Source organism: Acinetobacter sp. RUH 2624 (assembly GCF_000162375.2).
Lineage (GTDB): Bacteria > Pseudomonadota > Gammaproteobacteria > Pseudomonadales > Moraxellaceae > Acinetobacter > Acinetobacter nosocomialis.
Genome location: NZ_KI391939.1, coordinates 1,219,242 through 1,436,446, shown reverse-complemented (window position 1 = coordinate 1,436,446; position 217,205 = coordinate 1,219,242). Strand labels below are relative to the sequence as shown.

Below are 217,205 nucleotides of genomic sequence, written 5' to 3'. Positions count from 1 at the left end.
TTGAAAGTGCATAATCAATTGCTTGCTGTTTAAATTCAGCACTAAAACGTTTGGCCATTTCTTGGATCTCCAAAGTTAACGTTACGTTATCTTTAGAGGGAAGTACTGTCCATTATTTTGGCTAGGATCATAGATCTAGATTTTTGGAGTGGTCTAATTTTTATCTACACAGATGGATCGTATAATCATGTCTGATAAGAACTTCGTATTTCCTTCAGGATTGACCAGTCAACGTGCTAGAGCTTTAGCTAAAGAAGCAAAAAAACTAAATGGTACGCAACTTTCATGTGAGCTGGATTTAATATCTAAAAAAGAATGTCAACTCCCATGGCATAAAGCAGTTGCTAAGTTTACTAATGAAGATATCTCAATTCTACATTTGAAAGTAGAAGATATTTTGAAAAAAAACCCATTATTGGGTTATGGTGGATTCTATTCTCCATTAATATTTTCAGATCGTTATTATCAACGTCAATATAGAATGTCTAAAATAGAGTATGAACAGCATTTTATTGAAGGCCGAATTTTAAGTACAGACTGGTTAAAACAAATAGAATATGCTCAGCAGTTTATGTCATATTTTGGAAAAAATAAGAATATAAATAATAATATGTTAGGTTCTTATGGGTTAAAACATATGTGTGAGGATTACTATGGAGAAATATGTGGTCAGCATACTTATATATCTAATGGTGCATTAATCGTAGGTGCTATTTTAAATAATTTCAATTTTGAGCAATATAGTGAATATCATATTAACTGTAGTTTTAATATTAGTAAAAAAAGTGAATTTTACCAATGGTATAAAATGTGGAAATATGGCTACAGGCCAAGTCAGTATCTAAAGTTTAAGATATTGGACCAAAAATATAGATCTAATAGCTAAAGCTTTAGTTAAAAAGACATGAATTAAAAAAGTAATCGATAAATCAAGGGAAATCATTTAACTGTTCGTAAGGTGCTTAACAAATGAAAACCAGCTATCTAGCTGGTTTTCTTAATTTGGGGAGTTCTGGTGGAACATCTTAAAATAATTATATGCCCTTATCCTCTGATAGGTTCATAGGGAAACCTCTTTAAAACTTTACCTAATTCAAGTACCTCATCTTTATGTAAAAAATCCCATAGTTGATTGAATTTCTCCCGAAGTTGTACGACATTTACAGGTGTATGATGTGAAGTGTATTGATGTACTGCAACAGCACCATTTTCCTGCACTGAAATCCAAAAGTTCTTTTGCCTAGTTGAAGATTGATACTTAAGCTTTTCTCCAACTTGCTGGGCAATTTCATATGCCAGTGGGTTTTCCAATGCTGGATAACGAGCAGATACTCTATCTAAAAGATTTTCAAGCCGTTCTAATGGATCCGACTCAGACTTTTCAACCACATTGATTGCCTCTAAATACTGCTTGGCTTCATCAAAGTGTACTGAGAGCAATTGACTGTACTTAGCTATACCAAAGTGTCTGTTGTGACGAACCCACATAGATGCACGTTGACTACGGTTTTTACCAGCACGGCGGTCAACTATCTCGTGTAGTGCATGTTGTTGTTCAGGCGTAATGGTAAGACGGTTATTGATTGCCTGCCCTTTTGTCCAATAGTCCCAAAGCACGTCATCACATTCATTTTGATACATGATGACAGTTTCACGAAGTTCAGGCCGGACTTTGTTGGCGTGGATTGAGTAAAGCCATGCAGCTAATTTTCGGACAGGTAAGCAAGTCATTAAGCGACTTTTCCCATCATTGGCAACTGTGGTGATTTCCACCATAGTTGCACTGAAACGATCTTTTAATTTAACAAACTGGCTTTTCCAATCTAGCCCCATAGCTTCAACGATAGGTTTCATTGGTGTATAAGGCTGCCCATGATGTTCAATAATCATAAGTTCTGCATCATGAAATGGTACAACTTGTGGTATGTATGATAAATTAGACATATCAATATCCTTTCGTGGTTGTTGATAGAAGCCCTTGCATTTGGTTGGTAGCCTGCAAGGGCTTTGTTGTTTCAGGTTTAGAGCCTGTTGTGAATAACTATATATAGTGTATTTAAATAATGCAATATTAAAATAAATTAAAATATAAAAAGAATGCAATCTTATTGTGTTATGATTAATTATCTTTTTTAGAGAATTGAGATGATTAAGAATAATATTATTGCCTTACGAGATAAGGCCGGCATGACGGCGTATCAGTTAGCGAAACAATGCGGATTTATTTCAAATAACCATGTACTGGGAAAGAAGATAAGTGACGCAGAAAAAGGAAAAAATATCACAATTGAAACGGCTTTTTTAATCTACACTGAACTCAAAAAAGCTGGTGTATGCGAGAAGTTTGAAGATGTCTTTTGGCTTGAATGTGATGATAAAGATATCGAAAACTAAAAATATTTTTTGTAGAGTTGGAACTAACTAATTTTTAAACTTTCATATTTGTAAATAATGGTCCTATTCAATGAGTAGGGCTTTTTTATGTCCAAAGCTTTAGCTTATGCACCAGCTGTAAATACAGCAAAAACTAATTTACCAAGTAATGAATCAGATCCATTCTATGGTTCTATTTCAAAGCACAAATACGCAGAGTTTTCTCTATGTGACAAAGAGGGGAATCCTATTGCTGGCTCGCCAGTGATTAAAGCCTTATTAACAGACGGTGATAAAAGCATTGAGAGCCAATGGCAAACTCCGTTTGAAAATAGCAATCCTGAGCTAAAAATGCCTATGCTCATGGCAGGCTTACAATCAGGTCAGCTATCACAAGTCGCTGAACAGATGCAAAGTAATCCTATAGCTCAAGTTTTATCAAAACTTGGGGTTCAAGATGCTATACAGAGCGTTGAAGGGCGTACCAATCTAACTAAAGTGAATACAACTCAAGTATTCCTATCTACTTCTTCAGTACGGCTCAACCTTTCTATTTTCTTCCTTGCCTTTAGTGATGCGAAAACAGAAGTTGAAGACAGGATCATGCAATTAGAGGCTTGGAGTCTTCCAGTTTCTTTATCTTCTGATTCTACACTTCAGAATGTGGTTAATGACTCAAACTCAACTTTAGAAGGGTTGTTTTCAGGTGTAATCCCACCCTTTGTGTCTCTGACAACTCACGGCAAAACTTATAAACCTTTCATTATTGAAAGTGTTTCTGCACCAATTGTTGCGCCAATTGATGAGAAAGGTAACCGGTTAAGTTTGGCCGTGAATATAAGTTTGATGAGTCGAACTGCATGAGATTCAAAAGACATTTATTCATTGTATGGAGGCAACTAATGATTACTTTTGACCCTGTGTACGTTGGTGAAAATACCTACCAAATGCAAGAGCTTAGTTTTGAGCAATGTCTCAAAATATCTATCATTGCTCCAAATTTTAATGAAAAAAGACTTTCAGTTTTTCTGAAATCAGCATTAGACAATGTGGATCCTTTACTTTTATCAATTCAGGAACGGTATTTATTGCTGCTTAAATATCTTGAAAAACAAAGTAATACTATGTTGGAGGTGAACACAGACTGGTCTAAAGTTTTCCTTCAATCAGAAAATAATTGGAAAACTGAAACTACTCAAAATGGAATTACAGTTAGACAGCTTATTGGAATGGAAGTGGAGTTCTTAGAGGCAAATTGTAAGAACGTCGCTGAATGGATTGCCTGCATGATGGCTTTTCAGTTGAGTTATTCTAATCATGAACACTTAGCTTTATTGCCGGATAGAACAAACCCTCAATTATTTGAAGAACAATTTAAGCAGCGGCTAGATTTCATTAAGAAAATGCCAGCTAGTGATTTTGATTTGTGCTATCAAGACTTTAATAATTTAAACAATGAGTTATTTACTCATTTACGGTTAAGCGTTGATAACCACGGTATTTTAGTGGAAAGAGGTGCAGATGACGCGCCTGCACGATTTCGCACCGCTTCCGTCTTTACAGGAATCATCAAAGAGTTGGACCGATCTTTTGCTTGATACTGCAAGTAGTATTTCTGAAAACTGCCCAATGCCTTTATCGGATGCATTAAAAATGCCTTTGAGTTTTGAAAGTACTTACTTCAATTCATCAGCATGGGAAAACCGCAAGAAGTATTTAGAAAATGAAATTGAACGTCACAACGTATTCTTAAAATTAGGTCAAGAAGTCATTAAGGGATTAAATGCCCTAGCAAGTAGAGGCCGATAGTTTTCATGTAGAAAAGTCTGATTAATTCAGACTTTTTTCGTGCTTTGTATTTGGAACCATACTCTATTTAGAACAATAACACTTGCAAAAATAGCTCCAAATGAAACGTGGGGAATAGGTCATGTCTGATCATCAGGCAATTGAAGTCACAGTCACAACTTTTGCTAATAAAACTACCTTCTGGAGTGGTTTAGCAAGCGCATTTGGTTCTTTAACTTCAATTAATTGGTTGAGCTATACAGGTGCAATAGTGGCTGTTGTTGGCCTATTCATAAGTTTCATTTTTCAGTGGAGACGTGACCGCAGAGAACGTAAAGAAAGTGAATTACGTGAAAAAGAAAGCGAATTACGAATCAAAGCTTTAGAAGCTCTAGAGCAAGATAATTTACGAAAGAGGAAAGATGAATGAAGTTAATTGAAAACAATGCTTGGCAGTATCTATCTGTTAAGTTACCCGCCGTAGGTGCATTCATCATGCTAATTTTATTGCCAGCACTACAATGGGGTGTTGATTATGAAGTTATTCCTGAAAAATATCATGCATTTGTTACTGGTACTTTGATGCTTGTTCTGTCATGGATTGGAAAGAAAATTTCTCAACCACGACTTAATGGCCCGCAATTAACAGGCCAGTTAGTAGGGATCAATTCTTTATTGAATATCCCAACACCAACAAAGCCTGATGAATTAGCTTGGATTGCAGAAGCAAAAAAGCATCTTAGCCTTCAAGAAATACCTGGTAAACAGCATAACCCAACTATTTTAAAATGGCTCTCGGAGCTAAAGGCTTGGTGGGCTGACGATGAAACGGCTTGGTGTGGGACCTTCGTTGCACATTGCTTGAAATCAGCTGGAATTGCTTATCCTAAGCATTGGTACCGTGCATTGGATTATGTGAATTATGGTACAAAATTAGCTAAACCCGCTTACGGTTGTGTAGCTATTAAAACTCGAAAGGGTGGTGGGCATGTTTGTTTTGTAGTTGGCCGTGACAAAAAGTCTGGAAAGTTAGTATGCCTTGGAGGCAATCAGTCAAATAAAGTTTGTTATGCACTTTATAATGACTCTGACTTTCAAGAATTCAGATGGTATGGTCGTACAACTCAACCAGCAAGTAAGCGTTATACATTGCCACAATTAAAAGGCGTAACAGCTACTAGGGTTTTGGAAGCCTAATGAAGTTACTGTTACTGAGCTTTCTTTTATGTGGCTGTACGGCCCATACAATAAATAGCAACGTAAACGTATCTATTTGCGTTAAAGCACTTTAAAAAAAGCCCTGAATATTCAGGGCTTTTTTATTAATTATTTATTTCTGCATCGTAGACTGTTTTTAAAGAGGCTTTTAGAGCTTCATCATTTGTACTATCAATGAATTTCCTCATTTTCTCTTTGTATTCAAGGTGTCCAGCTTTATATTTTACAAGTAAGTATGAAAATTCAGCTTGTTTATAATTTGGGTCCTTCTTATTTTCTGGTTTGTTCAGCTCTACTTTTAGAACCTCTGCCACATAGTCATAGCACCTATTAATCGAAGTGACATCTTTCCCTTGTAATGCAAGTAACTGACATCTAAATGTAAGTCGTGCTGTGTCATTTGGTTTCTCTACTAGCTGCTTATCATTTAAGGCGTGAGCTTTATCATAGTCATTCAAAATCATATATATATTCATCTGAAGAAGCTCACGTTTTCGCTTATCTGTGATTTTATCGACCTCAGGAAGTATCTCTCGCATATGCTTTTGAAAGACTTCTTTATCTTCCATAGAGTATTTTTGAACGTACTCATTATGTTTATTAATAATTTTCTGATCTTCAGCAGATAAGGCTTTAGGCGCAGGGGTCTCAGTTTTTACTTCAGAATTTTTAGTGTTATCAGATGCATTGCTGCATCCACTTAGAAGTGCTGAGCCAATGATAAATAGGGTTAAATACTTTTTCATGCTTTACGTCTTGCCGCCGAAGTTATTGTAAACTCATAAGTTACGTCTGGGGGAGAAGTTACGACTACACCGCCATCAAATTTCGCATCATATTTCATTGTAAGCTTTGCCTTAATTACTTCTAAGTCTGGTGCGGGTAGCTTAATCTCGCAACTACCTACAGGTTGTTTATCATTTGCAGTATTCCAGTACCCTTTACCGACTTTTAAAGTGATCGTGTCACTTATCTGTTTATCTTTCTTAAATAAGCGAAGCACAGCACGCGGGATGATTGTTGCATCAGCTCTAACAATAGGTGGTAATAGGGTTGCAGTTACAAAGAGTTGATCTTTTTTGACTCGGTGGGTTACTTCAAAGTTACAAGCGCCCGATACCATTTGTGACATTACACCAAATAAATTTGTTCTATCTTGATCGTATGGCATTAACATCGTTTTGAATGGGACCATTGTTGTTTTATTTTGTTCTATGTAGTAATTCTCGTACTCATCTTTTACAAAGCTGTCTGTTGTTGGTTGTTTTTGAGACATTGGGGCTGGTGATGATTTAGCAGCAGAAGATGCGGATCCACCGCCGTTGTCTTGAACGACCAAATGTTGTTTAGGTAGAAGCTTACAACCACATGAAAGAGAGTCATTAACACGAGCTGCAGCTTTACCGAAAATCTGCATATTCGGATCGCCAGATACAATCGTTGCGACAATTTTATGTGTTGGGCAGGTTGCTTTATCACCGACACAAGCAACGGCAATGCCATCAATTAGAAACAAACTGTTCCCTGAAATTACTTGGCCGCCTCCTGTGGTGGGGCAGCCGATTGTTATATATGGGGTTGCCAAATCAATTCCATCTTATTTTATTGAAGTCGAGGAATGTTAACAAAGTGAAATAGACAGTGCTGTATAGTTTTATTATACGGTACTGATCACGAGTTAAATACTTGCCGGAGTGTTGATATTGATATGAAAGTCGACTAAGCAGGGCTATTTTTTTGATTTTTTAATATAGTCATTGTTAATTTTCCTAGTTTCACGGTTTTTTAAATATGTATATATTCTTGCCTTGATATGATAATCAAACCAACTAATCATTTTTTGATCGGTTAGGTCAATTTCTTCATATTCTTCATAATGCTCAAAAGTTTCTAATTGAGAATGTATTTTGAAATTTTGCCAATCAATCACTCCATCTTCCAAAGCCTTTTCAATAACATTTTTAATATGTGAAGTACCATTTTCCATTTTTAATTGTTCAGTATCAAACTTTAATTTACCTTCTAATAGTGAACTTTCTGGATTTTTACTAATAGTAATAAAGGAATTTTCACCATTCTTTGTTATTATTTCAATAAAGTATAAAACATTATTTCCAACTGGAATCCCATTTATAAATTGCCCTTTATGTCTAATAATTAATCCTGTGGAATAATGACTCAAAACTTTATTTATAATTTTTTTGTATCTTAAATTGCTACATACAACGATTCCTTCTGTAGTATCTAAGACTATTTTTTTCTTTATTTTTTTATTATTAATAATATCTGGAAGATTAACAATTATTTTTACGCCCGCCATATACACGAAATGTGGTTCAAGTTTTTGGTTTAAGGTTTCATAGGGCTTAAGTACAAAAGTTTCATCATAACCATCGATTAATTGAATATAAATATTATGACCAACTCTAATAAATATTTTATTAATAGACCTCTTGCGAAAGTCGTTATTGCAAGTTCATCCGATTTACCAGTGCAGCGATTAAGTTAATGCGTAAACCGAATCTTTTCCGTCTATTTCGATAGCGTTCACTTAATATTCTAAATGTTTTCAATTGACTATTAATATGTTCGATCACAACTCGTATTTTTCCAATCATTTTATTGTACTTTTTCTCAACATCAAATAAGGGTAAATTCTTCTTTTTCTTTATTGGCATCAATAATTTAAAGCCATCTTGCTCTAATCCGTAGTACCCTAAATCGGTCATAACATATTTACAATGTTTGAATTTTTTAACCGTTCTTCTTGCCAATTTAATGTCATGCTGACTGCCATTCGATATATCTAGCCCTATGATTTGTTTGCTGTTCGGATGATAGATCACTTGTGCTTTTAGCGTATGTTTCTTCTTTTTACCACTGTAGAACTTACTCTGATTTTTTTTTCGGACGTTCTATTGAACATTCTGTCGCATCAATAATGACCCAGTTAAACTGTTCGTCTGCTGTGGTAATGCTTCGTTTTGGCAGAGTAAACCGTCTTGATTTCATCAATGCATCTTCAACCTTTTTAATGGTTCGATTCACATTACTTTCAGCGATATGGTAATTTGCAGCCAACTCCAATTGAGTGCTGTAATTCCGTAAGTAATTGAGTGTTAATAATAATTGATCCTCTATAGCTAAAGTATGAGGACGCCCAGATTTCTTTTTAAGTGATTCTACTTCTTTTAAAACTTCGATCATTTCACTAAAAACTGGTCGAGGTACACCAACCAAGCGCTGGAATTCAGAATCTGAAAAACGATTTAATTTCTGATATCTCATGAAATTTAGATTGAGGTGGTTTTTACTTTCGCAAGAGGTCTAATTATGACAGGCTTATCTTTTTTATTAACTAAAATGATTGAAGAAATGTATCTTTCAGTGGATGAGAAATCACTACGAAGTGTAAAAGTTGCTGCAATACTATTTCCAGACTTTCTTAAATAATTTCTAGCAGTTACATATAAAGCTAGTAAGGAAATTAATAGTGTAGGAAGAAAATATTCTGGAGTTAGTTTTAAAAAATCTTTTAAATTTATATAATAAATTGGCTCAATACTTGTAAAGTATATTATTGAAAATAGGGTTAAAGAAAAGAATGCTAATAAAAATATTCTATCAATCATCGAGTTCGCCAAAAAAATTTTTAGTATTAAAAACAATCAATCATTTATAGTCAATAACTCATCCCACTGAAAAGGATTTCTACTCAATTTATCTCTACTCATTGACCAATTGCGACCTGGTACATAACATGTACTTATACCAAGTTTTCTCTTCCCGAATTTTGTGTGTACGTTATCTAGTGTTTTCATCAATTGTTCTTTCTTTTCTATAGCTTCAAAATCTGTGAGAAGGTCATAAGTGTGACCAGATTTAGGTTCTAGCCCAGTCAATATAACCCCACATTTTTTATACCTAATACCTTCTTTATAAATTTGAGATACCATTTTTGTTGCAGCTTTTACGAAATCTAACGCATAATCTGTTGGTTGTGAAAATGAGCCGGTTATTGACTTGTTATAAAACGGTACATTTTCATCAAAAGGACTTGATTGAACAAATACAAGTAGACAACCACAAAGTGACTCTTCATCACGTAACCTTTTGCAAGCTTCTTGTGCATGCATGGCTATCGCTTCTTTCAAGTCAGAGAGCTCAGTAACTTTTGCACCAAATGAACAAGATTTTATTATTTGTTTTTTTGAAGGTGGAGTATCTTCAATCTCAATACATGAGATTCCTTGTAGTTCATTAATTGTACGGGCCATGACAATAGAAAAATGACGTTGCATCTCGCGTGCTTCAGTACATGCTAAATCTAAAACAGTTTTAACCCCCATAGCATGCAACTTTTTTGCATGTTTACGACCTACACCCCAAACTTCCGAAACATCGATTTGTGAAAAATAATATTCTTTGTTGCATGGATCCATATTGACGAGATCGCAAACACCATTAAAGCCTTGATTCTTCTTAGCTATATGGTTGGAGATCTTTGCCTCCGTCTTGCTGCGACCTATTCCTACGCACACGGGCAAACCAAGCCATTTCCAGATCTTCGCTCGCATATCGTGACCGACTTTTTCTAAATCAAAGTTCTTTTCATAAGCTGTGAAATCTACAAAGCACTCATCAATCGAGTACGGTTCAACTTCTTCTGCAGTTACGTAAGAAGCAAGAATCGTATGAAAGCGCCGTGACATTTCTGCATACATTGCGTAGTTGCTTGAAAGTACGAGCACGTTATGTTGTTGAACAATGTCTTTAATTTGAAAAAGAGGCACACCCATTTTTATATTTAGGGCTTTTGACTCATTGCTACGTGCCACGGCGCACCCATCATTATTGCTGAGCACAATAACAGGCTTATCATTCAAAGATGGATCAAAGACTCTCTCACATGAAACGTACATGTTATTGACGTCAATCAAGAAAAAGACCTTGTTTTCATGTTTCATGATTTTCTTATCATTTTAATGACGCAGGTGACAACGCCCCAAATTATTAATTCCTGTTCTTCAGAAAGATAAATATTTTTATATTCTGGATTTTCTGCTTTTAACCATTGGCCTTTTTCATCAATCATTAAACGTTTAACTGTGAATTCATTGTCAATTAGTGCAATAACAATATCGCCGTGCTTTGCATCAAGACTACGATCCACAATCAATTCGTCATCAATATCTATACCTGCATTAAGCATTGATAGTGATGCAACTTTGACAATAAACGTTGAAGTTGCATTTTTGATTAAGTGCTCATTCATATCGAGCGCTTTATCGATGTAATCTTGAGCCGGAGAGGGGAAACCTGCATTGATTTTTTCTAATGCGTAAGGGATGAGTAGATGAGTTGATGGTACAACTTGCTTGATAGATAAGGTCTCAGATAAAACAATACCTTGTGTGAGATACGGTTTTATCTGGATGATGGATGGTGCAATTTCGCTCATAGAATATCCTCCAGCTTGATTTTGTAACATATTCAAGATGATATTCTAGAGATGAGCTTAAATTCAAATTTAAAAAGCTGTGGATAAACAAGTAGAAGTCAAAAATTGACGTTCTTTATTGTGCATTTGGTCGGAAATTCTTCAGTTCTGATCGAGGTTGAGCGGTGAATTCATCAACTGGCATATCTAGGAAAAAGTCCTTTGCTTCCTCATGTTTACAGTGAAGCCAATCTTCCCTTAATTCAGGTGGAATAACAATAATAGAGCGCTTCTCATCAGTCGGCGCATGAAATTGCTTCATAAAAGGGTGGTGGTCAGAATTAATAGTGAGCATGCTCATAGACCTGATTTCTTCACCGTTCACTACTGCATATTCGTAAATGCCAGCGATAGTGAAAGGCATATCATCTTTCCGATAAATTCCCCACCATTCCGGCTTGTTATTAATATACTTCGGTTCAAATATCACATCTGCAGGAATTAAACAGAATTGGTTTTTCTTCCAAGCATTACGGAAGCTAGGTTTTTCATGAACTGTCTCAGTTCTAGCGTTATATGTATTGTGTATCTTTTTAAGATCTTTAACCCACGGGGCTACTAGACCAAAACGAGCTAAGCGCCATTCCATCTGTTCTTTTTTAGAGAATAAGAGAGGGGCTTCATAGTTGGGATAAATGTGAGATTTATAATCAAAAGTTGGCTCAAAGAGATCCAGCAAGTGAATTCTATCTTTAGCTATAGGTTCGTAGTTTGAGCACACAAGGAATCCAAATTAACTTTATAAATAATAAAAAATTATGATTACTTATCATCTTTGTCTATTAAATTTATGTAGCTCTCTCCTTTTAAAATAAGTAATTTTTCCTTTCCTTTTTCCTCAGTAATTTTTAAAAAAATATATTTTCCATTGTAATATTCAATACTTATATCATTATTTAAATTTAAGGCTTTTTTTGTCTTGGTGAGAAAGATTTGTTCATTTTTGGTTGGTGGAAGAGTATTAACCTTGGAGTAAATAGTACTTATTTTTTGGATAAAATATAATGAAAATATTATTACTAATGGTAGAAGAATAAGTGGAATTACAATTTCAGAATTATGAGTATTGAATAATCTGTTTATAGCAATCTTTCTTTCCTCATCAGTGGGATTTTGTTTATCTTTTGAATTTTTTAATATAAAGAGAAGTGTAATAACAAAAATAATTTCTACTATACAAAATAATGCCAAAATTTCAAAGACTAGCTGAATTGTTAATAATATAAATGGTGTTGGTTCATTAAAAATTGGTTCTGAAATATAAATATAAAAAAGTAAAACTCCAAGAAATATTAGAAGAGCTAATCTATCTTTAATGTTTAAAAAAACATTCTTAATATTCCAACCAAATTCCAGTTTGAAATTAAATTTATACAAATTGTGAAATAAAAAATAACATAGGAAACCAGTTAGAATTATGAATGAAATAAATAACCCATCTGGTATAACTTGCTCTACTGAAAAAAACCTAATAAAAGATGGATCAATAGAGTATAGTTTAAAAATTTGAAATATACCTCCTAAAAAAGCAGGAATAAAAATAATCATACTCCAATGCTCTTTGTAGAAATCTAACTCCTTCCAAAAGGCTATTTTTTTTTGTGGCTCTAAACTAAACATAAATCCTCAGTAAGTAAAATATTAGATTCTAGATTCAGTGTATTAAACTATCGGTATCGATATATTTTGGTAACTTTATAATTTCAACAATATTTTCAAAAGGTATACTTTTTCCCTGTCCAATATCAAAACCTTTTTCATAATTACCTAATAATGAACACCAGTAATCAAGTAAGTAAGATTCAAAATAGTCTGAATCGATATGTACCCAAAATTTAACTAATGTAGGATGTAATAAACTCAACAAAATCTCATATATATCATCATTTTGTGCAACATCAAAAAAAATTTCAGGTAAGTTTAAAAACGATCTTTGAAATGTGTTCTCTATAGCATCTATTTTACGAAGAAAGGCAAACGGACCGACTACTTCAAAATTGTGTTTCGATAGGTCATGACCTAGCATTGCATCCTCATAGGACTTAATATTTAAATCTGGATAAAGACTTTCAATGTTTGAAACAAAGCTAGAAATACCATCTCTTGAATTTAATAAACCATTTGCAAACCACTCTTTGGTACAATCAGAACCAGTTCTATGATAAAAATAAATTTTAAATTTTTCATTATCAATTTTTAAAGGAGTAGCATCTAAAAGAACACGTATCACATATAAAAATATGGTCGCATTCCCTGTAATTTTAAAATCTTCATATATTTCTTGTAAGCTCTTCATTTTGCTATGAATTACTTCAGTTGTGATTTGATAATAAGTTGCTAAAGTATTCAAAGCATCATTATCATCATCGTAGCTGAATACAAATAGTTCTTCAGACATAAGCTTGGCACCTTAAAATTAAATGATATTTTAATATATTATTAAGTCTCAGTTATTAATTAGACCAATTAGCAACATGATCGGCCCACCTTTGCATTATTATTCTTTATTTAGCTTCGGATCGCGCTTATAACTATATAATTATTCTTCAAACCCAAAGACCAGCCAACCTCTTTATAGAATGGCTCACCATATTTAATAGTGTGTTCAATGTAAAAATATACCCAATCTTTCATAATTTCACTTTACTCATTTCTTTCTATTAAGAAGCCAAACTCAGCTATGAACTGATAATAATTCATTTCTATCCTATTCAAAATGATAGAATTACTCAGGTTTGAAAGTTGGCTGAGTTTTGCTTAAAAAGCATGCAGTCTACAAATTTTTTTAAATTAATTGAAAAATAAATTTGTAGACTGATTTGTAGACTGTTGAATTGCAAAATACAGCATTGTGGTACAAGCAGATGCAACTTTAATTATGATTAACTATTTGAAAATGCAAGATAAAGCAACCGAATGCAACCATTAACAATCGCAGCTAGACTGTCAGGATTCTACTTTTTTTACTATTCCATCGTTGGCACATTCATGCCGTATTGGAATTTATATCTTCAAGATCAAGGGTTTAATTATCAGCAGATAGGTATCTTATCATCTATTGCTATTGTGACGCGATTCTTTGCGCCTTTAGTTTGGGGCTGGATCGCAGATAAATCTGGTAAAAGAATGCTTTTGGTGCGGCTCGCAACTTGGATGGAAGCTTGTATATGGTTGGCTATCTTTATAGTTCCCAATACATTTCAATCTGTCGCTTTACTTATGCTTATTTTTAGCTTTTTCCAAAATGCAATTTTGGCTCAGTTTGAAGGGGTAACCTTATTTTGGTTGGGCGACCAAAGGGCAAAACTTTATGGAAAAATTCGAAAATGGGGATCGGTCGGTTTTATTGTAGGTGTGTTTACCATAGGTGCAATTTTAGAAATTATTCCAATCTCTATGTTGCCTATTTTATTACTCATAATAGCATCGCTTGCATTTATTTGGGCTTTTACGATTCGTGAACCAGAAGGGGCTCCTACTTCACAAAAGTATTTAGAACCTTTATTGCCTGTGTTAAAGCGTCCAGAAGTTGCTGCTTTTTTTACTATTGAATTTATTCTTCTTTTTTCACATGCCCCTTTTTATAGTTTTTATAGCAATTTTCTAAAATCTTTAAATTACAGTACCACTGAAATTGGCTTTTTATGGGCAATGGGAGTGATTGCTGAAATTGTGATGTTTGCATATGCCGCTACGTTTTTTAAATATTTTTCGTGGCGTAGTCTTGTTGCCATGTGCTTAGTTTTAACAAGCATACGCTGGTTGTTGGTGGCTCTCTTCTCTCATTATTTTATAGGTCAGTTATTTGCACAGTGCTTACATGCTTTTAGTTTTGGCTTGTTTCATCTTATTGCAATGCGTCTCATTTTTCAGAACTTTTCAATAGGGCAGCAAGGTCGAGGTCAGGCTTTTTATAGCACCATGTGGGGACTTGGAGTTGCCTTTGGAAGTATTCTAGCTGGTCATTATTGGAAAATTCTTACTGGTGAGTATATTTTTATGATTGCTGCATTAGTAGTGCTTCTAGGTTTGTGCTTTGTATTTTGGCTACCAAAACAGATTGAAAAGCCAGCTTCTTAAGTCAAATGTTGCTAAAAATTGTTAGGGATGAGTAGTTAAAGATAAAAATTGTTTGATGAGAAGTATCGGTTCGTTACGGTTGAAAAATATTGTTTTTATATGGTTATGAAACAATGTTTTTCTAAAAAAATGTGCTAACTTAAACCCATGCGTTTAATGATTAATAAATCTATGAAAAATATTTATATTATGGGATTATTATTGGCTTGTTCTGGTTTTGCTATGGCTGAGACAGTGACTCAACAGCCAACTGAACAGCCCGTACGCACTGCTAGTAATCCTAACGCTATACGTATTGTTACGCGTCCTGAAATTATGGGATTGTGGGGAATGGAGATTCCAAATAATAAAAAATGTGTAGAGTACTATAATTTCCGTAGTAGTAATGATGTGGTGATTAAAAGCGGTGAAGAATGGTCATATGGTATTTATGAATATCAACCATCTGATGACCCTAAAGAGCAGTTATCAGCTCTAGTGATGCAGATTAAGTTTGATAATAATAAAGTTGATTGTTCTGGTCAGCAGCAAGATCAGACTGGTGATGTTTCCCAGTATTTTGTGCAATGGAAAAATGACCATACCATCAATTTCTGCTCAACTGCTAAAGGCGAGCAATGTTTTGCAACACTACGTCGCATGTTGCCATAAATTTGAATTAATAAAAAAAGCCTCTTATGTAAGAGGCTTTTTTTATTATGCATATTATGCAGTTTCAGCTTTCTTTTCTTCTTCCACTTTTTTCAACAAGTGTTTTTCAAGGTAATGGATGTCCATTGCTTGTTCGCAGAAGTTTTTATCTTGCAAGATAAGATCTTTATGTAAAGGAATATTGGTTTTAATTCCTGTAAGAATCATTTCGTCTAACGCTTGACGCATACGGGCAAGCGAAGTTTCACGATTTTTACCATGAGAGATCAATTTTGCAATCATTGAATCATAATAAGGTGGAATGCTATATCCAGGATAGATATGAGAATCTAAACGAATACCTGCACCGCCTGGCGCATAAAAACTTTCAATTTTGCCTGGTGAAGGTAAGAAAGTGGTTGGATCTTCGGCATTGATACGACATTCAATGGCATGACCACGAACTTCAATATCTTCTTGTTGAAGCTCTAAGCCTAAACCAGCTGCAATACGTAATTGCTGTTCAATAATGTCAACACCAGTCACCATTTCAGTTACAGGGTGCTCAACCTGAACACGAGTGTTCATTTCAATAAAGAAGAACTCGCCGTCTTCGAACAAGAATTCAAATGTACCAGCACCACGATATTGCATTAACTGACATGCATTAACACAAGCTTGTAAAATATCAGCGCGTGCTTGTTCTGGTAGATTTGGAGCAGGAGCTTCTTCTAACACCTTTTGGTGACGACGTTGTAATGAGCAGTCGCGATCATATAAATGAATCGCATGGCCGTTACCATCACCTAAAACTTGAACTTCGACATGGCGAGGTTTTTGTAAGAAGCGTTCCATGTACACGGTATCATCGCCGAACCACATTTCTGCATCACGTTGAGCTGCTTGAACTGACTCAAGTAATGTATCTACGCGTTCAACAATACGCATACCACGACCACCACCACCAGCTGCCGCTTTAACAATAAGCGGGAAACCGATTTCTTTAGCTTCAGCTAAAGCATTGTGGATAGTTACTGCATGGTCACAACCAGGTACTGTCGGTACACCAGCTTTTTTCATTGCAACAATTGCAGAAACCTTATTACCCATTAAACGAATATGTTCTGGGCGAGGGCCAATGAATGTGAAACCTGAGCTTTCTACAATTTCAGCAAACTCGGCATTTTCTGAAAGAAAGCCATAGCCTGGGTGAATTGCATCAGCACCAGTAATTTCTGCAGCAGTAATAATTGCCGGGATATTTAAATAGCTGTCACTACTTGCACCCGGACCAATACATACTGCTTCATCAACGAAACGTAAATGCATCAAATCTTTATCAGCATCTGAATAGATACCGACAGTTTTGATTCCTAATGTTTTGCAAGCCCGGGTAATTCGTAAAGCGATTTCACCACGGTTTGCAATTAAAACTTTTTGCAACATAGTTGTCCCCGAGGTATTACGCGCGATAACGGAATAAAGGTTGACCGAATTGGATCACTTCACCATTTTTCACTAAAATTTCTTCAATCACGCCGCTTTGAGTTGCTTCAATCGGGTTCATGATTTTCATTGCTTCGATAATACCCAAAGTCTCACCAGCAGATACTGTTTGACCTACTTTAACAAATGGTGCTTCGCCTGGGCTTGGAGCAGCATAGAACACACCAACCATAGGAGAAGTTTCAACTGCTCCACGTGGTGTTTTTGCAACAGGTGCTTCAGCAACAGGAGCTGCCGGAAGTGCTACACCAGCCGCAGCAACGACAGGATTGCGACGAGTTAAAGCGATCGATTGATCACCTTCTTTAACTTCAATCGCTTGCAAGTCAGACTCAATCATTAAATCGATGAGTTTCTTAATTTTGCGGATATCCATGGGCGACTATTCCTGAACTAGTTTGGGTTAGATGGTTGAATTTTTTCAATAGCGTAATCGAGAGCAAAGCTGTAACCTTTTGCGCCTAGACCACAAATCACGCCAATTGCTTTGTCTGATAAATAAGAATGATGTCTGAAAGCTTCACGTGCGTGGACATTTGATAAATGTACTTCAATAAAGGGAATAGCAACGCCCAGTAAGGCATCGCGTAAAGCAACTGAAGTATGAGTGAGAGCAGCAGGGTTAATAATAATCAGTTTTACGCCTTCTGTTTGTGCCTGATGAATACGGTCAACAATGGCACCTTCCCAGTTGCTTTGAAAAGTATCTAGTGTAATAGAGGCTTGTTCAGCTTGAGCAATAAGTTGTTGGTTGATATTGTCTAGGGTAAGATGACCATATACTTCTGGTTCGCGTTTTCCCAGCAAATTCAAATTCGGTCCATGAATTACCAAAATGGTCGAACTCATTCAGATTGCTCCAGCTCTAAAGTTGCAAATAATCTTTGCAAGATGTCTGCAAAGTTTGCTTATTATGGCATATGTTTCTACAAGTTTTTTATAATTTCTTTTAATTGTCGCAGAAAGGGTACACCAAATTCGGCTTATATATTGTAAATTTTGCGACGAATTAGCAATGTTAAAAAATGACAAAATTTCAAGTAATTTAACGGAGCTTATTTTAAACCGAATTGACAAAAACAGTTCATGTATTTTGTGTAACGAGGTCGTGAGCATCTTCAATCGTTAACATTTCATTCCAGCGAGTTAGGTAATTTTTTGAGCGATGGCATTGTTTCATTTGCCAAGATGGGTTACGTGAGTGATAGCCGACTTGTAAGTAATGACTACCAAAACGCTTACGGACTATACCTAAAGTTTCCATCAATTGTTGTCTTTGATGAATAAGTTCTAAAGGCTGCCATAAATCATCAATATGTTGCTGACGTGCATGTAGACCACAAAATAACACGCCAATTTTTATGTAGCTTTTATTTTCTTTATATAAAACATCGATTTGCTGCATTGCGGCTTTTGTTAGTATACATAAATCATCTGTTGCATAATGAAGGCCAATTGCCTGAGATGTGGCTTTTTTATAGGGTGGTTTGTCGGTTTTTTCATAAAGCATAACTTGAACACAGGCACAAAGTTGTTCTTGTTTCATTAAACGGCGATGTGCCCGGTTAAGGTGAAAGATAAGTGCTTGTTTAATAATCTCAATACTGGATAAAGCTTGAGCAAAACTTCGTGATGCTAAAATCCGTTTAGTCGGAATAGCGGGATCGTCAAGTTGAATACAGGATTGGCCTTTTAGCTCACGAATGGTACGTGCCATGACCACAGAAAATGCTTTTGCCATATGGTGTTCATTGGCAAAAGTTAAGTCTAGGCAGGAGTACACTTCATAACTTTGTAGTTGTTTGACCAATTGATAGCCAATTCCCCACACTTCTTTGACTGATGTGTGCTGCATGAGATCTTCCATAATTAATGGATCTAAGGTGATAAAATTACAAATTCCCCTAAAACTTTTAATTTTCTTAGCATAGTGATTGGCAAGTTTTGCTTGTGTCTTTGAATATCCAATACCAATACAACAAGGTAAGCCTAACCATTTTAGGAGGGTGTTTCTCACTTCACTGCAGTAATCTGATATATCAATAGACTGAAGGTAAGGGGTGAGATGAATAAAGCATTCATCTATAGAGTAAGCTTCTAAGTCATCTGGAGAGAAAAAGTCACCGAGGACAGCAAAAAAGCGACGAGACATCTCGGCATATAAAGTGTAGTTGCTTGAATAAACTTGAACACCAGCTTTTAAAGCATCTTTTTCAATTTGAAACCAAGGTATTCCCATCTTGATACCTAAAAGTTTTGCTTCTTCGCTACGTGAAACAACACAGCCATCGTTGTTAGATAAAACAACTACAGGTTTATCATTGAGTTTAGGGTTGAAAAGTCGCTCACAGCTGACATAACAATTGTTAATATCAACCAGTGCATAAACTTCGCGGTGTGAGATTTCTCTCATCATTTCTTTGCCCCCAATTTATTAATCCAAAATACATATTTTGAATTTGTAACATAATCAAGTTAACAAAATTACAGACTAATATCTAGGGGAGTTCAGGTTGTTCGTCGAAATTATAAAAAGGATGCAAGACTGCTGAATTGTCAGTTATTGATATGGAAATGTCTGAAAATGATAAGTTTTAGTTGGTTATGATCGGAAGCATAAGAACTATATTTAATGGATGAGTTGAGTCTTTTAAATGTAGTAATGCGTATAACGCATTTGTCTTATGGGTCTTTCAAGCTGTCTTTGTTAATAAAGACAGCTTTTTTTTATAATGTGCTTAAGTTTTTTAGAGTTTGGCTTGATTGTAGCAATCGAGATTAATGCATTGTGTACTCAGTTCTATGATTTGAGCAGGGGCTAATTGAAGTTTTTCCCATTTTTGCATTTGTTCAAATAACCAATAAAAGTCTTCTGGTTGCGGGGCAGCATTTTCTTTAACCAAATACTTAACAATATTTTGAATCATATAGTATTTATCGACATGTACTTCTTCCGAGCAATGAAATCGGACAATCCCAAACTCGACCAATAACTTTAAGACAGGCGTAAAATCTTTTAAATTACTCAATTCTTTTTGGGCTTTCATAATTGCCCCTGTAAGTGCAACTAAGGTTTGAGGGTGTTGTTCGGCCCATTCTTGAGTTACTGCGAGAACTTTATCTGCCACATTGGGAATAATGTCCTGACTTGAGCAAACCATTTTACTTAAGCCTAAAAGTTCTCCTTGTGTATTCCACGGCTCTCCCACACAAAAACCATCAATCACATGGTTATCTAAAGCTTCGACCATATACGGTGGCGGAAGTGCCTTGAGTTTGAGCGTTTGAGCTATTTTAGAATCTGCCAACGCAAGCCATTCTCTTAAACAATAATGATGGATTGAATGTTTAAATACATGGGCTAAGGATAGAGCATTATCTTCTTTAATGTAGCTCGTCACTTTTTGGGCGGTAGTTTGTGCATTATCATTCTCTTGAATAGCCAGTTGATGGGTTAATTTTTGGCTTAAGCTAATAAAGGCACGGTTTTTACTTAAAATAAGAGGGGTTTGCAGTGCAATACCAATTTGGTCTGCACCCACAGCTGCAGCGGGTAGCATAGCAGATAAACAATGTGCAGCATCTAATAAACCAAAAGCTAAACGGTCGCGTAGACTTGCCCATGATGCTTCTTTGACTAGGGTAACATCTAAATCGACTTCTTCGAAGAAACCTTGCTGCTTTGCCCACAGTAAAGCGATGCAATCAAGTAAAGGAATATAGCCGAGTTGCAATTGAGTCTTTTCTAATTTGCTCATTTATTCATCCTTTAGTTGATCATTTAGTAATTTTTGAGCGTCAAGTAAACGCCGTGCCATTTCTCCAATCGTTATACGGTGACTCATGGCATTTTTTCTGAGTAATTGAAAAGCCGTATCTTCAGGTAAGCCATGCAGTTGCATGAGTAGCACTTTGGCCTTTTCAACATCTTTACGATCTGCCAGTTTGGTTTGAGCTTCTTTTAAGTCACCTTCGAGCTTTTTATGTTTTTTATATTGCTCAATTGAAATCTCTAAAATGGTATGTAAGCGGGCAGGGTCTATGCCGTCTACAATATAAGCCGTTACACCTGCATCTATCGCTTGTTTGATGGTGTCTTTATCTGAATTTTTAGTGAATAGAACAGTTGGTAGGTCATAGCTACTCACACAACTTTCAATAATGTCACGATGAGGATGATCCATGTCGAGCAAGATGACATCGGCTTGTAAATCTTCAAGACAGAAAATATTTAAGTGGTCCAAAGTAAGGCAGGCCACCACTTCAAAGTCATTTTCAAGCAGACTGTTTTTTATATAGTCGGCCCGTGCATGATCATCATCGATAAGAGCTATTTTGAGTTTTGGCATAAGTTCAGAAAATCAGGCTAAGAAAATGCGCCAATTCGACGCGTTTTTTGTTATTAAGTTTTAAGCAAGATTAGTGCCATCCAAATTTAAACAAAAAATCAGGCATGAGTGGTCCTTTACTATGTTAAAGCATTGTTTTGATCGATATTGGTGCAAAAATACGATTCATTTTGTGGCAAAACTTATTTTTGTTTAAACCATATAGAGGAGCAGCAATAGTGCAGGAAAAATTAAATCTTCTTTATGGATGAAAAGGTATTTTAGTTTAAATAATTGAAAATAATAATAAAAAATTATTAATATTAATCTTAAAAAGAATTGGCATGCAAAATGCTTAGTTAATTACAGGTCGAAGACGACCATAAGTTTTAAAGACGGCCAACGATGTCCGTTCTGATCGAATTTGTGAGTGCAACTGCACACATAAAGAATTTACGTTCAGTCGGAGTGAAGGTTATGTCTTTATTTTTATTGCATAAAAAAGTTACATCTGAATTAACTAATTTTTCAGTTCCAGCGATGCGAGCCTTCTCTATGAGGGGGCTCGCTTTTTTTATTTGTTTTTATGACTTTGCTATGCATTGGGTGTCGTCAACGAGTGGAAAAAATGGATTCCAAGCAGCTATACGCTTTGTGATGTTGATACGTTTCTCGGTAGAGCACAAGGCAAAACAACAATGTCTATTTGAGAACGTAAGAACGCAGCTTAAAAGCAACGTGATTTGAGGAGAAACACTATGAAATTGGTAATGATTGGTCATGGTATGGTGGGCCACAAATTCATCGAAGCCATTTTAGAAAAAGCAGATGATGAACTGGAAATCACAATTCTCGCAGAAGAGCCTCGTATCGCATATGACCGCGTACATTTGACTGAATACTTCTCAGGGAAATCGGCAAAAGATTTATCTTTAGCACGTTTTGATTTTGCCGATGCGTATGGCATCGACCTACGTTTAAATACTAAAGCAGTGGCGATTGATACAACTGCACAAACCGTAACAACCAATCATGGTGATGTGATTAGTTATGACAAGTTGGTGCTGGCGACTGGTTCATATGCATTTGTTCCGCCAATTCCGGGTAATGACCGTGAAAACTGTTTTGTTTACCGTACTATTGAAGACTTAGACGCGATTCGTGCAGCGAGTCTCAATGCAAAAACAGGTGTAGTAATTGGCGGTGGTTTACTTGGACTTGAGGCAGCCAAAGCTTTACGTGATTTAGATTTAGAAACGCACGTTGTTGAGTTTGCACCACGTTTGATGGCAGTTCAAATTGATGACTTAGGGGGCAAAGTTTTACGCCGTAAAATTGAAGATTTAGGTGTAAAAGTTCATACACAAAAAGCGACTCAGTCTATTGAGTCTGGTGTAAATACCACTCATGTGATGAAGTTTGCCGATGGTAGTGAACTCGAAACTGATGTGATTTTATTCTCTGCGGGGATCCGCCCACGTGATGAGTTAGCGCGAAATAGCGGGCTTGCGATTGGTGAGCGTGGCGGTATTGTAATTAATGATTATTGCCAAACATCTGATCAAAACATTTATGCCATTGGTGAATGTGCGCTTTGGCAAAATAAAATTTATGGCTTGGTTGCACCGGGCTATGACATGGCGCGTATTGCAGCAAAACATATTTTAGATGAAGAGTGTCATTGCTTCGCTGGCGCAGACATGAGCACCAAGTTGAAACTGATGGGTGTTGATGTTGCTTCGGTCGGTGATGCACATGCCATAACCCCAGGTGCATTAAGCTATTTCTATGCAGATGAACATGCACTGGTTTATAAAAAGATTGTTGTAAATGCCGACAAAACCAAATTGCTTGGCGCGGTTTTAGTGGGCGATGCCAAAGAATACAACGAACTTTTACAAATGATGTTGAATGGTCTGGCTTTACCGGAAGTGCCTGAAAGTTTAATTATGCTGGGTTTTGAGCAATCAGCAGCAAAATCTGGTGGTAGCGGAGTCGATTTACTGCCAGACAGCGCGACCATTTGTTCATGTAACAACGTATCAAAAGCAGACATCTGCCAAGCAATTAGCGATGGTTCGACCTCTTTAGGTGCATTAAAGAAATGCACCAAAGCAGCAACAGCATGTGGTGGTTGTGCACCATTAGTGACTCAAGTATTGAAGTCAGAGTTACAACGTCAAGGTGTGACTGTTAACAATCATATTTGCGAACACTTCCCGTACTCGCGTCAAGAGTTGTATCACTTGGTCCGTGTCAATGAAATCAAGACATTTGATGATTTGATTCATCAACATGGGCACGGTTTAGGTTGTGATATTTGTAAACCAGCGGCAGCAAATATTTTGGCATCTTGCTGGAATGATTTCGTACTTAAGCCAAGTCATGCAGGCTTGCAAGACAGTAACGACTACTACCTAGGTAACATTCAAAAAGATGGCTCTTACTCAATTGTACCGCGTATGGCAGGTGGAGAAGTCACTCCGGATGGCTTAATTGCGATTGGTCAAATTGCAAAGAAATATAACTTATACACCAAAATTACTGGTGGTCAACGTGTTGATATGTTTGGTGCCCAAGTTCATGAACTTCCATTTATTTGGGAAGAGTTAAATGCTGCGGGCTTCGAGTCTGGTCATGCCTACGGTAAGTCGTTACGTACAGTGAAATCTTGTGTGGGTAGCACTTGGTGCCGTTACGGGGTAGATAACTCGGTTGGTTTAGCGATTGAACTTGAAAACCGCTACAAAGGTTTGCGTTCACCGCATAAATTGAAAATGGCAGTGTCTGGCTGTACACGTGAGTGTGCAGAAGCGCAAGGTAAAGATGTAGGCGTGATTGCCACTGAAAAGGGTTGGAACCTTTATGTATGTGGTAACGGTGGTATGAAACCGCGTCATGCAGAATTACTTGCATCTGACCTTGATAAAGAAACACTGATTCGTTATATCGACCGTTTCTTTATGTTCTACATTCAAACGGCAGACCGTTTACAACGTACCAGTGTATGGCGTGACAACATGGAAGGCGGTCTAGACTACCTTAAATCTGTGATCGTTGATGACTCTCTTGGTTTAGCCGCCGAGCTTGAGCGCCGTATGGAACACATTATTGGTACATATCAAGACGAATGGCGTACAGCTGTCGAGAACCCAGAAGTTCGTAAACGCTTCCAAACCTATATCAATGCAGGAGCGAATGAACAAGCTGATCCGCACATTCAATTTACAACTGAACGTGGTCAAATCCGCCCATTAACCGAAGCTGAACGTTCAGAAGACCGTATTCCAATGGTTGAAGCATAAAGGGGAACTTATATGAATATTGTACAAGACAAAAATATGCTTCCTGATGATCAGTGGATTGACGTTTGTGCACTCGATGATTTAACTCCAAACACTGGTGCAGGAGCGCTAGTGAGCGGTCAAGCGGTTGCAATCTTCCGTGTGGGGCATGAAAAACGTGTTTATGTACTAAGCAATAAAGATCCGTTTAGCTTAGCAAATGTGATGAGTCGCGGGATTATTGGTGATTTACAAGGCGAACGCGTGGTTGCATCACCAATTTATAAACAACATTTCAGTTTAGCTACGGGCCGTTGTTTAGAAGATAAAGACCAAAAATTGGCGGTTTACCCGAGCAAAATTGTTGATGGCCGTGTTTGGATCAATGCGGTGCCGCAAAAAACTTATATTACCAATACAGGGGTATCACAAGACAAACTTAGACTGGTGCTGATCGGGAATGGTTTGGCAGGGATGCGTTGTCTGGAAGATTTACTTGATATGGCACCAGACCGTTATGAAGTTACGGTGATTGGTGAAGAACCATGGGGTAACTATAACCGTATTATGTTGTCTCCGGTTTTATCGGGTGAGAAAACCATTGAAGACATTATGTTGCATCCACCAAAGTGGTATGACGATAAAAGCATTAAATTTATTGCCGGTGATAAAGCCGTAAAAATTGATCGCCCACGTAAAGTGGTTTACACCGAAAAAGGCAAGACAGTTGATTATGACCGTTTGATTCTGGCAACAGGCTCGGCACCATTTATTCCACCAGTTCAAGGTGTTGACCTAAAAGGTGTGTTAACTTTCCGCGATATTTATGACGTTAACACCATGATTGAATACTGCGATTCAAAAACTAATGCAGTCGTGATTGGTGGCGGTTTGCTGGGTTTAGAAGCGGCGTATGGTTTAAAACAACGCGGTATGAATGTCACAGTATTGCATTTGATGGACCGTATTATGGAACGCCAACTTGATGGTCGTGCGAGCCAGTTATTACGTCATAGCATTGAACAAAAAGGTATTCATATTATTACCGAAGCCAATACAGAAGCGTTAATTGGTGATGAAAACGGACATGTGAAGCAAATCCGTTTGAAAGATGGCACAGTGTTAGATGCTGACCTTGTGGTATTCGCTGTGGGCATTCGTCCAAATATTGCTTTGGCACAAAGTGCTGGTTTACGTTGTAATCGTGGTGTATTGGTGAATGACACCATGCAAACATTTGACCCAAGTATTTACGCGGTGGGTGAGTGTATTGAACACCGTGGTCAAACTTTTGGTTTGGTTGAGCCACTATGGGGCCAAGCTTTTATTTGCGCGACCCATTTAGCAGAGCACGGCAGCTTAACTTTTAAAGCACCCACTGTACCGACTCAGTTAAAAGTCAGTGGTGTCGATGTATTCTCGGCGGGCAATTTTGAGCCGAAAGATGATTATGAAGACATTATCCTGAACGATGAAAAACGCCAGATTTATAAACGCATTATTATTCAAAGCGATCGAGTAATCGGTGCAGTATTGTTTGGTGATACTGAAGATGGTATGTGGTATGCAGAGTTAATTGCAGACCAAACCCCTGTTTCTTCATTTAGAAATAAACTGCTATTTGGTCGAGATTTTGCATTAAAAAATGCAGGCTAAATAGGGAAAGGAGCAGTTATGAATAGTATTCCAAGCGTTGAAGTCGATAGCTCCGATCATGTTGCAAAAACAATCAAAACAACATGTCCATATTGCGGTGTAGGTTGCGGTGTTAGCGTAAACGTCCAACAAAAACCTCAAGGACCTGTGGTGCAAGTTGAGGGGGATGCTGAGCATCCTTCCAACTTTGGACGCTTATGTATTAAAGGTAGCCGTCTTGCGGATACTTTGGGGTTGGAAACACGTCTACTTCAACCCATGTTTGGTCGTAAGCCACATCGGACTGTAACGACATGGGATGCAGCAATCAATAAAATTGCCGATAAATTCCAGTCTTGTATCGACAAATATGGTCGTGACAGCATTGCATTTTATGTTTCAGGTCAGCTTTTGACTGAAGACTATTATGTGGTGAACAAGTTTGTAAAAGGCTATTTGGGCACTGCAAATATCGATACCAACTCACGGCTTTGTATGTCATCTGCGGTGGCAGGTCACAAACGTAGTTTCGGTGAAGATATTGTGCCTGCAAGTTATGAAGATTTTGAACATGCAGACATGGTGGTTTTGGTTGGTTCCAATACCGCATGGTGCCATCCTGTACTGTATCAACGGATTATGCAGGCTAAAAGCCACAATCCAGATATGTTTATTGTGGTGATTGACCCACGTTTTACCAGTACTTGTGAGCAAGCGGATTTACATTTACCGATTTTACCGGGCCAAGATGTCGCATTGTTCAACGGTCTATTCCAATATTTATATCAAAATGGTCATGCCGATCAGGCTTTTGTTGATGCTTATACCGAAGGTTTGCAAGAGGTTTTGGCAAGCAGCGAGCCAGAAACTAATGTGGAATATGTGGCAAAGCGTACAGGAATTGCACTCGATAAGATGCAACAGTTCTTTGAGAAATTTGCGCAGACTGAAAAGGTAATTACGCTATTTTCAATGGGTGTGAATCAATCAAGTCAGGGCGTGAATAAAGCCAACAGCATTATTAACTGTCACTTACTAACAGGCAAAATTGGAAAGCTCGGCGCTGCACCATTTTCAATGACAGGCCAGCCCAATGCTATGGGTGGCCGAGAAGTGGGTGGCTTAGCTAATATGCTGGCTGCCCATATGGATTTAGATAATCCCTTGCACCAAAAAGTAGTGCAAATCTTTTGGGACAGCCCATTTATTGCAACTCAAGCTGGCTTAAAAGCAGTTGATTTATTCCGTGCTGTTGAAGCTGGAAAAATTAAAGCCATCTGGATTATGGCAACCAATCCGGTGGTAAGTTTACCAGATGCTGATCAGGTGAAACGTGCTTTAGAAAAATGCGAATTGGTCGTTGTGTCAGATATCTGTGCCGATACGGATACTACGGCTTACGCCGATATTTTGCTTCCAGCTTTAGGTTGGGGTGAAAAAGACGGAACCGTTACTAACTCTGAGCGTCGTATTTCACGTCAACGTGCTTTTTTACCTGCGCCGGGTGAAGCAAAAGCAGATTGGTGGTCAGTGAGCCAAGTTGCGAAAAAATTAGGCTTTAAAGGTTTTGACTTTACGAGTGCTGTTGATATTTTCAATGAACATGCGGCTTTGTCAGCACAAGATAATGCGGACATTGAAGCACGTGAGCAAACTGATACGTTTCGTTATTTCAACTTAAAAGGTTTAATGAACCTAAGTGCTGCTGAGTACGATGTTCTGCAACCAGTGCAATGGCCAGTCTGGAGTAAAAATCAAGACGCTAAAGCTGTTCAACAACTGTTTGGCAAGGGCCAGTTTAGTCACAAAAACACCAAGGCAAAACTAATTCCGACTGTTGCAATTAATCCGGTACATGCAATTTCAGAAGATTATCCGCTCATTTTGAACACGGGGCGTATTCGCGATCAATGGCATACCATGACCCGTACTGGTTTGTCGCCAAATTTAACCAGTCACCGTGCTGAACCATTCTGTGAGATTCATCCAAGTGATGCATTAAAGTTTGGTGTACGTGATCAAGGTTTAGTAGAAGTTCGTTCGAAATGGGGCAGTTGTGTACTACGTGTAACCTTCTCATCAGGTGTCCGTCGTGGGCAAATTTTTGCACCGATTCACTGGACTGAACAGGTCGCATCCGATGCCCGTATTGGTAAAGTCGTTAATCCAGAAGTTGATGCAATTTCAGGTGAGCCCGAGTTCAAACATACGCCTGTAACTATTCAACCGTTCTATACCACTTGGCAAGGTGTGCTCTATATTCGTGAAGGATACGATTCTCATATTCAAGAATCGCTACATCACTGTGCATGGTGGACCAAAGTCAAAATGGTGAAAACCAGCCGCTATGAACTTGCAGACCGCCAAACTTTTCATGATACTCAAAAGAATCTGAAAAGCTTTTTGCCATTTGCCGATGAAACCTTTGAATGGTTAAGCATAGAAGATATTTCTTCACAACTGAGCCATAGTGTTTTTTTAAAGATGGCATTGTAATTGCAAGTCTATATATTGCACCGCCAGATTTATTGCCAGACCGTGACTGGGTAGCAAGTCTGTTTAAACGCGAACGTTTGAGCGCCTTGCACCGTAAAGCTTTACTAGCAGGTATGCCAATGTCGGCTACCAATAATGATGGGCCTTTGGTGTGTAGTTGTTTTAAAGTAGGTAAGAATAAAATTATCGAAGCAATAAAAACACAAAACATTACCCATGAAAAACAGGTTACTGCATGTTTAAAAGCAGGTGGAAACTGTGGTTCATGTTTACCTGAAATCCGAGGCTTGATTAAAGCTTGCCAGCAAGAGGTGGAAGTGTGAATAAGGGATATCCCGTAACTGATCTGGTCATTCTGGCGGGTGGACAAGCCCGCCGTATGAATGGTTTAAATAAGCTGTTGCAGCAATTCGATGGCGATACACAACTACTCAAAATTCATCAAAAATTAAAGTCATCTGTATCTGAAATTTGGGTGAATAGTCATCGTGATTATTCGATTTATCAAAGTATTGTGCCTGATATTAAATGTTTTCAAGATGATGCAGCAGGCTTTTTTGGCCCACTCATGGGAATGAAAAGCGCATGGTCACATGTAAAAGCAGATTATGTTTTGTTTATCCCTTGTGATGTGACCTACATACCTACGCAAGTCGTTGCGAAATTACACAGCGCACTTCGCAAAAATAAACAGGCCCAGGCAGCTTACGTTTCAATTAATGGAGATGCTTTATACCCATTTTGTTTGTTAAAACGTGAAAGTCTAGAGGTTTTAGAGCAGCAAATTGATAAGCAACAATTGAGTTTAAAAAATTGCTTTAAACTTTTACACGCACAAGTAGCCATTTTTCAAAAGCAAAACTTATTTTTCCATAGCATTAATTCTTTAGATGAACTTCAACAATACAAACAAATTAAAGCATTTAAAGAGATTTTTTCGACAAATTAGAACTTCAATCATATCGATTTAAAATTTACATTGATAATCTGAAATCATTTTTTAAATTTTGAGTTATTGACTGTTTAGAATTTAAGTTCTATTTTGGAACTTGTTGTTTTCATTCTAGCCAGATGTATAAAAATAAACGGAGCCAGAAAAATGATGGACGCAGCTCAGCAAAGTAAAACAGATGTGACCGCATGTATTTTATGTTCAAGAAACTGCGGTTTGAGCGTAGAAATTAAAGATAACCAATTTGTCAAAATTAAAGGTAATCCTGAGCATCCATTTTCTCAAGGTTACATTTGCCAAAAAGCCGCAAGATTACAGCATTACCAGAAACATGCAGACCGTTTAACCGCACCTTTAAAACGCCAACCAGATGGCTCATTTCAAGAAATTAGTTGGGATGTGGCGATACAAGAAATTGCTGATCAATTGGTTCAGATTAGAGATAAATTTGGCGGTACTGCTTTTGCTTCGGTTGGGGGCGGTGGACAGGGTAACCACCTCGGTGCAGCTTATGGTCGACAACTTTTACTGGCTATGAAAAGTTATTATGCATATAACTCACTTGCCCAAGAAAAAACAGGTGATTTCTGGCTCAATGGCCGCCTGTTCGGTAGTCAGGCTTGCCATACGACAGAAGATGTTGAGCATGCAGATTACGTACTTTTTATTGGGACGAACCCGTTTCAGGCACATGGTATTCCTAACGCACGAGACACGCTAAAACATATTAAAAAAGATCCGAACCGAACCATGGTGGTGTTCGACCCGCGTGTTACCGAAACGGCAAAACAAGCAGACATTCACGTACAGCTAAAACCGGGAACAGATGCTTTTTTAATGTCGGCCATGATTGCGATCATTATTAAAGAAAAGCTTTATGATGCAGCGTTTATTGAGCAGCACACACATGGGTTTGAAGAAGTAAAAGCTGCATTTAACCATGTCCCGATTGAAGACTATATTGCTAAAGCTGATGTACCTATCGATTTGATTTATCAAGTGGTTCGAGAGTTTGCCAAAGCAAAAAGAGGCTGTGTACGTATCGATTTAGGTATTCAACATACTTTGAATACAACATTAAATGGTTATTTAGAAAAGCTCTTATACTTGCTGACAGGGAACTTTGGAAAACAGGGTACCAATAATTTGCATACCATGTTTATTCCAATTTTGACCGATACGGATGAAAGAAAACCAAAATATCGACGTAGCGTTTACCATAAAATGTTCCCGATTTCCGGGTTTTTCCCGCCTAATATTTTACCCGATGAAATCTTAAAAGCAGGGGAAAAGCGAATTCGTGCTGTGTTTGTAGATAGTTGTAATCCACTATTAACTTACCCTGATACACCAGCTTTTGAGGAAGCCTTTAAAGCATTAGATTTGTTGGTGGTAGTTGATGTTGCGATGACAGAAACCGCGAGATTTGCACACTATATTTTGCCTGCTCATACTCAGTTTGAAAAATGGGAATTTACCGGTTTTAACTTGGAATTTCCTAAGAATGGTTTTCACCTGCGTCATCCCGTATTGGTTGCTCAAGCAAATACTTTACCGGAAGCCGAAATTTATACTCGATTACTGGAAGCGATGAATGCTATTCCGAAGAGTTTCCCAGTTTTAGAAAAAATAGCTGCGGTCGACTCGAAAAAAACTGCCTACTTACCATACTTGTCGGCGTTAGGACTTACCTTGGCACGACATAAAAAATATATCCCTTTTGCTGCTTCTATTATTTATCGAACTCTTGGCAAACGACTTGGCAATTCTGCAGATTCAGTTGCTTTTTTACTGCCGCTATCTATTCAATATGCTGTTTTACATACCAAAGCGGTACGCCGTGCAGGTTATAAAGGTAATCCGTTAACACAAGGTGTCAAACTATTTGAGCAGATATTAAAGCAACGTTCAGGTATGGTTTTATCGCAACATGAATATGACGAAGTCTGGAAACTGGTGGCTTATAAAGATAAGAAAATACGTCTTGCAATTCCCGAGATGTTAAGTGAACTCGCAAGCTTGAAAAGCCATAACGTTAATGTTGAAGAGTTTCCTTTCATCCTTTTGTCAGGTGAACGCCGTAGTTACAACGCCAACCAAATTTACCGTGACCCTGCTTGGCGAAAAGTAGATGCAGAAGGTGCACTACGTATTCATCCCGAAGATGCAAGGCACTTAAATGTAGATACAGGAGGGCAGCTTAAATGTATCTCACAACATGGAGAAATTCAGGTAACTATTGAGTTGGATGATGGGATGAGAAGAGGTGTTGTGTCACTGCCACATGGCTACGGTATGCGCTTTCAAAATGGAGAACCGATTGGGCCACAATTAAACTTACTTATTTCTGCTGAACATTGTGATCCATTGTCGAAAACGCCGTACCATAAATATGTACCCATCCGTTTAGAAAAGTGTTAGAAATAGAATCAAGTAAAACATAGATTTTACCGCGCTAACTTGAGATTTATTTTTTAATTGTTCTTAAGGTAGTGCGGTGAAAAGTCTATAAAAAATTTAAATATTATGGAAAATAAGTAGAGCTGGAACAAATTTTGCTATTAAAGAACAAAGCACTATTAAGATGCAATTTTTTGTATTTGATTGTTCATAATCGGTGCTCGCAAGATTTGAAATGTTCTCGATATGAGTGCAAATGATGAAACAATATCACTCTGAAAATGCGCCAAGCCTTCTGCAAGATCAATATGGGCGTATCAAGCGTAAGTTACGAATTTCTGTAACTGATCGCTGTAATTTTAAGTGTGTATATTGCATGCCTGAGCATCCAGAATGGTTAAATAAACAGGACTTGCTTAGTTTTGAAGCGCTCTTTCAATTTTGTCATTTTATGGTGCAGCAAGGTATCGAGAGTATTCGCATTACGGGTGGTGAACCATTAATGCGTCAAGGCATTGTTCATTTTGTTCGTGATTTGCAGGCCTTAAAAGCATTAGGTTTAAAACGTATATCGATGACTACAAATGGTCATTACCTTGCTAAATACGCTAAACAACTAAAAGACGCTGGATTAGATGATTTAAACATTAGTTTAGATAGTCTTGATTCAATTCAATTTAAAGAGCTCACTAAGAAAAAGTTAGAACCGGTTCTTGAGGGTATTCAAGCTGCTAAAGATGAAGGACTGCCTTTTAAAATTAACTGCGTATTAATGAAAGATAAAAATGATAATCAAATCTTACCTATGGTGAAGTGGTCAATTTCTAATCATATTCCTTTACGTTTTATCGAGTTTATGCCGCTTGATGGTGATGCACTTTGGTCAAATAAAGATGTGGTAAGCGAGGCTGAAATTTTAAAGGTATTGCGACCGTATTATTCGGTACAAGTGATCGAGCAGCAACATGAGCCTGCGCGTCAATATCTAATTAATGGTAGCTACCATTTAGGAATTATTTCCACAATTACGCATTCATTTTGCCACCAATGTGACCGTATACGGCTTACCGCAAAAGGCGAATTATATAACTGTTTATTTGCGCCGCAAGGTTTAAATATTAAGCCTCAGCTTCAAGCACTGGTAAGCAAACAACATAGCCCAGAATACGGTATATATATCCAAAATTTAAAGAATTTGGTTCATCCTTATATCTGGCATAAAGCAAAAGGTTTCCATGCCTTACAACATCAACAAACCCGTAAAATCAGCATGCATATGCTTGGGGGATAAATGCAACAATCTATCCAAATTAAAGTCGAAGCATTTGGTGCAATTGAAAAATTGCTTCCTGAAAATCTTTTGTTAGTTTGTCCTAACCATAGTTTGGTTAAAGATGTATTAGATGAAATTGTTTTATTGCATCCGGAATCTACAAAAGCCATGGAAAAATGTGCATGTGCAATTGGTGATAATGTCATAACTAGACAAACTGTCTTAAGTGAGCCATGCACTTTGGTTTTATTATCACCCGTTGCTGGAGGATGAATCATGAAAGAGTTTGCAAGAATACAAGAGCAGGCTTTAAGCCTAGATACTTTTGATCCGATTCAATCTTTTCCTGAATGTGGCGGTATCGATATTTTTATGGGTACGGTTCGTAATCACCACGAAGGTAAAGCGGTAAAGGCGCTGAAATATACATCTTATAAACCGCTTGCAGAAAAAATGATACGTGAAATTGAACTAGAAATTGAGAAAAAGTATCAGGTATCTTATGTGCGAGTGGTTCATCGAATTGGATATCTAGATGTTGGTGAAACAGCCATTATTGCGATTGTGTATGCAGCCCATCGCCGTGAAGCTTTTCAAGCATGTGAGGAAGCAGTCGAACGGGTAAAACATGAAGTGCCTGTCTTTAAAGAAGAGTTCTTTACAGATGGCACAAGTCATTATGTAGAGGGCTGTTGTATTCGTAAGGATGCGCCGCACGACCACAAACATCACCATCATCATGCCGGCCATGAGCACTCACACTGAAATATGTAACACTAGGATAAATAATGAAAAACGTAGGAATGAAGCCGGAAAGTTATCGTGTTGCCGAAGCACAAGCGATTTTATATGCACCACCCGCCTGTATTGAACTATTAAGACAAGGAAACACGGAAAAAGGTGATGCATTAAAAACAGCACGTGTTGCAGGAATTTTGGCAGCAAAACGAACTGATGAGCTGATTCCACTATGTCATCCGTTACCGATTTATCGGGCAGATGTTGAATATGAATTGGAAAATGACTTTGTAAAAATTATTGCTGTTGTTGAAACTATTGGTCCAACTGGCGTAGAAATGGAAGCTTTAACGGCGGCAAGCCTTGCAGGCTTAACTATCTATGACATGTTAAAGCCTCATTGTGAACCAGAAGAACTCTGGATGGATCAATGTAAACTACTGAAGAAAAAAGGCGGAAAATCCCATTTTAAACGGGTATTGCGTCAGCCTGTTTCGGCTGCGGTTATTGTCTTGTCAGACACCGTAGCAGCGGGTAGAAAGCCGGATACTGCTGGAAAATCTGTGGTTGAAACTTTAACTGAAGCTGGCTTTGATCCGATCCATTACCAAATTTTGCCCGATGAAGCAGATGATCTCAAAGAATTGGTTTTAGAACTCACCAAATCGTATGCTTGTATTATGACTGTGGGTGGGACAGGAATTGGTAAGCGTGACATTACAGTTGATACGCTAGAGCCTCTTTTAGAACGTAAATTAGATGGCTTAATGGAAGCTGCTCGCTCATTTGGACAAAAACGCACGCCATATGCTGCTATGTCACGCGGAGTAGCAGGGTTTATTGACCGTTCGTTAGTAGTGACATTACCGGGAAGCCGTGGTGGCGCAAGCGAATCAATGGCCGCTATTTTACCCGCATTAGTCCATATTTTTGATGTTTGCCGTGATTTACCACATCCAGGAGGCTATGAATAATGTCAGGTTGTGGTGCTGAGCGTGGATTAATCAGTATAGATGAAGCGCTAGATTTAGTTATTAATAAGCCTAAAAACTTAAGCTCTATTCAAAAGACTCTAACAAATAGCCTAAGTAGTTATCTTGCCAAAGATATTTACTCTGAAATTAATTTACCAAGTTTCTCTCAAAGTGCAGTTGACGGTTATGCACTTTGTAGCCATGCAGAAGATTTAAATAATCAAAAGTTCCAAGTCACAGGTGAGATTCGTGCCGGAAGCGAGAGTCATGATATACTCGGTGAAGGTCAGGCAATTCGTATATTTACGGGCGGCAAAATTCCTGAAGGGACAACGCATGTAGCTCGACAAGAAATCGTATCGGTTATTTCGGCCCAAGAAATTTGTTTAACGGAACATATACGTCCTCAAGCCGATATCCGCTTTACCGGAGAGGAAATCCAGCAAGGGCAGTTGCTTGCTCAAGTAGGACAACTTTTGAATATTGGAAGTTTGGCTGCTTTAAGTATGGCGGGTGTGCAAACCGTTGAAGTCTATCGTGCACCGAAAGTCGCTGTTTTGATCACGGGTGATGAAGTTGCCGAAACAGCAGAAGATCTAGCTGAAGGTAAAGTCTTTGATGCAAATGGCCCATTACTAAAAGCTTGGTTTGAAGATTATGGTTTAGATATCGAACTCATTCACGTAGCAGATGAAGCAGAGCAGGTCACCCATTACTTTAATCAACTAAAAGACAGCCATGATGTTGTTATAACGACTGGCGGAGTGTCGGTAGGAGACTACGACTTTGTACGGCCCTGTGCTTTCGAAGTTGGGTTTGAACAAATCTTTTGGAAAGTTAAACAAAAACCGGGTAAACCTTTATTCTTTGCCGAATACCATAATTCACAAACCCAACATTCTTGCTATTTGTTAGGCTTACCGGGCAATCCAGCTGCGGTATATGTCGCAATGCAAATTTACGGAAAATCTTTGCTTGATGCATTGCAGGGCAATAGACGCGGACCAGAATGGTTTACCGCAATTTTAGAGCATGATTTAAAAGAAGATGCACGTGAGCGTTTTTTACGAATGTATGCTTATTTTGATGCAGGACAACTTAGGGTAAAAGGTTTGGCCAAGCAGCAGTCCCATATGCTGAGTAATCTTATGCAAGCCAATTGTCTAGTCCGTATTCCTGCGAGTACAAAACTAGCATCAGGAACTGTGCTAAAGGGAATCTTTATTTCAAATTAACTTATAAATAAGCTGAATATAATTAATCCATACGGATGGATTAATTATATTTTATATCTATTTTTAGTGACTGTTATTTTAAAAAAATAAGCTTTATAAATATACTGAAAACTTATTTCTAAGCTCTATATTGCATATAACATATTAAGTGGTTTAGGGTATAAATAATATGGCAAATAGGCCAGTTTTATATTGAGGAAAGCATAAAGATGAAATGGGATGACATCGGTGATCAGCCTTGTTCAGTTGCCCGCATGCTATCAGTGATTGGTGATCGATGGACGATGTTAATATTACGTAATGCTTTTATGGGAATTCGCCGTTTTGATGATTTTCAAAAATCATTAGGTGTCACTCGTCATGTCCTTTCTGATCGCTTAAAAAGGTTGGTTGAATACGAAATTTTAGTAAAAGCACCTTATTTTGACCGTCAGGAGCGTTTTGAATATCGTCTCACGGATAAAGGCTTTGAGCTTTATCCAATTATCTTATCTATGGCGAACTGGGCAGATAAATGGATGGATCAAGGTTTAGGTAAACCTTTGGAATATCGTCACAAAACATGTGGACATAAGTTTGAACCTGTTATGGTGTGTTCAGTATGCCGTGAGCCATTACATGCAAAGCAAGTTCAGGTTTCGGCTGGGCCGGGCTATTTTGCTTATATGCAACAAAAGCAAAAACAGGCTTAAACTCGGTTCTCTAACCTAACGACTCTTGTAGAAGTGCTTCTGCAAGAGTCTTATAAATATAATCATGATTTGATTGAGTAATATTAAAACGGATAAATTGACCTGCTGATTGTGCTTGGCTAAAGGCATTACCCGGGGCGAGAATCACTTGCCGATTCAGACAAAACTGGGCAATCTTCGCTGCATCTACACCTTCTGGTAGACGACACCACACAAAAATTCCAGCCTTGGGTTCAATCCACGGTTCTATCCCAATCGATTTGAGCTTCGTGATTGTTTCTTGCATGGCTTGAGCTAAACGAACTTTTAATAAATCTAAATGCTTACGGTATGAACCATCGGTTAAAGCTGTGTGTAAAATCTTGGCTGAGAGTCCATTGTGAGAAAAACTGGTAGCAATTTTTAAATCGGTAATCTGATCAATCCATTCTGGTTTTGCAATAATGTAGCCGCAGCGAATAGAGGCAGAAAGCGTTTTAGAGAAACTTCCAATAAAAATCACGCGTGAAAGGTTGTCTAGGGCTGCAAGTCGTGGAGCTGGAGTATATTCAAAATCCGAGAATATATCGTCTTCAATCACAATTAAATTAGATTGATCAATCAACTTCAGTAATTGATGAGCTGTCGAGAGTGAAAGCGTTGCGCCAGTGGGGTTATGTATTCCTGAATTTGTAATATAAAGCCGAGGATTATAGATCTCAATCGCTTCTTTAAATGCCTCTAAGTCTGGGCCATTTGGAGTGTATGGAATACCAATAACTTTAACTTGATGAACTTTAAGTAGAGCATGAAAATTAAAGTAACATGGGTCATCAATTAGAACTACATCATCTGGTTTAAGTAAAAAACGACAAACCAGATCAATAGCTTGAGTGCCTGAATCGGTTAGAACAACTTGATTGAGATTTGCCTCTATACCTTTATTTTGTGCTCGCCTAGCCAGTAAATCTCTTAATACGGGCAGCCCTAACGGTGAAGAATAACCCATTAAACTATCATCTTCACTTCGTGTAACAGATCTTAATGCCTTACGAATACTTTCAAGTGGCATCCAGTCATTAGGTAACCAACCACAACCGGGCTTAAACGCATCAGGTTCTGCCTCTAAAGACTGACGTGAAATCCATAACGGATCTATTGAGCGATCTAGTTTGGGTCCTAATTCACTTAAGTCTAAAGGAGCAAGTGGTGCCACTACATAAAAGCCCGATCCACTACGTGATTCAATTTTACCTAGGGCAATTAATCGTTCATAAGCTTCGACAATCGTAGAAACTGAAAAACCTAAATCTTTGGCCAGCTTGCGCACAGAGGGGAGTCGAGTTCCCGGAGTCAAAGAGCGATTCTTAATTTGTTGTTCAATCTGTGAAATAACAAGTTCGATTTTTGTTTTTGTCTGGTTCACGTTAATCATCTCTACTGTACTGCTTATTTATACATAACAGTTTTTTAAAATTGTACTGCTTTGTATCTGGTTTTGACACCATATCACAGCTTAAATTCTTCGTATAGTTGCGGAGAATAATATGCAAAAGTTTATGAACGGTTGGGTAAATGGTTTTATTGGCGTTGCAATTTTTGCAGGCTCGTTACCCGCTACCCGTGTTGCGGTAACAGGTTTTGAGCCTGGTTTTCTAACAGCAGCAAGAGCTGTCATTGCAGGAGTCTTGGGCTTAATTCTTATCTTTTTACTTAAGGAAAAAAAGCCTGCTAAACAAGACTGGTGGCCGCTGGCTATTGTGGCTTTAGGCGTTGTAGTTGGGTTTCCATTATTTACGGCGCTTGCCTTGCAGTATATGAACGCAGCCCACTCGATTGTCTTTGTTAGCGTTCTACCGCTCACTACTGCCATATTTGCAGTAGTGAGAGGTGGAGAAAAACCAAATTTATTTTTTTGGATATTTGCAATTTTAGGCAGTTTAGTTGTTTTTACCTATATGTTCTTTTTGTCCGGTGAAGCATCTTTTGGCATTGGCGATTTATACATGCTTATTGCAATTATTTTGTGTGGATTTGGCTATGCAGAAGGTGGAGTGCTTTCGAAAAAAATAGGTGGATGGCAAGTGATTTGTTGGGCGCTTATTTTAGCTTTACCGATTATGCTGCTCGCTACTCTTTTTTATATGCCCGTTTCCTTTCAAGATGTATCTACATCGGCGGTAGCAGGACTGGTTTACGTATCTTTATTTAGTATGCTCATCGGGTTCTTTTTCTGGTACAAAGGTCTTGCTCAAGGCGGTATAGCTGCAATTAGCCAGCTACAACTTTTACAACCATTAATGGGACTCGCGATTGCTGCACTTTTATTACATGAACATGTAAGTTGGTCGATGTTAATGGTAACGGCAGTAACAATTTTATGTGTCGCTGCCGCTAAAAAATTCGCATAAAAATTTATAAACAATTTGCCGGTTTAGGAATACCTGCTAAGCGACTGAGATGGCGAGCAACTAAACCGGTATTAAATTTTTGCTGTAAAACAGCATTATTAATATCTGGACTTACGGTTTTCATTAAAAACTTAATCAAAGGACGTGTTGCAGGAGAATGCCCAAATTGCTGATAAAATTGGCGAACCGCAGCTAAAACTTCAAAATGCCAATCTGTTAATTCAAGATCGAGAGATTTGGCGAGTTCCTGTGCTACTTCGGGATTCCAAATCGTATAGTCGACTAAATGACCATCTTGATCTAATTCTAAATTCATAAAAATGAGCCTAACTATATTATTTCAAAGAAATACATCGATTAAATTGTAAAACCAGATCCGCAAACTGGTCATAGTTCAATACCTTAACGTGAGCCAAGGTTTCTGCATCAATTAAATCTTTTTCATGAGACAAGCAAGAAACTGAGCCAAACTGCTGACAAATACTTACTGTAAGTTGAGCAGTTGAGTCACCCATAAAAATAAGTTGATCATCTTTATGGAACAGTTTTGCAAGTTCTTCAATAATGCGAGGAGTATGGTGATAAGAAGCTTGCACAAGATAAAGAGTTGATTGCGTCATTAAAATTACACCTTTATCTACCAATATAAGACATGATCGAAAGATTGGATGAGTTTCGTATCTAGCTGAACAAATTCTAGTTCCTGCTCACTGTTTTGAACAAAAGGATGCTGTTTATTTTTGTCTTCAATAAGAATTGGGCTTAAGTCATAAAACTCAAAGCTATCTACCATATTTGAAGCAATTTTAAATGCATGCTGCAATTGGTCAAAGTTACGTTCATTTTGTAAAAGACTAAGAGCCGCATCTTTTAATAATACTTTGACTGGTGAGCCAAAGGTTGCTAAAACCATAGTAGCGGCGAGGCTTTCATTGACTTGTAGGCTGGTTAAATTGGCTTGGGTCAAAATAACGAGTACAGTTTTCACACAATATACCTTTTAAAAGCAACAATCTAAGTTAATAAAGTAACTTAGAATTGAAGAAGACGAGAGGCTGACTGTACTGCATCAGCAAGTTCACCTAGTCCAACCAACTCAAAGTTGTTCGCTAGGTTGTGATGACTAAGTTGATGACGACTCGCATTTTCTGCATCGGTAATCCCACGTGCAAGAGCTGCGCTGACACAGACAGGAAGTCGGATCGCGAGCTTTTGCCATTCATGCGTTAAATTACGCTGGTCGTCAGGAACCCATTGAAAATCATTCGCAACTTGAACGCCATCTTGGTAAAAGAATACACGAAAGTCTTCATTTTTACTTTTGAGTGCCTGAGCAAGGCCTAGCGCATGCCAAGCATGGATCGAAGTAGGAGCAGAGGTTATTAGTAGTAATGTACTCATTGAGAATTCACTATGGTCATACGTCTAAATGGGCGTAGATACATTAAGAGAAAGGTAAGTATACAATGATTTTAGTGACAGGTGGTTTAGGCTTTATCGGTTCACACATTGCATTGAGTCTATTGGCTCAAGGCCAAGAAGTGGTTATTGTCGATAATTTGGCTAACTCGACCTTGCAAACGCTTGAGCGGTTAGAATACATCTCTGGTATGTACGTTCCGTTTGTTAAACTTGATGTACGTAATACACCTGCATTGAACAAAGTATTTGAACAGTACTCAATCGATGCAGTTATTCACACAGCTGGTTTTAAATCTATTGAAGAGTCTAATTTAAAACCGCTCGAATATTACAATGACAATGTCAGTTGCATTATGAGCCTGTTACGTGCAATGCAGCGTACTGGTGTTCGTCATTTTATCCATTTATCTAGCTTGGCAGTCTATGGAAAATCTGGTTTGCAGTTAAGCGAAACAGAAGACTTCAACTATGCTTATCCTAATCCATATATTAAATCTCAACAGATGATTGAAGAAATCATTAGAGATACTCATAAAATTGATCATGAATGGAAAATTGCAATCCTACGCCTATCAAATATTGTAGGTGCTTTTGAGCATGGTGTATTAGGTGAATATGTTGCACAGCTCCCTAAAAATATTGTACCGCTTGCATTACAAGTTGCAGCGATGCAGCGTGATTTAATTGAATTACAAGATCAGGTTTCGACCGAAGACCATACAGTAGAACGTAGCTTTTTACATGTATTAGATGTATGTGAAGCAGTAAGCTTAACTTTACATTGGTTACGCGATCAAACCCATTGCTGTGAAGCTTTTAATATTGCTCATGAGCAAGTGCAATCGATTCGTCAATTATTAGATGAAATTTCACAGGTTACCCAAGCCGAAATTCCGACGCAATCGGCAATTTATAAGCATGAAGAGTTGGCTCAATTGGGTGCAAATATAGGAAAAGCAAAAACTTTATTACAATGGAATCCGAAACGAACTTTAAAGCAAATGATTGAAGATGAGTGGAGATTCTATCAAAATACATTAAATGGAAGATAAGATAATGATTCTTATTTACAATAATGAAATGCTTGAGTACGATATTAAAATTAACTAGCCAAAGCAAAAATTGCTTCAGCCCGTGAGTTCTTTAGCCACATAACCGAGGTTTCTATGCAAACACGAATTGAACATGACACTATGGGTGAGATTGAAGTTCCAAATGAAGCGCTATGGGGAGCACAAACCCAACGTAGCTTACAGAACTTCAAAATCGGGCAGGAGCGTTTACCCCGTGCCATGATTCGAGCGATGGGCTTGGTAAAAAAAGCTGCGGCAATAACCAATGCAGAGTTGGGCCAGTTACCACAAGATTTGAGTCAGTACATTGTAGGTGCTGCCGAAGAAGTGATTGCAGGGAAATGGGACTCACAGTTTCCACTCGTAGTTTGGCAAACAGGTTCTGGTACGCAAAGTAACATGAACTGTAATGAGGTGATTGCAAATATTGCAAATCAAAAGCTAGGCCAAGCGCTCGGAGCACAAAAGCCAGTACATCCAAATGATCATGTAAACCGTGCACAATCTACTAATGACTCATTTCCAACGGCTATTCATGTTGCGGCAAGTTTGCAAATTAATGAATTACTGATTCCAGCTGTAGAGCAGCTTAAAGCGACTTTGCAGAAGAAGTCAGATGAATTTCAAGAGATTGTCAAAATTGGCCGTACCCACTTACAAGATGCGACGCCACTAACACTTGGCCAAGAATTTAGCGGTTATGTTTCTCAGCTTGAGCACGGTTTAGTACGCTTACAACAAGCTTTAAGTGGTTTGTATGAGTTGCCATTGGGTGGTACAGCGGTAGGAACTGGTTTAAATGCTCATCCTGACTATGCTGTTAAAGCCGCAGCTCAGCTTGCAGCTTTAACGGGTTTGCCATTTGTTACTGCTCCTAATAAATTTGAAGCACTTGCAGGACGTGATGCAGCTGTTTTTGCATCAGGTGCATTAAAAACTTTAGCAGTAAGCTTAAATAAAATTGCTAACGATATTCGTTGGTTAGCAAGCGGACCACGTTGTGGTTTTGGTGAAATTCGCATTCCTGAAAATGAGCCAGGCTCAAGCATTATGCCGGGTAAAGTGAACCCGACCCAAAGTGAAGCAATGACTATGGTGGTTGCACAAGTGCTTGGTAATGATACGACTATTAATGTCGCTGGTGCTTCGGGTAACTTCGAACTTAATGTATTTATGCCAGTAATCGCTTATAACTTACTGCAATCTATTCAGCTTCTTGGTGATGCGTGTAATAGCTTTAATGACCACTGTGCAGTAGGAATTGAGTCTAATCGTGACAAAATTGATCACTTCTTGCATAACTCTCTCATGCTGGTTACTGCATTGAATCCGGTTATTGGTTATGAAAACTCTGCAAAAGTGGCGAAAACTGCTTATAAAGAGAATAAAACTTTAAAACAAGTAGCTGTTGAGCTTGGTTTAGTTACAGCAGAACAATTTGATGAGGTCGTTAAACCTGAAAAAATGGTTTCACCAAATAGTAAATAAGCAGTCTATATAGCCATCAGTAGTGCCATTTTGTACTGAGTGTACAGATAAACTACTGATGGCTATTATGTTTACACCTTAAATCTAGAACTTTAACTTATAGATTGAGAATAAAAGCTACATCAGTAGATCTTCTATATATTCCCAACCATTTACTTTCATTTCTTCAAATTTTCTTTTTAGTTCTTCTTTCGTGTATTCATGAGCATCTTTTGCTAAAAGAATATGATAAGAATTAGAGGCTGGGTCTATAGTGACCTCACTAATTTCTACAGGTTCAATCACACCATTTTCGGTTAAACCAAGATCAGTAAAGCACATTCCTTTTACTGGTATAACGCTACATTCATATTCTTTCGAAATAAAGTAATGGTTTGAATAAGTTGAATAGGTACGTGAAGCGCGGATCTTCATTGATCTCTCCTTTATTTGTAGAGAAGATTTGTATAGTCTGGCGTCTTTTAGCAGTTAAAACTGTTTAATTTTTATTGCTTATTTACTATGGATCTTTGTTATTTAAAGTTTTTTTAACAATCTATATCAAAACTATTATAGAAGCCTTCCATCAGAAAGAAGGCTTCAGAAAATATAAAAGCTTATTTTAAAATTTTATAAACTTTCTCTTTGTATTCATCATTGGAAATGACTCCTTTATCGTATTGCTGTTTTAATGATCTATATTGTTGAATACGAATATCCCTTTTAAGGCTTATATCATCATGATTTCTAATATAGTAGAGACTTCGCTCATGATCGCTCATGTTCACTGTCGGGTCAGGAAAATGCGAGTAGGTATTTTGTGATTTCTCATCTTGATATTGTTTGGCAATTTCAAAAAAATCTACTCTTTGCTTATTAGAATCGGAGTGAAAAGAATTGTGTTGTGATTCACTAAACTTATGACTTGAAGTGTTACTTACCTCAAGCATACTTCTATGGCGGTTCGATTCTTGGTCATAAAATTCTTGTTTAATTGGGGAAGTAATCGTTTCAGAAAATACCAAAGAAGAAAAAGTACTAATACTTAAAAATAATAAAATTAATTTTGATCTATTCATTTCTTTGGAAGCCCAGATGAAATTGAGTAAATCAATGTATTATAACATTAAATTTAAAAGTAGACTAAAAAATAATATATTTAAAATATATGCATTTTTAAATTTTTGAAGTTGTATGAGATTTATTTGCAAGTTTCTAGGTTGTAATTATTTCTTGATTAAGCTTTATCAAACCAACTTAGAGTTGAATAAGCTGCCATAATTGTTAAAATGCCCACCTTATCCTGTTTTTCTATTGTTTTTAATTTTTATTTATTTTGCGATATGGAAATTAAACACATAATAAACAGTTGTTTAGCTAAGGATTTTTGAATGCTCTCGATTTATTTAACAGATACCGAACAACATGTGCAGTTTAATGATTACCCGAGTGATCAGCCTGTTAAATTTCTGTTAAATCTTAAAAAGATTTTTCCAAGTACTGGTGATTTGCTGTTACCTGTTTTGCCTGAAGATAATAATCTGGAAAATGTCACTTGGGAATCAACGACGAAAGATTTTGAAATTTTCAAAAAATTGTTGGCCGGTTGGGGTGTTATTGAGCTTCGTTTAAATGCAATCACCACATATAAAGATAAAAATTTTGCAAATGAGTTAATTAAACAAGCTCAAGTGAAGCGAAAAAAAGTAGCGCAAAAAAATCATCAACTCTCTTTAGTTGCCTTAGATTACATTTTTATGCACGAAATTCATGCACTCATTGATGCTGAGTTGGTCACAATTGGTGAGAAGTTTTATTTACCAACCTTGAGAGAGCAGTGGAAAGGTCATGTTTCAGACCAAGTGCTTGAAGGAAAGCTTTAATAAATGGCAAAAGGTGAATTTAAATAATTCACCTTTTTTTGTAATTAAATCAAATAATTTCATATTTAATTGAATTGCTGTACAAAAGTTTACAAGAAAAGAATGCGTTTTTTTAAAAGTGGCAGATACATTGCTTATATAAATACAAAATTATTGCGGGAGAGAGGTTCTTAAGAACCCGCCGAAGGAGCAACAGGCCCGGAAACTCTCAGGCAAAAGGACTGTAATAATTAAAAAATCTGGAGAGCAGCTTAAGATTTATAAGCATGAAGAATAAAAACTTATAAGTCATAAACTCACCGAAGGGGAAGATCGAAATGCTAAAAGGTAGTATTTAGGTCGAAACTCTCAGGTACAAATGACAGATGGGCTGTACTGATGAAATGTTTTTGCATTTCAGAGGAGTCTGTTATGCCACATGTTATTGTGATTGGTGCAGGAATCACAGGGGTTACTTCAGCCTATGAATTATCTCAATTAGGTTACCAAGTCACAGTGATTGATCGTCATCTTTATCCAGCTATGGAAACATCATTTGCAAATGGAGGGCAATTATCTGCTTGTAATGCAGAAGTCTGGAACCAGAAAGCGACCGTTATAAAAGGTTTTAAATGGATGAGGAAAAAAGATGCTCCTCTATTACTTAATCCTTCTTTTAGTTTGCACAAATATAGCTGGTTAGTTGAGTTTTTATCTCATATTAAAAATTATGAGGCTAATACGATAGAAACTGTTCGTTTAGCATTGCTTGCTCGTAAGCGCTTATTTGAAGTCGCTGAAAAAGAGCAGCTTCAATTTGATTTGGAGAAACGCGGTATTCTTCATATGTATCATACTAAGGATGACTATGATATTGCCAAGCGAGTTAATGATGTCTTGAATAAAGGGACTTTAGAACGTTACTCCGTTTCACCTGAGGAAATGAAGTCAATCGAACCTTCTTTAACGGGTGAGTACTTTGGTGGTTATTACACACCAAGCGATGCAACTGGAGATATTCATAAATATTCAACCACTTTAGCTGAAAAGACTAAACAATATGGGGTGCAGTATAAGTTTGGCTTAGAAGTTACTGATATTAAGTGTCATATAGATAAAGTCGTACTGAATTGTCAGCCAAGTGCTGAGCATCCGCATCTTTCCCCAACAGATAGCTTTCAATTAGAAGGTGATGTTCTGGTGGTTTGTGGTGGTGTTGGAAGTTATCAATTGGCTGACATGATTGGTGAGCGTGTAAATGTTTATCCTGTAAAAGGCTATTCGATTACTGTCCAATTGAAAGATGAGAAAAGCATTAAAAATGCGCCGTGGGTAAGTTTGCTTGATGAGAGTGCCAAAATTGTAACCTCTCGTTTAGGACAAGACCGTTTACGTATAGCAGGTACAGCTGAGTTTAATGGTTACAATCGAGACATTCGTGCAGATCGTATTCAGCCTTTGGTTAATTGGGTGAACCGCAATTTTGACATTTCAACTGAGCATGTTGTGCCTTGGGCGGGTTTAAGGCCAATGATGCCTAATATGTTGCCTGTAGTGAAACAGTCTAAGCAATCACGGGTTTTTTATAATACCGGGCATGGCCATTTAGGTTGGACTTTGTCAGCAGCAACAGCTGTTTTGGTGAGTCAGGATATCCTGCAAAAATATCCAGCTTAAAAAGAAAAGCCAGTGTAGATGCACTGGCTTTTTTTATTTTATATCAATTAATCATATAGCCGATAAACGCCAGTAAATCGCTCACAGCCTTTTTGTTGAGTCTTTACAACAAGTAAGGCCTTTTGAAAATCAAATTTGTATTTGCAATTATGCTCGTTATCTAAAATTTCACTTTTTTGCTCAGGAGAGCTATAAGCCATTAATGAAATAGTTTGGGCTTCTTTTCGGTTATTCGGATTACGGTAAGCTAACCCTTCTATTTTGATTTTATCTTTAGCAAGTTGATGGATTTGTAAATGAACAGGTTGGGCTGCAATGTGCCCATTTTCAAATTTAAGGTAATGCTGTGTTAGGGTTTGCTTAAGTGAAGCATAAAAATTTAAATCATCACCACGTACGTCAAACTGTTGTTGAATACATGAATTGGTTTTACATTGTTGCGTATGTTTAAACCACAATGTTTGAGTATCTTGTAGAAGCTGTAATGGAGCATCTGTAACTAAGTATGCAGAAAGATATTTGTTATTAAGTTGCTTTCGTGCTTCGCTAAAGTTTTTTGAACAGATTTTGAGCTCTGATTTTGAGTTGGAGCAGTCAATGGATTCTGCAAAAACAAGCGATGAGCATAAACAACTCAATGTCACGACAAAACTTAATCTTTTCAATTGATTCATATCAGTATTCGACGGCATGATCGCTTATACTTTCAGTCTACTTTGCTAAGTGTACTATAGCGAAACACAACGGTTGAATACAAGATTTCTTAAGCTTTTATAATAGAAGGAAAGAGTTTATATGGTTGCTCAAATTCGTATTGGTCAAGGAATGGATGTGCATGCCTTTGAAGAGGGTAACTTCGTAACTTTAGCTGGCATTCAGATTCCGCATACGCATGGCCTGAAAGCACATTCTGATGGTGATGTCGTGTTACATGCACTATGTGACGCTTTATTAGGTGCACTAGCGCTTGGAGATATTGGTCAGCATTTTCCAGATACCGATCCAGAGTTTAAGGGTGCAGATAGTCGTGTACTACTAAAACACGTTTATCAACTAATCTTAGACCGTGGTTATCGTTTGAATAATGCTGATATTACTGTAGCCTGCGAACGTCCTAAATTAGCGAAACATAATTTAGAGATGCGACAAAGCATTGCGGATGTTTTGAATGTGGATTTAAATCAAATTAGCATCAAAGCGACCACTACCGAAAAACTCGGGTTTACTGGTCGCCAAGAAGGAATTTTAGCAACAGCGACGGTATTAATCTCTAATTAGACTAAATCATCAGCTTGTTGCAAAGACTGCTGGAGTTCTAAAGTAGCCTTACGGCCTTGTAGCTGTAAGGTAATACTATGGATAAGACCTGTCCAAGTTTCATTTGGCTCCCAAATTTCGTGCAGTAAATCTTGGGAAGTAGGCATGTCCATATTCATATAAAATTGTCTGTAGACATACATAAGACAGCTTACGCGTTTGTTTTTGGCACAATGTAACCAAACAATTTCATTTTGAACCAAATGATCAATTAAATCTAAAACCAGTAAGCATTGGTCAGAAGATGGTGTTTCCCAGTCAATTGGAATATGAATGTAATTTAAACCATACTCAAGACAAACCCGATCTTCGTTTTCAATACAATCTGGTGAGTTTGTCAAAGCTAAATTGATAACGGTACTACAACCATACTCTTTAATAAGTTTAAGCTGTTCAATAGAAGGTTGTGCTGAACTAAACAAATGTTCATGAATAATTGAAAATGCAGGGATTTGAGATAGTGATTCTTCAAGGGTTGTCATAATCGCACTCTACAAGAGTAGGCTTGGCTTATTGTGTAGAATGTTATACACGATTCTAGAGTGTAGTTGAAATATAGACTGTTTATATATTCAGCAACATCATGAAAAATTTTAAAAAAATAAACTAGAAAAATAAGTATTTTATAGAAGTAAAAAAAACAGCACCTTAAAGGTGCTGCTTTTATATCAAGATTAAGCTTTTTTTAAATTTTCATTCAATAAAAATTCCATTAAAGCTTTTTGTGCATGTAGACGATTTTCAGCTTCATCCCATACAACAGAGTTTTTATGATCAAGCATTGTTTCTGAAATTTCTTCACCGCGATGGGCTGGTAAACAATGCATAAATAAACAATCTGGATGTGCAAGACTCATCAGTTTTTCATTTACCTGAAAAGCCGCAAATGCGTTCTTACGTAATTTTTGTTCTTCTTCTTGCCCCATGCTTGCCCAAACATCTGTAACGATAAGGTCAGCATTTACAGCCGCATCTTCAGCATTATCAAAAAGCTCAACGCAATGACCAAATTCTGCTAAAAATTCAGGTTTAGGTTCAAAACCTTTGGGTGAAGCAATTTTTAATTTAAAACCCATTAAATGTGCAGCTTCAATATATGAGTTACACATATTATTACCATCACCAATCCACGCTACGGTTTTACCTTCGATACTACCGCGATGTTCAATGTAAGTTTGTAAATCTGCGAGTAGCTGACAAGGGTGGTGGTCATCAGTTAGGCCATTAATCACAGGAACTTTTGAATAAGATGCAAAACGTTCAACAATGTCATGACCAAACGTACGAATCATCACAATATCAAGCATACTTGAAATAACGCGTGCTGAATCTTCGATAGGTTCACCGCGACCTAGCTGTGTATCGCGAGGTGATAAAAAGATAGCGCTACCACCAAATTGATTAATACCGGCTTCAAAAGAAATACGCGTACGTGTACTCGATTTTTCAAAAATCATTCCCAATACTTTACCAACAAAAGGTTGATACACCTTATTGCTTTGTTGCATTTTTTTTAGTTCGCTTGCGCGCTGTAAAACGCGATGGAGTTCTAATGTAGATAGATCACGTAAAGTCAGGAAATGTCTTAAAGCCATGTAGCTACTCCATAATAATTGTCTTTGAAATACAACAATTATCTGTTGTTGGCTGGGTGGATGTGGGAAAAAAGAAGTCTACTATACTATAAGCATTTCAAAATGCAAAAGAATTAGACTTTATGGTGGCCTTTTAAGAAAATTTCTACACAATAATGAATATAATCAATTACTTCATATTCATTGGTTGGTAGTGGCATGCCCATAATCATACGCCACTCAATATCACGTAAAATCCCAAAATACATGAGAGATGAGTGATCGGGAGAGGTACAAGTAATTTCACCTGCTTGATGAGAAATAAGTAGTGCTTGAGCAATGGTATTTTGTACGTCTTGAGCGCATTTTTCGTATAAATATTGGCTCAAAGTTGCATTACACTGGGTTTGTTCAATAACCAAACGTAAAAAAGCAATATGCTCAGGTTGAATAATGTGGTTATAAAAACGGATGAGAGTTTGAATTAAGTATTCTTTTAAAGAAGCCTGATCTGGTTGAAATGCAATACAAATATCTTTAAAGAACATCTCACGGCGGTAATCGCAAATTGCAGTAAATAAACCTTCTTTATTACCAAAGTATTTATAAATAGAAGCTTTTGAACCACCAGCATGATTGACGATGTCATCTAAAGAGACAGCATCATATCCTTTTTCCAAAAACAGTTCGGTTGCGCTTAGCAATAGTGCTAAACGACGTTCTACACCGCGACGTGTTTGAGGCTTGTCACATATAGGAGGATATGACTCAAGGACTGGATCATGCATAAAATTTAATAACGACAATTAATACTGCTTAACTAGTATAACAAAACTATCTTTAAGGGTGGTCATCGCTATATTTTTAGGTTGCTTGATAAACAGCAATATAAAATTTAATTTGAATAAATATTTTAAAATACAAGTATTTGTGAAATATTTTGAAGGTTTTTAATGATGTAACTGTATGTTCACATTTTAGTTTAACCATGTCTTTTCAATGTAAATCAAGATAAAGAAAAAGCGACTAATAGATTTAGTCGCTTTTTCTTTTACGAATGATTATTAAGCTTCAGACAAAGTTACTTTGTGTTCATCCTCATCATCGTCATCAGCAGAATCCATACCTAGTTCTTTTAACTTTCGGGTTAGAGTGTTACGACCCCAACCTAATAGCTCGGCTGCATGACGTTTGCGCCCACGAGTTTGCTGTAGTGCAGCATTAATTAAAGTACGCTCAAACATTGGTGTAGCAATATCCAAAATCTTCATTTCGCCATTTTTGAGTTTTTGAATTGCCCATTGACTTAGTAGCTCATCCCAATGATGTAAAGAAATACGCTCAAAAGATGGAGCAGGTTGGCTAGCTTCACTATTTTTTTGGAGTGGAACTTGTTTAAGTTCTGAAGGTAAATCTTCTGGGTAAACCTCACGGCCAGTAATCATGACGGTTAACCAGCGGCAGGTATTTTCAAGCTGACGAACATTACCGGGCCATGGTAATTGCTGCATATAGTCAGTTGTCTCGGTACGTAAAATCTTTGGACTTACGCCTAACTCTTTACCAGCACGAGCCAAGAAATGTTGAGCTAACATCGGAATATCTTCACTTCGATGTGCAAGCTTAGGAATATGAATACGAATTACATTTAGACGGTGGTATAAGTCTTCACGGAAGCGACCTTCATTTACCAATTTTTCTAAATCTTGGTGTGTTGCCGCTACGATCCGAACATCAACTTTAACAGGGATATGCCCGCCAACGCGGTAAAACTCACCATCTGCGAGTACACGTAGTAATCGCGTCTGTGTTTCAAATGGCATGTCACCAATTTCATCAAGGAAGAGAGTGCCGCCATTGGCTTGTTCAAAGCGACCTTGATGTTGAGTATTAGCGCCAGTAAAAGCACCTTTTTCATGGCCAAATAATTCCGTTTCAATTAAGTCTTTCGGAATTGCTGCCATGTTTAGAGCAATAAATGGTTTGGCTCTGCGTGGTGAATGCTTATGTAAAGCATGTGCAACTAATTCTTTACCTGTTCCTGACTCACCATTAATTAAAACGGTAATATGCGACTGAGATAAGCGACCAATTGCTCGGAAAACCTCTTGCATAGCTGGAGATTCACCAATAATTTCTGTCGATTGTAGCGGAGAAGCAGTTTTTGTAGCCTCTTGTTGCTGCAATTTATTGATATGTAAAATTGCTCGATTGACTAAAGCTAAAGCTTCATCAATATCAAACGGTTTTGGTAAATACTCAAATGCACCAGTTTGATAGCTAGATACAGCAGACTCTAAGTCCGAATGCGCTGTCATAATGATCACAGGCAAATCAGGATGAGAGTTTTTTACTTTAGATAAGAAAGTTAACCCATCAATGCCTGGCATACGGATGTCAGTTAAGATGACATCCGGCGCATCATGATGTAAACGTTCGAGTGCTGTTTGAGCTTCTTCAAAATTGGTGACGTCAAATCCTTCTTCTTTAAAGGTCTTTTCAAGTACCCATCGCATGGCGCGATCGTCATCAATAACCCATATTTTATTTCGCGACACGGTCTGACTCCCAAGGTAAATATAAGCTAAACATTGTTTTTCCAGGAACTGATTGGCATTCAATCATTCCGTTATGTTGATGCATGATGTTCTGTGCAATACTCAGGCCAAGGCCTGTGCCTTTTGCTCGTCCTGTAACCAAAGGATAAAACACAGACTCTAAAATGCTTTCGGGAATACCCGGTCCATTGTCCTCAATATCGACTCGTACCGCAGAGCGATTGAGTACACCATTAATAGTGACTAGACGTTGAATTCGGGTACGTAAAATTAATTCAGGCTCTTGATCTATAAAAAAAGATTTATTTTCTGTGATGGCTTGAATTGCATTAACGCTAATATTGAGCATGACTTGGATAAGTTGATCTCGATCGGCTTTTACATCCGGTAAAGATAAATCATAGTCACGCGTAATTTTGATTTTTTTCTTGGTTTGATTTGCGATTAAAGAGCGTACACGTTCCAAAGGTTCATGCACATTTACGTTTTCATAACTCGGCAGTTGTCTTGAACCTAGCATAGTGTCTGCTAAATTGGTGAGACGGTCTACCTCATTAATAATGACATCTGTAAATTCAGCATAACTCTCGTCATTTAAACTACGAGCAAGTAACTGAGTTGCACCCCTGATACCAGCCAGAGGATTTTTAATCTCATGAGCCACACCTCTAACCAGTTGTCTAGCCACCTGATGTTGTTGAATTAGGTTTTCTTCTTTAGAAATTTTCAACATCCGATCAATTGGATTTAGCTCAATAAGTAAGAGCGGGTGGTAGCTTTTGCCTGCATTTAACTGTGAAACCGTATAATCAACATGTAAGTCTTTAAAGTTGACATTAATTACAGCTTCACGACGTGTATAAGGCTGTCCTGTTTTTAGAGTATTGAGTAACGCTTCATGTGTATTAAAAGTATCATCAGGGGCATGAAGTAAATTTAAAACCGGTTGCCCAGAAGCGCGAAGCAAACTAATGTCAAAAAGTGCTTCACAAGCAGAATTTAAATAAAAAATATTAAAGTTACTATCGATTAGTAAAATCGCAGTAGTTAAGTTGTCTACCAAGAGGCGATAGTCGATAGGTGTGTGTTGATCCATTAGCGAATCGTTCCTGTCTTAAAATGGCGCAATGGCATCTTCATTAGTTATCGGTTTTCACCGTTATAGAACATGCATGATGCAAAATGTACGCCAACTTTGTTTATGGATTATTTTAAGGTTTTAAGCGTAGTTAAAGCGCTCTAAAATCGTTCTTAATATCTTTTGGTCAAAAATATGGATGTATATACCAATGATATCATGATCCAACTTGGTGCAATATTGAGTTTTGGTGCAAATATTGGTTGTATTTTGGTGCATTACACAAAGAGTGGGGTTTCCACCTATGCTTGAGACGAGAAAAGACATACAATACGCGCATTCAAGTGGAGCGCAGATTCATGAAGACCCCCAAAGTCGGTTTTGTTTCTTTAGGTTGTCCTAAGGCATTGGTAGATTCTGAACGAATTTTAACTCAGTTAAAGACTGAAGGTTATCAAGTTGCATCAGATTATGATGGTGCTGATTTAGTTGTTGTTAATACCTGTGGTTTTATTGAATCTGCAGTACAAGAATCGTTAGATGCAATTGGCGAAGCCATGAGTGAAAATGGCCGAGTTATTGTTACAGGTTGTTTGGGTAAAGACGAAGATAAAATTCGTCAAATGCACCCTAATGTTTTAAAAGTCACTGGTGCAGCAGCTTACCAGGACGTTATGGAAGCTGTACATGAATATGTGCCAGCACCGCCTAAACATAATCCGTTTATTGATCTTGTTCCTGAGCAAGGTATCCGTTTAACACCTAAACATTATGCTTATTTGAAAATATCTGAAGGCTGTAACCATCGTTGTACCTTCTGTATCATCCCAAGCATGCGCGGTGATTTAGTATCACGTCCGGTTGGTAGCGTATTAGAAGAAGCTGCCGCATTAAAACGCGCAGGTGTGAAAGAAATTTTGGTTATTTCACAAGATACTTCAGCTTATGGTGTAGATACTAAATATAAGCTGGACTTCTGGAATGGCCAACCTGTAAAAACCAAATTCTTTGACATGTGTGAAGCACTTGGACAGCTTGGAATCTGGGTTCGTCTACATTATGTATATCCATATCCACATGTTGATGCAGTAATCGATTTGATGGCTCAGGGTAAAATCCTGCCTTATCTGGATATTCCTTTCCAACATGCAAGCCCACGTGTTCTTAAATTAATGAAACGTCCGGCACATAGTGAAAATACTTTAGAAAAAATTAAATTATGGCGTGAAAAATGCCCTGATCTTGTAATCCGTTCTACTTTTGTGGTTGGTTTTCCAGGCGAAACTGAAGAAGACTTCCAGATTTTGCTCGATTGGTTGGTTGAAGCTCAACTTGATCGTGTAGGGTGCTTTACCTATTCACCAGTAGAAGGCGCTACGGCAAATGATTTACCAGATCATGTGCCAGAAGAAATTAAGCAAGAGCGTTACGAGCGCTTTATGCAAGTGCAGCAGCAAATATCTGCTGCCAAATTACAAAAACGTATTGGTCAAACGATGACTGTATTAGTCGATAGTTTGGAAGATGAATATCCTGTTGCTGTTGCACGTTCTTATGCCGATGCCCCGGAAATTGACGGTAATGTCTTTGTAGAAGATATCGATAAGAGCACGATTCAACCAGGCGATATGTTGGAAGTCGAAATTACCGATGCGGATGAATACGACTTATTTGCAAAGTTAATTAAAATTAAATCGGTCTAATCGAATCGCGATTCAAAAAGCATTCAGTTTAAGAGGTCTTGGAGCAAAATCATGGCGGAAACAATCAGCCCCCGTTATTCACGAATTTTATTAAAATTATCTGGTGAAGCTTTATCAGGTAATAAAGATATGGGTATTGATGCTCAAGTTTTAGATCAGATGTCACTTTCTATTGCGCATTTGGTAGGCTTGGGCGTGCAAGTAGGTATCGTTGTTGGTGGCGGTAACTTATATCGTGGAAGCCAGTTGCAAAAAGATGGTTTGGTTGGCCGTGTAACAGGTGACCAAATGGGTATGCTTGCGACTGTCATGAATGGTTTGGCAATGCGTGATGCATTGGTGCGTCGTAACATCAGAACTCGTCTTATGTCTGCACTACCAATTGGTACTGTTGTAGAGTCATACTCAAGTCGTGATGCAATTCGTCATTTAAGCCAAGGCGAGGTCTGTGTTTTCGTTGCGGGAACAGGAAACCCATTCTTTACAACTGATACAGCAGCATGTCTACGTGGTATTGAAATTGAAGCAAATTTAATTTTGAAAGCAACCAAAGTAGACGGTGTTTATAATAAAGATCCAAGCAAATATGAAGATGCAGTGAAATACGATCATTTAACATTTGATCAGGTGTTAGATGAGAAGTTAGGTGTTATGGATTTAACAGCAATTTGCTTATGCCGTGACCACAATGTGCCATTGCAAGTATTTGATATGAATAAATCTGGTGCGCTTTTATCAGTTGTAATGGGTGAAAAAGAGGGTACACGCGTTACTAAATAATGTACGTGTGCCGCAAAGCTCTTTATACTAGCGCTAAATTAAATTTGTTATATACATCCTTGAATAAATAAGTAAGGAAGATCATATGATTAACGATCTGAAAAAAGACAGCGAACAGCGTATGATGAAAACTCTTGAGTCTTTGGAACAAGGGTTTGCTAAAGTTCGTACCGGCCGTGCACACCCATCAATTTTAAATGGGGTAATGGTTCCTTACTATGGTTCTGATGTGCCTTTAAACCAAGTAGCGAACGTTGGTGTTGAAGATTCTCGTACGCTTATCGTTCAACCGTTTGAACGTACAATGGTATCTGCAATTGATAAAGCAATTCGTGAAAGTGATTTAGGTTTGAATCCAATTACTGCTGATTCAATCCGTGTACCTTTACCAGCTTTAACTGAAGAAACACGCCGTGATATGCAGAAAGTTGCACGCAGTGAAGCTGAAAATGCAAAAGTTGCTATTCGTAACATTCGTCGTGATGTTTTAGGTGATATCAAAGCATTATTGAAAGAGAAAGAAATCTCTGAAGATGATGAGCGTCGTGCAGGTGATGATATCCAAAAAATCACTGATAAATATGTTGCAGAAGTAGATAAGCGTCTTGCAGCGAAAGAAGCAGAATTGATGAAGGTCTAATTTTATGACCGAATCAGAAGAGTATCATCTTCCTAAGCATGTTGCCATCATTATGGATGGCAACAACCGCTTTGCAAAGAAAAATCAAATGCAAAAAGGTGATGGGCATCGAGAAGGTAAAAATATTCTTGATCCTATTGTTGAACATTGTATAAAAACTAGTGTCCGTGCTTTAACTGTTTTTGCATTTTCGAGTGAAAATTGGAATCGACCACAATATGAAGTCGATCTGCTTATGAAGCTTCTTGAAGAAACCATTCATGAGCAAATACCTCGCATGAAGAAATTCAATATTGCTTTGCGTTTTATAGGGGATCGTTCTAGATTACCTTCACATTTAGTTGCCTTAATGGAAGATGCAGAGCAACAAACAGTACATCATGACACCATGACATTAACCATTGCGATTAGCTATGGGGGTATGTGGGATATTGCAAATGCAGCTAAACAAGTTGCCCAAGCAGTTTCACGTGGTGAAATTGACGCTGATCAAATAAATGTTGATTTGTTCGAAAAATATGTCAGTCTAAACGATCTGCCAGCTGTGGACTTGTTGATCCGTACAGGTGGAGATTTCCGTATATCTAACTTCTTGTTATGGCAAGCAGCTTATGCGGAACTGTATTTTACGGATACTTTGTGGCCGGAATTTACAGTCGAGGAATTCGATCATGCACTGAATGTTTTTTCAGGGCGTGAACGTCGTTTCGGTAAAACATCTGAACAAATTCAGCAAGAGAAAATCGAGAAATTATAATGTTAGAGCGGATTGTTACCGCATTGGTACTTGTTGCAGTTGTTTTAAGCTGTATGTTTGCTACGCAATCACATTATCCAATGTTGGTACTTATGATTGTAGCAGCAGCGGTTGCGGGGTATGAATGGTATAAGTTGATGCCTCATGAAGCTGGCGCCGTAGTAAAACCTAAAGCATGGGGTTATGGTCTACTTGTTGCTTTTGTTTCGGGCGTTGCCTTGTTCTTTCACGACATTGCATTACTGCTATGGTCTGCTTCAATTTTAACTTGGCTCGTTAGTGTATATTGGGTTAAGTCCTTTCCTGAATTTGATGGGTGGTATAACGCGACCCTTTATGTCATTGGTTTAATTCTTATCTGTGCAGCAGTGACTGCAATTTTTGTAGTATGGCAAAGCTCACCATGGTGGTTGATGTATTTGTTCTTGCTTGTATGGGGTGCAGATAGTGGAGCTTACTTCGTAGGTCGTAAATTCGGTAAGAGAAAATTGGCACCTACGGTAAGCCCTAATAAATCAGTAGAAGGTTTATATGGTGGTATTCTCACTACAATTATTGTAATGCTTGTAGTGCAATATCAATATTTAAACTTAACTTGGGTTCAACAACTTTTATTCCTGATCTTATCTTTAGTCACAGTATTCGGTTCAGTATTAGGTGATCTATTTGAGTCGATGATTAAACGCCGTGCTGGTATTAAAGATTCTGGCCGTGTTTTGCCAGGTCATGGTGGTGTGTTGGATCGTATTGATTCTTTACTCGCGGCAGCCCCGATTTTTGCAACGGGAATGTATATATTAAAGCTTATTGGTGTAGATTTATAGATGACACAATCTGTTTGCATATTGGGTGTAACTGGTTCTATTGGGCAAAGTACATTAAAAATTTTAAGCCAACATCCAGATAAGTATTCAGTCTTTGCAGTTTCGGCACATAGTCGAATTTCTGAACTTGTTGAAATCTGCAAACAGTTCCGCCCTAAAGTGGTCGTTGTTCCTGAACAGAAAATAGTTGAACTAACCACCTTATTTGCTCAACAAAATATACAAGGTATTGATATTTTAATTGGGCAAGATGGTCTGGTTGAGATCGCATCACATACAGATGTTGATATTGTTATGGCAGCAATTGTCGGGGCAGCGGGACTGTTGCCTACTTTGGCAGCTGTTAAAGCTGGTAAACGAGTATTGCTTGCAAATAAAGAAGCATTGGTTATGTCTGGTGAAATCATGATGCAAGCTGCTCGTGATCATCAGGCATTATTATTACCAGTGGATTCAGAGCATAATGCCATTTTTCAGTCATTACCTCATAACTATTTACAAGTTGAGAGAACTGGACAACCACAACTAGGCGTATCTCAAATATTGCTAACAGCATCTGGTGGCCCATTCTTAAATCATTCCTTGGAACAGTTGGAACATGTAACACCCCAACAAGCATGTAAACATCCAAATTGGTCAATGGGGCAAAAAATTTCAGTTGACTCGGCTACTCTCATGAATAAAGGGTTGGAGTTAATTGAAGCGTGTCATTTATTTTCAATATCTGAACATTTTGTTACAGTTGTTGTTCATCCACAAAGTATTATTCACTCTATGGTGCAGTATGTTGATGGTTCAACATTAGCACAAATGGGTAATCCTGATATGTGTACGCCAATTGCACATGCATTAGCATGGCCTGAGCGTTTACAAACAAGTGTTCCTGCTTTAGATTTATTTGAGTATTCTCAACTTAATTTTCAGGCGCCCGATACCCAAAAATTTCCTGCATTAAATTTAGCAAGACAAGCAATGCGTGCAGGAGGTTTGGCACCTACCATTTTGAATGCGGCAAATGAAATTGCTGTTGAAGCATTCTTAAAGGAAAGGATTGGATTTACACATATTCCACAAGTGGTAGAGCATACTTTGCAAGAGTTAGAGAATGCCGCAGCTGAAAGCATTGAGTGCATTTTAGATAAAGATAAAGTGGCTCGATCTATAGCTCAGAAATATATATCAAGTATTGGAGGCTGAAATGAATGCGCTTTTTATGATTGCAGCAGCAGCTCTTTTACTTGGTCCTTTAATTGCAATTCATGAGTTTGGCCATTACTGGGTTGCACGCAAACTTGGGGTTAAAGTATTAGTTTACTCAATTGGTTTTGGTCCAACTTTATTGAAATGGACCTCTAAAAAATCGGGTATCAAGTATCAGCTTTCTGCTTTACCTTTAGGTGGCTACGTCAAAATGTTGGACGAGCGTGAAGGTAATGTCGCAGAACAAGATCTACCGTATGCTTTTAATAGACAAAAACCATGGAAACGTATAGCTATTGTTGCTGCAGGGCCACTAATTAACTTAATTTTTGCTGTACTTCTCTTTTGGGTTTTGTTTTTACCAGCACAACAACAATTAAATACCAAAATTGGTAAAATTATTCCAAATTCTCCAGCTGCAGAGGCCCAATTGCATGTGGGTGACAAAATTATTGCTGTTGATGGAAAAGAGACTACAACTTGGGAAAAACTAAATTTTGCTTTAATTGATCGTGTAGGTGAGACAGGTACTGTAAATATCGATATTGATCGTGCAGGTACAGAGAAAAATTTTGTCTTACCCATTAAAGATTTTTTAAAAAACCAGAATGAATCTGCATTGGATATATTAGGCTTCTTGCCTTATCGTCCTGTAATTCCTGCTGTGGTAACAGATTTAACAGAAGATGGTGCGGCTATTCGTCAAGGAGTGAAAGTAGGTGATCGTATTGTTGCGATTGATGGCCAGCCTATGAAAGATTGGTTTGATGTTGTTGAAGTCGTACAGCGTTCTCCAGAAAAATTGCTTAATATTGATGTTTTACGCCATGAGCAATTAGTACATTTACAAGTTATGCCGCAAGGAAAGCGGGATAATATGGGACAGGTCAATGGTGTACTTGGTGTAAAAAGTGATGCTGGAAAAATTACAATTCCTGACGAATATAAGCAAACAATTCAATATACTCCAATACAAGCTTTTGAAATGGCACTTGATAAAACTGGCCAAATCTCTAGCATGATTTTGAATTCAATAGTGAAAATGGTTAAAGGATTAATTGGATTAGAAAATCTTTCTGGCCCAATTACCATTGCAAAAGTTGCTGGACAAAGTGCAGAAATGGGATGGGAAACTTTTATCTCTTTTATGGCTTTAATGAGTGTAAGTCTTGGAATTTTAAACTTATTACCAATTCCAATGTTAGATGGTGGTCATCTAGTGTATTACATTATTGAAGCTATTCGAGGGAAACCTGTTTCTGAACAAATACAAATGTTTGGTCTAAAAATTGGTATGGTACTGCTCGGTAGTATGATGCTTTTAGCTTTATTTAATGACTTTATGCGTTTGTAAACGTATATGGATTTATAACTTACTGGAAAAAACTGGCATGCGGCACACACATTTTTTAATGCCTTTGGCACTTGTTAGCGCTATGGCAGCGGTACAACAAGCATATGCAGCTGATGATTTCGTTGTTAGAGATATTCGTGTAAACGGCTTAGTCCGTCTTACTCCTGCAAATGTTTATACCATGTTGCCAATCAACAGTGGCGATCGCGTTAATGAACCGATGATCGCCGAAGCAATTCGAACATTGTATGCCACGGGTCTTTTTGATGATATTAAAGCATCAAAAGATAACGATACTTTGGTCTTTAATGTCATTGAACGCCCTATTATTTCAAAACTCGAATTTAAGGGTAATAAACTTATTCCTAAAGAGGCATTAGAACAAGGCCTTAAAAAAATGGGTGTTGCAGAAGGTGAGGTTTTTAAGAAATCTGCTTTGCAAACCATTCAAACAGAATTAGAGCAGCAATACACCCAACAAGGTCGTTATGATGCTAGTGTTACTGTTGATACCGTTGCGCGACCAAATAACCGCGTTGAATTAAAACTTAATTTTAACGAAGGAACGCCAGCAAAAGTTTTTGATATCAATGTAATTGGTAATACTGTTTTTAAAGACAGTGAAATCAAACAGGCATTTGCTGTTAAAGAAAGTGGTTGGGCTTCAATCGTTACACGTAATGACCGTTATGCGCGTGAGAAAATGGCTGCAAGCCTTGAAGCATTGCGTGCTATGTACCTTAACAAGGGTTATATTAATTTTAATATTAATAATTCCCAGCTTAATATTAGTGAAGATAAAAAACATATCTTTATTGAAGTTGCTGTTGAGGAAGGTAACCAATTTAAATTTGGTCAAACTAAATTCTTAGGTGATGCACTTTATAAGCCTGAAGAGTTACAAGCACTAAAAATTTATAAAGATGGCGATACCTATTCACAAGAAAAGGTAAATGCAGTTAAGCAATTACTTCTACGAAAGTATGGTAACGCAGGTTATTACTTTGCTGATGTGAATATTGTTCCGCAAATTAATAATGAAACTGGTGTGGTTGACTTAAATTATTATGTAAACCCAGGTCAGCAAGTGACAGTGCGTCGTATTAACTTTACTGGTAATAGTAAAACTTCTGATGAAGTATTACGTCGTGAAATGCGTCAAATGGAAGGTGCTTTAGCAAGTAATGAAAAAATTGATTTGTCTAAAGTTCGTTTAGAGCGTACAGGTTTCTTTAAAACAGTTGATATTAAGCCTGCCCGTATTCCAAACTCTCCTGACCAAGTCGATTTGAACGTAAATGTTGAAGAACAACATTCAGGTACTACCACATTAGCTGTAGGTTATTCACAAAATGGTGGTATTACGTTCCAAGCTGGACTTAGTCAGACTAACTTTATGGGTACTGGTAACCGAGTTGCAATTGATTTGTCTCGTTCAGAAACTCAAGACTATTATAATCTAAGTGTTACTGACCCATACTTTACTATTGATGGGGTAAGTCGTGGTTATAACGTTTATTATCGTAAAACTAAGTTAAATGATAACTATAACGTTAACAACTACGTAACGGATAGTTTTGGTGGTAGTTTAAGCTTTGGTTATCCAATTGATGAAAACCAAAGCTTAAGTGCATCTCTAGGTATTGATAATACTAAAGTAACGACTGGCCCTTATGTTTCTACCTATGTGCGTGACTATTTATTGGCAAATGGTGGTAAGGCAACTGGTAAGTCGAATTGGTGTCCAACTGGTAAGACCGAGACTGACCCTGAAACAAATCAACCAATACCTGATACATGTGAAGGTGGTTTTAAAGAATATGATAGTGCTTTTGATGGCGAGTTCTTTACTTATAATTTAAACTTGGGTTGGTCATATAACACTTTAAATAGACCGATTTTCCCAACATCAGGTATGTCTCACCGAGTAGGTCTTGAAATTGGCCTGCCAGGTAGTGATGTTGACTATCAAAAATTAACTTATGATACACAAGCATTCTTACCGATTGGTAAATCAGGCTTTGTGCTTCGTGGTTATGGTAAGCTGGGTTATGGTAACGATTTACCATTCTATAAAAACTTCTATGCGGGTGGTTACGGTTCTGTTCGAGGCTATGACAATAGTACTTTAGGACCTAAATATGCCAGTGTAAATTTACAAGAAACAAAACAGAATGATCCTTCACCTGAAAATGTGGGTGGTAATGCATTAGTTCAATTTGGTACTGAATTAGCATTACCTATGCCATTTAAAGGTGATTGGACTCGTCAAGTACGTCCTGTACTATTTGCAGAAGGTGGTCAGGTCTTCGATACCAAATGTAATATTAATAACTCTGTATACGGTGATAAAGGCATGATGATTAATGGCCAAACTATTACAGATGTTAAGAAATATTGTGAAGATAACTATGGCTTTGATTTAGGTAACTTACGTTATAGCGTGGGTGTGGGTGTAACCTGGATTACTATGATTGGACCATTATCACTTAGCTATGCATTCCCGTTAAATGATAAACCGGGTGATGAAACTAAAGAAATCCAGTTTGAAATTGGTCGTACTTTCTAAGTACGATCTTATTGAACAACGAAATAAGGAAAGAAATTTACATGAAAAAATTAAATACATTAATGTTAGGGTTAGGCTTGACGGTGGCTTCGGTAGCAGCTAATGCAGCCGGTTATGGGGTGATTGATCTTGCTAAAGTTGTTGAGAGCAGTACTTATTTGAAACAACAAAACGCAAGCTTGAATCAGTCTGTGAAACCAACAACGACTAAACTTGAGCAATTAGGTAAAGAGTTAGAAGGGCTTCAACGTCAAGCGCAGACCCAAGGTCAAAAAATGAAAGAAGATGAGATTAAAAAATTACAATCTCAGTATCAATCAAAGTTAAATGAATTTAATTCAACACAACAGGGCTTACAGTCTAGAGTTCAAACTAGCTTGCAAAGTATGAACACAACTTTTGAGTCTAGAGTTAAGCAAGCTGCTGAGCAATTACGAAAAGAAAATAATCTTGACTTTATTTTGAATAAAAATTCAACTGTTGCCTATGACGCTAAGTATGATTTAACTGATAAAATGATACAAAAGGTTAATTCAATGAAATAAATTAATGAAAGTGCAACAATTTCGTTTAGATGAATTAGCTCACCTTGTTAAAGGTGAGTTAATTGGTGAAGGTAGTCTTCAATTTTCGAACTTAGCAAGTTTGGAAAATGCAGAGGTTAATCATCTTACTTTCGTAAATGGTGATAAATATCTCGAACAAGCTAAAGCAAGTCGTGCAGGGGCTTTCATTGTTACTGCTACTTTAAAAGAATATCTTCCTGAAAAAGATAATTTTATTATTGTTGATAATCCTTATCTTGCTTTTGCAATCCTTACTCATGTATTTGATAAAAAGCTTACTTCAAAAGGTATAGAGAGTACTGCTCAAATCCATCCTTCTGCTGTTATTTCAGAAGCTGCTTATATTGGTCACTATGTAGTCATTGGTGAGAATTGTGTAGTAGGTGATAACACAATCATTCAATCACATACCAAACTTGATGATGATGTAGAAGTTGGGAAAGACTGTTTTATTGACTCTCATGTCACCATTACAGGTAGTTCTAAATTGGGCGACCGGGTGCGTGTTCATTCAAATACTGTAATTGGTAGTGAAGGTTTTGGTTTTGCTCCCTATCAAGGTAAATGGCACCGTATTGCTCAGTTAGGATCAGTTCTAATCGGAAATGATGTTCGAATTGGATCAAATTGTAGTATTGATCGAGGTGCTCTTGATAATACAATTTTAGAAGATGGTGTAATTATTGATAACCTTGTGCAAATTGCACATAACGTTCATATTGGTTCAAATACTGCTATTGCAGCTACCTGTGGCATTGCGGGTAGTACAAAAATTGGCAAAAACTGTATTCTAGCAGGCGCATGTGGGGTAGCAGGTCACCTTTCAATTGCTGATAATGTGACTTTAACTGGAATGTCAATGGTCACAAAAAATATTTCTGAGGCTGGAACTTATTCTTCAGGAATTGGATTGTTCGAAAATAGCCAGTGGAAAAAGACGATTGTGCGCTTGAGACAATTAGCAGATGTGCCATTGACCCAAATCACTAAACGACTTGATCATATACAAGCTCAAATAGAGTCTCTTGAATCAACTTTTAATTTGCGTAAATAGAATATTATGACCGAGTCAACTACACCTAAATTTGCCATCCCTGAATTACCAATGCAGATTCAAACGATTCGTCAATATTTGCCGCATCGTTACCCATTCTTATTGGTTGATCGTGTGATTGAAGTTACTGACAATAGTATTGTTGGTTATAAAAATGTTTCTATCAATGAAGAGTTTCTACAAGGACATTTCCCAGAATATCCAATTATGCCTGGTGTTCTAATTGTTGAAGCACTAGCTCAAGTTTCAGGCGTTCTAGGTTTTATTATGAACAATGAGACGCCAAAACCAGGTTCTTTGTTCCTGTTTGCTGGTGCAGAAAGAGTTAGATTTAAAAAACAAGTAGTTGCAGGCGACCAACTTGTATTAAAATCCGAGTTGGTAATGCAGAAGCGCGGTATTTACAAATACAATTGTACAGCTAGCGTTGATGGCATTGTAGCGGCAACCGCTGAGATTATGATTTCACACCAAAAAACAGAGCAGGCATGAGCAATCACGATTTAATCCATTCTACCGCCATTATTGATCCATCTGCAGTGATTGCTTCAGATGTTCAAATCGGACCTTATTGTGTTATTGGTCCTCAAGTGACTATTGGTGCTGGTACTAAATTACATTCTCATGTGGTAGTAGGTGGTTTTACCAGAATTGGTCAAAATAATGAGATCTTTCAATTTGCAAGTGTTGGCGAAGTTTGTCAAGACCTCAAATATAAAGGTGAAGAAACTTGGCTTGAAATTGGTAACAATAATTTAATTCGCGAACATTGCAGCTTACATAGAGGCACTGTGCAAGATAATTCATTGACTAAGATAGGTAGTCATAACCTATTGATGGTAAATACTCATATTGCACATGACTGTATTGTAGGTGATCACAATATCTTTGCTAATAATGTTGGTGTTGCTGGACACGTACATATTGGTGATCATGTTATTGTCGGTGGTAATTCTGGAATTCATCAATTCTGTAAGATTGACTCTTATAGCATGATTGGTGGGGCCTCACTGATTCTTAAAGATGTACCAGCCTATGTTATGGCTTCTGGTAATCCTGCGCATGCCTTTGGTATAAATATTGAAGGTATGCGAAGAAAAGGTTGGTCTAAAAATACAATTCAGGGCTTAAGAGAAGCTTATAAATTGATATTTAAATCTGGTCTAACCTCTGTTCAAGCTGTTGAGCAAATTAAAAGTGAAATTTTGCCTTCTGTTCCAGAAGCTCAATTATTAATTGACTCTCTTGAGCAATCCGAGCGTGGAATTGTACGCTAATCAATAAGGCATAAAAAAAGACACTGTTTTAACAGTGTCTTTTTTTATGCCTAAATTATTTTTTAAAGAATTTAGCTTCTTCAGATTTAGGATATTGAGTAAGTAACTTATTTTTGTATTGATTAGCTGATACAGTATTCTTATCGACATCTTTGGCAATACTATATAGTTGATAGAGTGCTCGAGGTGCCTTGCTAGAGTTTGGATATTGGCTAGCGACAATATTGTAGTTTTTCTTTGCTTCATTGTAGTTCACCGGGTCTGTAGCTAAATGAAACTCGGCTAACCAGAAATAAGCATTGCCTGTATAAATACTGTTAGGATGGTTTTTAATAAAGTTTTGCATCGGAGCAATTGCTTTTTTTGCTCCACCTTGTTTATAAGCATCTAAAGCTACTGTATAAGCGGCTTTTTCTAATTCAAGTGGATTAGATTGGTTTTGAGCAGTAGTCGCTGGTTGAGTGTTGGTTACTGGTGTATTAGATTGTTGTTCAGACGTTTGAGATGGGGCGGCAACTACTTTATTTCCATCTGCAGGCTGAGATTGGGATACTGATGGACTAGCAGGTGTGGCGCTATTAGTATTGGTATTTGTACCGTCTTCTTGTGTAGTACTATCAGGGTCAACTTTTTGATGTAATAATTCTAAACGTTGATCTAAATCGGTATATCTATTCGCAAGGTCTTTTTTTAATTGGTCAATATCATTCGCTTGTTCTTCTAATTGACCTCTTAAAGTGCGGATATCATTTTCTAGTTGTTGATTTTTTTGCATAAGCTCCCAGTTTAAGTTTGTAGGAACTGAAATATTGTTTGAAGAAGTATTAGATGCACTGCCATCATTTTGACTTAAACCACGAGACTCAATAGGAATGTTTGCGTATAGAGAAGTGGTACTCATTAAGGCAATAAATAATAAAGAATGCTTCTTCATTTGCATGTGTATAAATCCATAATTTTATATAAAAGCCACCTTGACACAGGAATATAAAAACAATTCTCTAAATATCTAAGGTTTTTCATTGATCAATGCAATTAAAGCAGTTAACAGTTTAAATGCAAGGATAGTTTACAATCTTCAAGCATATTTTATGCAAAATAAGAAAAGAGCATAAGTTCAGAAAACTACATTTTGGGGGGTTTAAGCAATTTTTGCTGATGAATTAATCAATCGAAACAAAAACTTGCTGAAAAAGCCAGAGAAGGGTTGCAACTCTTTTAAAAATCTCTATACTTTGTTTTGCAATGGTAGCCCCGCTGGTGGCTTCGCAATTGTACTCTGTGAACCCCGCCAGGACCGGAAGGTAGCAACGGTAGCAGATCTATGATGTGCCGAAGTTTTGCTAGTGGGGTTGCCACCATTCCTTTAATCCAATTTTCTTTGGATCGCTTTTAAAATTACATCTAAATCAAATCCTCTATATTGTAGAAATCTAATCTGCTTTGCTTTAAGTTTTGGGTCTTTCTCTATCTCTTCTCCAAACTTCTTAACTTTAAGTTGATAAGCTTGTTCTACCCAATCAATTTCGTGAATTTCGTCGGCAATTAAATCATTTTCGATCTGTTTAGTTTTTAAAGCTTGTTGAATGCGTTTCGGTCCTTTACCTTTACGAATCTGACTTGCAAGCATTTGCTCAGCAACACGCTGATCACTTTGGTAATTTTGTTCAGATAACTCTTCAACGAGTTGGTTCACTTCTTCTATATTTTGTGCATAACGGGCTAATTTCTCAATGAGTTCTGCTTTAGAGTAGTCTCGTCGAGTAAGTAAAGCAAAAGCATATGAGCGCAAACGCTGGCCAGTGAGTGGTGGACGCTGTTGAGATTGTTCATTGTTTCTTTTGAACATATATATTTCCTTGTAAAAAACGCCCCGAAGGGCGTTTTTATGACTTAGGTGTAATTAAGATTCTAATAAAAGATCTGGTTCTTCTTCATCATCTTCAATTTGCACTGTGCCATTTGTACCTGTAGTCAACAATTGCTCACGGATATTGCGTTCAATCTCTTCAGCAATGTGTTTATTTTCTTCAAAATAGCGGATCACATTATTCTTACCTTGGCCAATTTTATTGCCTTGATATGAATACCATGCACCAGCTTTCTGAACGATATCTTGCTGTACTGCCAAATCTACAAGTTCACCTAATTGGTTAGTACCTTTACCGTATAGAATTTGGAAAATAGCTTCTCTAAAAGGAGGAGCCATTTTATTCTTAACGACTTTAACTTTAGTTTCTGAACCAACAATTTCATCGCCTTCTTTTACCTGACCAATACGACGAATATCTAGACGAACTGAAGCATAGAACTTAAGAGCGTTACCACCAGTCGTGGTTTCTGGGCTACCAAACATAACACCAATCTTCATACGGATTTGGTTAATAAAGATAACCATACAGTTTGAACGTTTAGCGTTACCAGTAATTTTACGAAGTGCTTGGCTCATAAGACGTGCTTGTAGACCCATATGAGAGTCACCCATTTCGCCTTCAATCTCTGCTTTAGGTGTAAGAGCAGCTACTGAGTCCACAACGATTAAATCAATTGCACCTGAGCGAACAAGCATATCAGCGATTTCAAGCGCTTGCTCACCATTATCAGGTTGTGAAACGAGTAGGTTATCAATATCTACACCAAGCTTACGTGCATATTGAGGATCTAGGGCATGCTCTGCATCGATGAAGGCACATGTACCACCAGACTTTTGACATTGAGCAATTGCTTGTAATGTCATTGTGGTTTTACCAGAAGATTCAGGACCATAAATTTCAATAATACGGCCTTTTGGTAAACCACCAATCCCCAATGCGATGTCTAAAGTTAAAGAACCTGTAGATACGGCTTCAACTGCTTGAACAGTGTTGTCACCGAGACGCATAACCGTATTTTTACCAAATTGTTTCTCAATTTGGCTCAAAGCGGCTTGTAATGCTTTGCTTTTATTCTCATCCATCTCAAAAACCTCAATACTCTATGTTCATCACGTTTAACCCAAGTGGATGCATTGAATCTCAACTTGTTTCACAGGGCTAATACTGACAGATTTTTTCTCTAGCTTCTATATATTGTATATGTGAGTGCGACACAACTCGACGTTTTTATTCATCATTATATGACCAGTGGTCTTCATAATGTTGATCGTTATCCTGTTTAAACCGATTGATTTGTCGCCGATCTTTCTTGCTTGGTCTATGGTCAGGTCGAGCTAGATTATGCAATTTTCGTTGCGAAGCAATCAACTCCCGTCTTGCAATACTTACTTCGGTTTCTTCATAAAGCTGTTGTGCAATAGGAGCCGGTCCTCTGGTATTGGAAAGTGCTTTAACAACAACTGTCTTTTTATCAAAACCTTGTTGAACAACAAGTTCCATTCCAACACGAATTTCTTTAGAAACTTTTACACGTTCATTATTGTGATGCACTTTTCCCCCTTCAATTGCAGCTTTAGCAATAGAACGGGTTTTAAAAAAACGTGCTGCCCATAACCATTTGTCGACACGCATGGTTTCTACAGCATCGTTTTCACGCAATTTTGACATCATTATCCTTTCTATCAGTTTGATTCAAAATAGACAGTAGCTCTGTAAGCTGATCTAGTGCTTTATACTCTAAATCTTGTAGCTGTCTTTTACTCTTAAGAGTTGAGGGCTGTAAGATAGTAAACAAGTGTCTTATACCAAATTTTTCTGCAGTTTTTAAAACTTGAATAGTATCGTCTAAAAAAATAGTGTTTTGGGGTTCAAAATAATGCAAGCCTTGTAATTCTTGCCAAAACTTAAGGTCTTCCTTCGCATAACCAATTTGTTCACTAGATACAATCACATCAAAAAAATCTTGAATAGGGATGTTATCAAGTTTTAACTGTAAGCTTGCACAGTCTGCGTTGGTCACTAACCAGCATTGATAGCCTTGTTCTTTCAGAGTATTAAGTAACTCCATACATCCTGATCGTGCTTTAATTTTATGCTGAAATTCTTTTTGAAGATTTAAAACATCTACACCTGTCGTTTTTGTCCAATACTGTGAAGAATACCAGGAAAGAGTATGTTTATTGCTACGATAAAACTGGCTTAATATTTCATGGCTTTGTGTTAAAGGGATTTGATGCGTCTGAGAATGTCGTTCAGGTAAGCATTCATTCCAGATAAAATCATCGAAAGCCAAATCCAATAAAGTTCCGTCCATATCGAAAAGCACTATTTTATGCATGTTTTGAGAGCTCCAATTGAAACAGACATGGAAGAAAAGTAATTTAAGATTATAATCATTAAAGACGATAAAACGGACTGATTTATGGTTATTTCATCATTTTATAATTTAAATAGTCTGTACTAGGTAAACAGAGAGATAACAAGAGAGTTCTTAGATTTAGACTACTCAATAAGATCGCTGAAACAAATTTTTTGAAAAATATTTATATAAAAGGAATAGTGTGGAGGATTAATAAAAATATATTAAAAAATATAGAGTTGTATTTGTTAGGAGATCATTTTTTGATAAGTATTTTTGCTTTTCTATGAACTCTATGGAATTATCATTATTTAAATATTATTAAAAGTTGGAATAAAAGTGGGCTTATATACAATTAGATATGGCTATCGTAATAATAGTTTTTTTATAGCTTCAAATGCTGCTGGACAATTCATTGTGATTGATGCATTAGGAGCAGATTTCCAAATAGGTCATCAAATTTCTTATGAAGGTACCAAAATAATAAATGAAACTTTAAATGATGAGACAGAAGCAACAGTTCATCTAGAGAGTAATGAAAAAGAGGCTTATGAATATTTACGTGCCATGAAATAATGAATTCGTTATTTTGATTTACATAGGATACGTATTGGCAAACATTTTATAAATTGAACCGTACTTGTTTAAAGTTATATTAAAAATTATCCGAATAACAATTTAGAGCAGGCAATGAAAATTGGATTTATTGGCGGAGCCAATGATGGCATAGTGATCAATGCTGCTAATGGTATTGATACTTATAAACTTGAATGGCATTACAAGGCTGAGAAGCATTGTGAAGAACAGCCATCATTGGGGCTAAATGGCCCCGAATATGACTATTACAATTTATTAATTTTGAGGAAAAACAAAGAGGCAAAACTTTTCTATGTTTTAACTACAATGGATAAGGAAGCTATTGCAGATAAAATTAATGAATATTGGGAGCATTCCACTTCGGTAGGTTATGACTTCGATGAATAACCTTTATTTTATATTCATTGGAACGGTTGAAATATATCCTATTTTACACCTTTATAACCCAAAATTAGGATTATTTATTTCATAAAGAACATGTTCTTGAAGGGCGTGTCCATCTGGAAGCTTGGGGTGATTGAAGTGTTTAACTTTACACATTCCTAGTCTTTCCATGACGGCTTGTGATGGCTTATTTACCGTTGCTGTAAAAGAAACCACTTTATCTTTATTCAGAACATTAAAGGCATAGTCCAAAGCTGCTTTTGCTCCTTCTGTGGCATAACCTTTTTTCCAATATTTTGTAGCAAGTCTCCAGCCAATTTCAATGCATGGAGAAAAATCAAATTGTTCTGGTTGGTCATGTAGACCAATAAAACCGATAAATTCATGGTTTTCTTTTAATTCTAAAGCCCAAAATCCCCAACCTTTTTCATCAATAAGGGCCGATGCTCTTTGAATTAAATTTATACTTTCAGTAGCAGATAAAAGCTTTGGAAAAAAACGCATAACATCTTTATCTAAACCCATTTCGATAAAGGAGGTAGCATCAGTTTCTTTCCATTGTCTTAAGATTAAACGTTTGGTTTCGATCATGGTAAAAGCTCTTTAAATATAATTTTTAATTTAACCACATAGTCTAGAGTGGCTTTTGTATAATTTTCTGTAAGATAATCTTAGAATTAATGCTTATCACTCCTTTAATTTTATTGAGTGTATTAATAACAAAATGAGAAAAAGAATTTAGATCTTTAGTGGCCACATGCAGTACATAGTTACATTCGCCTGTAATGATATAGGCATTAATGACTTCATCAAAATTCTTGATCTGGCTTAAGAAAAAGTTGTGGTCATTTTCGGTGAGTTGAGCAAGTTTTATTTCAACTATCGCCTCAATTTTTATTCCTAATTTTTCATAATTAACTTTCGCTTGATATTTTTCAATAATTCCGTTGGTTTCTAAAATCTTGACACGTCTGTGACAAGCAGAGGCTGAAAGATTAACGAGATCAGCAAGTCCTTGATTGCTTAAGCGGGCATTATCTTGTAAATACTTCAAAATTTTTAAATCAATTGCATCTACATTCATTTTCGAATTCCATACATGTTTTTTAATTTTAATTAGAATTCTATACGAAATTATCTGTTTTTGATCAAATATTATCGAATAAATCGAAAGAATCACCATGATAAAATTCAAATACAAAGGAAATGTTGAAATAGGTGCAATACCAAATGATTACTCGTGAACAGTGTTTGTATTGGGATCAGGAAGACGAACTCAAAAAATTTAAAGATGAATTTGCATTACCAGAAGGTGTCATTTATTTAGATGGTAACTCTTTAGGCGCTAGACCAAAGAAATCTTTGTCTGTCGCTCAGCATATTATTTCCCAAGAATGGGGAGAAGATCTGATCAATAGTTGGAATAAGGCTGATTGGTGGGGGCTACCTACTAGACTGGGCGATAAGGTAGCCACATTGATTGGTGCAGAACAGGGTGAAGTTGTTATTTCAGATTCAACTACACTAAACTTATTTAAAGTTTTATCAGCAGCGGTAAAAATTCAGGCTGAAAAATTTCCTGAACATAAAATAATTGTTGCGGAAAAGGATGCTTTCCCAACAGATATTTATATTATTGAAGGTTTTATTGATTTAATTCAAAAGGGCTATCAAGTTGAATTGATTGATGGAGTAGAAGACTTAGCTCGAGTTCTAGAAAAAGATGTTGCTGTAGTAGTTCTTTCTCATGTGAATTATCGTACTGGGTATTTCTACGATATGACATCTATTAATAAACAGATTCACTCTCAAGATGCTCTAGTTATTTGGGATTTATGTCACTCAGTTGGTGCTGCGCCTATGCATCTTAATCAAGCTGATAGTGATTTCGCGATTGGTTGTACGTATAAATATTTAAATGGTGGACCTGGTTCTCCAGCATTGTTATGGGTCAATGAAAAACACCGTGATCAGTTTTGGCAACCATTATCCGGTTGGTGGAGTCATAAAAAGCCATTTGATATGGCCCAGCATTATGAACCAGCGAATAGTATTCGTCGCTATCTATGTGGGACTCAGCCAATTATTTCTATGAGTCTGATTGAGTGCGGAGTAGATATTTTCCTGCATGCTGATATGCAAAAAATCCGTGAAAAATCGCTGAAATTAACTGATTTATTCATTCAGCTGGTACAGCAAGAATGTTCTGAATTTGGATTTGAGTTAATTACTCCTTTAGATCATAAATATCGTGGTAGTCATGTCAGTTATCGCCATGAGTTTGGTTATGAAATCATTCAGGCACTTATCGCACGTGGCGTGATTGGTGATTATCGTGAACCTGCTGTCTTGAGATTCGGTATTACACCTTTGTATCTGGGCTTTGAAGATATCTGGAATGCAGTACAGCATTTAAAAGAAACCATGCTGAATAGTGAGTGGAAAAACAAGCGTTATTTAGTTCGCGGTGAAGTGACCTGATATAAGGAATCAAAATAAAACAAATGGCTAGGAGGGCCTATGAGTAATTTTGATGAAATACAAAATAGAGAAGCTGGGCTGCATAAAAAGTTATCTGCAAAACAGATGGGGATGATTGCGATTGGTGGAGCAATTGGAACCGGATTATTTATGGGAAGCAAATTTGCAATTAGCTTTGCAGGTCCCGCAGTTATAGTCAGCTATGCGATTGGTGGTTTAATTGCTTTTGCACTTATGGCTTGTTTGGCTGAGATGACGGTTCAGCATCCTACTTCGGGCTCATTTGGTGCATATGCAGAACATTATATAAGTCCACTTGCTGGTTTTTTAGTTCGCTACTGTTACTGGGCTTGTATTGTGCTGGCTGTAGGTACCGAAATTACCGCCGTTGCTGATTATATGAAGCTCTGGTTTCCGAATGTAGGCTCTTGGGTCTGGATTGGATTTTTTTCACTCACCTTACTTGTTGTAAATGCCTATAGTGTAAAAGCCTTCGGGTTAGTCGAGTACTGGTTTTCCACAATTAAAGTTTTTGCCATTATCGTATTTATTCTTTTATCTATTGGTATATTGACGCAAAGTAATCAGGGAATGAATCAAGTAGTTACTAATTTGAGAGGTCATGGGGGCTTTTTTCCAAATGGCTTTAGTGGAGTATGGATCGGAGTCATTATTTCTATATTTAGTTACTTAAGTATAGAAATGATTGCTGTCGCAGCTGGTGAAGCTAAAGACCCTGAAAAAGCAGTAAAAAAGGCATTTAAAAGCACAGCGCTACGACTCATTTTATTTTACTTATTATCCTTATTTCAAATCGTTACTTTGGTGCCGTGGACTGTTCTGATTGGAGCAGATGCAACTAGTCCTTTTGTTATGGTCATGAAGATTGTTGGTATCCCATATGCAGATAGTATTTTAAATTTTATTGTAATTGTAGCTGCCTTATCTGCGATGAATAGCATGCTTTATATTTCAACCCGTATGTTGTTTAGTTTGTCACGTGCAGGTGATGCTCCAAAAGTTTTTGGCCGAATCAGTAGTAATGGTGTGCCAGTAAATGCGCTGTTGCTATCTGCGGTAGGGATTGGTATTGCTAGTATTGTTTATACGATTAATCCGGCTTCTGCGTTTCCAATTATGATTGCGCTATCGATGTTTGGTGCATTGTTCACTTGGGGCAGTATCTTTGTGACACATATGTTTTTTAGAAAACAAATGACACAGCAAAACATCGAGCTAAAATTTAAAATTCCCGCTAGTCGATTTATCTCGTTGTTTGGGTTTATTGCGATTTTAAGTATTACAGTAACTACCTGGTTTACCAATGAGTTTAAATCCACTTTACAGTTTGGAGTGCCTTTAGTTCTTGTTCTGATATTTTGCTTTTACTTAAAACGTTCAACTGTAAAGCTAAATCTCAATTCTGGTGAAGAAACGTTGAAGTGATCGCTATATGAGAAAATACGATAATGCTACAACGGTAGCAAATGAAGGGGAAATACTAGCAAGCTTTCAGTATAGAAGCTTGCTGAGTTATCAGACCTATCACCATATAAAAGATATAAAGTACGGTTCACAGAACCGATCAACGATGGATTTTTTTCCTTGTGAACACACCAATAAAACCGTGATTTTTATTCATGGAGGCTATTGGCAGTGGTGTGATAAATCGGATTTTGCTTTTATAGTGCCGTATATATTGGCAAAAGGAGCCCAGTGTGTACTTTTAGAATATGACTTGGCTCCTCAAAGTCATATTTCAGAAATGATTATGCAAATTCAGAAAGCTCTAGATTTTATTGCTAAACAAAATTGGAAAACGAATGAAGTTCAATTAGTGGGGCATTCAGCAGGTGCACATCTTGCAGCTGTATGTTTAAAGTAAGCGTCCGCTGAACCCCACTTTTTCTAACTCATTAATACCGCGATAGTGTCCACTTAAATTTAAGTGGACACCTATTTATGGATTTAAAGACAGTTATAGACAGTGCACCAACGCTAAAAAAGCCCCGTCGAACCTTCACAGCTGAATTTAAACATCAACTTATTCAGCAATGCCAGCAGCCAGATACATCAGTGGCCAAGGTAGCAATGCAACATCAGATCAATGCCAATCTGCTACATAAATGGATTCGTCAGTCCAGATCAATGCCCCCTGCATTAAAAACCCCATCCATTCCACAGACTGACTTTCTTCCGGTCATTCTTCACCCGACTCCAGTCAAACAAGAAGCACCTCTACCACCTGTGCCAGAGAAGAAAGCTGTCGCTCATATCAGGATTCCATTACATGAGGCACCAAGTTCCGCAAGGGATCAGATGATCGAGATCGACTGGCCGGTGGAGTCAGTAACTGAATTACTGTTGCTGATCCAGGGTTTGACTCAATGATTCGTATTGATGAGATCTGGTTGTCTACCCAGCCGATGGACATGCGTGCAGGGATGGATACAGCCATGGCTCAGGTGCTGAGAGCCTTTGGCTACATCAAACCGCATTGCGCTTACCTGTTCTGTAATAAGCGTGGCCATCGTATGAAAGTGCTGGTGCATGATGGACTGGGTATCTGGCTGTGTGCCCGGCGGCTGGAACAGGGGAAATTCCACTGGGCTAAAGTTCACCAGGGTGAAAGTATGGCGATCAGCCCGGAGCAGTTACAGGCACTGATCCAGGGTTTGCCCTGGCAAAGAATCGGACTGCAGCAAGTGGTAACAATGCTCTAAACCAGGCTCATCCATTCTGCTATTCTCCAAACGTTCTATTTCCTCTGCATCATGACCTCAGGCATACTGCGGTCATGAATACGCTGCCTGATTTAAGCCAACTGACCCATGAACAACTGCTGGAATTTACCAGACAGTTGGCGATGCAGCATCAGTCTCTGGCACAATCTAAACAACAACTGGAACAATCAAATCAGCAATTAGATGCCAGAGTTCAACATCTTGAAGTCACCAATCAGCAATTAGATTCTAAAGTTCAACATCTTTCTATTCTCAATCAAAAATACGAGCATGAGCTTGCACTATTTAAACAGCATAAATTCGGCAGTAAAAATGAACATCTAACCGCAAAACAAATCCATCTCTGGGATGAAGCGGTTGAAGAAGATATTGCAGCGGTTGATCTGGAACTGGAACGACTGAATGCAGATAAAACCAATGCAGCTGCACAGAAAGCCCCAGTCAACAAACCTAAACGTCGGCTGTTGCCAGATCATCTACACACCCTCCGTATTGAGCATGAACCTGAATCAACACAATGCAGTTGTGGCTGTACCTTGCGTCGTATCGGTGAAGATGTCAGTGAAAAACTGAATTTCAGACCGGCACAGTTCTATAAGGAACAGCATGTGCGTGGTAAATGGGTCTGTGATCAGTGTGACACTCTGACTCAGCAAGCGATGCCAGCCTATGTGATTGATAAAGGCATTGCTTCACCTGAATTGCTTAGCCATGTGCTGGTGTCAAAGTATGCCGATCATTTGCCTTTGTACCGTCAACGTCAAATCTTTCTACGCGCAGGTGTTGATCTGTCTAGATCAACGTTATCTGACTGGATTGGCCGCTGTGGGGTGGAACTGGAACCTCTGGCCAATGCCTTAAAACAGGTGGTACTGCAACAGCAGGTGATCCATGCAGATGAAACACCGGTGACGGTCATGCAGATGGGTGAAAATGAGAAAAAGCCCAAAAAAGGTTATGTCTGGGCCTATGCCAGCACACAGTACAATCCAGTTCAGGCAGTGATCTATGACTTTCAAGATAGCCGTTCTGGCCAGCATGCTGAAGACTTCCTGAAAGGCTGGCAGGGTCATTTGGTCTGTGATGATTACAGTGGTTATAAAGCACGCTTTAGATCAGGTCAGGTCATTGAGGTGGGCTGCATGGCACATGCACGTCGTAAATTCCATGAACTACATGTGACCAAGAAAAGTCAGGTCGCTGAACAGGCATTAGTGCTGATTCAGAAATTATATGCGATAGAAGCAGAATTAAGAAAAAAGACGGATGGTACAGCGGAAGACCGCTGCGAATACCGACAACAGCATAGTCAACCGGTCATGCAACAACTATATGAATGGCTCAACCAACATCAACTGACGGTGCCATCGAGTTCTCCAACCGCCCGGGCGATCAATTACAGCCTAAAACGTTGGACTGCTTTAAGCCGCTATCTGGATGATGGCAATCTACCCATTGACAATAATTGGATAGAGAACCAAATGCGTCCCTGGGCCTTGGGGCGTAAGAACTGGCTATTTGCAGGTTCGCTGCGCAGTGGTCAACGAGCTGCCAATATCATGACTTTAATCCAGTCAGCAAAGCTGAATGGCTTGGATCCGTATGCCTATTTAAGTGATGTGCTGAAAAGGTTGCCAACACATAAAGTGCCTCAAATAGAAGAATTACTACCTCACCGCTGGAAACCTGAACCCCGTTAAAACTTGGCGATGGCGTTCAGCGGATGCTTACTGTTTAAACCATCCTTTATTATCAGAATTGGCTTTATTAAGTGGTATTTATGATTTATCTCCTATAAAGGAGACTCATTTAAATCATGCATTAAACTTATCAGAAGAGGATATTTTGAAATATAGCCCTATTTATCAGAAACAGCAGACTGATATACCTTGTAGGATTTTGTGTGGAGAGTTGGAGCTAAGTGAATTGCAGTGGCAAAGCCAAAATTATTTTGAGCACAGATGTAGTACTGGTCATGAGTTAGTTTCTTTCGAGACTATTTCTGGAGTTAATCATTATTCCATTTTAGACTACTATTTTAAATATATATTTAAATAGATATGGATGTAGGCGCTGAACTTTATAAGAATAGTTTAATTATATTTTACTATTTAAATCAATAGCTTGTTTTTTGCTAAGAGATGCTGCATCAAATAATATGTTTTATTAAATTTGAAATAAATATATATTTTTGGTTATGTTTAAGTGAAAATGTAGAATAGTTCACATTTAAGTGGCTTTTTATCACTATGTTTGATTTCAAGTTGACCTAAATTAATAACTCAATTAGATTAAAAGGATAGTGTTTTCTCTCTAATCGACAAACTGTTTAGCTGTTGCTTAGATGAGTTTTATAGTCCGTAGCTTCCCAAGATACGGACTTTTTTATTTTGCATCATCCTTAGCTAAAAAATATTTAGCATACTAAAGCAGCAGTTAGTAGGAAGGATCAGGTCGAATTAAATGAAAATTTTAAAGAAGCATTGTAAATATATCTTTAAAGGTGTATATTTACTTATGCATATACTGCGTCTGTAAAGTTGTTTATTTTAATACCCTCATATTTTAGATATGAGGGTATTTTTTATTAAAAGATTTTTTCATAAAATTAATTTATTTAAATAAAATTATTAGAATTAGATAGTTTAAATGGTAATTAGAGTAAATAAAATATCTATACATTTATTATACGTATGACTTATAGTTAAAAAAATTGTAAATTACTTGGAGTTGCATGAATTGATAAATTTTGAAATAATTTTACTAATTTATTAATTATCATATTGTTATGGATATTTTGAAGTTTTTGAAAAGTTTTAATACTGTTGGAACTTACTTATCACTAGCAACTATAGTATTGCTCATTATGATTATTTTTTTTATTTTATTTCTCCAAAATAATAAAATACATCTCACTATAAAAAAATAAAATATATAAATTTAAATTAGATTTCTATCACAATTTTTATTGAAAAAGTTGAAGCATATTGTGTGGAATAAAAAATTATGAAAATATGATTTAGGTTTAAAAACAGATAAAAATCTTTAAGATTTCCATCTTGAATTTAATCCTGAAATAAAAAATTTATTATTTATCATAAAAATACTTGAAATATAATATATGGAGATACACATGAAGATTCGCAAGGTTTCTGCTGTTTTTCTTTCAATGGCTGCGACTCATTTAGCTTATGCGGCACCTAATCTTTTAAATTCTGCAATAGATTCTTCTCAAGCAAAAGGAATTATTAAAAATCAATATATTGTCATTTTGAATAAGGATATTGGGCCTGCGAAAGATTTTGCACAGAATATTGCAAAACAGCATGGTGGCAGAATTTTACAAAGCTACGACAGTGCTCTTAAAGGTTTTGCAATTTATTTACCTGATACTGCAGGCACAGCGTTCATTGAAGCGATGAAAAAGAACCCTCAAGTTCTTTCTGTAGAAAATGATACTGTAGTGAATATTGATGCAACGACACAAACTAATCCTGATTGGGGACTAGATCGTATTGATCAGAAAGCTTTACCATTAAATTCAACATATTCTTATTCGCAAACTGGTACCGGGACAACAGCTTATATTGTTGATACTGGTATATTGTCTACTCATCAAGAATTTTCAGGTCGTGTATTAAATGGATATACAGCAATATCTGATGGTAATGGTACGACTGATTGTAATGGGCACGGCACACATGTTGCTGGAACGGTAGGTGGTACCACTTATGGTGTTGCCAAGAATGTAAAACTTGTCCCTGTTCGGATTTTAGGATGTGATGGTTCCGGTGCTTCGAGTAATGTTATTGCTGGTTTAGATTGGATTTTGAAAAATGGAAGTAAACCAGCTGTTGTAAACATGTCCTTAGGTGGGGCGGCAAGCTCTTCTTTAGATAGTGCAGTAGAAAACTTATATAATAATGGCTATGTAATGGTCGTAGCTGCTGGTAACTCAAATACAGATGCATGTACTTCTTCTCCGGCTAGAACAAGTAATGCAATTACAGTTGCTGCAACTGACAATACTGATACTCGAGCAAGCTATTCTAACTACGGAAGCTGTGTTGATATTTTTGCGCCCGGAAGTCAAATTAACTCTTCTTGGATTGGGAGTAATACGGCCACTAAAGTATTAAATGGCACTTCCATGGCAACTCCACATGTTGCTGGAGTAGTTGCTGAACTTTTTCAAAGTACACCTACAGCTACACCTCAAACGATAACATCCAATCTGCTAAATCAAGCGACTAGTGATGTGGTGAAAAATCCATCTGGTAGCCCAAACCGTTTATTATATAAATCTCCTTAAAAATATAATTCTCTATGATTGAAAAGGTCCCGCAGGACCTTTTTTAAATTTTTGCATGTGTACCATACTTGTCAATCATGACTGAACTGGCTTCGTTTAAACCACGTACAGTAACTTGTATGCCATTCTTTTGAAACTTTTCCACTGCTGAATCAAGCATTGCAACCGAAGTGATATCCCAAATATGTGAATGAGTCAGATCAATAATGACTTCTTTTACTTCTTCTTTAAAGTTAAAGCTTTGCATGAATTTATCTGAAGAACTAAAAAAGATTTGTCCTCTTAAATCATATAAACGATAGTTGCCTTCTAATGAGGTTATCACGTGTACATCATTTTCAAGTTTATTCGCTAAGAAAAGCGCGGAAAGTAATACACCCGTCAATACGCCTAGTGCTAGGTTATGAGTAGCTACAACTACTACAACGGTTGCAATCATGACGATATTGCTACTTTTAGGATGAGTTTTAAATTGCGTAAGTGAACTCCACTCAAAAGTACTGATTGATACCATAATCATGACAGCAACAAGTGCAGCCATAGGAATAACTTTCAACCAATCACTTAAAAATACGACTAAAATCAGCAAGAATATACCTGCACATAAAGTAGATAAGCGTGTACGGCCACCTGATTTAACATTAATCATTGATTGTCCAATCATTGCACATCCAGCCATCCCACCCATAAAACCCGAGGCAATATTGGCAATACCTTGACCTTTACATTCCTTAAATTTATTACTCGGGCTATCCGTCATTTCATCAACAATTGTGGCTGTCATCATCGACTCAAGTAAGCCAACTGCAGCTAACGCTAATGAATAAGGAAGAATGATAAGAAGTGTATCTAGATTAAGAGGAATATTTGGAATTAAAAAAATAGGTAGAGTATTTGGTAGTGCTCCCATATCGCTAACTGTTCGCACATCAATACCAAAAAGGAGGGTAAGTAATGTGACTATAACAATACATATAAGGGGAGATGGAAAAAATTTTCCAAGCTTTGGTACATAAGGGAATAGATAAATAATTGCTAAACCAATAGCGACTAATAGATAGACGTGCCAACTTACATTGATTAACTCTGGTAGTTGAGCCATAAAAATGAGAATGGCGAGAGCATTTACAAAACCCATCACAACCGATTTAGAAACAAAGCGCATGAGCTTAGCAAGCTTAAGATATCCCACTACGATTTGTATGACACCCGTCAAAATAGTAGCTGCGAATAAATACTGAAGACCATGTTCTTTCACTAGGGTCGTCATGACTAAGGCCATAGCACCTGTTGCTGCCGAAATCATGGCAGAACGACCACCTACAAAAGAAATAATAACCGCAATACAAAAAGATGCATATAAACCAATTTGGGGATCTACACCTGCAATAATTGAAAAGGCAATCGCCTCTGGAATTAAAGCCAGACCAACAACAAGCCCAGAAAGAATATCTGCACGGACATTAGAGAACCATTGTTCTCGAAGATTCGTTAACATGGAAATAGCCTAGAATTTTAAATTTTAGAAAGGCTAGTGATGTGATATACCAACACACAAGCGACTACACCACATCACTAGACAGTGATGAGTTATTTACAAAAGAGAAGGGTAAATAAACTTAAGGTGGCGTAAGTGTCATGGATAATGAAAATTTGAAATTTTAAAGAGGTGCGAAGGATAACATAAGTTATTAGGCGGAGCCATTTAAGCTTGCTACCTTCACTTATTAGGCATCTAACTATTTTATGATTTGTTCATCTCTACTTTAGGCAGAGACGTAAATTCATTTAATGGCATATCTAGGAAAAAGTCAGAGGCTTCATCATGCTTGCAATTTAACCAATCATTTCTAAGATCTTCAGGTATCACAATAATTGAACGTTTTTCATCATCTGGTTTATGGAACTGTTTCATAAAAGAATGTCGATCTGCATTGATTGTTAATAATGACATTGTTCTAACTTTCTGCTTATCAATTATGGTTTCTTCATAAATTGCTGCAAGTGTAAATGGCTTTCCATCTTGACGGAATATGCCATACCAATGAGCTTTTCCATTGATATATTTAGGTTCATAAATAGCTTCAACAGGTATAAGTGCGAATTGATCGTGTGACCACGCATGCTTAAAGGAACGTTTTTGTTCAACCGTTTCAGTCCTCGCATTATAAGTTGCGTATTTAAAAGTTATTTCTTTTGCATATGGAGGTAGCATACCAAATTTAACTTTTCTCCATTCCCATTCATTTTGTTGAGATAAGATCATTGGACAGTCATCGCTTGGATAGACATCCGAGTTGTAGTCAAAAGTAGGTTCAAATAAGCCTAATTGATGAGCATGAGCTTTTTTAAGGGGTTTAAAATTTGCACACATAACTAAACCTGATTTCTGCTTTAGTCCTAGCTTGGAACTTTTGGCTTTGTGTTATGTATATTTTTATAATTTGAATTGTTTGTTTCAGTATTAATTTTTACTTTTCAATTACTTTAACAAAGATTTTCTTCGGATTAATCGTTTTAAAAAATAAATGAATTATTGGTAGGGGGGAACCATAGGGCATTTCTAAGATATTTATTGGTTTTGAATAGCTACTTTTATGCAACAGAGCCTTTCAGAAATTTGGATTTTAATAAATATGCTATTCATCATAATACAAAAGATATAGAGAACGCATACAAATCAAACATTTTTAGTGTGGGTTAACTCTTTAAAAAATTTATAAGGTGGAATTATGAATAAACATTTATTAGCGAAGATCACTCTTTTAGGTGCTCCACAACTATTTATCTTTAATACGGCATTTGCGGATATTCCTCTTACCCCAGCACAATTTGCTAAAGCAAAAACACAAAATTTTGATAAAAAAGTTATTCTGTCTAACTTGAATAAACCTCATGCTTTGTTATGGGGACCAGACAATCAGATTTGGTTAACCGAGCGTGCGACTGGCAAAATTTTGAGAGTAAATCCTGAGTCTGGTAGCGCAAAAACCGTTTTTCAGGTTCCTGAAATTGTAAATGATGCTGATGGTCAGAATGGTTTATTAGGTTTTGCTTTTCATCCTGACTTTAAACATAACCCTTATATCTATATTTCGGGCACTTTTAAAAATCCAAAATCTACAGAAAAAGAACTACCTAACCAAACGATTATCCGTAGATATACCTATAACAAAACAACAGATACATTTGAAAAACCTGTCGATTTGATTGCTGGCTTGCCATCATCGAAAGACCATCAGTCGGGTCGTCTCGTCATTGGTCCAGACCAAAAAATCTATTATACAATTGGTGACCAAGGCCGTAATCAGCTAGCTTATTTGTTCTTACCAAATCAGGCACAGCACACTCCAACCCAGCAAGAGCTCAATAGTAAAGACTACCATACATATATGGGTAAAGTATTACGCCTAAATCTGGACGGAAGTATTCCCAAAGATAACCCAAGCTTTAACGGAGTAGTGAGTCATATCTACACTTTAGGGCACCGTAACCCACAAGGTTTAGCGTTTGCTCCAAACGGAAAGCTTTTACAATCTGAGCAAGGACCAAATTCTGATGATGAAATTAATCTCATTTTAAAAGGTGGGAACTACGGTTGGCCAAATGTAGCGGGTTATAAAGATGATAGTGGTTATGCTTATGCTAACTATTCGGCTGCAACCAATAAATCACAAGTTAAGGATTTGGGACAAAACGGAATAAAAGTAGCTGAAGGGGTTCCGGTGACTAAAGAATCCGAATGGACTGGTAAAAACTTTATAGCCCCTTTGAAAACGTTGTATACCGTTCAAGATACCTATAACTACAATGATCCAACTTGTGGTGATATGACTTATGTTTGTTGGCCAACAGTCGCGCCGGCATCGGCATATGTATATACGGGAGGCAAAAAAGCGATTCCAGGATGGGAAAATACATTATTGGTACCATCTTTAAAACGTGGGGTAATTTTCCGTATTAAGCTAGACCCGACGTATAGTGTGACTTTAGATGATGCTATCCCGATGTTTAAAAGCAATAACCGTTATCGTGATGTGATTGCAAGTCCGGAGGGTAATATTCTATATGTACTGACAGATACGGCTGGTAATGTGCAAAAAGATGATGGTTCGGTAACAAATAATTTAGAGAATCCAGGTTCTCTCATTAAATTTACGTATAACGGAAAGTAATCTACGCAAAAAACCCAGCGCTATCGCTGGGTTTTTACATAACTTTAGATGTATTTATTCAGTTACGACCAACACTGGTACATGGATTTCTCCTAAGAGTGCTTGAGTTACACTTCCTAAGAAAAACTTTTTAAAACCTTTTCGCCCATGAGAACCGATTACTAATAAATCAGCTTTTAGCTCAGTTGCTGCTTTAATAATTTCTGTGTGAATTGTTTGACCCTCAACAATCTTTGTTTCAACAGAAATTCCGTGTTGATTAAATTGTTCTTTAGCCTGATCTAAGATGCCCTGAATCGAAGCTCTCGCTTTATTAAAGTAATCTTGCGCAATTTCTGTACTATCGATGATTTCAACTGAAATAAAAGGATCAATAGTAAGCGCATATACTAAAGTGACTTTACTGTTAAACGCTTTAGCAAGGCTTGCAGCATGGTTAACCGCAATAAGTGAAGTAGGAGAACCATCGACTGGAACTAAAATATGGTGATAACTCATATATTGCTCCTTATTGTCTTATGACAATATTTATTGTTGAAGAACCTAAGCTTGTTATCGTTATGGTTATATTATCGCCAATTTTATGATTTCTATTGTGTGTTTTTAGTGTGCAAAGTGAGCGACTACTTTTTAAAGGTAGAGATTAACTCATTGAATAATGACTTTCTAAGTAAGCCTGACCTTGTTTGAGAATAGATACAACCTGATTGGCATCGATAGCTTGTTCGAATAAAAAGCCTTGTCCAATGTTATAGCCAAATTGAAGAAGTAATTCTTCTTGTTCTGGTGTTTCAATGCCTTCTGCAATTAGACCAAGTGAGAGATTTGGAGCAAGTAAGCCAATGGCTTGAACAATTGAATAAATTGATGGGTCATTTTGCATCTTTTGTATAAAACTACAGTCGACTTTTAGACAGTCAATTGGGTAATCTCTTATATGTGTTAGAGAAGAGAATCCTGTTCCGAAATCATCTAAAGCAATGCGTACACCATGTTGTTTTAGTTTATTGAGTGCGCGAATAACATATTCCGAACCACGGTCCCCAAGCATATGCTCAGTAACTTCTACTTCAATTAAATGTGTAGGAATTTCAAGATGATTAATTTTTTTTAATAGCCGTTCTGCATAATTATCTCTTAAAAACTCAACTGGTGCAGCATTTAGAGATACTGGAAGGGGCTGAAAACCTAATTTTATCCATTTAGCCATATCATGCAAAACTTGATGTTGCATGATTTCACCAATTTTACTTGCTAAATCGTAATCTTTGAAAGCTTCAGCAATCTGAGAAGGTAAACCTGTCTGAGCCGACGTCGTGTGCCAACGGAGTAATGCTTCAAAGCCCACGACAGTATGTGTTTTTAAATCAACTTTAGGTTGATAATAAGGTTGGATGGTATGGTGACGAATAAGCTGCCGGGCAATGTTAAGTTGAGACGCGATTGCCTCGGTTAATTGCATCATACTCGGGTTATACATACGTATACCGCCACGACCTCGAGCTTTTAAGTCATGCAGTGCCATGTCTGCACAGCTTAATAAACTTGATTGATCAACAGCATCTTGAGGATAAATGGCACAGCCAATGCTCATCCCGCCGTTGAGTACATTCCCGGCATACGTAATAGGTTGATTAAGTTGCTGAAGCAATACTTCAGCAAGCTCGCGCACATCATTTTCATTTTTTAGATGGCTGACAATAACTGCAAACTCATCGCCACCTAATCTAGCGACAGAACATCGTTCATGGTCTACACATTGATTAAAACGTTTGGATAGTATTTTTAATAAGTGATCACCAGCACTATGGCCTATGGTGTCATTAATGTGTTTGAAATGATCTAAATCAATTAAAAGTAGTCCTACACTTGTTTGCGTTTCCCTTGAGTAGGCTAGAGTACGTTTTAGTTGAAGCTTAAATGAGCGTCTATTAAATAATCCAGTAAGTTCATCTCTTTCACTAATATCTCTTAAACGGTTTTCAGTAAGATATTGTTGAGTGACATTCCGGGAAACACACAATATTTGAATAATTTCGCCATTTGTATGCTGGATTGGGGTAAGCATGTTATCCCAATATTCAGGATCTTGATGAGGTAAACAACTCATGCCAGCGAATCGAGCTACTTTACCTTCTAAGGCTTTTTTTAAAGCAACTCTTCCACGCTTACGAATATGAGATGGTAAAAGGTCTAACCATCGCATGCCAAATTTTTTTTCATTTACAGGTACACCTAGAGCAAGGCATCCTGATTTATTCATATGAGATACTGTACCATCAGTATTTAAAACTTTAATACAATCCACACTAATATCGAGCATTTGGTTCTGTATATCGATATCTTTGCGTAAGCTTTGTTGTTCTTGAATATCTTGGTCAATATCTAGGAAACTAACAAACCATTCATTTTCCTGAGAAGATTCATGGTATTTCGACAATTGAATAGAAAGTTTACACCATCGATAGTGGTGACTCTTATGCAAAAGACGGCATTTAAACTCAACTCTTGATTGGAGCCGTATAGCATCTAACCATTTATTTTTAACTTCTTCTAAATCGGCAGGGTACACGAAATCTAACCATTGCTGAAACAATGGAGGAGAAGTATCGCGCCAGTACTTTGTACACTCCGTATTGCAGTATAAAATTAAGCCCTTTTCATCACTGACCCAAGTCGGTAGAGGAAACTGCTCAACAATAAAGTGCTTTTGGGTAGTGTTCGACATTGAAGTCATAACATGCCTAAAACTGCTGAAGAGTTAAACTATTTATAAACTGTATTGTAATAGTTGTGTCGTCCCCACAAAAGCTATAAAAACTGAATATTTGATTTTTTTTTAGACTTGAATAAATGTTTTTCTAAACTCGAACTGTTATTACTCATGTATGCATATGTTATTTATTAACTTTTAATTTTACGAAAATTATAAAAAATAGAGTTTTAACTTTAAAAAATTATGCTTATTTTTGTAAAAAACTTGTTAAAACAGGTGTTTATATAGCTGTAATAGAAGGCTTAACTGAGAAATTTATATCAAATAAAATATTTAAATAAGAAAAAAATGAATTACTTTGAATATTTTCTTTTAAAAAATTTATATAAAGAATCAGTTTAAGTTATTAAGCATTAATACAATAAGCACTATTAACTTTACAAAAGTAATATAAAATAAGGTCTTATGATATCGTAGAATTCTTTTTGTCAAAAAGGATATATAATTCCTTTTTGTGCATTTTATAGCCTACATTTTCCCCAAGATGTAGGTTTTTTTTATGCCAAAATTTTATTATCTCACTTGTTATTAACTTGTTAAATTATAAATAAAAAAAAAGCCATAATGGCTTTTTTATTTATACGGCTTCTGGTTTTTTCAACTGTTGTTGAATATAGAGATTCATATAGTATTGCTCTATATAATCATCAGCATAATTATTAGCTAATGTTTTTGTAGCTACTTGTTCATGCTTAGCATAGCAGTTAGTTTCCAAGTCCTTTTCAAGTACCCACCATTGGCGATTAATACGACGTACCTGAAACTTATCACTTTTATATTTTCTTTTAGCCATTTTTCCTATCATTACAATGTAGAGAATAAAAAAGAGTTTCTACTGGAGTTGAAAGAACAAGTCAACAAGCAGAATGTTTAATTGATTACTTTATGAAATCCATGTTCTTTATCATAATTATCACGTATAAAAAAAGCCCTCATGAGAGAGCTTTAAATCTAATAAATTTTGCAAATTATGAAAAAATAACTAACGCGATAGATTTTTTAAAAGCATTTTTAAACTTTCCATCATTTTTTCTAACTGTAGGGGGGTAATACCTTCAAATGATTGTTCAAGTACCACACTCGTAAGATCATTAATTTTACTGATCATTTCAATACCACGTTCAGTAAGATATACACGTGTAATTCGACCATCTGTTTGGCAAGAATATGTTTCAACTAAACCTTCATCTTTTAAGCGATAAACAATTTTAGTTGTCGTGGACATCTTTGAAATAATCATGTCAGATAGCTCAGATACGCTAGCATGAGGTTTGCTACTGAGTGCAAGCATAATACGTCTACGAGAATTATCGAGGCCATATTTTTTAAGGGCATTATCAATATTTTGAACATATTGAGCATGGACCTGAGTAATCCAATAATATGGAAAATCTTCAAGAGTGAAAGATTCTGTTGTAGGTAAAAAACGCGCATACTTCTTTGTCATTGACTTTTCCCCATACCTTGGTGGATCGCATTTTTATGAAACTAATCTTAATAGTTGAAAAATATAGTTTCACTAAGCAAGTTATATCAGGACTTTAAGTCTTGAGCAAAATTTATATTGTTTGAATTAACAAGGACAAACTATAAATTTTCCTCTTCTGATAAAACTTATTCCTTACCGTTTATTTGAACTTGGCTACTCGCTTGGTCGTAAAATGAACGATATTTGTTTGCATGAGAATCGTAGAAAAAAAAACGTGTTTTGAACGTGACATTTCTATCAAAATTTTTTGTCTACAAAGTCATAACTTAAAAAAATAAATCCATTTATTAGGTAAATATTTAAATTAATCATATATTTAATTGTTTTTTTAAAATGAAAATTTACCATACATTTAACATAATTGATGAATTATCTATAAAATTAATGCATATTTGTTTTTAAGTTATTGATTTTAAATATTAAAATTATTTTTGGGAGTAGGGGTAATTATATCTGAAAAATCCAAATGTACTTCTAAAAATTTTGAAATTAAAAGATGAGTGTGGCCTCAAATTAAATTTTTAGTGTTTTACCTTAGAACCACTGATGACATATCTGGTTCAAATTAATTGATAATCTATAAAACTGAGTACTAATAAAAAGGGAGAATTTATATTCTCCCTTTTTTAATTATGATTTTGTTAATAATTTTTCTTCTTGATTCTTTTTAATGATGGCGTAACTTACTCCCGTTACGATACTTCCAGCCGCAATTGCTGCAAGATACAACCACGCATGATTGATTGCATTCGGAATCAGTAGTACGAATACACCGCCGTGTGGAGTCACAAGCTCACAGTGAAATAAAGCAACTAATGCACCAGTTACTGCGCCACCTAGAATACAGGTTGGAATAACACGCATTGGATCTTTTGCTGCAAATGGAATTGCACCTTCTGAAATAAAGCATAAACCAAGCACAAACGCAGCTTTACCTGCATCTTTTTCACCAGTACTAAATTTATTTCTAGCGAGGAAGGTCGCAATTGCCATCCCAATTGCAGGAACCATACCACCTGCCATCGTGGCAGCCATTGGCATATAGGTATTGGTGGTAAGTAGTCCAACTGTAAAAGCATAAGCAGCTTTATTGATTGGTCCGCCCAAATCAATACACATCATACTTGCCAGAATAATTCCCATTAATACAGCATTTGTTGTGCCCATGTTGTTGAGGAAATCTTTCATTAACTCAAAAATATGCGCTACAGGTTGACCTACCACATAGAACATAATCAGTCCAACAGATAATGTTCCTAATAATGGAATAATCAAAATGGGCTTAAGGGACTCTAAGCTAGTTGGGAGCTTAACTTTTTTAGCAATAAATAACGCGATATAACCTGCAAGGAAGCCAGAAACAATACCGCCTAAAAATCCTGCTTGTAACTGTGCTGCCAATAAACCCCCGATTAAACCGGGTGCAAGACCGGGGCGATCTGCAATGGAATATGCAATATAACCCGATAGCATGGGTACCATGAGGGTAAATGCTGCTGCGCCAATCTGTTTTAATATGGCTGGCAGACTACCAGCTTGTTCCGCTGCATTTAGGCCAAAACATAAAGAAAGTGCAATTAGCAAGCCCCCCGCAACAACCATAGGCAGCATATAAGAAACACCAGTTAATAAGTGTTTATATACACCAACTTTTTCAGTTTTATCCTTATTTTCGGTTGTTGCTTGCTGTTTACCTTGTTCTAAAACCTGAGCATTAGCAATTGCCTCAGCAAAAGCCTTGTCGGTTTGTTTTAAAGCAAAACCAGTGCTACATCTATAGACACGCTTACCTATAAAGCGGTCAGTGTTGACTTCAATGTCAGTAGCAAGAATAACAATATCGGCATCAGCAATCGCTTGAGGTGATAAAATATTCTTCGCACCTACAGAACCTTGAGTTTCTACATCGATTTGATACCCAAGTCTTTCTGCACCTTGTTGTAATGCTTCAGCTGCCATAAATGTATGGGCAACTCCAGTTGGGCAAGCAGTAATGGCAACAAAATGAGTTAATGTATTTGAAACTTGCTTAGGTTTTTGTTCCCACTCATTTGCTAGTTTTGAGTGTTCAAGTGCTGTTAAAAGCGCTTTGTCTGCATCATCTTTAATATCTTCAATAGAAACTAAAGATAAAGCGTTTTGACCAAAAATATTTAGATTTTTAGGTTGTTGTCCAATAATAATGACATGATCAAAATGATCGCTTGATTCAAACTCATCGAGTGAAATGACACTGTGTTTATAGCCGTGTTGAGTTGCGACTAAAGCTAGTTTACGAGCCAAGATTAAAGCATTGACTTGCTGTTGCGGACTATTAGTGACAAATAATAAATGTTTAGCAGTTTGCATCAGATTCACTCAATGAATTGATAATAGTTTGTGCTTTTAGTTGGTCTAGAATCTCAGGAGTAGGGATTCGAAAACCAATTTGTGTTACAGCATGGCTTGCAATGGCAGTCGCAGTTTTTAAGGTTTCTTCAGGAGGCAGTTGGTTAACAAGTCCATGGATCATGCCGGCTAAGAGTGAATCACCAGCGCCTACTGTACTTTTTACAATAACTTTTGGTGCTTGAGCATGTAAGGGGTGAGTGGCGTGTAACCAATTTACGCCATCTTCACCCATTGAGATAACCACATGTTCAATATTGGTTAAGCTATCAAAAAGTTTTCTTTGTTCGGCATAGCTTGCGGCAGGACGTTGATAACTTTCAACCAACTCATCGGTATTCGGTTTGATCATCCAAGGTTGACATTCAATTGCAGCAACCAACGCTTTACCACTGGTATCTAGTGCAACTTTCTTATTATTTTTTTTGATCAGTTGAATAAGATGTTGTAACTCATCAATACTAAAACCTTGTGGAAGGCTACCCGCTATTGCAACGACCTCGACTTGTGGTAACAGAACTTCAATCTTATTAAATAGGCTTTGTTTGTCTGTTTCAGAAACAAAGAAACCTTTGCCGTTTAAATCGGTCATCCGCCCAGAATGCTCAGCAATTTTTATATTTTGACGTGTTTCACCATCAATATAAATAAACTCGGGTTGAAATTGAGCTTGTGCAAAATGTGTATCGAAAATTTGTCGATTATGCTCACCTAAAAAACCACTTACGATTACATCATGACCTAAGTCTTTTAATACTTGAGCAACATTTAGGCCTTTGCCAGCCGCATGAATTTCTACCGACTCTTGCCGGTTCACTTCACCTACTAATAACTCATTCAGTTGAATGGTTACATCAATTGCAGGGTTTAAAGTAATTGTTAAAATTTTAGCCATTACTATTCCCAATCTTATAAGTCTTGTTCAGATAGCTGGCGCACAGCAGGGGCGCTATCGCATAGTAAAGCTTGTTGTGCAAGCTTTTGAGCATGGCTATAGCTTAGTGTACGGATTTGAGCTTTTACTAAAGGAATGCTATTTGGTGACATACTCAGTTCGTCTACGCCTAATCCCATGAGAATAGGTACAGCTTTCGGGTCTGCTGCAAGCTCACCACAGATTCCTACCCATTTGCCATGTTTGTGGGCAGCTTTTACTGTTTGATCAATCAAATTAAGAATACTTGGATGTAATCCGTCTGCTTCCGCTGAGAGTATTGGATGGCCTCGGTCAATCGCTAAAGTATATTGGGTCAGGTCATTTGTGCCGATACTGAAAAAGTCGACTTCTTGTGCAAGAACCGGTGCAAGTAAAGCAGCAGACGGAACCTCAATCATAATACCAACTTGTAAATTGTCACATGGATGTTGGGCTCTTACTTCGTCAAGAATTGCTTTGGCTGCACGCCATTCTTCAACGCGTCCAATCATAGGGAACATAATGCGTAACGGACGATTATCAGATGCTTTTAGTAGAGCGGTTAATTGCTGTTTTAAAAGCTCAGGGCGTCTTAAAGTTAAACGAATTCCTCTTAACCCTAAGAATGGGTTTTCTTCTTCAGCAATTGGTAAGTAAGGTAAAGGCTTATCACCGCCTACATCTAATGTACGTACTACAAGCGGGCGACCTGCAAGTGCATCTAATACAACTCGGTAATCAGCCTCTTGAACAGCCTCATTAGGTGCACTGCTATGAGACATAAAAACAAGTTCGGTTCTAAGTAGGCCAATTGCTTCAGCACCACATTCTACTGCTTGTGCTGTCGCTTGAACTTTACCCAAATTGGCTGCAATTTCGATTTGGTGTTGATCTAAGGTAATTGCTGGCTCGTGGCTATGGCGTTCAGCTTCTTCACGAATTTGACGCTGTTGCTCACGCTTTTGCTTGGCTTGTTCGATTTGCGCTGCATCTGGATTTAAAACAAAAGTTCCAGTATCACCATTAATAAGTAAAGTGCTTTTCGGATCAATTTCTAGGACTTGTTCACCAGCACCAACAATAGCTGGAATGCCTAAAGCACGTGCGACAATTGCACTATGCGCACTTGCACCGCCTATAGCAGTTAGAATACCTGCGACACGGTCTTTGTTTAGACGAGCGACATCACTTGGCCCCACGTCATGCATGATTAGAATATAAGGCTCTTTAGGCTCTTCAATTACTACTTCACCACATAATTGGGTTAAAACTCTATCACCAATGTCACGTAGGTCTGTTGCGCGTTCAGCGAGTAAACGATCTGGTAGTGCTTCCTGTGCTTTAGCTGCAGCTTCAATATGCTCATGCCACGCAGCCGGTGCTGATAAATTTTGATAAATTTTTTGATATACACCATTAATTAAATCAGGATCATCAAGCATTTCTAGGTGAGCTCGAAAGATTTGTTTAATTTCAGAAGCATCAGCTTTGGCTATAACTTGGTGAATATTGTTTTTTACTGCATGTAGGGCAATATCTAAATTTTCTTTCTCGACTTTTACGCCTGAACCCATACGTTCATATTGATAAATCTTTGGTTTAATCACATGGACAGGTCCAAAGGCTAAGCCACTTGATGCTGCAATGCCCGTATTGTTACCCAATGTTGTAGCATTGGATATTGCCGTTTGAGCAGGGAGTTGGTCAGGTGTTTCACTGGTTACAGGTAGCGCTTCAACTTCTTCACCTAAGCCTTGCTGCACTGCCAAAATAACTTGATCTAAAGCCTCTACGGCATCGGTTTCTGGCTCAGCGATAAAACGTAGAGTTTGGCCACGCTTACAACCTAACGCTAAAAGACGAGTTAAACTTTTGGCAGAAACAAAGCTACCATCGTCTACTGCAACTTGGATGTCGCCTTGAAAGGTTTTTGTAAGATTGACTAAGTGTGTAGCTGGTCGGGCATGTAAGCCGTGTGCATTTGCTAATACTACTGAACGTTGAGGCCAGTCCGGAACAACGTCAGCTCCAATAATTTTTGCAATTTCGTTTGGCGTTTGAGTTTTATCTAGCTCGGCAACTTGCTCAGGGTTAAATAAAATATCAATTAAACGATTAAATCTTTCATTATCGAGTTGGTCATTGGCTGCTATACAAATGAGGGTGTTCAGCTTTTTACCATTTAGTTCTAAAGCCTGTGATGGTTTAGTAATACTAATAGCTGGTTGCTGAACAAAGTGATTGCTTGAAATGGACCAGATTTGATCTTGCAGTTGAATGGCTTGTTCTGGATCAAGTGAACTTAGAAAACCACATTTTACAAAATTATGTTTTTTGAGTGTTTGAGAAGCTGCCCAAAATAAATCTTCGATATCTTGTGCATCGATTTCGGTTTGAATAAGATTTTCATGAAGTGCTAAAGATAATGGCTGAGCTTGTAGTAATTCGATAATCTGCTCAGGTTTAGACGCATTCTTTACTTGTTCGCTGACGTCATGCATTAATGCACGAGTAAGAATTTGCAAAACTTGCAAATGTTCATCAGATTTTGCTGCAATCACTACAGCTAAATAAATTTTATTTTCTCCATCCCAGATCACACCTTCGGGAAAATGGGCTAAGCGAATCCCTGTTTTTAAAATATATTCACGTGATTGAGGAGTACCGTGGGGAATGGCAATGCCTTGGCCTAAATAAGTCGCGCTTTGTTGTTCACGATTGATGAGTCCCGTTATATATTCAGGCGTAACTAACCCATCTTTTTCTAATATATCTACTAGACACTTTAATGCATGTGTTTTATCAACAGCATGTTGATTCATATGAATATGTTGAGGCTCTAGTGCTAGCATAATTATCCTTGAACAATTTCTTTGGCTTTAGCTAAAACAGAAAAAAAGAAGCTGTTTGCATTAAACAAGTAAATATACCTGTTTTTTGACAACAGCTTCAGATGAATTACCTTAGCAGAACTTTAACGGTATATCGACGCATTTAAGTAAAAAGCTGCTCGTTTTTAATACAAAAAAACCTCTAAGCCGGATTACTGACTTAGAGGCGAAAATAAAAGCAGTGATTAATGTTTAATTTCTTGTTCTAAAATAGACCAAAGTTTTTGATGTGATTTTTTAAATAACAGCATATGGCCAATTGATTTATAGCCTAAATCTTTTGGGCTAAGTTCAATCATTTTTTTATTTGCATTTGGATATAAACTTAATAATTCTTGTACGTTCCGTTTGGTTGCAATCTCATCATCATCAGCCCAAATAGCAGTAATTGGACATTGAATATCTGAATGAAAATCATGAAAAATCGTCTTGCCTATAGCGTTTTTTACATATCCGGGACGACTACAAAACTCTCGCCATTGTTGAGCAACTTTTTTAGGTAGGTTTTCTCCCATACCAATGAATTGAGTTGCGCCATAGCCTTTAACGAGACTAGAAATAGGGAAGATAAGATTAAACATAACTGGTGCTAAAACCTTGGTTTTTCCTTTAAGGCCTTTAATATGTCCAGTTGAACCAGCAACCGTTATTACTTTTGCGACTTTATTATAATTAGGTACGACTCCTAGTAGTTGTCCACCAGCACTATGTCCAATAAGAATAACTTGATTTGCTTTCGTTTTTATTAATAAAGCATCAATTGCAGCAGGAATATCAAGTGTTCCCCAGTCGGTAATACTTGCGGTGCTTTGTTTTAAAGCGCCATGTAGGGACTCGCCAATACCACGAAAGTCAAAACTCAATACATCGTAGCCTTGTTGGCTTAACCATGCGGCGAAAGAGTGATAAAAGTTTTTAGTTATACCTGTTGCTGGACAAATGAGAATAGGATATTCAGTTTTCTTTTCTTGAGCAGGATAAAATTGAGCTGCAAGCTGATAACCATCTTTACAGGTAATCCAAAAAGATTCAAAAGTCTTATCCATAGATTTAAAGTTAATTGGCTAATCATTTATCTTAATGTACATGAGTTCCGAAAAGGCACTTGATTAAATTGTGACTATAAAGTCAAGATTTATGTTATATAGCTCATCAAATTTTAATAAAACGAATAAAGGAAATGATGGATTTATCGAAAGCCGTACAGTTGGCTATTGTTTTTAGTGGTGTCTTTTTATGGATAGGAATGTTAACCGGGGTATGGAAATATTGGCAAATTCGCCGTTCTGAATTAAGCCGTGCACATTATTATGTAGATATTGCACATAGAAGCAGTTTGCTTTATGCAGCAGCTACGCTCATTCTAGCTGTATTGAGCTATTTCACGGTTTTAAATGAGGATATTGCTGTATGGTGTGTATTGGCAAATATACTGTTTTTTAGTTTCTCAATTTTAGTTTATATCATTCATGGGTTTTTACAGGATACGACCAATCAGTTTAAACAACCGCATAGGTTAGGGCAGGTTAATTTGCCGACATGGCTGATGACATTTATGATGATTGCTTTAATTATTACTGAGCTGCTGGCAACTGCTATTTTGGTAATGGGAACGATTTTTCTATTTTTAAATAAATAAAAAATGGATGATTGCTCATCCATTTTTGAATTCTTATTTCTGTTGACTAAGTCGTCTTTTAGCTAATTTTCGCATTTTGTGGTCGACAAAGGCCCATACACAAAATACAAAAGAAACAACCATGGCATACATAAAGTATTCGGGTTTCAGATTCCCTTTAATCATACCTTGAAACAGTAGAGTCAGCATAAGAGCAAGTGTTGTTACTCCATAAACAACTGAATCTTTACTGTTCAGAGTGTTAATGAAGACTTGTTTGTTGAAATGTAATGATAACATCTCCATCCCTCCTTGTGGTTGCGCTAAAACCGAATGTTTTAGTCAAGAATAAGTTTAATGTTGTACTTGTATTTTTAGCTTAATTCAATAGTCAATTGAAAAATTTTTGAACAGTTTTATGAAAACCTCTATATTTATAAATAGTTAAGGTATAAAAAAGGTAAATATTAAATATTTTTGTATAAAATACTTAATATTTTAGAAAAGAGAAATTTTTAGGTGAAAAGTGTAATAATTTCTCTTTTCTCTCAATTTACTTTAGTTGCTTTGTTTCTTTAAGAAGACATCAATTGCGTGTTGTGCAATTTCAGCATCTTCAAAAGATTGGACACCAGAAACACCAATTGCACCTAAAATCTGGCCTTCATAAATAATCGCTTTTCCGCCTTCTAGCATACCTTTAGCACTTGGTAGACTTAAGAAACCAAGACGGCCATTTTGAAGAAGTTCTTCGTAAAATTTTGACGGACGGCCACTCATTGATGAGCATTTAGCCTTTTCTAGGCATATATGTGTACTGAGAGGAGAGGCACCATCTAGGCGTTTCATAAGTAATAAAGAGCTTGTTTCATCAACAATAGCTATACTGACTTTGAAGTTGTGTTCGATTGCATATTTTTGAGCTTCTTCCATTAAAAACTCTGCATCTGCTAATGTTAAATAATATTTACTTTTCATTTATGCTCTTCTTTACTGAGTAAGCTAAAAATTATTTTAATGTAATATTACAGCAAAAATTAATTATATCTATAGTTGAATTGTCATTAAATACTAGTGTTGGAAATAAAATGCTGGTTGGGTAAACGCAGCATTTTATTCAATATATAAAATCATGTTTGGGTAAAACTCGATTTCAAAAAAACACCAGGTTAAATGCTTTTATGTTTAACTTTGTCGATAAGGGTAGTTACCACAAGAACAACTAAAGATGGGATCAACCATGCTAAATTCTGTTCATTTAATGGTAAATGTTGAAGGAACATAGGAAGATTATCTCCAAAACCCGCAACCTTAAGCCCATCGATAATTCCGAAAATTAAAGCAATACTTGTTACTGAACCAACAATAAAAGATGGTTTATGCCAAAATTTCCAGAAGAAACTGAGCATAATAACCACAATAGCTGGTGGATAAATTGCACTTAAAACCGGTACTGATACAGCAATGAGTTTGGTCAATCCAAGATTAGAAATAATGAAAGAGAAACCAACTAAGATAAATACTAAAAGCTTATAAGGTAACTTGGTGAGTTGAGCAAAATATTCACCACACGCACAAGTTAAACCAATTGCAGTTACCATACACGCTAAGAAAATAAGTCCAGTTAGGAATAATGAACCCATATTTCCAAAAGCATGTTGAACATAGGCATGCAGAATTACAGCACCATTTGCGGCATTTGGAGCAACTTCGTGACTACCTAAACCTAATTTAAATAAGCTTAAGTACACTAAAGTAAGACCAACACCTGAAATAAGGCTAGCAATAATTGCATATTTGGTGACTAGCTTTTTATCTGTAACACCACGCGAATAAATTGCTTGAATAATAACGATACCAAATACTAAAGCACCTAAAGTGTCCATAGTAAGATAACCATTTACGAAACCTTCCGAAACAGGAGAGTTAACGTAATGATTAATTGGAGCAGGAACGTAGCCCGCAGGAATCATAACCGCTGCAATACCTAAAATTGCTAAAGCGATAATTTTTAGAGGTGCTAGAACATGTCCAACTGTATCTAAAAGCTTGTTTGGATATAACGAAACTAAAGTAACAAATGTAAAATAGATTGCGCTATAAATTAAAAGACTACTGCTTGATGTTCCGAAATAAGAGGAAAAACCAATTTCATAAGAAACTGTTGCAGTTCGTGGTGTAGCAAATAAAGGACCAACTGATAAATAACATACTACTGTTAAAATCAGACTTGCGATACGGCCTAAAGGTGAACTAATGATTTCAATGGAACCCTGCATGCGAGAGAGTGCCATAATCGTAATTACGGGTAAGCCAACAGCAGTAATCAAAAAGCCTATGGCCGCTAACCATACATGATCACCAGCTTGCTGTGCGACAATGGGAGGAAAGATAATATTACCTGCCCCAATAAAGAGGGCAAAGGTCATAAAACCTAAGGCAATAATATCTCCAGTACGAAGTTGTTGCATAAATTAAATTTAACAAAAAAGAAAGAATTTTAGAGTAAAAGAGAGCATGATCAAGCGCTATTTTATGTGAAAAAGAGATTTTTCAAGTTTTCTAAATCAGTCAGAGATATGAAAAATATCAACTGGTTAAGTTATCTATTTGAAAAACCTTTGAAAGAAATAGAGAAAATAGTTTTTAACTCTGATTTTTTAAAAAAATTATGTAAAAATAAAAATATAAAATACTATTATGAATGTTGAATATTTGGACATTTAAAGCTTTCCGCCTATCATATATCCATTCTAAAATACTATAAATTAACTAACATTTTTGTAGGTGTGATCAAAACAGTGCCTACGAGGATAAAATTGAATGAGAGCTTCTACTGTTACAATTAAAACAGAACAAGATCTGGAAAAATTAAGAATTTCTGGGCATTTGGCTGCACAAGTTTTAGAAATGATAGGGAAGTACGTTAAGCCAGGCGTAACAACTGAGTATTTAGACAATATTTGCAATGATTACATCGTAAATACTTTAAAGGTCATACCAGCCAATGTTGGTTATCACGGTTTCACAAAAACAATATGTACTTCAGTCAATGAAGTAGTGTGTCATGGTATTCCATCTCCAAATAAAGTTTTAAAAGATGGCGATATTATTAATATTGATGTAGCGATTATTAAAGATGGTTACTTTGGCGATACGAGCCGTATGTACTACGTTGGAAACGTAAATCCACATGCGAAAAAGTTGGTTGAAACAACTTATGAGGCAATGGTTGCTGGTATTCATGCAGTTAAACCTGGCGCTACTTTAGGTGATATTGGTTACGCTATTCAATCGGTTGCTCATCGCGAGGGTTATAGCATTGTTCGAGAGTATTGTGGGCATGGCATTGGTAAAGTTTACCATGAGCAGCCTAATATTCTGCATTATGGACAACGTGGACAAGGTTTGGTTCTAAAGAAAGGTATGGTCTTTACAATTGAACCTATGGTGAATGCAGGCAAACCTCAAGTTAAAGAATTAAATGATGGTTGGACCGTCATTACTCAAGATCTTTCTTTATCTGCTCAATGGGAACATATGGTTGCAGTTACAGATACAGGTTTTGAGCTACTTACACCTTGGCCAGAAGGGGTAGGAAATTATCCAAAAATTTAATCGTTATAAAATAAAAAGTTCGATATATTATCGAACTTTTTTATGGAGCTTAATTTATTAATGCTCTGAGAGATGTTCCACAAGATAATCAATAAATACACGCACTGCTGGGAGTAATCCTCTACGAGATGGGTAAACAGCATGAAATATACCGTGAGCTGCTTTCCAGTCCGGTAAGATTTGTACAAGCTGACCCGATTTTACAAAATCTTCAGCTGCTGTTTCTGGCAATAAGGCAATACCACAATTCTGACTTGCAAGTTGGGCAAGCATATAAAGATTTGTTCCCATTACAGTGGGGCTAACTTTCACTTTTTTCAGTTGGCTATCTGGACCATGTAAAATAAATTGTTGATCTAAATGCTCTTCGGACAAGCTTAAAATACGATGATCGCTTAACTCATCAGGTGACTTAATATTACCAAACTCATTTAAGTAAGCTTGGCTTGCGAATAAACTTTGTTCTATGAGCGCAAACTGTCTAAGTACTAAGCTAGGGTCATCATCTAATTTAGATCTGACACGTAGAGCTACATCAATACCTTCATTAATCACATCAACGCGACGGTTGCTTACAATAAGTTGTAAACGAATTTCGGGATATTTTTTTAAGAATGCCGGTAAAATTTTAGGTAGCTGGTTTTGGGCAATGTCTACAGGAACGCTTACTTTGACTACGCCTCTTGGTTGAATACTTAAGTGATCAACTAAATCATGGGCTGCTTGAGCAGCATTCATCATAACTTGTGCGTGTCTATAGATATCCATCCCGATATCGGTAACAGCAAAATGACGAGAACTGCGCTGAATTAAGCGAACCCCTAAATTTTCCTCTAAATTATAAACACGACGACTTAATTTTGATTTTGGAATGTCCGTAACACGTTCGGCAGCACTAAATCCACCATGCTCAACAACAAGGGCAAAACAATAAAAATCATCAAGATCTGTGAGCATTAAAATATCCTATTTATGCAACACTAAAGATTTTACATTATTAGTTTTGCAACGATAAAGTTTGATTTTAATTTTTTGTAAAAAGCCGATAAATACAAGAGAGTAAAGGGAATTAAATAATTTGAAATTATAATGTCATTACATTGAAATGTTTTTGTAATTTATTTTATGAAGCTTAAAACAAATATAGCGTTTACATATTATTTTTCATAAAATAGATTTTTCTCGGTTTTTTAAAAGTATGTCTTACCAGTTAGTTGAATTAGAAAATGCATCGGCCAATATCCTTTGCCCAATCTGTAAGCTTTCAGTTATTGATTGGACACAAGAGCAGTACGTCCAACCTTGTGAACATACATTGTTTATTGCAATGGATTTAGGCTTTGAATTTGTAGCTGATCGTTTTGAAGAAGTTATGAATCAAAACGTAGATGAGTTGCATGAAGATCCGAACATGAATATTTTTGAAGCGATAACTACCACACCGTATAAAAATTTAACTATTTTAAAAGCAGATCTTGGTGTTGATGGACTATTTCGTTATATCGGTATAAGTGATTGTTAAATTTATAAGTATAAAAAAGCCAATCTTTCGATTGGCTTTTTTATTATTAAGCTTCTGGAGCTGCGCTGTATTGTTCGATTAATGGTTTTAATTCGCCATTTTGGAACATTTCAAGCATGATATCGCTACCACCAATAAGCTCGCCGTTTACCCATAATTGTGGGAAAGTAGGCCAGTTTGCAATTTTTGGTAAAGTTGCACGAATATCAGGGTTTTCTAAGATGTTCACATATGCAAATGGACGACCAATTTGACTGAGCGCCTCTACTGCACGTGCAGAGAAACCACATTGTGGAAACTGTGGAGTGCCTTTCATGTAAAGTAAAACGGGATGCTTCGCAATTTGATCGCGAATTAACGCTTCAGTATCACGTGCTTGTTCAGTCATAAATAGATCCTCAACTAATCTTGCAGCATTATAGGGGGTGTTCACATCGCTTTGCAAACCGCCTTGTTGCTTAAAGTTGCACAGAATATTCAATATTTTATTGTATAAACCGAAGCGATAGCAAAAAGCAGACGAAATTTTAGATAAATGAAGGATGAGACTTTTCATCAGTGCAAGTTTTTGTTTATATAAACCCTTCTTAAAACCTCATACAGAAAGAGTTCGTGATGACTGATATTACCCTGGCTCCAGTACAACCTGATCAACCAACACACTTAATGGCTACTTATGGTCGCCAAGCGATCAGTTTTGTCCGAGGCCGAGGGGCATATCTTTATACACAAGATGGTACAGAATATTTAGATGCACTTACTGGTATTGCTGTATGTGGACTAGGACATGCTCATCCAGCTATTGCAGAAGCTATTGCAGAACAAGCAGCTACTCTCGTGCATACGAGCAATTTATTTGAAATTCCATGGCAAACTGCGGCGGCGCAAAAGCTTGCTGAGGTTTCAGGTATGGAAGAAATTTTCTTTTCAAACAGTGGTGCTGAGTCAAACGAAGGAGCGATTAAAATTGCTCGTAAATTTGGTACTCAACAAGGTATAAGCTTGCCAAAGATTATTGTTGCTGAACAATCATTTCATGGTCGTACTTTGGCGACACTTTCTGCAACTGGTAACAAGAAAGTACAAGACGGTTTTGCACCTTTGGTGGAAGGCTTTATTCGAGTCCCATTTGGTGACATTGAAGCCATTCAAGAGGCAGCCTTACAGCATCCAGATATCGTTGCTATTTTAATTGAACCAATCCAAGGTGAAGGTGGTATTAATACTGCACCTCAAGGATTTAGCTATTTAGAAGAAGTTCGCCAAATTTGTAATCAGCATAACTGGTTGATGATGCTAGATGAAATCCAAACTGGTAATGGTCGTACCGGTAAATACTTTGCGTATCAACATACAAATATTATTCCGGATGTTTTAACTACAGCAAAAGGATTGGGTAATGGTTTCCCTGTAGGTGCTGTAATGACTCAAGGTAAGGCTGTAGGTTTGTTAGGGCCAGGCAGTCATGGTTCTACTTATGGCGGTACAGTATTGGGTTCTCGTGTGGTTTATACGGTAATTGACACAATCCAGAAGGAAAATGCGGTAGAGAATGCAGCAGTAGTAGGTAATTATATTGTTGATCAATTACGTGCCCAATTGTCGGATAAGAATGTGCAAGTACGTGGTTTCGGTATGATGATCGGTATTCAACTACCTAAAGATTGTGCTGAACTTGTTGCGATTGCTCGTGATGAATACAAACTTATTATTAACGTTACGGCAGGTTCGGTGGTTCGTTTATTACCTCCAATTAACATGACACAGGCTCAAGCTGATATTTTGCTAGAGCGTTTAGTTGCTTTAATTACGAATTATCTTTAATTTTTAAAGACAATAAAAATGGGCGTTAATCGCCCATTTTTATTTTTGTATTTAGCCTGAAATATATTGCTTTAATTGTTCAATTAAAACTTTCTGATCTTCCATGGCTGCTTTAACTAAGTCACCAATTGAAATAAAACCAACTAATTTTTCATTATCTAATACAGGTAAGTGTCGTAAATGACGATCAGTCATGAGTTGTAAACATTCTTCAACTGTATTGTTTAAACCTACGGTAATTACTTTTGCCGTCATAATTTCAGCAACTGTGGTGCTATAAGACGAACGCTCCATAAGCGTTACTTTTCGTGTGTAATCGCGTTCAGATAATATTCCAACAACTTTTTCACCTTCTGCTACGACTAAAGCACCAATACCTTTTTCCGCCATAATCGTAATTGCTTCGAGGACAGTCGCTTCGGGTGAAATTGTAAAAATGGCTTGTTCAGATTTGTTCTTAATTACTTGTGCAACGATAGTCATTTCTTCTGTCCTGTTGTTTTATCATTTTGATTTAAATTAGCTCGATTTTTGAAAAAAGCAAAGACTTACGAGTCATTCAAATATTAGTTTTACGCTTAAACGCTCAAAAAGCACTCTAAGTTTGGTAGCTTAAAAACTTTAAGCTACCTGCCATTTTGGATGATTAAAAAAGAAATGATGCATTTGTTGAGTAGATAACTTCAACTTACGATGAGATGAGTTAAATAATGCAGGGGTAACTTTTAACCGTGTTAAAGTAGGTAATAAAGATTCATGAAAGTCTTTTGGGGTAATTTTTCTTGGCTTGTAATTAGGCCAATGAGTTTTGGCATATCGATGTGCTTGCACTCCATTTAACCAAAAAGGAAAAATAAAATCTTCCTGATCTGATTTAATGGCCCAGCCTTCATCAAATAGTCCCCAAAGAACTCCACAATACATCATGGTTCTTAAAATATAAATCTTGATCATCAAGTCTTTAGAAACCGGTTGTAGATTACTTAAACTGTTCATTTTAAATTTAAAGGTTTTCAACTTGTCTTGCTTATTATAAGAAAACCACATGACATTTCAGTTTAAACAGGTGTCAAATCGTAAACAAATATTGATGACTTGAAATATCTATATAAATCAATACTAAAAAATAATGCTGTGTTATGACTAAGAATAGTGAAGTAGGGTTGCAGAAAAAATTAATAACTTTAGTTTTTTCAGATATAAAAAAACGCCACCTGAGCAAGACAAAGCGACTTAAGCTTTGGCGAAGCGCAAGATGAACATAGTTATGGTTAATTTATATTGAACTTTTTACAGGTATAAAAAAACGCCACCTAAGTGACGTCTCTTTATGCTTGCATGGTGGCTAGTTTCTGCCAATATTGTGCTTTCATGGAATCACGTTCTACACGGAAACCTTGATAATATAGCTCTGCTAAGAATAGGGCAGCTTTGCCGTGACCAGCACGCGCAACTTCTTCTAACTGCGCAACAGCATCTTGGAAATTCATTTGAGAGTGAATTGTATTAACTGCAGTTGCGTATACATGTTCTAAATCATGATGAGAGATACGTTGAATCATATAAAACTCCTTATTTTAATTATGATTACTTTTTCTAAAGGCCACTGCCTTTGAACTAATGTAACTTAGAATTGTTAAACTAATATTACAAATTAATGGATTTGTCAACTATTGTTCAGCATTAGTTGGTTCACTATTAGGATACATGATTAAACATTATTCACAAATAATTTTGAGTAAAATCAATATGAGAATAAAAGACAAGGAGAATAACTATGACAAATACTATCGATGGCTTTGTTTTTGATACTCCTCCTAAAGAGGAGCAAATCATAGAGCTTGCTCATTACCATCGTAAATTATTAGACGAAGCAATTTTCCATCAAGAAATACATTTAGGTGATTATTGTTTGGCGCAACGTAAACGGGTTTTTGACTATGCTCGCCAATTGGATCCTAATCAAAAAGCTTGGTTCTATCAGGTTTATGATGGTGAACTTAGAAAAATTGCAGATGAAGATGAATTGCATCCAGCTGATGCTGAAGAAGGATTAAGTATTTTTGCTATGTTACTGGTGCTAGTAATTATTGCAGCAATCTTATACTTCTCTGTAATACGTTCTTTAATAAGCTAAAGTTTATCATCCAGTAAGGCTAAAGAATATTAGTCTTACTGGATTTTGACCTTGTGCTGAAGTGCATTGAACCCTACACTACATCAATTAGAGGTAGGTCATGCTCACATTCAAAGAAAATTTTCTTAAATTAAAGTCTGAGTTAAAGGCAGACCAATGTTTTAATCTGGTTGTGATTATTATCATTGGCTGTATTTTTATGCTGTCTTATTTAGCATTGCTTCGTCCTGTGAACTCGGAACAGTATCAACGAATTGTACAACTTTCTCGACAGGCTACATATCCTAGAACTCAAGATATGGCAGAGTTGATAATGAATCAATCAAAAATTCATAGGGCAGAGTATCTAAAGTTAATGTACGCTTATCAGTTTGAACATGATCACATCAAGGAATATCCTGCGTTAGCACAAGAAGATACTCAATAAGCATGGTCTTTATTTTAGAAAGGTTTTGCTCGCTATTGGAGCAGGCAAAAACTTGAATTTATGCTAAACTTTCTATTTTTTAACACGCTGCTTTTCAAGGAATCGGCATGCAACAACAATCGAATATGCAAAATAAATTCTTGATAGATGCTGAGATCGGGGATGACGATGTCACATTGCCTAATTTACCTGCTATCGATGTTCCTATCGTTGAGTCACCTGTTAAGCAAGAAGTAAAAGCACCAGAAGTTGTCGAGACAGCACCTTCAACTGAACCAGAGCAACCAAAATCAGGTTTCTTTGGGCGAATGAAAGAAGGTTTAAGCAAAACTCGCCGTAATTTCACCGATGGTATGGTAAATATCTTAATTGGTGGTAAAGAAATTGATGATGAGCTGCTTGAAGAAGTTGAAGAGCAATTATTAGTTGCAGATATTGGTGTAGATGCAACAAAAACGATTATTACCAACTTGACTGAACGTACTGCACGTGGCGATTTGATTTATTCACATTCGCTTTATAAAGCATTACAAGAAGAGTTGGTTGCTTTACTGGCTCCACGTGTGAAGCCTTTGCATATTGACCCTAATAAATCACCTTATGTGATTTTAATGGTGGGCGTGAATGGTGTTGGAAAAACAACCACTATTGGTAAACTGGCTAAGCGTTTACAAGGCGAAGGCAAGAAAGTTATGTTAGCAGCAGGTGACACATTCCGTGCAGCTGCTACTGAACAATTGCAAATTTGGGGTGAGCGTAACGACATTGCTGTTGTCGCTCAAGGCCATGGTGCAGATAGTGCTTCGGTTATCTTCGATGCTTTTGAAAGTGCGCGTGCTAAAGGTATTGATGTGTTAATTGCAGATACCGCAGGTCGTTTACATAACAAAAGTAACTTAATGGAAGAGCTTAAGAAAGTTAAGCGTGTTATGCAAAAAATTGATGCTACGGCACCTCATGAAATTATGTTAGTAGTAGATGCAGGTACGGGGCAAAATGCAATTAACCAAGTACAAGAATTTGATCAAGCAGTAGGTTTAACTGGTATTACTATTACTAAGTTGGACGGCACTGCAAAAGGTGGTGTACTGTTTAATATTGCTAGTCGTACTCATGTACCAATTCGTTTTATTGGTGTGGGTGAAAAAATTGATGATTTAAGACCGTTCTCGGCAAAATCATTTGTAGCGGCATTATTTGAAACAGAAAAGTAATTTACAGCTAAACTCTAAAAAACCTCATGAAATAGTGAGGTTTTTTTATATCCATATCTTTTTTTATTGTTGCGAAAATAAAACGAACTGTCATATTTTTAATGCTGATTATAAGAAATGAGTTTCATAGACTATATTCATTCCCAAACAACGGCCAATGGTCAAACAAATAGGTAGGAAATAAAAATGTCTACTTTCTTAGATAAAATTAAAAACCGTCGTACTATTTATGCAATTGGTAAAAATGTTGCATTAGATCGCACAAAAATTGAAGAAACAATTCGTGAAGCCGTTAAACATAGTCCTTCATCGTTTAATTCGCAATCTTCACGTGTAGTTACTCTATATGGTGAATCACATACTAAATTTTGGAATTTGGTTCGTGAGGCATTACGTAAAATTGTTCCTGCAGATGCTTTTGCTGGTACTAATGCAAAAATTGATAGTTTCGTTGCCGGTGTTGGTACAGTACTATTTTACGAAGATCAAGCTGTTATTAAAAACTTGCAAGAGCAATTTGAACTATATGCAGACAACTTTCCAGTTTGGTCTGAACATTCAACCGCAATTGCACAATTTGCAACTTGGACTGCGCTTTCAGAACTTGGTTTAGGTGCTTCTTTACAACACTATAACCCAATTGTTGATGCTGACGCTGCTGAAGCATTTGATATCCCATCAACTTGGAAATTACGTGCTCAATTAGTATTTGGTTCTGTTGAAGCACCAGCTGGTGAGAAAGCATTTATTAACGATGAAGATCGTTTCAAAACATTTAACTAATTTTAGTTAATCAAAAGAGTACCTCAATGGTACTCTTTTTTTGTGTTCAAAATTAACATGAAAAATAGTTATTTATTATAATTCAATAGTATATTTTAAAAGTTTTAAGTGTAGCTATGCTAAAACAGATAGTGTCATAAAATCGTCATAATCATATTGCATATTGCTCATGTTTTTACAAACTATTAAATATTATAGAGACGTGAACAAATGACTTTAAGATTAAGTGTTGCTGCAATTGGTTTATTACTAAGCGGTTCGGTATTTTCAGCAGTTACAATTACGGCACCTGAGGAAATTGTAATCCTTGCGGTGAACGGTCAAGAAGTCAATTCAGGATTATTCCGTTCCTCTAAAAATAACTACAAAGTTGATGCGGGTGAAACAAACCTAAGTGTGCGTTATCAAGAATACTTTGAACATCTAAATGGTGAACACGATATTGTTAAGTCTGGTGTTGTTACAATTCAAACTCCAACTTTAAAAGATGGTCAAACTTATAAGCTTGCTATGGTGGGTGTACCAAAAAAATATGAGCAAGCAAAGAAATATGCTGAGCAACCAACAGTCGCTTTATATAACTCAAATAACGAACTGGTTGTTCAGCAAACTGGTGCAAACAACGAAGCAAAACCTTGGTTTGCAACGGGTTTGTTGGGTAAGGTGGCTGACTTTACGACAAAACCTTCTAAACCACAGCCTGAACCTGTTTATGCTGCTGCCAAGCCATCTACTTCTCAAGTTACAACATCTATTGCCGCAACAGTACCTTCGGCAGGTGTTGCACAAACAAATGATCAGCGTCTAGTCGAGCTTTGGCAAAAATCTTCTAAGGCTGAGCGTCAAAAATTTATGGCGTGGTTAGCTGAACAATCAAATTAAGCAATTGCTATTCAAGATAAAGCCGATTTAATATCGGCTTTATTTTTTAAATATTTAAAATAGCCTAAGCATATTTATGATGAATTTAAATTTCCGTTTAGCTGAACTAAGTGACATTCCATCACTTTTAGACTTGATTAATCATTCTTATAGAACACAACAAGGTAGAAGCTGGACAACTGAAGTTGAATTCGTAAAAGGCCAACGTATTAGTCAAGAACAATTGACACAGCAATTAGAATTACCTAACTCAGTATTATTGGTTGCAGAAATAGATTCTTCACAAATTGTTGCATGTATTGGTCTGACATTTCAAAAAAATACGGTTGAGATAGGGACTTTCTGTACTGATCCTAATCTACAGAATATGAAGGTAGGTCGCTGTGTTTTGGAGTATGCTGAACAGTTCGCTTTGCGAAAAACACCAGAATTGGACAGTGCACTCATGTATGTTTTAAATGTACGTTCGGAGCTAATTGCTTATTATGAGAGACGTGGTTATGCAAAAACAGGTCATGTAGAACCATATCCGGCTGAAGCAGACGTTGGAATACCACTTATACCAATTAAACTAATTGAAATGAAAAAGGACCTCAAATGAGGTCCTTTTTTTAGGTTAAAAACCAGATGTAATAGCCTAGCAACATGAGAGGCCAAGCTACCCATGGGCTAAATAACCATTTCCATAACCAGAAGTGTGGTACAAAACCAACCCCGTAAATGAAGCCTCCAGAAATACCCACCATCACCAGCATAAGCTGGCTATGATTGTAGTGTCCGTTTGCATCTAACATGAGGGAAGGATGCACCAGTAAAATTACAGCAAGCGGCAATGCCAACAGAAATGAAATGGCCATTGCGAATGCTTGAGCTTTTCGTTGATTTGGTGCTGTCATTGCGTTTGCCATGATTTATTCCTCATCTAAATTTTGATGATGTTCGATATAAAGTGCACTGAGTACACCCGCAAAACATGCCATCAAAATTCCAAGAATCCATGCGAAATACCACATATGCTTCTCCTTATTAGTACAAGCTGTGCGAGTTTGACTCGATATGTTTGTTGGTAATCACGCCCCACATTTTGTAATACGACCAACTGGTGTAGAGCAAAATGATCGGAACGAATATGCATGCAGCAACAGTCATAACCCCTAAAGTACGATGGCTTGATACGGCATCCCACATTGTTAAGCTAGAGTTTGGATTGACACTTGATGGCAATAAAAATGGGAAGAGTGCAAACCCAGCAGTTAAGATCGCACCTACAATCATTAAGCTTGTGCCAGCAAAGCTTAAGCCTGCTTTTGCTTTTGATGCTGTAAAGAATGCAATAATTGCCCCTAAAATTGCGAGAACTGGAGCGATCTTGGTAATTGGATAATTAGTGTAATTGTTCATCCAACCTGGGTTGTTATTTGTGACTACCTGTTTAGCTAAAGGGTTAAGTGCAGCATTTGTATCAATTGCAGCAGCATAGCTATAACCAGGAACTTGACCGAAGTATAACCAAGCTCCAATAACAAGAAAGCAAACCAAGAATACTGCTGCCATAATTTGAGTGGCCTTAGCAGAACGCTGTTTTAAAGCGCCGTCTGTGCGAAGCATAAGCCAAGCACCGCCGTGCGCACACAACATAGATAAACTGACAACGCCGCAAACTAAAGCAAACGGGTTAAGAAGAGCAAAGAAGCTACCCGAATATTCAGAGCGCAATGTGCTATCTAAACTAAAAGGAATACCTAAGAATAAATTACCGAATGCTACACCGAAAACTAGAGCAGGCACCGCACCACCAATACAAAGGCCCCAGTCCCAAGAGTTGCGCCATTTTTTATTTTCGAGTTTAGAACGATAGTCAAAACCTACAGGGCGTAAGAACAGGGCAAATAGCACAAGTAATAAGGCCCAATACATTCCGGAGAATGCAACCGCGTAAACCATTGGCCACGCAGCAAATAACGCGCCACCTGCTGTAATAAACCAGACCTGATTACCATCCCAGTGTGGTGCTATGGTATTAATAGCAGCACGTCGTTCGTTATCAGTCTTGCCAACAAAAGGCATGAGTGCCATTGAGCCCATATCGAAGCCATCGGTTAAAGCAAACCCAATAAGCAAGACCCCAACTAACACCCACCATATGATTTTTAGGAGTTCGTATTCAATCATGATAAAGCCTCTCCATTAACAGCTGCTTTTTGCTCTTGTTTTTCAAAATGGTATTTACCAGTGTGAAGTGAGCTTGGTCCTAAGCGAGCAAATTTAATCATTAAGTACATTTCAATAATTAAAAGGACGGTATAAAACGCTGCTAACGCGAGGATGGAACCCCACACATCGCCTGTACTTAAACTTGAAGCTGATAAGTGTGTTGGTAAAATCTCACCAATAGACCATGGCTGACGGCCGCCCTCAGCTACATACCAACCAGTTTGTGCAGCAATCCATGGAAGTGGTAAGGCAAATAATGCATATTTAAGTAGCCAAGGTTTATTCTCAGCATTTCTTTTCGCAACAGCCCAAGTCGCTAAAATGAAAAGAAGCAACATTAAGAAACCAGATGCAACCATTGCACGGAACGAGAAGAATAACGCTGTAACATTTGGAACAGTGTCTTTCACAGCTGCTTGAATGTTTTGTTCGCTTGCATCTACAACATTTGGTGCATATTTTTTAAGAAGTAGGCCATAACCTAAATCTTTTTGATTTTTTTCAAATGAAGCTAACAACTCAGGTGAGCGATCACCAGCACGTAGTTTTTCAAGTTCAGCATAAGCAAGCATACCGTTACGAATACGAACTTCATGCTGTTGCATTAAGTCTTTTAAACCAGTGACTTCTTTAGTTGTTGAACGAGTTGCAATTAGACCTAATGCATATGGAATTTTAACTGCATAGTCTGTTCGCATTTCTTCATGGTTGGGTACACCAAATAACGTAAATGGGGCAGGAGCAGGGTGAGTATCCCATTCGGCTTCAATTGCAGCGAGTTTAGTTTTTTGCACATCACCTAGCTCATAACCAGATTCATCACCAAGCAAAATCACTGAAAGTGTAGAAGCGAGTCCGAAAATTGCGGCAATTGCAAATGAACGGCGGGCGAAAGGAAGATCACGTTTTTTGAGTAGATAGTAGCTTGAAATGGCAAGTACGAAAATCGCACCTGTTACATATCCGGCAGAAACAGTATGTACAAATTTAACCTGTGCAACTGGGTTGAAAATAAGTGCACCGAAATCGACAAGCTCCATACGCATGGTTTCGAAGTTAAATGCTGCACCTACCGGGTTTTGCATCCAGCCATTCGCAACTAAAATCCAGAGCGCTGACATATTAGAGCCAAGAGCAACTAACCAAGTTACACCTAAATGTTGTACTTTGCTCAGGCGATCCCATCCGAAAAAGAATAAACCAATAAATGTTGACTCAAGGAAGAATGCCATTAAGCCTTCAATTGCTAATGGTGCACCGAAAATATCACCTACATAATGTGAGTAATATGCCCAGTTTGTCCCGAATTGGAACTCCATGGTTAAGCCTGTAGTTACACCTAAGGCAAAGTTAATACCAAATAATTTTCCCCAAAACTTAGTCATATCTTTGTAAATTTCTTTACCAGATATCACATAAGTGGTTTCCATAATAGCCAGAATAAATGCAAGGCCTAGGGTCAAAGGTACGAAAAGAAAGTGATACATTGCGGTCATGGCAAATTGGAACCGCGAAAGATCAACCACGCTTTCAGAAATCATCAACGTGTCTCCTTAATGTGGGAAGTGTTATCGCCTGCAATATGCTCAGCGACTTGATTGTCGAAATTTTGGGGGATAGTGGGAGCGTCAAACCAAATATGTTTGATTGTTAAGAGAAGCACGACTTTAATTATTAGAATAATCGTAATTTCTCTAACTAATTTGGCATTAATATCTGGATTTTTAAGGCTCATAAAATAAACCTCGATACATATTAATTTCATTATTAATCAAAATATATTAAAAATAAACAATAAATATACTTTAAATAAAAACTTAATTATCTTTTTTATATAAAACAGTGTCTTATGTATTTAAATAATTTTAAATAAAATATCTTACTAAAATAGTTTGGATTGATTATTAAATCCAACTAAAACACTTGTAAATAAATATTTTAAGTTGATTAAAATGGTATGGTTAAATTTAATTCTGATTAAAATGGTTGGATATAATAAAGTTATTTTTATTTCTAACTAAAATAGTTGGATTAATTTTAATTAAAAAATAAAAAGATAGAAGGGAATAATAAAGTTATTAAACTGATAAAAGACAAAAATTATGGAAAATTAATCGGGTGCAAAAAGATCGTTTGATAAGGAGATTTTTTTGGCAACATAATGGCTCTTATGCACTTTAATAAGAATGACTTGTGAATATAATTCTAGCTCGCCATATTCTGGTTCAACTTGCACGTAGTGTAGTTGGCCGAACTCATCACGTACACGTGCTTGAGCTGAAAAACCGGGTCTGGCACTACCACTAGAGATAGTTGCTAGTCGCCCTAAAAGATTGTAATTGGTATGTGTATGCTTTGGTTTAATCACTTGATCAAGACAATGAATCATAAATACGGTAAAAAAGATTGCAATGACCAGTGCAGGGATGATTAAGTAAAAAGGGGTGATAAAGTAATGTTGTATAGCAAAGAAAGACAGCTGTAAGAAGTAACCAGCAAAACTGAAATTAATGAGTAAAAAAACAAAAATTAGAGCTTTAGAAAACTTAACATTAAGTATAGGTGAGTTAGTAAGCCAGTCTGGTGCAATTTTTTTTAGGAGTTGACTCGGCCGTAACCCGATATACATACCAATAGTTTCTACCACACTGAGCAATATCAAAGCCACAACACTTAAATGAAATGGCATAAGATAATAATTAAAAAAGAAATCAGCCATGGTAGAAACTCTAATGTTGATGATCTCAGTCTACGATATAAATACCGCCATCTGAATGTACTTTAATCTCAACTTTATTTAAAAAATCACCTAAACAAGGACCTGAAATACATTCGCCAGTTTCCACGTTAAATAAAGCACCGTGAGTAGAGCATTGAATATATTCTTTGTCTTGGTCTAGAAATTGATTTTCTAAATACTCAAGTTCGGTTTGCAAATGCGGGCATAAATTCTGATAGGCATAGAATGAGCCATCACGCTGTGTAATGAAAATAGTCGTTCCTTGTAAAGTGTCAAAAGCTCTAGCTTCACGCTCAGGAACTTCTTCCGTCATACAGATCCTTTCCATTTCAAGCACATTCCTTCTGAAAATTTTCGAGAAGTTTAGCATAGTCATTAATGGCTAAACGAGGACCAAATTGAGACACAACTTCACTAGAAATTAAGATAGCTAACTGCGCCGCAGCAGTTAAATCTTCATGATGATTTAATGCATAGAGGAAGGCACCAGCAAAAGCATCACCAGCGCCATTGGTATCTACAGCTTCTACGTGACGGCCAGGTACATGAAAATGTTGGGTTGAATTTGCAACTAAAGCACCTTTGGCACTTTGTGTAATCACAACAGTATGGTTTTTAAAACGCAACTGAGTGAGTGCATCCTCAATAGTAGAAGTATTGGTATACATTAAAGCTTCTTGTTCATTACAAAACAATAAATCTACACCATCATCCATAAGCTCTTCTAAGCCTTCACGTGCGTATTGAACCATTGCAGGGTCTGATAAAGATAACGCAATTTTAACGCCGTGAGCTTTAGCTATTTCTCGAGCTTGTTTTACCGCTTTACGTGCCGTTTCACTCGTAGAAAGGTAGCCTTCAATATAAAGCCATTTTGCTGTTTTTAATGGCTCAAAATCGATTTGGTCTTGAGAGAGTTCAGCTGTAATTCCTAAATAGGTATGCATGGTACGCTCAGAATCTGGACTAATAAGTACCATACAGGTGCCTGTTACACCTTCACTGATTGACTTTGGCGTAGTCTGGATGCCTGCATCATTTAGACCTTGCAGATAAATTGAACCCAAATCATCGTTGCCAACGCGGCAACCATAAAAAGCAGTTCCACCTAATGCACTAAAAGCTACAGTTGTATTTGCAGCAGAACCACCACTTGCTTGGCCTTTGTAGTCTTGAGTTTGCTTTAATTTTTCATAAAGGGCAGATTGTGTTTCACCGTCAGACAACTGCATGGTGCCTTTTTGTAAGCCTTGCTGACTAAGAAAATCATCAGACACTTTAAATTCTTGGTCGATTAATGCATTACCAATTGCAAAAAGATCTACAGTTGCCATATGTGTTGTCACAGAATAAAAAAATCAGACTGATAATTTTACACCATTGCTCACATTTGCTGTAGTTTATTGAATAAAATTCAGGTAATTCAGCAGTTAGTAGAGTTTTATTGTTTGCCTAAGCAATCGAAATATTCTTTTTAATAAATATTATCAATTAATAATGATTCTTGATAATATTTACAAATGTATAGTATTTCATTGAAACTTCGCCTGAAATTATTCATAGCGAACTTACATGAAACGTTCTATTTTATTTATTTCATCAGTTGGGGTTATAACAGGCCATGTATATGCAGCAGAGACAGACTCACAGGCTGTAACCAACCTTCCAACGATTTCAGTAAAAGCTGAGAAGGAAAACAGTTTAAAACAAGAGGTAGGACAAGCATCAAGTGCCACTAAAGGACTTATGCAATTAAAAGATGTTCCTCAAATTGTAAATGTTGTACCGAAACAAATTCTAAGAGAGCAGACAGTGACTTCTATGCAAGGTGCTTTGCAAAACGTTGCTGGTTTGAGCTTTAGTGTGGGGGATGGGCAACGTGATCAGGTCATGATTCGCGGTTTCTCTGCAATCACAGATAATTATGTAGATGGTATTCGCGATGATGCTTTGTATTTTCGTGATATGTCGAATGTTGAACGAGTTGAGGTACTAAAAGGACCTGCTTCTGTATTATATGGACGTGGTTCGGCGGGAGGTTTAGTCAATAAAATTAATAAAAAGCCAATGGATCAATCCTTGCGTGAAGTGAGCCTGATTGGCAGTACTACAGGGCAACGTCGTGCAGAAGTCGATGTAAATGAAAAAGTAGCCGAGAATGTTAAAGTTCGTTTAACTGGTGCAGTTGAAGACTCAGATGGTTATCGCGATCAGGCATTTTTAAAACGACAGGCGGTGGCTCCATCTGTACAGTGGGATATTACTGATAAAACCAAACTTTTACTTCAGGCCGACTACTTGCACGATGATCGTCTAGCTGATCAAGGTTTCCCGACAGATCCAATTACAGGTAAACCAGTTAAGACAAATCCTAAAACTTTTTATGGTGCATTAAACGGTAAAGAAGTTGGGGATGTCGATACTGAAATCTCAAGCCAGACTATCAGCTTAGATCATGAGTTTAATGATCAACTCAAATATCATGGTGCAGTTCGCCACTATAACTACTCATTAGATCGTCAATATATTGTTGATACACATCCTGCTGATAAGACAAAAATTACTTTGACTCAAAATAAACGCCTGCGTAATGAAGATGGTATATATGTTCAGCAAGAATTAAGTGGTTTATTTAATACAGGTTTCTTAAAGCACAATACCTTAATTGGTGCTGAATATAGCAAACAGCATAAAGATGAGATACTTTGGCAAGGTGCTAAGACAACCACTGATTTATATAATCCTAAATTAGACTACTGGGCACCTATTAATACCGGAACAACAGTTGCACGCAATAACAATAGTAATACCTTTGAAAACTATGGTGTGTATCTGCAAGATTTAATGACAGTAACAGATCAGCTTAAAGTTTTAGTTGGTTTACGTTATGACAATCTATCTCAAGATCGTGATGATAAAACGAGTACGAATTTAGACTTAAACCGTACTGACAATACTTATTCTCCACGAATTGGGGTGGTCTATCAGCCAGTAAATAATCTTTCACTTTATACTTCTTATAATCGTTCTTTCCAGCCTTTGGCTGATTCATTTGTTTTTTATCAAAACAGTGATGATTTAAAACCAACAAAAACTGAAAATTATGAGGTGGGTGCAAAGTGGGATGTGAATGATCAATTGAATGTGACATTGGCTTTATTTGAAATGAGCCAAACCAATATTCAAAACCAAGATCCAGCTAATCCAAATCAAGCACTATTGGCAGGCGAGCAAAAAACAAAAGGTATTGAACTTTCATTAACAGGTCAGTTGACTGATCAGTTGTCAGTGCTAGCTGGCTATTCTTATATGGATGGTAAGATTGAAAAGTCGACTGTTGGATTTACGGGTAATCACTCAGCGCTTACGCCAAACAACACAGCTAACCTGTGGTTAAAATATCAAATTAATGATCATTGGTATGCAGCTGTAGGTGGTCGTGGTGAATCATCACGCTTTAGTGCGCCAGATAACAAAAACGTTTTACCAGGGTATGCGGTTGTAAATGCAGCTTTAGGTTATCAAAGTGAACGTTATGATGTGAACTTAAATCTAAATAACTTGTTTGATCGCGATTATTTTGTTTCAGGCCATAGTGGAGCAAATGATTCAAATATGATGGGCGATCCTTTAAATGCTCAAGTTGCACTTCGCTATCGTTTTTAATTGAAAAAGTCTAAAAAGCTCATCATTTTGGTGAGCTTTTTTATTTGTCGTGTAGCATATAGATAGTATTAAAAGGTTTTGTTCTGGTAGGATACAACTAAGCTGGCTATGTGCTTGATATCAAAGCTATGCCCATGAAAACTAATACTCAACAAAAACATAGTATTTTACTTGGCTTTTGTTCGCCAATCTCAAGCCGACTCAGGCTATAATGAGACTTATTCACTTATCCGATATATTAGGAGATCACATGACTGTAGATGTCACTGAAACCATTTCTCAAACTGTTCACCCTGCGTTTCAGTTGCTACGTCAGCACCATGTTGAAGCATTAGATATTTTAGTGTCTGAATATAAGCATAAAGTCACAGGTGCGGTGCATTATCACTTGGCAACTGATTATGATGAAAATGTATTTCTTGTTGCGTTCAGAACACAACCAATGGACTCTAAAGGAACTGCACATATTTTAGAGCATACCGCTTTATGTGGTTCTGAAAAGTTTCCTGTTCGTGACCCATTCTTTTTAATGATTCGCCGTTCATTAAATACATTTATGAACGCGTTTACAGCAGCAGATTGGACAGCCTATCCATTTGCAACTCAAAATAAGAAAGATTTCCAAAACTTACTCTCTGTTTATCTTGATGCAGCTTTCTCGGCAAATTTGAATCCTCTTGATTTTGCTCAAGAAGGAATCCGTATTGAACTTGAAAACGGTCAGCCTGTATATAAAGGCGTAGTGTTCAATGAAATGAAAGGTGCGATGAGTGCGCCGTCTGACCAGCTTTATCATCAGTTGGCTCATCATCTATTCCCTGAAACTACATATCACTACAACTCAGGTGGTGATCCAAAAGACATTCCTGACTTAACCTATGAACAGTTAGTCGAATTTTATAAAACTCATTACCATCCAAGTAATGCGGTATTTATGACTTTCGGTAACCAAACGGCGTATGAGTTACAAGAGCAATTTGAAAAACTAGCTCTACATAAATTTACTGCGGGTACAACTTTATATTCAAAACCAGAAAAACGTTTAACAGCTCCTGTTGAAGTCACTGAAACCTATGCTGTTGATGGTGATGAGTTAAAAGACAAAACTTACCATGTGTTGTCTTGGTTGTTACCACAAGCGAGTGATATCAAACTGCGTCTAGGTATGCGTTTGGTCGAAGGTGTTTTACTAGAAAACTCTGCTTCACCACTACGTCATTATTTAGAAACTTGTGGTTATGCTCAGTCGACTGGTCCTTTAATGGGAGTAGACGACAGTAATTTTGAAATGACCTTCTATTGCGGCGTTCAAGGTTCAAATCCAGAGCATGCACAAAGCTTTAGAGATGGTGTCTTAAATGTTTTACGTGAAGTGGCTGCAAAACCAATTGACTCATCGTTAGTTGATGCAATTTTGCATCAAATCGAATTGCATCAACGTGAAATTAATGGTGATGGCACACCATATGGCTTAAGCCTGATCTTAAATGGTTTAAGTGGTGCTATTCACCATAACGACCCGATTCAAATTTGGGATGTTGACAGTGCTATTGCTCAGGTCAAAGAAGAACTTCAAGACCCAATGTGGTTATCTAATTTAATTCAAACACATTTGTTAGATAATCCGCACCGCGTACAAATGACTTTAGTACCTGATGCAACTAAGTCAGCGAAAGAGCAAGAAGCTGAAAAAGCACGTTTAGCTGCGATTGGTGAAAAGCTCACTGAAGAAGACAAAGCAGAGATCGTTGCTAAAACCAAAGCGTTACAAGAGCGTCAAGATACGCCAGATAATCTTGAGCTATTACCAAAAGTAGGCCTAGAAGACGTTCCAGCTGACTTGCATATTGTACAAGGTCAATTGCGCGAAATTATCTGTAATCGAATGGATACGCCGTTGAATTTGTATCATGCAGGAACGAATGGTATTTACTATCAACAAGTTCTCATTCAGATTCCTGATGATGTTGTTAAATCGCCATACTTTAATTTGCTCTCTATCTTAATGGGTGAAGTTGGTGCAGGTGAGTATGACTATCTTGAATTACAAAACTTACAAACAGCTGTAAGTGGTGGTTTAGGAATGGGCGCTTCATTACGCAGTAAAGTTGATGATAAAGACAAAATTAGCGCTTGGTTAACATTAACGACTAAATCTCTAACGCAGAAGTTTGATGCAATTCATCTATTAAAATTAGCATTTGAACAACTCCGCTTTGATGAAAAAGAGCGAATTATTGAGTTGTTGCAACAACGTAAGACACGCTGGCAGTCTCGTTTATCTGGTGCTGGTCATAGCTACGCGATGCAGATCGCTTCTCGTAATATGAGTGCATTGGCTCAACGTGACTATCAAAACACAGGTTTAGGTGCGTTGAACTGGTTAGGCGAGCTTGTTACTAACATTACTCAAGACGATGCTGCTTATGATGCCCTGATTGCTGAATTGAAGCATATCCATACCAAACTATTGCAAGCGCCTAAACAGTTCTTGCTTGTATGTGAAGAGCATCAGTCAGAGCGTTTAGTTGAAGAAATTCAAAACGTTTGGGATAAATTAAACGTTGATACAGCAGCGGCTGAGTTAACCCAAGTCGAGCAAGAAAATGATAATGAACATGAAGCTTGGTTAATTCAAACCAATGTTCAGTTCTGTGCTTCGGCATATCAAGCAGTTGAAGTGTCTCATCCGGATGCGGCACCTTTAATGGTGTTAGCAGCATACTTGCGTAATGGTTTCTTGCACAGCGCTATCCGTGAAAAAGGTGGTGCTTATGGTGGTGGTGCTAGCTATGATGGAAATGCATGTTCATTCCGTTTCTTTAGTTACCGTGATCCTCGTTTAGCTGACACGTTTAAAGACTTTGAAGCGAGTGTGCAATGGTTGTTAAATACAGAGCAACAACCTCATCAGCTTGAAGAAGCAATTCTTGGTTTGGTGGCGAGTATGGATAAACCTGGTTCACCAGCTGGTGAGGCAATTACAGCGTGTTATGCACTGTTACATGCAAGAACTCCAACTTTCCGTCGTACCTTACGTGAAAGATTATTGCATGTAACTTTAGATGATTTACAACGTGTTGCACGTCAATATTTAATTGAACAAACACCTGTAAAAGCTGTGGTTGCACCTTTTGCAAAACGTGATGAATTGCAACAACTGGGCTTTACGATTAAACAAGTTAATTAAAATAAAAATTGGAGATGAACATGGCGTTCAGACAATTTGAACGCACATCTTTACAGCTAAGTATGGGGACCCTGCTTAGCTGTTTATGTGCGTCGGTGGCATATGCTGACACCTTAGCCCCTGTAAAACCTGCGACCGTAGATGCATGTGTTGCCCTAGCTTCAAATGCTGATCGCCTAGCTTGTTATGACTCTGTATTTAAGCCCTCAGCTTTACCCGCTGTTCAAGCTGCCGCAGTACCAGAGCCTGTTAAAAAAATTGATAAACCTGCTGTTCAGCCTGAAACATTTAAAGAGAAGGTTGTAGATACGGTTAGTAATATTAAAGTAATAGGGAAAGCTCCGAAAATTGAACCTACTACTTCTTTATTAGATCAACGTTGGGAGTTATCTGAAAAAAGTAAACTTGGTGTTTGGAACATTCGTGCTTATCAGCCTGTCTATTTACTACCTGTATTTTGGACCAGCGATAAAAATGAATTTCCAACTAGCCCAAATCCCAATAATACAGTTAAAGAAGCTCAAGATTTGAAATCTACCGAAACTAAATTTCAAATTTCTTTGAAAACTAAAGCTTGGGAAAATATTTTTGGTAACAATGGTGATTTGTGGGTAGGTTATACCCAATCTTCACGTTGGCAGACCTTTAACTCTAAAGAATCTCGGCCTTTCCGTGAAACAAACTATGAGCCTGAAGCTAGCTTAATGTTTAGAACAAACTATGAGTTACTCGGTTTAGATGGTCGCTTGCTTGGTGTCACTTTAAATCACCAATCGAATGGTCGTTCAGATCCGTTATCTCGTAGTTGGAACCGTGTTATCTTTAATGTCGGCTTAGAGCGTGGCAATTTTGCTGTAATGCTTCGTCCTTGGATACGTATTAATGAAGCTGCCAAAGATGATAACAACCCCGATATTGAAGATTATATTGGACGAGGCGATTTGACCGCTTTTTATAAGTGGAAAGATAACGACTTCTCCCTAATGTTACGTCACTCTTTAAAAGGTGGAGATGACTCTCATGGAGCTGTTCAGTTTGACTGGGCATTCCCAATTAGTGGTAAGTTACGTGGTCACTTCCAGCTATTTAATGGATATGGTGAAAGCTTAATTGACTATAACCACCGTGCAACTTATGCAGGTTTGGGCGTTTCACTCATGAACTGGTACTAAGTTTGAACCCATAAAAATGCCGCTTTAACAGCGGCTTTTTTATTAACCAATTTGAATGTTGGCTTGAGGATGCTTGAGACGACTCTTTTTAGGAGTAGCAATTAAATACGCCAGTGTTAAAGGCCCAAGTCTCCCAGCAAACATAAGTAAACTTAATATAAACAGGCTACCGTTATGTAAATCTGGCGTAATACCTCGAGAAAGCCCAACTGTACAGGCTGCTGAAACGACTTCAAATAGTAAGTTCATAAAGTCGGCTTTTGGTTCTAAAAGCAAAAGTACAAAGAACCCAATAAATATGAGAATGCTGGTAATTGCAGTAACTGCTAGCGCCTTATAAGTAGTTTCGTGAGAAACAGAATGATTAAAAACCCTGATTTCATCAGTACGTCTTAAAAAGGACAGGACACTTAAAACCAATATGACAAAAGTACCTACTTTTATACCGCCAGCAGTACTTAATGAACCACCGCCAATAAACATAAGTAGCATCATAAGCAAAGAACTACTATTAGTCATTGCACCTGTGTCAATGGTGTTAAACCCTGAAGATCGTGGAACAGTCGCTTGGAACCAAGCATGTAAAGCTTGATCACCTACGCTTAGCATTCCTAGCGTATGAGGGTTTTGTGCTTCCATTGCCCAAATTAAAATAAAGGCCACTAAATTAATAATGGCAATAGTCGTTAAGATCAGTTTGCTATTTGGGCTAAGTTTTTTCCATTTTTTATTTTGTTTAATATCCATGAGAACTAAAAAGCCAAGTCCACCTATTGTATAAAGCAAACTTACCGTAAGGCAGATCACGTAGTTGTTTTGAAAACCCATTAAACTATTATTAAATAATGAAAAACCGGCATTATTAAACGAAGAGATACTATAAAAAATTGCATAATACAAACCACGAGCGAAGCCAAAAGCTGGTGTAAATGCACAGGTGAGAATGACTATGCCGATCAGTTCAAATAGGAGAGTATAAGTCACTACTCCTTTAGCTACGAAGGTTACTTTTGATAGGCTCGTTTGACCGAGGCTATCCTGAGCCATCATTTGCTGCTTAAGACCAATTTTAGGCGAAAGGCTTAGTGCGGCCAAAATAGCAAAAGTCATGAAGCCCAAACCACCTGATTGAATCAACAATAAAATAATGACTTGCCCAAAAAGTGTAAAAGATTCATGAATATTTAGAACGGATAAACCTGTAATCGTAACTGCTGACGTTGCTGTAAATAATGCATCCATCCAGCTGACATGACCGTTATTGGCAATGGGAAGTTTAAGTAATAATGTGCCAAAGACAATAAAGCCTAGAAAACCCAGCGCTAAAAGAGAAGGTGGGCTTAGGTTTAATGTTTTATGTGGTTTAGGCTTAAGAGACATATTTTTGGGTTCGTTTTTATAGGAAACAATTAGAGAGCTTTTTAAGTTGCTGTAAATGACCTTCTAAAATAAGAATATCATGCGTTTGTAGGGTAAAAGTCTCTTCAGTTTCAAATAAAATTTGCTGCTGTCGTTTTACAAGTAGAGTTTTAACTTGCGGTGCTTGTTGCATAATCCCATACAAATTAATGCCATTTAATTTCTCGGGAATATCGATTTTCACAATATAGTGATCATCATCTAAAGACATGTAACGACTTACCATTGGATAATTAAGTGCTTGCGCAACACGTACACCCATGTCTTCTTCAGGATGAATGATTTTATTGATATTGAGGTGAGACAAAATTGTGTGATGAGCCTTTGTCTTTGCTTTTACCCAAATTTTATCAATACCAAGATTTTTTAAATTCAGCACACATAAAATACTAGCCTCAATATCTTCACCAATTGCAACAACAACCGCATCACAATTTTGAATGTTTAATTCATCCAGTACATATTCATCAGTAGCATCAGCAATGACAGCATGAGTTAAAACATCGGCAAGATTTTCAACATTCTTTTTGACTGTATCAATGCCAATAACATCATGATTTAATTTTGTGAGTTCTTGAGCAACTGTTGCTCCAAAACTTCCCAAGCCGATGACCGCGAACTGTGCCATAAATAACCTTTTATACTTAATTAGGGCTTTATTTTTAATGATATTTTCTTTGAGATAAAGAGAAGCAATGTAAATATAGAAAATATTGGGCTCAAATAATAAAAAAGCCGACAAATTTGTCAGCTTTTTTATAAAACAAAGATTATTTCAAGAAACGTTTATAGCCCACATTGTCAGTAATTTCTGCGTATGGGTAGCTAATTTGTTCTAGGGTTTCAATTAAACCATCTGGATTTTGTTTGGCATCTGTTGCTTGTAAGCCAACCAATACACGGCCTTCTGCAGCACCATGGTTACGGTAATGGAACAGCGTAATATTGTGGGTTGGACCTAAACGAGTTAAGAATGTGAGTAATGCACCTGGACGTTCAGGGAATTCAACACGGAACAATCTTTCATCATCTAGATTAGCATGACCGCCAATTAAATAACGAATATGCAATTTAGCAACTTCATCATCAGATAAATCATCTACAACATAATTTTGCTGTTTAAGTTGTTCTAAAATTTCATGACGTTCAGCGTCACCACCTTTTAAGCTAATACCCACAAAAACTTGTGCTTCTTCTGTGTTATTTGCACGGTAGTTAAACTCGGTAATATTACGGCCCTGTAGAGCACGGCAGAAACCTAAGAATGCGCCTTTTTCTTCAGAAAGTGTCACCGCGTAAATTGCTTCACGTTGTTCACCGAGCTCAGTACGCTCTGCAATGTAACGTAAGCGGTCAAAGTTCATGTTGGCACCGCAAACAATCGATACCATGTTTTTACCGCTAATTTTATGCTCCGCTACATATTTTTTGATACCAGCTAGGGCCATTGCACCTGATGGTTCAACAATGCTACGGTTTTCATCAAAAGTATCTTTAATTGCGGCACAGATTTCATCTGTATTAACAGTGACAATGTCAGGATCAACAATTGGGCCAGAGTTATCTGATTTACGAAGACGAACAATATCAAACGGTAAAGCACCAATTTGTGCAACAGCAGTACCATCTGCAAATAAACCTACATGTGGCAAGATTACACGTTCATTGGCTTCAAGCGCTGCTTTTAAACACGCAGACTCTTCATATTCAACACCAATGACTTTTACATGTGGTGCAACTTCACCTAAGTAAGCTGCTACACCCGCAATTAAACCGCCACCACCTACAGCAACGAACACGTATTCCACATCGCGCCATTGACGCAATATTTCATTTGCAATAGTACCTTGACCAGCAATAACCAATTCATCGTCATAAGGAGGAATAAAAACTAATCCTTCTGCTTCGGCACGCTGCTGAGCGTATTTATTTGCAATATCAAAGCTATCACCATGTAATACAACTTGCCCACCTAAACGCTTAACTGCCTGAACCTTAATATCAGGAGTAGTGCTTGGCATAACAATAATTGCAGGAATTCCTAAACGTTGACCAGACAATGCTACGCCTTGTGCATGGTTGCCAGCAGATGCGCAAATTACACCACGTTCAAGTTGTTCTTTCGGTAATTGGCTAATACGGTTATAAGCACCGCGTAATTTAAAAGAAAAAACCGGTTGTAAATCTTCACGCTTAAAACGAATTGTATTATTTAATTTTTGACTAATTCGTGGAGCTGCTTCGAGAGGTGTTTCAATTGCAACATCATAAACCGTTGCTTGTAAAATTTGTCGTACCACACGAGACAGCATGTTCATCTTCCCTATAACAGTTTAAAATAGGAAATTATTGTAGCAAACCCTTGTGCATTTGCGCCGTTTATTGGCGCATAAATGTCAAAAAATAGTTGAGTGATGTAATGAGCCTATATGCAACCCAAGATGAAAAGAAACAAGCTGCTGCGAAAGCTGCTTTAAAACACTTACCCAAAGGTGGCATTTTGGGGGTAGGAACTGGAAGTACTGTAAATTTTCTAATTGACTTATTGCCTGAACTACAATTAGAAGCAGCAGTGGCAAGTTCTCAAGCAACAGCAGATCGTCTTAAAAAATTAGGTATCGAAGTGGTTGATATGAACCATGTAGGCAGCCTTGATGCTTATGTTGATGGTGCAGATGAGATTGATCGTCACATGCATATGATCAAAGGCGGCGGCGCAGCATTAACTCGTGAAAAAATTGTAGCTTCAATTGCTAAAAAGTTTGTATGTATCGTTGATGATTCAAAATGGGTTGATCAACTTGGTCGTGATTTCCCATTACCAGTAGAAGTAATTCCAATGGCGCGCTCTGCTGTAGCTCGTAAATTGGTTAGCTTAGGTGGTGATCCGGTTTATCGTGAAGGTGTGGTAACAGATAACGGAAACGTTATTTTAGATGTATTTAATTTGAACATCTTAAATGCAATTGATTTGGAAAAGACAATCAACAATATTCCGGGTGTTGTGACTAACGGTATTTTTGCGTTAAATCCAGCAACGATTGCAATTGTTGCAACAAATAATGGTATTGAAGAGCGTACTGCACAGTAATGTCTGTGGAAATGCCAGAAATTAAAATTGTTCGTCACGTAAGGGCAAGAAAATTGCGCTTACGTGTTGAGCCTGCGTCTATACGACTCACTGTCCCGCTATTTTGTAGTAAGAAACAAATTCAGCAGTTTTTGGCTCAGTCTGAACAATGGTTGATCGAGACATGGAATAAACAGCACTACGCTCAATCTACATCGTTTGAGATTCCTTCAGAAATTTCTTTTTTTAATAGAGAGCAGCCTTTTCAAATTGTTGTACAGAAGCAACATCGCATTTTTCAATTTGATTGGGAAAATAATCGTTTATTTATTAAAGACCAGCAAACCTATCAAGCCTTACAAAGCGCTGTTATTGCTTATGCCAAACAAGAGTTACCAGCATTTTTGTCAGAGCTTAGCCAAAAAACTCGGTTGAGTTATGCAGAGTGTGCTATCCGACGTCCTAAAACTCGTTGGGGAAGTTGCAGTAGTCAACATAATATTATGCTGCATGCAGGTCTGGTTCTTATGCCTGCTCAAATTACCCGTTATGTTTGCATTCATGAATTAGCTCACACCAAACACTTCGACCATAGTCCTGCTTTTTGGGCCGAAGTTGCAAAGTTCGACCCAAACTATATGCAGCATCGCAGACAATTAAAAGGTAACCCATTGCCTGCGTGGTGGTATGTGACAGCTTAGCTAAAGCTACATTCTAATTGTGTTGTTTGTAAGACATCTGGTGCTTTGCGGCTATCAAGGCCTGCTTGAGCACTAATAATCTTATTCGCTTTAATATGTAGCTGTATAAAATTATATTGCTGTGTTGAATTGTTGGGTTCAGACGAACTTGAGTTAAGTAAGTAGCTATAACTTGCAGCGTCGGTTTGCAGTAAATTATCTGTACTATCTGCGCTTAAGGCTGAGCGATAACTTAGTGAACCTTGAATTAACTCAATTTGGCCATTAGCACGGAAATTAAGTTGGCAACCCGATGCGCTGTTTTCATAGTGACCAACTAAATAGTCCGTAGCAGGCAGTTTAGGGTCAGATATATTGATGCTAGTTAAGCCTTGTTTACATGGATAAGCCGAATCATTACAACTTGTTGTAATACCACTAAATCCTACGGCACGTCGGTAGTCACCAGCACCATCTATACGGAAAAAGTCAGTTGTATTTCCAGAAGGCACAACTCCAGAATAGAGTTTTTTCTGCAAAAGAACATATCCTGTTTGATCTAAACTGGACTGACTTTGTGCATCTGCTAGTTGCAATGTGGCAGCTTTTAAATTGGTAGCAAAATAATCGCGAGTCGCTTTTTGATTGGCTGCTATGTCCAAAAGCGTATTTTTTACAGGGTCAATATTATCTGGCGATGGACTAAAAATAGGTGTCATGGTTGTATTGTCACCATTAAGCTTTTTGCCGTCTAAATATCCATCTTTTAAATCGGTGGCAAGACTATTTGTAAGTTCTTGATATGCATTGGTACTACCATGAATCGTATTCCAGTATTGTAAATATCCGAAACTCAGATAGCTATCTACATAAGTACTAGGCTGTTTAGTTGAATACTGTAATAAATTTAGTACAGTCAGCGGGCTAGCTGGGCTTAAGCTTGGAATGGCAGCATCTTTAAACGCACTAATAAGAGCGGTGTAAACATCTTGAGAAGCCAAATCAACATGTGATTGTTCAATACGGGTCGGGTCTATCGTTTCTTGTGGAAGTTGGCCTGAACGAATTACGGCACGCTGATAAATCGCTTCTGAACTTGGGCTAATCGGCTGCGTTTTATTGCTTATTGAACTTGGAGTAATAAAAGCGTGATAGACGCCAGAAATGTTCTCATATTTAGAATTAATTGGATCAAATACCTGAGATGAGGCTTGAGTTGTGACTTCTACTCGATAAAGCCGATTCAACTTGGTACTTGAAAGTTTAATATTATAACTTGTTAAACTGGCAACTTGGGTATCAATCAAAATACTATTGTCGGTGTTGTCATAGACTTTGAGTTGCACATTGCGCATTTCGACGGGGGTTTTAAGTGTAAAATCTGTCGTGACTTCAGGAGTTGGCACAGTCGGTGTCGGAGTGCTAGATGAACCTCCGCTACTACTGCCACCACCACATCCAACAAGGGCTGCGCTTAAAATTAAAGTACTAAGGCCGAGATAAGTGCACAACTTTGTTTGTTTTGATTGATTAAGCATCCTAGCTCTCCACAAATGAATCTGGTATTTATTTACTGATATTTGTTTGGTTCTGACAGACCAGCAAGTGCTATGTAATTAACGCTAAAAAATAAAAAAATTAAAATTACCAAGCATGAAATGGTTTTGTAAGCCTGGACATCCTGTCATACTACCGCAAGTATAGATTCAATATTTGAGGTAATGCACGTGATTTCTGTCGGAATTGTTGGTGGGACTGGTTATACAGGCGTTGAACTATTACGTATTTTATTACGACATCCAAAAGCGCAGGTTCGAGTTCTTACTTCACGTACAGAAGCAGGCAAACCAGTTGCTGATATGTTCCCAAACTTACGTGGACATACAGATCTTCAATTTTCAGATTTAAATATTGATGCATTAAAAGAATGTGATGTTGTATTTTTTGCAACTCCACATGGTGTTGCAATGCAGCACGCAAAAGATTTGATCGAAGCTGGAACTAAAGTTATTGATTTGGCAGCAGACTTTCGTTTACAAAATCTTGAACAGTTTGAAAAATGGTATGGTATGGAACATGCGTGCCCAGACGTACTAAAAGATTCTGTTTATGGTTTAACCGAGTTAAATCGTGAAAAAATCAAGCAAGCTCAAGTCATTGGTAACCCAGGTTGTTACCCAACAACTGTCCAACTGGGCTTGGCTCCACTTTTAAAATCAGCACAAGCATTAATTGAAACAAAGAATATTATTATTGATGCAAAATCTGGTGTTTCTGGTGCTGGTCGTAAAGCAAGTTTGGGCATGATTTACAGTGAAAATGCGGATAACTTTAAAGCTTATGGTGTTGCGGGACATCGCCATCATCCTGAGATTGTAGAAGCTTTGGAAAATATTGCAGGCGAAAAAGATGTTTTTGAAGGTCTTTTGTTTGTTCCACACTTAGTACCGATGATTCGCGGTATGTTGAGTACAATTTACGTGGACTTGACAGAGGCGGGGAAACAAACAGATATACAAGCTTTGTATGAAAACTTCTATGCAAATGAAAAATTTGTAGATGTCATGCCTGCCAATAGTTCACCTGAAACACGTAGTGTACGTGGGGCAAATGAATTACGCATTGCTTTGTATAAACCACAACCAAATAAACTCATTATTTTGGCCGCTCAAGATAACCTTGTAAAAGGAGCATCTGGACAAGCTGTACAAAATATGAACCTTATGTTTGGCTTTAATGAAGATGAAGGCTTACAAGGGATTGGTTTATTACCATAAAAAACTCTTTTTTGCTTCACACACATTTAAATTTCGATTTAAATGTGTGTCTTGACTCTGATCTTAAACACTGAGATGACGATGCAAAACTCGGAACAGACGACTTCTGTAGAAAGTTCGTTGCAAAAGAAAAAATTTTTAAACACCAATAAGCCTTTGTTTATTGGTGCTGCTATTTTAATGAGTGGTTGTTTTGCGCTCGGCTATACAATTGGGCACCGTCAAGGTTTAACTGTTGTAGGTTACGATGCAGATGCAGAGCAATTGGTTGAAGTAGTGCAAAAACAAAAAACAGCGTTAGATGCAGTTAACAAAAGCCTGAACGCTGCTGTACAAGAGCGTGATGTTGCTGTTACAAATGCAAATGACTTGTTTACAGCACTTAATCAAGCCAATGCTGATAAAACGCAACAAGAAGGTATGAGTAATATCTACCGTGAAATTTTAAGACAACGTGGTGGATTAAGCTTAACCATTCAGGATTTGGCAATTAAACCGTTACCAGAAAACGCTTATGAATATCAGCTTGATTTGGTGCAGGTGAGTCCAAATAAACGCCGTGCTTCAGGTTCAGTTGAAATAAGACTGATTAAAGATACTGAAGTCTTGGTTGTGCCACTTGAAGATAAGAACTTTAACTTCACTGATTTTGAGCGTTTGACTGGCCGATGGACAATGCCTAAGGGCTTCACACCTCAGTATATCGAAGTACGTTTAATAGGTGGTTCTGAAACACCAGTGATTAAACGTTTTAGTTGGCAGCGCGGTAAACCTGTCGAAACACCTTCTGCTTTTGTTGCAGAAATTCCTCAAGCTGAAGCAAATTCACAATAGTAACATCATATGCGAACAAATAAGCGTCAAACAAATTTAAAAGATATTAAGGCTTCTTTTCAGCAGTCTGGCTATGTCGATTGGCACTTCAATCCACGCTTAAGTGATTCGCAAAACGAAGATCATGACGGAGAGATTGTTGTTCAAACAGCACCTCCCGAACTCAAGCGTCCTCCTTTATATGCGGTAGTATTATTGAACGACGATTACACGCCAATGGACTTTGTAATTGAAATTTTACAACAATACTTTGCAATGAATCTTGACCAAGCAACTCAAGTAATGCTAACAGTACACTATGAAGGTAAAGGTACTGCCGGGGTATATCCAAGAGACATCGCGGAAACCAAGGCAAACCTTGTTAATAATTACGCTCGATCGCAAGGTCATCCATTACTTTGCCAGATTAAGCCTAAAGCATAAGGGGGTCACATGCTCAGTCGTCAATTAGAAGTATCATTACGTTTGGCTGTTAGCATGGCTCGTCAAAAGAGACATGAGTTTCTTACAGTTGAACACTTACTATTAGCCTTACTCGATAACGATTCGGCTGTGAATGCATTAAAAGCATGCGGCGCTGATATTGTTTCTTTACGTAAAGAATTAGAAGAATATGTAGAACAACATACTCCTAAGCTTGGCGAAAATAGCGAGCAAGCTCCACATCCAACAGAAAGTTTTGACCGCATTTTGCAACGTGCAATTTTCCATGTGCAATCAAGTGGTGGTGATCGTACTGTTGAAGGTGCGGATGTTTTGGTCGCAATGTACTCAGAGCGTGATTCTTTTGCTGTTTATTTGCTTAAACGTCATCAAATTAATCGACTTACTTTGACTCAATATTTGTCTCATGGTACACGTAAAGACGAAGTGCAGGTTGAAGAAGAAGTTGAAGACATTGAGGGTGAAAGCAACTCAGGCAATGCTGGGCCATTAGAACTTTATACGCTTAATTTAAATGTTGAAGCGCAAAAGGGTAAAACTGACCCACTCATTGGTCGTGAAAAAGAAATTGAGCGTACAGCACAAATTCTTTGCCGCCGTCGCAAAAACAACCCATTACTAGTCGGGGATCCTGGGGTAGGTAAAACTTCAATTGCAGAAGGCCTTGCATGGCTCATTGTAAATGGTAAAGCACCAAAACCACTTAGCAACGCAGAGATTTATAGCCTAGATATAGGTGCATTGGTTGCTGGTACAAAATACCGTGGTGACTTTGAAAAACGTTTAAAACAACTGTTAAATGCTTTGAAGAAAAATCCAAATGCGATTTTATTCATTGATGAAATTCATATGATCATTGGTGCAGGCTCAAGTATGGGCAGCACAATGGATGCATCGAATCTTATTAAACCAGCATTGGCAAATGGTACTTTACGTTGTATCGGTTCAACGACTTTCCAAGAATATCGTCAGGTATTTGAAAAGGATCATGCGTTATCTCGTCGTTTCCAAAAAATTGACGTAAATGAACCAAGCATTTCTGAAACTATTGATATTTTACGTGGGTTGAAAACGAAGTTTGAGGATTTCCACCACGTACAGTATGACGACAAAGCTTTAGTTTCTGCGGTTGAGCTTTCTGCGAAATTTATTAATGATCGTTTCTTGCCGGATAAAGCGATTGATGTCATTGATGAAGCAGGTGCACAACGCCGCTTAAAAGCAGAAAGTGAAGACAGCTTAATTACTGTAGAAAATATCGAAGACATCGTTTCTAAAATTGCGCGAATTCCGCCTAAGACAGTGTCTAAAGATGATAAATCAGTACTTGAAAATCTTGAGCGTGACCTAAAACGTGTGGTATTTGGTCAAGATGAGGCAATTACTGCATTGGCTTCTGCAATCAAGTTGTCACGTGCTGGTTTGAAATCACCAGACAAGCCTGTTGGTAGCTTCGTCTTTGCTGGTCCAACGGGTGTTGGTAAAACAGAAGTCACTAAGCAGCTAGCGAAATTGTTAGGTGTAGAGCTTGTCCGTTTCGATATGTCTGAATATATGGAACGTCATGCTGTTTCTCGCTTAATTGGTGCTCCTCCAGGTTATGTTGGTTATGACCAAGGTGGTTTGCTCACAGATGCGATTCATAAAAATCCGCATTGTGTTTTATTGCTCGATGAAATTGAGAAAGCACATCCAGATGTGTTTAACCTGTTGTTGCAAATCATGGATCACGGTGCGTTAACTGACAATAATGGTCGTAAGTCAGACTTCAGAAATGTCATTATTGTATTGACGACAAACATTGGTGCAGAAAGCATTTCTCGTGCAAGCATTGGATTTACCGAGCAAGACCATAGCTCGGATAACCAAGAAGCTATGAAGCGTGCATTCTCTCCAGAGTTCCGTAACCGTCTAGACAGTGTTATTCAGTTTAAAGCTTTACCAACCACAGTGATTGAATCTGTAGTTGATAAATTCTTAACAGAATTACAAGCACAGCTAGATGAAAAACGTGTAGTTCTAGATGTAGATCAAAGTGCGCGTGACTGGTTAGCAACCAATGGTTATGACCGTTTAATGGGTGCTCGCCCAATGCAACGTCTCATTCAAGAACACTTGAAGAAACCATTAGCTGAAATGATTCTGTTTGGTGAACTTGCAGATCACGGTGGTAATGTGGCGGTATCAGTGAAGAAAGAAGATGGCAAGGCAGTTGGTCTAAAACTTGAAGTTTTTGAAGATCACCATACGGCAGAACCAGCTTAATTTATGTTAATTGATAGTCTTTCTATAACCCGAATACTTAGTGTGCTCGGGTTATTTATTATTACTGCGATCGCTGAGATTTTAGGCTGTTACTTTCCTTATCTTATTTTAAAAGAAGGGAAGTCTGCTTGGTTGTGGATCCCTACAGCCTTAAGCTTAGCGATCTTTGTTTGGTTACTTACATTACATCCAGCTGCTTCTGGGCGCATTTATGCGGCCTATGGCGGTATTTATATTTTTACTGCACTCATGTGGCTTCGTTTTGTCGATCAGGTCGCTTTAACGAGATGGGATGTTTTAGGTGGCTTTATAGTGCTTTGTGGTGCAAGTTTGATTATTTTGCAGCCGCAAGGATTAATTCGCTAATGATGAAGTGAGCAATTAAATTTTAAGTAAAAAATAAGAAACTTTTTCGCAAAAAATACTTGTCAAATTCATCAACAATGCGTATTTTAGATTTAAGGAACATTTTTTAATATTTGAGATAAAGATGTTAAATCAATCTGTGAATTCTAACGCTTACTTTTATTTCTGGCAATTTAGATAGTTGCCTGAGCGTATTCGGGCATGAAAGTTGCCCATCACAGTTAATACCTGATCGGCAACCCCGATCAGGTTTTTTTATGCTTTATCTTTTTCAAATCGAGGAACTCAAAATGAACAACATGACTTATTCATACTTTAGCAACTTTTATTGGTTTTACTTTTGCTTACCTTTGCCAACGAATAGATCCAAAACGCTCAAATAAATGATCGGACTGATTCGGTTTCAGTCCAAAGGAAAAGACCAATGAATGCTTTAAATACTTTACTAACTCAAAGTAATACAAAAGAAACACCAGTTAGTTTACCTCTCCAGTTAAAAGCTAAATATCCGCTTGTGCAGACCTTCGCACGTCAAATTGCAGAACACCGTCAAATTATTCAAAATATTCTTGCTGGTAAAGATCAGCGTTTAATGGTTATTACAGGACCATGTTCAATTCATGACCCAGTTGCGGTTCTTGAATACGCAGAAAAACTGCAAAAATTACAAGAAAAAGTTAAAGATCAAATATTCATTGTGATGCGTGCTTATATTGAAAAGCCGCGTACAACTGTAGGTTGGAAGGGGTACATGTATGACCCAAACCTTGATGGTTCATCCAATCTACAATTAGGTTTAGAAAAATCACGCGAGCTTTATTTGCAAATTATTGAAAAGGGTTTGCCGATTGCGAGCGAAATTTTAAGTCCAATGGCAACTGGTTATTTTGATGATTTGTTGGCTTGGGGCGCAATTGGTGCACGTACCAGCGAGTCTCAAATTCACCGTGAAATCTCAAGTCATATGCCATACAGTATTGGTTTCAAAAATGGTACAGATGGTTCGATTCAAATTGCTTTAGATGCTATTCAGTCGGCACAAAATGAGCATCAATTTCTAGGAATGAATCAGCAAGGTTTACCTTCTGTTATTCAGAGTGCCGGCAACCCATTACCACACTTAATTTTGCGTGGAGCGAATCATGGTCCTAATTATGATTTAGCTTCAATTCAGGCAATACGTGAAAAACATAAGCAAAATCTTCCTCCTTTAGTCATTGACTGTAGTCATGGCAATAGTGGTAAAGACCCTTTACGTCAGCCAGAGGTTTTGCAGCAAATCGTTGCTGAACGCTTAAAAACTCAGGTGAAGGGTGTCATGATTGAAAGTCATTTAGTTGATGGTAATCAGAAAATTTCGTGTGAAATGACGTATGGTCAGTCGGTAACGGATGGTTGTTTAGGGTGGGATAAAACTGAACGGCTTTTATTAAATGTTGCTAAACAGTTAAAAGCAAGTGAATTAGCTCATTCGGCTTAATGATGTATACATTTAAAAAGGGATCTGTTTTAGCAGATCCCTTTTTTTTAAGAGGCATGTTTAAGTTCGGATAAAAAAGTAGTGATTTCATGCCCGAATTTTTTTGGCTCGGTTAATAATGGCGTGTGACCTGAACGCTCAAAATAAATTGTTTTTGCATGTTCGACACTATGTGCAATCAGTGTCTGACCAGTTTCTGGATAGAGTGTGGAATTACGGCCAATAAAGAAAGTTGTTGGGCACTGTAATTGTTGCAATGCCTCACGATAGTCTTCATTGTGAAAAAGATAATTTTCGACGTACCAAAATAAGTAGTCTAAGCGTTGAATCGGTAATAAGTATTTCTGTAAAAATGGCTGTTTTAACGCAGTTTTAAAAACAAATGGACTAAAAGGATTGCTACTTTGTAATTCAATAAAATCTACCCACAAACGTACCAATTTTTGACGGTCTGGAAGTGATAACTCATAAAGATATTTAGCATTTTTATGTTTTGATAATAATTGATAAATATCATTGAGTAATTGTTTAAATTGGGCATGTAATGGTCCGAATAAACCATATTGCCATGTCGCATCTACAGATATTTTAGGCGTTTGATCAATATGTAAATAAGCTTTTAACTGCTGAGCAAGATGAGCATGCTTCATACCATGCATTGCAGTGGTAGCACCCATTGAATAGCCCATTAAAATAAAGTGATCAAGTTTTAGTTGTTCAATTAAATGAGCGACATCTTGCCAGTGGCTTGATATGGCATCTTGCTCGGGAATAGCACAGTTTTTTGAACCGCCAAAACCACGCCAGTCAGGAATAATAAATTCATATTCTTTACGATTTGCGTAGATAAACGGTAGCCATTGCCAACTTTGCATACCTAGACCAGATAATACTAATACTGGTTCACCACGACCAACACGGCGTACAAATAATTTTTCCTGATCGGGCATGGTGTAATAAGGCATGGTTATTCTCCAGATGCGTTATCTTGAGCAAAAAGTTTTAATTGTGGGATGACCTGTTCTAACCATTTGATCCACTCAGTTTCCATAGTGATACCGAGTTCCAAGATCATTTTGTGGATATATAACACTCGATTATTCAAGTCATCACTATCTTTAAAATCTTTATCGTAAATATTTTGGTAAAGCTTAAGCTTTTCTTGGTGTAAGCCAAGATGTCGTAACAGTTCGGGTAATATTTGATTATTGCCCAATTGTGCCTCGGCACGCAATCTTACCATTAAGTCATCTCTAAGCTGAGCGGGTTCACTTTGCTGTGTCATCCATGAGGCAAGTTCTATACGCCCAAGTTGTTCGACTTGATAAGTCTTTTTTCGGCCGCTATCCATCTCATTTTCTAAAGTAGAAACCCAGCCTTTTTTTAGCATGTTATTGAGTTCACGATAAATTTGCTGATGTGTGGCATTCCAGAAAAAGCCCATAGAGCGGTCAAAACGGCGAGCGAGTTCAAAGCCAGTGCTTGGACGTTCTAGTAAGCTGGTTAGTAAAACATGGGGAAGTGACATGGCAATCCGTTTGTAAGCAAAAGTAAAGTGTGACTCATAAGATTATGCAACATGTTGCATAAAAGTCAAAATTTGATTATAAATTTGTGCAACAAGTTGCATTAAGCAAGCAGATTAGCAAGCCAAGGAGTTGTTATGTCGTTATATCCACATTTATTAAAACCATTAGATTTAGGTTTTACGACATTAAAAAATCGCGTATTGATGGGGTCTATGCACGTTGGTCTAGAAGAAGCGCCAGGTGGTTATGAGCGCATGGCGGCTTTTTATGCGGAACGTGCTAAAGGAGATGTTGGTCTTATTGTTACTGGCGGTATTGCACCTAATCAGGCAGGTTTAACCTTTGCTCATGCTTCTAAGCTAGATAGCACAGAAGAAGCCGAAAAACATAAAGTCATTACCGAAGCTGTACATGCTGCTGGCGGAAAGATTGCTTTACAGATATTACATACGGGTCGATATTCTTATCAGCCAGAGATTGTTGCACCTTCGGCAATTCAGGCACCGATTAATCCAATTAAACCTAAAGCAATGACTTCTGCAGAGGTTCAACAAACGATTGATGATTTTGCAAACTGTGCGAAGCTTGCTCAATACGCTGGATATGACGGCGTTGAGATTATGGGTTCTGAAGGTTATTTAATTAATGAGTTTATAGCAGCAAGAACAAACCATCGTGATGATGAATGGGGTGGTAGCTATGAAAACCGTATTCGTTTTCCTATCGAGATTGTAAAACGTACACGTGAAATAGTGGGTGAAAACTTTATTATTATTTACCGTTTATCAATGCTTGATTTAGTTGAAGGCGGATCTACTTTAGAAGAAGTGATTCAACTTGCTAAAGCGATTGAAAAAGCTGGCGCTACGATCATTAATACGGGTATTGGCTGGCATGAAGCTCGTATACCAACAATTGCCACTAAAGTTCCAAGAGCTGCATTTACTTGGGTCACTGAAAAATTAAAAGGTGAAGTTTCCGTTCCATTAATTACCTCAAACCGTATTAATACCCCAGAAATGGCTGAACATGTATTGGCATCGGGTCATGCAGATATGGTTTCAATGGCACGTCCAATGCTTGCAGATCCTGAGTTTGTTTTAAAAGCAAGTGAAGGTCGTAGTGATGAAATCAATACCTGTATTGGCTGTAACCAAGCGTGTCTTGATCATATTTTCTCTATGAAAATCGCAACATGTCTAGTTAACCCTCGCGCATGTTATGAAACAGAACTTATTTTTAAAGAAGCACAAAAACAGAAGAATATCGCTGTCATTGGTGCAGGACCAGCAGGTTTAAGTTTTGCTGTATATGCGGCAGATCGTGGACACCAACTTAAAATCTTTGAAGCAAGTCATCAAATTGGTGGGCAGTTTAACATTGCTAAAACTGTGCCTGGTAAAGAAGAGTTCTACGAAACATTACGTTATTTTAATCGTCAAATTGAATTACGTCCGAACATTGAACTTGTATTAAATCATAAAGCGACTTATGAAGAGTTAAGTCAATCAAACTTCGATGAAATTGTAGTTGCAACTGGTGTAACACCTCGTCAATTACAATTTGAAGGTATTGATCATCCAAAAGTACTGAGCTACTTACAAGTACTTAAAGAGCGTGTACCAGTAGGTCAGCGTGTTGCCATTATTGGGGCAGGTGGTATCGGTTTTGATACAGCTGAGTACCTAACCCATGAAGGTGAGAGTGGTAGTTTAAATCCAGAAAAATTTTATGAAGAGTGGGGTATTGATACTCACTATGAACACGTTGGTGGTTTAAAGCAGCCGAAAGTTGAAGCTTCTGAACGAGAAATCTATTTGTTACAACGTAAAGCTTCTTCAGTAGGTGCGGGACTAGGTAAAACGACTGGTTGGATTCACCGTACAGGGCTTAAGAACAGAAATGTGAAAATGTTGGCAGGCGTACAGTATGACAAAGTAGATGATCAAGGACTTCATATTACTGTTGATGGAAAACCAACAGTGCTTGAAGTTGATAACGTAGTGATTTGCGCAGGCCAAGAATCATTTACTGCAATGTATGACCAATTAAAAGCAGATGGTAAGAATGTTCATTTGATTGGTGGTGCTAAAGAAGCAGGTGAACTAGATGCTAAACGTGCTATTCGTCAAGGTGCTGAACTAGCAGCGGTTCTTTAATGATTTCAATGAGCACTGTCTTGGGTAAGAGAGTGCTCATGACTAAAAACTATTTGAAGGAAAAATAAAAAATGACACTCGAAACAACTAAACAGTCATTAGAAAAATGGCATCACATGGTTAAATCAAATGACTTATCGAACTTAAATGATTTGCTGGCAGATGAAGTCGTTTTCCGTTCACCAGTCGCTTATAAACCTTATGAGGGAAGACAAGTTGTTTTCTTTATTCTTACTAATGTGATTCAAGTATTCCAAAATTTTACCTATCACAGAGAGTTTTACACAGAAGATGGTAAAAATGTAGTACTGGAGTTTAGTGCGAATGTAGGTGATAAATCATTAAAAGGGATTGACATGATTCGTTTTAATGAACAGGGTAAAATTATTGATTTTGAAGTAATGATTCGTCCAATGAGTGGTTTAGCTGCATTAGCTGAGCAAATGGGTATAAGAATAGCTCAATTTAAACCTCAATAATTTTGTTAAATAGCCTAAGAATATTGAGGTATATAAAATGTGGTTAAAACTTTCAACATTGCTTTTATTGCCCGTATTATTTGTACAAGGCAGTAAAGTTCGAAAGAACACGCCACGTTTAGCAGAAGCCAAAGGTGAACGAGAAGGTTGTATCGGTCAAGGCAAGCCTTTATCCCTGCTTATTTTGGGAGATTCTGCCGCAGCAGGTGTCGGTGTAGAAAATCAGAAAGATGCCTTGTCTGGTGCTATTATTCAAGAACTGCAAAATGAATTTTCCCTGCAATGGAAACTTCATGCTAAAACTGGTGATACAACTCCACAAGTTTTTAATGCTTTACAGCATTTAGACGAGCAGAAGTATGATGTGATTGTGACATCTATTGGTGTAAACGATGTTACGAAATTTACTTCTGCTAAATCATGGATTAAACAACAGAAGCAATTATTTGAGCACATACAGAAACGTTTTCAGCCAAAGTTGATTATCGTTTCCGGTGTGCCTCCAATGCAACATTTCCCTGCTTTACCCAATCCACTAGCTTGGTTATTTGGGCAATATGCAGAGCAAATGAATCAAAAATTACAACAATGGTTAGCACCGCAGAGCCAGTTTAAGTTTCTTCAATACGATATTGAAACTTTTCAAGCCATGAATTTGACAATGGCAAGTGATGGTTTTCATCCTAGTAAGGAAGTTTACGCAATTTGGGGAAGGCAGGTTGCTGCTTTAGTGCGGCAATCATTTAACTCATAGTCAGAGGTAGTCATTGGACATGGGCATATCTGTTTTTAGTAAAATTAAAGATTTCGGTTCAGAGCTGTTTGATTTAGTGTTAGGTGCTGAGCATCCAAAAGTTTATTATGATCCTCAAGGGCAAATAAAAGATGTGTTGGAGAAGCTTCCTCAACTCAAACAGAAATATCGACCTACGCCTTGGTTAACCAATAGTCATGTCCATTTACTCTATTTTGATCTTATTAGAAAACAATCAATAAAATTAGAGTATGACCGCATTGATCAACTAACCATGAGTGATGGTGGGATTACCGCTATAGCTTGGTATGGATATGACTTACCGGCAGATACTCCAACAATTGTAATTATGCATACTATTACAGGTACGCCTGAAAGTATGCGTGAGTTAGTACGTGATTTGAATCAATATACAGGCTGGCGAATTGCACTATGCCTGCGCCGTGGGCACGCAGGTTTGCCAATGCCTGTGCCGCAAATTTCTCTTTTTGGATCTACCAGTGATTTAAAAGAACAGCTTAACTATATTCAAAGTTTATTTCCGACATCAGATTTATATGCAGTAGGTTCTTCAGCAGGTACTGGCTTGCTTGTTCGTTATTTAGGTGAACAAGGCGAAGATACACCTTTTAAAGCTGCTTTTGCGATGTGCCCGGGTTATAACACGGAAATTGGTTTTAAAAATGTTCATCCTTTTTACAGTAAAATGATGACGAAAAAACTCTTCAAGTATTTTATTTATCCGTATCAAAATACGTGGAGCAAAATAGCATCTTTAGAAAAAGTCTTATCGACGACCAATTTAGAAGAATTTGAAAAAGAATACTTTGAAATGGCAGGTTTTCAAGATTACGAGACTTACTCTAAATCTATTAACCCGATTTATGTGTTTGAAAATATCAAAATTCCATTAATGATTCTTAATGCAGAAGATGACCCTGTTTGCTCTATTAAAAATTTAGAACCTTATAAAGAGCCAATTCAGCAAATGAGTACTGTTGCTGTAGTCACAACTAAAAAGGGAAGTCATTGTGCATTTTATGAAGGATGGCGCAGTACATCATGGGCAGCACGTCTTATGTCTGATTATTTTCTAATTGAACGTAATAAATAGATAATTATTGAATATATAAGTGAAGCTCAAATTTTGGGCTTTATTTTATATCTTAAAATAAGAGCGGTATTGCTTCATTTTTCCAAGTTTTTGAATTGAAATTTAAATGAATTTAATCTGTTTTTATTATGAATTTTGTATAAATGCCCAAATCAAAAAAATTAATTTGGGCATTATTAAAACAGAAGCTTAGTTTTTAAGTGCTGGTGTTGCAGCAGCAATTGCAGCAGCAACTGCGTCATCTTCTGTCTTCGCAGGCTCAGTTGCCTTAGCTGGTTTAGACTGAGCCTTTTCAGGTTTAGGTTCTGCTTTAGGCTCAGGTTTTTTTTCAGGTTTAGGTTCTACCTTTGGTGTCTCAGATTTAGGTTGTTCAGCAACTTGTGTCTGTGAAGATTCAGCAGAATGCGCAGGACGGGTTTCTCGGCGAATTTCAGTTGTAGTATTAGTTGTTTCTTCACGTTCAACTTCAACTTGTGGTTGCGCTGGAACTTGAGCTTCTTGATGAGTATCTACACTCTCTAAAGATTCAAATTTTGCAGGCTTCTCTGGTTGAGGTTCTGAAACAGCAGTTTCAACCTTGTCTTGCTCTTCTTCTTTCGGTGTCTCTTTTTTAACGCATGCGGTTAACAATAGTCCAGCCGCAATTGCAGCACAGATTAAAAGTTTTTTATTTGCCATTGCCCTAAACAACATTTAATTGAGGAATTGGCATTATAACAGTAAATAGCAATGAAAAAATCATGTCAGATTGAGCTAATTTTTTATTAAAAATGCTGATAGAATAACCAGTTGTTTATTGTTCTTTGAATTGATGCGGTTTGACTTTGCTTTATAGGGGCAGAGTACAGTAAAATTGCCAAACATTGTAGGCCGATTTCGGCTTGATTGTACGAGAAACTTAATGACCCATTTTATTTTTGTCACTGGTGGTGTGGTTTCATCGCTAGGTAAAGGTATTTCTGCTGCTTCTGTTGCTGCACTTTTGGAAGCTCGTGGCTTAAAAGTCACAATGGTTAAAATGGATCCTTATATTAATGTCGATCCAGGGACAATGAGCCCATTCCAGCATGGTGAAGTTTTTGTTACCGAAGATGGTGCAGAAACCGATCTGGATCTGGGTTATTACGAACGTTTCTTACGTCGCGCGAAAATGACCAAACTAAATAACTTCACTAGTGGTCGTGTATATCAAGACGTTTTAAATAAAGAACGTCGTGGTGATTACTTAGGTGGTACAGTTCAGGTTATTCCTCATATTACCGATAATATTAAAGAACGTGTTCTTCGCGCAGGTGAAGGCTACGATGTTGCTATCGTAGAGATTGGTGGCACCGTAGGTGATATCGAATCTTTACCATTCATGGAATCGGTTCGTCAGTTAATGGTTGAGCTTGGTCATAAACGTACCATGCTTATGCATTTAACTTTATTGCCATATATTAAGTCGGCAGCAGAGTTAAAAACTAAACCAACTCAGCATTCTGTAAAAGAGTTACTTTCAATCGGTATTCAGCCAGACATTCTTATCTGCCGTACTGAATATGATGTAGATGTTGATACTAAACGCAAAATTGCATTATTCACTAACGTGGAAGCACGTGCTGTAGTGGTATGTAAAGATGCAAAAACGATTTATCAAATTCCACGTACCTTCTATGAACAAAACGTTGATGATCTAATTTGTGAGCGTTTTGGATTTAATGATCTTCCAGAAGCAAATCTAGAGGATTGGGACAATGTAGTAGAAGCATTACTGAACCCTGAATACACTTTACGTGTAGCTATGGTTGGTAAATATGTTGAGTTACCAGATGCTTATAAATCTGTAAACGAAGCATTGTTACATGCGGGTATTAAAAATCGCGTAAAAGTACAAATTGATTATGTCAACGCTGAAGAGCTTGAAAGCCAAGATGTATCTATTTTAAGTACAGCTGACGCAATTTTAGTACCAGGTGGTTTTGGTGAACGTGGTACTGAAGGCAAAATGAAAGCTATTCAATACGCACGTGAAAATCGTATTCCTTTCTTAGGAATCTGTTTAGGTATGCAATTGGCAGTTATTGAATATGCTCGCCATGTTGCAGGTATGCCAGAAGCATCTTCTACAGAATTTAACCGTTCTACAAAATATCCACTCATTGGTTTAATTACTGAATGGTTAGATGAGCGTGGTGAATTACAACAGCGTAGCCTTGAGTCTGACTTAGGCGGAACAATGCGTTTAGGTGCACAAAAATCAGAATTGGTTGAAGGCACAAAAACACGTGAAGTCTACGGAAAAGCTGAAATCACTGAGCGTCATCGTCATCGTTATGAAATGAATAATCGTTTCATTGAGGCGATTGAAAAAGCGGGCATGAAGATTTCTGGTTATTCTTCAGCACAACATTTGGTTGAAACTGTAGAAATTCCTGACCATCCTTGGTTTATTGCTGTACAATTCCACCCGGAATTTACAAGTTCACCACGTGATGGACATCCATTATTTGCTAGTTTTATTGACGCTGCAAAAACACAGCATCAAAAAAGTAAGTAATGCGATTTTAAATAAACTGGGAAAGTTTAAATGTCACAATTAAAACCACAAGAAGTTGTACGTTTAGGCGATATACAAATGGCAAATCATTTGCCATTTGTATTATTTGGCGGAATGAACGTACTTGAGTCAAAAGATTTAGCTTTTGAAATTGCTGAAACTTATATTGATATTTGTAAACGCCTAGATATTCCTTATGTATTTAAGGCGAGCTTTGATAAAGCAAACCGTTCTAGTTTGCATTCATTCCGTGGTCCTGGACTTGAAAAGGGTATTGAATGGTTAGGTGACATTAAAAAGCATTTTAATGTTCCAATTATTACCGACGTTCACGAACCATATCAGGCAGCACCAGTTGCCGAAGTCGCTGATATTATCCAGCTTCCAGCTTTCTTAAGTCGTCAAACTGATCTTGTTGAAGCAATGGCTAAAACTCAAGCTATTATCAACATTAAAAAAGCACAGTTTTTAGCTCCTCATGAAATGCGTCATATTTTGCATAAATGTTTGGAAGCTGGAAATGACAAACTTATTCTTTGTGAGCGTGGCTCAGCATTTGGCTATAACAATTTAGTTGTAGATATGCTTGGCTTTGACATCATGAAAGAAATGAATGTACCAGTATTCTTTGACGTGACTCATGCTTTACAAACTCCAGGTGGTCGTTCTGACTCAGCTGGCGGTCGCCGTGCTCAAATTACAACTTTGGCGCGTGCAGGTATGGCAACAGGTTTAGCGGGATTATTCCTAGAGTCTCATCCAGATCCAGACAAAGCAAAATGTGATGGACCATCTGCATTGCGCCTGTCGCAGCTTGAGCCATTCTTGGCACAACTAAAAGAATTGGATACTTTAGTTAAAGGATTCAAAAAGTTAGATACTCATTGATGCAGGAACTTGCATCGCGTTATTCATTCAACTGAGGAATTGTTCATGAGCCAAATCGTTGACATTCGTGCACGTGAAATTTTGGACTCTCGTGGTAACCCAACCATCGAAGCAGACGTCATCTTAGAATCTGGGGTGGTTGGTCGTGCATGTGCACCATCTGGTGCTTCAACTGGTTCTCGTGAAGCTTTAGAACTTCGTGACGGTGACAAATCACGTTACTTGGGTAAAGGCGTTCGTACTGCTGTTCAGAATGTAAATAGCTCAATTCATGAATTGCTTGTTGGTCAGAGTGTTTTTGATCAAAAAGCACTTGATGAAAAAATGATTGCATTTGACGGTACTGAAAACAAATCTAAATTAGGTGCGAATGCAACTTTGGCAGTATCTTTGGCAGCAGCTCACGCAGCAGCAGCTGAACAAAAACTTCCATTGTTCCAATATATTGCTAACTTACGTGGTCAAACTACTTTGACTATGCCTGTACCAATGATGAACATTTTGAACGGTGGTGCTCACGCAGACAACACTGTTGATATTCAAGAGTTCATGATTGAGCCAGTTGGTTTTACTTCATTTGCTGAAGCATTACGTGCTGGTGCAGAAGTATTCCATTCTTTGAAATCAGTTCTTAAAAAACAAGGTTTGAATACAGCTGTAGGTGATGAAGGTGGTTTTGCACCTAACCTTCGTTCAAACGAAGAAGCAATTACTGTAATTCTTCAAGCAATTGAGCAAACTGGTTATAAAGCTGGTTCAGATATGATGCTTGCACTTGACTGTGCATCTTCAGAATTCTACAAGAATGGTCAATATATTCTTGAAGGTGAAGGCAACAAGTCTTTTACAAGCAATCAATTTGCTGATTACTTAGCTGGTCTTGTTAAGCAATATCCAATTATCTCTATTGAAGATGGTTTAGATGAGTCTGATTGGGAAGGCTGGAGCTATTTAACTTCAATTCTTGGTGATAAAATCCAATTGGTTGGTGATGATTTATTCGTAACTAATCCTAAGATTTTACAACGTGGTATTGATGAGAAAGTAGGTAACTCAATTCTGATCAAATATAACCAGATTGGTACATTGACTGAAACTTTAGATGCAATCTACCTTGCTAAAGCAAATGGTTACACGACTGTTATTTCTCACCGTTCTGGTGAAACAGAAGATTCAACTATTGCTGATTTAGCAGTTGGTACAGCAGCAGGTCAAATCAAGACTGGTTCACTTTGCCGTTCTGACCGTGTTTCTAAATATAACCAATTACTTCGTATTGAAGAGTTGACTAAAGCGGTTTACCGCGGTAAAGCTGAGTTCAAAGGTTTAAACTAATCTTTTGAATAATACTTTGCTGATTTAAATATTGATGACAAATTAATATTTAAAATATAAGTGCTATTTCTTTTTTGGGAATAGCACTTTTTTATTTATCCTAAACGTCGAGTTTTTAAAGATTCAGCCCAACTATGATGATGACAGCGAGAACATTCTTGGTCGAGTTTGTTTAAAATTTTTGTTTCACCGCATTTCATACAAGAATAAAAAGTATTAATTTTAAGTACATCAGCTTTGCGGTAAGCATCTGGAAATAAAGGAAGTCCCCATTTAACGTCTTCATCTTCATAATAAAGCAAACTCAAAATACCATCAGATTCAAGTAAGGCTGTTCGGACTTGACCTAAATGCTCTACATTTTGTTGGCGCATTTCCGAGAAAAACTCGTCATGAGAATATGTTTGTTTCTGGAAATCTTTATAAACTAAGAGACCGTCCTTAACGACACAGAGAGCTCGGCCTTCTAATAAATTTTCAATTTTTTTATTTTTTACCATACCCCAAGTAACGAGGCGGTATAAAGAAATAATAGCTACAAAAGCAACAAATGCATGAGCAATAGGTAAGTCTTTAGTAAACATAGGATCACCAGCAGCAGATCCTAAACATAAAATAATAGCCAGTTCGAATAAGGAAAGTTGTCGAATACCACGTTTACCAGATAGTCTTAAAAAAGTAATGATGATAATAAACATCACAGTACATCGGATTAAAATTTCTAAAACAAAGGTCCACGTTGTGTCACCTATAAAAATGTTAGAAAGATCCATCTTCTTCTCACTTATTAAAATATGTATCAAAAATACATTTAAAATTCTTATCAAAATGGAAAGCAAAAAAGTATACTTTTTAGGTAGTTATTGGTTAAAAATATAAGAAATATGTGATTTTATATAGCTTCAAATAAAAATTTAATAAGTTTTATAGGGCTAATTGGATAAGTAATTAAGTATTTTAAGATGCAAATTTTAAATACTAAAACAGAACAGAGCTATAGTACGATTTTAAAACCTAGACTATTGTAGACTTTTAAGAATAATTATTTTGGTTAGGCCTATGATCTATGTAGCACTTGCTGTTATTGGGGTTCTATCAGGACTGATTAGTGGGGTAGTAGGGACTGGGTCATCTATTATTTTGTTGCCTATACTTTCTTATATTTTTGGGGCGAAGCTTGCAGTACCTATTATGGCAATTGCCGCAATCATGGGGAATATTTCACGTGTGGTGTTGTGGCGTAAAGAGCTTAATATTAAAGCATTTCTGTTGTTTACGAGTCTGGGCATACCCGCAACGATACTGGGAGCCAATACTTTATGGGTTATGTCACCGATATTATCCAACTTATGTATAGGTTTCTTTTTCTTTTGCTTAATACCGATTAGGCATTATGCCAAACGCCATAATTTTAAATTTAATTCATGGCAAATGATAGTCGCAGGTGGAGTGCTTGGCTATATCACTGGTGTAGTATTCTCCACAGGTCCATTATTACTTCCGGTTTTTAATGGTTTTGGTTTAACTAAGGGAGCTCTCTTGGCAACAGAGGCGGCAGCTTCATTTGGAATTTACGTAACAAAAAGCTTAACTTTTGGTGTGCTAGGTGTTTTACAGAAAAATATTTTAATTGCGGGAGTTGCGGTTGGTTTTTCTTTAATCATTGGTAATTATATTGGTAAAACATTTGTAATAAAGATGTCTGAGGAAACTTTTAATTTATTGCTAGATTGCATGTTGGCGGTTGCTGGTTTTTCTATGATATTTGCAGTTTTTACTCATTCTTAAGAGTAACTTTTATATACATAGATTGATTTATAAACAGTTGTGTTTATAAACATTATTTTCCTTTCCAATTGAGTTTAATTTTGACAAAATGAAACATGTTACGATGGTCAATTTAAAGTAATATGATCATTCATCGTTTTGCAGGAATTTTGCAGGAATTTTGCATGTCGCTTGTAAATTGTCATACAATACAAAAACTTAATAAAAGTTTTTAATTAAAGCTCTTAATGCTATGTTAGAAGTATTTCGATCCACTTCAAGCAAACTTATATTGCTACTGGTTATTGTTTTAGTAGCTATATTGCAATATCAGTTCTGGTTAGGTGAGGGTGGTTATTTTCCTCATCAAGCGCTTATGCAACAGATCCAACAGCAAGCCGAAGTAAATGATGAGCTTAAAGAGCGAAACCGCATTTTGGCAGCTGAGGTTTTTGACCTAAAAAACGGTACAGAAGCAATAGAAGAGCATGCTCGTCTTGATCTTGGTTTAGTTAAGCCTCATGAAACATTTGTTCAAATGAGTACAATTAGTACCAATTATAAGCCTATTTATATTGACCCGAACGCTAAAGTAGATTTGGAAACTAATGAGACACCTCCATCGCCAGACATCCCAGACTAAATTATGGGCAGTTATCCCTGCTGCTGGTTCGGGAAGTCGGTTCTCCAAAACTGAATTAAAGCAATATCAATACATTCAAGACGCTACTGTTTTAGAACATACGGTTAAACGTTTAAGTCAACTTCCATTAAGTGGCTATGTTTTAGCAATTGGTGCACAGGATAATTTTGCCTCGACTTTAGCTTTTCAGGATAAATATAAGGCTCATTTTTGTAATGGTGGTGCTGAACGTGTGCACTCAGTATTAAACGCTCTAAATTATCTATTGCAGATAGCGGATGAGAATGACTGGGTATTAGTACATGATGCTGCACGACCTTGTGTGACTTTTGAATGTCTTAGTGCTCTTGTTAAAACCGCAGTTGAAACAAACCAGAGTGCTATTTTGGCAATTCCGGTACGCGATACGCTAAAACAAGTAACTAAACAACACCAAATTGATAAAACTGTGAGTCGAGAACTTTTGTGGCAGGCTCAAACTCCCCAAATTGCTAAAATTGGCACGCTTAAAAAAGCAATAGAAACAGCATTAAAAAATAATTTGACCATTACCGATGAGGCGAGTGCACTTGAATCTGTGGACGAAAGTGTACAAGTGGTCATGGGGCGCTCTGATAATATAAAAATTACTTATCCTGATGATTTGGAACTTGCTCGTTTAATTTTACAATCACAGTCTTAAGGTTTTATATACAGTGCTGATGGTTATTTTATTTATGAAATAGCCTAAGCAAATATGTTGTTTTATACATATCTATCCAAAATTATTGGTATTTTTTTACAACTTGAGTTTATAAGATAGATTAAGTAATTTACTGAGATAATGTTCGATAGTCGAACAAAAAAATCCTAAATCGAACAAAACTATATATAGCTTACTAGATCAAAATACGAAAATTATCAAAAATGATTAAAAGGGAAATCTAAGGGAAACACTCGGGATTGAGTGAAATATTTATCTATTCTTCTCGCCTCAGTGTGCCTAACTCTCTTACCTATCTCTTCTTCAATGAGCACAATGGAGTTGTCTAATGATTGACAAAAGTAAGTCCTCACTAAGCGAGGTTTTATCGCAGATTAAAGATGGTGCAACCATTCTGATTGGTGGTTTTGGTACCGCAGGACAACCCGCTGAACTCATTGACGGTCTGATTGAACTCGGTGTTAAAGGCTTAACCATTGTGAGCAACAATGCCGGTAATGGTGACTATGGTCTGGCTAAACTGCTTAAGGCCGGTTCAGTAAAAAAAGTGATCTGTTCTTTCCCACGTCAGTCAGATTCTTATGTGTTTGATGAACTATACCGTGCCGGAAAGGTGGAACTTGAGGTTGTACCGCAAGGTAATCTGGCTTGTCGTATTCAAGCTGCAGGTATGGGTTTAGGTGCTGTATTTACTCCAACGGGCTTTGGAACACTTTTGGCCGAAGGCAAAGAAACTCGTGAGATTGATGGTAAAGATTACGTACTTGAATATCCGATCAAGGCTGACTTCGCTTTGATTAAAGCCTATAAGGGCGACCGCTGGGGTAATTTGGTTTACCGTAAATCTGCACGTAACTTTGGCCCGATCATGGCCATGGCTGCGGATGTCACCATTGCTCAGGTTTCTGAAGTGGTGGAGCTGGGTGGATTAGATCCGGAGCACATCATCACCCCGGGTATCTTTGTACAGCATGTTGTACAAGTACAGCCCGCACAGTAAGCAATAAGGAGAAATAACATGAGCTACCAGAAACTCAGCCGTGACCAGATTGCACAACGTGTGGCACAAGATATTCCAGATGGCGCCTATGTAAACTTGGGCATTGGCTTACCGACTAAAATTGCCAGCTACTTACCTAACGATAAAGATATTTTCCTTCATTCTGAAAATGGCCTATTGGCATTTGGCCCACCACCAGCGGCAGGTGAAGAAGACCCTGAACTGATTAATGCGGGTAAAGAGTTTGTGACCATGCTAGAAGGCGGCAGCTTTTTCCACCATGGCGACTCCTTTGCGATGATGCGTGGTGGTCACCTTGATATAGCGGTACTTGGTGCCTTTCAGGTTGCAGCCAATGGTGACTTGGCGAACTGGCATACAGGTGCGCCAGATGCGATTCCTGCGGTGGGTGGTGCGATGGATTTGGCAGTTGGTGCCAAGAAAGTATTTATCACTACAGACCATGTCACCAAGCAAGGTGAACCAAAGATTGTGGCTGAGCTCACTTATCCGGTAACGGGTAAGCACTGTGTGGATCGTATTTACACCGATCTGTGTGTGATTGATGTGACCAAAGATGGTTTAAAAGTAATTGAGAAAGTTGAAGGTCTTAGCTTTGATGAGTTGCAGGCTTTAACGGGTGCGACTTTGATTGATGCGACTCAAGGGTAAGGAAGTAGGGAAATGACATTAAAAAACGCTTATATCATCGATGCCATCCGTACTCCATTCGGCCGTTATGCCGGTGGCCTTGCACCTATCCGTGCCGATGACCTTGGTGCTGTACCCATTAAAGCCCTCATGCAGCGTAACCCAAGTGTAGATTGGGAACAGGTCGATGATGTGATTTATGGTTGTGCCAACCAAGCTGGTGAAGATAACCGTAACGTGGGCCGTATGTCAGCACTGCTTGCTGGGTTACCTTATCAGGTTCCGGCAACCACCATTAACCGTTTGTGTGGTTCATCACTCGATGCCATTGCCATTGCTGCCCGTGCCATTAAAGCAGGTGAAGCGAACTTGGTGATTGCAGGTGGTGTGGAAAGCATGAGCCGTGCGCCTTATGTAATGGGTAAGTCTGACAGTGCTTTTGGCCGTAGCCAGAAGATTGAAGACACCACTATGGGTTGGCGCTTCATTAACCCAAAACTTAAAGAATTGTATGGTGTAGATACCATGCCCCAGACTGCCGAAAACGTGGCTGAACAGTTCAACGTCAATCGTGCAGATCAGGACCAGTTTGCCTTGGTGAGCCAACAACGCACCGCAAGCGCGCAAGCCAAAGGCTTTTTTTCTAAAGAAATTGTGGCAGTTGAAATCCCTCAGCGTAAGGGTGAGGCTGTTGTGATTGATACTGATGAACATCCACGTGCATCCACCACACTTGAAGGTTTAAGCAAACTTAAACCTGTGGTTAAAGCAGATGGTACGGTCACTGCGGGGAATGCTTCAGGGATTAACGATGGTGCAGCCGCATTGCTGATTGCTTCTGATGATGCAGTTCAGGCTTACAACTTAAAACCACGTGCCAAGATCATTGCTTCAACAGCAGTGGGTGTAGAACCACGTATTATGGGTTTTGCTCCAGCACCAGCCATTAAAAAATTACTTAAACAAGCCAACCTGACTTTAGATCAGATGGATGTAATTGAGCTGAATGAAGCCTTTGCTGCACAGGCATTGGCAGTGACCCGTGATTTAGGTTTGCCAGATGATTCTGACAAGGTAAATCCAAACGGTGGAGCAATTGCATTAGGTCATCCACTGGGTGCTTCAGGTGCACGCCTTGTGACCACAGCCTTAAACCAGCTTGAACAAACAGGTGGTCGTTATGCCTTGTGTTCAATGTGTATTGGTGTAGGCCAAGGCATTGCTTTGATTATTGAGAGAGTCTAATCATGAGTCAGTTATATGCCAGCTTGTTTTACCAAAAAGACGTCACAGACATCTTTAGTGACTCATCCTTAATCGCATACATGATTCAGGTTGAAGTTGCGTTAGCCCAAGCGCAGGCACAAGTTGGCGTGATTCCTCAAAATGCAGCAAATACCATTGCCCAAGTAGCTGAGCATGCACTAGACAAGTTTGATTTTTCCGCTTTGGCAATAGCAACTGGTTTAGCTGGGAATATCGCAATTCCATTTGTAAAACAGCTTACAGCAATTGTTAAAGATGTGGATGAGGATGCTTCCCGCTATGTGCATTGGGGTGCAACCAGTCAGGATATTTTAGACACAGCTTGTATTTTGCAATGCCGTGATGCGTTAAATATTGTGGAAGCTCAAATTCAACAATGCTATGCGACTGCATTACAGCAAGCCAAGCAATATCGCCATCAAGTCATGATTGGACGTACATGGTTACAACAAGCTTTACCAATTACGTTGGGACATAAACTTGCTCGTTGGGCTTCTGCATTTAAACGTGATTTAGACCGTATACAAGCTATGAAATCACGTGTGCTCACTGCTCAGTTAGGCGGTGCTGTGGGTTCATTAGCTTCTTTGCAAAACCAAGGTTCGCTTGTGGTCAGCGCATTTGCGAAGCAACTGAATCTGACTGTACCAACAAGTACATGGCATGGTGAGCGTGACCGTATTGTAGAAATTGCAAGTGTGCTTGGCATGATTGTCGGGAATACGGGCAAGATGGCACGCGACTGGTCACTCATGATGCAAACTGAAATTGCAGAGTTGTTTGAGCCAACCGCAAAGGGTCGTGGTGGTTCATCGACCATGCCTCATAAGCGTAATCCAGTCGCAGCAGCTTCAGTACTTGCAGCAGCGAATCGTGTACCAGCGCTGATGTCTAGCATTTATCAAAGCATGGTACAGGAACATGAACGGAGTTTAGGTGCATGGCATGCAGAATGGTTAGCAGTTCCAGAAATCTTTCAGCTTTGTGCTGGAGCATTAAGCCGTACTAGTGAAGTTCTACAAGGTTTTGAAGTTAATGCTGAACATATGCAACAGAACCTTGAGTGTACCAACGGATTAATTATGGCAGAAGCTGTGATGATGGCACTTGCTCCCAAGATTGGCCGTTTAAATGCTCATCATTTAGTTGAAGCTGCATGTAAAACAGCGGTAGCACAAAACCAGCATTTGTTTGATGTTGTTAGCCAACTAGATGAAGTAAAAGGACAGTTTAACCAGCAAGAAATACGAGATATTTTCAAACCAGAAAATTATTTAGGCAATATTCAGCAACAGATTGATGCGGTTTTGCAAGAAGCACAAGGAGAGTCAAAGTGAAACAGACTATTCGTAATCGTCAAGGAAAACAGTTAGCAGTTTATACAGATGGTCTAAAAGATGCTCCTGTGCTTGTGTTTTCTAATTCATTAGGAACAGACCACGGTATGTGGCAACCTCAGCTTAATGAATTAAAAAGTCATTTTAATGTCATTACATACGACACACGTGGTCATGGTGAAAGTGATGTAATTAGTGACACGACATTGCAAAACTTAGCTGAAGATGTTGTTGATATTTTAGATGCCTTGAATATTGAAAAAGCTCATTTTTGTGGCATTTCAATGGGCGGAATTACAGGGCTTTGGTTGGCTATTCATCATCAAAATCGTTTTAATAGCATTACAGTTGCAAACTCGGCAGCCAAAATTGGTCAGACTGAAGCTTGGTTAAGTCGTGCTGAATCGGTAGAACAAAATGGTTTAGCTGAGCTGGTTAAAACCACGCATACCCGCTGGTTCAGTGAAAAATTTGACTATCAACATAATATTGTTGCACAGACGACGATTCAAAGTCTGGCAAACACACCAGCACAAGGTTATGCCAACGCATGTCGTGCTTTAGCGTATGCCGATTTAAGAGATGAAATTGCACAAATTCAAATTCCAGTACTGCTGATCGCAGGAACAGAAGATCCGGTAACTACAGTAGCAGATGCCGAATTTATGCAGAAGGCAATTAAGAACAGTCAGCTAGCAAAACTGGAAGCATCTCATCTTTCTAGTATTGAGCAACCACAGAGATTTACTCAGGAATTGACTAGGTTTATTCAGCAAATCTAATCGCTTAGTAATTTAAAAGGAATTGGCCTTAAGGAGGCAAATATGGCGTCTCAGGATTACGCTACACCAAACAAAAGCATCGATGCTCAAGCACTGATTAATGATGCTCCACTTAGTAAATATCAATGGATGATCGCAATCATCTGTTTCTTAATTATTTTTACTGATGGTATCGATACAGCTGCTATGGGCTTTATTGCACCAGCATTGGCACAAGACTGGGGAATTGATCGTTCTCAGTTAGGACCGGTGATGAGTGCAGCACTTGGTGGAATGATTATTGGCGCTTTAGTTTCTGGTCCGACAGCGGACCGTTTCGGTCGAAAAGTTGTTTTAGCTGTGGCAATGCTTGTGTTCGGTGGTTTTACTTTGGCATCTGCTTATGCAACCAACTTGGATAGCCTTGTCGTTTTACGTTTTTTAACCGGTATTGGCCTTGGTGCAGCAATGCCAAATGCCACCACTTTATTTTCTGAGTACTGTCCAACCCGCATTCGTTCATTACTCGTGACATGTATGTTCTGTGGCTACAACTTGGGTATGGCTACCGGCGGTTTTATTAGCAGTTGGCTTATCCCTACCTACGGTTGGCATAGCTTATTTTTGCTCGGCGGCTGGTCACCTTTAATTTTAATGATTTTAGTGATTGTAGTGCTACCTGAGTCTTACCGCTTTTTAATTGTGAAAGGTAAGAATCCTGAAAAAGTACGCAAAATCTTAAATCATATTGCGCCAACACAAATTCAAAATGCGACTGCATTTCATGTTCCTGAAGAGAAAACTGAAACAGCTCAAAAGAAAAATGTCTTTGGAATTATGTTTTCTAAGCCATATGCCAAAGGAACAATTTTACTTTGGGTAACTTACTTCATGGGACTCGTGGTTGTGTACTTGCTGACAAGCTGGTTACCAACACTTATGCGTGAAACAGGTGCTTCGATGGAGCGTGCTGCATTTATTGGAGGTTTGTTCCAGTTCGGTGGTGTGGTGAGCGCATTGTTCATTGGCTGGGCAATGGACAAATTCAACCCGAACCGAGTCATCGCTATTTTCTACTTTGCCGCAGGCCTATTTGCAATTGCGGTCGGTCAAAGCTTAGGCAACTCAACCTTACTTGCAGTATTAGTGCTTTGTGCGGGTATCGCCATTAATGGTGCGCAATCTTCGATGCCTGCGTTAAGTGCACGCTTCTATCCAACTCAGTGCCGTGCAACGGGTGTTTCTTGGATGACTGGTATTGGACGTTTTGGTGCAGTATTTGGTGCATGGATTGGTGCGGTGCTACTCGGTAATGATTGGTCATTCACCGCTATTCTCAGTTTATTACTAATTCCAGCGACTGCTGCGGCTGTTGCTGTATTTGTTAAATCACTTGTTGCGCATACCGATGCAACTTAATAGAGGTCTATCACAATGAATGATGAACAACGCTATAAACAAGGCATTGAAGTGCGGACTGAAGTTTTAGGTGAAAAGCATGTTGGTCGGTCTTTGCAAAACCTAAATGACTTTAACCAAGATTTTCAAAATTTTATTAGCCGTTACGCATGGGGTGAGGTGTGGTCGCGTCCGGGCTTGCCACGTCATACACGTAGTTTAGTGACTATCGCAATTTTATTGGCACTGGGCCGTGAAGATGAACTACGCATGCATTTACGTGCTTGTTTCAACAATGGTGTAACCAAAGAAGATTTAAAAGAGCTGATCTTACACAGTTCACTCTATGCAGGTTTACCTGCTGCAAACGCTGCAATGCACATGGCTGAAGAAGTCTTTAAAGAGTTGGGAATAGAAGTAAACCCAATTGCAGCGAAAGAACAGGATTAAGGAGATAAAGATGTCACAACATAGCTGGGGTGCCTACGCCCAACGTAATACAGATGATCATCCACCAGCGTATACGCCAGGTTATAAAACAAGTGTATTGCGTTCGCCAAAAAATGCATTGATCTCTATTAACGAGACTTTAACTGAAGTTACTGCACCGCATTTTTCTTCAAATCTGTTTGGTCCAAAAGATAACGATTTGATTTTGAACTATGCCAAAGATGGTTTGCCAATTGGTGAGCGTGTCATTGTTCATGGCTATGTTCGTGATCAGTTTGGTCGTCCTGTAAAAAATGCACTTCTAGAAGTATGGCAAGCCAATGCTTCTGGTCGTTATCGTCATCCAAATGACAAGTTTATTGGTGCAATGGACCCTAACTTTGGTGGTTGTGGTCGTACCTTAACAGATGAAAACGGTTTTTATATTTTCCGTACCATTAAACCGGGTCCGTACCCATGGCGTAACCGTATTAATGAATGGCGTCCTGCCCATATTCATTTCTCATTAATTGCTGATGGTTGGGCGCAGCGTTTGATTTCGCAATTTTATTTTGAAGGCGACACGCTCATCGACACTTGCCCGATCTTAAAAACAATTCCTTCTGAAGATCAACGTCGTGCATTGATTGCACTAGAAGATAAAAACAACTTTATCGAAGCCGATAGCCGTTGTTACCGTTTCGACATCACTTTGCGTGGTCGTCGAGCGACTTACTTCGAAAATGAATTGACTTAATCGGGAGCACGAGCATGAATAACTGGAATTTTCAGGAATTAAAAGAAACTCCATCTCAAACAGGTGGTCCTTACGTTCATATTGGGTTATTGCCACAACAAGCAAATATCGAAGTGTTTGAAAACAACTTTAATAACCAATTAGTACAAGACCAGACAAAAGGTGAGCGTATTCGTCTTGAAGGTCAAGTGTTTGACGGATTAGGTTTACCGCTACGTGATGTGCTTATCGAGATTTGGCAGGCTGATGCAAATGGTATCTACCCAAGTCATGCCGATACACGTGAGCAAAAAGCTGATCCTGCATTTCACGGCTGGGGTCGTACAGGTGCAGACTTTGAAACAGGTATTTGGAGCTTCAATACGATTAAACCGGGCGCGACAGCAGGCCGTAAAGGCTCAACTCAGGCACCACATATTGCATTAGTCATTTTCGCTCGCGGTATTAACTTAGGTCTTCATACACGTGTTTATTTTGACGATGAAGCTGAGGCAAATGCTAACGACCCAATTCTAAATAGTATTGAATGGGCACCACGTCGCCAAACACTTATTGCGAAACGTTTTGAAGAAAATGGTGAAGTTGTTTATCGCTTCGATATTCGCATTCAAGGCGATGACGAAACTGTATTTTTTGATATTTAAGAAACACCTAAGGCTACACCTGATTATTCAAGGATGTGTGTAGCCTTTTTAAGGATGAACTCTATGAACATGAAAACATTATTAAGCCTAAGTTTGCTTGTAGTCCCATTTTTTACAGCACAGGCAAATGCTGAACCTGTCGTTTTGGCTGCTCAAACACAAACTGCATCTACAGCTGTTAAAACGATTGTTCCGATTACCGCAAAAACCAAAGAACAAGCTCTGGCACAGGCTCAAGTGATTGCAAACACAGCAGATGCTGATTTGGCAGAGTTCCGTATCGATTTATTAAGCTTTGCCAGCGATACAAAACAAGTCATTGCCTTAGGTCATGAGTTGAAAAAGATTTTAGGCAACAAGCCATTGATTGCCACCATTCGTACGAAAAACGAAGGGGGGCAGCTTGAAATTAGTGATGCGGATTATGGTAAGACTTATCAGGCTTATTTAAAAAATCCGTTCATGGATTGGTTAGATGTTGAAATGTTCCGTGATCAAAAACTAGTTTCAGAAATTGTTCAAAAAGCACATCAAAAGAAAGTGCTCGTTGTCATGTCTAATCACGACTTCCAAAAAACACCAAGCCAAGATGAAATTGAAAAACGCTTGTTAAAACAAGATCAAATGGGCGCAGATGTTCTCAAAATTGCTGTAATGCCTAAATCTAAACAAGATGTTTTCACTTTAATGAACGCAACTTTAAAGGTAAGCCAACAGACTACTAAACCTTTATTGACGATGTCGATGGGGCAATTAGGTACGATTTCTCGTGTTGCAACTGCCAATATGGGCGGAAGTTATAGCTTTGGCATGATTGGTCAGGCTTCTGCACCGGGTCAAATTGATGTGACTAAGCTCAAACAGATTTTACAAACCGTTCAACCAACAAACCCATAAATCATAAGGATATGATGAAATGAATACATTACGTTTAACTACTCTTGCATTAGGTTTGATGGTTTCAGGAGTAGCTGCAGCACAAACTTATGTGGTTGACCGTTATCAAGATGATAGCAACAAAGGCTCTTTACGCTGGGCAATTGAACAAGCCAATGCAAACCCAAGCGAAGCTAGCGATATCTTGATTCAAGCAGTAGGCAAAGCACCTTATGCAATTAAATTAAACAGCCCGCTTCCTGAAATTAAAGCACCTATCAAAATTATTGGTACCCAATGGGATAAAACTGGTGAATACATTGCAATTGATGGTTCAAATTATATTAAAGGTGAAGGTGCAAAAGCTTGCCCGGGAGCAAATCCTGAGCAGTATGGTACCAATGTACGTACTATGACTTTACCGGGTTTTGTACTACGTGATGTCAATAACGTGACTTTAAAAGGCCTAGATATCCACCGGTTCTGCATTGGCGTATTGGTTAACCGTTCAAGCAATAACCTCATTCAACACAACCGTATTAGTAATAACTATGGTGGAGCTGGGGTCATGATCACGGGCGATGATGGTAAAGGCAACCCAACTGCAACCACGACTAATAACAACAAAGTTTTAGATAACATTTTCCAAGACAATGGTGATGGTTTAGAACTGACACGTGGTGCAGCATTTAACCTGATTGCAAATAACCATTTTGTTTCTACCAAAGTAAATCCAGAGCCATCACAAGGTATTGAAATCTTGTGGGGCAATGACAATGCTGTAGTTGGAAACAAGTTTGAAAATTATTCGGATGGCTTACAGATTAACTGGGGTAAGCGTAACTATATTGCCTACAACGAAATGACCAATAACTCGATTGGTTTTAACATGACGGGTGATGGCAATATTCTTGATAGCAATAAAGTGCATGGCAATCGTATTGGTGTTGCCATTCGCTCAGAAAAAGATGCAAATGCAAGAATTACACTGACTAAAAACCTAATTTGGGACAACGGTAAAGATATTAAACGCTGCGAAGCAGGTGGTTCATGTGTACCAAATCAGCGTTTAGGTGCAATTGTATTTGGAGTTCCTGCGCTTGAGCATGAAGGATTTGTTGGTTCTCGTGGTGGTGGTGTGGTGATTGAGCCATCTAAACTACAAAAAACATGTACTCAGCCAAATGAACAAGGTTGTAATGCTCAGCCGAATCAGGGTATTAAAGCGCCTAAGTTAACAGCAAATAAAGGTTCAGTTAATATAGAGGTAAATGGTTTACCAAACCAACGTTACCAAGTTGAGTTTTTTGGCAACCAGAGTACGACATCAAAAGAAGCTGAGCAGTATTTAGGGACTATAACAGTTGCCACAGACGTACAAGGCAACGCAAAAGCCAATTGGAAGCCAACAGTCAAAGTTGCCTCAATTACAGCAAATGTAACGGATCACTTTGGTGCAACTTCTGAGCTTGGGTTTGTGCAAGTTAAATAATAAAAAAATAAAGCGCCTCAAAACAGGGGGCGCATTTTAGAAAAGATAAAAGGGACTTGAAATGCCAAACGTAATCAAACTGAGTGTATTAACAATTGCTGTATTAGGTAGCCAATTTGCACTTGCGAATGAGCCGTGGTCACAAGACCGCCAATGGTTATTGGGTGACTGGAATGGTGAGCGTCAACAATTAGAGCAACAGGGTTATAAATTTACAGCTTCTATCATGAGCCAAGCTGCCACAAATTTAGATGGTGGGTATAACGACAGCAATACTTTTGAGAATGCTGCGCAGCTTTCTTTGGGTGCAACTTTCGATTTAGACAAAATTGCTGGATGGAAAGATACAACCGCGAGCTTAGTTGTGACTAAACGTGACGGTAATGCGCTTACTTTAGAGCGTATTAAAGACCCACGCTCTAGCCAACTTGGTAACGCACAAGAGATTTATGGTCGTGGCAAAATCTGGCGTTTATCTCAAGCATGGATAAAAAAAGGCTTTGCTGATAATACCGTACAAGTCAAAGTTGGTCGTATGGGCATGTCAGAGGACTTTAATAGTTCTCAATGTGAGTTTCAGAACTTATTGCTTTGTGGTGGGCAGTTAGGAAAATCAATTGGTTCAATTTGGTATAACTCACCAGTTGGTGTTTGGGCTGCAAACGTTAAATATCAGTTTGCACCTGAGTGGACTTTAGGTGTTGGCGTGTATGAGGTCAATCCAGACAATATTAAAACCGAATCAAACAGTGATGGTTTTAATCTGGATATGAATAACGTCAAGGGCGCTACTATACCGGTTGAACTTGCATGGAAACCAAAACTTGCTGCTTTCAATGGTTTACCGGGTGAATATAAAGTAGGTGCACTTTACTCAACCGCAGAAGCAAATGATATTAAAACTGCAGGTAAAGTTCATGACGGAAAACAAAGCTTCTGGATTAATGCGCAGCAACAACTTAGCCATGCCGGCCAAGATCCGAAACGCGGTTTATATGTAAGTTTTAATGGCGTTGTAAATGATAAAGCAACGACCTTTGTACAAAGTACACAACAACTTGCACTTTGGTATAAGGGCCCATTTGACAGCCGACCAAATGATTCAATTGGTTTTGGTATTGCCAATTATGTCGTTAATGACCGTGCTAAAGATAAGCAGATCGCGACAAATGAAAGCCGCGGATACTATAGCTATGATCCGATCGCATCTAACTATATTCCAATTCAGGACGACGAACTAAACGTTGAATTGAACTATACCTATCAATGGTCTCCGGCCGTCATGCTGCGACCAAATATTCAATATATCCATCAACCTGCTGGTGTAAAAGAAGTTGATGATGCTTGGGTGGCGGGCCTGAGTGTAAAAGTTAATTTTTAACAATATTGATGGCTGGTTAGACATAGTTTAACTGGCCCAAATGCTTGAACTATTTGTGTTCAGTATATGTGGAGTAGGATCTATGTCTGAGTCAGATTCTAAGTTTCATATCTTATTCAAAATATGGTGTTTTATTTTAGGTCTAGTTTTATTGGCTACCGGTGTTTTTTACATTGTAGGTGGTGGAAAACTAGTATCACTCGGCGGTTCTTGGTATTTCCTTATCTCAGGACTGTTTATAACCATTTCGGCAATTAGTATCTTCCGTAAAAAAGCACTTGGTGTCTGGATTTTTGCAGTTGTTTTTATCGGTACGGTAATTTGGTCACTGATTGACGCTGGATGGGAATTTTGGCCGTTATTCTCGCGCTTAATGTTTCCTGCTGGTCTTTTTGCTGCGTTGTTATTTACCTTACCTTCAATTCGACGTTACCAATTTCAAAATGGTTCAGCATCCTCAGCGTATGCTGTTGGTGGACTAGTCGTTGTCGGTATGTTGATTGCGCTTTACCAAATGTTTCAACCGCACCCGACAGTAGCAAGCTCAGGTCAAAAGCTACCTTTAGTGCCAGTTGACCCTGCTAAAAAACAGGTGAATTGGGAAAATTATGGTAATGATTCTGGCGGTAGTCGTTTCGTTGCTCTCGATCAAATTAATCGAGATAACGTTCATAAGTTAAAAGAAGCATGGCGCTTTAGAACAGGTGATTTTACAACGGGTAGCGGTAATGGTGCTGAAGACCAAATGACCCCACTACAAGTTGGAAATAAAGTCTTTTTATGTACGCCGCATAACAATATTTTTGCAATAGATGCTGATTCGGGTAAACAGCTTTGGAAAGCTGAGGTGAACTCTAAAGCCGATGCTTGGGAGCGTTGCCGTGGTGTTGCATACTTTGATTCAACAAAAACACGTGTACAACCAACTTTAGCTGGTGCAACTCCGGTCACTACTGTTGCGGCCAACACAGCATGTCCACGCCGTGTATATACCAATACTCCCGATGCTCGTTTAATTGCAGTCAATGCAGATACTGGTGAACGTTGTGCTGACTTTGGTGTGAATGGAACAGTTAACCTGCTCGAAGGCTTAGGCGATGGAACAAAAGCTCCACGTTTTGAAGTGACTTCTGCACCAACGATAGCAGGTACTACTATTGTAGTCGGCAGCCGTATCGCAGATAACGTGGCAGCAGATATGCCGGGTGGCGTAATCCGTGGTTATGATGTGATTACAGGTAAACTCCGCTGGGCATTTGACCCACGTAACCCTGATCCTAACCATGTTCTAAAACCAGGTGAAACGTATAAACGTAGTTCGGCAAACTCTTGGGCCGCTATGTCGTATGACCCACAAATGAATACAGTGTTCTTACCTATGGGGAGTTCATCTGTTGATATTTGGGGTGGTAATCGTAATCCGTTAGATCACAAATACAATACTTCTGTGTTGGCACTCGATGCGACAACGGGTAAAGAAAAGTGGGTATATCAAACTGTTCATAATGACTTATGGGACTTTGATTTACCAATGCAACCAAGTCTAGTCGACTTTCCATTAAAAGATGGTACGACTAAGCCAGCTGTTGTGATTGGAACCAAATCAGGCCAATTCTTTGTTCTAGACCGTGTAACTGGTAAACCACTTACTAAAGTGATTGAACAGCCAGTGAAAGCTGCGAATATTCCGGGTGAGCAATATAGTTTAACTCAACCACGTTCTGTTGAAATGCCTCAAATTGGTAATCAGACTTTAACTGAGTCAGATATGTGGGGTGCTACACCGTTTGATCAGCTCATGTGCCGTATTAACTTTAAGTCAATGCGTTACGAAGGTTTATTTACTGCACCGGGTACTGATGTTTCATTAAGTTTTCCTGGTTCTTTAGGTGGCATGAACTGGGGAAGTATTGCTTTTGACCCGACTCATCGTTACATGTTCGTAAACGACATGCGTCTTGGTTTATGGGTTCAACTCATTAAACAAACCCCTGAAGATATTAAGATTCAGGCGAGTGGCGGTGAAAAAGTAAATACAGGTATGGGGGCTGTACCAATGAAAGGGACACCATATAAAGTGAATAAAAACCGCTTTATGTCTGCTTTAAGTATTCCTTGTCAAAAACCACCATTTGGTACCATGACTGCAATTGATATGAAAACTCGTCAGGTTGCATGGCAAGTACCACTTGGCACAGTTGAAGACACTGGACCTTTAGGTATTAAGATGGGCTTAAAAGCACCGATTGGTATGCCGACTATTGGTGGACCGATGGCAACTCAAGGTGGTTTAGTCTTCTTTGCTGCAACTCAAGATTACTACTTGCGTGCTTTTGATTCATCTACAGGTAAAGAGCTGTGGAAGTCACGTATGCCAGTAGGTAGCCAAGGTACACCAATCAGCTATGTCTCACCTAAAACAGGTAAACAGTATGTAGTGGTTACCGCGGGCGGTGCACGTCAGTCTCCGGACCATGGTGATTATGTGATCGCATATAGTTTAGAGAAGTAATTAAACAGGGCAAAAGGATAAATTTTCTTTTGCCCTTATTTTTTTAATATCTTTTTTCTATTAGAGTGTTTGCGGAAATTCTATAATTTTAGTGAGATAGCTTTACCAAATAGTAAAAAAGTGCTTGAAGTTATTGCTAAACTTAAAATATACCTATAAATGTTTTATTCTGAACGCTAGAGATAGCCGAACTATTAAGCATTTTTTTATAATGTTTTACCTATAAATAAGATTAATAAGTTTATTAAGTTTTGTTTAACTTAAGATTGTGAATTTTAATTAAAAATAAACATTATTAGCTTTTTAGGCTTGAAAAACATGTTTTTTTTGTTGGAAAAACAAGCGTAAATATATACTTATATTATATTTAAATAATGTATTGCATTACTATAGAATGGTTGGCGCAGGTTATTACTACCCAGTAATAATTTGTATTTCAGGAATTTAAGCTTTAATTGGCTTAAGGCTCATCGAAAGATGGGCCTTTTTTTATGTGCTTTGTATTACAATTTCTTTATAAAATTAAAAATAGCCTAAGTCTTATTAAATAAAGATATGAAAAATGAGTCTTTAATGACAATTTGGATCTGATTTGTTAGATTAAAGCCACTTGATAATAATAGGTGATGTAATGAGATTTTTAGTTCTTGCAACTTTATCCGGTTTGGCTTTAATGGGTTGTGCTTCTGTTCAACAAGCACCTAATACACAAGAAACCATTCGTTATGCTTCTAGTCCATGTTTCGGCGCATGTCCAATTTATTCAGTAGAAGTGGCGCCTACAGGCTTAATTCGTTTTGAAGGTAAACAATATACAAAAACACTTGGTGTTAAAGAAATCCAAGGTAGCGTAAAAGATTATCAAAAACTTGCTGATGAATTAAAAACTTATCGTCCTCAAACAGGAACTCAATCTAAAACTGCGGGTTGCCAGCAAACTGCAACTGACATGTCTAGCTATTACATTACTTGGATTCAACCAAATGGTACAGAAACAAAATTAAGCCATTACACAGGTTGTATCTCTCCAGCAAATAATAGATTAAATAAAGTTATGGAAAAATTACCTGAACAATTAGGCATTAAAGATCTAATTTAATGATAAAAGCCCCAAAATCTTGGGGCTTTTTCTTGTTAAGAAGAATTATAAACTTAAAAGTTTTATATTAAGTATTTCTAAAAGAATCAGCGTATAATACAGATTACAAAAACATATATTGTTAAGAGTAGCTATATGTCAAATATTGTCTATGCTTTTTTGGGTGGTTTATTACTCGGCATCGCAACAGTTGGATATTTATATATAAATGGTCGTATAGCCGGAATTAGTGGTTTGATGGCACAACTTATTAGACCAACTAAAGATACTTTTAAAAGTTCTGCATTCTGGTTTATTGCAGGACTCGTAATTACGCCTTTCATATACAGTTATTTTTATCAGCCCGACATTGAAATTAAAGCCAATTCATTTGCACTTATTCTGGCAGGGTTACTTGTTGGTTTTGGAACACGGCTAGGCTCTGGATGTACAAGTGGTCATGGTATTTGTGGTATGAGTCGGCTCTCAAAACGCTCAATAATAGCGACAGCAGTTTTTATGTTTGCTGGCATGTTAACCGTTTATATCATTCGCCATGTGTTGGGGTAATCTTATGAAAAATGTCTTTGCTTTTATATTTGGTGGTTTGTTTTCATTGGGGTTAATGATTTCTGGTATGTCTAACCCTGCAAAGGTTTTAGGGTTTCTAGATATTTTTGGGCAATGGGATATTAGCTTAATGTTTGTGATGCTAGGTGCGATTGCTGTGGCATTTATTCCGTTTCAAAGGGCTATTAAAAAACCAAAAACACTCTTTAATGAACAAATTCAATTACCAACGAATACACAGATTGACCAAAGGTTAATTGTAGGCGCTTTTATTTTCGGTATAGGCTGGGGAATAGCAGGTATATGTCCAGCGCCCGCTTTAACTCTTGTTGGATTAGGACATTTTGAAGCACTTTATTTTATTGTCGCGATGTTAGTAGGAATGTTTATTTTCCGAATTTTAAATAAAGGAAATTAAAGATATGCAACAACCTCTAGTAAAAGATTTTTTTGATGAAAATACCAATACTTTTAGCTATGTTGTTGCGGATTTAGCGACTCGTCAATGCGCCATTATTGATAGTGTGCTTGACTATGATCCCGCGTCGGCCACTACAAAAACGACTAATGCTGATTTAATTATTGATTATGTCTTGGCGCAAAACTTCAAGGTACAATGGATTTTAGAAACCCATGTACATGCCGACCATATGACTGCGGCTCAATATTTAAAATCTAAATTGGGTGGTACAGTTGCGATTAGTCAAAAAATCTCAGTTGTACAAGAAACATTTTCGGCTATTTATAATTTTGATTTTAAGAAATTTAATGAAAATCAGCCCTTTGACTATTTGTTTGAAGATTATGAACATTTCAAAATAGGGGAGATAGAAGCCTATAACATTCCTACACCAGGGCATACACCCGCTTGCTTAAGCTATGTGATCAGTGATGCCGTTTTTGTAGGTGATACTTTATTTATGCCTGATTATGGTTCGGCCAGATGCGACTTTCCTAAAGGAAGTGCTGCTGCACTTTATGATTCGGTACAAAAACTTTACACACTTCCCGACGATATGCGTATGTTTTTATGTCATGACTATAAGCCCGAAGGTCGTGATGAATATGTCTGTCAAACTGATATAAAAACTCAAAAACAAAGCAATATCCATTTAAATCGACGAGTTTCCAAAGACTCATTCATAAAAATGCGTCAGGAAAGAGATGCGACTTTGGCAATGCCAAAATTAATTCTGCCTTCAATTCAAATTAATATGAACGGTGGAAATTTTCCGGAACCTGAAGCAAATGGTATCCGCTATTTAAAAATCCCATTTAATTACTTTTAGAAATAGCCTAAGTATTCATTCAATCATTTTAGGTACTCAAATAGCCTAAGCAAAATAAAATTAATTTTATGAAAATAGCCTAAGTAAGATTTAAAGGACTTGTCTTAAATCCCGCGCAGTCTCTTGCAATAGCGGCAGAATATGTTGAATTAAATATTCTTCAGTTGTTCTCATGGTTGGAGAGACAATATTTAAAGCAGCCACCACTTTAAAGTCTTGTCCATAAATCGGTACGGCGAGCGCATGAACACCTAATTCGTGTTCTTCACGTGAATAACACCAATCTTGTTCTCGGATTTCTTTTAGTAACTCTAAAAATTTATCATTTTCGACATGCGTATATTTAGTTAAACGCTGAAGTGGATATTTTTGGAGCCAGTCCAATTGTTCTTCTTGGCTTAAATGTGCCAGTAAAATTTTACCCGCCGAGGTTGCATGAGCAGGTAAGCGGTTACCCAAGTGCAAACCATATGGATTTACACGGTCAGTTTGTTGGTGAGCAGCACTACGGGCAATAGTAATGGCTTCATAACCATCAAGTACCATCACTGAATAAATGAGAGAGGTTTGGTTGGTTAGAAGATTTAATAAAGGTTGAGATACTTTTGGAAGCTGAGCTGCACCTAAATAAGCTCCTGAAAATTTGAGTACTTTAGGGGTTAAATAGTAATAGTGGCCATCTGACTCAAGATACCCTAAATATTCTAAAGTTAATAAATGGCGTCTTGCTGCCGCTCGGGTAAGCCCGGTTTTTTCAGCTGCCATAGAAATATTTAAACGATGTTGATTACTACTAAAGCTATCTAAAATCGCCATGCCTTTACCAATGCCAGCAATGTAATCTTCATGACGAATCGTTTTTTTGTTGTCCTGATTCTGGATTATCCGTTCATCTTTACTCATTACTGGTCCTTGTACGATAGAAGCTTAATAGATCAATTTGCTTTACTGAAAAAGTTTAATGATTTCATGTCGCAAAAATTGATGCCTTAAATTATCCCTCAAATCTTCATGCCAAAACATACCCATTTTAATATTGGTCATCTCAAAAGGCAGAGAATGGAGTTGAATATCAGGGCTATAAGATAAATGCTGCAAAATCATTCGAGGCATAGTGAGTATTGCGTCGGCTTGAGCTCCTAGAACTTGTAACGCCGTTGAATAATTTTGACAGCGCATAAATACATTTCTAGAGATTTTTTGGTGTTGGTTTAAATAAATATCTTCAAGTAAAGCACCTGTACGGCGTGATGAAACACCAATGTGTCTACCACTAATGTAGCTAGATAAATCGACTTCTTTAAGTTGACTACAAATGATGAATTCATCTGTGACCAGAAGATCAAAGGTAATTTTTGGAGACAAGTATTGTTCTAGGTCAATTACGAAATCGAGCTGTTGTGTAGCCAAGTCCGCCATAATATGTTTTCGATCGAGCTTCATACTGACAAACTGCAAATCTAAATTAAGATTTTGAAAATGTTGAGCCAATCTTGGGAGAATAATTGGCTCAATTTCGTCATGCACGGCGATTTTTAAGCTTTTTAAACTTGTTGGGTCGAACACATGTTTCTGCTGGCTAATATTTTGAATGGTTAAAAGTGCTTGCTTAACAGTTGGATAAATCTGTTCTGCAAAAGGCGTTGCAGACATTTTATTACCTACACGTATAAATACATCATCTTCAAGTTGCTGGCGTAAACGCTGCAAAGCATGACTTGCTGCCGATTGTGTAATATTGAGACTACTTGCCGCATTTGAAATACTTTTTTGCTCATAAATCGCGATAAAAAGCGGATATAAATTGATATCAATTCGGTGAAAAAAACTTAAGTCTAGGCCATGTAGGTTATGAATATTATTCATGAGACATTATTTAATAAAATCATTTCATTCATATTAAGTTTCAAGTTATGTTGATGTAAAGACCAGATAATGATGTAAAGGAAAAAGAATGTTTGAACTCTCAAAAAAAGCTCAAGATTTTGCTGAGCGAACTAAAAAATTTATTCAAGAAGAAATAGAACCTGTCGAGGCAAAATTTTGGGAAGAAGTTCATGAGTTAAATCCAGATGGAAACTGGACAAAATGGCAATGGCCAGACCTTTTAGAAACTCTAAAATCTAAAGCCAAACAGGCAGGCCTTTGGAATATGTTTTTACCCGATGAAAAGCTAGGTGCTGGGTTAACTGTTCAAGAATATGCACATATTGCTGAATTGACTGGCCGCAGTTTATTGGCACCAACCGTTTTTAACTGTAATGCACCAGATACGGGAAATATGGAGGTGTTATGGCGCTATGGCAGTGAACAGCAAAAACAACAATGGTTACAGCCTTTATTGGACGGAAAAATTCGCTCTGTTTTTTGTATGACTGAACCAGATGTTGCATCAAGTGATGCAACCAATATGCAAGCGACTGCACTCATCGAAGGAAATGAAATTGTTTTAAATGGCAAAAAGTGGTGGTCGTCTGGTTTAGGTGATCCAAATGCCAAAGTCATTATTTTTATGGCGCATACCCCAGATGAAACCAAAGATCGCCATCATCAACACTCTATGGTTTTAGTACCGATTGATACAGCGGGTGTTGAAATTCAGCGTATGTTACCTGTGTTTGGTGATTACGATGCACCACATGGACATGGTGAAGTTCATTTTAAAAATGTTCGAGTACCTCTTGAAAACTTTATTGGTGGTGCAGGCCAAGGTTTTGAAATTGCACAAGGTCGCTTAGGGCCAGGGCGTATTCACCATTGCATGCGCTGTATCGGAGCTGCTGAAAAAGCACTAGAACTTATGATTGATAGAGGCATGTCTAGAACGGCGTTTGGCAAAGAAATTTTAAAACTTGGTGGGAACCTCGAACGTGTAGCTGATGCGCGAGTAGCCATAGATCAAGCTAGACTTTTAACCTTGTATGCTGCTTATAAAATGGATACTTTAGGAAATATGGCTGCTTTAACAGAAATATCTGCAATTAAAGTCGTGGCTCCAAGCGTATTAGAAAAAGTAGTCGACATGGCAATTCAGCTACATGGCGGTGCAGGCGTTTCACGAGATACACCTTTAACAGGTTTCTTTGCTCAAGCACGTAGTTTACGTTTAGCTGATGGTCCAGATGAAGTACATAAAGGCATGATTGCCAAATTAGAGTTGGCCAAACGTGGTTATGGTCGTCATAAGAAAGTATAAGTTTAAAGGAAGAGAATATGTCGGTAATTGATGTAGGCGGTGAAGTACGTGAAGGTGAAGAACTTGATATTGGGGCAGTTGAAAACTGGTTAAAGAACCAAGGTGTTGAGTTAGTTGGTCCAGCAGTCGTTACTCAATATACGGGCGGCGCGTCGAATTGGACTTATCGTTTAAAGTATGAAAATACGGATTTAATTTTACGACGTCCACCAAAAGGAACAAAAGCCAAGTCAGCCCACGATATGGCCCGTGAATATATGGTGCAGAAAAACCTTGCTCCTTATTATCCAGTACTTCCTAAAATGGTGGCACTTTGTCAGGATGAATCGGTCATTGGCTGTGATTTTTATGTCATGGAACGCATTGAAGGAATTATTCCTCGTGCAAAATTGCCGCCTGAGCTTGGCTTTAATGAAGAAGATGTTCATGAGCTTTGTGTAAATGTTATTGATAAGCTGATTGAGCTGCATCAAGTTCCTTATGAGAACACACCTTTAGCTGAACTTGGCAAAGGTACAGGATATTGCCGTAGACAAGTTGAAGGTTGGGATAAACGTTATGAAAAAGTCCGCACAATTAACGTTCCTTCATTTAAATATGTCCGAAAATGGCTAAACGATAATATTCCTCAAGACTCTACGACTTGTATTATTCACAATGATTGGCGTTTTGATAACGTAATTTTAAATCCAGAGCACCCAACAGAAGTGATTGGCGTGCTGGATTGGGAAATGGCGACCTTGGGTGATCCATTAATGGATTTAGGTAGTGCTTTAGCTTATTGGGTTGAGCCTACGGATAATATGATCTTCAGGTCAACACGCCGTCAGCCTACTCACCTAAAGGGAATGTTCTCTCGCAAAGAAGTCGTTGACTATTATTTGCAAAAAACTGGTCTGGAACCTCAAAACTGGACTTTTTATGAAGTCTTCGGTGTATTCCGTTTAGCAGTGATCGCTCAGCAAATCTATTACCGTTATTACCATAAACAGACCCGAAACCCTGCATTTAAAGATTTCTGGATAGTGATCCATGCACTACATATGAGAGCTTTAAAACTTATCGCGCAGCAAAAATTGCAAGAATCGGAATTTGCTCAGCAATCTCTACAAAAAATACAGGGTATTTTAAGAAGATGACCACAATTTATCTGGTAAGACATGGACAGGCATCATTTGGTAAAAGTAACTATGATGAGTTGTCTGAAAATGGTGAAGCTCAAGCGACTTTATTAGGTCAATATTTTAAGAAAATATTGAAAGAACAACCTTATATAGTTGCAGGAACTATGCAGCGCCATGAACAAACTGCACAGCTCGCACTAAAAGAATGTTTTCCAGATGCGGTAATTCATCATAATAATTTATGGAATGAGTTTAACCATCAACAGGTTTTTGCCCGTTATGAGCCACGTTTTGAACAGCCTGAACTGTTAAAAGCCGATATCGCAAAAGAGCATAACCCTCGCGCGTATCTTGCAAAAATATTTGAAGGTGCGATTGAACGATGGACCGACGGTGATTTTCATCATGAATATGATGAGTCTTGGCCGCATTTTAAAAGCAGAGTTGAAACAGCGCTACAGCAACTTTGTGATGAGTTGGCAAAAACCAAACCTCGTTATGCAGTCGTTTTTACCTCTGGTGGGGTGGTTTCCGTAGCAATTGGCAAGCTGCTTGAACTGAGCGCCAATCGAACTTTTGCTTTGAATTGGGCAATTACCAATACAAGCCTCACCACTTTACGTTTAGTTGGCAACGAAGCTCAGGTTTTAAGTTTAAATGAACATCATTTTATAAAAGCTGAGCGTCCAGATTTACTGACATGGATTTAAAAATAAGGATAAAGCATGGCAAAGACAATTTTAATTACAGGTGCAAGTTCTGGTTTAGGTGCAGGTATGGCGCATGAATTTGCAGCCAAAGGTTATAACTTGGCGATTTGTGCACGCCGTTTAGACCGACTAGAGTCCTTAAAAACCGAACTTGAAAATGAGTACGGTATTAAGGTAATTGCGAAAAGTCTGGACGTTACCAATTACGATCAGGTTTTTGAAGTATTTCGTGCCTTTAAACAAGAATTTGGCTATTTAGACCGAATTATTGTAAATGCCGGAGTCGGAAATGGCCGCCGTATTGGTAAAGGTAATTTTGAAATTAACAGAGCCACTGCTGAAACAAACTTCATTTCTGCTTTAGCGCAGTGTGAGGCAGCGATTGAAATTTTTAGAGCGCAAAATGCAGGTCATTTGGTGGTGATATCATCCATGAGTGCGATGCGCGGATTACCAAAACATTTATCGACCTATGCGGCAAGTAAAGCTGCAGTTGCTCACTTGGCCGAGGGTATTCGCGCTGAGTTACTGGATACTCCAATTAAAGTCTCAACCATTTTTCCGGGTTACATTCGTACTGAATTGAACGAAGGTGCAAAACATTTACCTTTTGAAGTCGATGCCAAAACAGGGTGTAAAGCTTTAGTCAAAGCGATTGAAAAACAGCCTGTAAAAGCATATGTACCACAATGGCCATGGCTACCAATGAGTATTGTCATGAAAGTTTTACCGTTAAAGTTGGTTAATAAATTAGGATAAAAAATACCCCCAAAATTTAAGGGGGTAATTTTTATTTAGAATTTTTTAGTGTAATTGACAAATAAACGGTCTTCACCAAAGTCATTACCATGTTTAACGTTGTAGTCAATACGAATATATTGCAGGGCAAAGCCTTTTAAGAAAGGCTGCTGAAAGGCATAGTTCAGAATGATGTTTGATTCGGTTTCATGGTTTTTCTCACCATTGGCTGCTTTAAAGTCATGACCGTAAACATATTTCACCATTACGTTTAAGCCCGGTACATAATCTTTAAAGTCATAGCCATACATGACATGGTAAGATTTTTCATCTTCTTTGAAAAAGCCCGTAGCATTCCAGTTAATGAAATACGTCTCTGGTAAGAAACCATCCGGTAGCGGGTAAGCCGACTCTCCAATAATTTGTTGGTACCCCAAACCAAAGGTATGGTTTTTTACTTTGACGGTTTCAAGTAAACCAATGTTCTGGGCATCAATATTAAAAGTATTACCGTCATCTTTCGCATTGAAGTATTTAAACTTAGAAGTGAGGGCAAAGTTAGGCTGTTTCCATGTATGTTCAAGCCCTACATAGTGTTTGTTATAGAGGTCTTCCAAATTACCAAAATAATATTCACCTTTTAAAGACGGCGTGAATTGATAGCGCAAGTCAATATAATTTAAGCCATCAGATTCTTTAGTAATTCCATTGGATGTGAAAGAAAACTTTTTAAAGTCTTCTTCATTTCGTGGCGAGACTTTTTCAACTCGACCAATTTCTGCATAGAGTTGATCTGAAAGCTGTGACTTAAGGTTAGTGCCCCAATAGGAAGTGAGTAACTGACGGCTAGCATCGACTGCTGTTACAGGTAAATCTAGCCAGAGTTCGCCGACACTCAAAAGTGTTTTGTCATAACCTAGTTTTAAGGTCGCGCCGTATTTTAGATAGTCAGATGCTTGAGATTGCGTTTCTTTATTAAAAGGTAGAACCGTATCTGCGACATGTTTGTCAGAACTTAAACGCACGGCGTATTGAACGGAAGCATCGGCCCCAATCGTAATCGGTTTATCTGCTATGACTAGCGGAGTGTCATGCATTTTCGATTTATAAAATAAAGATGCTGCCTGAGACCAGCTACCGGTATCTTTAAGGGCGTCATTATCAAAATCGCGGTTGATATAGGCATTTTTTAAAGTGAATTTCCATTCATCTTCAGGTTGCTGATTTGGATTTGCAGCCCATGAGCTGCTACACATAAGTATTAAAGTGGCAAGAGCTAAAGTATGTGGTTGAAAGCGGTGAAATAATTCCATAATCCATTTCCAAGATATATGCCAGTCCTCGGCATTACGTATTGTGAAATATTGGTGTGGTGTTCCCTAAATTGTTTAAAGGGAACTCCTGTTTTTATAAATGGCTGTTGCTTCAATTAATGTAATTTTTCAAGCTTCATGCTTTCACTAAAGGATTTACAGCCTTTAAAAAGTAGAGCCAAAGCCAGTACACAGGACAAACCACCCACAATAGATAAAGAAGAACCCACCATTAATGGATTGCCAAAAACCTTATCTGTAATAATTGCCACTAATGTTGTACCAACACCTAGTCCAATTAAGTTACTCACCAAAAGGAATAGGGCAGAAAGGCGTGCTCTAAATTGGTTGGGTGCTAACATTTGCAATGCTGTTGCCGAGATCACAAGGGGGAAGGAGGCAAAGAACATTGCAGGAATGAGCAAAGTTACTGAAAGCCAGAGTTGATCTGTTTGGGTGAAAAATGCAATTGGAATAATCAGGCCAACAATACCAATCACCCCCGTGAACATCGGTGCATCTTGGCGTCCTTTTTTAATAAACCAGTCGTTTAGCCATCCTGCACAAAACACGCCTAAAGTATTTGCAACTAGCAATATACTGCCGAGCATATAGCCTGTTTCAGTCGGTGCGAGTTGAAACTTACGAATATAAAATGCTGGTGTCCAACTAGTCAGACTGTAGAGTGCCATTGCATAAAAGGTAAAACCTAAATAGTGACAAGCAAAAGTTTTTGCATGTTTTTTAATAAACTGAAGGCACTGTGTGAATTTAACTTGGTCAACTTGTCCACTTTGGTTGAGTTGCTGGCCTTTACGTGCAGGGTCTTTAACTGTCAAAATAAATAACAAACCAATAATAATGCCGGGTAACCCCACCACTAAAAAGGCAATTTGCCATGCTTTAAGTGCACCTAATAAAGGAACTTCAATGAGTGTCACGCCTTTAAGTAGGTTAATCACATAACCGCCAACTAAAAAGGCGATACCTCCACCTAAGAAAGCACCAATTGAATAGATCCCGACCGCGCGGCCTAGTTTGTCTTTACTAAACATGTCACTAAACATTGAATAGGCCGCTGGAGATAAAGCTGCTTCACCAACGCCTACAGCCATACGGCTTAAGAACAGTTGAATAAAGTTTTTACTTAAACCGCAAGTTGCTGTTGCCAAGCTCCAGACAATAATTCCGATTGAAATCAGTTTTGGTCGGGAAAAACGGTCGGCAATATAGGCTAATGGTAAGCCCATCACAGCGTAGAATAGTGAAAAGGCAAGGCCATGTAACAAGCTAAATTGAGTATCTGAAAGTTGAAGGTCTGCTTTGATGGGTTCAATCATCAACGCCAGAATTTGACGGTCAATAAATGAAAATATATAGGCCAACATACAAAGTATGACCACATACCATGCATATGCATTGGTTTTCTTTTGTGTCCTTTCAACGGCGATATTACTTTGGTTCATACACTTAATCCTTATGTATAAAACGCTTTAAAGAAATTGATCTCTAGCTTTTATTCATCCTCAAAATTTTTGATACGTCCCCATTTGAAATGAATAATAAAACGGCTAGAAATGATTGAATTTGGTTTGGTAAAGGACCTTGAAGAAGAGATCCTAGTACAAACGGAAATAGTAAGATTGGGTAAATTGTTGAATAATTATTTTCTTTTTATATGTAAAATTCCATTACTTATTGAGTATGTTTAGATACCTAAAAAGTATGTTAAGTGAGCTATTGGAAGAATTTAATTAAATAAAAATATGATTTTACTTGTTTTTATTTTTAGTATTGGACTTTTTATAGTAAGCAGCTAAAGAATGACTAGCTTTAACTGCTCTAGACCCAAGTTAATTTAGTGTCAATGGAAATAATTAACTGGATGGCATGAGATCAAATAATTTTTTTAACTGAGAATTTAAATTGTGTAGCTCGTCTTCTGAAAAAGCGTTAAGGATCCCAGCTAAGGTAACCACACTAATTTGATTAATCTGTTCAACCAGCTCAACTCCTTTGGTTGTTAATTTCACCATCGAGATGCGTTCATCAGTGGTAGAGGAGTAGACTTCCACAATTCCATCTTCTACCAATCGATATACAGCCTTTGTCGCTGTCGTGAGTTTTAAAGTAGAAAGATTGGCAATGTCAGTGATACTGGCTTCCCCAAGCGCATTGGTACTTAAAATAATTTTACGGCGAGTATTATCAATGCCGAGTTTCTTTATAGATTTTTCAATAAGTTGTGAATATTTACCATTAACTTGGGAAACCCAGAAAAAGGGGAAGTTTTGAATACTCGACGGTTCTTTATTGGGAAGAAATTGTTCTAAATGATCAAGCATAGCTAAGCAATAACTTAGTAAAAAAAGGGTAATCCTATTATAAACAAAATTTTGCATATTTCCCTGAACACACATTAGAAAAATTACTTGACAATTCCATTAAATTTTCTGATATTTTAATTAATGGATAAAAATACATGGAAAAGTGAATGAATATTATTAGCCAAAGTGTGCAAAAAGGAAGCGGCAAACTTAAGGTAATGGTGAAAGACACTATAGATATCCAAGGTCTAAAAACCATTGCTGGTAGTAAAGCTTTATTAGAAGTTGAACCTGCGCACGATGATGCAGAGGTGGTTAAAAACATCTTAAAAGCTGATTGCGAAATTATTGGTAAGACAAATTTGCACGAATTGGCTTTTGGAATTACAGGCATTAACCACACTTTTGGTACACCTATCAATCCTAAATATCCTGAACTTATTCCGGGCGGATCTTCGAGTGGTTCAGCCGCAGCAGTTGCAGCAAAACAAGCTGACTTTACCTTAGGGACAGACACAGGTGGCTCTATTCGTATGCCCGCTGCATGCTGCGGAGTTTTTGGTTTAAAACCGACTTTCGGTCGGGTAAGTCGCAAAGGCGTATACCCGCCGTCAAGTTCTTTAGATTGCGTTGGTCCTTTTGCAAATTCAGTCGAGATGATTGAAAAAGCCATGCAAATTATTGATCCAACTTTTAAGCCAGCTGAATATACGCATACACCAAAACTTGCGCTGCTCGATGTCAAAGCAGATGAGATTGTTTGGAACTGTATATATCAAGCACTTCAAAAAGCAAATTTAGAGACCGTTTTAGAAAAAGTTGAACATTTTGAAGCAGCTTATGATGCAGGCATGCAGATTATTAACTATGAAAACTGGCAAGCTTTTGGTGAGTTAACCCAAACGGGCTTAATTGGTTCTGATGTAAATAATCGGTTATTAAAAGCGGCACACACCACTTTAGAGCAAGTAAAGCAAGCAGAAGTTGTGAAAGCACAGCTCACCCAAGAACTCGATGCACTATTAGACAAATATGATGCATTGATCCTACCGACACTACCGCAAATTCCACCAAAAGTTTCTGAAGCTGAAAACACGGTCGCTTTTTTGAACCTAACCGGTTTAGTTCGACCATTTAATTTATCAGGACATCCAGCTATTTCAGTGCCACTTGAAACCAGTGAAGGTTTGCCTGTGGGCTTACAGATCGTATCAAAGCATCAAAAAGATGAGCAATTATGCGCAATAACCAAATTTTGTGTTGATGCAATGCAATAAATTACAAGGAGTTAGATGATGAATAAGTTGTCTAAAATGGAGTTTGCTTCTCAAGACCAAGCCGTAGACTTAGATACTTTGTGTCAAGAAATTCGTGAGCGTGCCTGTGCAGGTGAGTTTGATAATCAGGCCTATGTGAGCCAAGACATTATCGAAAAACTTAAAAAAATTGGTGTTTACCGTGCCTTGGTACCTAAACGTTTCGGTGGTGAAGAATGGTCACCACGGCAGTTTTGTGAGTTGATCGAAACTTTATCTAAAGCTGATGGTTCAGTGGGTTGGGTAGCAAGTTTCGGTATGAGTCCTGCGTATTTAGGAAGTTTGCCGGAAGAAACGCTGAAAGAGTTGTACCAAAATGGGCCAGATGTCGTATTTGCCGGAGGTATTTTTCCACCACAACCTGCTGAAATTACCGATGAAGGTGTAGTGGTGCGTGGACGTTGGAAATTTTCCAGCGGCTGTATGGGCGCTGACATTGTTGGTGTGGGGATTTCACCTCTTAAAAACAATGAAATGCAAGGTTTACCACGTATGGCCGTGATGCCTGCCAACAAAGCCAAAATCGAAATGACATGGGACACTGTTGGCCTAAAAGGTACCGGAAGCCATGATTTAGTGGTTGAAGATGTATTGGTCGAAAAGAAATGGACCTTTGTACGTGGTGAACCTTCAAAACTCAGCGAGCCATTTTTTAAATATCCATCATTGTCTTTAGCCACTCAAGTCTTAACCGTGGTGGGTATCGGGGTTGCAGCTGCTGCATTAGAAGAATTTGAAAAATTAGCACCGGGTAAAGCATCTATTACGGGTGGTTCAGAAATTGCCAACCGCCCAGTGACTCAATATGAGTTTGCTCAAGCTGATGCAGAGTTTCAGGCTGCAAAGTCTTGGTTTTATCAAACCATGGATATTGTGTGGAATGAAATTATTGCTGGTCGTGAAGCAAATGCTGAACAGATTAGTGATATGCGTCTGGCATGTACTCATGCAGCTCGCGTTTGCGCCAAAGTGACCCGAAAAATGCAAATGCTCGCGGGTATGACAGCGATTTATACCAACAATCCATTTAGCCGTTTTGTAAATGACACCAACGTGGTGACCCAGCATGCCTTTATGGGGGATGCAACTTTACAAAATGCAGGTTTGGTCAGTTTCGGGTTAAAGCCAACCCCAGGTTATCTATAAGTTTAAATTTTTAAAAAGGAATATTGAGATGGAAGCTAAAAAACCATTACGCGTGTTGTTTTGCATGGGTATTAACCAGAACTTTTTTGATGCAGAACCTGCTGAAGCAAAAGCGGTTTGGGCAGCATTTGGTGAAATGTGGAATGGTATTCATGACCTACCGGGCGTGCATGTTTTTGGGAATCTTGATGATGACCAAAGCATGGTGGGTGCAAGTACGGGTTGGCCTTGGACAACCTACTTGCTTGCTGATGTTCCGGATATTGAAACTGTACACGCGGCTTGCAACTTGTTTAGAACGACAGTGGTGGGTGAAGGGCCATACAAACTTTGGAAATATTGCAAAGTTGAAGCTCGTGTTGGGCGTGAATTGATTATTCAACGTTAAGGCGACCGCAATGACTGACAAAGTGAATATTGCAGAAATCATAGAACGGCTAGAACAGTTGGAAGCACACAATGCTATCCGTAACTGCATAAACCGTTATATGGAAATCTGCGACGAGCTCAATGCAAATACAGATCTTTATGAGTTGATGAATCTTTTTGATCAAGACTGTATTTGGGAAGGTATTGGTGACAAATATTCCAAATCCTTTGGTCGTTATGATTCTTGGCAGTCGATTTATGACATGTTCAAAAGCTATACCCAAAAAGAATCTCACTTTGTCATGAATGCACACTTTGTAAATTCAGAACAAATTTATGTAAATCAAAATGATGCAAATGCTTCATGGCTGATGTTGCAAACTTCAACTTTTCAAGATGGCCGTAGTCATCTGAATGCGGCAAAGCTCAAGGTGAAGTTTCATAAGCAAGCAGATGGAACATGGAAAATTAAACATTTCCAAACCCAGAATATTTTCAGTCGTCCGGTATCGCATTGGCACAGTGAAGCCGAGTTGCCGGTACCTTCCCAGGAATGACCCAGGACATATTTAAAAGGACTATTGATATGAACAGTATTATCCCAACGCATAACATTGGCATTGATTACGATGCTTTAGTTAAAAGTGACCGTGCCCATACTTCTCTTTATAAAGATGAACGCATTTTTGATGAAGAGATGGAAAAAATCTTTTATAGCACTTGGGTGTGGGTTGCGCATGCCAGCGAAATTCCGGAAGGCGGAAGCTATAAAACCATTAACATTGGTAAACAGCCTGTGGTTGTGGTACGTGACCGTAAAAAGAAAGTCCATGTACTTTTAAACCGTTGCCGTCACCGCGCAGCAACCGTATGCGAACATAAAAAAGGAAAAACCAACAGTTTTGTATGCCCATATCACGGTTGGAGTTATGCACTTGATGGCAGTTTACGTGGTGTGCCATCTCCGGAAAGTTACGGCGATTGTTTAGATAAGTCAGAATTACCGCTGGTGAGTCTACGGGTAGAAGAATATAACGGTATGATCTTCGCTTCATTTAAAGAAGACATTCAACCGCTTGAAGAGTTCCTTGGACCAGCAAAAAAATGGATTGACCTGTTTATGAAACAAGGCGCGGGTTATCCAATTAAAGTGTTGGGTGAACACCGCTTCCGTTTTCCGGGTAACTGGAAAATCCAGCTTGAAAATACCACCGATGCATATCATTTCCCGTTGGTGCACAAGTCATTCTTAAGTTCTGTAGATGAAAAAACCGAAGAACTCTTTAACTTCGAAAACCAGCCGGGCTTTGTTGAAGACTTAGGCAACGGTCACAGTGTCATGGTGATGATTCCTGAACTGGTCGATTTAGAAGAAGACTTAATGGAGCGACCAATTCAAGAGCGTTTCGAAGACTTGGCTCAAGCTTTGCGTGATGAAGGCCATGAAGAGTTAGAAGTACGCCGTATTGTTCGAGCAGTGGGTGGTTCTGGCTTTAACTTAAATTTATTCCCAAATATTGCATGTTCAATGGCGTTCTTCCGTGTGTTACAGCCAATTTCAGTCGCTGAAACAGAGATTCATCACTCGGTGATTACGATGGATGGCGGTCCACAAATTGCCAATCAATATCGCTTACGTTTGCATGAACATTTCCAAGGCCCATTTGGTTTTGGTACGCCAGATGACTCTGAAGCTTGGGAACGCGTACAACACGGTGCCAATGCGGGTAATGATTTATGGATCATGCTCAACCGCGGTTTACCGGGCGAAGTCAAAACCGAAGATGGCTTAAAAAGTGATGTCAGTGCTGAAACAGGTATGCGTGCAGCATATCAGCAATGGAAAAAGATGATGACAGCTTAAGGAGAGAGCAATGAATATGAATCTGCAATTATTAAATGAAGTCACTGCTTTCATCTGGGCTGAAGCAGATATGTTAGACCACAGCGAGTACCGTGAATGGCTCAATTTATGGAATGAAAAAGGTGTTTATATCATTCCGATTGACCCGAACCTCACAGACTACGAAAACAACTTAAATTATGCCTATGACGATAATCATATGCGTAAGTTACGGGTAGAGCGTCTTGAAAATGGTGAGGCAATTTCTACGGCACCAAAGGCGAATACGGTACGCAGCATTTCGCGAGTACGAGTGATTCAAGACCATAATGATGAAATCGTTTTACGCTGCGCTCAAAACCTGCGTGAATTTCGTAAAGAAAACCTCAAGCATTACACGGCCGATATTACGTACCATCTAACCCGTGATGCCGATACTGGTTTTAAGATTAACCGTAAAATCATTAACTTGGTTAACTCAACCGATACCTTAGCTGGTATTAGCTACATTCTTTAGGAGCGGTAACATGAAACAGGTTGTTTTAGTGACAGGTGCTGCTTCTGGACTCGGTAATGTGATTGCTGAATATTTTGCGAGCCAAGGCCATCAAGTGATTTTGTCAGCAAGCACGCTTGAAAAAGCCGAAAATGCCAAAGTACAAAGTCAGTATGCCCAAAATATGCTTCCTTTAAAGCTGGATATTTCGGTCGAGGCAGATTTTCATGCAGCGGTGCAATGGATTGAAGAGAAATTTTCTAAACTTGATGTGTTAATTAACAATGCTACCGTCACTAAAGCAACACCCGTATTAGAAATTACCGCAGCCGATTTTGATTGGGTGACCCAAGTTAACCAACGCGGCACCTTTCAAGCTTGTCAAATTATTGGTCAATACATGGCCAAAAAAGGTTATGGACGCATCATTAATATGGCGTCTTTGGCGGGACAAAACGGCGGTACTGCAACGGGTGCACACTACGCGGCAACCAAAGGGGCTATTGTGACATTAACCAAAATTTTTGCCAAAGAGTTTGCGGCAAAAGGTGTTACGGTCAATGCGATTGCACCGGGACCAATGGAGTCACCAATCGTTCATAGTGTGGTGCCCGACGAAAAAATGGAACAGTTCATCCAGAATATTCCGGTTAAGGCCTTAGGAAGTATGCATTTTATTGCTGAAACTTGTGGGTTGCTTGCGAGTCCAAATGCAAGTTTTGTGACTGGTGCAACATGGGATATTAACGGTGGTTTATTCATGCGTTAAGCCAATCGCTTTACCATGAAAAGGGAGTTAAATCATGACTACACTTTATGATGTTGTCGTTAAAAATCGCCATGTGGAAGGTGGAAATATTGCAGTTATGGAGTTTGAATCTGCAACTTCTGCTGCATTACCAAAGGTTGAACCCGGTGCACATATTGATGTGCACTTACCGAATGGTATGGTGCGCCAATATTCGCTTTGCCAAAATCCAAATGACGAAGGAAAGTTTCGCCTTGGAATTTTACGTGATCCTGAATCACGTGGCGGCTCGATTTCTGCATTTGATGAAATTAAAGATGGTATGCAAATTCAGATCAGTGAGCCGAAAAACTTATTCCCACTTTTAAAAGCCAAGCACAGTGTGTTAATTGGCGGTGGAATCGGGATTACGCCATTAATTACGATGGCATATCAACTTGCACATGAAGGTGCATCATTTGAGCTTCACTACTGTGGTGCTAGCCCTGAAAAATGTGCTTTTGTTGATGAAATTAAAAATGGTGTGTTAGCACAATACACAACTTTCCATTTTAAATCTGAAGGCGCAAGCCACAGAGCATTTTTTGAATCTGCCATTAAAGATATTGACCCTGAAAGTCATATTTACACCTGTGGTCCAGTCGGTTTCATGGATTGGGTGATTAACCTCGCCACAACTCATGATTTTCCTGAGCAGCAAATCCACAAAGAGTATTTCCAAGTCGAAACTGATACCTCGGGAGATTCATTTGAGGTGGTGGCTGAGCGTAGCGGAAAAATCATTATGGTCGAAGCTGGCGAAACCATTTTGCAGGCTTTGGCTAAAGAAGGCATTGAGATTGAAATGTCTTGCGAGCAAGGTGTATGTGGAACCTGCATGTGCGATGTGATTGAAGGTGAACCTGATCATCGAGATGTTTATTTTACTGATGAAGAAAAAGCCAGCAATGAGCAAATATTGGTTTGCTGTTCACGCTCTAAAACACCGAGATTAGTTTTAGATATCTAATGCTCTCGCGATTTATATGGATGTAAGAGAAGGTTTAGGAGAAAGATGATGAATGTATTACAACAAATAGATGAGTTTACGGTCGATCCACTACAGTTCCGACGGGCATTAGGAAATTTTGCAACAGGCGTTACCATTGTTACCGCACAAAATGCACAAGGTGAAAAAGTAGGAGTTACTGCAAATAGTTTTAACTCGGTATCGCTCGACCCACCACTTATTTTGTGGAGCATTGATAAAAAATCTTCAAGTTTTTCAGTATTTGAACAAGCAACACATTTTGCAGTCAATATTTTATCGGGCACGCAAATTGAGCTGTCTAATAAGTTTTCGAGACGCAATATTGATAAATTTGCCGACACAAATTTTCAACTTGGCGCAGGACGCGCACCCATTTTAGAAAATTGTTCAGCGGTGTTTGAGTGCGAACGTTATCAAGTGATCGAAGGTGGTGACCACTGGATTATTATTGGTAAAGTGGTTCGCTTCCATGATCAAGGCCGAAGCCCGCTAGTTTACCATCAAGGTGCATATTCTTGTGTCATGCCGCATCCGAGCCTTCAAGTTAAACAAACTGAACAGAGCGGTGTAGACCAAACACATTATGGGCATTTATATAATAATGTCTGCTACTTGATGAGCCGTGCTTTTAAAGCTTATCAAACCGACTATATTCCTAAACAAATGGCTTCGGGTTTCCGTACCAGTGAATCACGTCTTTTGCTTGTTTTGGCAAGTGGTACTGCTTCAAGTAAGGAGGATTTACCACGAGATATTGCTATGCCAATGCAAGAAGTGGAAAGATCGGCTGAAATTTTAAAATTTGAAGGGTTATTGGTCGATCACGATAATTTGTACGCACTGACCGAGAAAGGCAAACAAACGGCGCAGTATTTGTTTGATATTGCCGATAGCCACCAAAATGAGGTGTTTAAAAAGTATTCTGAGGAACAAAAGGATATTTTTATAACCATGCTGCGAGACTTTGCGGGAGTAGCATAAGCCCCATTAAGCTGATAAATTGAATTGATTTATCAGCTTCTTTACATCTAGCTGACTATCATCAAAACAATTCCAAGGATAAGGAATTTTTGGCACACAATTTGTTTATCAATAAAACAAGATTGCAAATATGCCAAGACAGTGCACCACCACAAACACAAAATTTTGAGCGGTGGCACATGTATAGAGAGGTAAGGGATGAACCAGTATGTAAGCGATGCATTACTCACATGGACGCACCATATTAAAAGTGTGTGCGGCAATTTTGAAACCGATTTTGACGGAACCCGTAATTTATTCATTGGTGAAGTTCAGTGCTTTTTATTGGGCGATACCGAAATTGCTTTTATTAAAAACAATGCCAATAAAATTGTCCGAAAAGCCGATGAAATCGATCGAGTGAATAATCGTTTTTGTTTTTTGATTTTGCAGTATTCGGGAAAAATGCTGCTCGAGTATAAAAACGAGACTCTAAGTCTGAATGAAGGCGATATTGTTTTGGTCGACCCAGTCGAAACTATTTCGATGTATCCGCAAGGCTTAGTCAGCCAGATTTCAGTCCATCTGTCGCGTGAAAAATTACTGAAAGAAAATATTAGTACCGAATATTTTGGAAAACTGATTACTCAAAATATGAGTGGTTTTTTACTTAAAAATATTTTGAAAAATATGTCTGCTGAAAACATCAAACTTTGGTATGCAACCGAAGATGGGAATGCTTTTGAAGATGCGTTAATTGCTTTAATCAAACCCACAATCAATTATAAAAATATTAATAGCTCCAATAAACTGATGGAAAACGCCGAGCGATATATTATAGAAAACTTAGCAAAACCCGATTTAACACCTAAATTAATTGCAGAGCATATTGGAGTGTCACTGCGTCATCTCTACCGTTTATTCCTTCAAGAAAATTTATCGATTAACAAATATATACAGCTCAAACGCTTAGAAAAAGTTAAAGCAGATTTGCTTGATAAAAGAAATAAACAAAGCTCAATTACCCAAGTTGCCTTGAAATGGGGTTTTTGGGACGGTGCTCATTTTTCAAAAATCTTTAAAAAGACTTATGGTATCTCTCCTAAAGAATTTAGAGAGGGTATGTCGGTTTAATTCTTTCATCTCTCAATGTCATTTTTAGACAAATCCGACGTCATTCTTGAACAAGCTAGCCCTATGTAACTGTGTTGAAATTAAATTCATTAGAGCAGGTTAGATAAGCTTAATAACCATAAAACTATTAAGTTGGTCTAATGAATTTCACTCACAGGAAAGTGCATTTTAACTGTCTGATTCAGATAGTTCAGGGATAGATGAAAAGGATGAAACCAATGCGTAAACAACGATTATTGAATGACATACAAAAAATACTGGCACTTAACTTATCAATCGCTGCAAGCTTTTGGGGACTCAATACTCAAGCGTTTGCTCATGGTGGACATGCCGAAATGGTCTCACTTTATCAAAACATGAGTGAGCAAGGCGCTAAAGTTGTTAAAGATGACTTTACCAATACCTATACAATCACCAAAGGTTCTATGGTAGTTCGGGCCAAACCCAATTCGGATCAGGTTTTGGTGAATGGCAAACCTTTCAAACTCAGTGTGCCTTTATTAATTAAAGATGGTAAACCTGTTATTGGAAAAGATTTTTTTAATGAAGTCTTCCAGTCGGGGTTAGATCAAACTTTCAAAATTGAAAATACGTTTCACCCGCTCAATAGCTTAAATTCTGACGAAATCAAAAAGACCTTTGATGTGATTAACCGCTCGAAATACGCCTATAAAAATATGCGTTTTGCCGAGTTAAAGCTTAAAGAACCTGAAAAAGCCAAAGTATGGGATTACTTCATTAATCACAAAGAATTTAAAGAAGATCGTATTGCTTCATTTATTTTATTAAAGGGCAATCAAGCGATTGAAGGTGAAGTTAATCTTAATACTCAACAAGTCACAAAATGGAATGTACTTAAAGATACTCATGGTATGGTGCTGCTAGATAATTTTGAAGCCGTGCAGCGTGTAATTGAGACAAGTAAAGAATATCAAGATGCGTTACGCAAACGTGGCATTACTGATGTGAAGAAAGTGATTGCTACTCCGCTAACTGTTGGATATTTTGGCGGTAAAGATGGGCTTGATAAACAACTCAACATATTAAAAGTCGTCGCTTACCTCGATGTCGGCGATGGTAACTACTGGGCACATCCTATTGAGAACCTAGTTGCTGTAGTCGATTTAGATAAAGAAAAAATTATCAAGATTGAAGAAGGCGCAATCATTCCTGTGCCGATGGCAAATCGACCTTATATGTCGAATAAGCCCTTAGCAAGTAAGCTAAAACCACTCAATATTACTGAACCTGAGGGCAAAAACTTTAGCATTACCGGTCAAACCATACATTGGGGGAACTGGTGTTTGCATGTAGCGTTAGACTCTCGTGTTGGCTTACAGCTTTCAACCGTGACCTACAAAGATAAAGGTGTGAAGCGTAAAGTCATGTATGAAGGTAACCTTGGTGGAATGGTAGTTCCATATGGTGACCCTGATATTGGTTGGTACTTCAAATCTTATTTGGACTCTGGCGAATATGGTATGGGAACACTCACATCATCTATTCTTCCTGGAACAGATGCACCCGACAACGCTGTTTTACTTGATGCCGTGATTGCAGACTACAAAGGCCAACCACAAGTAATTCCAAATGCCATTGCTGTGTTTGAACGATATGCCGGACCTGAATATAAACATCACGAAATTTTTGGTAACCAAGATGCCAGTGAAGCACGCCGTGAACTTGTCGTGCGCTGGATTAGTACGGTTGGAAACTACGATTACATGTTTGACTGGGTATTTTCCCAAAATGGTGTAATTGGAATTAATGCGGGTGCAACGGGTATTGAAGCTGTTAAAGGCGTTAAATCACGCACTATGCATGACAGTACCGCCAAAGAAGACACCAAATATGGAACTTTAATTGACCATAATATTGTGGGTACAACGCATCAGCACATCTATAATTTCCGCTTAGACATGGATGTCGATGGTGAAAATAACAGCTTTATGCATATGGACCCTGTGGTGAAAGCCAATGACAAAGGCGGTGTTCGTACAAGCTCAATGCAAATTGACAGTAAAGTCATTACCAATGAGCAAAATGCCGCTGAAAAATTTGATCCATCTACCATTCGCTTACTCACGAATTTCAACAAGGAAAATAAATTAGGCAATCCGGTTTCTTACCAACTCATTCCTTTTGCAGGTGGAACACATCCTGTTGCGAAGGGTGCCAATTTTTCTAAAGATGAATGGTTATTTAAACGTTTGAACTTTATGGATAAGCAAATTTGGGTGACTCAGTACAATCCGGATGAACGTTATCCTGAAGGGAAATATTCAAACCGTTCAACTCATGATACAGGCTTAGGACAGTTTATTGGCAACAACGAAAATATCGAAAATAAAGACCTTGTGGTCTGGATGACAACAGGCACAACCCATGTGGCACGTGCTGAAGAATGGCCAATTATGCCGACAGAATGGGTTTATACCCTAATCAAACCTTGGAACTTCTTTGACAACACCCCGACTTTAAACTTGGGTGAAGACGAGCAAAGTACGCAGCACGACCATCACTAAAGATCATCATGAACGAGGATGGGTAACGAATAAGTTACCCATACGTGAGCACGGTTAGGCCGTTCGCAAAAAAGGAATTTCTCAATGAAAAATTTATTTTCTCAGGTTATGAGAGGGACTCTCTTTGTCTCATTTTTTTCAACTGTGCATGCTGGTGAGCTTGAAATTAAGCCAACTTTTGAAGCAACTTTTGGAGCTTTTAGTAGTGGTAAAAGCTATAACGGCGAAAACCTAGATGATGAAAGAGTCAATTGGCAAGAAGGTCATCTTAAATATGGTGCTAAAGGACAATATACCTTTAAAAGCAAACAGCTCTATGCAAGTTTGAGTGGTATTAGCTCGGCAACATTTGGTGATGGCGACGCAGGTCAAAATAGTAATGGCAAAGAACGTAAAACAGATGTGAATGAATGGATCATTGGTTTTAAAGACGGCACCAATAAAGATGAGTTAACGACCTATGATTTAAGTATTGGTCGGCAAAATATCATGATTGGTGATGGGTTCTTTATTGCGGGTGATGCGTTAAACCTCGGTAAAGTGCCTGCGGATGGCACACTCGATCGGGGCGGTGCATATTATCTAGCAGCTCGTCGAAGCTTTGATTTTACGACTTTGCTTCAATACAAACCGCAAGAGAATACAACGCTAAAGCTGGCTTATTTAAAATCAAACAACAAAGCACAATTTTCACCAGAACTGTTTGTAACTGATTTGATGTATCAACTTAAAGATAAGGGCGTTGGGTTCACTTACTTAAACGTATTAGACCTTAAAGATGCTGAACACGTTTCAGGGCGTGAAGATCTTAAAAACTATGCTTTACGTTTAAATTATCAACCTTTACCAGAATTACAGCTCAAAACTGAGTTTGTGGTGCAAGATAAAAAAGATAGCCACGAAAATGCTGGCTACTTAGCGCTGAACTATAACTTTTTATCTTCAAAATATACGCCCTCATTAGGCTACCGTTTTAGTCATTTTTCAGACCAATACGACCCTATGTTTTATGGAAATACAGTCGGCTTTGGTACGTGGTTTCAGGGCGAAGTTGCCGGAAACTATGCTGGTCCATTTAATAAAAATGCAGATATTCATCAAGTCTCTTACACTATGAATTTGAAAGAAAATTTTATGTTGGGTGCTTTGGCCTATAAGTTCAAAACGGTAAATAAGTCTTTAACCAATGTGGATGGACATGAGTTAGATGTGTTTTCGGTTTGGTCGGTTAATAAAAAATTTAACGTTATTCCTTTAGTGGGACTCTATAAACCGAAACACGATATCCATAGTGGCGGTACTCAAAACTACGATGACAAGATCAATGTATATGCGCAGTTGATTCTGCAATACATCTATTAATAAATCCTTTTAAATGAATTGAGAGAAATAAAAATGAGTGAAGTTCAGATTTTACAAAATGTGCAGCAATTTATGGCACGTCAACATGGACATTTTATTGATGGAAAATTAGTTGCTGCCGAGCATTTAGATAAAGTGGATATTGTAAATCCATCGACTGAACAAGTGGTTGCTCAAATTAGTATTGGTAGTCAACAAGATGTCGCAAGCGCCGTCAAAAGTGCTAAACATGCTTTTCAAAATGCTTGGGCTGAAACGACACCCTATGAACGTGGCGTTAAATTAAATAAGTTGGCAGATTTAATTGAGCAACATGGTGAAGAACTTGCTCAGCTCGAGACGTTATCCACCGGAAAACTTATCAATATTTCCCGCCATCTTGAAGTCGCACAATCCGTTATTTTCTTAAGATATTTTGCTGGTTGGGCAACCAAAATTAATGGTCAAACCATGCAACCTTCTATTCCTTCTATGCAAGGTGAAAAATATACGGCCTTTACTTTAAGACAACCAGTGGGTGTGGTTGCAGGGATTGTGCCTTGGAATTTCTCACTGATGATTGGCATTTGGAAAATCGGTTCAGCTTTAACAACAGGCTGTACCATTGTGCTTAAACCAAGTGAGTTTGCCAGTTTATCTTTATTACGTTTAGCTGAACTTGCCATCGAAGCAGGTATTCCAGCCGGTGTAATTAATGTAGTGACAGGTAAGGGCGATACAGGGCAATATTTAATTGAGTCGCCACTCGTTAAGAAAGTTTCGTTTACAGGTTCGGTACCAACAGGTATTGCCATCGGTAAACTTGCGATGAGTAGTGATTTAACCCGTGTAAGTCTGGAGTTGGGCGGTAAAAATGCCATAGCTGTTTTAGCCGATGCAAATATTGATGAGATTTTACCGACTTTATTGCAAGCAACTTTTGTACATCAAGGTCAAGTTTGTGCATCCCCAGAGCGTTTTTTTGTACACCATACAAAACATAATGAACTAGTCGAAAAACTCTCTAAAGCACTTTCTAGTTTAAAAATTGGATCGGCTATGGATGAAGGAAGTATGTTTGGTCCACTCTCTAATCAGCCACACTTTCATAAAGTGAAACATTATTTAGATATGGCTAAAGCCAATAACCAGATTATTGCTGGAGGTGAGGCTTTAGATCGATCAGGATATTTTGTACAACCGACTTTAATTTCCTTTAAAAATACCGATGATCCTTTATTTTCAGAAGAAACTTTTGGTCCAGTAGTCGGGGTAATGCCATTCGAAACTGATGAAGAACTTATTCAACTGATGAATCAGTCGCGCTTTGGTTTAACCGCAAGTATTTGGACAAATGATTTGTCTAAAGCTTTGCGTTTAATTCCTAAGATTGAAGCAGGGACCTTGTGGGTCAATATGCATACGTTCTTAGACCCTTCGGTTCCATTTGGTGGCGTTAAAGCTTCAGGAATTGGCAGAGAGTTTTCAGATGCATTTATTGAAGATTACACCGAATTAAAATCGGTCATGATTCGGTACTAAGTTTCTACGAGATATAAAAAATGGCCTCTATAGGCCATTTTTTGAATCATTAAAATTAACCTAGTAAAAAATCCTTTAGGATTTTATTAAAAGCTTCAGGTTGTTCTACATTGGAAATATGAGAAGCGTCTATCTCTGCAAGTTGTGATTGTGGAATGCGTTGCTGCATAAACTCACCATCTGCAACAGTCGTTACAGGGTCTTGAGTTCCAGCAATCACCAATACAGGTATTTTGATGTCGTTTAACTGCTCACGGACATCCGCTTTAGCCAAAGCCTCGCAACAATTGGCATAACCTATTGCGCTGCCAGCACTTAAGTCGTTACACAGGTTGTTGACAATTGAAGCATGACTTTGGATAAAGGGATCTGTAAACCATCGCGAAGCTGCTGTAGCTGCGATTGGCTGTAAACCTTGCTCACGTACTAATTTTGCACGGTCAAGCCATGCTTGTTCTTGTCCGATTTTAGCGGCAGTATTTGCAACAATGACATGACTAAAACGGTTAGGGTAGTGAATCGCAAGCCATTGACCGGTTAACCCCCCCATAGAAATACCACAAAAAGCAGCTTTGCTAATATTTAGATGGTCGAGTAAACGGACAACATCTTCACCTAATTGCTCTACAGTGTATGGGCCGTCAGGCGTAGATGATGAACCATGACCACGTGTATCATAACAGATCACAAAAAATTGATCTTTTAACTCATTGAACTGTTTTTGCCACATACCATAATTGGTGCCCAAAGAGTTTGAAAACACCAGAGCAGGGGAAGATGGCTCACCAAAGGTTTGATAGTTAATTTGTGCATCGGCAGATTGAAAAGATGGCATTTGTTTCTCCTTAAAGTGCTTCAACACGTTCAATAATGAGTGCAATCCCTTGACCTACCCCAATACACATCGAACACAAGGCATAACGACCATCTGTTTGCTCAAGCTGGTTTAAGGCAGTGGTCACAAGGCGTGCACCTGAGGCCCCAAGTGGATGGCCTAATGCAATTGCTCCACCGTTTGGATTTACCTTGTTGCTATCATCTGGCAAGCCTAAATCACGGGTCACTGCCAATGCCTGTGCAGCAAAGGCTTCATTGAGCTCAATTACATCCATCTGCTCTAAAGTCAGGTTGGCTTGTTTCAGTAATTTTTTAATGGCGGGTGCCGGAGCAAAACCCATAATACGTGGTTCTACACCCACAGCTGTTGAAGCAATGATCTTGGCACGTGGTTTGAGGTTATAAGCCTGAACTGCATCATCAGAAGCAATCAGTAGAGCTGCTGCCCCATCATTAATACCTGAAGCATTACCTGCTGTTACAGTGCCATCTTCTTTTACAACTGGTTTAAGTTTCCTTAAACCTTCAAGTGTGGTCGATGCACGTGGATGTTCATCGCTATCGATCACAACAGCATCCCCCTTACGCTGAGGGATTTCAACTGCCACGATTTCTTTAGAAAAAAAGCCTTTGGCTTGCGCGCTTGCGGTGCGTTGTTGGCTCACCAAGGCAAACTGGTCCTGATCTGCACGATTAACGTTGAACTGTTCAGCCACGTTTTCGGCAGTCTGGGGCATGGTGTCTACACCATACAATTCTTTAAGTTTTGGGTTGATGAAACGCCACCCCATGGTGGTGTCTTCAATCTTCTGGCTACGGCCAAAAGCACTGTCAGACTTACCCATTACATAAGGCGCACGGCTCATGCTTTCCACACCACCTGCAATCACCAAGTTCGCTTCGCCTGCTTTAATAGCACGGGCAGCAATAGCAATCGCATCGAGTGAAGAACCGCACAAACGGTTAATGGTGGTTGCTGGAACCTGATACGGTAAACCGGCAAGCAGTGCTGACATACGGCCGACATTACGGTTATCTTCACCAGCTTGGTTGGCACAGCCATAGATCACATCATCAACCTGTTCCCAATCTACACTTGGGTTACGCTGCATGAGGGCTTTAATCGGCACAGCGCCAAGGTCATCGGCACGGACGGGTGCAAGGCCACCGGCATAACGGCCGAATGGAGTACGGATGGCATCGATGATATAAGCGTTTTTCATTCTTACATTTCCATTTTGAAATCTGTTGCTGTCATTGCTACATCGTGAAACTTTTTAGCATTTGCTGGTGCTGATCATGGTTACTAAGTTCGAAGTAGTCATGACGGAGTCTTATCGTGTTGAGTCAAATGCCAGTAGTTAATTCATGTCACTTTTTTAAAAAAGTAACCAAAAACCTTTGTTGAACAGAGGAGGCTTCCATGCCTCCCTGTCCAACGGGCGACATCCATGTCGCCTGTCACAATAGCGAATTACGGTAAAATCCAAATTAATAAGCAAGAACCGTATTCAAAGAGTTCCATTCAATGTTTCGCGTTGGCGACATGGATGTCGCCTCGTTGCTCAGCACAACAGGGATGTTGTGTCTGAGTAACAAAGGATTTTTGTTACTTTTTATCCTTAAAAAGTAAGGTACTGCCTATACAAAGGGCTTTCGAAGACCACTATCATTTACAGGCAATGACAGTAGTAGCATTGGCTATGCTGTGTAAACTTTACCCTTGAGTGGCATCGATCAAAGTTGCGCCCGTAAAAGCCTGTAACTCATCAAAGTTAAGACCTTCAACTTTCTCAATCACCTTTAAACCATCTTTGGTCACATCAATCACACACAGGTCGGTGTAAATACGATCCACACAGTGCTTACCCGTTACCGGATAAGTGAGCTCAGCGACAATCTTTGGTTCACCTTGTTTGGTCACATGGTCTGTGGTGATAAATACTTTCTTGGCACCAACTGCCAAATCCATCGCACCACCCACCGCAGGAATCGCATCCGGCGCACCGGTGTGCCAGTTCGCCAAGTCACCATTGGCTGCAACCTGAAAGGCACCAAGCACGGCAATATCAAGGTGACCACCACGCATCATCGCAAATGAGTCACCATGGTGGAAAAAGCTGCCGCCTTCAAGCATGGTCACAAACTCTTTACCTGCATTAATCAGTTCAGGGTCTTCTTCACCTGCAGCTGGTGGTGGGCCAAATGCCAATAGTCCATTTTCAGAATGAAGGAAAATATCTTTATCGTTAGGTAAGTAGCTGGCAATCTTGGTTGGTAAGCCAATGCCCAAGTTCACATAGGCGCCATCTGGAATATCTTGTGCCACACGTTGTGCAATCTGGTCACGGCTGAGTTTCTGGTAGCTCATGTTATTTCTCCTTATTGCTTACTGTGCTGGCGTTACTTGTACAACATGCTGTACAAAGATACCCGGGGTAATGATGTGTTCTGGGTCTAATCCACCCAGCTCCACCACTTCAGAAACCTGAGCAATGGTGACATCAGCAGCCATGGCCATGATCGGGCCAAAGTTACGTGCAGATTTACGGTAAACCAGATTACCCCAGCGGTCGCCCTTATAGGCTTTAATCAAGGCGAAGTCAGCCTTGATCGGATATTCAAGTACGTAATCTTTACCATCAATCTCACGAGTTTCTTTACCTTCGGCCAAAAGAGTTCCAAAGCCTGTTGGAGTAAATACAGCACCTAAACCCATACCGGCAGCCTGAATACGACAAGCCAGATTACCTTGCGGTACAACCTCAAGTTCCACCTTTCCGGCACGGTATAGTTCATCAAACACATAAGAATCTGACTGACGTGGGAAAGAGCAAATGACTTTTTTTACTGAACCGGCTTTAAGCAGTTTAGCCAGACCATAGTCACCATTACCGGCATTGTTGCTCACAATGGTTAAGCCTTTAACACCGAGTTCAATCAGACCGTCAATGAGTTCAGCGGGTTGTCCTGCGGTACCAAAACCACCAATCAGTATGGTTGCACCATCTTTAATCTGCGATAAAACCTCGCTTAGTGAGGACCTACTTTTGTCAATCATGTGAGAAACCTTAGAGCATGAGGTAACGTAATGTATTACTACCGCTAAAAATTTATTGAAATTCTTAATGGTAGTAATAAATGGAGTAAATTTTGTGAGTCAAAAGCGAACTTTTAACTCACATACACTTTCAATTAAGCACTAGCGCGACGACGTTCAACTTCAGTTGAAGGAGCAGCAGCGGCTTCTTTAACCAATTCAATGTTAAATGTGATGTGTTTGAAAGCGTGATCTAAACCACGGCGTTGAATTTCAGCAGGGTCTGTTACATCTACTGCTGTTGCCACTAAACCGTCACGAGTAGCGAAGGCAAAGTCATCCCATAAGTACTCATCACCTTCAATGTTGAATTGAGTAGTTAGCTTGCGGTAACCCGGTGCAGAAACGAAGTAGTGAACGTGAGATGGACGGTTACCATGACGGCCTAACTTGTTAAGAAGAGCCTGTGTTGTACCTTCAGGAGGGCATCCATAACCAACTGGCATAGTGGTTAACGCTACATATTTACCATCTGTATCAGTGAAAATGGTACGGCGTAAGTTAAAGTCAGATTGAGACTTATCAAAGAATGAATAGTTACCTAAACTGTTGGCATGCCATACTTCAACTTTAGCATTTTCAATAATATTGCCATCCGTGTCAGTTACTTTACCTTCAATAATTAAGGTATCGATTTTGCCAGTTTCAGTTCCATCATCCATACGTGCAAAACCAACTGATTCAGGCGCGCCAGCTACATAAAGTGGACCTTCAATAGTACGTGGTGTGCCGCCAGTAACACCAGCTTTGGCATCTGCTTCATCTGCACGTAAGTCAAGATAATGTTCTAAACCTAAGCCAGCAGCCAAAAGACCAAGTTCATTTGCTTGACCTGCATCGGTAAAATATTCCAAACCTTTCCAAACTTCAGAAGGCTGGATGTCTAAATCTTCGATGGCTTGAAATAAATCCCCAAGAAGGCGCACTACAATTTGTTGAACACGTGCATCGACTTCACCTTTTGCTGTGTCGACATTCATTTGTTTTACAAGCGCATCAATTTGTTGACGGTTCATACTAAAACTCCTTAAGTATGCAATACGGTTTTGGGTGGCAGCGCTGCGGGCATTTTGTTTTGCTAGCGAATAAGTGCCGCCACGTTCCTTGTTACCTTCTGAATAATCTGCTTGGTTTTTAAATGGACTTCAGAGATCACATTTAAAACATTCTTTGGATTTACGAATCATCATCACGAACAGAAGATGGGTGACGGTTCATTGCCATCACTTCAATGTCCATGTATGGATAGAGAGGTAAACCCTGTAAAATGTTGTGCAATTCTTCATTGCTCTCGACATCAAAAATGCTGATGTTCGAGTACTGGCCTGTAATTCGCCAGATATGACGCCATTTACCTTGGCGTTGTAATTCTTGCGAATAAGCTTTTTCAACGGCCTTAATTTCATTTGCTTTGTCGGCTGGCATATCAAGTGGAATATGCACATCCATACGTACATGAAATAACATGGGAAACTCCTTATCCTGTTGCCTTAACGACGTAATTTCTCAATCTTATCTTCATCAATTTCAATGCCTAAGCCCGGAGCTGTTGGCAAATGCAATTCAAAGTTTTCGTAACGTAGCGGCTCTTTTAAAATTTCTTCGGTAAGTAATAACGGACCAAATAATTCAGTGCCGAACGCTAATGTTTCAAAGGTTGCAAATACATGGGCCGATGCAATACTTCCTACAGGACCTTCAAGCATGGTGCCGCCATATAGGTCGATACCAGCCAAACCAGCAATTTTGCCAACTTCACATGCTTCAATCAGGCCACCAGATTGTTCAATCTTGACGGCAAATACATCTGCACCATGATTTTTTGCAATACGGTATGCACTGTCAGGTCCAGTTAAAGCTTCATCTGCCATAATGGCTACATCAAAACGATGGGTGAGGCGAGCAAGAGCTTCGGTATTTTGAATTGCACATGGTTGTTCGATTAAATCGATTCCACCATCTTGGAGCTGTTGAATACCATGAATACATTCAAGTTCTGACCATGCACGGTTTACATCTACACGTACACTAACATCAGCACCTAATGCTTTTTTAATCGCAATCACATGGTCAACATCTTGCTGTAAAGGACGTGCACCAATTTTAAGTTTGAACGTGTTATGGCGCTTTAGCTCAATCATTTTGCGAGCTTCAGCAATATCTTTTTCCGTGTCACCAGACGCAAGCGTCCAAAGCACAGGTAAACTATTACGCAGACGTCCACCTAAAACTTCGCTTAATGGCACACCTAAACGTTTGGCCTGAATATCAAGTAGGGCAGTCTGAATGGCACACTTAGCAAAGCGGTTACCATTAATATTTTTACGAATCAGTTTAAGTGTTTGTGCAACATTTAAATCTTTAACTGATGTCAGTAATGGTGCAAAGTAGGTATCAATATTGGCTTTGACACTCTCAGGACTTTCTTCACCATAGTTCAGCCCACCAATGGTGGTGGCTTCACCCCAACCGACAATACCATCCGTGGTCGTAATTTTAACGAGTACCAAAGTCTGGGTACGCATAGTAGTCACAGACAACTGGTGAGGACGGATAGTTGGAATATCCACAAGTATGGTTTCTATGGTTCTATACATGAAGTTTCAACTATTACGAACTTGTTTGTATACCATAGAAGAATGTAATAGCCTAAAATAGATATAGAACGGTATTTTAAGATACTAAAAAGGTATATTAATGGAATTAAGACATCTACGTTATTTTGTTACCGTTGTTGAAGAACAGAGTCTGACGAAAGCCGCAGAAAAGCTTTTTATTGCTCAGCCACCTTTAACACGCCAAATCAAAAAACTAGAAGAAGAATTAGGGATCGATTTATTCGAAAAAGGCTCTCGTCCATTAAAAGTAACGGAAGCAGGGCTGTTTTTTTACCAGCATGCGGTGCAAATTTTGACTCACACCGCTCAAGCTGCTTCGATGGCTAAAAAAATGAAGCTGGTCGAGAACGTTGTTAAAGTGGGTTATGTGAGTTCGCTTCTTTATGGGCGATTACCACAAGTCATCTATCTATTTAGGCAAAAAAATCCTGACATTCATGTTGAGCTTATTGAGTGTGGTACACGAGATCAGGTAGAAGCATTAAAACTTGGCAAAATCGATTTAGGATTTGGGCGATTACCAATTAGTGATCCAGCGATTAAGCGACTTCTGCTTAGAAAAGAAAAGTTAAAACTCGCAATCCATAAAAAACACCCATTAAGTGATTTCCAAGAGACAGGAATTTATTTATCTCAAATTATTAATGAGACAATTTTTTCTTATCCAACTACACCTAAACCAAATTTTTCGACCACTATTCAAGCTTTATTTACCAAATTAGGTCTTGTCCCAGCCAAGCTGACTGAAGTACGAGAAATTCATATGGCACTTGGCTTAGTGGCGTCCGGTGAGGGTATTTGTATTATTCCGGAAAGCGCCTGCGACATTGGAATGAAGAATCTAACTTATTTAAATATCTTAGACCTAGAAGCCTATAGTCCCATCTCTCTATCCATGCGCAACATGGACCAAAGTTCCTATATTCCTAAAATTTTAGATTGCATTGAAGAGATCTATAGCGAAGAAGATGTGTCTAGAAACTTGAATTTATAAACTTTTAAGGTTCTTAAACTGGATATTTCATGTTATTTTAAAACTTTAAACCTATAGGTAATATGTAAAAGGAATTATTGAATGAGAAAAATTTTAGGTTTAGCTTCACTTATTATGTCTACTAGCGTTTTACATGCGGAACAATTAAAAGAACAAGAAAAAACTTCTCCTTATAGCGCGAATGTGACTTTTGCTAGTCAATATATTTCACGTGGTTTCCAACAAACTTGGGGTAAACCAGCCTTACAAGGTGGACTGGATTATGCCAATCCTAGTGGTTTTTTTGTAGGAACTTGGGCATCAAGTGTAAGTTCCAACTATCTGCGAGATGCTTCAGTTGAATGGGATTTTTATACAGGTTATTTAAAAACAATCGATAAATTCTCGATTGGTATGTCTATTTTTTATTATTACTATCCAGGCGCGAAAAGTACACCAGAAACGGGAAATACGAGTTATAACTATGGTGAAATCGTACCTCAAATTGGCTATGGTCCTTTAAGCCTCAAATACTTTGTGACTTACACGCCAGATTATGCTGGTTATAACTCTAAAACCATGGGTGGACCTGCTGGTAAAAGGTCAAGAGGATCAAGTTATTTAGATGTTAACTTTACCCAGCCGATCAGTGAAACTTGGACTTTTGGTGCCCACTATGGCTATGAAAGAATCAAAAACTTTTCAGAGTCGAACTTTCAAGATGTTAAAGCCGAAGTAATTAAAGATTTAGGTGATGGTTGGAGTACAGGATTAGCCTATACCAAGGCATGGGATAAAAATGCTTATTATAAAAAGTATAGCAATGGTGAGCCGGGCGCACCTATTTCAAATCCAATTGATTCAACTTTTACAGTCTCTGTAAAAAAGGTGTTCTAATTTATAAATAAAAAGCCTGATCACTTTAATTTAGAGTCAGCAGGCTTTTTCTAATACATAGAGAAAATTATTTTTTAATTAAATCATAAGCCATCTTAGTGTCATCTAGCTGAACGAGTGAAGCATGGCGAGCAGAGAGCGGATCTTTATTTTCAATTGCTGTCAAAATTGCTTTATGTCTTGGTAGCGAATGGCCTTGTAAATTTGGACGTAGACTTGTCACTTGAATTGATTGCTGCAAAGGTAAAACCAACATTTTTGACATATAAGCCAATAAATCATTATGCGTTGCTTTAGCAATTGCTAAGTGAAACTGAATATCGGGTTCTATAAACTCTTCAACTGTTGTCGCTTTTTCCATGCCTTCATAGGCTTGCTTAATACGCTCAATATCTTCTTCATTTGCTGTACTTGCGGCAATATAAGCAAGCTCTGGTTCTAAAACGCGTCGTACAGTAGAAAGGGTTTTAAAAAACTCGTGTTCAGGGGTTGTTTGAATCAACCAAAACAATACATCCGGATCGAGCAAATGCCATTCTTCTTTAGGTCTAACCACAGTCCCGATTTTAGGTCTTGAGTAAGTTAAACCTTTAGCATTTAAAACACGGATGGCTTCGCGAAAGACAGGGCGGCTGACTTTATATTCCTCACATAAATCAACTTCACTTGGGAGTTTTTCATTTTCTGAGATTTCTCCAGAAACGATTTTTAATCCCAATTGTTGAACAATTAATGCATGTTGGCTTTTGCTTGGAATAGGATTTTTATAGTCAGCTTTACTCATATTTCACTATTACGAGATGTTGAATATCCTATGGTATAGATGACCTTGTGTTTTAACAAGATCATCTTTTTCAAGAATAAATATTAATGAGAATGACGTGGAACTTCCGAGCCGCGGCAACCGACCAAGAAATCAAAATCACAGCCTTCATCGGCTTGTAAAACATGTTCTACATAGAGCTTACGGTAGCCGCCAATAAAACTTGGTGGAGCTGGAGGCGCTAAATTTTCAAGACGTTGCTTAAGTTCTTCATCACTCACTTCTAGGTGAAGTTTTCCAGCATAGGCATCAAGTTCGATAAAGTCGCCATTTTGAACTACAGCCAAAGGCCCGCCTGCCATGGCTTCTGGAGCAACATGCAAAACTACAGTGCCATAAGCTGTTCCACTCATACGTGCGTCGGAAATACGGACCATGTCGGTAATGCCTTTGGCTAAAATTTTTGGTGGTAGTCCCATATTTCCGACTTCTGCCATGCCCGGATAGCCTTTAGGGCCGGCATTTTTCATCACAAGAATACAAGTTTCATCGACATCTAGATCTGGGTCATTAATCCGGGCTTTATAATCATCGAAGTTTTCAAATACGACTGCACGACCACGGTGTTTCATCAACTCCGGTGTGGCAGCAGATGGTTTAAGCACTGCACCTTTAGGCGCTAAATTACCGCGTAAAATACACATGCCGCCATCTTGTCGAATTGGGTTATCTATTTTCCGAATCACTTCATCGTTATAAATAGGTGATTGCTGGCAGTTTTCCCAAATGGTTTGACCGTTTACGGTTAAAGCTTGTGGATTTGGCAAGAGATTGGCTTCACCCATACGACGAATTACGGCTGGCAAGCCGCCGCTATAATAGAACTCTTCCATTAAAAAACGACCCGAAGGCTGTAAGTCGACAATGGTTGGCATACCGCGGCCAACACGGTTCCAGTCATCGAGTTGTAAATCAACCCCAATGCGTCCGGCAATTGCTTTTAAGTGAATTACGGCATTGGTTGAACCACCAATAGCTGCATTGACCTTAATGGCATTTTCAAAGGCTTCTTTGGTTAAGATTTTAGAAAGACGTAAATCTGCATGAACCATATCAACAATACGCATACCAGAAAGATGAGCCAACACATAACGGCGAGAATCTACCGCTGGAATGGCCGCATTGTGGGGTAAAGAAGTGCCTAGGGCTTCAGCCATACACGCCATTGTAGAAGCGGTGCCCATGGTGTTACATGTACCAGCCGAGCGTGACATACCAGACTCGGCAGATAAAAATTCATTTAAATCAATTTTGCCTGCTTTTAATTCTTCATGCATTTGCCAAACGATAGTACCTGCACCAATGTCTTTGCCTTTATGCTTACCATTCAGCATTGGACCGCCAGTCACTACAATGGCTGGAATATCACAGCTTGCGGCACCCATTAATAATGCAGGTGTAGTTTTGTCACAACCTGTTAGTAAGACCACACCGTCAATAGGGTTACCACGAATAGCTTCTTCGACATCCATACTGGCTAAGTTACGGGTAAACATGGCGGTAGGACGTAAATTCGACTCACCATTTGAAAACACAGGGAATTCAACAGGGTAGCCGCCCGCTTCTAAAATCCCTTTTTTTACATGTTCGGCAATTTTTCGAAAATGCGCATTACATGGGGTGAGTTCAGACCACGTATTACAAATCCCAATGATGGGCTTGCCTTGAAACTCATGATCTGGGATTCCTTGGTTCTTCATCCAGCTACGATACATAAAGCCATTTTTATCCGTTGTACCAAACCAGGCAGCCGAACGAAGAACTTGTTTGTTATTCATACAAATTTCCCTATATAGTATTACTATTAGAATTAATTGAATTAAAAAATACACCATAAATTTTATTTTTAAAAGGTTTGAAATTTAAATAGTATTACTATATTTTAAATTGAAAGGATAATTTACGAGCAAGATGCTCTATAAGTAAATAATAGGAAATGGAGTCGAACATGGATTTCGAAAAGGATGTAATACGGACGGTCACGTTTAAGCTGATACCTGCATTAGTCATACTATATCTGGTGGCATACATTGATCGGGCCGCTGTCGGGTTCGCTCATTTGCATATGGGTGCCGATGTAGGAATTGGTGATGCTGCCTATGGTCTAGGAGCTGGCTTATTTTTTATTGGATATTTTCTTTTTGAAGTTCCAAGTAATTTGCTTTTAGACAAATTTGGTGCTCGTAAATGGTTTACCCGCATTTTATTAACATGGGGCCTCATCACCATGGCCATGGCGCTTATTCAGGGCCCTAAAAGTTTTTATCTCTTACGGTTTTTACTCGGTGTTGCTGAGGCAGGTTTTTTCCCTGGTGTTTTATACCTGATTACACAGTGGTATCCGGTGCGGCATCGTGGAAAAATCATGGGAATGTTTGTGCTTTCACAACCGATTGCCATGATGATTGCAGGGCCTTTAGCGGGTCTATTACTTGGAATGGATGGCATTGCAAATTTGCACGGCTGGCAATGGTTGTTCGTTGCAGTTGGCTTGCCCGCGGTTTTATTGGCTTTACCGACATTTCTGTGGCTACCCGATAAGATTGATAAAGTAAAGTGGTTAAGCATTGAACAAAAACAATGGCTTAAAAATGAACTCATTAAAGATGAAGCCGAATATGACCAAATCCGACATGCCAATCCACTACATGCCTTAAAAGACAAACGCGTACTTTTATTAGCACTCTACTATTTACCGGTAACTTTAAGTATTTATGGTTTAAATCTCTGGCTTCCTACCATTATTAAGCAATTTGGCGGAGGTAGTGATATTCAAATTGGGTTCTTATCTAGCATTCCCTATATTTTTGGAATTATTGGACTCCTCATTATTCCGCGTAGTACTGACCGCCTGAACGATCGTTACGGACACTTAAGTTTTCTATATGCACTAGGTGCTTGTGCAATGTTTTTAAGTGGTTGGCTAAACTCTCCAGTTATGCAGTTGGCAGCTTTGGCTATAGTTGCGTTCTGTCTATTTTCATCGACTGCCGTGTTTTGGACATTACCAGGTCGTTTCTTAACAGGTGCAAGTGCAGCAGCTGGTATTGCCTTAATTAACTCTGTTGGAAATTTAGGTGGCTATGTCGGTCCATTTGGGATCGGACTGTTAAAAGAATACACGGGAAATATGGCTGCTGGTTTGTATTTCTTATCTATCGTCATGCTTTTTGGCTTGATTCTGACTTACATCGTCTATGCCAAGCTCGAACGCCAAAAAACACAAACAGTGAATATTCAAAAGCCTTTGTAAGGAATAAAACATGCAAATTATTCAATTTGAGAATCGTGCAAATCAACGTGCCGTCGCGAAAGTAGAAGGCAACATGGCATATCCGGTTAAAGATATTCAATCTGTTCGTGATTTAGCACTTTTAGCAATCCGCAATAAAGTTTCACTGGAACAACAAGTTGAGGCGTTAGGGTTTGAGTCCGAAACTTATGATTATTCATCGTTATTAGCAGACTTAAAGGTATTGCCGCCTTTAGATCATCCAGATTCAACGCATTGTTTAATTTCCGGTACAGGTTTAACCCATTTAGGTTCTGCATCTGCACGCGACAAAATGCATCAACAAAATTTAAGTGATGACAGCTCGGTGACCGACACTATGCGAATATTTCAATGGGGGCTACAAAAGGGGCGTCCAGCAGAAGGTCAGATCGGGGCACAGCCAGAATGGTTTTATAAAGGCGATGGTTCAATTGTGGTAAGACCGGGAGCAGAGCTGCCTTTACCTCCATTTGCCGAAGACGGCGGCGAAGAACCTGAAATTGCAGGCCTCTATGTTATTGGAGAAGACCTAAAGCCTTACCGAATCGGGTTTGCGCTGGGCAATGAATATTCTGATCACGTAATGGAGCGTCGTAATTATTTATATTTGGCTCATTCAAAATTACGTTTTTGTAGTTTTGGTCCCGCTTTACGGACAGGCGAATTACCAAAACATTTAGTCGGAACTAGCCGTTTGCGCCGTGATGGACAAATCATTTGGGAAAAAGAGTTTTTGTCGGGTGAAGACAATATGTGTCATAGCTTGGCAAATCTCGAATATCACCACTTTAAGTATCAACAATTCTTAAAAGCAGGCGATGTACATATCCATTATTTCGGTACAGCGACTCTATCTTTTGCCGATGGTATTCAAGCACAAGTTAATGATGAGTTTGAAATAGAAATGAAAGAGTTCGGGCATCCACTCAGAAATAAACTTGCTCATATGCAACCTGAATTACCGATCGGTTCAGTTATTACTCTCTAAGGAATATAAAAATGGTCATTGGACACAACTTTATTGGCGGTTCACGTAGAGCACAAAGTATAAGCTTATTGAAAAGTGTAAATGCAACAATGGGCGAAACTTTGCCTTATGAGTTTCACCATGCAACCGAGCAAGAGGTCAATCAGGCCTGTGAAGCAGCCAGTCAAGCGTTTAAGACTTACCGCCATACGTCTCCTGAACAGCGTGCTGTTTTTCTAGAAAATATTGCCGATGAACTCGATGCATTAGGTACAGATTTTCTTGAAATCGTTTCACAGGAAACCGCTCTGCCACTTGCACGCTTACAAGGTGAACGTGCCCGTACCAGTGGACAAATGCGTTTATTTGCCAAAGTGCTGCGCCGTGGTGACTTTTTAGGTGCCCGTATTGATACTGCTTTACCAGAGCGTCAGCCTTTACCTCGGCCAGACCTGCGCCAGATTAAAATCGGTGTTGGCCCTGTTGCAGTGTTTGGGGCAAGTAACTTTCCTTTAGCATTCTCAACTGCGGGTGGTGACACTGCTTCGGCACTAGCGGCTGGATGTTCGGTAGTAGTAAAAGCCCATAGTGGACATATGGCGACAGCAGATTTCGTAGCGCAGGCAATTGAACGTGCCGTAGAAAAATCAAATATGCCTAAAGGTGTGTTTAACATGATCTACGGTAATGGCGTAGGTGAACCTTTAGTGAAGCATCCTTTAATTCAGGCTGTAGGTTTTACGGGTTCACTGCGTGGCGGACGAGCTTTATGTGACATGGCCGCAGCTCGTCCACAACCGATTCCTGTGTTTGCTGAAATGAGCAGTATTAATCCGATGTTGATGTTGCCAGAAGCCTTAAAAAACCGTGGTGAAAAAATTGCACAGGACTTGGCTGATTCGGTGGTTTTAGGCTGTGGTCAGTTCTGTACCAATCCGGGCTTAATCTTGGGTATTAAATCAGCTGAATTTAGCCAGCTCATTAGCAACCTGACTGAAATTATGGGTGCTAAACCTGCGCAAACTATGCTCAATGCCGGAACCTTAAAAAGTTATACCGCTGCCCTTGAGCACTTAACTGAGCATCAAGGCATTAAGCATTTGGCAGGTCAAACTCAACAAGGCAATCAGGCTCAGCCACAACTGTTTAAAGCGGATATTGAGTTATTACTGGCGGGTGATCAGCTTTTACAAGAAGAAATCTTTGGGCCAACCACAGTCATTATTGAAGTTGAAGATAAAGCCCAACTCATTCAGGCGCTACAAAGCATGAATGGTCAGCTGACTGCGACTTTAATTGCCGATGAAACTGACTTAACCGAGTTTGCTGATGTAGTTCCTGTACTAGAGGAAAAAGCCGGTCGATTACTCATCAATGGCTACCCAACGGGTGTTGAGGTCTGTGATGCGATGGTACATGGCGGGCCATACCCAGCCACTTCAGATGCAAGAGGCACTTCAGTTGGAACCTTGGCCATTGACCGTTACTTAAGACCTGTGTGTTACCAGAACTATCCGCAAAGTTTATTGCCGGAAGCTTTAAAAGACAGCAACCCGTTGCAGATTTTAAGACTGGTCAATGGTGAGATGACTAGAGAAGCAATCTAAAAAATAAAAAGAGACCATATGAAGGTCTCTTTTTTATATTTCGAATAATAAATCTATAGCGGAGTAGGCAAATTAAGCACGACTTGTGCATCTTCTATAACATCTAAACGCAAAATTTTTGAAGCACCTAGTTCATTTAATAACTTTGTTAAAGGGCCTTCATTTTTCACTAATCTTACTTTCTTTGGAAAAAGTTTTTGCGCGAAAGAAAGAATGTTTGATTGAACCTCTGTCTGGTGCCATTTACCATCAACAACATGTAGCATGGTTGCTTTATTAATATGTGTTTCAGAGTCAACATGTTTTAAAGGGGGGACAGCAGTCTCTAAACTTAAATCTAACTTACCATTAAGATCAAAAATATTGGCTTGAACGCTTTTTGAGTTAATGTTCACGTCAATTTTAGTCAGCCATTTCGGTAACTGGTAACCATATACACCCCGCACTCTGGCAATTTCTGTATCGACAGGTAACGCTAAAACATGTGCATAAAAATGACGTTGGCGCATCGATTTGATTAGTTCTGCAATATGTGGCACATGCGCATTAGGCTTGCGTACCACAATCGCAATCGACACTTCGTTATAAGGGTCATTGTCACAAACCGAATAGGTAAAGAACGTAACAGCGACCAACCCATAACCCGGGAAGGGTTGTAATGGTGTTAAGTCAGCAGGAAGTTTTGCTTTAATCTGTTTAATAGGTGCAAGCATCAGCAGTTGCACATTTGCGCTACGATAATAAAAGTTGGGTGCCCAAACAGGACCTACACGGGACTCCATAATTTTTTTAGGAATATGACGGAAAAAGTCGATATTGCCAGCAGCAGGGTCTTGAGCGACTTCATCTAAATCGGGATTCATTCTAAAACGGTCATAATAACCACCTTTGGGTACTTTGATTTTTTGTTGTCCAAATTCAACCTCAGTAAATTGTTGTTTTATATCCATGAAAATTCACCTTTACATTAATTGACCGAGTATCTGATGCTGTCCATATGAAGACGTGTTAATTTAGAACCACTACAGAAACTATAAGTTTAAAGTTCACTTTAAAGTCAAGATTTTAATTTTGATGGCTAAAGGCTTTGACATTTAAATGAAATAAAAAAGGGGAAAGATGAGAAGAGTTTAAGGCCGTGCTTTCATATAAATTTTATTTTAAAAATACAATTAAAGTAATTGACCTTAAAGTTAACTTTAAGCTTAGTATCAATATTCAAATTTTATAACCAATCTATAAGTAGTTGTTTAGCAGGAGAACGAAGATGGGATACGTAACGACAAAAGACGGTGTAGAGATTTTTTATAAAGATTGGGGACCACGTGATGCCCAAGTTCTATTTTTTCATCATGGTTGGCCTTTGAGTTCAGATGATTGGGATACACAATTGCTTTTTTTCCTTAAAGAAGGTTTTCGTGTAGTTGCTCATGACCGCCGTGGACATGGGCGTTCGAGTCAGGTATGGGATGGTCACGATATGGACCATTACGCAGATGATGTTGCAGAAGTGGTTAAACATCTGAACATTAAAAATGCAATTCATATTGGCCATTCAACAGGTGGTGGTGAAGTGGCTCACTATATTGCACGTCATGGTCAAGAAAACGTTAAGAAAGCTGTTCTTGTCAGTGCAGTACCACCGCTTATGGTTAAAACTGAAAATAATCCTGAAGGTTTACCAAAAGAAGTTTTTGATGACCTTCAAAATCAGGTTCTCACAAACCGTGCACAATTTTTCCGAGACCTTCCATCTGGCCCATTCTATGGTTTTAACCGACCAGATGCGAAACCATCTGAAGGTATTATTGCTAACTGGTGGCGTCAGGGTATGACGGGCAGTGCAAAAGCACATTACGATGGTATTGTTGCATTCTCACAAACTGACTTTACTGAAGATTTAAAGAAAATCACTATTCCTGTTTTGGTATTACATGGTGACGACGACCAGATCGTGCCTTATAAAACGTCTGGTGTGAAATCTGCTGAGTTACTTCAAAATAGCCAACTCAAAATCTACCCAGGTTTTTCTCACGGTATGTTAACCGTAAACCATGAAGTAATTAATGCGGACTTATTAGCGTTTATTCGCGAATAATTTAAAGCTATAAACTTTAAAAAAGAGGCCTATTAAGTGCCTCTTTTTTATTTATAAGAAATTGAAATTAAAAGTAATAAATAGAGAAATAATAAAAGGTATTGACATTAAAGTTAGCTTTAATCTTAAAGTAAAGCCATACTGAATGAGGTCATTCCAATGAAAGTGTTCGAAAAATTAGTATTCCCAAATGGCTCATATGTTCCTAATCGTATTGCTAAAGCGGCAATGGAAGAAAATATGGCTGATTTAAACCATGCACCATCAGAAGAATTAATGCGTTTATATCAGGCTTGGGCAAATGGTGGCGTAGGTCTAATCATTACCGGAAATGTGATGGTAGACCGCCGAGCGATGACTGGACCGGGCGGCGTAGTGCTTGAAGATGAAAAGCATCTAGATACTTTCAAAAAATGGGCACAAATTAGCCGTTCCAAAGGTGCTCAGGTTTGGCTTCAAATTAACCATCCGGGTCGACAAATGCAAGCTAACCTAGGTCAGCAGACTTGGGCGCCTTCTGCAATTTCACTTGATCTTGGCAAAATGTCAAATCGCTTTAACACACCAATTGAAATGACTGAATCTATGATTGCAGAAGTGATTCAGCGTTTTGCAAACACGGCACGTTTAGGTGAAAAAGCAGGATTTACTGGTGTGGAAATTCATGCAGCGCATGGATATTTATTAAGCCAGTTTCTTTCTCCACTCAGCAATAAACGCCAAGATCGTTGGGGCGGTTCTTTAGAAAACCGCGCTCGTATTTTAATTGAGATTGTGGAAGCGGTTCGTAAAGTGGTTTCGCCACAGTTTACGGTCGCAGTGAAACTAAATTCAGCCGATTTCCAGCGTGGCGGTTTTAGCGCTGAAGATGCTCAGCAAGTGGTCAAAATGTTAAATGAGCATGCAGTCGATTTGGTTGAACTTTCAGGTGGTAGCTATGAAGCGCCTGCAATGCAAGGTCAGGCACGTGATGGTCGTACACTTGCCCGTGAAGCTTATTTTTTAGAATTTGCACAAGAAATTCGTAAAGTTGCCAAAATGCCTGTTATGGTGACAGGTGGCATACGCCGTAAACAAGTGGCAGAAAAAGTAATTGAAAGTGGTGTAGATATGGTCGGTATAGCCACAGCTTTAGCGATTGAACCTAATTTGCCAAATGCTTGGAAACAAGGCCAAAATATTTCACCTGAACTCAAACCAATTACATGGGAAAATAAAACATTGGCTTCACTTGCCAATATGGCTGTGGTCAAATTCCAGTTACGTAATTTAAGTGCTGGTAAAAAAACAAAACCAAATGTTTCACCAGCTTGGGCTTTAATTTTGCAACAATCAGCGATGTCATGCCGTACTCGCCAGTATAAAAAAGGCATGCGTAACTATTCATTTGCTTCTTAAAAAGTGAGTTGTGTTATGACAAATCTTAACGATTCAAACTGGTTAATTTATGGAGCAAATGGCTACACGGGCGAATTAATCGCTCGTGAAGCTGTACGCCAAGGTCTAAAACCGACTTTGGCTGGCCGTAACAAAGCTAAGGTTGAAGCACTTGCTCAAGAGTTGGGACTTGACTATAAAGCTTTTGGACTTGATAACGTAGATGCAATAAGTGAGCAACTCCAAGGTTTTAAACTGGTTATGCATTGTGCAGGGCCTTTTTCAGCGACATCGAAACCCATGATGGAAGCTTGTATAAAGGCAGGTGCTCACTATCTAGATATTACGGGCGAAATCTCAGTATTTGAGTTGGCACAGTCACTTAACAGCCAAGCCGAAAAAGCCGATATTGTGCTTTGTCCGGGTGTCGGTTTCGATGTAATTCCAACAGACTGTGTTGCTGCTGCCTTGAAAGAAGCACTACCAGATGCGACCCATTTAGCGCTTGGTTTTGACTCTAGAACTGGGTTTTCACCGGGTACAGCCAAAACAAGTACAGAAGGCATGGCCGAAGGTGGAAAAATTCGTAAAAACGGAAAAATTACCACTGTTCCGTTAGCACATTATGTCCGGACTATTGATTTTGGTGATGGCAAAAAAAGTGCCATGAGTGTTCCTTGGGGAGACGTATCGACAGCGTTCTATACAACCGGCATTCCAAACATTGAGGTGTTTGTACCTGCATTTCCTAAAATGATTTTTGGTGCAAAAATGCTGAACTATGTACGCCCAGTATTAAAAATCAATGCTGTGCAGAAGTTTATTAAATCACGTATTGAAAAAACGGTTGTGGGGCCAAATGAGGAGCTTCGAGCGAAAGTACCTACCTATGTTTGGGGTGAAGCAAGAAATGCACGTGGGGAAATCAAAACTGCCCGTATTCAAACGGAAAACGCCTATAGTCTTACCGTAAATGGCTCACTGACTGTGGTGAATTATTTACTCAGAAATACCGTTAAAGGCGGTACACATACACCCGCAAAACTGATGGGCTATAAGCTAGTGACCGAGTTGCCGGGTTCTGGCCCGCTAGTCATTACGTAACCAAGCCTTTATTAAAACAGTACGTTTATAGATAACCCGAATAAGGAGCCATTCTTGTTCGGGTCATTTATATAATTTATAAATATTTCAGGAAGATATAGAGCTATATAGATACAAGAAAAATCAGAAAACAAAACACTCCATAAGAAATCATTTAAATTGAATATACTAAAAAGCGATAAATCTTATTCATAACAAAGGAATGAAAATGAGAAAACTCATACTGTTTCTACATGCATCGCTTGATAGTTTTGTCGAAGGTCCAAATGGGGCAATGGACATAGGTTGGATTGCTTACGATGCCGATTTGGCAAATCATGCAAAAGAAATCTTGAGCACTGCCGATACGGTAATTTGGGGACGTGCGACTTACCAGATGATGCATAATTATTGGCCAACCATGCTTTCAAACCCCGAAGCTTCGGAGCATGAACGAAATCATGCTGAGTGGATTGAAAAGACTGAAAAAATCGTTTTTTCAACCACCTTAGATACTGTTGAATGGAATAATTCCAGACTTGTGAAAGATCATGTTGAAGAAGAAATTAATAAGCTCAAGCAGCAACCGGGCAAGGATATGGTGATTTTGGGGAGTCCACGGTTTGCACACTATCTCATGCAACTTGGTTTAATTGATGAATATAAAATTACGGTTTCGCCCGTTTTAATTGGTAGTGGCTTGCCGCTATTTCAAGGTATTCAGCAAAAGACCAATCTTAAACTTATTGAAAATAAAACTTTTGCTTCTAGTGCGATAGCTCTTCACTATCAAAAGGTTGGTTAATTTTTTCTATAATATTTATATGAAAAAGACGAATTACAAGGCTGGTCTGTAATTCGTCTTTTTAGATTTATTTTATGCTGCTTAAACGTTTAACGACTGCTTCGGCAATTTCTTTACTCGACTGAGGGTTTTGTCCAGTAATAATTCTGTCGTCTGAAACCACATATGAGGTAAACGGAATAAAAGCTTGTTTATATTTTGCACCACGTTCAATGAGTCCATTTTGTAAAGAAAATGGAGCTTGAGACTTAATACCTGAAAGTGTTTCTTCTATATTTGCAAAACCCGTAACAGTTCTACCTGCAATTAACGGTTTGCCATTTTCATCCTGTAAAGGTAATAAACCACCTACGCCGTGACAAACTGCTGAAACGACTCCACCTTGGCCATAGATCTGTTCGCTAATGTTTTGCAAAGTTTTATTATTTGGGAAATCCCACATGGTACCGTGCCCACCCGTATAGTAAATGGCTTTGTACTGGGTAGGATTAATCGCGTTCGGAGCTAATGTTGTTTTTAACCGTTGCATAAATGCTGGGTCGGCTAAATGCTGACGAGCGGATTTGTCTAAGTAAATAGACTTTAAGCTACGTTCATCTAGAGGCACTTCACCACCTAAAGGACTTACAAAGTCCATTTCATAGCCGGCAGCTAATGCAACATCATAAAAATGGGTGAGCTCGGTTAGCCAAAGTCCTGTTTTATCTGAACGAGAAGGGTAAGCCGAGTGATTAGTCATTACGACTAAAATTTTTCCACTTGTTTTTGCAAGGCTTTGAGCTTTATCTGAACCTGCGGCATAAACCACATTTGTAGATAAAAGAATGGTAAAAATAATGCTTAACCAACGTTGAAAATTCCACACTTTAAACATCACAGGTTCCTCATTTATCACCTGTGGTCCATCGTATGTTTAAAGTGTACTTTAAGGTCAATAGAATTCTATAGGTTTACGGCGTTTTTGATTTATCGTAATAGAGATTCATAAGGCGTTCGGCATTTTCTTCACAGGTAATTTCATCGGGTTTGTTATTAATTGCTTCAATCATGGTGAGTAAATTTTGCTTACTGACTTTAAGCTTTTGTTCTAAAAGTTCGATTTCCTGAATTTTAGATTCAAGTGTTTGGATGAGTGCGTCATGGTTCCAAGTAGTCACTTTTGACGGTAAAAATGATTTAATTTCTGCTAAAGAAAAACCAACTTGCTGGGCCTGTTGAATTAAAGAAAGTTGCTTTAAATCGTTATCTGTATATTCACGATAACCATTCGACTTTCTTTTTGCTTTAGGCAAGAGTTTGATTTGCTCGTAATAACGAATTGTAGGGGTACTTAAACCACTTAGTTTCGATAACTCGCTAATATTCATAGCCACATACTCTATTGACATTCAAGTTAACTTTAGACTTATAGTTACTTAAAATCAAGGTTCATAACTTTACCAAGCACACACTTTCAGTAACAGCTTTCTATGCTTTGATAGATGAAAGAATAGAATTATAAATATGAAAAATGAGGTGAGAAAATGTCTAAACGCATATTACATGTCGTGACCAATATTTCACGCTATAAGGATGTAGATGAGCCGACAGGACTGTGGTTGGGCGAGCTCACTCATGCTTATGATGAATTTGAAAAGCAAGGTTATGTGCAAGATATTGTCAGCCCAAATGGCGGAAAAACCCCGATCGAGCCTAAATCGCTTGCGCCTTTGGTTGCAGATAAATCTGTTAAAGCCAGAGAAAAAGACCAAGCTTTTATTACCTTGTTAGCAAATACTTTTAAGCCTTCCGATATTCATTGGCAAGATTATGACGTGATCTATTACACGGGTGGTCACGGTGTGATGTGGGACTTTTTAGATAATCCTGAACTGCAAGAAATCACCAAAAATATTTATGAAAAAGGTGGCATTGTTTCGAGTGTATGCCACGGTTATTGCGGTTTGCTTCACGTCAGACTTTCAAATGGCAAGCGACTCATAGAAGGTAAAAAGTTAACTGGCTTTGCATGGAGTGAAGAGGTTCTGGCAGGGGTAGCGAAAAAAGTGCCGTACAATGCCGAAGAGCTCGCTAAAGAATATGGCGCTCGTTATGAAAAGGCTTTTATTCCTTTTGCGCCGTATGTCGTTCAAGATGGCAATTTGATTACTGGTCAAAACCCGTTTTCAGCTAAGAAGACGGCTTTAGCGATTATAGAAACGCTTGAAAAGAGTGCTTTGTGAAAATTATTCAAAGTTATAAATAAGATAAGCCGAATACTGCAAATGGAGTGTTCGGCTTATTTTTATCGAACTATGAACGCCACCAATAATTTTCAACATTCGGCTCGTTTAAGTTCAAAATTTGTCCCATTTGCGGTGTGCTAATGGCTAAATTATTTTCATGAGCCAAAGCCACGATACGTTCAAACGGGTCGTCCCAAGCATGAAGCGCCAAGTCAAAAGTACCATTATGTACAGGCAACAAATGACGTCCTTTTAAGTCTAAATGTGCTTGTAAAGTTTGCTCTGGTTGCATATGAACATCGGGCCATTCAGGGTCATAAGCGCCAGTTTCTAACATGGTCAAATCAAACGGACCATAACGATGTCCAATTTCTTTAAACCCATCAAAATATCCCGTGTCACCGCTAAAAAACACACGTAAGTCATTATCAATAATCACCCACGAAGCCCAAAGCGTTGCATTGCTATCGCCCATACCACGGCCTGAAAAATGATGGGCAGGGGTAGCGACCAGTTCAAGTCCATCTACATGCGTGGTGTCCCACCAGTCGAGTTGTTGAACTTTTTCTGCTGGAATTCCCCATTTAATGAGTGTATCGCCTACACCAAGCGGCGTTAAGAAATGTTCAACTTTATCGTTAAGCTGCATAACCGCATGGTAGTCGAGGTGGTCGTAGTGGTTATGCGACAGAATCACACCTTTAATGGGTGGTAAGTCTGCAATGCTAATCGGTGGCTGGTGAAAACGTTTTGGACCAATCCATTGAAAAGGTGAAGCACGTTCAGAAAAAACAGGGTCGGTTAACCAAAACTCATTTTGCAGTTTTAACAAAATGGTTGAGTGGCCCAAACGAAATAGAGAGCGGTCAGGTGCACTTAAAAGCTGTTCTTTTGACAAACTTAAAACAGGAATTTCTTTGTTGGGTACTGTGTCTTTTGGTTTGTTAAAAAGAAACTTCCACATAAGTTGAAGTGTTTTACCAAAAGAAGGCTTGTGTTGGTTCGGACGCGTATTTCTAAATTTGCCATTGTGCTGCTGAGATGGCATTAAGGGAGAAGGCAAGTTTGTTGTGTTTGAAATAGTCATCTTGTTTTTCCTTATTGGAACAAACCTATATGTACAAATAAGAACTTGGGTTAAGTGCTTATTTTAATTCATTTAAATGAGTATTTACTCACTCATTAATTGGTTTAAAAATAAGGACGCCGCGCATCCTTATTCTATGATTTATATTGAAACTGCATGCCAAAACGCTTCAAAACCAGATTTGCGATAAAGCTCGGTTTGAGAAGGGTCTTGGGCAATAAAATTAAGTGTAACCTCGGCAAGCGCACCTAAAATCGAAGCAATAAATAACGGTGGATAATCTCTTAATTTGCCATCGTTAATACGTTCTTGAATGTTTTGAGTAAAGTCACAAAAGGTTTGCATACCAATTTGTTTGCTTTGCTCAGTAATTTGTTCTGAGGTCGAAAGCTGCGCCATTACTTTACGTTTAAGGGGAGCTTCTAAACTCCAGTCCAAATAACTTTGCCAGATATGCGACATTTGTGTTTGTAAATCTGAGTTGGTAGGGTAACCAAGCATCATGACCTGACGTAGCTCAGCCTTGAGCGAAAGATATAACTGGTTAAGCAATTCTTCTTTATTACTAAAATAGGTAAATAAAGTGCCTTCTGCCACGCCAGCAACTTTAGCAATTTTTGAAGTAGACGCACGTTCGCCAAGCTCTGCTAATGTTTCGATAGCAGCACTTAAAATTGCATTACGTTTATCTTCACTACGAGGACGAGCCATATACAAACAGATTAATTGAGTGATTACTCAATCATAAATAAAAATAGAAAAAATGCAAGCAAAATAAAAAAAGCCCTCAAAGAAGGGCTTTTAGGATTGAGTTATATGACTGAGTAAAACTTTTACTCAGGATCTAAGTAAACTTTACCGAGATCAATTTTTTTATAATGTTCAAAATTAGCTTTTTCTTCTGGAACTTGTTCATTAAATTTTCCTGAGTAATCTAATGTTTTGTTTTGATAATTTTTAAAGCTAATATAAATTAATGGCGGAAGATTTTTATAATCCTCTAAACTAGGTTCAATGAAAAAATATTCTTTTGTTAATGGTTTAATAGTAAAACTACCATCATTACTTACTCTTATGGTTGTTGATTTTTCATCAGGTAAATAGAAACCTATATATCCATTTACATTGTGTAGAGGCTGTTTAGTTTTACTGTCATAAAGATAACCAGTTGCTTCAGGAGTTAAATATAAAATTTTTTTTGTACAACCTGAAGCAATTGAACACGAGAGTATAAGAAAAAAGAATATTAAATATTTTTTCATTTTTTAGAAATCCCTGAAATAAATAACAATCCCATCGTATCTTTTTCGTTCGCTACCATGCGTGTATCCCAACCAGATATGGTAAGTAGATTACCCTTTGCATATTTCATTAGATCGATTTCACCAGTTTTTGGATATATGGTTCCAGCTTTAGGATTCTGATCATAGCCTGATGATCCATGATGTGTAACTGATTCATTGAAACCTGCATATGTTTCAACAATTGCATGGCCAGTCTCATGAGCTATTGTCTCTTTAAACTTTTTATCAGATAAAGAATACTCATAAAAAGACCAACCATTATCGAATTTTAAGTATCCTGTCATGTAGGCAGTTTTTCTGGAAAGTGCCCAGTTAGAACTACGGAACATTAGATCATTCGGGTTTACATTAGTTACAAATGTAAGTTTCATTTCGGGCATAGCTTGAACTTCGGAAGGTTTAGCCTTTACAAAAACTTCATATTCATCTCCATTAATTTTTATATTTTTTCCGGTCGGATGCGTATGATTTCTACCCCAATAATAATTGATACCATCTAATGCTAATTGGCGAAGCTGATCGAAAGTTTTGGTTTGAGTACTATATGGCTTAATTTTCTTAAAGGAAATTTGCATAGGAGGGACTGAGTTACCATTAAAAAGACCTACCGCTCCTCCATCGACAAAATTTACACGTAAATCAATTAAGACATGTTTTGTCTTTCGGTTAATGACAATATCCATCCAGTCTTTATTAAAATACTTGAATTTAAATATTTTCTCATCTGAACATTGAACTGAGCCACTTGAATAGCCTTTAACTTTAAATTTGACTCCTGATGGTTTCGTCATAAATTTACTATTATAGAAATCTTTAATATGATCCTAGCCAAAATAATGGACAGTACTTCCCTCTAAAGATAACGTAACGTTAACTTTGGAGATCCAAGAAATGGCCAAACGTTTTAGTGCTGAATTTAAACAGCAAGCAATTGATTATGCACTTTCAA

General features: G+C 38.1%; 214 protein-coding genes, 1 other RNA gene, 5 pseudogenes and 1 riboswitch. Of the genes and pseudogenes, 128 read left to right on the top strand and 92 right to left on the bottom strand.

Features of this window, described 5'->3' with window-relative positions:
* The first annotated feature begins 172 nt into the window (after positions 1 to 172).
* Positions 173 to 886, top strand: a complete 714-nt coding sequence (locus tag HMPREF0014_RS13450; RefSeq protein ID WP_006581332.1) for a hypothetical protein — start codon at positions 173 to 175, stop codon at positions 884 to 886.
* Between the two features lie 158 nt (positions 887 to 1,044).
* Here HMPREF0014_RS13450 and HMPREF0014_RS13445 read toward each other — a convergent pair whose 3' ends face one another.
* Positions 1,045 to 1,944: a phage antirepressor N-terminal domain-containing protein gene (locus HMPREF0014_RS13445; protein ID WP_004886766.1), complete on the bottom strand. Its 900-nt coding sequence runs from the start codon at positions 1,942 to 1,944 to the stop codon at positions 1,045 to 1,047.
* A gap of 201 nt (positions 1,945 to 2,145) precedes the next feature.
* Between HMPREF0014_RS13445 and HMPREF0014_RS13440 the strand changes: the two genes are divergently transcribed.
* The 6 genes from HMPREF0014_RS13440 to HMPREF0014_RS13420 all read left to right on the top strand — a co-directional run bounded on the left by HMPREF0014_RS13440 (position 2,146) and on the right by HMPREF0014_RS13420 (position 5,358).
* Positions 2,146 to 2,394, top strand: coding sequence for a transcriptional regulator (locus HMPREF0014_RS13440; protein ID WP_000594623.1), 249 nt, complete (start codon positions 2,146 to 2,148; stop codon positions 2,392 to 2,394).
* Positions 2,395 to 2,481: 87 nt separating this feature from the next.
* Complete coding sequence (locus tag HMPREF0014_RS13435) at positions 2,482 to 3,237, top strand: hypothetical protein (protein ID WP_006581333.1); 756 nt, start codon at positions 2,482 to 2,484, stop codon at positions 3,235 to 3,237.
* Positions 3,238 to 3,275: 38 nt separating this feature from the next.
* Complete coding sequence (locus tag HMPREF0014_RS13430) at positions 3,276 to 3,971, top strand: hypothetical protein (RefSeq protein WP_004886771.1); 696 nt, start codon at positions 3,276 to 3,278, stop codon at positions 3,969 to 3,971.
* On the top strand, positions 3,964 to 4,182 hold the full coding sequence (locus HMPREF0014_RS0206355; RefSeq protein WP_000887468.1) for a hypothetical protein: 219 nt from the start codon (positions 3,964 to 3,966) through the stop codon (positions 4,180 to 4,182). Before HMPREF0014_RS13430 ends, HMPREF0014_RS0206355 begins: the two co-directional genes overlap by 8 nt.
* A gap of 121 nt (positions 4,183 to 4,303) precedes the next feature.
* Positions 4,304 to 4,591 carry a holin gene (locus HMPREF0014_RS13425; protein ID WP_001279704.1) on the top strand — a complete coding sequence of 96 codons (288 nt, stop codon included), beginning with the start codon at positions 4,304 to 4,306 and terminating at the stop codon, positions 4,589 to 4,591.
* Positions 4,588 to 5,358 (top strand): TIGR02594 family protein, encoded by a 771-nt coding sequence (locus HMPREF0014_RS13420; RefSeq protein WP_004886774.1) that lies wholly within the window; start codon positions 4,588 to 4,590, stop codon positions 5,356 to 5,358. The genes HMPREF0014_RS13425 and HMPREF0014_RS13420 overlap by 4 nt, the downstream gene beginning before the upstream one ends.
* Before the next feature lie 125 nt (positions 5,359 to 5,483).
* Here the strand turns inward: HMPREF0014_RS13420 and HMPREF0014_RS13415 are convergent, their stop codons facing one another.
* From HMPREF0014_RS13415 to HMPREF0014_RS13365, 10 genes are all read right to left on the bottom strand, one after another.
* On the bottom strand, positions 5,484 to 6,125 hold the full coding sequence (locus HMPREF0014_RS13415) for a hypothetical protein (RefSeq protein WP_000760440.1): 642 nt from the start codon (positions 6,123 to 6,125) through the stop codon (positions 5,484 to 5,486).
* A complete protein-coding gene (locus tag HMPREF0014_RS13410) occupies positions 6,122 to 6,964 on the bottom strand; it encodes a PAAR domain-containing protein (RefSeq protein WP_004886776.1) in 843 nt (280 codons plus the stop codon). Before HMPREF0014_RS13410 ends, HMPREF0014_RS13415 begins: the two co-directional genes overlap by 4 nt.
* Before the next feature lie 144 nt (positions 6,965 to 7,108).
* Positions 7,109 to 7,699, bottom strand: coding sequence for a hypothetical protein (locus HMPREF0014_RS13405; protein WP_006581335.1), 591 nt, complete (start codon positions 7,697 to 7,699; stop codon positions 7,109 to 7,111).
* A 145-nt stretch (positions 7,700 to 7,844) separates the two neighbouring features.
* A protein-coding gene (locus HMPREF0014_RS25410; protein ID WP_076611894.1) for an IS5-like element ISAba27 family transposase occupies positions 7,845 to 8,667 on the bottom strand; the annotation gives its coding sequence in 2 pieces (ribosomal slippage) (positions 7,845 to 8,285 and positions 8,287 to 8,667; 822 coding nt in all).
* A 5-nt stretch (positions 8,668 to 8,672) separates the two neighbouring features.
* Complete coding sequence (locus HMPREF0014_RS25935; RefSeq protein WP_020992239.1) at positions 8,673 to 9,011, bottom strand: hypothetical protein; 339 nt, start codon at positions 9,009 to 9,011, stop codon at positions 8,673 to 8,675.
* Between the two features lie 36 nt (positions 9,012 to 9,047).
* Positions 9,048 to 10,346 carry a Y-family DNA polymerase gene (locus tag HMPREF0014_RS13385; RefSeq protein ID WP_004886782.1) on the bottom strand — a complete coding sequence of 433 codons (1,299 nt, stop codon included), beginning with the start codon at positions 10,344 to 10,346 and terminating at the stop codon, positions 9,048 to 9,050.
* Complete coding sequence (umuD, locus tag HMPREF0014_RS13380; protein WP_004886785.1) at positions 10,343 to 10,840, bottom strand: translesion error-prone DNA polymerase V autoproteolytic subunit; 498 nt, start codon at positions 10,838 to 10,840, stop codon at positions 10,343 to 10,345. The genes HMPREF0014_RS13385 and umuD overlap by 4 nt, the downstream gene beginning before the upstream one ends.
* A gap of 115 nt (positions 10,841 to 10,955) precedes the next feature.
* Positions 10,956 to 11,600, bottom strand: a complete 645-nt coding sequence (locus HMPREF0014_RS13375) for an SOS response-associated peptidase family protein (protein ID WP_004886789.1) — start codon at positions 11,598 to 11,600, stop codon at positions 10,956 to 10,958.
* Between the two features lie 41 nt (positions 11,601 to 11,641).
* Positions 11,642 to 12,499 carry a hypothetical protein gene (locus HMPREF0014_RS13370; protein WP_004886791.1) on the bottom strand — a complete coding sequence of 286 codons (858 nt, stop codon included), beginning with the start codon at positions 12,497 to 12,499 and terminating at the stop codon, positions 11,642 to 11,644.
* A 34-nt stretch (positions 12,500 to 12,533) separates the two neighbouring features.
* The gene (locus HMPREF0014_RS13365) at positions 12,534 to 13,277 is read right to left on the bottom strand and encodes a hypothetical protein (protein ID WP_004886793.1); all 744 of its coding nucleotides are present in this window, start codon (positions 13,275 to 13,277) and stop codon (positions 12,534 to 12,536) included.
* Between the two features lie 518 nt (positions 13,278 to 13,795).
* Here HMPREF0014_RS13365 and HMPREF0014_RS13360 point away from each other — a divergent pair.
* Positions 13,796 to 14,959 (top strand): MFS transporter, encoded by a 1,164-nt coding sequence (locus tag HMPREF0014_RS13360; RefSeq protein WP_006581336.1) that lies wholly within the window; start codon positions 13,796 to 13,798, stop codon positions 14,957 to 14,959.
* A 147-nt stretch (positions 14,960 to 15,106) separates the two neighbouring features.
* Complete coding sequence (locus HMPREF0014_RS13355; RefSeq protein ID WP_002049607.1) at positions 15,107 to 15,610, top strand: hypothetical protein; 504 nt, start codon at positions 15,107 to 15,109, stop codon at positions 15,608 to 15,610.
* A 54-nt stretch (positions 15,611 to 15,664) separates the two neighbouring features.
* On the opposite strand, the gene accC is transcribed toward HMPREF0014_RS13355, so the two are convergent.
* The 4 genes from accC to HMPREF0014_RS13335 form a co-directional block, all read right to left on the bottom strand.
* A complete protein-coding gene (accC, locus tag HMPREF0014_RS13350; protein ID WP_002049609.1) occupies positions 15,665 to 17,035 on the bottom strand; it encodes an acetyl-CoA carboxylase biotin carboxylase subunit in 1,371 nt (456 codons plus the stop codon).
* A gap of 16 nt (positions 17,036 to 17,051) precedes the next feature.
* Positions 17,052 to 17,471, bottom strand: coding sequence for an acetyl-CoA carboxylase biotin carboxyl carrier protein (accB, locus tag HMPREF0014_RS13345; protein WP_000354611.1), 420 nt, complete (start codon positions 17,469 to 17,471; stop codon positions 17,052 to 17,054).
* 17 nt (positions 17,472 to 17,488) lie between these two features.
* Positions 17,489 to 17,944, bottom strand: a complete 456-nt coding sequence (gene aroQ / locus HMPREF0014_RS13340) for a type II 3-dehydroquinate dehydratase (RefSeq protein ID WP_000099412.1) — start codon at positions 17,942 to 17,944, stop codon at positions 17,489 to 17,491.
* Positions 17,945 to 18,179: 235 nt separating this feature from the next.
* Positions 18,180 to 19,508, bottom strand: a complete 1,329-nt coding sequence (locus HMPREF0014_RS13335) for a Y-family DNA polymerase (RefSeq protein ID WP_006581337.1) — start codon at positions 19,506 to 19,508, stop codon at positions 18,180 to 18,182.
* A gap of 219 nt (positions 19,509 to 19,727) precedes the next feature.
* Between HMPREF0014_RS13335 and HMPREF0014_RS25405 the strand changes: the two are divergent.
* Positions 19,728 to 19,828 (top strand): annotated as a pseudogene (locus HMPREF0014_RS25405) (hypothetical protein).
* Between the two features lie 14 nt (positions 19,829 to 19,842).
* Here the strand turns inward: HMPREF0014_RS25405 and HMPREF0014_RS13330 are convergent.
* Entirely contained in the window at positions 19,843 to 20,853 is a 1,011-nt protein-coding gene (locus HMPREF0014_RS13330; protein ID WP_004886803.1) for an ABC transporter substrate-binding protein, read from the bottom strand.
* On the bottom strand, positions 20,854 to 21,444 hold the full coding sequence (locus HMPREF0014_RS13325) for an ANTAR domain-containing protein (protein WP_004886807.1): 591 nt from the start codon (positions 21,442 to 21,444) through the stop codon (positions 20,854 to 20,856).
* Between the two features lie 384 nt (positions 21,445 to 21,828).
* On the opposite strand from HMPREF0014_RS13325, the gene HMPREF0014_RS0206350 reads away from it, so the two are divergent.
* The 12 genes and pseudogenes from HMPREF0014_RS0206350 to HMPREF0014_RS13270 all read left to right on the top strand — a co-directional run bounded on the left by HMPREF0014_RS0206350 (position 21,829) and on the right by HMPREF0014_RS13270 (position 37,102).
* A complete protein-coding gene (locus tag HMPREF0014_RS0206350) occupies positions 21,829 to 22,170 on the top strand; it encodes a hypothetical protein (RefSeq protein WP_006581338.1) in 342 nt (113 codons plus the stop codon).
* 11 nt (positions 22,171 to 22,181) lie between these two features.
* The gene (nirB, locus tag HMPREF0014_RS13320) at positions 22,182 to 24,728 is read left to right on the top strand and encodes a nitrite reductase large subunit NirB (RefSeq protein WP_004886812.1); all 2,547 of its coding nucleotides are present in this window, start codon (positions 22,182 to 22,184) and stop codon (positions 24,726 to 24,728) included.
* A 12-nt stretch (positions 24,729 to 24,740) separates the two neighbouring features.
* Positions 24,741 to 26,363, top strand: coding sequence for a nitrite reductase small subunit NirD (gene nirD / locus HMPREF0014_RS13315; RefSeq protein WP_004886815.1), 1,623 nt, complete (start codon positions 24,741 to 24,743; stop codon positions 26,361 to 26,363).
* An 18-nt stretch (positions 26,364 to 26,381) separates the two neighbouring features.
* Positions 26,382 to 29,161, top strand: a pseudogene (locus tag HMPREF0014_RS13310) (nitrate reductase).
* On the top strand, positions 29,158 to 29,787 hold the full coding sequence (locus HMPREF0014_RS13305) for an NTP transferase domain-containing protein (protein ID WP_004886820.1): 630 nt from the start codon (positions 29,158 to 29,160) through the stop codon (positions 29,785 to 29,787). The pseudogene HMPREF0014_RS13310 and the gene HMPREF0014_RS13305 overlap by 4 nt, the downstream one beginning before the upstream one ends.
* A gap of 150 nt (positions 29,788 to 29,937) precedes the next feature.
* Positions 29,938 to 32,211: a molybdopterin-dependent oxidoreductase gene (locus HMPREF0014_RS13300; protein WP_004886823.1), complete on the top strand. Its 2,274-nt coding sequence runs from the start codon at positions 29,938 to 29,940 to the stop codon at positions 32,209 to 32,211.
* 229 nt (positions 32,212 to 32,440) lie between these two features.
* Entirely contained in the window at positions 32,441 to 33,481 is a 1,041-nt protein-coding gene (gene moaA / locus HMPREF0014_RS13295) for a GTP 3',8-cyclase MoaA (protein ID WP_006581342.1), read from the top strand.
* Positions 33,482 to 33,736, top strand: coding sequence for a MoaD/ThiS family protein (locus tag HMPREF0014_RS13290; RefSeq protein WP_001187656.1), 255 nt, complete (start codon positions 33,482 to 33,484; stop codon positions 33,734 to 33,736).
* Positions 33,737 to 33,739: 3 nt separating this feature from the next.
* On the top strand, positions 33,740 to 34,228 hold the full coding sequence (locus HMPREF0014_RS13285; RefSeq protein ID WP_004886830.1) for a molybdenum cofactor biosynthesis protein MoaE: 489 nt from the start codon (positions 33,740 to 33,742) through the stop codon (positions 34,226 to 34,228).
* A gap of 23 nt (positions 34,229 to 34,251) precedes the next feature.
* Positions 34,252 to 35,175 carry a bifunctional molybdenum cofactor biosynthesis protein MoaC/MoaB gene (gene moaCB, locus HMPREF0014_RS13280; RefSeq protein ID WP_004886834.1) on the top strand — a complete coding sequence of 308 codons (924 nt, stop codon included), beginning with the start codon at positions 34,252 to 34,254 and terminating at the stop codon, positions 35,173 to 35,175.
* Entirely contained in the window at positions 35,175 to 36,410 is a 1,236-nt protein-coding gene (locus HMPREF0014_RS13275; RefSeq protein ID WP_004886838.1) for a molybdopterin molybdotransferase MoeA, read from the top strand. Before moaCB ends, HMPREF0014_RS13275 begins: the two co-directional genes overlap by 1 nt.
* Positions 36,411 to 36,619: 209 nt before the next feature.
* On the top strand, positions 36,620 to 37,102 hold the full coding sequence (locus HMPREF0014_RS13270; protein WP_004886841.1) for a helix-turn-helix domain-containing protein: 483 nt from the start codon (positions 36,620 to 36,622) through the stop codon (positions 37,100 to 37,102).
* A gap of 10 nt (positions 37,103 to 37,112) precedes the next feature.
* On the opposite strand, the gene HMPREF0014_RS13265 is transcribed toward HMPREF0014_RS13270, so the two are convergent.
* Positions 37,113 to 38,507 (bottom strand): PLP-dependent aminotransferase family protein, encoded by a 1,395-nt coding sequence (locus HMPREF0014_RS13265; RefSeq protein WP_025466830.1) that lies wholly within the window; start codon positions 38,505 to 38,507, stop codon positions 37,113 to 37,115.
* Positions 38,508 to 38,628: 121 nt separating this feature from the next.
* On the opposite strand from HMPREF0014_RS13265, the gene HMPREF0014_RS13260 reads away from it, so the two are divergent.
* Positions 38,629 to 39,492: a DMT family transporter gene (locus tag HMPREF0014_RS13260; RefSeq protein ID WP_004886847.1), complete on the top strand. Its 864-nt coding sequence runs from the start codon at positions 38,629 to 38,631 to the stop codon at positions 39,490 to 39,492.
* A gap of 4 nt (positions 39,493 to 39,496) precedes the next feature.
* On the opposite strand, the gene HMPREF0014_RS13255 is transcribed toward HMPREF0014_RS13260, so the two are convergent.
* Genes HMPREF0014_RS13255 through tusD form a run of 4 tightly spaced genes read right to left on the bottom strand, consistent with a single transcriptional unit; the run spans position 39,497 to position 40,893 of the window.
* Positions 39,497 to 39,808 (bottom strand): TusE/DsrC/DsvC family sulfur relay protein, encoded by a 312-nt coding sequence (locus HMPREF0014_RS13255; RefSeq protein WP_001047539.1) that lies wholly within the window; start codon positions 39,806 to 39,808, stop codon positions 39,497 to 39,499.
* 19 nt (positions 39,809 to 39,827) lie between these two features.
* On the bottom strand, positions 39,828 to 40,112 hold the full coding sequence (locus HMPREF0014_RS13250; RefSeq protein ID WP_004886852.1) for a hypothetical protein: 285 nt from the start codon (positions 40,110 to 40,112) through the stop codon (positions 39,828 to 39,830).
* Between the two features lie 17 nt (positions 40,113 to 40,129).
* Complete coding sequence (locus HMPREF0014_RS13245; RefSeq protein WP_004886854.1) at positions 40,130 to 40,480, bottom strand: hypothetical protein; 351 nt, start codon at positions 40,478 to 40,480, stop codon at positions 40,130 to 40,132.
* 44 nt (positions 40,481 to 40,524) lie between these two features.
* The gene (gene tusD, locus HMPREF0014_RS13240) at positions 40,525 to 40,893 is read right to left on the bottom strand and encodes a sulfurtransferase complex subunit TusD (RefSeq protein WP_000105718.1); all 369 of its coding nucleotides are present in this window, start codon (positions 40,891 to 40,893) and stop codon (positions 40,525 to 40,527) included.
* A gap of 65 nt (positions 40,894 to 40,958) precedes the next feature.
* Between tusD and galE the strand changes: the two genes are divergently transcribed.
* Both galE and fumC read left to right on the top strand, forming a co-directional pair.
* A complete protein-coding gene (gene galE / locus HMPREF0014_RS13235) occupies positions 40,959 to 41,966 on the top strand; it encodes a UDP-glucose 4-epimerase GalE (protein WP_004886857.1) in 1,008 nt (335 codons plus the stop codon).
* Positions 41,967 to 42,080: 114 nt separating this feature from the next.
* Positions 42,081 to 43,475, top strand: coding sequence for a class II fumarate hydratase (gene fumC / locus HMPREF0014_RS13230; protein ID WP_006581344.1), 1,395 nt, complete (start codon positions 42,081 to 42,083; stop codon positions 43,473 to 43,475).
* A 117-nt stretch (positions 43,476 to 43,592) separates the two neighbouring features.
* Here fumC and HMPREF0014_RS13225 read toward each other — a convergent pair whose 3' ends face one another.
* Entirely contained in the window at positions 43,593 to 43,889 is a 297-nt protein-coding gene (locus HMPREF0014_RS13225) for a hypothetical protein (protein ID WP_004886862.1), read from the bottom strand.
* A gap of 182 nt (positions 43,890 to 44,071) precedes the next feature.
* Positions 44,072 to 44,533 carry a hypothetical protein gene (locus tag HMPREF0014_RS13220; protein ID WP_004886865.1) on the bottom strand — a complete coding sequence of 154 codons (462 nt, stop codon included), beginning with the start codon at positions 44,531 to 44,533 and terminating at the stop codon, positions 44,072 to 44,074.
* Between the two features lie 312 nt (positions 44,534 to 44,845).
* Between HMPREF0014_RS13220 and HMPREF0014_RS13215 the strand changes: the two genes are divergently transcribed.
* The gene (locus HMPREF0014_RS13215) at positions 44,846 to 45,337 is read left to right on the top strand and encodes a hypothetical protein (protein WP_004708388.1); all 492 of its coding nucleotides are present in this window, start codon (positions 44,846 to 44,848) and stop codon (positions 45,335 to 45,337) included.
* Positions 45,338 to 45,483: 146 nt separating this feature from the next.
* Positions 45,484 to 45,571, top strand: a riboswitch (glycine riboswitch).
* Positions 45,572 to 45,748: 177 nt separating this feature from the next.
* Positions 45,749 to 46,993: a D-amino acid dehydrogenase gene (locus HMPREF0014_RS13210; RefSeq protein WP_004886869.1), complete on the top strand. Its 1,245-nt coding sequence runs from the start codon at positions 45,749 to 45,751 to the stop codon at positions 46,991 to 46,993.
* A gap of 47 nt (positions 46,994 to 47,040) precedes the next feature.
* On the opposite strand, the gene HMPREF0014_RS13205 is transcribed toward HMPREF0014_RS13210, so the two are convergent.
* The gene (locus HMPREF0014_RS13205) at positions 47,041 to 47,685 is read right to left on the bottom strand and encodes a hypothetical protein (RefSeq protein ID WP_004708391.1); all 645 of its coding nucleotides are present in this window, start codon (positions 47,683 to 47,685) and stop codon (positions 47,041 to 47,043) included.
* 103 nt (positions 47,686 to 47,788) lie between these two features.
* Here HMPREF0014_RS13205 and ispF point away from each other — a divergent pair, with 103 nt between their 5' ends.
* Complete coding sequence (gene ispF, locus HMPREF0014_RS13200) at positions 47,789 to 48,271, top strand: 2-C-methyl-D-erythritol 2,4-cyclodiphosphate synthase (protein WP_002049661.1); 483 nt, start codon at positions 47,789 to 47,791, stop codon at positions 48,269 to 48,271.
* On the opposite strand, the gene HMPREF0014_RS13195 is transcribed toward ispF, so the two are convergent.
* The 5 genes from HMPREF0014_RS13195 to glnL all read right to left on the bottom strand — a co-directional run bounded on the left by HMPREF0014_RS13195 (position 48,268) and on the right by glnL (position 53,538).
* Positions 48,268 to 48,792 (bottom strand): protein tyrosine phosphatase family protein, encoded by a 525-nt coding sequence (locus HMPREF0014_RS13195; RefSeq protein ID WP_004886872.1) that lies wholly within the window; start codon positions 48,790 to 48,792, stop codon positions 48,268 to 48,270. The genes ispF and HMPREF0014_RS13195 overlap by 4 nt on opposite strands.
* A gap of 192 nt (positions 48,793 to 48,984) precedes the next feature.
* Entirely contained in the window at positions 48,985 to 49,905 is a 921-nt protein-coding gene (gene argF, locus HMPREF0014_RS13190; RefSeq protein ID WP_004708394.1) for an ornithine carbamoyltransferase, read from the bottom strand.
* 113 nt (positions 49,906 to 50,018) lie between these two features.
* Positions 50,019 to 50,672, bottom strand: coding sequence for a multidrug efflux transcriptional repressor AdeN (adeN, locus tag HMPREF0014_RS13185; protein WP_004708396.1), 654 nt, complete (start codon positions 50,670 to 50,672; stop codon positions 50,019 to 50,021).
* Between the two features lie 276 nt (positions 50,673 to 50,948).
* Positions 50,949 to 52,442 carry a nitrogen regulation protein NR(I) gene (glnG, locus tag HMPREF0014_RS13180; RefSeq protein ID WP_004708399.1) on the bottom strand — a complete coding sequence of 498 codons (1,494 nt, stop codon included), beginning with the start codon at positions 52,440 to 52,442 and terminating at the stop codon, positions 50,949 to 50,951.
* On the bottom strand, positions 52,429 to 53,538 hold the full coding sequence (gene glnL / locus HMPREF0014_RS13175; protein ID WP_002049598.1) for a nitrogen regulation protein NR(II): 1,110 nt from the start codon (positions 53,536 to 53,538) through the stop codon (positions 52,429 to 52,431). The genes glnG and glnL overlap by 14 nt, the downstream gene beginning before the upstream one ends.
* A gap of 341 nt (positions 53,539 to 53,879) precedes the next feature.
* Here glnL and rimO point away from each other — a divergent pair, with 341 nt between their 5' ends.
* The 12 genes from rimO (at position 53,880) to lpxA (ending at position 66,244) form a co-directional block, all read left to right on the top strand.
* Positions 53,880 to 55,223, top strand: a complete 1,344-nt coding sequence (rimO, locus tag HMPREF0014_RS13170) for a 30S ribosomal protein S12 methylthiotransferase RimO (protein WP_000856678.1) — start codon at positions 53,880 to 53,882, stop codon at positions 55,221 to 55,223.
* Between the two features lie 51 nt (positions 55,224 to 55,274).
* Positions 55,275 to 56,003, top strand: coding sequence for a UMP kinase (gene pyrH, locus HMPREF0014_RS13165; protein WP_000852257.1), 729 nt, complete (start codon positions 55,275 to 55,277; stop codon positions 56,001 to 56,003).
* Between the two features lie 85 nt (positions 56,004 to 56,088).
* A complete protein-coding gene (gene frr, locus HMPREF0014_RS13160; protein ID WP_002049637.1) occupies positions 56,089 to 56,643 on the top strand; it encodes a ribosome recycling factor in 555 nt (184 codons plus the stop codon).
* A gap of 4 nt (positions 56,644 to 56,647) precedes the next feature.
* Entirely contained in the window at positions 56,648 to 57,400 is a 753-nt protein-coding gene (uppS, locus tag HMPREF0014_RS13155) for a polyprenyl diphosphate synthase (protein ID WP_004708401.1), read from the top strand.
* Positions 57,400 to 58,224 carry a phosphatidate cytidylyltransferase gene (locus HMPREF0014_RS13150; RefSeq protein WP_002049666.1) on the top strand — a complete coding sequence of 275 codons (825 nt, stop codon included), beginning with the start codon at positions 57,400 to 57,402 and terminating at the stop codon, positions 58,222 to 58,224. The genes uppS and HMPREF0014_RS13150 overlap by 1 nt, the downstream gene beginning before the upstream one ends.
* Positions 58,225 to 59,421: a 1-deoxy-D-xylulose-5-phosphate reductoisomerase gene (gene ispC / locus HMPREF0014_RS13145; protein WP_004708403.1), complete on the top strand. Its 1,197-nt coding sequence runs from the start codon at positions 58,225 to 58,227 to the stop codon at positions 59,419 to 59,421.
* 1 nt (position 59,422) lies between these two features.
* Positions 59,423 to 60,778, top strand: coding sequence for an RIP metalloprotease RseP (rseP, locus tag HMPREF0014_RS13140; protein ID WP_004886881.1), 1,356 nt, complete (start codon positions 59,423 to 59,425; stop codon positions 60,776 to 60,778).
* Positions 60,759 to 63,347: an outer membrane protein assembly factor BamA gene (gene bamA, locus HMPREF0014_RS13135; protein ID WP_022575604.1), complete on the top strand. Its 2,589-nt coding sequence runs from the start codon at positions 60,759 to 60,761 to the stop codon at positions 63,345 to 63,347. The genes rseP and bamA overlap by 20 nt, the downstream gene beginning before the upstream one ends.
* 41 nt (positions 63,348 to 63,388) lie before the next feature.
* A complete protein-coding gene (locus HMPREF0014_RS13130; protein ID WP_002049593.1) occupies positions 63,389 to 63,892 on the top strand; it encodes an OmpH family outer membrane protein in 504 nt (167 codons plus the stop codon).
* Positions 63,893 to 63,896: 4 nt separating this feature from the next.
* Positions 63,897 to 64,967 carry a UDP-3-O-(3-hydroxymyristoyl)glucosamine N-acyltransferase gene (gene lpxD, locus HMPREF0014_RS13125; protein WP_004886885.1) on the top strand — a complete coding sequence of 357 codons (1,071 nt, stop codon included), beginning with the start codon at positions 63,897 to 63,899 and terminating at the stop codon, positions 64,965 to 64,967.
* 6 nt (positions 64,968 to 64,973) lie between these two features.
* Positions 64,974 to 65,459, top strand: coding sequence for a 3-hydroxyacyl-ACP dehydratase FabZ (gene fabZ / locus HMPREF0014_RS13120; RefSeq protein ID WP_002049600.1), 486 nt, complete (start codon positions 64,974 to 64,976; stop codon positions 65,457 to 65,459).
* Positions 65,456 to 66,244: an acyl-ACP--UDP-N-acetylglucosamine O-acyltransferase gene (gene lpxA, locus HMPREF0014_RS13115; protein WP_002049604.1), complete on the top strand. Its 789-nt coding sequence runs from the start codon at positions 65,456 to 65,458 to the stop codon at positions 66,242 to 66,244. Before fabZ ends, lpxA begins: the two co-directional genes overlap by 4 nt.
* 55 nt (positions 66,245 to 66,299) lie before the next feature.
* Here lpxA and HMPREF0014_RS13110 read toward each other — a convergent pair whose 3' ends face one another.
* The gene (locus HMPREF0014_RS13110; protein ID WP_004886888.1) at positions 66,300 to 67,184 is read right to left on the bottom strand and encodes a YbgF trimerization domain-containing protein; all 885 of its coding nucleotides are present in this window, start codon (positions 67,182 to 67,184) and stop codon (positions 66,300 to 66,302) included.
* Positions 67,185 to 67,499: 315 nt separating this feature from the next.
* Here HMPREF0014_RS13110 and ffs point away from each other — a divergent pair.
* Positions 67,500 to 67,596, top strand: an RNA gene (ffs, locus tag HMPREF0014_RS25390) — signal recognition particle sRNA small type.
* Positions 67,597 to 67,610: 14 nt separating this feature from the next.
* On the opposite strand, the gene HMPREF0014_RS13105 is transcribed toward ffs, so the two are convergent.
* The 4 genes from HMPREF0014_RS13105 to HMPREF0014_RS13090 all read right to left on the bottom strand — a co-directional run bounded on the left by HMPREF0014_RS13105 (position 67,611) and on the right by HMPREF0014_RS13090 (position 70,456).
* The gene (locus tag HMPREF0014_RS13105) at positions 67,611 to 68,093 is read right to left on the bottom strand and encodes a regulatory protein RecX (RefSeq protein ID WP_004886889.1); all 483 of its coding nucleotides are present in this window, start codon (positions 68,091 to 68,093) and stop codon (positions 67,611 to 67,613) included.
* A gap of 54 nt (positions 68,094 to 68,147) precedes the next feature.
* On the bottom strand, positions 68,148 to 69,200 hold the full coding sequence (gene recA / locus HMPREF0014_RS13100) for a recombinase RecA (RefSeq protein ID WP_004886891.1): 1,053 nt from the start codon (positions 69,198 to 69,200) through the stop codon (positions 68,148 to 68,150).
* 145 nt (positions 69,201 to 69,345) lie between these two features.
* Positions 69,346 to 69,786, bottom strand: a complete 441-nt coding sequence (locus tag HMPREF0014_RS13095; RefSeq protein ID WP_002049587.1) for a S4 domain-containing protein — start codon at positions 69,784 to 69,786, stop codon at positions 69,346 to 69,348.
* On the bottom strand, positions 69,770 to 70,456 hold the full coding sequence (locus HMPREF0014_RS13090; RefSeq protein WP_004886894.1) for an HAD-IA family hydrolase: 687 nt from the start codon (positions 70,454 to 70,456) through the stop codon (positions 69,770 to 69,772). Before HMPREF0014_RS13090 ends, HMPREF0014_RS13095 begins: the two co-directional genes overlap by 17 nt.
* A gap of 360 nt (positions 70,457 to 70,816) precedes the next feature.
* Here HMPREF0014_RS13090 and HMPREF0014_RS13085 point away from each other — a divergent pair, with 360 nt between their 5' ends.
* Both HMPREF0014_RS13085 and HMPREF0014_RS13080 read left to right on the top strand, forming a co-directional pair.
* Positions 70,817 to 71,053 carry a hypothetical protein gene (locus HMPREF0014_RS13085; protein ID WP_004886896.1) on the top strand — a complete coding sequence of 79 codons (237 nt, stop codon included), beginning with the start codon at positions 70,817 to 70,819 and terminating at the stop codon, positions 71,051 to 71,053.
* 114 nt (positions 71,054 to 71,167) lie between these two features.
* Complete coding sequence (locus HMPREF0014_RS13080) at positions 71,168 to 71,461, top strand: hypothetical protein (RefSeq protein WP_004708422.1); 294 nt, start codon at positions 71,168 to 71,170, stop codon at positions 71,459 to 71,461.
* 51 nt (positions 71,462 to 71,512) lie between these two features.
* Here HMPREF0014_RS13080 and HMPREF0014_RS13075 read toward each other — a convergent pair whose 3' ends face one another.
* Positions 71,513 to 72,049: a GNAT family N-acetyltransferase gene (locus tag HMPREF0014_RS13075; RefSeq protein WP_004886899.1), complete on the bottom strand. Its 537-nt coding sequence runs from the start codon at positions 72,047 to 72,049 to the stop codon at positions 71,513 to 71,515.
* Between the two features lie 43 nt (positions 72,050 to 72,092).
* Positions 72,093 to 72,542, bottom strand: a complete 450-nt coding sequence (gene gigD / locus HMPREF0014_RS13070; protein WP_004886900.1) for an Lrp/AsnC family transcriptional regulator GigD — start codon at positions 72,540 to 72,542, stop codon at positions 72,093 to 72,095.
* 146 nt (positions 72,543 to 72,688) lie between these two features.
* On the opposite strand from gigD, the gene kynU reads away from it, so the two are divergent.
* The 9 genes and pseudogenes from kynU (at position 72,689) to HMPREF0014_RS13035 (ending at position 80,995) form a co-directional block, all read left to right on the top strand.
* Positions 72,689 to 73,939 (top strand): kynureninase, encoded by a 1,251-nt coding sequence (gene kynU / locus HMPREF0014_RS13065; RefSeq protein ID WP_004886901.1) that lies wholly within the window; start codon positions 72,689 to 72,691, stop codon positions 73,937 to 73,939.
* Between the two features lie 39 nt (positions 73,940 to 73,978).
* Positions 73,979 to 75,385, top strand: a complete 1,407-nt coding sequence (locus HMPREF0014_RS13060) for an amino acid permease (RefSeq protein WP_006581689.1) — start codon at positions 73,979 to 73,981, stop codon at positions 75,383 to 75,385.
* A 7-nt stretch (positions 75,386 to 75,392) separates the two neighbouring features.
* A pseudogene (locus HMPREF0014_RS13055) lies at positions 75,393 to 75,818 on the top strand (alpha/beta hydrolase); the annotation flags it as partial.
* Between the two features lie 83 nt (positions 75,819 to 75,901).
* Positions 75,902 to 76,330, top strand: a complete 429-nt coding sequence (locus HMPREF0014_RS13050) for a transposase (RefSeq protein ID WP_000364662.1) — start codon at positions 75,902 to 75,904, stop codon at positions 76,328 to 76,330.
* Complete coding sequence (gene tnpB / locus HMPREF0014_RS13045; RefSeq protein WP_000618090.1) at positions 76,327 to 76,662, top strand: IS66 family insertion sequence element accessory protein TnpB; 336 nt, start codon at positions 76,327 to 76,329, stop codon at positions 76,660 to 76,662. Before HMPREF0014_RS13050 ends, tnpB begins: the two co-directional genes overlap by 4 nt.
* A 74-nt stretch (positions 76,663 to 76,736) precedes the next feature.
* The gene (locus HMPREF0014_RS13040; RefSeq protein WP_001094416.1) at positions 76,737 to 78,383 is read left to right on the top strand and encodes an IS66-like element ISAba17 family transposase; all 1,647 of its coding nucleotides are present in this window, start codon (positions 76,737 to 76,739) and stop codon (positions 78,381 to 78,383) included.
* A 31-nt stretch (positions 78,384 to 78,414) separates the two neighbouring features.
* Positions 78,415 to 78,741 (top strand): annotated as a pseudogene (locus HMPREF0014_RS0206345) (alpha/beta hydrolase); the annotation flags it as partial.
* Between the two features lie 730 nt (positions 78,742 to 79,471).
* A pseudogene (locus HMPREF0014_RS26245) lies at positions 79,472 to 79,570 on the top strand (hypothetical protein); the annotation flags it as partial.
* Positions 79,571 to 79,816: 246 nt separating this feature from the next.
* Positions 79,817 to 80,995 carry a S8 family peptidase gene (locus HMPREF0014_RS13035; protein WP_004886904.1) on the top strand — a complete coding sequence of 393 codons (1,179 nt, stop codon included), beginning with the start codon at positions 79,817 to 79,819 and terminating at the stop codon, positions 80,993 to 80,995.
* A gap of 43 nt (positions 80,996 to 81,038) precedes the next feature.
* Here HMPREF0014_RS13035 and HMPREF0014_RS13030 read toward each other — a convergent pair whose 3' ends face one another.
* Complete coding sequence (locus tag HMPREF0014_RS13030; RefSeq protein ID WP_004886906.1) at positions 81,039 to 82,493, bottom strand: SulP family inorganic anion transporter; 1,455 nt, start codon at positions 82,491 to 82,493, stop codon at positions 81,039 to 81,041.
* Between the two features lie 246 nt (positions 82,494 to 82,739).
* Entirely contained in the window at positions 82,740 to 83,369 is a 630-nt protein-coding gene (locus HMPREF0014_RS13025; protein WP_004886908.1) for an SOS response-associated peptidase family protein, read from the bottom strand.
* A gap of 358 nt (positions 83,370 to 83,727) precedes the next feature.
* On the opposite strand from HMPREF0014_RS13025, the gene HMPREF0014_RS13020 reads away from it, so the two are divergent.
* Complete coding sequence (locus HMPREF0014_RS13020) at positions 83,728 to 85,170, top strand: glucose/sorbosone family PQQ-dependent dehydrogenase (protein WP_006580897.1); 1,443 nt, start codon at positions 83,728 to 83,730, stop codon at positions 85,168 to 85,170.
* Positions 85,171 to 85,224: 54 nt separating this feature from the next.
* Here HMPREF0014_RS13020 and HMPREF0014_RS13015 read toward each other — a convergent pair whose 3' ends face one another.
* From HMPREF0014_RS13015 to HMPREF0014_RS12980, 8 genes are all read right to left on the bottom strand, one after another.
* Positions 85,225 to 85,668, bottom strand: coding sequence for a universal stress protein (locus tag HMPREF0014_RS13015; protein ID WP_004708443.1), 444 nt, complete (start codon positions 85,666 to 85,668; stop codon positions 85,225 to 85,227).
* 145 nt (positions 85,669 to 85,813) lie between these two features.
* Positions 85,814 to 87,907 carry a GGDEF domain-containing protein gene (locus tag HMPREF0014_RS13010; RefSeq protein WP_004886911.1) on the bottom strand — a complete coding sequence of 698 codons (2,094 nt, stop codon included), beginning with the start codon at positions 87,905 to 87,907 and terminating at the stop codon, positions 85,814 to 85,816.
* A 616-nt stretch (positions 87,908 to 88,523) separates the two neighbouring features.
* The gene (locus tag HMPREF0014_RS13005) at positions 88,524 to 88,739 is read right to left on the bottom strand and encodes a hypothetical protein (RefSeq protein ID WP_006580896.1); all 216 of its coding nucleotides are present in this window, start codon (positions 88,737 to 88,739) and stop codon (positions 88,524 to 88,526) included.
* Between the two features lie 189 nt (positions 88,740 to 88,928).
* On the bottom strand, positions 88,929 to 89,393 hold the full coding sequence (locus HMPREF0014_RS13000; protein ID WP_004708449.1) for a MarR family transcriptional regulator: 465 nt from the start codon (positions 89,391 to 89,393) through the stop codon (positions 88,929 to 88,931).
* A gap of 672 nt (positions 89,394 to 90,065) precedes the next feature.
* Positions 90,066 to 91,784 (bottom strand): fructose-specific PTS transporter subunit EIIC, encoded by a 1,719-nt coding sequence (locus HMPREF0014_RS12995; protein WP_004886914.1) that lies wholly within the window; start codon positions 91,782 to 91,784, stop codon positions 90,066 to 90,068.
* On the bottom strand, positions 91,771 to 92,718 hold the full coding sequence (gene pfkB, locus HMPREF0014_RS12990) for a 1-phosphofructokinase (protein WP_004886917.1): 948 nt from the start codon (positions 92,716 to 92,718) through the stop codon (positions 91,771 to 91,773). Before pfkB ends, HMPREF0014_RS12995 begins: the two co-directional genes overlap by 14 nt.
* A 14-nt stretch (positions 92,719 to 92,732) precedes the next feature.
* Positions 92,733 to 95,591, bottom strand: a complete 2,859-nt coding sequence (ptsP, locus tag HMPREF0014_RS12985) for a phosphoenolpyruvate--protein phosphotransferase (protein WP_006580894.1) — start codon at positions 95,589 to 95,591, stop codon at positions 92,733 to 92,735.
* Positions 95,592 to 95,815: 224 nt separating this feature from the next.
* Positions 95,816 to 96,676 carry an alpha/beta fold hydrolase gene (locus HMPREF0014_RS12980; RefSeq protein WP_006580893.1) on the bottom strand — a complete coding sequence of 287 codons (861 nt, stop codon included), beginning with the start codon at positions 96,674 to 96,676 and terminating at the stop codon, positions 95,816 to 95,818.
* A 137-nt stretch (positions 96,677 to 96,813) separates the two neighbouring features.
* On the opposite strand from HMPREF0014_RS12980, the gene HMPREF0014_RS12975 reads away from it, so the two are divergent.
* A complete protein-coding gene (locus HMPREF0014_RS12975) occupies positions 96,814 to 97,269 on the top strand; it encodes a hypothetical protein (RefSeq protein WP_004708460.1) in 456 nt (151 codons plus the stop codon).
* 33 nt (positions 97,270 to 97,302) lie between these two features.
* Here HMPREF0014_RS12975 and HMPREF0014_RS12970 read toward each other — a convergent pair whose 3' ends face one another.
* The 3 genes from HMPREF0014_RS12970 to brnQ all read right to left on the bottom strand — a co-directional run bounded on the left by HMPREF0014_RS12970 (position 97,303) and on the right by brnQ (position 99,719).
* Positions 97,303 to 97,548: a hypothetical protein gene (locus HMPREF0014_RS12970; RefSeq protein ID WP_000949688.1), complete on the bottom strand. Its 246-nt coding sequence runs from the start codon at positions 97,546 to 97,548 to the stop codon at positions 97,303 to 97,305.
* A gap of 258 nt (positions 97,549 to 97,806) precedes the next feature.
* Positions 97,807 to 98,226 (bottom strand): heme-binding protein, encoded by a 420-nt coding sequence (locus HMPREF0014_RS12965; RefSeq protein ID WP_002050687.1) that lies wholly within the window; start codon positions 98,224 to 98,226, stop codon positions 97,807 to 97,809.
* Positions 98,227 to 98,417: 191 nt separating this feature from the next.
* Positions 98,418 to 99,719, bottom strand: coding sequence for a branched-chain amino acid transport system II carrier protein (gene brnQ, locus HMPREF0014_RS12960; RefSeq protein WP_004886924.1), 1,302 nt, complete (start codon positions 99,717 to 99,719; stop codon positions 98,418 to 98,420).
* A 352-nt stretch (positions 99,720 to 100,071) separates the two neighbouring features.
* Between brnQ and map the strand changes: the two genes are divergently transcribed.
* Positions 100,072 to 100,866 carry a type I methionyl aminopeptidase gene (gene map, locus HMPREF0014_RS12955; protein WP_004886926.1) on the top strand — a complete coding sequence of 265 codons (795 nt, stop codon included), beginning with the start codon at positions 100,072 to 100,074 and terminating at the stop codon, positions 100,864 to 100,866.
* Positions 100,867 to 100,923: 57 nt separating this feature from the next.
* Here map and HMPREF0014_RS12950 read toward each other — a convergent pair whose 3' ends face one another.
* Complete coding sequence (locus tag HMPREF0014_RS12950; protein WP_002050716.1) at positions 100,924 to 101,823, bottom strand: LysR family transcriptional regulator; 900 nt, start codon at positions 101,821 to 101,823, stop codon at positions 100,924 to 100,926.
* A 241-nt stretch (positions 101,824 to 102,064) separates the two neighbouring features.
* On the opposite strand from HMPREF0014_RS12950, the gene HMPREF0014_RS12945 reads away from it, so the two are divergent.
* Positions 102,065 to 102,388 carry a hypothetical protein gene (locus HMPREF0014_RS12945; RefSeq protein ID WP_002050660.1) on the top strand — a complete coding sequence of 108 codons (324 nt, stop codon included), beginning with the start codon at positions 102,065 to 102,067 and terminating at the stop codon, positions 102,386 to 102,388.
* 46 nt (positions 102,389 to 102,434) lie between these two features.
* On the opposite strand, the gene grxD is transcribed toward HMPREF0014_RS12945, so the two are convergent.
* Positions 102,435 to 102,776 carry a Grx4 family monothiol glutaredoxin gene (gene grxD / locus HMPREF0014_RS12940; protein ID WP_000138830.1) on the bottom strand — a complete coding sequence of 114 codons (342 nt, stop codon included), beginning with the start codon at positions 102,774 to 102,776 and terminating at the stop codon, positions 102,435 to 102,437.
* Positions 102,777 to 103,003: 227 nt separating this feature from the next.
* Here grxD and HMPREF0014_RS12935 point away from each other — a divergent pair, with 227 nt between their 5' ends.
* The gene (locus HMPREF0014_RS12935) at positions 103,004 to 104,212 is read left to right on the top strand and encodes an aspartate aminotransferase family protein (RefSeq protein WP_000129946.1); all 1,209 of its coding nucleotides are present in this window, start codon (positions 103,004 to 103,006) and stop codon (positions 104,210 to 104,212) included.
* Positions 104,213 to 104,263: 51 nt separating this feature from the next.
* Here HMPREF0014_RS12935 and HMPREF0014_RS12930 read toward each other — a convergent pair whose 3' ends face one another.
* From HMPREF0014_RS12930 to HMPREF0014_RS12920, 3 genes are all read right to left on the bottom strand, one after another.
* Positions 104,264 to 104,695 (bottom strand): CBS domain-containing protein, encoded by a 432-nt coding sequence (locus HMPREF0014_RS12930; RefSeq protein WP_002050640.1) that lies wholly within the window; start codon positions 104,693 to 104,695, stop codon positions 104,264 to 104,266.
* A gap of 138 nt (positions 104,696 to 104,833) precedes the next feature.
* On the bottom strand, positions 104,834 to 105,208 hold the full coding sequence (locus HMPREF0014_RS12925) for a DUF2750 domain-containing protein (protein WP_001087274.1): 375 nt from the start codon (positions 105,206 to 105,208) through the stop codon (positions 104,834 to 104,836).
* A gap of 332 nt (positions 105,209 to 105,540) precedes the next feature.
* Positions 105,541 to 105,774, bottom strand: coding sequence for a hypothetical protein (locus HMPREF0014_RS12920; RefSeq protein WP_002050673.1), 234 nt, complete (start codon positions 105,772 to 105,774; stop codon positions 105,541 to 105,543).
* A 215-nt stretch (positions 105,775 to 105,989) separates the two neighbouring features.
* Here HMPREF0014_RS12920 and HMPREF0014_RS12915 point away from each other — a divergent pair, with 215 nt between their 5' ends.
* From HMPREF0014_RS12915 to HMPREF0014_RS12890, 6 genes are all read left to right on the top strand, one after another.
* On the top strand, positions 105,990 to 106,349 hold the full coding sequence (locus HMPREF0014_RS12915; protein WP_002050680.1) for a hypothetical protein: 360 nt from the start codon (positions 105,990 to 105,992) through the stop codon (positions 106,347 to 106,349).
* Positions 106,350 to 106,449: 100 nt separating this feature from the next.
* On the top strand, positions 106,450 to 106,776 hold the full coding sequence (locus HMPREF0014_RS12910; RefSeq protein ID WP_002050644.1) for a hypothetical protein: 327 nt from the start codon (positions 106,450 to 106,452) through the stop codon (positions 106,774 to 106,776).
* A gap of 107 nt (positions 106,777 to 106,883) precedes the next feature.
* Positions 106,884 to 107,990 carry a signal recognition particle-docking protein FtsY gene (gene ftsY / locus HMPREF0014_RS12905; RefSeq protein WP_002050665.1) on the top strand — a complete coding sequence of 369 codons (1,107 nt, stop codon included), beginning with the start codon at positions 106,884 to 106,886 and terminating at the stop codon, positions 107,988 to 107,990.
* 186 nt (positions 107,991 to 108,176) lie between these two features.
* On the top strand, positions 108,177 to 108,773 hold the full coding sequence (locus HMPREF0014_RS12900) for a nitroreductase family protein (RefSeq protein WP_002050635.1): 597 nt from the start codon (positions 108,177 to 108,179) through the stop codon (positions 108,771 to 108,773).
* A gap of 210 nt (positions 108,774 to 108,983) precedes the next feature.
* A complete protein-coding gene (locus tag HMPREF0014_RS12895) occupies positions 108,984 to 109,655 on the top strand; it encodes a DUF2057 domain-containing protein (RefSeq protein ID WP_004886932.1) in 672 nt (223 codons plus the stop codon).
* Between the two features lie 76 nt (positions 109,656 to 109,731).
* Positions 109,732 to 110,256 carry a GNAT family N-acetyltransferase gene (locus HMPREF0014_RS12890; RefSeq protein WP_004886934.1) on the top strand — a complete coding sequence of 175 codons (525 nt, stop codon included), beginning with the start codon at positions 109,732 to 109,734 and terminating at the stop codon, positions 110,254 to 110,256.
* Positions 110,257 to 110,266: 10 nt separating this feature from the next.
* Here the strand turns inward: HMPREF0014_RS12890 and HMPREF0014_RS12885 are convergent, their stop codons facing one another.
* From HMPREF0014_RS12885 to HMPREF0014_RS12850, 8 genes are all read right to left on the bottom strand, one after another.
* Positions 110,267 to 110,566, bottom strand: coding sequence for a cyd operon YbgE family protein (locus HMPREF0014_RS12885; protein ID WP_079377014.1), 300 nt, complete (start codon positions 110,564 to 110,566; stop codon positions 110,267 to 110,269).
* Complete coding sequence (gene cydX, locus HMPREF0014_RS12880; protein ID WP_000270276.1) at positions 110,567 to 110,668, bottom strand: cytochrome bd-I oxidase subunit CydX; 102 nt, start codon at positions 110,666 to 110,668, stop codon at positions 110,567 to 110,569.
* Positions 110,669 to 110,681: 13 nt separating this feature from the next.
* Positions 110,682 to 111,827 (bottom strand): cytochrome d ubiquinol oxidase subunit II, encoded by a 1,146-nt coding sequence (cydB, locus tag HMPREF0014_RS12875; RefSeq protein ID WP_002050611.1) that lies wholly within the window; start codon positions 111,825 to 111,827, stop codon positions 110,682 to 110,684.
* On the bottom strand, positions 111,824 to 113,410 hold the full coding sequence (locus HMPREF0014_RS12870) for a cytochrome ubiquinol oxidase subunit I (protein WP_004886938.1): 1,587 nt from the start codon (positions 113,408 to 113,410) through the stop codon (positions 111,824 to 111,826). Before HMPREF0014_RS12870 ends, cydB begins: the two co-directional genes overlap by 4 nt.
* Positions 113,410 to 113,604, bottom strand: a complete 195-nt coding sequence (cydP, locus tag HMPREF0014_RS12865) for a cytochrome oxidase putative small subunit CydP (RefSeq protein WP_004886939.1) — start codon at positions 113,602 to 113,604, stop codon at positions 113,410 to 113,412. Before cydP ends, HMPREF0014_RS12870 begins: the two co-directional genes overlap by 1 nt.
* 375 nt (positions 113,605 to 113,979) lie before the next feature.
* Positions 113,980 to 114,588: an OB-fold-containig protein gene (locus HMPREF0014_RS12860; RefSeq protein ID WP_002050666.1), complete on the bottom strand. Its 609-nt coding sequence runs from the start codon at positions 114,586 to 114,588 to the stop codon at positions 113,980 to 113,982.
* Positions 114,589 to 114,613: 25 nt separating this feature from the next.
* Positions 114,614 to 114,922, bottom strand: a complete 309-nt coding sequence (locus tag HMPREF0014_RS12855) for a Rieske (2Fe-2S) protein (RefSeq protein WP_002050689.1) — start codon at positions 114,920 to 114,922, stop codon at positions 114,614 to 114,616.
* A 16-nt stretch (positions 114,923 to 114,938) separates the two neighbouring features.
* The gene (locus tag HMPREF0014_RS12850; protein WP_004708489.1) at positions 114,939 to 115,943 is read right to left on the bottom strand and encodes an adenosine kinase; all 1,005 of its coding nucleotides are present in this window, start codon (positions 115,941 to 115,943) and stop codon (positions 114,939 to 114,941) included.
* Positions 115,944 to 116,181: 238 nt separating this feature from the next.
* Between HMPREF0014_RS12850 and HMPREF0014_RS12845 the strand changes: the two genes are divergently transcribed.
* From HMPREF0014_RS12845 to HMPREF0014_RS12835, 3 genes are all read left to right on the top strand, one after another.
* Positions 116,182 to 118,275 (top strand): TonB-dependent siderophore receptor, encoded by a 2,094-nt coding sequence (locus HMPREF0014_RS12845; RefSeq protein WP_006580888.1) that lies wholly within the window; start codon positions 116,182 to 116,184, stop codon positions 118,273 to 118,275.
* A gap of 250 nt (positions 118,276 to 118,525) precedes the next feature.
* Positions 118,526 to 121,465 carry an insulinase family protein gene (locus tag HMPREF0014_RS12840; RefSeq protein ID WP_004708492.1) on the top strand — a complete coding sequence of 980 codons (2,940 nt, stop codon included), beginning with the start codon at positions 118,526 to 118,528 and terminating at the stop codon, positions 121,463 to 121,465.
* A 20-nt stretch (positions 121,466 to 121,485) separates the two neighbouring features.
* Positions 121,486 to 122,637 carry a phospholipase A gene (locus tag HMPREF0014_RS12835; RefSeq protein WP_002050661.1) on the top strand — a complete coding sequence of 384 codons (1,152 nt, stop codon included), beginning with the start codon at positions 121,486 to 121,488 and terminating at the stop codon, positions 122,635 to 122,637.
* A 42-nt stretch (positions 122,638 to 122,679) separates the two neighbouring features.
* On the opposite strand, the gene HMPREF0014_RS12830 is transcribed toward HMPREF0014_RS12835, so the two are convergent.
* The 3 genes from HMPREF0014_RS12830 to ilvA form a co-directional block, all read right to left on the bottom strand.
* Entirely contained in the window at positions 122,680 to 124,017 is a 1,338-nt protein-coding gene (locus HMPREF0014_RS12830) for a TrkH family potassium uptake protein (protein WP_004886944.1), read from the bottom strand.
* A gap of 16 nt (positions 124,018 to 124,033) precedes the next feature.
* Positions 124,034 to 124,684 (bottom strand): TrkA family potassium uptake protein, encoded by a 651-nt coding sequence (locus HMPREF0014_RS12825; protein ID WP_004886946.1) that lies wholly within the window; start codon positions 124,682 to 124,684, stop codon positions 124,034 to 124,036.
* 142 nt (positions 124,685 to 124,826) lie between these two features.
* Positions 124,827 to 126,374: a threonine ammonia-lyase, biosynthetic gene (gene ilvA / locus HMPREF0014_RS12820; protein ID WP_170318178.1), complete on the bottom strand. Its 1,548-nt coding sequence runs from the start codon at positions 126,372 to 126,374 to the stop codon at positions 124,827 to 124,829.
* Between the two features lie 101 nt (positions 126,375 to 126,475).
* On the opposite strand from ilvA, the gene rpiA reads away from it, so the two are divergent.
* Both rpiA and HMPREF0014_RS12810 read left to right on the top strand, forming a co-directional pair.
* Entirely contained in the window at positions 126,476 to 127,147 is a 672-nt protein-coding gene (rpiA, locus tag HMPREF0014_RS12815) for a ribose-5-phosphate isomerase RpiA (RefSeq protein WP_000061060.1), read from the top strand.
* The gene (locus tag HMPREF0014_RS12810) at positions 127,147 to 127,827 is read left to right on the top strand and encodes a SprT family zinc-dependent metalloprotease (RefSeq protein ID WP_004886949.1); all 681 of its coding nucleotides are present in this window, start codon (positions 127,147 to 127,149) and stop codon (positions 127,825 to 127,827) included. Before rpiA ends, HMPREF0014_RS12810 begins: the two co-directional genes overlap by 1 nt.
* Here HMPREF0014_RS12810 and HMPREF0014_RS12805 read toward each other — a convergent pair.
* Complete coding sequence (locus tag HMPREF0014_RS12805; protein ID WP_006580887.1) at positions 127,824 to 129,344, bottom strand: hypothetical protein; 1,521 nt, start codon at positions 129,342 to 129,344, stop codon at positions 127,824 to 127,826. The two genes, HMPREF0014_RS12810 and HMPREF0014_RS12805, sit on opposite strands and share 4 nt — an antisense overlap.
* A 183-nt stretch (positions 129,345 to 129,527) precedes the next feature.
* Here HMPREF0014_RS12805 and argC point away from each other — a divergent pair, with 183 nt between their 5' ends.
* From argC to HMPREF0014_RS12775, 6 genes are all read left to right on the top strand, one after another.
* Positions 129,528 to 130,583 (top strand): N-acetyl-gamma-glutamyl-phosphate reductase, encoded by a 1,056-nt coding sequence (argC, locus tag HMPREF0014_RS12800; protein WP_016805333.1) that lies wholly within the window; start codon positions 129,528 to 129,530, stop codon positions 130,581 to 130,583.
* 75 nt (positions 130,584 to 130,658) lie between these two features.
* Positions 130,659 to 131,417: a DUF6776 family protein gene (locus tag HMPREF0014_RS12795; protein WP_079377015.1), complete on the top strand. Its 759-nt coding sequence runs from the start codon at positions 130,659 to 130,661 to the stop codon at positions 131,415 to 131,417.
* A 9-nt stretch (positions 131,418 to 131,426) separates the two neighbouring features.
* Positions 131,427 to 131,840: an ATP-dependent Clp protease adapter ClpS gene (gene clpS, locus HMPREF0014_RS12790; protein ID WP_006580885.1), complete on the top strand. Its 414-nt coding sequence runs from the start codon at positions 131,427 to 131,429 to the stop codon at positions 131,838 to 131,840.
* A gap of 9 nt (positions 131,841 to 131,849) precedes the next feature.
* Entirely contained in the window at positions 131,850 to 134,126 is a 2,277-nt protein-coding gene (gene clpA, locus HMPREF0014_RS12785; protein WP_002050677.1) for an ATP-dependent Clp protease ATP-binding subunit ClpA, read from the top strand.
* 3 nt (positions 134,127 to 134,129) lie between these two features.
* Positions 134,130 to 134,492, top strand: a complete 363-nt coding sequence (locus tag HMPREF0014_RS12780) for a YnfA family protein (protein WP_004886960.1) — start codon at positions 134,130 to 134,132, stop codon at positions 134,490 to 134,492.
* Positions 134,493 to 134,916: 424 nt separating this feature from the next.
* Positions 134,917 to 135,972 carry a 3-deoxy-7-phosphoheptulonate synthase gene (locus HMPREF0014_RS12775; RefSeq protein ID WP_004886963.1) on the top strand — a complete coding sequence of 352 codons (1,056 nt, stop codon included), beginning with the start codon at positions 134,917 to 134,919 and terminating at the stop codon, positions 135,970 to 135,972.
* Positions 135,973 to 136,019: 47 nt separating this feature from the next.
* On the opposite strand, the gene HMPREF0014_RS12770 is transcribed toward HMPREF0014_RS12775, so the two are convergent.
* Positions 136,020 to 136,937, bottom strand: coding sequence for an alpha/beta hydrolase (locus HMPREF0014_RS12770; protein WP_002050701.1), 918 nt, complete (start codon positions 136,935 to 136,937; stop codon positions 136,020 to 136,022).
* Between the two features lie 2 nt (positions 136,938 to 136,939).
* Positions 136,940 to 137,500 (bottom strand): PadR family transcriptional regulator, encoded by a 561-nt coding sequence (locus HMPREF0014_RS12765; protein ID WP_002050679.1) that lies wholly within the window; start codon positions 137,498 to 137,500, stop codon positions 136,940 to 136,942.
* A 135-nt stretch (positions 137,501 to 137,635) separates the two neighbouring features.
* Between HMPREF0014_RS12765 and HMPREF0014_RS12760 the strand changes: the two genes are divergently transcribed.
* From HMPREF0014_RS12760 to HMPREF0014_RS12745, 4 genes are all read left to right on the top strand, one after another.
* Positions 137,636 to 139,660, top strand: coding sequence for an NADPH-dependent 2,4-dienoyl-CoA reductase (locus HMPREF0014_RS12760; protein ID WP_004886966.1), 2,025 nt, complete (start codon positions 137,636 to 137,638; stop codon positions 139,658 to 139,660).
* Between the two features lie 71 nt (positions 139,661 to 139,731).
* Entirely contained in the window at positions 139,732 to 140,139 is a 408-nt protein-coding gene (locus HMPREF0014_RS12755; protein ID WP_004886968.1) for a nuclear transport factor 2 family protein, read from the top strand.
* Positions 140,140 to 140,176: 37 nt separating this feature from the next.
* The gene (locus HMPREF0014_RS12750; protein ID WP_004886970.1) at positions 140,177 to 140,893 is read left to right on the top strand and encodes an SGNH/GDSL hydrolase family protein; all 717 of its coding nucleotides are present in this window, start codon (positions 140,177 to 140,179) and stop codon (positions 140,891 to 140,893) included.
* A 19-nt stretch (positions 140,894 to 140,912) separates the two neighbouring features.
* Positions 140,913 to 142,007, top strand: coding sequence for an alpha/beta fold hydrolase (locus HMPREF0014_RS12745; protein WP_020992236.1), 1,095 nt, complete (start codon positions 140,913 to 140,915; stop codon positions 142,005 to 142,007).
* A 189-nt stretch (positions 142,008 to 142,196) separates the two neighbouring features.
* Here the strand turns inward: HMPREF0014_RS12745 and HMPREF0014_RS12740 are convergent, their stop codons facing one another.
* Positions 142,197 to 142,685: a hypothetical protein gene (locus tag HMPREF0014_RS12740; protein WP_002050668.1), complete on the bottom strand. Its 489-nt coding sequence runs from the start codon at positions 142,683 to 142,685 to the stop codon at positions 142,197 to 142,199.
* Between the two features lie 223 nt (positions 142,686 to 142,908).
* On the opposite strand from HMPREF0014_RS12740, the gene HMPREF0014_RS12735 reads away from it, so the two are divergent.
* From HMPREF0014_RS12735 to eno, 3 genes are read left to right on the top strand one after another with little or no spacing between them, the layout of a single operon-like run.
* Complete coding sequence (locus HMPREF0014_RS12735; protein ID WP_002050609.1) at positions 142,909 to 144,546, top strand: CTP synthase; 1,638 nt, start codon at positions 142,909 to 142,911, stop codon at positions 144,544 to 144,546.
* A 30-nt stretch (positions 144,547 to 144,576) separates the two neighbouring features.
* Positions 144,577 to 145,434, top strand: a complete 858-nt coding sequence (gene kdsA / locus HMPREF0014_RS12730) for a 3-deoxy-8-phosphooctulonate synthase (protein WP_000080538.1) — start codon at positions 144,577 to 144,579, stop codon at positions 145,432 to 145,434.
* Between the two features lie 45 nt (positions 145,435 to 145,479).
* Positions 145,480 to 146,769 carry a phosphopyruvate hydratase gene (gene eno, locus HMPREF0014_RS12725; protein ID WP_004708520.1) on the top strand — a complete coding sequence of 430 codons (1,290 nt, stop codon included), beginning with the start codon at positions 145,480 to 145,482 and terminating at the stop codon, positions 146,767 to 146,769.
* Between the two features lie 95 nt (positions 146,770 to 146,864).
* On the opposite strand, the gene HMPREF0014_RS12720 is transcribed toward eno, so the two are convergent.
* The gene (locus HMPREF0014_RS12720; RefSeq protein ID WP_004708522.1) at positions 146,865 to 147,542 is read right to left on the bottom strand and encodes a YetF domain-containing protein; all 678 of its coding nucleotides are present in this window, start codon (positions 147,540 to 147,542) and stop codon (positions 146,865 to 146,867) included.
* Between the two features lie 286 nt (positions 147,543 to 147,828).
* On the opposite strand from HMPREF0014_RS12720, the gene HMPREF0014_RS12715 reads away from it, so the two are divergent.
* The 20 genes from HMPREF0014_RS12715 to HMPREF0014_RS12620 all read left to right on the top strand — a co-directional run bounded on the left by HMPREF0014_RS12715 (position 147,829) and on the right by HMPREF0014_RS12620 (position 167,323).
* Positions 147,829 to 148,557, top strand: coding sequence for a sulfite exporter TauE/SafE family protein (locus HMPREF0014_RS12715; protein WP_004886978.1), 729 nt, complete (start codon positions 147,829 to 147,831; stop codon positions 148,555 to 148,557).
* A 232-nt stretch (positions 148,558 to 148,789) separates the two neighbouring features.
* Positions 148,790 to 149,179 carry a cell division protein FtsB gene (gene ftsB, locus HMPREF0014_RS12710; RefSeq protein WP_004701341.1) on the top strand — a complete coding sequence of 130 codons (390 nt, stop codon included), beginning with the start codon at positions 148,790 to 148,792 and terminating at the stop codon, positions 149,177 to 149,179.
* Complete coding sequence (gene ispD, locus HMPREF0014_RS12705) at positions 149,145 to 149,861, top strand: 2-C-methyl-D-erythritol 4-phosphate cytidylyltransferase (RefSeq protein ID WP_006580882.1); 717 nt, start codon at positions 149,145 to 149,147, stop codon at positions 149,859 to 149,861. Before ftsB ends, ispD begins: the two co-directional genes overlap by 35 nt.
* A 349-nt stretch (positions 149,862 to 150,210) precedes the next feature.
* Positions 150,211 to 150,882: a 3-oxoacid CoA-transferase subunit A gene (locus tag HMPREF0014_RS12700; RefSeq protein WP_004886985.1), complete on the top strand. Its 672-nt coding sequence runs from the start codon at positions 150,211 to 150,213 to the stop codon at positions 150,880 to 150,882.
* An 18-nt stretch (positions 150,883 to 150,900) separates the two neighbouring features.
* Positions 150,901 to 151,554: a 3-oxoacid CoA-transferase subunit B gene (locus HMPREF0014_RS12695; RefSeq protein ID WP_004886986.1), complete on the top strand. Its 654-nt coding sequence runs from the start codon at positions 150,901 to 150,903 to the stop codon at positions 151,552 to 151,554.
* A gap of 12 nt (positions 151,555 to 151,566) precedes the next feature.
* Positions 151,567 to 152,778 carry a 3-oxoadipyl-CoA thiolase gene (gene pcaF / locus HMPREF0014_RS12690; RefSeq protein WP_004886988.1) on the top strand — a complete coding sequence of 404 codons (1,212 nt, stop codon included), beginning with the start codon at positions 151,567 to 151,569 and terminating at the stop codon, positions 152,776 to 152,778.
* A gap of 2 nt (positions 152,779 to 152,780) precedes the next feature.
* Complete coding sequence (locus HMPREF0014_RS12685; protein ID WP_004886990.1) at positions 152,781 to 154,136, top strand: 3-carboxy-cis,cis-muconate cycloisomerase; 1,356 nt, start codon at positions 152,781 to 152,783, stop codon at positions 154,134 to 154,136.
* Positions 154,133 to 154,918: a 3-oxoadipate enol-lactonase gene (pcaD, locus tag HMPREF0014_RS12680; RefSeq protein ID WP_004886991.1), complete on the top strand. Its 786-nt coding sequence runs from the start codon at positions 154,133 to 154,135 to the stop codon at positions 154,916 to 154,918. The genes HMPREF0014_RS12685 and pcaD (HMPREF0014_RS12680) overlap by 4 nt, the downstream gene beginning before the upstream one ends.
* Positions 154,919 to 154,960: 42 nt before the next feature.
* A complete protein-coding gene (locus HMPREF0014_RS12675; protein ID WP_002048835.1) occupies positions 154,961 to 156,316 on the top strand; it encodes an MFS transporter in 1,356 nt (451 codons plus the stop codon).
* Between the two features lie 15 nt (positions 156,317 to 156,331).
* Positions 156,332 to 156,745, top strand: coding sequence for a 4-carboxymuconolactone decarboxylase (gene pcaC, locus HMPREF0014_RS12670; RefSeq protein ID WP_000997505.1), 414 nt, complete (start codon positions 156,332 to 156,334; stop codon positions 156,743 to 156,745).
* Positions 156,746 to 156,755: 10 nt separating this feature from the next.
* Complete coding sequence (gene pcaH, locus HMPREF0014_RS12665; RefSeq protein WP_000077913.1) at positions 156,756 to 157,481, top strand: protocatechuate 3,4-dioxygenase subunit beta; 726 nt, start codon at positions 156,756 to 156,758, stop codon at positions 157,479 to 157,481.
* 14 nt (positions 157,482 to 157,495) lie between these two features.
* Positions 157,496 to 158,125, top strand: a complete 630-nt coding sequence (gene pcaG / locus HMPREF0014_RS12660; protein ID WP_004886992.1) for a protocatechuate 3,4-dioxygenase subunit alpha — start codon at positions 157,496 to 157,498, stop codon at positions 158,123 to 158,125.
* 69 nt (positions 158,126 to 158,194) lie between these two features.
* A complete protein-coding gene (gene aroD, locus HMPREF0014_RS12655; protein WP_079377016.1) occupies positions 158,195 to 159,022 on the top strand; it encodes a type I 3-dehydroquinate dehydratase in 828 nt (275 codons plus the stop codon).
* 19 nt (positions 159,023 to 159,041) lie between these two features.
* On the top strand, positions 159,042 to 160,493 hold the full coding sequence (locus tag HMPREF0014_RS12650) for a NosD domain-containing protein (protein WP_004886994.1): 1,452 nt from the start codon (positions 159,042 to 159,044) through the stop codon (positions 160,491 to 160,493).
* Between the two features lie 61 nt (positions 160,494 to 160,554).
* Positions 160,555 to 161,874, top strand: a complete 1,320-nt coding sequence (locus tag HMPREF0014_RS12645) for a carbohydrate porin (protein ID WP_004886995.1) — start codon at positions 160,555 to 160,557, stop codon at positions 161,872 to 161,874.
* A gap of 82 nt (positions 161,875 to 161,956) precedes the next feature.
* Positions 161,957 to 164,386 carry a membrane-bound PQQ-dependent dehydrogenase, glucose/quinate/shikimate family gene (locus HMPREF0014_RS12640; protein WP_004886999.1) on the top strand — a complete coding sequence of 810 codons (2,430 nt, stop codon included), beginning with the start codon at positions 161,957 to 161,959 and terminating at the stop codon, positions 164,384 to 164,386.
* Between the two features lie 631 nt (positions 164,387 to 165,017).
* Positions 165,018 to 165,485 (top strand): DUF6438 domain-containing protein, encoded by a 468-nt coding sequence (locus tag HMPREF0014_RS12635; RefSeq protein ID WP_002048825.1) that lies wholly within the window; start codon positions 165,018 to 165,020, stop codon positions 165,483 to 165,485.
* 135 nt (positions 165,486 to 165,620) lie between these two features.
* Positions 165,621 to 166,034, top strand: coding sequence for a YeeE/YedE family protein (locus HMPREF0014_RS12630; RefSeq protein WP_002048868.1), 414 nt, complete (start codon positions 165,621 to 165,623; stop codon positions 166,032 to 166,034).
* Positions 166,035 to 166,038: 4 nt separating this feature from the next.
* Positions 166,039 to 166,452, top strand: a complete 414-nt coding sequence (locus HMPREF0014_RS12625; RefSeq protein ID WP_009499597.1) for a DUF6691 family protein — start codon at positions 166,039 to 166,041, stop codon at positions 166,450 to 166,452.
* 4 nt (positions 166,453 to 166,456) lie between these two features.
* Positions 166,457 to 167,323: an MBL fold metallo-hydrolase gene (locus tag HMPREF0014_RS12620; RefSeq protein ID WP_004708553.1), complete on the top strand. Its 867-nt coding sequence runs from the start codon at positions 166,457 to 166,459 to the stop codon at positions 167,321 to 167,323.
* 90 nt (positions 167,324 to 167,413) lie between these two features.
* Here the strand turns inward: HMPREF0014_RS12620 and pcaU are convergent, their stop codons facing one another.
* Both pcaU and HMPREF0014_RS12610 read right to left on the bottom strand, forming a co-directional pair.
* Positions 167,414 to 168,226, bottom strand: a complete 813-nt coding sequence (gene pcaU / locus HMPREF0014_RS12615; RefSeq protein ID WP_000030961.1) for an IclR family transcriptional regulator PcaU — start codon at positions 168,224 to 168,226, stop codon at positions 167,414 to 167,416.
* Between the two features lie 42 nt (positions 168,227 to 168,268).
* Positions 168,269 to 169,189, bottom strand: coding sequence for a LysR family transcriptional regulator (locus HMPREF0014_RS12610; protein WP_004887007.1), 921 nt, complete (start codon positions 169,187 to 169,189; stop codon positions 168,269 to 168,271).
* 88 nt (positions 169,190 to 169,277) lie between these two features.
* Between HMPREF0014_RS12610 and HMPREF0014_RS12605 the strand changes: the two genes are divergently transcribed.
* The 4 genes from HMPREF0014_RS12605 to HMPREF0014_RS12590 are packed head-to-tail and all read left to right on the top strand — an operon-like array spanning position 169,278 to position 173,112.
* Entirely contained in the window at positions 169,278 to 170,519 is a 1,242-nt protein-coding gene (locus tag HMPREF0014_RS12605; protein ID WP_004887009.1) for an acyl-CoA dehydrogenase family protein, read from the top strand.
* 17 nt (positions 170,520 to 170,536) lie between these two features.
* Complete coding sequence (locus tag HMPREF0014_RS12600) at positions 170,537 to 171,658, top strand: phosphotransferase family protein (RefSeq protein ID WP_004887010.1); 1,122 nt, start codon at positions 170,537 to 170,539, stop codon at positions 171,656 to 171,658.
* On the top strand, positions 171,655 to 172,353 hold the full coding sequence (locus HMPREF0014_RS12595; RefSeq protein WP_004887013.1) for a histidine phosphatase family protein: 699 nt from the start codon (positions 171,655 to 171,657) through the stop codon (positions 172,351 to 172,353). The genes HMPREF0014_RS12600 and HMPREF0014_RS12595 overlap by 4 nt, the downstream gene beginning before the upstream one ends.
* 15 nt (positions 172,354 to 172,368) lie before the next feature.
* Positions 172,369 to 173,112, top strand: coding sequence for an SDR family oxidoreductase (locus HMPREF0014_RS12590; protein WP_004887016.1), 744 nt, complete (start codon positions 172,369 to 172,371; stop codon positions 173,110 to 173,112).
* 35 nt (positions 173,113 to 173,147) lie between these two features.
* Here the strand turns inward: HMPREF0014_RS12590 and HMPREF0014_RS12585 are convergent, their stop codons facing one another.
* The 3 genes from HMPREF0014_RS12585 to HMPREF0014_RS12575 all read right to left on the bottom strand — a co-directional run bounded on the left by HMPREF0014_RS12585 (position 173,148) and on the right by HMPREF0014_RS12575 (position 176,749).
* Entirely contained in the window at positions 173,148 to 174,404 is a 1,257-nt protein-coding gene (locus HMPREF0014_RS12585) for an OprD family outer membrane porin (RefSeq protein WP_004887018.1), read from the bottom strand.
* 116 nt (positions 174,405 to 174,520) lie between these two features.
* A complete protein-coding gene (locus tag HMPREF0014_RS12580) occupies positions 174,521 to 175,870 on the bottom strand; it encodes an MFS transporter (RefSeq protein WP_004887020.1) in 1,350 nt (449 codons plus the stop codon).
* Between the two features lie 411 nt (positions 175,871 to 176,281).
* Positions 176,282 to 176,749, bottom strand: coding sequence for a MarR family winged helix-turn-helix transcriptional regulator (locus HMPREF0014_RS12575; protein ID WP_023188331.1), 468 nt, complete (start codon positions 176,747 to 176,749; stop codon positions 176,282 to 176,284).
* Between the two features lie 149 nt (positions 176,750 to 176,898).
* Here HMPREF0014_RS12575 and HMPREF0014_RS12570 point away from each other — a divergent pair, with 149 nt between their 5' ends.
* The 13 genes from HMPREF0014_RS12570 to HMPREF0014_RS12510 all read left to right on the top strand — a co-directional run bounded on the left by HMPREF0014_RS12570 (position 176,899) and on the right by HMPREF0014_RS12510 (position 191,181).
* Complete coding sequence (locus HMPREF0014_RS12570; protein WP_006580877.1) at positions 176,899 to 178,008, top strand: amidase; 1,110 nt, start codon at positions 176,899 to 176,901, stop codon at positions 178,006 to 178,008.
* A 36-nt stretch (positions 178,009 to 178,044) separates the two neighbouring features.
* Entirely contained in the window at positions 178,045 to 179,193 is a 1,149-nt protein-coding gene (locus tag HMPREF0014_RS12565; protein ID WP_079377123.1) for an acyl-CoA dehydrogenase family protein, read from the top strand.
* A 28-nt stretch (positions 179,194 to 179,221) separates the two neighbouring features.
* Complete coding sequence (locus HMPREF0014_RS12560; protein WP_000387550.1) at positions 179,222 to 179,581, top strand: hypothetical protein; 360 nt, start codon at positions 179,222 to 179,224, stop codon at positions 179,579 to 179,581.
* A gap of 10 nt (positions 179,582 to 179,591) precedes the next feature.
* Positions 179,592 to 180,119: a nuclear transport factor 2 family protein gene (locus tag HMPREF0014_RS12555; protein WP_004887028.1), complete on the top strand. Its 528-nt coding sequence runs from the start codon at positions 179,592 to 179,594 to the stop codon at positions 180,117 to 180,119.
* 29 nt (positions 180,120 to 180,148) lie between these two features.
* Complete coding sequence (locus HMPREF0014_RS12550; RefSeq protein ID WP_001084470.1) at positions 180,149 to 181,426, top strand: aromatic ring-hydroxylating dioxygenase subunit alpha; 1,278 nt, start codon at positions 180,149 to 180,151, stop codon at positions 181,424 to 181,426.
* Positions 181,427 to 181,436: 10 nt separating this feature from the next.
* Entirely contained in the window at positions 181,437 to 181,922 is a 486-nt protein-coding gene (locus tag HMPREF0014_RS12545; protein WP_002048853.1) for an aromatic-ring-hydroxylating dioxygenase subunit beta, read from the top strand.
* A gap of 10 nt (positions 181,923 to 181,932) precedes the next feature.
* On the top strand, positions 181,933 to 182,670 hold the full coding sequence (locus tag HMPREF0014_RS12540; protein ID WP_004887034.1) for an SDR family oxidoreductase: 738 nt from the start codon (positions 181,933 to 181,935) through the stop codon (positions 182,668 to 182,670).
* Between the two features lie 34 nt (positions 182,671 to 182,704).
* Complete coding sequence (locus HMPREF0014_RS12535) at positions 182,705 to 183,658, top strand: PDR/VanB family oxidoreductase (RefSeq protein WP_006580874.1); 954 nt, start codon at positions 182,705 to 182,707, stop codon at positions 183,656 to 183,658.
* 45 nt (positions 183,659 to 183,703) lie between these two features.
* Complete coding sequence (locus HMPREF0014_RS12530; protein ID WP_006580873.1) at positions 183,704 to 184,660, top strand: p-hydroxyphenylacetate 3-hydroxylase reductase component; 957 nt, start codon at positions 183,704 to 183,706, stop codon at positions 184,658 to 184,660.
* A gap of 198 nt (positions 184,661 to 184,858) precedes the next feature.
* Positions 184,859 to 185,773 (top strand): transcriptional regulator FeaR, encoded by a 915-nt coding sequence (gene feaR, locus HMPREF0014_RS12525; protein WP_004887042.1) that lies wholly within the window; start codon positions 184,859 to 184,861, stop codon positions 185,771 to 185,773.
* A 209-nt stretch (positions 185,774 to 185,982) separates the two neighbouring features.
* Positions 185,983 to 188,298: a primary-amine oxidase gene (gene tynA, locus HMPREF0014_RS12520; protein ID WP_079377122.1), complete on the top strand. Its 2,316-nt coding sequence runs from the start codon at positions 185,983 to 185,985 to the stop codon at positions 188,296 to 188,298.
* 144 nt (positions 188,299 to 188,442) lie between these two features.
* A complete protein-coding gene (locus tag HMPREF0014_RS12515; RefSeq protein ID WP_079377838.1) occupies positions 188,443 to 189,660 on the top strand; it encodes a hypothetical protein in 1,218 nt (405 codons plus the stop codon).
* Between the two features lie 33 nt (positions 189,661 to 189,693).
* Complete coding sequence (locus tag HMPREF0014_RS12510; protein WP_006580872.1) at positions 189,694 to 191,181, top strand: NAD-dependent phenylacetaldehyde dehydrogenase; 1,488 nt, start codon at positions 189,694 to 189,696, stop codon at positions 191,179 to 191,181.
* A gap of 55 nt (positions 191,182 to 191,236) precedes the next feature.
* Here HMPREF0014_RS12510 and pcaD (HMPREF0014_RS12505) read toward each other — a convergent pair whose 3' ends face one another.
* From pcaD (HMPREF0014_RS12505) to HMPREF0014_RS12475, 7 genes are all read right to left on the bottom strand, one after another.
* Complete coding sequence (pcaD, locus tag HMPREF0014_RS12505) at positions 191,237 to 192,016, bottom strand: 3-oxoadipate enol-lactonase (RefSeq protein ID WP_004887054.1); 780 nt, start codon at positions 192,014 to 192,016, stop codon at positions 191,237 to 191,239.
* 10 nt (positions 192,017 to 192,026) lie between these two features.
* Positions 192,027 to 193,241, bottom strand: coding sequence for a 3-oxoadipyl-CoA thiolase (gene pcaF / locus HMPREF0014_RS12500; protein WP_004887057.1), 1,215 nt, complete (start codon positions 193,239 to 193,241; stop codon positions 192,027 to 192,029).
* A 494-nt stretch (positions 193,242 to 193,735) separates the two neighbouring features.
* Positions 193,736 to 194,389: a 3-oxoacid CoA-transferase subunit B gene (locus tag HMPREF0014_RS12495; protein ID WP_004887060.1), complete on the bottom strand. Its 654-nt coding sequence runs from the start codon at positions 194,387 to 194,389 to the stop codon at positions 193,736 to 193,738.
* Positions 194,390 to 194,407: 18 nt separating this feature from the next.
* Positions 194,408 to 195,079, bottom strand: coding sequence for a 3-oxoacid CoA-transferase subunit A (locus HMPREF0014_RS12490; protein WP_004887065.1), 672 nt, complete (start codon positions 195,077 to 195,079; stop codon positions 194,408 to 194,410).
* Between the two features lie 134 nt (positions 195,080 to 195,213).
* Positions 195,214 to 196,134, bottom strand: coding sequence for a catechol 1,2-dioxygenase (gene catA / locus HMPREF0014_RS12485; RefSeq protein ID WP_004708601.1), 921 nt, complete (start codon positions 196,132 to 196,134; stop codon positions 195,214 to 195,216).
* A gap of 160 nt (positions 196,135 to 196,294) precedes the next feature.
* Positions 196,295 to 196,585: a muconolactone Delta-isomerase gene (gene catC, locus HMPREF0014_RS12480; RefSeq protein ID WP_000897237.1), complete on the bottom strand. Its 291-nt coding sequence runs from the start codon at positions 196,583 to 196,585 to the stop codon at positions 196,295 to 196,297.
* Positions 196,586 to 196,608: 23 nt separating this feature from the next.
* Positions 196,609 to 197,715 (bottom strand): muconate/chloromuconate family cycloisomerase, encoded by a 1,107-nt coding sequence (locus tag HMPREF0014_RS12475; RefSeq protein ID WP_004747037.1) that lies wholly within the window; start codon positions 197,713 to 197,715, stop codon positions 196,609 to 196,611.
* A gap of 100 nt (positions 197,716 to 197,815) precedes the next feature.
* On the opposite strand from HMPREF0014_RS12475, the gene HMPREF0014_RS12470 reads away from it, so the two are divergent.
* Both HMPREF0014_RS12470 and HMPREF0014_RS12465 read left to right on the top strand, forming a co-directional pair.
* Positions 197,816 to 198,730 (top strand): LysR family transcriptional regulator, encoded by a 915-nt coding sequence (locus HMPREF0014_RS12470; protein ID WP_004887067.1) that lies wholly within the window; start codon positions 197,816 to 197,818, stop codon positions 198,728 to 198,730.
* An 81-nt stretch (positions 198,731 to 198,811) separates the two neighbouring features.
* Positions 198,812 to 199,606 (top strand): TorF family putative porin, encoded by a 795-nt coding sequence (locus HMPREF0014_RS12465; protein WP_004887069.1) that lies wholly within the window; start codon positions 198,812 to 198,814, stop codon positions 199,604 to 199,606.
* Positions 199,607 to 199,673: 67 nt separating this feature from the next.
* Here the strand turns inward: HMPREF0014_RS12465 and HMPREF0014_RS12460 are convergent, their stop codons facing one another.
* The gene (locus HMPREF0014_RS12460; RefSeq protein WP_000029961.1) at positions 199,674 to 200,390 is read right to left on the bottom strand and encodes a FadR/GntR family transcriptional regulator; all 717 of its coding nucleotides are present in this window, start codon (positions 200,388 to 200,390) and stop codon (positions 199,674 to 199,676) included.
* Between the two features lie 83 nt (positions 200,391 to 200,473).
* Positions 200,474 to 202,207: an IlvD/Edd family dehydratase gene (locus tag HMPREF0014_RS12455; RefSeq protein ID WP_004887070.1), complete on the bottom strand. Its 1,734-nt coding sequence runs from the start codon at positions 202,205 to 202,207 to the stop codon at positions 200,474 to 200,476.
* 170 nt (positions 202,208 to 202,377) lie between these two features.
* On the opposite strand from HMPREF0014_RS12455, the gene abaQ reads away from it, so the two are divergent.
* The 3 genes from abaQ to HMPREF0014_RS12440 are packed head-to-tail and all read left to right on the top strand — an operon-like array spanning position 202,378 to position 206,277.
* Positions 202,378 to 203,682: a multidrug efflux MFS transporter AbaQ gene (gene abaQ / locus HMPREF0014_RS12450; protein WP_004887071.1), complete on the top strand. Its 1,305-nt coding sequence runs from the start codon at positions 202,378 to 202,380 to the stop codon at positions 203,680 to 203,682.
* 10 nt (positions 203,683 to 203,692) lie between these two features.
* A complete protein-coding gene (gene araD1, locus HMPREF0014_RS12445) occupies positions 203,693 to 204,691 on the top strand; it encodes an AraD1 family protein (RefSeq protein WP_004887074.1) in 999 nt (332 codons plus the stop codon).
* Between the two features lie 11 nt (positions 204,692 to 204,702).
* A complete protein-coding gene (locus tag HMPREF0014_RS12440) occupies positions 204,703 to 206,277 on the top strand; it encodes an aldehyde dehydrogenase (NADP(+)) (RefSeq protein WP_004887078.1) in 1,575 nt (524 codons plus the stop codon).
* A 53-nt stretch (positions 206,278 to 206,330) separates the two neighbouring features.
* On the opposite strand, the gene HMPREF0014_RS12435 is transcribed toward HMPREF0014_RS12440, so the two are convergent.
* Entirely contained in the window at positions 206,331 to 207,227 is an 897-nt protein-coding gene (locus HMPREF0014_RS12435; RefSeq protein WP_004887080.1) for a hypothetical protein, read from the bottom strand.
* A gap of 317 nt (positions 207,228 to 207,544) precedes the next feature.
* Here HMPREF0014_RS12435 and HMPREF0014_RS12430 point away from each other — a divergent pair, with 317 nt between their 5' ends.
* The 4 genes from HMPREF0014_RS12430 to HMPREF0014_RS12415 all read left to right on the top strand — a co-directional run bounded on the left by HMPREF0014_RS12430 (position 207,545) and on the right by HMPREF0014_RS12415 (position 211,640).
* A complete protein-coding gene (locus HMPREF0014_RS12430; protein WP_000542615.1) occupies positions 207,545 to 208,375 on the top strand; it encodes an alpha/beta hydrolase in 831 nt (276 codons plus the stop codon).
* A 159-nt stretch (positions 208,376 to 208,534) separates the two neighbouring features.
* Positions 208,535 to 209,773 (top strand): NADH:flavin oxidoreductase/NADH oxidase family protein, encoded by a 1,239-nt coding sequence (locus tag HMPREF0014_RS12425; RefSeq protein ID WP_002050809.1) that lies wholly within the window; start codon positions 208,535 to 208,537, stop codon positions 209,771 to 209,773.
* 15 nt (positions 209,774 to 209,788) lie between these two features.
* Positions 209,789 to 210,856: a saccharopine dehydrogenase NADP-binding domain-containing protein gene (locus HMPREF0014_RS12420; protein ID WP_004887084.1), complete on the top strand. Its 1,068-nt coding sequence runs from the start codon at positions 209,789 to 209,791 to the stop codon at positions 210,854 to 210,856.
* Between the two features lie 208 nt (positions 210,857 to 211,064).
* Positions 211,065 to 211,640, top strand: a complete 576-nt coding sequence (locus HMPREF0014_RS12415; RefSeq protein ID WP_004887085.1) for a dihydrofolate reductase family protein — start codon at positions 211,065 to 211,067, stop codon at positions 211,638 to 211,640.
* Positions 211,641 to 211,707: 67 nt separating this feature from the next.
* Here HMPREF0014_RS12415 and HMPREF0014_RS12410 read toward each other — a convergent pair whose 3' ends face one another.
* Both HMPREF0014_RS12410 and HMPREF0014_RS12405 read right to left on the bottom strand, forming a co-directional pair.
* The gene (locus tag HMPREF0014_RS12410) at positions 211,708 to 212,514 is read right to left on the bottom strand and encodes a type 1 glutamine amidotransferase domain-containing protein (RefSeq protein ID WP_004887086.1); all 807 of its coding nucleotides are present in this window, start codon (positions 212,512 to 212,514) and stop codon (positions 211,708 to 211,710) included.
* Between the two features lie 76 nt (positions 212,515 to 212,590).
* Entirely contained in the window at positions 212,591 to 213,007 is a 417-nt protein-coding gene (locus tag HMPREF0014_RS12405) for a MerR family transcriptional regulator (protein WP_002050803.1), read from the bottom strand.
* A gap of 156 nt (positions 213,008 to 213,163) precedes the next feature.
* On the opposite strand from HMPREF0014_RS12405, the gene HMPREF0014_RS12400 reads away from it, so the two are divergent.
* Positions 213,164 to 213,862, top strand: a complete 699-nt coding sequence (locus HMPREF0014_RS12400) for a type 1 glutamine amidotransferase domain-containing protein (RefSeq protein ID WP_006581658.1) — start codon at positions 213,164 to 213,166, stop codon at positions 213,860 to 213,862.
* Between the two features lie 70 nt (positions 213,863 to 213,932).
* On the opposite strand, the gene HMPREF0014_RS12395 is transcribed toward HMPREF0014_RS12400, so the two are convergent.
* The 4 genes from HMPREF0014_RS12395 to HMPREF0014_RS12380 form a co-directional block, all read right to left on the bottom strand.
* Positions 213,933 to 214,952: an MBL fold metallo-hydrolase gene (locus HMPREF0014_RS12395; RefSeq protein ID WP_004887089.1), complete on the bottom strand. Its 1,020-nt coding sequence runs from the start codon at positions 214,950 to 214,952 to the stop codon at positions 213,933 to 213,935.
* A gap of 141 nt (positions 214,953 to 215,093) precedes the next feature.
* Complete coding sequence (locus HMPREF0014_RS12390) at positions 215,094 to 215,663, bottom strand: TetR/AcrR family transcriptional regulator (protein WP_004887092.1); 570 nt, start codon at positions 215,661 to 215,663, stop codon at positions 215,094 to 215,096.
* A gap of 122 nt (positions 215,664 to 215,785) precedes the next feature.
* Complete coding sequence (locus tag HMPREF0014_RS12385; protein ID WP_004887094.1) at positions 215,786 to 216,214, bottom strand: hypothetical protein; 429 nt, start codon at positions 216,212 to 216,214, stop codon at positions 215,786 to 215,788.
* Positions 216,211 to 217,047, bottom strand: coding sequence for a hypothetical protein (locus HMPREF0014_RS12380; RefSeq protein ID WP_006581656.1), 837 nt, complete (start codon positions 217,045 to 217,047; stop codon positions 216,211 to 216,213). Before HMPREF0014_RS12380 ends, HMPREF0014_RS12385 begins: the two co-directional genes overlap by 4 nt.
* Between the last annotated feature and the right edge of the window lie 158 nt (positions 217,048 to 217,205).

What these genes read in the sequence shown, in the direction of transcription:
- HMPREF0014_RS12490 (WP_004887065.1), bottom strand. Translation starts at nt 195,079, where the DNA reads ATGATTGACAAAAGTAGGTCCTCACTAAGCGAGGTTTTATCGCAGATT.
- HMPREF0014_RS12610 (WP_004887007.1), bottom strand. Translation starts at nt 169,189, where the DNA reads ATGAATAATATTCATAACCTACATGGCCTAGACTTAAGTTTTTTTCAC.
- HMPREF0014_RS12675 (WP_002048835.1), top strand. Translation starts at nt 154,961, where the DNA reads ATGGCGTCTCAGGATTACGCTACACCAAACAAAAGCATCGATGCTCAA.
- HMPREF0014_RS12435 (WP_004887080.1), bottom strand. Translation starts at nt 207,227, where the DNA reads ATGGATATAAAACAACAATTTACTGAGGTTGAATTTGGACAACAAAAA.
- HMPREF0014_RS12390 (WP_004887092.1), bottom strand. Translation starts at nt 215,663, where the DNA reads ATGGCTCGTCCTCGTAGTGAAGATAAACGTAATGCAATTTTAAGTGCT.
- ispD (WP_006580882.1), top strand. Translation starts at nt 149,145, where the DNA reads ATGAGACACCTCCATCGCCAGACATCCCAGACTAAATTATGGGCAGTT.
- ftsB (WP_004701341.1), top strand. Translation starts at nt 148,790, where the DNA reads ATGTTAGAAGTATTTCGATCCACTTCAAGCAAACTTATATTGCTACTG.
- HMPREF0014_RS13090 (WP_004886894.1), bottom strand. Translation starts at nt 70,456, where the DNA reads ATGCATAAAATAGTGCTTTTCGATATGGACGGAACTTTATTGGATTTG.
- HMPREF0014_RS12630 (WP_002048868.1), top strand. Translation starts at nt 165,621, where the DNA reads ATGTCAAATATTGTCTATGCTTTTTTGGGTGGTTTATTACTCGGCATC.
- HMPREF0014_RS12920 (WP_002050673.1), bottom strand. Translation starts at nt 105,774, where the DNA reads ATGATTCAACGTATCTCTCATCATGATTTAGAACATGTATACGCAACT.
- HMPREF0014_RS12825 (WP_004886946.1), bottom strand. Translation starts at nt 124,684, where the DNA reads ATGGCACAGTTCGCGGTCATCGGCTTGGGAAGTTTTGGAGCAACAGTT.
- HMPREF0014_RS12380 (WP_006581656.1), bottom strand. Translation starts at nt 217,047, where the DNA reads ATGACGAAACCATCAGGAGTCAAATTTAAAGTTAAAGGCTATTCAAGT.
- HMPREF0014_RS12415 (WP_004887085.1), top strand. Translation starts at nt 211,065, where the DNA reads ATGAGAAAACTCATACTGTTTCTACATGCATCGCTTGATAGTTTTGTC.
- ispC (WP_004708403.1), top strand. Translation starts at nt 58,225, where the DNA reads ATGACACAATCTGTTTGCATATTGGGTGTAACTGGTTCTATTGGGCAA.
- HMPREF0014_RS13150 (WP_002049666.1), top strand. Translation starts at nt 57,400, where the DNA reads ATGTTAGAGCGGATTGTTACCGCATTGGTACTTGTTGCAGTTGTTTTA.
- HMPREF0014_RS13425 (WP_001279704.1), top strand. Translation starts at nt 4,304, where the DNA reads ATGTCTGATCATCAGGCAATTGAAGTCACAGTCACAACTTTTGCTAAT.
- HMPREF0014_RS12740 (WP_002050668.1), bottom strand. Translation starts at nt 142,685, where the DNA reads ATGGCAAATAAAAAACTTTTAATCTGTGCTGCAATTGCGGCTGGACTA.
- HMPREF0014_RS13300 (WP_004886823.1), top strand. Translation starts at nt 29,938, where the DNA reads ATGATGGACGCAGCTCAGCAAAGTAAAACAGATGTGACCGCATGTATT.
- pfkB (WP_004886917.1), bottom strand. Translation starts at nt 92,718, where the DNA reads ATGGCTAAAATTTTAACAATTACTTTAAACCCTGCAATTGATGTAACC.
- HMPREF0014_RS12810 (WP_004886949.1), top strand. Translation starts at nt 127,147, where the DNA reads ATGTCTGTGGAAATGCCAGAAATTAAAATTGTTCGTCACGTAAGGGCA.
- HMPREF0014_RS12695 (WP_004886986.1), top strand. Translation starts at nt 150,901, where the DNA reads ATGAGCTACCAGAAACTCAGCCGTGACCAGATTGCACAACGTGTGGCA.
- HMPREF0014_RS12870 (WP_004886938.1), bottom strand. Translation starts at nt 113,410, where the DNA reads ATGATTTCTGAAAGCGTGGTTGATCTTTCGCGGTTCCAATTTGCCATG.
- HMPREF0014_RS13035 (WP_004886904.1), top strand. Translation starts at nt 79,817, where the DNA reads ATGAAGATTCGCAAGGTTTCTGCTGTTTTTCTTTCAATGGCTGCGACT.
- HMPREF0014_RS12585 (WP_004887018.1), bottom strand. Translation starts at nt 174,404, where the DNA reads ATGGAATTATTTCACCGCTTTCAACCACATACTTTAGCTCTTGCCACT.
- clpS (WP_006580885.1), top strand. Translation starts at nt 131,427, where the DNA reads ATGCGAACAAATAAGCGTCAAACAAATTTAAAAGATATTAAGGCTTCT.
- HMPREF0014_RS12965 (WP_002050687.1), bottom strand. Translation starts at nt 98,226, where the DNA reads ATGAAAAGTAAATATTATTTAACATTAGCAGATGCAGAGTTTTTAATG.
- HMPREF0014_RS12570 (WP_006580877.1), top strand. Translation starts at nt 176,899, where the DNA reads ATGAATATTATTAGCCAAAGTGTGCAAAAAGGAAGCGGCAAACTTAAG.
- HMPREF0014_RS12945 (WP_002050660.1), top strand. Translation starts at nt 102,065, where the DNA reads ATGTCTTACCAGTTAGTTGAATTAGAAAATGCATCGGCCAATATCCTT.
- HMPREF0014_RS12510 (WP_006580872.1), top strand. Translation starts at nt 189,694, where the DNA reads ATGAGTGAAGTTCAGATTTTACAAAATGTGCAGCAATTTATGGCACGT.
- HMPREF0014_RS12495 (WP_004887060.1), bottom strand. Translation starts at nt 194,389, where the DNA reads ATGAGCTACCAGAAACTCAGCCGTGACCAGATTGCACAACGTGTGGCA.
- HMPREF0014_RS13415 (WP_000760440.1), bottom strand. Translation starts at nt 6,125, where the DNA reads ATGAAAAAGTATTTAACCCTATTTATCATTGGCTCAGCACTTCTAAGT.
- cydP (WP_004886939.1), bottom strand. Translation starts at nt 113,604, where the DNA reads ATGAGCCTTAAAAATCCAGATATTAATGCCAAATTAGTTAGAGAAATT.
- rimO (WP_000856678.1), top strand. Translation starts at nt 53,880, where the DNA reads ATGAAGACCCCCAAAGTCGGTTTTGTTTCTTTAGGTTGTCCTAAGGCA.
- pyrH (WP_000852257.1), top strand. Translation starts at nt 55,275, where the DNA reads ATGGCGGAAACAATCAGCCCCCGTTATTCACGAATTTTATTAAAATTA.
- HMPREF0014_RS12550 (WP_001084470.1), top strand. Translation starts at nt 180,149, where the DNA reads ATGAACAGTATTATCCCAACGCATAACATTGGCATTGATTACGATGCT.
- HMPREF0014_RS12855 (WP_002050689.1), bottom strand. Translation starts at nt 114,922, where the DNA reads ATGACGGAAGAAGTTCCTGAGCGTGAAGCTAGAGCTTTTGACACTTTA.
- HMPREF0014_RS12475 (WP_004747037.1), bottom strand. Translation starts at nt 197,715, where the DNA reads ATGTATAGAACCATAGAAACCATACTTGTGGATATTCCAACTATCCGT.
- HMPREF0014_RS13040 (WP_001094416.1), top strand. Translation starts at nt 76,737, where the DNA reads ATGAATACGCTGCCTGATTTAAGCCAACTGACCCATGAACAACTGCTG.
- HMPREF0014_RS13285 (WP_004886830.1), top strand. Translation starts at nt 33,740, where the DNA reads ATGAAAGAGTTTGCAAGAATACAAGAGCAGGCTTTAAGCCTAGATACT.
- HMPREF0014_RS12925 (WP_001087274.1), bottom strand. Translation starts at nt 105,208, where the DNA reads ATGAACAGTTTAAGTAATCTACAACCGGTTTCTAAAGACTTGATGATC.
- HMPREF0014_RS0206350 (WP_006581338.1), top strand. Translation starts at nt 21,829, where the DNA reads ATGTCCGTTCTGATCGAATTTGTGAGTGCAACTGCACACATAAAGAAT.
- map (WP_004886926.1), top strand. Translation starts at nt 100,072, where the DNA reads ATGAGAGCTTCTACTGTTACAATTAAAACAGAACAAGATCTGGAAAAA.
- kdsA (WP_000080538.1), top strand. Translation starts at nt 144,577, where the DNA reads ATGTCACAATTAAAACCACAAGAAGTTGTACGTTTAGGCGATATACAA.
- rpiA (WP_000061060.1), top strand. Translation starts at nt 126,476, where the DNA reads ATGAGCCTATATGCAACCCAAGATGAAAAGAAACAAGCTGCTGCGAAA.
- tnpB (WP_000618090.1), top strand. Translation starts at nt 76,327, where the DNA reads ATGATTCGTATTGATGAGATCTGGTTGTCTACCCAGCCGATGGACATG.
- HMPREF0014_RS13010 (WP_004886911.1), bottom strand. Translation starts at nt 87,907, where the DNA reads ATGACTTCAATGTCGAACACTACCCAAAAGCACTTTATTGTTGAGCAG.
- pcaU (WP_000030961.1), bottom strand. Translation starts at nt 168,226, where the DNA reads ATGAGTAAAGATGAACGGATAATCCAGAATCAGGACAACAAAAAAACG.
- HMPREF0014_RS12700 (WP_004886985.1), top strand. Translation starts at nt 150,211, where the DNA reads ATGATTGACAAAAGTAAGTCCTCACTAAGCGAGGTTTTATCGCAGATT.
- HMPREF0014_RS13225 (WP_004886862.1), bottom strand. Translation starts at nt 43,889, where the DNA reads ATGAAGATCCGCGCTTCACGTACCTATTCAACTTATTCAAACCATTAC.
- HMPREF0014_RS12470 (WP_004887067.1), top strand. Translation starts at nt 197,816, where the DNA reads ATGGAATTAAGACATCTACGTTATTTTGTTACCGTTGTTGAAGAACAG.
- HMPREF0014_RS12950 (WP_002050716.1), bottom strand. Translation starts at nt 101,823, where the DNA reads ATGCTCACAGATCTTGATGATTTTTATTGTTTTGCCCTTGTTGTTGAG.
- adeN (WP_004708396.1), bottom strand. Translation starts at nt 50,672, where the DNA reads ATGCATGATCCAGTCCTTGAGTCATATCCTCCTATATGTGACAAGCCT.
- pcaC (WP_000997505.1), top strand. Translation starts at nt 156,332, where the DNA reads ATGAATGATGAACAACGCTATAAACAAGGCATTGAAGTGCGGACTGAA.
- HMPREF0014_RS12720 (WP_004708522.1), bottom strand. Translation starts at nt 147,542, where the DNA reads ATGGATCTTTCTAACATTTTTATAGGTGACACAACGTGGACCTTTGTT.
- HMPREF0014_RS12900 (WP_002050635.1), top strand. Translation starts at nt 108,177, where the DNA reads ATGTCTACTTTCTTAGATAAAATTAAAAACCGTCGTACTATTTATGCA.
- HMPREF0014_RS13195 (WP_004886872.1), bottom strand. Translation starts at nt 48,792, where the DNA reads ATGACAACCCTTGAAGAATCACTATCTCAAATCCCTGCATTTTCAATT.
- HMPREF0014_RS12460 (WP_000029961.1), bottom strand. Translation starts at nt 200,390, where the DNA reads ATGAGTAAAGCTGACTATAAAAATCCTATTCCAAGCAAAAGCCAACAT.
- galE (WP_004886857.1), top strand. Translation starts at nt 40,959, where the DNA reads ATGATTTTAGTGACAGGTGGTTTAGGCTTTATCGGTTCACACATTGCA.
- abaQ (WP_004887071.1), top strand. Translation starts at nt 202,378, where the DNA reads ATGGATTTCGAAAAGGATGTAATACGGACGGTCACGTTTAAGCTGATA.
- HMPREF0014_RS12455 (WP_004887070.1), bottom strand. Translation starts at nt 202,207, where the DNA reads ATGAATAACAAACAAGTTCTTCGTTCGGCTGCCTGGTTTGGTACAACG.
- feaR (WP_004887042.1), top strand. Translation starts at nt 184,859, where the DNA reads ATGAACCAGTATGTAAGCGATGCATTACTCACATGGACGCACCATATT.
- HMPREF0014_RS12780 (WP_004886960.1), top strand. Translation starts at nt 134,130, where the DNA reads ATGTTAATTGATAGTCTTTCTATAACCCGAATACTTAGTGTGCTCGGG.
- HMPREF0014_RS12995 (WP_004886914.1), bottom strand. Translation starts at nt 91,784, where the DNA reads ATGCAAACTGCTAAACATTTATTATTTGTCACTAATAGTCCGCAACAG.
- HMPREF0014_RS13210 (WP_004886869.1), top strand. Translation starts at nt 45,749, where the DNA reads ATGCCACATGTTATTGTGATTGGTGCAGGAATCACAGGGGTTACTTCA.
- glnL (WP_002049598.1), bottom strand. Translation starts at nt 53,538, where the DNA reads ATGGATCAACACACACCTATCGACTATCGCCTCTTGGTAGACAACTTA.
- HMPREF0014_RS12890 (WP_004886934.1), top strand. Translation starts at nt 109,732, where the DNA reads ATGATGAATTTAAATTTCCGTTTAGCTGAACTAAGTGACATTCCATCA.
- pcaF (WP_004886988.1), top strand. Translation starts at nt 151,567, where the DNA reads ATGACATTAAAAAACGCTTATATCATCGATGCCATCCGTACTCCATTC.
- HMPREF0014_RS12745 (WP_020992236.1), top strand. Translation starts at nt 140,913, where the DNA reads ATGGGCATATCTGTTTTTAGTAAAATTAAAGATTTCGGTTCAGAGCTG.
- nirB (WP_004886812.1), top strand. Translation starts at nt 22,182, where the DNA reads ATGAAATTGGTAATGATTGGTCATGGTATGGTGGGCCACAAATTCATC.
- HMPREF0014_RS12605 (WP_004887009.1), top strand. Translation starts at nt 169,278, where the DNA reads ATGTTTGAACTCTCAAAAAAAGCTCAAGATTTTGCTGAGCGAACTAAA.
- tynA (WP_079377122.1), top strand. Translation starts at nt 185,983, where the DNA reads ATGAAACCAATGCGTAAACAACGATTATTGAATGACATACAAAAAATA.
- HMPREF0014_RS12750 (WP_004886970.1), top strand. Translation starts at nt 140,177, where the DNA reads ATGTGGTTAAAACTTTCAACATTGCTTTTATTGCCCGTATTATTTGTA.
- HMPREF0014_RS12535 (WP_006580874.1), top strand. Translation starts at nt 182,705, where the DNA reads ATGACTACACTTTATGATGTTGTCGTTAAAAATCGCCATGTGGAAGGT.
- HMPREF0014_RS13110 (WP_004886888.1), bottom strand. Translation starts at nt 67,184, where the DNA reads ATGCAAATGAAGAAGCATTCTTTATTATTTATTGCCTTAATGAGTACC.
- HMPREF0014_RS12975 (WP_004708460.1), top strand. Translation starts at nt 96,814, where the DNA reads ATGGATTTATCGAAAGCCGTACAGTTGGCTATTGTTTTTAGTGGTGTC.
- HMPREF0014_RS12465 (WP_004887069.1), top strand. Translation starts at nt 198,812, where the DNA reads ATGAGAAAAATTTTAGGTTTAGCTTCACTTATTATGTCTACTAGCGTT.
- HMPREF0014_RS13275 (WP_004886838.1), top strand. Translation starts at nt 35,175, where the DNA reads ATGTCAGGTTGTGGTGCTGAGCGTGGATTAATCAGTATAGATGAAGCG.
- HMPREF0014_RS12645 (WP_004886995.1), top strand. Translation starts at nt 160,555, where the DNA reads ATGCCAAACGTAATCAAACTGAGTGTATTAACAATTGCTGTATTAGGT.
- brnQ (WP_004886924.1), bottom strand. Translation starts at nt 99,719, where the DNA reads ATGCAACAACTTCGTACTGGAGATATTATTGCCTTAGGTTTTATGACC.
- tusD (WP_000105718.1), bottom strand. Translation starts at nt 40,893, where the DNA reads ATGAGTACATTACTACTAATAACCTCTGCTCCTACTTCGATCCATGCT.
- HMPREF0014_RS12930 (WP_002050640.1), bottom strand. Translation starts at nt 104,695, where the DNA reads ATGACTATCGTTGCACAAGTAATTAAGAACAAATCTGAACAAGCCATT.
- HMPREF0014_RS13020 (WP_006580897.1), top strand. Translation starts at nt 83,728, where the DNA reads ATGAATAAACATTTATTAGCGAAGATCACTCTTTTAGGTGCTCCACAA.
- HMPREF0014_RS12385 (WP_004887094.1), bottom strand. Translation starts at nt 216,214, where the DNA reads ATGAAAAAATATTTAATATTCTTTTTTCTTATACTCTCGTGTTCAATT.
- kynU (WP_004886901.1), top strand. Translation starts at nt 72,689, where the DNA reads ATGATTACTCGTGAACAGTGTTTGTATTGGGATCAGGAAGACGAACTC.
- HMPREF0014_RS12595 (WP_004887013.1), top strand. Translation starts at nt 171,655, where the DNA reads ATGACCACAATTTATCTGGTAAGACATGGACAGGCATCATTTGGTAAA.
- HMPREF0014_RS12530 (WP_006580873.1), top strand. Translation starts at nt 183,704, where the DNA reads ATGATGAATGTATTACAACAAATAGATGAGTTTACGGTCGATCCACTA.
- HMPREF0014_RS13005 (WP_006580896.1), bottom strand. Translation starts at nt 88,739, where the DNA reads ATGGCTAAAAGAAAATATAAAAGTGATAAGTTTCAGGTACGTCGTATT.
- HMPREF0014_RS13370 (WP_004886791.1), bottom strand. Translation starts at nt 12,499, where the DNA reads ATGTTTAGTTTAGAGCCACAAAAAAAAATAGCCTTTTGGAAGGAGTTA.
- HMPREF0014_RS13385 (WP_004886782.1), bottom strand. Translation starts at nt 10,346, where the DNA reads ATGAAACATGAAAACAAGGTCTTTTTCTTGATTGACGTCAATAACATG.
- HMPREF0014_RS12840 (WP_004708492.1), top strand. Translation starts at nt 118,526, where the DNA reads ATGACTGTAGATGTCACTGAAACCATTTCTCAAACTGTTCACCCTGCG.
- HMPREF0014_RS13450 (WP_006581332.1), top strand. Translation starts at nt 173, where the DNA reads ATGGATCGTATAATCATGTCTGATAAGAACTTCGTATTTCCTTCAGGA.
- HMPREF0014_RS13250 (WP_004886852.1), bottom strand. Translation starts at nt 40,112, where the DNA reads ATGACGCAATCAACTCTTTATCTTGTGCAAGCTTCTTATCACCATACT.
- HMPREF0014_RS13325 (WP_004886807.1), bottom strand. Translation starts at nt 21,444, where the DNA reads ATGCCAAAACTCAAAATAGCTCTTATCGATGATGATCATGCACGGGCC.
- HMPREF0014_RS12760 (WP_004886966.1), top strand. Translation starts at nt 137,636, where the DNA reads ATGTCGTTATATCCACATTTATTAAAACCATTAGATTTAGGTTTTACG.
- HMPREF0014_RS12765 (WP_002050679.1), bottom strand. Translation starts at nt 137,500, where the DNA reads ATGTCACTTCCCCATGTTTTACTAACCAGCTTACTAGAACGTCCAAGC.
- HMPREF0014_RS12545 (WP_002048853.1), top strand. Translation starts at nt 181,437, where the DNA reads ATGAATATGAATCTGCAATTATTAAATGAAGTCACTGCTTTCATCTGG.
- HMPREF0014_RS12755 (WP_004886968.1), top strand. Translation starts at nt 139,732, where the DNA reads ATGACACTCGAAACAACTAAACAGTCATTAGAAAAATGGCATCACATG.
- HMPREF0014_RS25935 (WP_020992239.1), bottom strand. Translation starts at nt 9,011, where the DNA reads ATGATTGATAGAATATTTTTATTAGCATTCTTTTCTTTAACCCTATTT.
- HMPREF0014_RS13290 (WP_001187656.1), top strand. Translation starts at nt 33,482, where the DNA reads ATGCAACAATCTATCCAAATTAAAGTCGAAGCATTTGGTGCAATTGAA.
- HMPREF0014_RS12425 (WP_002050809.1), top strand. Translation starts at nt 208,535, where the DNA reads ATGAAAGTGTTCGAAAAATTAGTATTCCCAAATGGCTCATATGTTCCT.
- umuD (WP_004886785.1), bottom strand. Translation starts at nt 10,840, where the DNA reads ATGAGCGAAATTGCACCATCCATCATCCAGATAAAACCGTATCTCACA.
- HMPREF0014_RS13080 (WP_004708422.1), top strand. Translation starts at nt 71,168, where the DNA reads ATGAAAATTGGATTTATTGGCGGAGCCAATGATGGCATAGTGATCAAT.
- HMPREF0014_RS13360 (WP_006581336.1), top strand. Translation starts at nt 13,796, where the DNA reads ATGCAACCATTAACAATCGCAGCTAGACTGTCAGGATTCTACTTTTTT.
- HMPREF0014_RS13365 (WP_004886793.1), bottom strand. Translation starts at nt 13,277, where the DNA reads ATGTCTGAAGAACTATTTGTATTCAGCTACGATGATGATAATGATGCT.
- HMPREF0014_RS12775 (WP_004886963.1), top strand. Translation starts at nt 134,917, where the DNA reads ATGAATGCTTTAAATACTTTACTAACTCAAAGTAATACAAAAGAAACA.
- cydX (WP_000270276.1), bottom strand. Translation starts at nt 110,668, where the DNA reads ATGTGGTATTTCGCATGGATTCTTGGAATTTTGATGGCATGTTTTGCG.
- aroQ (WP_000099412.1), bottom strand. Translation starts at nt 17,944, where the DNA reads ATGAGTTCGACCATTTTGGTAATTCATGGACCGAATTTGAATTTGCTG.
- ilvA (WP_170318178.1), bottom strand. Translation starts at nt 126,374, where the DNA reads ATGAACATGCTGTCTCGTGTGGTACGACAAATTTTACAAGCAACGGTT.
- HMPREF0014_RS13095 (WP_002049587.1), bottom strand. Translation starts at nt 69,786, where the DNA reads ATGTCAAAATTGCGTGAAAACGATGCTGTAGAAACCATGCGTGTCGAC.
- HMPREF0014_RS12640 (WP_004886999.1), top strand. Translation starts at nt 161,957, where the DNA reads ATGTCTGAGTCAGATTCTAAGTTTCATATCTTATTCAAAATATGGTGT.
- pcaF (WP_004887057.1), bottom strand. Translation starts at nt 193,241, where the DNA reads ATGAAAAACGCTTATATCATCGATGCCATCCGTACTCCATTCGGCCGT.
- HMPREF0014_RS13435 (WP_006581333.1), top strand. Translation starts at nt 2,482, where the DNA reads ATGTCCAAAGCTTTAGCTTATGCACCAGCTGTAAATACAGCAAAAACT.
- HMPREF0014_RS12580 (WP_004887020.1), bottom strand. Translation starts at nt 175,870, where the DNA reads ATGAACCAAAGTAATATCGCCGTTGAAAGGACACAAAAGAAAACCAAT.
- HMPREF0014_RS12540 (WP_004887034.1), top strand. Translation starts at nt 181,933, where the DNA reads ATGAAACAGGTTGTTTTAGTGACAGGTGCTGCTTCTGGACTCGGTAAT.
- HMPREF0014_RS13025 (WP_004886908.1), bottom strand. Translation starts at nt 83,369, where the DNA reads ATGTGTGCAAATTTTAAACCCCTTAAAAAAGCTCATGCTCATCAATTA.
- HMPREF0014_RS13075 (WP_004886899.1), bottom strand. Translation starts at nt 72,049, where the DNA reads ATGATCGAAACCAAACGTTTAATCTTAAGACAATGGAAAGAAACTGAT.
- HMPREF0014_RS13420 (WP_004886774.1), top strand. Translation starts at nt 4,588, where the DNA reads ATGAAGTTAATTGAAAACAATGCTTGGCAGTATCTATCTGTTAAGTTA.
- HMPREF0014_RS13335 (WP_006581337.1), bottom strand. Translation starts at nt 19,508, where the DNA reads ATGAGAGAAATCTCACACCGCGAAGTTTATGCACTGGTTGATATTAAC.
- HMPREF0014_RS12850 (WP_004708489.1), bottom strand. Translation starts at nt 115,943, where the DNA reads ATGGCAACTGTAGATCTTTTTGCAATTGGTAATGCATTAATCGACCAA.
- pcaD (WP_004887054.1), bottom strand. Translation starts at nt 192,016, where the DNA reads ATGCCATCTTTTCAATCTGCCGATGCACAAATTAACTATCAAACCTTT.
- HMPREF0014_RS12565 (WP_079377123.1), top strand. Translation starts at nt 178,045, where the DNA reads ATGGAGTTTGCTTCTCAAGACCAAGCCGTAGACTTAGATACTTTGTGT.
- lpxA (WP_002049604.1), top strand. Translation starts at nt 65,456, where the DNA reads ATGAGCAATCACGATTTAATCCATTCTACCGCCATTATTGATCCATCT.
- HMPREF0014_RS12830 (WP_004886944.1), bottom strand. Translation starts at nt 124,017, where the DNA reads ATGTCTCTTAAGCCTAAACCACATAAAACATTAAACCTAAGCCCACCT.
- HMPREF0014_RS12410 (WP_004887086.1), bottom strand. Translation starts at nt 212,514, where the DNA reads ATGTTTAAAGTGTGGAATTTTCAACGTTGGTTAAGCATTATTTTTACC.
- HMPREF0014_RS12625 (WP_009499597.1), top strand. Translation starts at nt 166,039, where the DNA reads ATGAAAAATGTCTTTGCTTTTATATTTGGTGGTTTGTTTTCATTGGGG.
- HMPREF0014_RS12560 (WP_000387550.1), top strand. Translation starts at nt 179,222, where the DNA reads ATGGAAGCTAAAAAACCATTACGCGTGTTGTTTTGCATGGGTATTAAC.
- moaCB (WP_004886834.1), top strand. Translation starts at nt 34,252, where the DNA reads ATGAAAAACGTAGGAATGAAGCCGGAAAGTTATCGTGTTGCCGAAGCA.
- HMPREF0014_RS12600 (WP_004887010.1), top strand. Translation starts at nt 170,537, where the DNA reads ATGTCGGTAATTGATGTAGGCGGTGAAGTACGTGAAGGTGAAGAACTT.
- gigD (WP_004886900.1), bottom strand. Translation starts at nt 72,542, where the DNA reads ATGAATGTAGATGCAATTGATTTAAAAATTTTGAAGTATTTACAAGAT.
- HMPREF0014_RS13220 (WP_004886865.1), bottom strand. Translation starts at nt 44,533, where the DNA reads ATGAATAGATCAAAATTAATTTTATTATTTTTAAGTATTAGTACTTTT.
- HMPREF0014_RS13130 (WP_002049593.1), top strand. Translation starts at nt 63,389, where the DNA reads ATGAAAAAATTAAATACATTAATGTTAGGGTTAGGCTTGACGGTGGCT.
- HMPREF0014_RS12620 (WP_004708553.1), top strand. Translation starts at nt 166,457, where the DNA reads ATGCAACAACCTCTAGTAAAAGATTTTTTTGATGAAAATACCAATACT.
- HMPREF0014_RS12970 (WP_000949688.1), bottom strand. Translation starts at nt 97,548, where the DNA reads ATGTTATCATTACATTTCAACAAACAAGTCTTCATTAACACTCTGAAC.
- HMPREF0014_RS12805 (WP_006580887.1), bottom strand. Translation starts at nt 129,344, where the DNA reads ATGCTTAATCAATCAAAACAAACAAAGTTGTGCACTTATCTCGGCCTT.
- HMPREF0014_RS13330 (WP_004886803.1), bottom strand. Translation starts at nt 20,853, where the DNA reads ATGAGCAAATTAGAAAAGACTCAATTGCAACTCGGCTATATTCCTTTA.
- accC (WP_002049609.1), bottom strand. Translation starts at nt 17,035, where the DNA reads ATGTTGCAAAAAGTTTTAATTGCAAACCGTGGTGAAATCGCTTTACGA.
- HMPREF0014_RS12935 (WP_000129946.1), top strand. Translation starts at nt 103,004, where the DNA reads ATGACTGATATTACCCTGGCTCCAGTACAACCTGATCAACCAACACAC.
- grxD (WP_000138830.1), bottom strand. Translation starts at nt 102,776, where the DNA reads ATGACTGAACAAGCACGTGATACTGAAGCGTTAATTCGCGATCAAATT.
- pcaG (WP_004886992.1), top strand. Translation starts at nt 157,496, where the DNA reads ATGAATAACTGGAATTTTCAGGAATTAAAAGAAACTCCATCTCAAACA.
- rseP (WP_004886881.1), top strand. Translation starts at nt 59,423, where the DNA reads ATGAATGCGCTTTTTATGATTGCAGCAGCAGCTCTTTTACTTGGTCCT.
- accB (WP_000354611.1), bottom strand. Translation starts at nt 17,471, where the DNA reads ATGGATATCCGCAAAATTAAGAAACTCATCGATTTAATGATTGAGTCT.
- HMPREF0014_RS12555 (WP_004887028.1), top strand. Translation starts at nt 179,592, where the DNA reads ATGACTGACAAAGTGAATATTGCAGAAATCATAGAACGGCTAGAACAG.
- clpA (WP_002050677.1), top strand. Translation starts at nt 131,850, where the DNA reads ATGCTCAGTCGTCAATTAGAAGTATCATTACGTTTGGCTGTTAGCATG.
- HMPREF0014_RS12430 (WP_000542615.1), top strand. Translation starts at nt 207,545, where the DNA reads ATGGGATACGTAACGACAAAAGACGGTGTAGAGATTTTTTATAAAGAT.
- HMPREF0014_RS13445 (WP_004886766.1), bottom strand. Translation starts at nt 1,944, where the DNA reads ATGTCTAATTTATCATACATACCACAAGTTGTACCATTTCATGATGCA.
- nirD (WP_004886815.1), top strand. Translation starts at nt 24,741, where the DNA reads ATGAATATTGTACAAGACAAAAATATGCTTCCTGATGATCAGTGGATT.
- HMPREF0014_RS12860 (WP_002050666.1), bottom strand. Translation starts at nt 114,588, where the DNA reads ATGGCTGATTTCTTTTTTAATTATTATCTTATGCCATTTCATTTAAGT.
- catA (WP_004708601.1), bottom strand. Translation starts at nt 196,134, where the DNA reads ATGAACCGTCAACAAATTGATGCGCTTGTAAAACAAATGAATGTCGAC.
- HMPREF0014_RS12895 (WP_004886932.1), top strand. Translation starts at nt 108,984, where the DNA reads ATGACTTTAAGATTAAGTGTTGCTGCAATTGGTTTATTACTAAGCGGT.
- eno (WP_004708520.1), top strand. Translation starts at nt 145,480, where the DNA reads ATGAGCCAAATCGTTGACATTCGTGCACGTGAAATTTTGGACTCTCGT.
- HMPREF0014_RS13205 (WP_004708391.1), bottom strand. Translation starts at nt 47,685, where the DNA reads ATGCCGTCGAATACTGATATGAATCAATTGAAAAGATTAAGTTTTGTC.
- HMPREF0014_RS12835 (WP_002050661.1), top strand. Translation starts at nt 121,486, where the DNA reads ATGGCGTTCAGACAATTTGAACGCACATCTTTACAGCTAAGTATGGGG.
- recA (WP_004886891.1), bottom strand. Translation starts at nt 69,200, where the DNA reads ATGGATGAGAATAAAAGCAAAGCATTACAAGCCGCTTTGAGCCAAATT.
- HMPREF0014_RS12575 (WP_023188331.1), bottom strand. Translation starts at nt 176,749, where the DNA reads ATGCTTGATCATTTAGAACAATTTCTTCCCAATAAAGAACCGTCGAGT.
- argF (WP_004708394.1), bottom strand. Translation starts at nt 49,905, where the DNA reads ATGGCTTTAAGACATTTCCTGACTTTACGTGATCTATCTACATTAGAA.
- HMPREF0014_RS13215 (WP_004708388.1), top strand. Translation starts at nt 44,846, where the DNA reads ATGCTCTCGATTTATTTAACAGATACCGAACAACATGTGCAGTTTAAT.
- HMPREF0014_RS13015 (WP_004708443.1), bottom strand. Translation starts at nt 85,668, where the DNA reads ATGAGTTATCACCATATTTTAGTTCCAGTCGATGGTTCTCCTACTTCA.
- HMPREF0014_RS12400 (WP_006581658.1), top strand. Translation starts at nt 213,164, where the DNA reads ATGTCTAAACGCATATTACATGTCGTGACCAATATTTCACGCTATAAG.
- HMPREF0014_RS12635 (WP_002048825.1), top strand. Translation starts at nt 165,018, where the DNA reads ATGAGATTTTTAGTTCTTGCAACTTTATCCGGTTTGGCTTTAATGGGT.
- HMPREF0014_RS13430 (WP_004886771.1), top strand. Translation starts at nt 3,276, where the DNA reads ATGATTACTTTTGACCCTGTGTACGTTGGTGAAAATACCTACCAAATG.
- HMPREF0014_RS12795 (WP_079377015.1), top strand. Translation starts at nt 130,659, where the DNA reads ATGACGATGCAAAACTCGGAACAGACGACTTCTGTAGAAAGTTCGTTG.
- HMPREF0014_RS13105 (WP_004886889.1), bottom strand. Translation starts at nt 68,093, where the DNA reads ATGTTCAAAAGAAACAATGAACAATCTCAACAGCGTCCACCACTCACT.
- ftsY (WP_002050665.1), top strand. Translation starts at nt 106,884, where the DNA reads ATGCAACAACAATCGAATATGCAAAATAAATTCTTGATAGATGCTGAG.
- bamA (WP_022575604.1), top strand. Translation starts at nt 60,759, where the DNA reads ATGACTTTATGCGTTTGTAAACGTATATGGATTTATAACTTACTGGAA.
- HMPREF0014_RS12910 (WP_002050644.1), top strand. Translation starts at nt 106,450, where the DNA reads ATGCTCACATTCAAAGAAAATTTTCTTAAATTAAAGTCTGAGTTAAAG.
- HMPREF0014_RS12590 (WP_004887016.1), top strand. Translation starts at nt 172,369, where the DNA reads ATGGCAAAGACAATTTTAATTACAGGTGCAAGTTCTGGTTTAGGTGCA.
- HMPREF0014_RS12405 (WP_002050803.1), bottom strand. Translation starts at nt 213,007, where the DNA reads ATGAATATTAGCGAGTTATCGAAACTAAGTGGTTTAAGTACCCCTACA.
- fumC (WP_006581344.1), top strand. Translation starts at nt 42,081, where the DNA reads ATGCAAACACGAATTGAACATGACACTATGGGTGAGATTGAAGTTCCA.
- HMPREF0014_RS13030 (WP_004886906.1), bottom strand. Translation starts at nt 82,493, where the DNA reads ATGTTAACGAATCTTCGAGAACAATGGTTCTCTAATGTCCGTGCAGAT.
- araD1 (WP_004887074.1), top strand. Translation starts at nt 203,693, where the DNA reads ATGCAAATTATTCAATTTGAGAATCGTGCAAATCAACGTGCCGTCGCG.
- ptsP (WP_006580894.1), bottom strand. Translation starts at nt 95,591, where the DNA reads ATGCTAGCACTAGAGCCTCAACATATTCATATGAATCAACATGCTGTT.
- cydB (WP_002050611.1), bottom strand. Translation starts at nt 111,827, where the DNA reads ATGATTGAATACGAACTCCTAAAAATCATATGGTGGGTGTTAGTTGGG.
- HMPREF0014_RS13260 (WP_004886847.1), top strand. Translation starts at nt 38,629, where the DNA reads ATGCAAAAGTTTATGAACGGTTGGGTAAATGGTTTTATTGGCGTTGCA.
- HMPREF0014_RS13355 (WP_002049607.1), top strand. Translation starts at nt 15,107, where the DNA reads ATGCGTTTAATGATTAATAAATCTATGAAAAATATTTATATTATGGGA.
- frr (WP_002049637.1), top strand. Translation starts at nt 56,089, where the DNA reads ATGATTAACGATCTGAAAAAAGACAGCGAACAGCGTATGATGAAAACT.
- HMPREF0014_RS12770 (WP_002050701.1), bottom strand. Translation starts at nt 136,937, where the DNA reads ATGCCTTATTACACCATGCCCGATCAGGAAAAATTATTTGTACGCCGT.
- uppS (WP_004708401.1), top strand. Translation starts at nt 56,648, where the DNA reads ATGACCGAATCAGAAGAGTATCATCTTCCTAAGCATGTTGCCATCATT.
- pcaH (WP_000077913.1), top strand. Translation starts at nt 156,756, where the DNA reads ATGTCACAACATAGCTGGGGTGCCTACGCCCAACGTAATACAGATGAT.
- catC (WP_000897237.1), bottom strand. Translation starts at nt 196,585, where the DNA reads ATGTTATTTCATGTACGTATGGATGTGCATATTCCACTTGATATGCCA.
- HMPREF0014_RS12845 (WP_006580888.1), top strand. Translation starts at nt 116,182, where the DNA reads ATGAAACGTTCTATTTTATTTATTTCATCAGTTGGGGTTATAACAGGC.
- HMPREF0014_RS13440 (WP_000594623.1), top strand. Translation starts at nt 2,146, where the DNA reads ATGATTAAGAATAATATTATTGCCTTACGAGATAAGGCCGGCATGACG.
- HMPREF0014_RS12735 (WP_002050609.1), top strand. Translation starts at nt 142,909, where the DNA reads ATGACCCATTTTATTTTTGTCACTGGTGGTGTGGTTTCATCGCTAGGT.
- HMPREF0014_RS12420 (WP_004887084.1), top strand. Translation starts at nt 209,789, where the DNA reads ATGACAAATCTTAACGATTCAAACTGGTTAATTTATGGAGCAAATGGC.
- HMPREF0014_RS12395 (WP_004887089.1), bottom strand. Translation starts at nt 214,952, where the DNA reads ATGACTATTTCAAACACAACAAACTTGCCTTCTCCCTTAATGCCATCT.
- HMPREF0014_RS13000 (WP_004708449.1), bottom strand. Translation starts at nt 89,393, where the DNA reads ATGACAAAGAAGTATGCGCGTTTTTTACCTACAACAGAATCTTTCACT.
- HMPREF0014_RS12915 (WP_002050680.1), top strand. Translation starts at nt 105,990, where the DNA reads ATGACAAATACTATCGATGGCTTTGTTTTTGATACTCCTCCTAAAGAG.
- ispF (WP_002049661.1), top strand. Translation starts at nt 47,789, where the DNA reads ATGGTTGCTCAAATTCGTATTGGTCAAGGAATGGATGTGCATGCCTTT.
- fabZ (WP_002049600.1), top strand. Translation starts at nt 64,974, where the DNA reads ATGACCGAGTCAACTACACCTAAATTTGCCATCCCTGAATTACCAATG.
- argC (WP_016805333.1), top strand. Translation starts at nt 129,528, where the DNA reads ATGCACGTGATTTCTGTCGGAATTGTTGGTGGGACTGGTTATACAGGC.
- HMPREF0014_RS13060 (WP_006581689.1), top strand. Translation starts at nt 73,979, where the DNA reads ATGAGTAATTTTGATGAAATACAAAATAGAGAAGCTGGGCTGCATAAA.
- HMPREF0014_RS13270 (WP_004886841.1), top strand. Translation starts at nt 36,620, where the DNA reads ATGAAATGGGATGACATCGGTGATCAGCCTTGTTCAGTTGCCCGCATG.
- HMPREF0014_RS12715 (WP_004886978.1), top strand. Translation starts at nt 147,829, where the DNA reads ATGATCTATGTAGCACTTGCTGTTATTGGGGTTCTATCAGGACTGATT.
- HMPREF0014_RS12980 (WP_006580893.1), bottom strand. Translation starts at nt 96,676, where the DNA reads ATGGATAAGACTTTTGAATCTTTTTGGATTACCTGTAAAGATGGTTAT.
- aroD (WP_079377016.1), top strand. Translation starts at nt 158,195, where the DNA reads ATGAAAACATTATTAAGCCTAAGTTTGCTTGTAGTCCCATTTTTTACA.
- HMPREF0014_RS12685 (WP_004886990.1), top strand. Translation starts at nt 152,781, where the DNA reads ATGAGTCAGTTATATGCCAGCTTGTTTTACCAAAAAGACGTCACAGAC.
- HMPREF0014_RS12650 (WP_004886994.1), top strand. Translation starts at nt 159,042, where the DNA reads ATGAATACATTACGTTTAACTACTCTTGCATTAGGTTTGATGGTTTCA.
- HMPREF0014_RS12440 (WP_004887078.1), top strand. Translation starts at nt 204,703, where the DNA reads ATGGTCATTGGACACAACTTTATTGGCGGTTCACGTAGAGCACAAAGT.
- HMPREF0014_RS13405 (WP_006581335.1), bottom strand. Translation starts at nt 7,699, where the DNA reads ATGGCGGGCGTAAAAATAATTGTTAATCTTCCAGATATTATTAATAAT.
- HMPREF0014_RS13050 (WP_000364662.1), top strand. Translation starts at nt 75,902, where the DNA reads ATGGATTTAAAGACAGTTATAGACAGTGCACCAACGCTAAAAAAGCCC.
- lpxD (WP_004886885.1), top strand. Translation starts at nt 63,897, where the DNA reads ATGAAAGTGCAACAATTTCGTTTAGATGAATTAGCTCACCTTGTTAAA.
- HMPREF0014_RS13255 (WP_001047539.1), bottom strand. Translation starts at nt 39,808, where the DNA reads ATGAATTTAGAATTAGATCAAGATGGTCATTTAGTCGACTATACGATT.